Annotated in this window: 202 protein-coding genes, 2 pseudogenes and 1 riboswitch (1 of these 205 only partly in view); of the genes and pseudogenes, 92 read left to right on the forward strand and 112 right to left on the reverse strand. The window is 74.4% G+C overall.

Going from position 1 to position 227040, the window contains the following annotated elements:
• Positions 1-586: 586 nt before the first annotated feature.
• Positions 587-1852, reverse strand: a complete 1266-nt coding sequence (tyrS, locus tag QSK52_RS07880; RefSeq protein WP_285735131.1) for a tyrosine--tRNA ligase — start codon at positions 1850-1852, stop codon at positions 587-589.
• 221 nt (positions 1853-2073) lie between these two features.
• Between tyrS and QSK52_RS07885 the strand changes: the two genes are divergently transcribed.
• Positions 2074-2601 (forward strand): HNH endonuclease, encoded by a 528-nt coding sequence (locus QSK52_RS07885; protein WP_285735133.1) that lies wholly within the window; start codon positions 2074-2076, stop codon positions 2599-2601.
• Positions 2602-2682: 81 nt separating this feature from the next.
• Here QSK52_RS07885 and QSK52_RS07890 read toward each other — a convergent pair whose 3' ends face one another.
• From QSK52_RS07890 to QSK52_RS07915, 6 genes are all read right to left on the reverse strand, one after another.
• On the reverse strand, positions 2683-4629 hold the full coding sequence (locus QSK52_RS07890; protein ID WP_285735135.1) for a PQQ-binding-like beta-propeller repeat protein: 1947 nt from the start codon (positions 4627-4629) through the stop codon (positions 2683-2685).
• Positions 4630-4752: 123 nt separating this feature from the next.
• Positions 4753-5049, reverse strand: coding sequence for a 4a-hydroxytetrahydrobiopterin dehydratase (locus tag QSK52_RS07895; protein ID WP_285735137.1), 297 nt, complete (start codon positions 5047-5049; stop codon positions 4753-4755).
• A 66-nt stretch (positions 5050-5115) separates the two neighbouring features.
• Positions 5116-5895 (reverse strand): sulfite exporter TauE/SafE family protein, encoded by a 780-nt coding sequence (locus tag QSK52_RS07900; protein WP_285735139.1) that lies wholly within the window; start codon positions 5893-5895, stop codon positions 5116-5118.
• Between the two features lie 171 nt (positions 5896-6066).
• Positions 6067-7104, reverse strand: a complete 1038-nt coding sequence (locus tag QSK52_RS07905; protein WP_285735141.1) for an SPFH domain-containing protein — start codon at positions 7102-7104, stop codon at positions 6067-6069.
• 10 nt (positions 7105-7114) lie between these two features.
• On the reverse strand, positions 7115-7549 hold the full coding sequence (locus QSK52_RS07910; RefSeq protein ID WP_285735142.1) for an NfeD family protein: 435 nt from the start codon (positions 7547-7549) through the stop codon (positions 7115-7117).
• A gap of 103 nt (positions 7550-7652) precedes the next feature.
• Positions 7653-8444: an ABC transporter ATP-binding protein gene (locus QSK52_RS07915; RefSeq protein WP_285735144.1), complete on the reverse strand. Its 792-nt coding sequence runs from the start codon at positions 8442-8444 to the stop codon at positions 7653-7655.
• 132 nt (positions 8445-8576) lie between these two features.
• Here QSK52_RS07915 and QSK52_RS07920 point away from each other — a divergent pair, with 132 nt between their 5' ends.
• A complete protein-coding gene (locus QSK52_RS07920; RefSeq protein WP_285735146.1) occupies positions 8577-9380 on the forward strand; it encodes a hypothetical protein in 804 nt (267 codons plus the stop codon).
• Positions 9381-9384: 4 nt separating this feature from the next.
• Here QSK52_RS07920 and QSK52_RS07925 read toward each other — a convergent pair whose 3' ends face one another.
• From QSK52_RS07925 to QSK52_RS07935, 3 genes are all read right to left on the reverse strand, one after another.
• A complete protein-coding gene (locus QSK52_RS07925) occupies positions 9385-10032 on the reverse strand; it encodes a response regulator (protein WP_285735148.1) in 648 nt (215 codons plus the stop codon).
• Positions 10025-11164 carry a GAF domain-containing sensor histidine kinase gene (locus QSK52_RS07930; RefSeq protein WP_285735150.1) on the reverse strand — a complete coding sequence of 380 codons (1140 nt, stop codon included), beginning with the start codon at positions 11162-11164 and terminating at the stop codon, positions 10025-10027. Before QSK52_RS07930 ends, QSK52_RS07925 begins: the two co-directional genes overlap by 8 nt.
• Positions 11165-11287: 123 nt before the next feature.
• Positions 11288-13963 (reverse strand): FHA domain-containing protein, encoded by a 2676-nt coding sequence (locus tag QSK52_RS07935; protein ID WP_285735152.1) that lies wholly within the window; start codon positions 13961-13963, stop codon positions 11288-11290.
• 245 nt (positions 13964-14208) lie between these two features.
• Here QSK52_RS07935 and serB point away from each other — a divergent pair, with 245 nt between their 5' ends.
• Positions 14209-15471, forward strand: a complete 1263-nt coding sequence (gene serB / locus QSK52_RS07940) for a phosphoserine phosphatase SerB (protein ID WP_285735154.1) — start codon at positions 14209-14211, stop codon at positions 15469-15471.
• Positions 15472-15524: 53 nt separating this feature from the next.
• Here the strand turns inward: serB and QSK52_RS07945 are convergent, their stop codons facing one another.
• The 3 genes from QSK52_RS07945 to QSK52_RS07955 form a co-directional block, all read right to left on the reverse strand.
• Positions 15525-16052 (reverse strand): SixA phosphatase family protein, encoded by a 528-nt coding sequence (locus QSK52_RS07945; protein ID WP_285735156.1) that lies wholly within the window; start codon positions 16050-16052, stop codon positions 15525-15527.
• Positions 16053-16151: 99 nt separating this feature from the next.
• A complete protein-coding gene (locus tag QSK52_RS07950; protein ID WP_254897998.1) occupies positions 16152-16274 on the reverse strand; it encodes an SGM_5486 family transporter-associated protein in 123 nt (40 codons plus the stop codon).
• A gap of 10 nt (positions 16275-16284) precedes the next feature.
• Positions 16285-17562, reverse strand: a complete 1278-nt coding sequence (locus QSK52_RS07955) for an MFS transporter (RefSeq protein ID WP_285735162.1) — start codon at positions 17560-17562, stop codon at positions 16285-16287.
• Between the two features lie 80 nt (positions 17563-17642).
• Between QSK52_RS07955 and QSK52_RS07960 the strand changes: the two genes are divergently transcribed.
• A complete protein-coding gene (locus QSK52_RS07960; RefSeq protein WP_285735164.1) occupies positions 17643-18317 on the forward strand; it encodes a FadR/GntR family transcriptional regulator in 675 nt (224 codons plus the stop codon).
• A gap of 251 nt (positions 18318-18568) precedes the next feature.
• Here QSK52_RS07960 and fabI read toward each other — a convergent pair whose 3' ends face one another.
• Both fabI and fabG read right to left on the reverse strand, forming a co-directional pair.
• The gene (gene fabI, locus QSK52_RS07965; RefSeq protein ID WP_285735166.1) at positions 18569-19336 is read right to left on the reverse strand and encodes an enoyl-ACP reductase FabI; all 768 of its coding nucleotides are present in this window, start codon (positions 19334-19336) and stop codon (positions 18569-18571) included.
• A 2-nt stretch (positions 19337-19338) separates the two neighbouring features.
• Positions 19339-20058 carry a 3-oxoacyl-[acyl-carrier-protein] reductase gene (fabG, locus tag QSK52_RS07970; RefSeq protein ID WP_285735168.1) on the reverse strand — a complete coding sequence of 240 codons (720 nt, stop codon included), beginning with the start codon at positions 20056-20058 and terminating at the stop codon, positions 19339-19341.
• Positions 20059-20312: 254 nt separating this feature from the next.
• Here fabG and QSK52_RS07975 point away from each other — a divergent pair, with 254 nt between their 5' ends.
• From QSK52_RS07975 to QSK52_RS08045, 15 genes are all read left to right on the forward strand, one after another.
• Entirely contained in the window at positions 20313-21443 is a 1131-nt protein-coding gene (locus QSK52_RS07975) for an MBL fold metallo-hydrolase (RefSeq protein ID WP_285735170.1), read from the forward strand.
• Between the two features lie 136 nt (positions 21444-21579).
• Entirely contained in the window at positions 21580-23106 is a 1527-nt protein-coding gene (locus QSK52_RS07980; RefSeq protein WP_285735172.1) for a TldD/PmbA family protein, read from the forward strand.
• Positions 23106-24500 (forward strand): metallopeptidase TldD-related protein, encoded by a 1395-nt coding sequence (locus QSK52_RS07985; RefSeq protein WP_285735174.1) that lies wholly within the window; start codon positions 23106-23108, stop codon positions 24498-24500. The genes QSK52_RS07980 and QSK52_RS07985 overlap by 1 nt, the downstream gene beginning before the upstream one ends.
• A 27-nt stretch (positions 24501-24527) precedes the next feature.
• Positions 24528-25076: an RNA 2'-phosphotransferase gene (locus QSK52_RS07990; protein ID WP_285735176.1), complete on the forward strand. Its 549-nt coding sequence runs from the start codon at positions 24528-24530 to the stop codon at positions 25074-25076.
• A gap of 107 nt (positions 25077-25183) precedes the next feature.
• Positions 25184-25537: a DUF3099 domain-containing protein gene (locus QSK52_RS07995; RefSeq protein WP_285735178.1), complete on the forward strand. Its 354-nt coding sequence runs from the start codon at positions 25184-25186 to the stop codon at positions 25535-25537.
• A 225-nt stretch (positions 25538-25762) separates the two neighbouring features.
• Entirely contained in the window at positions 25763-26005 is a 243-nt protein-coding gene (locus QSK52_RS08000; protein ID WP_285735180.1) for a hypothetical protein, read from the forward strand.
• Positions 26006-26394: 389 nt separating this feature from the next.
• The gene (locus QSK52_RS08005) at positions 26395-26718 is read left to right on the forward strand and encodes a phosphopantetheine-binding protein (RefSeq protein WP_285735182.1); all 324 of its coding nucleotides are present in this window, start codon (positions 26395-26397) and stop codon (positions 26716-26718) included.
• Positions 26719-26725: 7 nt separating this feature from the next.
• A complete protein-coding gene (locus tag QSK52_RS08010; RefSeq protein ID WP_285735184.1) occupies positions 26726-28207 on the forward strand; it encodes a glycosyltransferase in 1482 nt (493 codons plus the stop codon).
• Positions 28204-29556, forward strand: coding sequence for a glycosyltransferase family 4 protein (locus tag QSK52_RS08015; RefSeq protein WP_285735186.1), 1353 nt, complete (start codon positions 28204-28206; stop codon positions 29554-29556). The genes QSK52_RS08010 and QSK52_RS08015 overlap by 4 nt, the downstream gene beginning before the upstream one ends.
• Before the next feature lie 5 nt (positions 29557-29561).
• Complete coding sequence (locus tag QSK52_RS08020) at positions 29562-31640, forward strand: dehydrogenase E1 component subunit alpha/beta (protein ID WP_285735188.1); 2079 nt, start codon at positions 29562-29564, stop codon at positions 31638-31640.
• Entirely contained in the window at positions 31637-32914 is a 1278-nt protein-coding gene (locus QSK52_RS08025; protein WP_285735190.1) for a 2-oxo acid dehydrogenase subunit E2, read from the forward strand. Before QSK52_RS08020 ends, QSK52_RS08025 begins: the two co-directional genes overlap by 4 nt.
• A complete protein-coding gene (locus QSK52_RS08030; RefSeq protein ID WP_285735192.1) occupies positions 32911-34932 on the forward strand; it encodes a condensation domain-containing protein in 2022 nt (673 codons plus the stop codon). The genes QSK52_RS08025 and QSK52_RS08030 overlap by 4 nt, the downstream gene beginning before the upstream one ends.
• Positions 34925-38245: an amino acid adenylation domain-containing protein gene (locus tag QSK52_RS08035; RefSeq protein WP_285735194.1), complete on the forward strand. Its 3321-nt coding sequence runs from the start codon at positions 34925-34927 to the stop codon at positions 38243-38245. Before QSK52_RS08030 ends, QSK52_RS08035 begins: the two co-directional genes overlap by 8 nt.
• Positions 38246-38327: 82 nt before the next feature.
• The gene (locus tag QSK52_RS08040) at positions 38328-43880 is read left to right on the forward strand and encodes a non-ribosomal peptide synthetase/MFS transporter (protein ID WP_285735197.1); all 5553 of its coding nucleotides are present in this window, start codon (positions 38328-38330) and stop codon (positions 43878-43880) included.
• Positions 43881-44016: 136 nt separating this feature from the next.
• On the forward strand, positions 44017-44256 hold the full coding sequence (locus tag QSK52_RS08045; protein WP_285735199.1) for an amphi-Trp domain-containing protein: 240 nt from the start codon (positions 44017-44019) through the stop codon (positions 44254-44256).
• A gap of 22 nt (positions 44257-44278) precedes the next feature.
• On the opposite strand, the gene moaA is transcribed toward QSK52_RS08045, so the two are convergent.
• From moaA to QSK52_RS08065, 4 genes are all read right to left on the reverse strand, one after another.
• Positions 44279-45268, reverse strand: a complete 990-nt coding sequence (gene moaA, locus QSK52_RS08050; protein WP_285735201.1) for a GTP 3',8-cyclase MoaA — start codon at positions 45266-45268, stop codon at positions 44279-44281.
• Positions 45269-45404: 136 nt separating this feature from the next.
• Positions 45405-47012 carry a solute symporter family protein gene (locus QSK52_RS08055; protein ID WP_285735203.1) on the reverse strand — a complete coding sequence of 536 codons (1608 nt, stop codon included), beginning with the start codon at positions 47010-47012 and terminating at the stop codon, positions 45405-45407.
• Positions 47009-47386 carry a DUF485 domain-containing protein gene (locus QSK52_RS08060; protein WP_285735205.1) on the reverse strand — a complete coding sequence of 126 codons (378 nt, stop codon included), beginning with the start codon at positions 47384-47386 and terminating at the stop codon, positions 47009-47011. The genes QSK52_RS08055 and QSK52_RS08060 overlap by 4 nt, the downstream gene beginning before the upstream one ends.
• Positions 47387-47598: 212 nt before the next feature.
• Entirely contained in the window at positions 47599-48642 is a 1044-nt protein-coding gene (locus QSK52_RS08065; RefSeq protein WP_285735208.1) for a zinc-dependent alcohol dehydrogenase family protein, read from the reverse strand.
• Between the two features lie 153 nt (positions 48643-48795).
• On the opposite strand from QSK52_RS08065, the gene QSK52_RS08070 reads away from it, so the two are divergent.
• The gene (locus tag QSK52_RS08070) at positions 48796-49782 is read left to right on the forward strand and encodes a DEDDh family exonuclease (RefSeq protein ID WP_285735210.1); all 987 of its coding nucleotides are present in this window, start codon (positions 48796-48798) and stop codon (positions 49780-49782) included.
• Between the two features lie 31 nt (positions 49783-49813).
• On the forward strand, positions 49814-50608 hold the full coding sequence (locus QSK52_RS08075; protein WP_285735212.1) for an SURF1 family cytochrome oxidase biogenesis protein: 795 nt from the start codon (positions 49814-49816) through the stop codon (positions 50606-50608).
• Here QSK52_RS08075 and QSK52_RS08080 read toward each other — a convergent pair.
• Positions 50598-52892 (reverse strand): SpoIIE family protein phosphatase, encoded by a 2295-nt coding sequence (locus QSK52_RS08080; RefSeq protein ID WP_285735215.1) that lies wholly within the window; start codon positions 52890-52892, stop codon positions 50598-50600. The two genes, QSK52_RS08075 and QSK52_RS08080, sit on opposite strands and share 11 nt — an antisense overlap.
• 181 nt (positions 52893-53073) lie before the next feature.
• Here QSK52_RS08080 and QSK52_RS08085 point away from each other — a divergent pair.
• The 3 genes and pseudogenes from QSK52_RS08085 to QSK52_RS08095 form a co-directional block, all read left to right on the forward strand.
• Positions 53074-53499 (forward strand): annotated as a pseudogene (locus QSK52_RS08085) (carbohydrate binding domain-containing protein); the annotation flags it as partial.
• Positions 53500-53547: 48 nt separating this feature from the next.
• The gene (locus QSK52_RS08090; protein ID WP_285735452.1) at positions 53548-54552 is read left to right on the forward strand and encodes a right-handed parallel beta-helix repeat-containing protein; all 1005 of its coding nucleotides are present in this window, start codon (positions 53548-53550) and stop codon (positions 54550-54552) included.
• A gap of 42 nt (positions 54553-54594) precedes the next feature.
• The gene (locus QSK52_RS08095; protein ID WP_285735217.1) at positions 54595-55350 is read left to right on the forward strand and encodes an SDR family oxidoreductase; all 756 of its coding nucleotides are present in this window, start codon (positions 54595-54597) and stop codon (positions 55348-55350) included.
• A gap of 60 nt (positions 55351-55410) precedes the next feature.
• On the opposite strand, the gene QSK52_RS08100 is transcribed toward QSK52_RS08095, so the two are convergent.
• From QSK52_RS08100 to QSK52_RS08140, 9 genes are all read right to left on the reverse strand, one after another.
• Positions 55411-56046 carry an alkaline shock response membrane anchor protein AmaP gene (locus QSK52_RS08100; RefSeq protein WP_285735220.1) on the reverse strand — a complete coding sequence of 212 codons (636 nt, stop codon included), beginning with the start codon at positions 56044-56046 and terminating at the stop codon, positions 55411-55413.
• Complete coding sequence (locus QSK52_RS08105) at positions 56043-56615, reverse strand: DUF6286 domain-containing protein (RefSeq protein WP_285735222.1); 573 nt, start codon at positions 56613-56615, stop codon at positions 56043-56045. The genes QSK52_RS08100 and QSK52_RS08105 overlap by 4 nt, the downstream gene beginning before the upstream one ends.
• 68 nt (positions 56616-56683) lie before the next feature.
• Complete coding sequence (locus QSK52_RS08110) at positions 56684-57016, reverse strand: hypothetical protein (protein ID WP_285735223.1); 333 nt, start codon at positions 57014-57016, stop codon at positions 56684-56686.
• Entirely contained in the window at positions 57016-57207 is a 192-nt protein-coding gene (locus tag QSK52_RS08115) for a hypothetical protein (RefSeq protein WP_285735225.1), read from the reverse strand. Before QSK52_RS08115 ends, QSK52_RS08110 begins: the two co-directional genes overlap by 1 nt.
• Positions 57208-57256: 49 nt before the next feature.
• Positions 57257-57739: an Asp23/Gls24 family envelope stress response protein gene (locus QSK52_RS08120; protein WP_285735227.1), complete on the reverse strand. Its 483-nt coding sequence runs from the start codon at positions 57737-57739 to the stop codon at positions 57257-57259.
• Between the two features lie 143 nt (positions 57740-57882).
• Complete coding sequence (locus QSK52_RS08125; protein ID WP_285735229.1) at positions 57883-58683, reverse strand: enoyl-CoA hydratase/isomerase family protein; 801 nt, start codon at positions 58681-58683, stop codon at positions 57883-57885.
• 251 nt (positions 58684-58934) lie between these two features.
• The gene (locus QSK52_RS08130) at positions 58935-59168 is read right to left on the reverse strand and encodes a helix-turn-helix domain-containing protein (protein WP_043912348.1); all 234 of its coding nucleotides are present in this window, start codon (positions 59166-59168) and stop codon (positions 58935-58937) included.
• Positions 59169-59532: 364 nt separating this feature from the next.
• Complete coding sequence (locus QSK52_RS08135; RefSeq protein ID WP_285735235.1) at positions 59533-61131, reverse strand: ABC-F family ATP-binding cassette domain-containing protein; 1599 nt, start codon at positions 61129-61131, stop codon at positions 59533-59535.
• A 153-nt stretch (positions 61132-61284) separates the two neighbouring features.
• A complete protein-coding gene (locus QSK52_RS08140; protein ID WP_285735236.1) occupies positions 61285-62199 on the reverse strand; it encodes a hypothetical protein in 915 nt (304 codons plus the stop codon).
• Between the two features lie 198 nt (positions 62200-62397).
• Here QSK52_RS08140 and ypfJ point away from each other — a divergent pair, with 198 nt between their 5' ends.
• Together ypfJ and QSK52_RS08150 are read left to right on the forward strand one after the other, a co-directional pair.
• The gene (gene ypfJ / locus QSK52_RS08145; protein ID WP_285735237.1) at positions 62398-63285 is read left to right on the forward strand and encodes a KPN_02809 family neutral zinc metallopeptidase; all 888 of its coding nucleotides are present in this window, start codon (positions 62398-62400) and stop codon (positions 63283-63285) included.
• A 105-nt stretch (positions 63286-63390) separates the two neighbouring features.
• Positions 63391-64473 (forward strand): glycoside hydrolase family 26 protein, encoded by a 1083-nt coding sequence (locus tag QSK52_RS08150; protein WP_285735238.1) that lies wholly within the window; start codon positions 63391-63393, stop codon positions 64471-64473.
• On the opposite strand, the gene QSK52_RS08155 is transcribed toward QSK52_RS08150, so the two are convergent.
• The 9 genes and pseudogenes from QSK52_RS08155 to QSK52_RS08195 all read right to left on the reverse strand — a co-directional run bounded on the left by QSK52_RS08155 (position 64450) and on the right by QSK52_RS08195 (position 75239).
• Entirely contained in the window at positions 64450-65631 is a 1182-nt protein-coding gene (locus QSK52_RS08155; protein ID WP_285735239.1) for a GNAT family N-acetyltransferase, read from the reverse strand. The two genes, QSK52_RS08150 and QSK52_RS08155, sit on opposite strands and share 24 nt — an antisense overlap.
• Entirely contained in the window at positions 65628-66302 is a 675-nt protein-coding gene (locus QSK52_RS08160) for a Wzz/FepE/Etk N-terminal domain-containing protein (RefSeq protein WP_285735240.1), read from the reverse strand. The genes QSK52_RS08155 and QSK52_RS08160 overlap by 4 nt, the downstream gene beginning before the upstream one ends.
• Positions 66303-66686: 384 nt before the next feature.
• Positions 66687-67787, reverse strand: a pseudogene (locus QSK52_RS08165) (glycosyltransferase); the annotation flags it as partial.
• A complete protein-coding gene (locus QSK52_RS08170; RefSeq protein ID WP_285735241.1) occupies positions 67784-68584 on the reverse strand; it encodes a polysaccharide deacetylase family protein in 801 nt (266 codons plus the stop codon). The gene QSK52_RS08170 and the pseudogene QSK52_RS08165, both read right to left, overlap by 4 nt.
• Entirely contained in the window at positions 68574-70316 is a 1743-nt protein-coding gene (locus tag QSK52_RS08175; protein WP_285735242.1) for a lipid II flippase MurJ, read from the reverse strand. The genes QSK52_RS08170 and QSK52_RS08175 overlap by 11 nt, the downstream gene beginning before the upstream one ends.
• Positions 70313-71635, reverse strand: coding sequence for an O-antigen ligase family protein (locus tag QSK52_RS08180; RefSeq protein ID WP_285735243.1), 1323 nt, complete (start codon positions 71633-71635; stop codon positions 70313-70315). Before QSK52_RS08180 ends, QSK52_RS08175 begins: the two co-directional genes overlap by 4 nt.
• A 4-nt stretch (positions 71636-71639) precedes the next feature.
• A complete protein-coding gene (locus tag QSK52_RS08185; RefSeq protein WP_285735244.1) occupies positions 71640-73211 on the reverse strand; it encodes a sugar transferase in 1572 nt (523 codons plus the stop codon).
• A gap of 294 nt (positions 73212-73505) precedes the next feature.
• Positions 73506-74669 carry a glycosyltransferase gene (locus QSK52_RS08190; protein WP_285735245.1) on the reverse strand — a complete coding sequence of 388 codons (1164 nt, stop codon included), beginning with the start codon at positions 74667-74669 and terminating at the stop codon, positions 73506-73508.
• 129 nt (positions 74670-74798) lie between these two features.
• Positions 74799-75239, reverse strand: a complete 441-nt coding sequence (locus QSK52_RS08195) for an SRPBCC family protein (protein ID WP_285735246.1) — start codon at positions 75237-75239, stop codon at positions 74799-74801.
• A 103-nt stretch (positions 75240-75342) separates the two neighbouring features.
• On the opposite strand from QSK52_RS08195, the gene QSK52_RS08200 reads away from it, so the two are divergent.
• Complete coding sequence (locus QSK52_RS08200) at positions 75343-76242, forward strand: HipA family kinase (RefSeq protein ID WP_285735247.1); 900 nt, start codon at positions 75343-75345, stop codon at positions 76240-76242.
• A 15-nt stretch (positions 76243-76257) separates the two neighbouring features.
• Here QSK52_RS08200 and QSK52_RS08205 read toward each other — a convergent pair whose 3' ends face one another.
• A complete protein-coding gene (locus QSK52_RS08205; RefSeq protein ID WP_285735248.1) occupies positions 76258-77742 on the reverse strand; it encodes a S8 family peptidase in 1485 nt (494 codons plus the stop codon).
• Between the two features lie 182 nt (positions 77743-77924).
• On the reverse strand, positions 77925-80852 hold the full coding sequence (locus tag QSK52_RS08210; RefSeq protein ID WP_285735249.1) for a glycoside hydrolase family 48 protein: 2928 nt from the start codon (positions 80850-80852) through the stop codon (positions 77925-77927).
• A gap of 349 nt (positions 80853-81201) precedes the next feature.
• Between QSK52_RS08210 and QSK52_RS08215 the strand changes: the two genes are divergently transcribed.
• A complete protein-coding gene (locus tag QSK52_RS08215; RefSeq protein ID WP_285735250.1) occupies positions 81202-82758 on the forward strand; it encodes a cellulase family glycosylhydrolase in 1557 nt (518 codons plus the stop codon).
• Positions 82759-82789: 31 nt separating this feature from the next.
• Here QSK52_RS08215 and QSK52_RS08220 read toward each other — a convergent pair whose 3' ends face one another.
• Entirely contained in the window at positions 82790-83164 is a 375-nt protein-coding gene (locus QSK52_RS08220) for a DUF2568 domain-containing protein (RefSeq protein WP_285735251.1), read from the reverse strand.
• 341 nt (positions 83165-83505) lie between these two features.
• Between QSK52_RS08220 and QSK52_RS08225 the strand changes: the two genes are divergently transcribed.
• On the forward strand, positions 83506-84117 hold the full coding sequence (locus QSK52_RS08225; RefSeq protein ID WP_285735252.1) for a hypothetical protein: 612 nt from the start codon (positions 83506-83508) through the stop codon (positions 84115-84117).
• Between the two features lie 67 nt (positions 84118-84184).
• Here QSK52_RS08225 and QSK52_RS08230 read toward each other — a convergent pair whose 3' ends face one another.
• Positions 84185-85177, reverse strand: a complete 993-nt coding sequence (locus QSK52_RS08230; RefSeq protein WP_285735253.1) for an aldo/keto reductase — start codon at positions 85175-85177, stop codon at positions 84185-84187.
• Between the two features lie 118 nt (positions 85178-85295).
• On the opposite strand from QSK52_RS08230, the gene QSK52_RS08235 reads away from it, so the two are divergent.
• The gene (locus tag QSK52_RS08235) at positions 85296-85934 is read left to right on the forward strand and encodes a TetR/AcrR family transcriptional regulator (protein ID WP_285735254.1); all 639 of its coding nucleotides are present in this window, start codon (positions 85296-85298) and stop codon (positions 85932-85934) included.
• A 172-nt stretch (positions 85935-86106) separates the two neighbouring features.
• On the opposite strand, the gene QSK52_RS08240 is transcribed toward QSK52_RS08235, so the two are convergent.
• Entirely contained in the window at positions 86107-86865 is a 759-nt protein-coding gene (locus tag QSK52_RS08240; protein ID WP_285735255.1) for a DeoR/GlpR family DNA-binding transcription regulator, read from the reverse strand.
• A 49-nt stretch (positions 86866-86914) separates the two neighbouring features.
• Between QSK52_RS08240 and QSK52_RS08245 the strand changes: the two genes are divergently transcribed.
• Both QSK52_RS08245 and QSK52_RS08250 read left to right on the forward strand, forming a co-directional pair.
• The gene (locus QSK52_RS08245) at positions 86915-87325 is read left to right on the forward strand and encodes a DUF4406 domain-containing protein (RefSeq protein WP_285735256.1); all 411 of its coding nucleotides are present in this window, start codon (positions 86915-86917) and stop codon (positions 87323-87325) included.
• Positions 87322-88020 carry an NUDIX domain-containing protein gene (locus QSK52_RS08250; RefSeq protein ID WP_285735257.1) on the forward strand — a complete coding sequence of 233 codons (699 nt, stop codon included), beginning with the start codon at positions 87322-87324 and terminating at the stop codon, positions 88018-88020. Before QSK52_RS08245 ends, QSK52_RS08250 begins: the two co-directional genes overlap by 4 nt.
• A gap of 102 nt (positions 88021-88122) precedes the next feature.
• Here QSK52_RS08250 and QSK52_RS08255 read toward each other — a convergent pair whose 3' ends face one another.
• Together QSK52_RS08255 and QSK52_RS08260 are read right to left on the reverse strand one after the other, a co-directional pair.
• The gene (locus QSK52_RS08255; protein WP_285735258.1) at positions 88123-88683 is read right to left on the reverse strand and encodes a GNAT family N-acetyltransferase; all 561 of its coding nucleotides are present in this window, start codon (positions 88681-88683) and stop codon (positions 88123-88125) included.
• A 108-nt stretch (positions 88684-88791) separates the two neighbouring features.
• Positions 88792-89376, reverse strand: coding sequence for a DUF3592 domain-containing protein (locus QSK52_RS08260; RefSeq protein WP_285735259.1), 585 nt, complete (start codon positions 89374-89376; stop codon positions 88792-88794).
• A gap of 133 nt (positions 89377-89509) precedes the next feature.
• Here QSK52_RS08260 and QSK52_RS08265 point away from each other — a divergent pair, with 133 nt between their 5' ends.
• Both QSK52_RS08265 and QSK52_RS08270 read left to right on the forward strand, forming a co-directional pair.
• A complete protein-coding gene (locus tag QSK52_RS08265) occupies positions 89510-90046 on the forward strand; it encodes a SigE family RNA polymerase sigma factor (RefSeq protein WP_285735260.1) in 537 nt (178 codons plus the stop codon).
• A gap of 59 nt (positions 90047-90105) precedes the next feature.
• Positions 90106-91443, forward strand: coding sequence for a hypothetical protein (locus QSK52_RS08270; protein ID WP_285735261.1), 1338 nt, complete (start codon positions 90106-90108; stop codon positions 91441-91443).
• A 10-nt stretch (positions 91444-91453) separates the two neighbouring features.
• On the opposite strand, the gene QSK52_RS08275 is transcribed toward QSK52_RS08270, so the two are convergent.
• A complete protein-coding gene (locus QSK52_RS08275) occupies positions 91454-92782 on the reverse strand; it encodes a glutamine synthetase family protein (protein ID WP_285735262.1) in 1329 nt (442 codons plus the stop codon).
• A 219-nt stretch (positions 92783-93001) separates the two neighbouring features.
• On the opposite strand from QSK52_RS08275, the gene QSK52_RS08280 reads away from it, so the two are divergent.
• Both QSK52_RS08280 and QSK52_RS08285 read left to right on the forward strand, forming a co-directional pair.
• Entirely contained in the window at positions 93002-93640 is a 639-nt protein-coding gene (locus QSK52_RS08280) for a TetR/AcrR family transcriptional regulator (RefSeq protein ID WP_285735263.1), read from the forward strand.
• A gap of 119 nt (positions 93641-93759) precedes the next feature.
• On the forward strand, positions 93760-95247 hold the full coding sequence (locus QSK52_RS08285; protein ID WP_285735264.1) for an MFS transporter: 1488 nt from the start codon (positions 93760-93762) through the stop codon (positions 95245-95247).
• Between the two features lie 65 nt (positions 95248-95312).
• On the opposite strand, the gene QSK52_RS08290 is transcribed toward QSK52_RS08285, so the two are convergent.
• Positions 95313-95894: a Uma2 family endonuclease gene (locus QSK52_RS08290; RefSeq protein ID WP_285735265.1), complete on the reverse strand. Its 582-nt coding sequence runs from the start codon at positions 95892-95894 to the stop codon at positions 95313-95315.
• Between the two features lie 408 nt (positions 95895-96302).
• On the opposite strand from QSK52_RS08290, the gene QSK52_RS08295 reads away from it, so the two are divergent.
• The 9 genes from QSK52_RS08295 to QSK52_RS08335 all read left to right on the forward strand — a co-directional run bounded on the left by QSK52_RS08295 (position 96303) and on the right by QSK52_RS08335 (position 107721).
• Complete coding sequence (locus tag QSK52_RS08295; RefSeq protein ID WP_285735266.1) at positions 96303-98078, forward strand: 3-hydroxyacyl-CoA dehydrogenase family protein; 1776 nt, start codon at positions 96303-96305, stop codon at positions 98076-98078.
• Between the two features lie 194 nt (positions 98079-98272).
• Positions 98273-99175 carry a TetR family transcriptional regulator gene (locus QSK52_RS08300; RefSeq protein WP_285735267.1) on the forward strand — a complete coding sequence of 301 codons (903 nt, stop codon included), beginning with the start codon at positions 98273-98275 and terminating at the stop codon, positions 99173-99175.
• Positions 99176-99553: 378 nt separating this feature from the next.
• Positions 99554-100891, forward strand: a complete 1338-nt coding sequence (gene ccrA / locus QSK52_RS08305; protein WP_285735268.1) for a crotonyl-CoA carboxylase/reductase — start codon at positions 99554-99556, stop codon at positions 100889-100891.
• Positions 100891-102915, forward strand: a complete 2025-nt coding sequence (locus QSK52_RS08310; RefSeq protein WP_285735269.1) for a protein meaA — start codon at positions 100891-100893, stop codon at positions 102913-102915. The genes ccrA and QSK52_RS08310 overlap by 1 nt, the downstream gene beginning before the upstream one ends.
• 20 nt (positions 102916-102935) lie before the next feature.
• Complete coding sequence (locus tag QSK52_RS08315) at positions 102936-103898, forward strand: HpcH/HpaI aldolase/citrate lyase family protein (protein ID WP_285735270.1); 963 nt, start codon at positions 102936-102938, stop codon at positions 103896-103898.
• Positions 103899-103902: 4 nt separating this feature from the next.
• The gene (locus QSK52_RS08320; protein WP_285735271.1) at positions 103903-104400 is read left to right on the forward strand and encodes a MaoC family dehydratase; all 498 of its coding nucleotides are present in this window, start codon (positions 103903-103905) and stop codon (positions 104398-104400) included.
• Between the two features lie 143 nt (positions 104401-104543).
• On the forward strand, positions 104544-105746 hold the full coding sequence (locus QSK52_RS08325; protein WP_285735272.1) for an acyl-CoA dehydrogenase family protein: 1203 nt from the start codon (positions 104544-104546) through the stop codon (positions 105744-105746).
• 429 nt (positions 105747-106175) lie between these two features.
• The gene (locus QSK52_RS08330) at positions 106176-106853 is read left to right on the forward strand and encodes a phosphatidylserine decarboxylase (protein WP_030459326.1); all 678 of its coding nucleotides are present in this window, start codon (positions 106176-106178) and stop codon (positions 106851-106853) included.
• A 13-nt stretch (positions 106854-106866) separates the two neighbouring features.
• Positions 106867-107721 (forward strand): CDP-alcohol phosphatidyltransferase family protein, encoded by an 855-nt coding sequence (locus QSK52_RS08335; protein WP_285735273.1) that lies wholly within the window; start codon positions 106867-106869, stop codon positions 107719-107721.
• Positions 107722-107797: 76 nt separating this feature from the next.
• Here the strand turns inward: QSK52_RS08335 and QSK52_RS08340 are convergent, their stop codons facing one another.
• The 4 genes from QSK52_RS08340 to QSK52_RS08355 all read right to left on the reverse strand — a co-directional run bounded on the left by QSK52_RS08340 (position 107798) and on the right by QSK52_RS08355 (position 112126).
• Positions 107798-109234, reverse strand: a complete 1437-nt coding sequence (locus QSK52_RS08340) for a hypothetical protein (RefSeq protein WP_285735274.1) — start codon at positions 109232-109234, stop codon at positions 107798-107800.
• Positions 109235-109512: 278 nt separating this feature from the next.
• Positions 109513-110634: an alpha/beta hydrolase family protein gene (locus QSK52_RS08345; protein WP_285735275.1), complete on the reverse strand. Its 1122-nt coding sequence runs from the start codon at positions 110632-110634 to the stop codon at positions 109513-109515.
• A 145-nt stretch (positions 110635-110779) separates the two neighbouring features.
• Entirely contained in the window at positions 110780-111298 is a 519-nt protein-coding gene (locus tag QSK52_RS08350) for a hypothetical protein (RefSeq protein ID WP_285735276.1), read from the reverse strand.
• A gap of 132 nt (positions 111299-111430) precedes the next feature.
• Entirely contained in the window at positions 111431-112126 is a 696-nt protein-coding gene (locus QSK52_RS08355; protein ID WP_285735277.1) for a transcriptional regulator, read from the reverse strand.
• Between the two features lie 88 nt (positions 112127-112214).
• On the opposite strand from QSK52_RS08355, the gene QSK52_RS08360 reads away from it, so the two are divergent.
• The 6 genes from QSK52_RS08360 (at position 112215) to QSK52_RS08385 (ending at position 119819) form a co-directional block, all read left to right on the forward strand.
• The gene (locus QSK52_RS08360; RefSeq protein WP_352230275.1) at positions 112215-112952 is read left to right on the forward strand and encodes a hypothetical protein; all 738 of its coding nucleotides are present in this window, start codon (positions 112215-112217) and stop codon (positions 112950-112952) included.
• 49 nt (positions 112953-113001) lie between these two features.
• Positions 113002-113131, forward strand: a riboswitch (cobalamin riboswitch).
• Positions 113132-113162: 31 nt separating this feature from the next.
• On the forward strand, positions 113163-114104 hold the full coding sequence (locus tag QSK52_RS08365) for a cobalamin biosynthesis protein (protein ID WP_285735279.1): 942 nt from the start codon (positions 113163-113165) through the stop codon (positions 114102-114104).
• 121 nt (positions 114105-114225) lie between these two features.
• Complete coding sequence (locus QSK52_RS08370; protein WP_285735280.1) at positions 114226-115776, forward strand: cobyric acid synthase; 1551 nt, start codon at positions 114226-114228, stop codon at positions 115774-115776.
• 35 nt (positions 115777-115811) lie between these two features.
• A complete protein-coding gene (locus QSK52_RS08375) occupies positions 115812-117818 on the forward strand; it encodes a putative cobaltochelatase (protein WP_285735453.1) in 2007 nt (668 codons plus the stop codon).
• A 5-nt stretch (positions 117819-117823) separates the two neighbouring features.
• The gene (gene cobO / locus QSK52_RS08380) at positions 117824-118420 is read left to right on the forward strand and encodes a cob(I)yrinic acid a,c-diamide adenosyltransferase (RefSeq protein WP_285735281.1); all 597 of its coding nucleotides are present in this window, start codon (positions 117824-117826) and stop codon (positions 118418-118420) included.
• 13 nt (positions 118421-118433) lie between these two features.
• Entirely contained in the window at positions 118434-119819 is a 1386-nt protein-coding gene (locus tag QSK52_RS08385) for a cobyrinate a,c-diamide synthase (protein ID WP_435053201.1), read from the forward strand.
• Positions 119820-119893: 74 nt separating this feature from the next.
• Here the strand turns inward: QSK52_RS08385 and QSK52_RS08390 are convergent, their stop codons facing one another.
• Entirely contained in the window at positions 119894-121573 is a 1680-nt protein-coding gene (locus tag QSK52_RS08390) for a DUF4190 domain-containing protein (protein WP_285735283.1), read from the reverse strand.
• Between the two features lie 149 nt (positions 121574-121722).
• Here QSK52_RS08390 and QSK52_RS08395 point away from each other — a divergent pair, with 149 nt between their 5' ends.
• Complete coding sequence (locus QSK52_RS08395) at positions 121723-122370, forward strand: GntR family transcriptional regulator (RefSeq protein WP_285735284.1); 648 nt, start codon at positions 121723-121725, stop codon at positions 122368-122370.
• Positions 122371-122375: 5 nt separating this feature from the next.
• Positions 122376-122858 (forward strand): OsmC family protein, encoded by a 483-nt coding sequence (locus QSK52_RS08400; protein ID WP_285735285.1) that lies wholly within the window; start codon positions 122376-122378, stop codon positions 122856-122858.
• Positions 122859-122901: 43 nt separating this feature from the next.
• On the opposite strand, the gene QSK52_RS08405 is transcribed toward QSK52_RS08400, so the two are convergent.
• Both QSK52_RS08405 and QSK52_RS08410 read right to left on the reverse strand, forming a co-directional pair.
• Entirely contained in the window at positions 122902-124530 is a 1629-nt protein-coding gene (locus QSK52_RS08405) for an ABC transporter permease (protein WP_285735286.1), read from the reverse strand.
• Complete coding sequence (locus QSK52_RS08410; protein WP_285735287.1) at positions 124527-125450, reverse strand: ABC transporter ATP-binding protein; 924 nt, start codon at positions 125448-125450, stop codon at positions 124527-124529. The genes QSK52_RS08405 and QSK52_RS08410 overlap by 4 nt, the downstream gene beginning before the upstream one ends.
• A gap of 102 nt (positions 125451-125552) precedes the next feature.
• On the opposite strand from QSK52_RS08410, the gene QSK52_RS08415 reads away from it, so the two are divergent.
• Positions 125553-126071: a GbsR/MarR family transcriptional regulator gene (locus QSK52_RS08415; RefSeq protein WP_435053191.1), complete on the forward strand. Its 519-nt coding sequence runs from the start codon at positions 125553-125555 to the stop codon at positions 126069-126071.
• Between the two features lie 7 nt (positions 126072-126078).
• On the opposite strand, the gene QSK52_RS08420 is transcribed toward QSK52_RS08415, so the two are convergent.
• Genes QSK52_RS08420 through QSK52_RS08435 form a run of 4 tightly spaced genes read right to left on the reverse strand, consistent with a single transcriptional unit; the run spans position 126079 to position 129880 of the window.
• Positions 126079-126525, reverse strand: coding sequence for a GNAT family N-acetyltransferase (locus QSK52_RS08420; RefSeq protein ID WP_285735288.1), 447 nt, complete (start codon positions 126523-126525; stop codon positions 126079-126081).
• A gap of 42 nt (positions 126526-126567) precedes the next feature.
• Positions 126568-127656, reverse strand: coding sequence for a TolB family protein (locus QSK52_RS08425; protein ID WP_285735289.1), 1089 nt, complete (start codon positions 127654-127656; stop codon positions 126568-126570).
• A gap of 22 nt (positions 127657-127678) precedes the next feature.
• On the reverse strand, positions 127679-128980 hold the full coding sequence (locus tag QSK52_RS08430) for an MFS transporter (RefSeq protein WP_285735290.1): 1302 nt from the start codon (positions 128978-128980) through the stop codon (positions 127679-127681).
• A 6-nt stretch (positions 128981-128986) separates the two neighbouring features.
• Positions 128987-129880 (reverse strand): alkaline phosphatase family protein, encoded by an 894-nt coding sequence (locus tag QSK52_RS08435; protein ID WP_285735291.1) that lies wholly within the window; start codon positions 129878-129880, stop codon positions 128987-128989.
• A 202-nt stretch (positions 129881-130082) separates the two neighbouring features.
• Between QSK52_RS08435 and cobC the strand changes: the two genes are divergently transcribed.
• Positions 130083-131627 (forward strand): Rv2231c family pyridoxal phosphate-dependent protein CobC, encoded by a 1545-nt coding sequence (gene cobC / locus QSK52_RS08440; protein WP_435053193.1) that lies wholly within the window; start codon positions 130083-130085, stop codon positions 131625-131627.
• Between the two features lie 218 nt (positions 131628-131845).
• Here cobC and QSK52_RS08445 read toward each other — a convergent pair whose 3' ends face one another.
• From QSK52_RS08445 to QSK52_RS08460, 4 genes are all read right to left on the reverse strand, one after another.
• The gene (locus QSK52_RS08445) at positions 131846-132625 is read right to left on the reverse strand and encodes an MOSC domain-containing protein (protein ID WP_285735293.1); all 780 of its coding nucleotides are present in this window, start codon (positions 132623-132625) and stop codon (positions 131846-131848) included.
• Positions 132622-133158, reverse strand: coding sequence for a hypothetical protein (locus QSK52_RS08450; protein WP_285735294.1), 537 nt, complete (start codon positions 133156-133158; stop codon positions 132622-132624). Before QSK52_RS08450 ends, QSK52_RS08445 begins: the two co-directional genes overlap by 4 nt.
• Positions 133158-134318, reverse strand: coding sequence for a M48 family metallopeptidase (locus QSK52_RS08455; RefSeq protein ID WP_285735295.1), 1161 nt, complete (start codon positions 134316-134318; stop codon positions 133158-133160). Before QSK52_RS08455 ends, QSK52_RS08450 begins: the two co-directional genes overlap by 1 nt.
• Positions 134319-134399: 81 nt before the next feature.
• Complete coding sequence (locus QSK52_RS08460) at positions 134400-135359, reverse strand: MerR family transcriptional regulator (RefSeq protein WP_285735296.1); 960 nt, start codon at positions 135357-135359, stop codon at positions 134400-134402.
• A gap of 143 nt (positions 135360-135502) precedes the next feature.
• Between QSK52_RS08460 and QSK52_RS08465 the strand changes: the two genes are divergently transcribed.
• The 4 genes from QSK52_RS08465 (at position 135503) to QSK52_RS08480 (ending at position 138509) form a co-directional block, all read left to right on the forward strand.
• Complete coding sequence (locus tag QSK52_RS08465; RefSeq protein ID WP_285735297.1) at positions 135503-135664, forward strand: hypothetical protein; 162 nt, start codon at positions 135503-135505, stop codon at positions 135662-135664.
• A gap of 96 nt (positions 135665-135760) precedes the next feature.
• Complete coding sequence (locus tag QSK52_RS08470; protein ID WP_285735298.1) at positions 135761-136981, forward strand: YcaO-like family protein; 1221 nt, start codon at positions 135761-135763, stop codon at positions 136979-136981.
• Positions 136978-137640: a TfuA-like protein gene (locus tag QSK52_RS08475; protein WP_285735299.1), complete on the forward strand. Its 663-nt coding sequence runs from the start codon at positions 136978-136980 to the stop codon at positions 137638-137640. Before QSK52_RS08470 ends, QSK52_RS08475 begins: the two co-directional genes overlap by 4 nt.
• Before the next feature lie 107 nt (positions 137641-137747).
• Positions 137748-138509 (forward strand): GNAT family N-acetyltransferase, encoded by a 762-nt coding sequence (locus QSK52_RS08480; RefSeq protein WP_285735300.1) that lies wholly within the window; start codon positions 137748-137750, stop codon positions 138507-138509.
• Between the two features lie 196 nt (positions 138510-138705).
• Here the strand turns inward: QSK52_RS08480 and glnII are convergent, their stop codons facing one another.
• The 6 genes from glnII to QSK52_RS08510 all read right to left on the reverse strand — a co-directional run bounded on the left by glnII (position 138706) and on the right by QSK52_RS08510 (position 143716).
• Positions 138706-139728 (reverse strand): glutamine synthetase, encoded by a 1023-nt coding sequence (glnII, locus tag QSK52_RS08485; protein WP_285735455.1) that lies wholly within the window; start codon positions 139726-139728, stop codon positions 138706-138708.
• A gap of 230 nt (positions 139729-139958) precedes the next feature.
• A complete protein-coding gene (locus QSK52_RS08490; RefSeq protein WP_285735301.1) occupies positions 139959-140906 on the reverse strand; it encodes an SCO1860 family LAETG-anchored protein in 948 nt (315 codons plus the stop codon).
• 247 nt (positions 140907-141153) lie between these two features.
• Entirely contained in the window at positions 141154-141399 is a 246-nt protein-coding gene (locus QSK52_RS08495; protein ID WP_285735302.1) for a DUF6210 family protein, read from the reverse strand.
• A gap of 169 nt (positions 141400-141568) precedes the next feature.
• Positions 141569-142246, reverse strand: a complete 678-nt coding sequence (locus QSK52_RS08500; RefSeq protein ID WP_285735303.1) for a uracil-DNA glycosylase — start codon at positions 142244-142246, stop codon at positions 141569-141571.
• Positions 142247-142292: 46 nt separating this feature from the next.
• Positions 142293-142634, reverse strand: a complete 342-nt coding sequence (locus QSK52_RS08505) for a hypothetical protein (RefSeq protein WP_285735304.1) — start codon at positions 142632-142634, stop codon at positions 142293-142295.
• Positions 142631-143716, reverse strand: coding sequence for an amidohydrolase family protein (locus tag QSK52_RS08510; RefSeq protein ID WP_285735305.1), 1086 nt, complete (start codon positions 143714-143716; stop codon positions 142631-142633). The genes QSK52_RS08505 and QSK52_RS08510 overlap by 4 nt, the downstream gene beginning before the upstream one ends.
• Before the next feature lie 119 nt (positions 143717-143835).
• Here QSK52_RS08510 and QSK52_RS08515 point away from each other — a divergent pair, with 119 nt between their 5' ends.
• On the forward strand, positions 143836-144915 hold the full coding sequence (locus QSK52_RS08515) for a pyridoxal-phosphate-dependent aminotransferase family protein (RefSeq protein WP_285735306.1): 1080 nt from the start codon (positions 143836-143838) through the stop codon (positions 144913-144915).
• Between the two features lie 7 nt (positions 144916-144922).
• On the opposite strand, the gene QSK52_RS08520 is transcribed toward QSK52_RS08515, so the two are convergent.
• Complete coding sequence (locus QSK52_RS08520; protein ID WP_285735307.1) at positions 144923-145600, reverse strand: SMI1/KNR4 family protein; 678 nt, start codon at positions 145598-145600, stop codon at positions 144923-144925.
• Between the two features lie 140 nt (positions 145601-145740).
• Here QSK52_RS08520 and tmpA point away from each other — a divergent pair, with 140 nt between their 5' ends.
• Complete coding sequence (gene tmpA, locus QSK52_RS08525) at positions 145741-147336, forward strand: 2-trimethylaminoethylphosphonate dioxygenase (RefSeq protein ID WP_285735308.1); 1596 nt, start codon at positions 145741-145743, stop codon at positions 147334-147336.
• 31 nt (positions 147337-147367) lie between these two features.
• Here the strand turns inward: tmpA and QSK52_RS08530 are convergent, their stop codons facing one another.
• The 3 genes from QSK52_RS08530 to QSK52_RS08540 are packed head-to-tail and all read right to left on the reverse strand — an operon-like array spanning position 147368 to position 148834.
• Positions 147368-147565: a hypothetical protein gene (locus tag QSK52_RS08530; RefSeq protein WP_285735309.1), complete on the reverse strand. Its 198-nt coding sequence runs from the start codon at positions 147563-147565 to the stop codon at positions 147368-147370.
• Between the two features lie 54 nt (positions 147566-147619).
• Complete coding sequence (locus QSK52_RS08535; protein WP_285735310.1) at positions 147620-148024, reverse strand: RidA family protein; 405 nt, start codon at positions 148022-148024, stop codon at positions 147620-147622.
• A 42-nt stretch (positions 148025-148066) separates the two neighbouring features.
• Complete coding sequence (locus tag QSK52_RS08540; protein ID WP_285735311.1) at positions 148067-148834, reverse strand: GntR family transcriptional regulator; 768 nt, start codon at positions 148832-148834, stop codon at positions 148067-148069.
• 303 nt (positions 148835-149137) lie between these two features.
• Between QSK52_RS08540 and QSK52_RS08545 the strand changes: the two genes are divergently transcribed.
• From QSK52_RS08545 to QSK52_RS08570, 6 genes are all read left to right on the forward strand, one after another.
• Positions 149138-150313: an ABC transporter substrate-binding protein gene (locus QSK52_RS08545; protein WP_285735312.1), complete on the forward strand. Its 1176-nt coding sequence runs from the start codon at positions 149138-149140 to the stop codon at positions 150311-150313.
• An 8-nt stretch (positions 150314-150321) separates the two neighbouring features.
• Positions 150322-151281, forward strand: a complete 960-nt coding sequence (locus QSK52_RS08550) for an ABC transporter permease (protein WP_285735313.1) — start codon at positions 150322-150324, stop codon at positions 151279-151281.
• Positions 151269-152093, forward strand: coding sequence for an ABC transporter permease (locus tag QSK52_RS08555; RefSeq protein WP_285735314.1), 825 nt, complete (start codon positions 151269-151271; stop codon positions 152091-152093). Before QSK52_RS08550 ends, QSK52_RS08555 begins: the two co-directional genes overlap by 13 nt.
• 23 nt (positions 152094-152116) lie before the next feature.
• Positions 152117-153211, forward strand: a complete 1095-nt coding sequence (locus tag QSK52_RS08560) for an ABC transporter ATP-binding protein (RefSeq protein WP_285735315.1) — start codon at positions 152117-152119, stop codon at positions 153209-153211.
• Between the two features lie 173 nt (positions 153212-153384).
• Entirely contained in the window at positions 153385-154053 is a 669-nt protein-coding gene (locus QSK52_RS08565; RefSeq protein ID WP_285735316.1) for an HAD family hydrolase, read from the forward strand.
• Positions 154053-154373 carry a DMT family transporter gene (locus QSK52_RS08570; protein WP_285735317.1) on the forward strand — a complete coding sequence of 107 codons (321 nt, stop codon included), beginning with the start codon at positions 154053-154055 and terminating at the stop codon, positions 154371-154373. The genes QSK52_RS08565 and QSK52_RS08570 overlap by 1 nt, the downstream gene beginning before the upstream one ends.
• A 37-nt stretch (positions 154374-154410) precedes the next feature.
• Here the strand turns inward: QSK52_RS08570 and QSK52_RS08575 are convergent, their stop codons facing one another.
• Positions 154411-154848 carry a MarR family winged helix-turn-helix transcriptional regulator gene (locus QSK52_RS08575; RefSeq protein ID WP_285735318.1) on the reverse strand — a complete coding sequence of 146 codons (438 nt, stop codon included), beginning with the start codon at positions 154846-154848 and terminating at the stop codon, positions 154411-154413.
• A gap of 109 nt (positions 154849-154957) precedes the next feature.
• Between QSK52_RS08575 and QSK52_RS08580 the strand changes: the two genes are divergently transcribed.
• A complete protein-coding gene (locus QSK52_RS08580; RefSeq protein ID WP_285735319.1) occupies positions 154958-155887 on the forward strand; it encodes an alpha/beta hydrolase in 930 nt (309 codons plus the stop codon).
• 114 nt (positions 155888-156001) lie between these two features.
• The gene (locus QSK52_RS08585; RefSeq protein ID WP_285735320.1) at positions 156002-156553 is read left to right on the forward strand and encodes a DUF6584 family protein; all 552 of its coding nucleotides are present in this window, start codon (positions 156002-156004) and stop codon (positions 156551-156553) included.
• 70 nt (positions 156554-156623) lie between these two features.
• On the opposite strand, the gene QSK52_RS08590 is transcribed toward QSK52_RS08585, so the two are convergent.
• The 5 genes from QSK52_RS08590 to QSK52_RS08610 all read right to left on the reverse strand — a co-directional run bounded on the left by QSK52_RS08590 (position 156624) and on the right by QSK52_RS08610 (position 161213).
• The gene (locus tag QSK52_RS08590; RefSeq protein WP_285735321.1) at positions 156624-157874 is read right to left on the reverse strand and encodes a glycoside hydrolase family 3 N-terminal domain-containing protein; all 1251 of its coding nucleotides are present in this window, start codon (positions 157872-157874) and stop codon (positions 156624-156626) included.
• 82 nt (positions 157875-157956) lie between these two features.
• On the reverse strand, positions 157957-158658 hold the full coding sequence (locus tag QSK52_RS08595; protein ID WP_285735322.1) for a phosphonatase-like hydrolase: 702 nt from the start codon (positions 158656-158658) through the stop codon (positions 157957-157959).
• Positions 158659-158704: 46 nt separating this feature from the next.
• Positions 158705-159826, reverse strand: a complete 1122-nt coding sequence (locus QSK52_RS08600; protein WP_285735323.1) for a TIGR03364 family FAD-dependent oxidoreductase — start codon at positions 159824-159826, stop codon at positions 158705-158707.
• A gap of 114 nt (positions 159827-159940) precedes the next feature.
• Entirely contained in the window at positions 159941-160453 is a 513-nt protein-coding gene (locus tag QSK52_RS08605; RefSeq protein ID WP_285735324.1) for a pyridoxamine 5'-phosphate oxidase family protein, read from the reverse strand.
• 121 nt (positions 160454-160574) lie between these two features.
• A complete protein-coding gene (locus QSK52_RS08610; RefSeq protein ID WP_285735325.1) occupies positions 160575-161213 on the reverse strand; it encodes a phosphatase PAP2 family protein in 639 nt (212 codons plus the stop codon).
• A 186-nt stretch (positions 161214-161399) separates the two neighbouring features.
• On the opposite strand from QSK52_RS08610, the gene QSK52_RS08615 reads away from it, so the two are divergent.
• The 3 genes from QSK52_RS08615 to QSK52_RS08625 all read left to right on the forward strand — a co-directional run bounded on the left by QSK52_RS08615 (position 161400) and on the right by QSK52_RS08625 (position 164353).
• A complete protein-coding gene (locus tag QSK52_RS08615; RefSeq protein ID WP_285735326.1) occupies positions 161400-161804 on the forward strand; it encodes a BlaI/MecI/CopY family transcriptional regulator in 405 nt (134 codons plus the stop codon).
• Entirely contained in the window at positions 161801-162781 is a 981-nt protein-coding gene (locus tag QSK52_RS08620) for a M56 family metallopeptidase (protein ID WP_285735327.1), read from the forward strand. The genes QSK52_RS08615 and QSK52_RS08620 overlap by 4 nt, the downstream gene beginning before the upstream one ends.
• A gap of 201 nt (positions 162782-162982) precedes the next feature.
• Entirely contained in the window at positions 162983-164353 is a 1371-nt protein-coding gene (locus QSK52_RS08625; protein ID WP_285735328.1) for a GAF domain-containing protein, read from the forward strand.
• Here the strand turns inward: QSK52_RS08625 and QSK52_RS08630 are convergent.
• Entirely contained in the window at positions 164272-164772 is a 501-nt protein-coding gene (locus tag QSK52_RS08630) for an SsgA family sporulation/cell division regulator (protein WP_285735329.1), read from the reverse strand. The genes QSK52_RS08625 and QSK52_RS08630 overlap by 82 nt on opposite strands.
• 305 nt (positions 164773-165077) lie before the next feature.
• Here QSK52_RS08630 and QSK52_RS08635 point away from each other — a divergent pair, with 305 nt between their 5' ends.
• Positions 165078-166034, forward strand: a complete 957-nt coding sequence (locus QSK52_RS08635; RefSeq protein WP_285735330.1) for a hypothetical protein — start codon at positions 165078-165080, stop codon at positions 166032-166034.
• A gap of 298 nt (positions 166035-166332) precedes the next feature.
• On the opposite strand, the gene pepN is transcribed toward QSK52_RS08635, so the two are convergent.
• On the reverse strand, positions 166333-168825 hold the full coding sequence (gene pepN, locus QSK52_RS08640; RefSeq protein WP_285735331.1) for an aminopeptidase N: 2493 nt from the start codon (positions 168823-168825) through the stop codon (positions 166333-166335).
• A 135-nt stretch (positions 168826-168960) separates the two neighbouring features.
• Between pepN and QSK52_RS08645 the strand changes: the two genes are divergently transcribed.
• Positions 168961-170184 carry a TerD family protein gene (locus QSK52_RS08645; RefSeq protein ID WP_285735456.1) on the forward strand — a complete coding sequence of 408 codons (1224 nt, stop codon included), beginning with the start codon at positions 168961-168963 and terminating at the stop codon, positions 170182-170184.
• A 1-nt stretch (position 170185) separates the two neighbouring features.
• A complete protein-coding gene (locus QSK52_RS08650; protein WP_285735332.1) occupies positions 170186-171097 on the forward strand; it encodes a hypothetical protein in 912 nt (303 codons plus the stop codon).
• A gap of 65 nt (positions 171098-171162) precedes the next feature.
• Here the strand turns inward: QSK52_RS08650 and QSK52_RS08655 are convergent, their stop codons facing one another.
• Both QSK52_RS08655 and pruA read right to left on the reverse strand, forming a co-directional pair.
• The gene (locus tag QSK52_RS08655) at positions 171163-172092 is read right to left on the reverse strand and encodes a proline dehydrogenase family protein (RefSeq protein WP_285735333.1); all 930 of its coding nucleotides are present in this window, start codon (positions 172090-172092) and stop codon (positions 171163-171165) included.
• Positions 172093-172180: 88 nt separating this feature from the next.
• The gene (pruA, locus tag QSK52_RS08660; RefSeq protein ID WP_285735334.1) at positions 172181-173809 is read right to left on the reverse strand and encodes an L-glutamate gamma-semialdehyde dehydrogenase; all 1629 of its coding nucleotides are present in this window, start codon (positions 173807-173809) and stop codon (positions 172181-172183) included.
• A gap of 274 nt (positions 173810-174083) precedes the next feature.
• Between pruA and QSK52_RS08665 the strand changes: the two genes are divergently transcribed.
• Complete coding sequence (locus QSK52_RS08665) at positions 174084-175694, forward strand: PucR family transcriptional regulator (protein ID WP_285735335.1); 1611 nt, start codon at positions 174084-174086, stop codon at positions 175692-175694.
• A gap of 100 nt (positions 175695-175794) precedes the next feature.
• Here QSK52_RS08665 and QSK52_RS08670 read toward each other — a convergent pair whose 3' ends face one another.
• The 3 genes from QSK52_RS08670 to QSK52_RS08680 all read right to left on the reverse strand — a co-directional run bounded on the left by QSK52_RS08670 (position 175795) and on the right by QSK52_RS08680 (position 180272).
• The gene (locus QSK52_RS08670; RefSeq protein ID WP_285735336.1) at positions 175795-177264 is read right to left on the reverse strand and encodes an alkaline phosphatase PhoX; all 1470 of its coding nucleotides are present in this window, start codon (positions 177262-177264) and stop codon (positions 175795-175797) included.
• 177 nt (positions 177265-177441) lie between these two features.
• A complete protein-coding gene (locus QSK52_RS08675; protein ID WP_285735337.1) occupies positions 177442-178554 on the reverse strand; it encodes a hypothetical protein in 1113 nt (370 codons plus the stop codon).
• Positions 178555-178682: 128 nt separating this feature from the next.
• Positions 178683-180272, reverse strand: coding sequence for a hypothetical protein (locus tag QSK52_RS08680; protein ID WP_285735338.1), 1590 nt, complete (start codon positions 180270-180272; stop codon positions 178683-178685).
• Between the two features lie 375 nt (positions 180273-180647).
• Between QSK52_RS08680 and QSK52_RS08685 the strand changes: the two genes are divergently transcribed.
• Positions 180648-181970 carry an MFS transporter gene (locus QSK52_RS08685; RefSeq protein ID WP_285735339.1) on the forward strand — a complete coding sequence of 441 codons (1323 nt, stop codon included), beginning with the start codon at positions 180648-180650 and terminating at the stop codon, positions 181968-181970.
• Between the two features lie 105 nt (positions 181971-182075).
• Here QSK52_RS08685 and QSK52_RS08690 read toward each other — a convergent pair whose 3' ends face one another.
• The 8 genes from QSK52_RS08690 to QSK52_RS08725 form a co-directional block, all read right to left on the reverse strand.
• Complete coding sequence (locus QSK52_RS08690; RefSeq protein WP_051817190.1) at positions 182076-182363, reverse strand: metal-sulfur cluster assembly factor; 288 nt, start codon at positions 182361-182363, stop codon at positions 182076-182078.
• Between the two features lie 152 nt (positions 182364-182515).
• Positions 182516-182968 carry a Fe-S cluster assembly sulfur transfer protein SufU gene (gene sufU, locus QSK52_RS08695; RefSeq protein WP_285735340.1) on the reverse strand — a complete coding sequence of 151 codons (453 nt, stop codon included), beginning with the start codon at positions 182966-182968 and terminating at the stop codon, positions 182516-182518.
• 10 nt (positions 182969-182978) lie between these two features.
• A complete protein-coding gene (locus tag QSK52_RS08700) occupies positions 182979-184241 on the reverse strand; it encodes a cysteine desulfurase (RefSeq protein ID WP_285735341.1) in 1263 nt (420 codons plus the stop codon).
• Entirely contained in the window at positions 184238-185002 is a 765-nt protein-coding gene (sufC, locus tag QSK52_RS08705) for a Fe-S cluster assembly ATPase SufC (protein ID WP_285735342.1), read from the reverse strand. Before sufC ends, QSK52_RS08700 begins: the two co-directional genes overlap by 4 nt.
• Positions 185003-185009: 7 nt before the next feature.
• The gene (locus tag QSK52_RS08710) at positions 185010-185327 is read right to left on the reverse strand and encodes a non-heme iron oxygenase ferredoxin subunit (RefSeq protein WP_285735343.1); all 318 of its coding nucleotides are present in this window, start codon (positions 185325-185327) and stop codon (positions 185010-185012) included.
• Positions 185324-186556, reverse strand: coding sequence for a Fe-S cluster assembly protein SufD (gene sufD / locus QSK52_RS08715; RefSeq protein ID WP_285735344.1), 1233 nt, complete (start codon positions 186554-186556; stop codon positions 185324-185326). The genes QSK52_RS08710 and sufD overlap by 4 nt, the downstream gene beginning before the upstream one ends.
• A gap of 58 nt (positions 186557-186614) precedes the next feature.
• Entirely contained in the window at positions 186615-188027 is a 1413-nt protein-coding gene (gene sufB, locus QSK52_RS08720; protein ID WP_285735345.1) for a Fe-S cluster assembly protein SufB, read from the reverse strand.
• On the reverse strand, positions 188024-188881 hold the full coding sequence (locus QSK52_RS08725; protein ID WP_435053196.1) for a helix-turn-helix transcriptional regulator: 858 nt from the start codon (positions 188879-188881) through the stop codon (positions 188024-188026). The genes sufB and QSK52_RS08725 overlap by 4 nt, the downstream gene beginning before the upstream one ends.
• A 124-nt stretch (positions 188882-189005) precedes the next feature.
• On the opposite strand from QSK52_RS08725, the gene QSK52_RS08730 reads away from it, so the two are divergent.
• Entirely contained in the window at positions 189006-189923 is a 918-nt protein-coding gene (locus QSK52_RS08730; protein WP_285735346.1) for an ABC transporter ATP-binding protein, read from the forward strand.
• Positions 189920-190690, forward strand: coding sequence for an ABC transporter permease (locus tag QSK52_RS08735; RefSeq protein WP_285735347.1), 771 nt, complete (start codon positions 189920-189922; stop codon positions 190688-190690). The genes QSK52_RS08730 and QSK52_RS08735 overlap by 4 nt, the downstream gene beginning before the upstream one ends.
• Positions 190691-190752: 62 nt before the next feature.
• On the opposite strand, the gene QSK52_RS08740 is transcribed toward QSK52_RS08735, so the two are convergent.
• The gene (locus tag QSK52_RS08740; RefSeq protein ID WP_285735348.1) at positions 190753-192051 is read right to left on the reverse strand and encodes a choice-of-anchor A family protein; all 1299 of its coding nucleotides are present in this window, start codon (positions 192049-192051) and stop codon (positions 190753-190755) included.
• A 243-nt stretch (positions 192052-192294) separates the two neighbouring features.
• On the opposite strand from QSK52_RS08740, the gene QSK52_RS08745 reads away from it, so the two are divergent.
• A complete protein-coding gene (locus tag QSK52_RS08745) occupies positions 192295-193245 on the forward strand; it encodes a COX15/CtaA family protein (RefSeq protein ID WP_285735349.1) in 951 nt (316 codons plus the stop codon).
• Between the two features lie 93 nt (positions 193246-193338).
• Here QSK52_RS08745 and QSK52_RS08750 read toward each other — a convergent pair whose 3' ends face one another.
• Together QSK52_RS08750 and QSK52_RS08755 are read right to left on the reverse strand one after the other, a co-directional pair.
• Positions 193339-193671 carry a hypothetical protein gene (locus tag QSK52_RS08750; RefSeq protein ID WP_285735350.1) on the reverse strand — a complete coding sequence of 111 codons (333 nt, stop codon included), beginning with the start codon at positions 193669-193671 and terminating at the stop codon, positions 193339-193341.
• A 9-nt stretch (positions 193672-193680) separates the two neighbouring features.
• A complete protein-coding gene (locus QSK52_RS08755) occupies positions 193681-194925 on the reverse strand; it encodes an FAD-dependent monooxygenase (protein WP_285735351.1) in 1245 nt (414 codons plus the stop codon).
• Positions 194926-195008: 83 nt separating this feature from the next.
• Between QSK52_RS08755 and QSK52_RS08760 the strand changes: the two genes are divergently transcribed.
• A complete protein-coding gene (locus QSK52_RS08760) occupies positions 195009-195653 on the forward strand; it encodes a DUF2461 domain-containing protein (RefSeq protein WP_285735352.1) in 645 nt (214 codons plus the stop codon).
• A gap of 28 nt (positions 195654-195681) precedes the next feature.
• Here QSK52_RS08760 and QSK52_RS08765 read toward each other — a convergent pair whose 3' ends face one another.
• A complete protein-coding gene (locus QSK52_RS08765) occupies positions 195682-196626 on the reverse strand; it encodes a heme o synthase (RefSeq protein ID WP_285735353.1) in 945 nt (314 codons plus the stop codon).
• A gap of 402 nt (positions 196627-197028) precedes the next feature.
• Between QSK52_RS08765 and tkt the strand changes: the two genes are divergently transcribed.
• The 5 genes from tkt (at position 197029) to pgl (ending at position 203849) form a co-directional block, all read left to right on the forward strand.
• Entirely contained in the window at positions 197029-199125 is a 2097-nt protein-coding gene (gene tkt / locus QSK52_RS08770; protein ID WP_285735354.1) for a transketolase, read from the forward strand.
• A 96-nt stretch (positions 199126-199221) separates the two neighbouring features.
• A complete protein-coding gene (gene tal / locus QSK52_RS08775) occupies positions 199222-200361 on the forward strand; it encodes a transaldolase (protein ID WP_285735355.1) in 1140 nt (379 codons plus the stop codon).
• A gap of 70 nt (positions 200362-200431) precedes the next feature.
• On the forward strand, positions 200432-201991 hold the full coding sequence (gene zwf / locus QSK52_RS08780) for a glucose-6-phosphate dehydrogenase (RefSeq protein WP_285735458.1): 1560 nt from the start codon (positions 200432-200434) through the stop codon (positions 201989-201991).
• Positions 201988-203115, forward strand: a complete 1128-nt coding sequence (gene opcA / locus QSK52_RS08785; RefSeq protein WP_285735356.1) for a glucose-6-phosphate dehydrogenase assembly protein OpcA — start codon at positions 201988-201990, stop codon at positions 203113-203115. The genes zwf and opcA overlap by 4 nt, the downstream gene beginning before the upstream one ends.
• On the forward strand, positions 203112-203849 hold the full coding sequence (pgl, locus tag QSK52_RS08790; RefSeq protein WP_285735357.1) for a 6-phosphogluconolactonase: 738 nt from the start codon (positions 203112-203114) through the stop codon (positions 203847-203849). The genes opcA and pgl overlap by 4 nt, the downstream gene beginning before the upstream one ends.
• A gap of 72 nt (positions 203850-203921) precedes the next feature.
• Here the strand turns inward: pgl and QSK52_RS08795 are convergent, their stop codons facing one another.
• The 11 genes from QSK52_RS08795 to uvrA form a co-directional block, all read right to left on the reverse strand.
• A complete protein-coding gene (locus QSK52_RS08795; RefSeq protein WP_014138616.1) occupies positions 203922-204209 on the reverse strand; it encodes an RNA polymerase-binding protein RbpA in 288 nt (95 codons plus the stop codon).
• Between the two features lie 162 nt (positions 204210-204371).
• Positions 204372-204605: a preprotein translocase subunit SecG gene (gene secG / locus QSK52_RS08800; protein WP_285735358.1), complete on the reverse strand. Its 234-nt coding sequence runs from the start codon at positions 204603-204605 to the stop codon at positions 204372-204374.
• An 88-nt stretch (positions 204606-204693) separates the two neighbouring features.
• The gene (gene tpiA, locus QSK52_RS08805; protein WP_285735359.1) at positions 204694-205479 is read right to left on the reverse strand and encodes a triose-phosphate isomerase; all 786 of its coding nucleotides are present in this window, start codon (positions 205477-205479) and stop codon (positions 204694-204696) included.
• A 7-nt stretch (positions 205480-205486) separates the two neighbouring features.
• Positions 205487-206692 carry a phosphoglycerate kinase gene (locus tag QSK52_RS08810; protein ID WP_285735360.1) on the reverse strand — a complete coding sequence of 402 codons (1206 nt, stop codon included), beginning with the start codon at positions 206690-206692 and terminating at the stop codon, positions 205487-205489.
• A gap of 160 nt (positions 206693-206852) precedes the next feature.
• Positions 206853-207860, reverse strand: a complete 1008-nt coding sequence (gene gap / locus QSK52_RS08815; protein ID WP_285735361.1) for a type I glyceraldehyde-3-phosphate dehydrogenase — start codon at positions 207858-207860, stop codon at positions 206853-206855.
• 229 nt (positions 207861-208089) lie between these two features.
• Positions 208090-209070, reverse strand: a complete 981-nt coding sequence (gene whiA / locus QSK52_RS08820) for a DNA-binding protein WhiA (RefSeq protein ID WP_014138611.1) — start codon at positions 209068-209070, stop codon at positions 208090-208092.
• Positions 209061-210125: a gluconeogenesis factor YvcK family protein gene (locus QSK52_RS08825; RefSeq protein WP_435053197.1), complete on the reverse strand. Its 1065-nt coding sequence runs from the start codon at positions 210123-210125 to the stop codon at positions 209061-209063. Before QSK52_RS08825 ends, whiA begins: the two co-directional genes overlap by 10 nt.
• A gap of 62 nt (positions 210126-210187) precedes the next feature.
• Positions 210188-211066, reverse strand: a complete 879-nt coding sequence (gene rapZ / locus QSK52_RS08830) for an RNase adapter RapZ (protein WP_285735460.1) — start codon at positions 211064-211066, stop codon at positions 210188-210190.
• A 2-nt stretch (positions 211067-211068) separates the two neighbouring features.
• A complete protein-coding gene (gene uvrC, locus QSK52_RS08835) occupies positions 211069-213060 on the reverse strand; it encodes an excinuclease ABC subunit UvrC (RefSeq protein WP_285735362.1) in 1992 nt (663 codons plus the stop codon).
• A gap of 148 nt (positions 213061-213208) precedes the next feature.
• Entirely contained in the window at positions 213209-213643 is a 435-nt protein-coding gene (locus QSK52_RS08840; protein ID WP_285735363.1) for a Rieske (2Fe-2S) protein, read from the reverse strand.
• Positions 213644-213743: 100 nt separating this feature from the next.
• A complete protein-coding gene (uvrA, locus tag QSK52_RS08845) occupies positions 213744-216620 on the reverse strand; it encodes an excinuclease ABC subunit UvrA (RefSeq protein WP_285735364.1) in 2877 nt (958 codons plus the stop codon).
• 277 nt (positions 216621-216897) lie between these two features.
• Between uvrA and QSK52_RS08850 the strand changes: the two genes are divergently transcribed.
• Positions 216898-217674, forward strand: coding sequence for a maleylpyruvate isomerase family mycothiol-dependent enzyme (locus QSK52_RS08850; RefSeq protein WP_285735365.1), 777 nt, complete (start codon positions 216898-216900; stop codon positions 217672-217674).
• 48 nt (positions 217675-217722) lie between these two features.
• Positions 217723-218376: an MBL fold metallo-hydrolase gene (locus tag QSK52_RS08855; RefSeq protein WP_285735366.1), complete on the forward strand. Its 654-nt coding sequence runs from the start codon at positions 217723-217725 to the stop codon at positions 218374-218376.
• Between the two features lie 44 nt (positions 218377-218420).
• On the opposite strand, the gene QSK52_RS08860 is transcribed toward QSK52_RS08855, so the two are convergent.
• The 4 genes from QSK52_RS08860 to zapE all read right to left on the reverse strand — a co-directional run bounded on the left by QSK52_RS08860 (position 218421) and on the right by zapE (position 223515).
• The gene (locus QSK52_RS08860) at positions 218421-219404 is read right to left on the reverse strand and encodes a TerC family protein (RefSeq protein ID WP_285735367.1); all 984 of its coding nucleotides are present in this window, start codon (positions 219402-219404) and stop codon (positions 218421-218423) included.
• 227 nt (positions 219405-219631) lie between these two features.
• Positions 219632-220216 carry a TerD family protein gene (locus tag QSK52_RS08865; RefSeq protein WP_285735368.1) on the reverse strand — a complete coding sequence of 195 codons (585 nt, stop codon included), beginning with the start codon at positions 220214-220216 and terminating at the stop codon, positions 219632-219634.
• 213 nt (positions 220217-220429) lie between these two features.
• Positions 220430-222520, reverse strand: coding sequence for an excinuclease ABC subunit UvrB (gene uvrB / locus QSK52_RS08870; protein WP_285735369.1), 2091 nt, complete (start codon positions 222518-222520; stop codon positions 220430-220432).
• Positions 222521-222558: 38 nt separating this feature from the next.
• On the reverse strand, positions 222559-223515 hold the full coding sequence (zapE, locus tag QSK52_RS08875) for a cell division protein ZapE (protein WP_435053202.1): 957 nt from the start codon (positions 223513-223515) through the stop codon (positions 222559-222561).
• A gap of 249 nt (positions 223516-223764) precedes the next feature.
• Here zapE and QSK52_RS08880 point away from each other — a divergent pair, with 249 nt between their 5' ends.
• The 4 genes from QSK52_RS08880 to msrB all read left to right on the forward strand — a co-directional run.
• Positions 223765-224541, forward strand: a complete 777-nt coding sequence (locus tag QSK52_RS08880) for a pyrimidine reductase family protein (protein ID WP_285735371.1) — start codon at positions 223765-223767, stop codon at positions 224539-224541.
• A 133-nt stretch (positions 224542-224674) separates the two neighbouring features.
• Complete coding sequence (locus QSK52_RS08885; protein ID WP_285735372.1) at positions 224675-225139, forward strand: indole-3-glycerol phosphate synthase; 465 nt, start codon at positions 224675-224677, stop codon at positions 225137-225139.
• A 92-nt stretch (positions 225140-225231) separates the two neighbouring features.
• A complete protein-coding gene (gene murC, locus QSK52_RS08890; RefSeq protein WP_285735373.1) occupies positions 225232-226638 on the forward strand; it encodes a UDP-N-acetylmuramate--L-alanine ligase in 1407 nt (468 codons plus the stop codon).
• A gap of 36 nt (positions 226639-226674) precedes the next feature.
• Positions 226675-227040: the 5' portion of a peptide-methionine (R)-S-oxide reductase MsrB gene (gene msrB / locus QSK52_RS08895; protein WP_285735374.1), read on the forward strand. It continues 39 nt past the right edge of the window; only the first 366 of its 405 coding nucleotides appear in the window; the start codon lies at positions 226675-226677; the stop codon falls past the right edge of the window.

Consider the following 227040-nt stretch of genomic DNA (forward strand, 5'->3'; position numbering starts at 1 on the left):
CCAGGATCAAACTCTCCGTGAATGCTTGATTCAACAAAGAGCGGCACAGCAGCCACCGGAATAAGGCGGCCCCGTGCACTGCGTCCTCGCTAGTGTTACTTCAAAAGGAATCTCCAACCCCGACAAGATCGCCGAGGCCGGGGATGTCAACATATCTGGCGTTGACTTTTGGCACGCTGTTGAGTTCTCAAGGAACGGACGCTTCCTTCGACCGGCCTTCCGACCGCATCTCCGGGCGCTTCGTTCTTCCGTGTTCCCAGCTTATCAGATGTTTTCCGCTCCGTTTTCCGGAGTTTCATTCGATCCGATTCGCTTTCGCCTTTCGGCGCTCCCGAACTCTACCAGAGTTATCCGGTCCGCTTTTCCATCCGGAATTCGAATGGACGCGCGACGAGACGCTCATCAGGGTTTGGGGGGGTTCCGCCTCCCGGTCCCAGCCGGTTCAGGCGACTCGACCTACGTTAGGACACCGGGACGGGCGAGTCAAACATGGCGGGGCCGGATCTGGCTGGATCCGGCCCCTGTTCACCAGGTCCGCAGGTCAACTGCGGTCTGTTTCAAGCCGCTCGACGGGCAGCGCGGGACGTCACGCCCCGGTGAGTTCGACCGCGGCGAGGTTGCGCTTGCCGCGGCGCAGGACGAGCCAGCGGCCGTGCAGGAGGTCGTCGGGGGTGGCGACGGCTTCCTCTTCGGTGACCTTGGCGTTGTTGAGGTAGGCGCCGCCCTCCTTGATGGTGCGGCGGGCGGCGGAGCGGCTGGGGGCCAGGCCGGATTCGACCAACAGGTCCACGAGCTGGCCGAGTTCGGTGACCGTGGCCTTCGGGACCTCGGCGAGGGCCGCGGCGAGGGTGGCGGGTTCGAGGTCGGCGAGGTCGCCCTGGCCGAAGAGTGCCTTGGAGGCGGCGACGGCGCGCTCGTACTGCTCGGCGCCGTGGACGAGGGTGGTGAGTTCCTCGGCGAGGGCGCGCTGGGCGAGGCGGGCGGCGGGACGTTCGGCGGTGTCGCGTTCGAGCTGTTCGATCTCCTCGCGGCTGCGGAAGGAGAAGATGCGCAGGAACTTGGCGACGTCGCGGTCGTCGGCGTTCAGCCAGAACTGGTAGAAGGCGTAGGGGGTGGTGAGTTCGGGGTCGAGCCAGACGGTGCCGGACTCGGTCTTGCCGAACTTGGTGCCGTCGGCCTTGGTGATCAGCGGGGTGGCGATGGCGTGCACGGAGCGGCCCTCGGCCTTGCGGATCAGGTCGGTGCCCGCGGTGAGGTTGCCCCACTGGTCGCTGCCGCCGGTCTGCAGGGTGCAGCCGTAGCGGCGGTTCAGCTCCAGGAAGTCCATGCCCTGGAGGATCTGGTAGCTGAACTCGGTGTAGCTGATGCCCGCGTCGGAGTTGAGGCGGCGGGCCACCGCTTCCTTGGCGATCATGTTGTTGACGCGGAAGTACTTGCCGACGTCGCGCAGCAGGGTGATGGCCGACATGCCGGACGTCCAGTCCAGGTTGTTGACCATGCGGGCGGCGTACTCGCCCTCGAAGTCGAGGAAGCGGGCGACCTGGCCGCGCAGGCGCTCGACCCAGCCGGCCACCGTCTCGGGGTCGTTGAGGACGCGCTCGGCGGTGGGCTTGGGGTCGCCGATCAGGCCGGTCGCGCCGCCGACCAGGCCGAGCGGGAGGTTCCCGGCCTGCTGGATGCGGCGCATGGTGAGGATCTGCACCAGGTTGCCGAGGTGCAGGCTGGGTGCGGTCGGGTCGAAGCCGCAATAGAACGTGACCGGGCCGTCCGCGAACGCCTTGCGCAGTGCGTCCTCGTCAGTGGACAGGGCGATCAGCCCGCGCCACTGCAGCTCGTCGACGATGTCGGTCACGGTCCCGCGTCTCCTTCGGTCGGGGGTCCGGCGCGGTGGGCCCGGGGGACGGGCGGTGCGCCTGGACGGTTCCAGCGGGGTAGAGCCTACGCGCTCGGGGTGCGGGGGTTCCGGCGCAGGTCGGTGGGCGGGGGCGGAAATTCCGTTGTTCGGGGGGATGCGGACGTTCACAGTGGGTGCCACCGCCGTGCGGCGGGGGCGTGCACTGGAGGTGGCCCGTTATGCGCAACACCCTTGTCCTGAACGCGAGCTACGAACCGTTGAGCACGGTGCCGCTGCGCCGTGCCGTGGTGCTTGTCCTGCAGGACAAGGCGGTGGTGGAGCAGGCGCACCCGCTGCGGGTGGTGCGCGGGTCGGGGGTGCAGCTCCCGGTGCCGCGGGTGATCAGGCTGACCAGGTACGTGCGGGTGCCGTTCCGACAACGGGCTCCGTGGTCGCGGCGGGGGGTGCTGGCGCGGGACCAGTTCCTGTGCGCGTACTGCGGGCGGCGGGGGACCACGGTGGACCACCTGGCGCCGAAGTCGCGCGGTGGGGCGGACAGTTGGCTGAACACCGTGGCGGCCTGCGCGGAGTGCAACCAGCACAAGGCGGACCGGACGCCGGAGCAGGCCGGGATGCGGCTGCTGCGGCGGCCGTTCGAGCCGACGCCGGAGGCGACGTTGATGCTCGCGCTCGGGCTGCGGGCGGGTGAGCTGGGCGAGCTGGCGGCCTGGCTGCCGGAGTCCCGGAACGCCGCGGCGAGCGCGTGAGAGGCCGACGGGCCCGACCTGATCAGGGGACAGGTCGGGCCCGTCGTCGTGCACACGGGACCCCGGCGGCGGGGCGGCGGGTCAGCCCTTGCTGGTGAAGGCGGTGGCGATGCCGTAGTTGGAGGCGTGCTCGGGGACGGCCAGCAGGTGCCCGGCCGAGGCGTGCACCCGGCCGGCCGAGAGCAGCGAGCCGGTGCCCTGCGGGAAGGCGCCGCCCTGGGTCTCCTGGCCGCCGGAGAGCGCGAAGCGGCTGAGGTGGGCGGGCTGGCCGGCCCGCTCGTCCACGGCGACCACCAGGCCGTCGGCGTCCACCCCGACCGGGCGGGCCTTGCCCTTCTCCGCGATGGGGGTGCGCCACTGCTGCTTGCCGGTGGCGAGGTCGTACGCGGCGATCGAGGTGGGGTTGCCGCCGCTCTCGGGGGCGACGGCGGCGAACATGGTGGTGCCCCGGAAGTACGTGCCGGGGACGGTGGCGAAGCTGCCGCTGTCGACGTCCAGTCGGCCGCCGCCCTCGACCGCGAGCGGGATCTCCGCCGCCGGGTCGCCCTCCGCGCCCCAGGCGAACACCCGGGAGTCGGCGGGGTTCTGGGTGGTGGTGAGGACCACGGCGGGCTCCGCGGAGAGCACGGTGACCATGGTGGGCTGGTTGTTCAGGCCCCGCCAGTACTTGACCTTGCCGTCGGAGGCGTTGAGCGCGACGGCCTGGTCGGCGGGCGTGGAGTCGGCGCAGTGGCTGTGCAGCAGCACCACGGAGGTGCCCGCGTTGCCGGACAGGCGGCAGTACTTGCCCTGCCCGGAGTACTGCCACGCTTCGGCGCCGTCGGCCGCGCCCCAGGCGTACGCCTTGTCCTCGCCGACCGCGAGCACCTTGTCGTCGGTGACGGCGACGTGGGTGGCGTAGCTGTCCTTGGTGTCGGAGAGCGCCTTCGTCCAGACGGCCTGGCCGGACTTGGTGTCCACGGCGGCGACGGTGCTGCACGGGCTCTTCGGGTCGGCGGCGGGGCGGTAGACGACCGCGCCGAGGCCGGCGGCGTTGACGGCCGGGGAGAGGCCGCAGGGGACGGCGCCGTCGGCGGGGGCCTTCAGCGTCCAGGTGGGCTTGCCGTCGGCGAGGGCGTAGGCGTGCACGCCGGTGCCGTCGGCGCGGACCACGGCGTCGGCCAGCAGCCAGCTGCCGACCAGGGTGTCGTCGGCACCCTGGGCCCCCGTGGTGCCCGGGTCCGCGGCGGCGGCCCAGGCCTTGGTGTGGGCGACGGAGATGTTCTGCGAGCCACCGGTGGCGGCCTTCCCGGCGGGGGCGTCCCCGTCCTCGTCGGAGACCGCGAGCACGCCCGCGGTGATCAGCACGGCGAGCGCGGCGGCGCCCGCACCGACCCGGATCGCCAGAGCGCGGCGGGTGGGCGCGCCCTCGCCGGACAGCACCGCGGCGCGGGCCTTGGCGGCGAGCCCGCGCGGCGCGGGCCGCTCCCGGCCGGGGGCGGCGCCACCGGCGGTGGCGGAGGCGGCGGGGACGCCCGGGCCGCCGGGGGCGAACGGGTCCTCGGCGCTGGTCTGCGGGTAGTCGGTGGCGGTGACCGGGCCGGAGCCGGTGCCGGGCGCGGGGGCGTCCTCGGCGGGCGGCTGCCCGTACGGCTGCTGGGGCGGCCGGGGCTGCTGCGGCAGGTCGAACGGGCTCGGGGCGGGCTCGGCGGGCGGGTGGGGCTGCTGCGCGAACTGCTGCGGGTAGCCGGTCTGCTGCGGGTAGCCGTAGGACTGCGCCTGCTGCGGGTCCTGCTGCGGGGCGGCGTACACCGACTGGTCGGCGTACGCCTGCTGGTCGCCGTACGCCTGCTGCTGGGGGAAGGGCTGCTGGCCGTACTGCCCGTACGCCTGCTGCTCCGGGTAGCCGTAGGGCTGGGCCTGCTGCTCGGGGTAGCCGTAGGGCTGCTGCTGGTCCCCGTACGCCTGCTGCTCCGGGTAGCCCTGCGGCTGGGGGTACCAGGGCTGCTGCTGGGGGTACCCGGGGGTCGTGGGAGGTTCCTGAGCCATGCGTTCCGTCCGTCCCGACTGCGGTCTGGCAAGGGGCCAGCATCTCACGGCGCGGAGGGCGCTCCTGCCGGGTGCCCGGGGGGAGTTCGGGGCGGGACGGGGGGCGGGCGGGGGTCGGCCGGGTCAGGCGGCGGCGTCGAGGGCGCGGTCGATCAGGTGGGCCAGCGTGATGTCGAGGCTGGTCAGGCCGTGGGCGCTGTGGGTGGTGAGGAGGAAGGTGAGGGTGCGCCAGCGGATGTCGATGTCGGGGTGGTGGTCGAGCGCCTCGGCCTGTTCGGCGACGGCGTCGACGACCTTGATCGCGGTGGGGAAGCTCGCGGTCTCGGCGGTGCGGGTGATCGCCTCGCCGGTGCGGGTCCACTGCGGGAGGTCGGCGAGGGCGTTGGCGATCTGCTCCTCGTTGAGGCGGGTGCGGCTCATGGTGGCTCCGTCCGGGTTCCGGGTTCGGGTCTCACGGCCGAGCCTACGTCGCCGGGGTGCCCGGGCTCAGAGGAACAGCAGCTTGGTGACGGCGACCAGACCGACCGCGACGATCAGGGCGCGCAGCGCGACCGGCGGGAGGCGGCGGCCGAGCCTGGCGCCGAGCGCGCCGCCGAGGGTGGCGCCGACGGCGACCAGCAGGGCGGCGGTCCAGTCGATGGTGGAGGCGAACAGGAAGAAGACCGCGGCGACCCCGTTGACGATCATGGCCAGGACGTTCTTGATCCCGTTGATCGTCTGCAGGTCGTCGGGGAGCAGCATGCCCATCAGGGCGATCAGCAGGACGCCCTGGGCGGCGCCGAAGTAGCCGCCGTAGACGCCGGTGAGTCCGATGCAGGCGAGCAGCAGCCAGCCGCCGTCGGTGGCGAGGGCGGCGGTTCCGGCGGCGGTGGCGGCGGCGCGGCGGGCGGCCATCGCGCGGGCGACCCGGGGCTGCAGGACGACCAGGACGAGGGCGGTGAGGATCAGGACGGGGACGACGGCCTCGAAGGCGCTGCCGGGGAGGGTGATCAGCAGGGCGGCGCCGGTGAGTCCGCCGAGCAGCGAGGCGGTGCCGTAGCGGACCAGGCGGTGGCGCTGTCCGGCGAGTTCGGCGCGGTAGCCGATGGCTCCGGCCAGCGAGCCGGGGACGAGGCCGAGGGCGTTGGAGACGTTGGCGGTGACGGGCGGCAGGCCGACGGCGAGCAGCACCGGGAAGGTGATCAGGGTGCCGGAGCCGACGATGGTGTTGATGCCCCCGGCCGCGACGCCGGCCAGCAGGACGGCGGTCATCTCCCAGACTGTCATCGGCTTCCCCCTCGTTGGCTGCTGTCATGCGCCGGACGATCATGCCGGAGGGGAGGGCGGCTTGGCGAGGGGCGGTCCGGCATCCGGAACGGGCCGGGACGGGGCGGCGGGGACGCGCGCGGGCCCCGGCCGACGCGGGGTCGGCCGGGGCCCGGACGGGGGCGGGAGCGGCTACTCGTCGATCTTGGGGTACTGACGGGTGGGCTCGACCCGGGGGCGGGCGGTCTTGTTCTCGGTGTCGACCGGGCGCGGGCCGGTGGCCGGGTCGACCGGGACGCGGGCCGCGGGCGGGGTGACGGCGGAGGCCGCGGGGGCCGCGCCGCTGCCGTTGCCGCCGCCGGTGACGCCCTGGAAGGCGCCGCCGAGGCCCTTGAGCGCGTCGCCGACCTCGCTGGGGATGATCCACAGCTTGTTGGCGTCGCCCTTGGCGAGCTCGGGCAGGGTCTGCAGGTACTGGTAGGCAAGCAGCTTCTGGTCGGCGTCGCCCTCGTGGATGGCCTCGAAGACGGTGCGGATCGCGGCGGCCTCGCCGTCGGCCTTGAGGACGGCGGCCTGCGCCTCGCCCTCGGCCTGCAGGACGGCGGCCTGCTTCTCGCCCTCGGCGCGCAGGATCTGGGCCTGCCGGGCGCCCTCGGCGGTGAGGATCGCGGCGCGCTTGTCGCGGTCGGCGCGCATCTGCTTCTCCATCGAGTCCTGGATGGAGGTCGGCGGCTCGATCGCCTTCAGCTCGACCCGGTTGACCCGGATGCCCCAGCGGCCGGTGGCCTCGTCCAGGACGCCGCGCAGGCCCGCGTTGATGACCTCGCGGGAGGTCAGGGTGGACTCGAGGTCCATCGAGCCGATGATGTTGCGCAGGGTGGTGACGGTGAGCTGCTCGATGGCCTGGATGTAGCTGGCCACCTCGTAGGTCGCGGCGCGCGGGTCGGTCACCTGGTAGTAGATGACGGTGTCGATGTTGACGACCAGGTTGTCCGAGGTGATGACGGGCTGCGGCGGGAACGGAACGACCTGCTCGCGCAGGTCGATCCGGTTGCGGATGGTGTCGATGAACGGCACCACGATGTTCAGGCCGGCGCTCAGGGTGCGGGTGTAGCGGCCGAAGCGCTCCACGATCGCCGCGCTGGCCTGCGGGATCACCTGGATCGTCTTGATCAGTGCGATGAAGGCCACCACGACCAGGACGATCAAGACGATGAGGACGGGTTCCAACGCTTCTCCCCTAGACGACCAGGGCGGTCGCGCCCTGGATTTCGACGACGTCGACCTGCTGCCCCGGCTCGAACACCGAGCCCGGGTGGAGCGCGCGGGCCGACCAGATCTCGCCGTTCAGCTTGATCCGTCCGCCCTCTCCCCCGTCGACTGTTTCCTGTACCACTGCGGTGGCGCCGGTCAGCGCCTCCACGCCCGTGCGGTAGCCCGGGCCCTTCCTGAGCTGGCGGTACGCGATCGGGCGGACGAACACCAGCAGCGCGGCCGACACCCCGACGAACACCAGGAACTGCGGGACCACTCCGCCGCCCAGACCGGCCGTCAGCGAGGCCGCCCCGGCGCCGATCGCGAACATGGCGAACTCGGGCATCGCGGTGACCACCAGCGGTATGCCCAGGGCCACGGCGAGCAGCAGCCACCAGATCCAGCTGTCCACGGGCTCCATCCTAGGGAAGTCGGTTCTCTCCCCGCGTAGCTTCCCGCAGGTGGGACGGCGGAAACCGGCCGTGTGTGCGACCGGTTCCCGTCGTTCCCCGCAGCGGTGCGATTCAGCCGAGCGGGAGGCCCTGCGCGGTCCAGCGGTCGCCGCGCTGCTCCAGGGTCAGCGGCAGGCCGAAGCAGTGCGAGAGGTTGCGGGCGGTGAGGGTGGTCCCGATCGGACCGGCCGCCATCACCTTGCCCTGACGGATCATCAGCACGTGGGTCATGCCGGGGACGATCTCCTCCACGTGGTGGGTGACCATCACCATGGACGGCGCGTACTCGTCCCCGGCGAGCGCGGCGAGGCGGCGGATCAGGTCCTCGCGGCCGCCGAGGTCGAGGCCCGCGGCGGGCTCGTCGAGCAGCAGCAGCTCGGGGTCGGTCATCAGGGCGCGGGCGATCAGGGTGCGCTTGCGCTCGCCCTCGGAGAGGGTGCCGAACTTGCGGGTGGTGAAGCCCGCCATGCCGAGGCGGTCGAGCAGGGCGAGGGCGCGGGCCTCGTCCGGCTCCTCGTAGGTCTCCTTGCCGTGCACGGTCTGCCCGTACGCGGCGGTGAGGACGGTCTCCAGCACGGTCTGGCCGGTCGGCAGCTTCTCGTACATGGCGGCGCTGGCCAGGCCGATCCGGGCGCGCTGCTCGAAGACGTCGACCTGGTCGAGCTTCTCGCCGAGCACCACGGCGTCGCCGGAGCTCGGGAACAGGTAGGCGCCGGCGATCTGGAGCAGCGTGGTCTTGCCCGCGCCGTTCGGGCCCAGCACCACCCAGCGCTCGCCCTCCCTGACCGACCAGGACACGTGATCGACGAGTGCGCGCCCCTCCCGGACCACGGAAACGTCCACCAGCTCCAGCACGTCGCTCATGCCTACGCCTTCCCCAAATGCAAGAATCCGGCCGTCCGTGGACCTGGGCGTTCGGTCCTCGGGGTGCGGTCCACCATGTGTCAGGGCAAACCTACGCCACCCGCCCGGCGCGCTTGTCCGTAGGCTGGTCCGATGCTCGTCACTCCCGCCGACAATCCGTACCAAGAGCCCCGTTCGGGGCGGCTCACCGCCTGGGGCAACGCGCTGCTGGGCGGCGCCGCCTCCCCCGACGACGCGGCCGCCGCCGTCCAGGGCGAGGACGACGCCCACCGGGTGACCGGCCTGCCCGGCGAGGCGCCCGACTCGCTGCACGGGCTGACCTGGGCGCTGGGGCGGCTGCGCTCGCTCGGCGCGAAGGGCCTGCGGCTGGCCCTCCCGGTCGCCGGGCACCCGCTCGGGCTGACCGGGCCGCCCGCCTTCAACGCGCTGGCGCTGGGCACGGGCGAGGCCGTCCTGGCGGTCGGCGTCCCGTACGGGCTGGTGCCGGAGGTCGAGGTGTACGGGCCGGCCGGCGACCAGGGCGTGCGGGTGCTGTGGCAGTGCCTGCCGGTCAACGACGCGCCGCCCGCCGACGTGCCCTCGCTGGACGAGGCCGAGCGCGAACTCGCCGACGGGCTGCGGCAGGCCACCGCGGCGCTGGTCCGCCTGGACGTGGCGGGGGCCGGGCCCCGGACGCTGCGCGCCCTGGAGTCCTTCCGCCGGCAGGGCCACCGCGAGCTGCTCGCGCCGGGCTACCCGCCGCGCGCGGTGCGGGTGCTGGAGTCGGCCCGGCAGGTCTCGGCGCTGCTGCACATCGCCGCGGGCGGGCACGGGACGGCGGTCTCCGCCTCCGAGATGGCCGCCCGGCGGGAGACCCTGGCCCCGCTGGACCGCACCGCCCGGCGGGCGCAGGTGGCGGCGTACAACGCGGCGGTGGACGAGCGGCGGCGGGACTGACCGGTCACTGATGCTGGTTGCGGACGGCCCACAGGGCGGCCTGGGTGCGGTCGGCGACGTCGAGCTTCATCAGGATGTTCGAAACGTGAGTTTTGACCGTTTTCTCTGAAAGGTGCAGCGCGCGGGCGATCTCCCGGTTGGAGCGGCCGTCGGCGATGTGCGAGAGCACCTCGCGCTCGCGGTCGGTGAGGGTGCCGCCGCGGCCCTGCGGCGGGGCCGGGACGTCCTCGGCGAGCAGGGCGGCGGCCAGTTCGGGCTGCAGCAGGACGTGCCCGGCGTGCACCGAGCGGATCGCCCCGGCCAGCGCCTCCGGGTCGACGTCCTTGTAGACGTAGCCCGCGGCGCCCGCCCGCAGCGCGGGGACCATGGTGCGGTGCTCGGTGAAGCTGGTGACGATCAGCACCCGGGCCGCGCTGCCGCGTTCGCGCAGCAGGCGCAGCGCCTCGATGCCGTCGACCTTGGGCATCTTGAGGTCCATCAGGACCACGTCGGGGGCGAGCCGTTCGGTCTGCTCGACGGCCTGTTCGCCGTCGGCGGCCTCGCCGACCACCTCGATGTCGTCCTGCACCTCCAGGAAGGTGCGCAGGCCGCGCCGGACCACCTGGTGGTCGTCCACCAGCAGCACGCGGATCGGCGGCGTCGTGTCAGGCACCGGGGACCTCCAGTTCGACCAGGGTGCCCCGGCCCGGGGCGGACTCCAGGGACAGCCGGCCGCCGACCGCGGCGGCCCGGTCGCGCATCGACACCAGGCCGAGGTGCCGACCGGCGCGGCGCACCGACTCCGGGTCGAAGCCGCGGCCGTCGTCGCGGACGGTCAGCCGGACGCCGCGGCCCGCGGTGCCGGTCAGGGTGACCGTGACGGTGTCGGCGCGGGCGTGCCGCAGCGCGTTGTGCAGCGCCTCCTGGGCGACCCGCAGCACGGCCGCCTCCTGGGCGGCGGGCAGGGCGCGGACGCCGGTCGCGCTGAAGGCGACCTTGGCGCTGTGCGCCCGGTCCAGCACCTGGGCCTGCGAGGCCAGGGTGGCCACCAGGCCGTCCTCCTCCAGCGCGGCGGGCCGCAACTCGACGACCACGGCCCGCAGTTCGTCCGCGGCCTCGGCCGCCAGCCGGGCCACCTCGGCCAGGTTCTCGCGGGCCCGGACCGGGTCCCGGTCGACCTGCTTGGCGGCGGCGCGGGCGGTCAGCCGCAGCGAGAACAGCTTCTGCGAGACGGCGTCGTGCAGGTCGTGGGCGATCCGGGCGCGCTCGCCGGACAGGGTCAGTTCGCGGCTGCGCTCGTAGAGCCGGGCGTTGCCGAGGGCGAGCGCGGCGTGCGCGACCAGGATGCGCAGCAGTTCCTCGTCCTGGTCGGTGAAGCCGCCGGGCTTGTTGGCCAGGAACAGGGCTCCGGCGATCTCGTCCTCGTCCATGATCGGCATGCCGAGGAAGTCGGTCATGTCCGGGTGGGCGTCCGGCCAGCCGCCGAACGCGGGAGCGGTGCGGACGTCCTTCAGCCGGGTCGGTTCGCGGTCGTGCAGCATCGAGGCCAGCACCCCGTGCTGGCGCGGCAGCGGGCCGATCGCCCGCCACTGCTCGTCGCTCACCCCGTCCACCACGAACTGGGCGAACCCGCCGTGGTCGTCCGGCAGCCCGAGCGCGGCGTACTCGGCGCCCAGCAGGGTGCGGGCGGAGGCGGTGATCCGCCGCAGCACCTCCCGGACCTCCAGCGGCCGGGACATCGCCAGCACCGCCGCGCTGACCGCCTCGATCGCCTGCAACGACGGGTCGCACCGGGGACTGTCCATGCGCCCACGCTACCGCCGTGATCACGGCCGCCACCTCGGGCGCAGGGCCTAGGTCGGAGGGCCCCGGCCACCCGGGGCCGGAAAGGGCGAAGGGCCCCCGGAGGGGCCCTTCGAGCGGCGGGGTCAGCCGTTCTGCATGACCTCGGGTTCGTGGCGCTTCTGGAAGCGCTGGATCGCGAAGGCCAGGCCGACCGAGATGACGATCATGACGGTCCAGTTGAGGAACATGATGCCCGCGGAGTGGTCCCAGAGGGAGTCGAGCGGGGCGGTCTCCGGGGGCTTGGCCACCACCACCGGGGAGATGTGGGCCAGGTCGAGCGTGTTGCCGCTGGCGGCGACGCCCCAGCGGGCGGGCATCAGCCAGCCGAGCTGCTCCAGGCCGGGCTTGTCGAAGAGCTGGAAGATCGCACCGGTGAAGACCATCTGGACGATGGCGAACATGACCAGCAGCGGCATGGTCTTCTCGGCGGTCTTGACCAGCGAGGAGATCGCCAGGCCGACCATCATGGAGGCGAAGCTGAGCAGGATCACGCCGACGGACATCTCGACCGCGGGCAGGTGCTTGAGGATCAGGCCCTCGGCGGGGAGCTTGCGCACCTTGAACGCGATCGCCGAGATGATGCCGCCCTGCAGGAAGCTGATCGCGCCGAGCACGATGAACTTCGAGGCCAGGTACGCGGAGCGGGACAGGCCGGTGGCGCGTTCCCGTTCGTAGATGGCGCGTTCCTTGATCAGCTCGCGGACCGAGTTCGCCGAGCCGGACAGGCAGGCGGAGAACGCGACGACCATCAGGATCAGCCGGGCGACGTCGTTGCGGCCGTTGGCGCACGCCGCCAGGCCGCACTTGTCGGGGATCACCGCGGAGACCCCGCCGAGGACCAGGGGCAGGATCAGCGACAGCGCGATGAAGCCCTTGTCGGAGGCGATCACCGCCAGGTAGCGGCGGATCAGCGTCCACAGCTGGGAGCCCCAGCTCTGCGGCTTGGGCGGGCGCAGCTGGTTGAGCGCGTTGGGCTGCTGCACCTGGGAGACCGCGGCGTCCACGTTGGCCGAGTACTGCTGGTGGTGGACGGAGTTGCGGTAGCGGCCGGCCCAGTCGTGGTCCGGGTAGTTCTCGAACGCCTGGAAGACGTCCGCCCAGGTCTCGTAGCCGAAGAAGTGCAGGGCCTCGGCGGGCGGGCCGAAGTAGGCCACCGAGCCGCCGGGCGCCATCACCAGGAGCCGGTCGCAGAGCGCGAGTTCGGCCACCGAGTGGGTGACGACCAGGACGGTGCGGCCGTCGTCGGCCAGGCCGCGCAGGGTCTGCATGACCTCGCGGTCCATGCCCGGGTCGAGGCCGGAGGTGGGCTCGTCCAGGAAGATCAGCGAGGGCTTGGTGAGCAGCTCCAGGGCGACCGAGACGCGCTTCTGCTGGCCGCCGGAGAGCGCGGTGATCCGGTTGTCGGCGCGCTTGTCCAGGCGCAGCTCGTACAGCACCTCGTCGATCCGGCGCTCGCGCTCGGCGGCCTCGGTGTCGCCGGGGAAGCGCAGCCGCGCCGCGTACTTGAGGGCGGTGCGGACGGTGAGTTCCTTGTGCAGGATCTCGGACTGCGGGACGAGGCCGATCCGGGAGCGCAGCTCGGCGAACTGGCGGTACAGGTTGCGGCCGTCGTACAGCACGTCGCCGCGGTCGGCGGGGCGGTAGCCGGTGAGGGCGCGCAGCAGGGTGGACTTGCCGGAGCCGGACGGGCCGATCACCGCGACCAGGGACTTCTCCGGGACGGAGAAGCTGACGTCGTTGAGCAGGACCTTCTTGCCGCCCTTGAAGTCGACCTCGACGCTCAGGTGGTGGGCGGAGAAGGAGACCGCGCCGTTGTCGACGAACTCCTGGAGCTGGTCGCCGACCAGCACGAAGGAGGAGTGGCCGACGGTGAGCCGGTCCTGCGGGCCCATCAGCTGGCGGCGGGTGGGCTGGCCGTTGAGGAAGATCCCGTTGTGGCTGCCGAGGTCGACGATCTCCCAGCGGCCGTCCGGGAGCTGGCGCAGCTCGGCGTGGTGGCGGGAGACCTGCAGGTCGGAGACGACGATGTCGTTGTCGAGCGCGCGGCCGATCCGGATGGTGCGGCCGCCGGCCAGGCTGCGGATCATCGTCGGGTTGCCGAGCCCGCCGACCGGGGCGGCCTGCTGCTGCGGGTGCGGCGCGGGCGGCTGGGCCGGCGGGAACTGCTGCTGCGGCACCGGCGGCTGGAACTGCTGCTGCACCGGGGGCTGCGGGAACTGCGGCTGCGGCGCGGGCGGCTGGGCCGGCGGGAACTGCTGCTGCTGCGGGAAGCCGGGGCGCGGGGTGGGTGCGTCCCAGCCCTGCGGGATCGGCTGCTCGACCGGCGGCGGGCGGTGCCCCTGCGGCGCGGCGGCCGGGCCGGGGCCGAAGGGCTGCTGCTGGAACGGGGCCTGGCCCTGCTGCGGGCCGGGGGCCCGGCTGGTGGCGGCCTCGTGGATGCCGCCGCCCTGCGGGGCGGGGGCCGCGGCGGGCGCGGTGAAGGCGAGCCGGGGCCCGTTCTGGCCGTTGCCGAGGTGCACCACGGTGCCGGGGTGGACGGCGCTCTGGGCGACCCGGGCCCCGGCGACGAAGGTGCCGTTGGTGGAGCCGTGGTCGGCGAGCTGCCAGGTGGCGCCGTCGAAGCTCAGGCTGGCGTGCCGCCAGGAGACCCGGGCGTCGTCGAACGGGAAGTCCGAGGCCGGGTCGCGGCCGATGGTGTAGGCGCGGCCGGGTTCGAGTACCCGCTGCCGGCCGTCGATTTCAAGTACGAGTTGCGGCAACTCTCCGCCCGCCCCGCTCTCCGGTCCCCCAGGATGTTGCATCTGACAGGGGGGATCATTCCAGCCCGGCCGGTGTACTCGGAAGTCGGGCCGCCGTTCTGTGACCGCCCGGCAACCGGCCCGGGGCCGGGCCGGGGCCTTCGGCGGGGTGCCGGGCGGGGTGTCCGACCGGTGTCCCGCCGGCGTCCCACCTCGCGGACGCCTGCGTGGGGAGCGGGGGCGGGCCCGGTAGCGTGGGGGGCACCATGAACGCAACTGATCCGGCCGCTCAGGCCCTTTCCGCCGCGCCGCCCGTGAGCACCGACGCCGAGCGCACGCTGCTGGTCAAGGTGTTCGGCAAGGACCGTCCCGGGATCACCGCGGGCCTGTTCGACCGGCTCGCCGGTTTCGGCGTCGAGGTGATCGACATCGAACAGGTGGTCACCCGTGGCCGGATAACGCTGTGCGCGCTGGTCACTCCCCCGGCGGCGCCGGACGCGGAGGGCGGGCTGCGGGTGACGGTGCACCGCTGGGCCGAGGAGCACAAGCTCCAGGCCGAGATCATCTCCGGCACCGGCGACAACCGGGCCCGCGGCGAGGGCCGTTCGCACGTGACGGTGCTCGGCCACCCGCTGACGGCGGCCGCGGTGGCGGCGCTGTCGACCCGGGTGTCGGAGGCCGGGGGCAACATCGACCGGGTGTTCCGCCTCGCCAAGTACCCGGTGACGGCGGTGGAGTTGACCATCTCGGGCGTGCCCACCGAGGAGCTGCGCGCGGTGCTGGCGGCGGAGGCCGCGGCCCAGCGGGTGGACATCGCGGTGGTCCGGGCCGGCCTGCACCGCCGGGCCAAGCGCCTGATCGTGATGGACGTGGACTCCACCCTGATCCAGGACGAGGTGATCGAGCTGTTCGCGGCCCACGCGGGCTGCGAGGAGCAGGTCGCCGCGGTGACCGAGCAGGCGATGCGCGGCGAGCTGGACTTCGCCGAGTCGCTGCGCGCCCGGGTCGCGCTGCTGGCCGGGCTGGACGCCGCGGTGACCGAGAAGGTCCGCGCGGAGGTCCGGCTGACCCCGGGCGCCCGGACGCTGATCCGCACCCTGAAGCGGCTCGGCTACCAGGTGGCGATCGTCTCCGGCGGGTTCACCCAGGTCACCGACCACCTGGTGGAGCGCCTGGGCCTGGACTTCGCGGCCGCCAACACCCTGGAGGTCGCGGACGGGAAGTTCACCGGCCGGGTCACCGGCGAGATCGTCGACCGGGCGGGCAAGGCCCGCTGGCTGGCCCGCTTCGCCGAGCGCGCCGGGGTGCCGCTGGAGCAGACGGTGGCGATCGGCGACGGTGCCAACGACCTGGACATGTTGAACGCGGCCGGTCTGGGCGTCGCGTTCAACGCCAAGCCGGTGGTCCGCGAGCAGGCCGACACCGCCGTGAACGTGCCGTTCCTGGACACCGTGCTGTACCTGCTCGGGGTGACCCGCGAGGAGGTCGAGGCCGCCGACGAGCTGGACGGCGCGCCCACCGGCGACTGACCCGCGGGGACCGACGGGAGGGGCGGGGCCCGCGGGGCCCGCCCCTCCGGCGTTCAGTCCTGCGGCATGAAGTACGAGTCGAGCCGGGCCACGCCGGGCTCGACCAGCTTCCACGGGCCCGCGAGGCTGAGCACGGCCACCGCGGCGGGCGGGAAGCCGTTCAGGCGCAGTCGGTTGAGCGCCTCGGCGTCGCCCTCGTCCCCGGCCAGCACCTGGGTGAGGCCGAGCACGCCCGGGTTGTGGCCGACCAGCAGCAGGTCGGCGTGGTCCTCGGGGGTCTCCTGGATGACCTCGATCAGCCGGCCCGGCTGGGCCTCGTACACCCGGTCCTCGTAGACGGTCTTCCGGGCCCGCTTGGGCAGCTCGTGGGCGACCAGCTTCCAGGTCTCCCTGGTCCGCAGCGCGGTGGAGCACAGCACGTGGTCGGGGTTGATCCCGGAGTCCGCCAGCCAGCGGCCCGCGTCGGTGGCCTGGCCGCGGCCGCGGTCGGCGAGCGGGCGGTCGTGGTCGCTGACCTGGTTGGGCCAGTCGGCCCGGGCGTGGCGGAGGACGATGATCCTACGAGGGGTGTCGGCGCTCATACCCCTAGAGCTTCGCAGAAAACCGCCGCCCGGTCGCGTGGTCCGGGAAGCTGCCACCCCTGCGGGTGGCACCTTCCGGGAAGCGGCCCGGCGGGCGGTTCAGCCCATCGCGTTGGCGAAGCTGGCGACGATCGCGATGACCACCACGATGGCGGCGATCAGGCCGAGCATCTGCAGCAGCTTCTTCTGCCCGCCCTGCGGGTTCGGGTCGAGTACCGGCATGCCGTCGAGCCTAACCGACGGCCTCGTCCTCGATGTGCCGGGCCCTGGCGGCGCGCAGGCCGACCAGCATCTGCGGCACCAGCAGCAGCGCCAGCAGGCCCAGCGGCAGGTACCACTGGCCGGTGCGCTGGTAGAGCGCGCCCATCAGGATCGGGCCCGGGATGGAGATCAGGTAGCCCAGGCTCTGGGCGAACGCGGACAGCTGGGCCACCCCGCCGGGGGTGCGGGCGCGCAGGCCGAGCATGGTCAGCGCCAGCGGGAACGCGCACATCGACAGGCCGACCAGGACCGCCCACAGCCAGGAGACCGTCCCGGCCGCGAACATCAGCCCGAGGAAGCCCGCGATCCCGCACAGGCCGAGCACCACCACGTACAGCCGCTGGTCGCCGCGGCGGGCCGCCAGGTTCGGCAGCAGGAAGGAGACCGGCACGCTGACCGCCATCACCACGGCCAGCAGCACGCCGGACGCGGACTCCGACACCCCGGCGTCGTGGTAGATCTTCGGCAGCCAGCCCATCGCGCCGTACGCGCTGGTCGACTGCAGGCCGAAGAACGCGGCCAGCGCCCACGCGGTGCGGCTGCGCAGGATCGGCAGCTTCGCCTGGACGGGCGCCGGGGCCGCCGCGGCCGTGCCGGGCCTCTCCCGGCGCAGGAACAGCACCACCAGCCAGAGCACCAGCGCGGCCACCGCGAGCAGGCCCCAGACGCCCAGGCCGAGCCGCCAGCTGCCGCCCATCGCGTCGGTCAGCGGGACGGTGGTGGCGGCGGCCAGCGAGGTGCCCACCGACAGCGCCATCGAGTACAGGCCGATCATCGGCGCGACCCGGTCCGGGAAGTACCGCTTGATCACCACCGGCAGCAGCACGTTCGCCAGCGCCACCCCGGCCAGCGCCACCGCGGTGAGCAGCAGGAACACCGCGGCGGAGCCGGTGAAGGAGCGGGCCAGCACGCCCGCCGCGATCGCGGCCATGGCGGCCGTCACCACGGCGACCGGGCCCAGCCGCCGGGCCAGGCCCGGCGCGCAGACGCCCAGCACCGCGAAGCACAGCGGCGGCACCGCGGCCAGCAGCCCGGCCGTGGTGGCGCTCATCCCCAGGCCCTCGCGGACCGGGTCGAGCAGCGCGCCGAGGCTGGTCACCACGGGGCGCAGGTTGACCGCGGCGGCGGCCACCGCGACGGCCAGCAGGACGGCGGCGGCGTTGCGGGCGGGGGCGGTGGTCGGGGCGGACGGAGTGGCTGGCGGGCGGCTCTCGGTCTCGGTGGTGGAGGGGTCTGCTGCGGTAGACATGGCGCAATCATAGAATCATGGGATGACTTACCGCACGCCGGTATCCTGATGAGGTAGACCACAGAAGGAGCACACCCGCCTTGGCGCTGTCGACCACTCGCCGCACCCCGCTCTCCGACCAGGTGATCGCCCAGCTGCGGGCCCAGATCACCTCCGGCGAGTGGCCGGTGGGATCGCGCATCCCCACCGAAGCGGAGCTCGTCGACCAGCTCGGCGTCGCCCGCAACACCGTCCGCGAGGCGGTCCGCGCCCTCGCCCACAACGGGCTGCTCGACATCCGCCAGGGCTCCGGCACCTACGTGCTGGCCACCAGCGAGCTCGCGGGCGTCATGCACCGCCGCTTCGCGGACGCCGACCAGGACCAGGTCGCCGAACTGCGCTCCGCCCTGGAGACCTCCGCCGCGGGCTTCGCGGCCCTCCGGCGCACCCCGCGCGACCTCGAACTGCTCGACGCGGCGCTCGCCCGCCGGGACGCCGCCTGGCGCTCCGGCGTCCCCGAGGACTTCATCCAGGCCGACGCCGCGTTCCACCAGGCGGTGGTCGCCGCCGCCCACAACGACGTCCTCGCCGCCGTCTACGCCGACCTCGGCGAGGTCCTGCGCGCCCACCTGCGCCACGACGTCGGCCCCGACCTGCTGCCCCACCGCTGGGTCCCGCACGCCGCGATCCTCGACGCGATCCGGGCCGGCGACCCGGAGGGGGCCGCCGAGGAGGCGGGCCGCGCCATCGGCTTCTGCAAGACGGAGACCCGCTGAGCCCGCGGGATGCGAAACCAGGGGCCCGGGGAACGGCGGGTCCGTGCTGCTGACGGCCGGAGCCCGTCGAAGGTCCGTGCTGCTGCGTGCCGCAACAGAACCGGAAGCCGATGCGCGCTCCGGCAGTGAACCGTCAGCAGACCCGGGCTCGCCGTTCCCCGAGCCCCTGGCGGGGCTCTTCGGCGTTCTGCCCCGAATGCGAAAGGCGCGGCCGTCCCCCGGAGGGGACGGCCGCGCCCGGAGCGGGGCGCTTACGCGCCGATCGCGTGCAGGCCGCCGTCGACGTGGACGATCTCGCCGGTGGTCTTCGGGAACCAGTCGCTCAGCAGCGCGACGACGCCGCGGCCGGCCGGCTCCGGGTCGGAGAGGTCCCACTTGAGCGGGGAGCGGGAGTCCCAGGTCGCGGCGAGGTCCGGGAAGCCGGGGATGGACTTCGCGGCCATCGACCCGATCGGGCCGGCCGAGACCAGGTTGCAGCGGATGTCGCGCGAGCCGAGGTAGCGGGCGAGGTACCGGTTGGTGGACTCCAGGGCGGCCTTCGCCGGGCCCATCCAGTCGTACTGCGGCCAGGCGAACTGCGCGTCGAAGGTCAGGCCGACCACCGAGCCGCCGTCCTGCATGAGCGGGAGCAGCGCCGTGGTGAGCGACTTGAAGGAGTACGCGGAGACGTGCACCGCGGTGGCGACGGACTCCCACGGGGTGTCGAGGAAGTTGCCGCCGAGGGCGTCCTGCGGCGCGAAGCCGATGGAGTGGACGATGCCGTCGAGGGTCGGCAGGTGCTCGCGGACCTGGTCGGCGATGCCGGCCAGCTGCTCCGCGTTGGAGACGTCGAGCTCCAGAACCTTGACGGGCTTCGGGAGCTTCTTGGCGATGCGCTCGGTGAGGCTGGGCCGGGGGAAGGCGGTGAGGATGATCTCGGCGCCCTGCTCCTGCGCGAGCTTCGCGGTGTGGAAGGCGATGGAGGACTCCATCAGCACGCCGGTGATCAGGATGCGCTTGCCTTCGAGAATTCCAGTCATGGTCAGTGACCCATGCCCAATCCGCCGTCGACGGGAATGACGGCTCCGGTGATGTACGCGGCCTCGTCGGAGGCCAGGAACCGCACGGCCGAGGCGATCTCGGCGGGGGCGGCGTAGCGGCCCAGCGGGACGCCGGAGACGATCTCCTTGCGGCGCTCCTCGCTGAGCACGGCGGTCATGTCGGTGTCGACGAAGCCCGGCGCGACCACGTTGACGGTGATGCTGCGCGAGCCGAGCTCGCGGGCGAGGGAGCGGGCGAAGCCGACCAGGCCGGCCTTGGAGGCGGCGTAGTTGACCTGCCCGGCGGAGCCGCTGAGGCCGACGACGGAGGAGATCAGCACGACGCGGCCCTTGCGGGCGCGCAGCATCTTCGCGGCGGCGCGCTTGACGACCCGGAAGGTGCCGGTGAGGTTGGTGTCGAGGACGGAGGTGAACTCCTCCTCGGACATGCGCAGCAGCAGGGTGTCCTTGGTGATGCCCGCGTTGGCGACCAGGACCTCGACCGGGCCGTGGGCGGCCTCGATCTCGGTGAAGGCGGCGTCGACCTGCGCGGCGTCGGTGATGTCCGCCCGGACGGCGAGGACGTCGTACTTGGCGAGCTCCGCCGGGACCTCGCCGTTGCGGCTGGTGATGGCGACCTTGTCGCCCGCCTCGGCGAAGCTCCGGGCGATCGCCAGGCCGATGCCCCGGTTGCCTCCGGTGACCAGTACCGAGCGGCTCAAAGGTCCACCTCATTCTCTCGACGTGCGTCCGATGTGCGTGCGCGGCTGCACGGGCAGCCACCAGCGACGCTATCGGTAGGGTGCGAGCTCGGGCGAAGCGGCCTCCCACAGGGGCGTCCGGCGAGAACTGTCGTATCCCCACAACGGGGGGTGCGCGGGGGTGGGGAACGCCGGGCCGGTGGCGGGCGTTGCCCCGAGGGCGTTCCGGAGAGGCCGGGGCGCCGAGGCGATGCGAGCCGATCGGAGCGGACGCGATGAGTGGTGCACACCCTGGCCGGACGGGCCGCCGCAGGCTGGCGGCACTGGCGGCGCTGGCGCTGGCGGGTGCGGCGGCCTGGGCGCTGCGCGAGGTGCCGGCCCAGTTCGGGCGGCGGCCGGACGGATCGGACCCGCGGTTGCGGTCGTCCCCGCAGTACCGCGACGGGGTGTTCCACAACGCGCCGTCCGAGGTCGCGCACGACGCCCCGGGGCGGCCGGACGCGGGGACGCTGCGCCGGATGCTGTTCGAGAAGGAGAGCCGGGTGCCGACCGCGCCGGTGCCGCTGGCGGTGCCGGAGGTGTCGGGCGGGGCGTCCCGGGGCGTCGCGGTGACGTGGTTCGGGCACGCCTCGGCGCTGCTGGAGCTGGACGGCTGCCGGGTGCTGGTGGACCCGATCTGGTCGGAGCGCTGCTCGCCCTCGCAACTGACCGGCCCCAAGCGGCTGCACCCGGTGCCGGTGGAGCTGGCCGAGCTGCCGCAGGTGGACGCGGTGCTGATCTCGCACGACCACTACGACCACCTGGACATGGCGACGGTGCGCCGCCTGGTGGAGCTGCAGTCGGCGCCGTTCGCGGTGCCGCTGGGCATCGGCGGCCACCTGCGCCGCTGGGGCGTGCCGGAGCACCGGATCATCGAGCTGGACTGGGACGAGACCTGCACGCTCGGCGAGTTGACGCTGACGCTGACCGCCGCGCACCACTTCTCCGGCCGCAGCCTGGCCCGCAACACCACGCTGTGGGGCTCCTGGGTGGTGGCGGGCCCGGAGCGGAAGGTGTTCTTCACCGGCGACTCCGGCTACTTCGAGGGCTTCGCCCGGATCGGCGAGCAGCACGGCCCGTTCGACGCGGCGCTGATGGCGATCGGCGCGTACGACGCGGCCTGGGCGGACATCCACCTGAACCCGGAGGAGGCGGTGCGGGCGCACCTGGAGCTGCGCGGCGGCCTGCTGCTGCCGATCCACTGGTGCACCTTCAACCTGGCGCCGCACCCGTGGGCGGAGCCGGTGGAGCGGCTCCTCGCGGAGGCGAAGGCGCAGGGCGTGCCGCTGGCGGTGCCGCGCCCGGGGCAGCGGGTGGAGGTCGCCAACCCGCCGGAGCTGGACGGCTGGTGGGAGGCGCTGACGTGACCCGCCCCTGACGGGCCGTCAGCGCGGCGCGGTGGATATTGGCTGGCCGTACGCCCTGCGGACGGGGATGATGCGATCGGGTGCGCCCTCGGCCGGGGGCGGCCCGTCGCGTCCGACCCTCGACCCAGGGAGCCCGATGCCCCCCTCCGCGCTGGATCCTCAGTTCCTCTCCTACCCGTTGCGCCCGCTGGCGGACGCGGCCCTGTCCCGGGCCCGGCAGCTGGGGGTGTCGCACGCCGACTTCCGCCTGGAGCGGGTCCGTTCGGCGTCCTGGCGGCTGCGGGACGCCCGGCCGGCCGGCTCCTCGGACACGGTGCAGCTGGGCTTCGCCGTCCGCGTCCTGCTGGACGGGGCGTGGGGCTTCGCGGCGGGGGTCGACCTGACGCCGGAGGCGGCCGCGGCGGTGGCCGAGCAGGCGGTGGCGGTGGCCCGGCTGTCGGGCGGGATCAGCCGGGCGGCGGGCTCGGGCGAGCGGGTGGAGCTGGCCCCGGAGCCGGTGTACCCGGACGCCGAGTGGGTCTCCGCGTACGAGGTGAACCCGTTCGACGTGCCGGACGCGGAGAAGACCGGCCTGCTGGCCGAGTGGTCCGCCCGGCTGCTGGCCGCCGACGGGGTGTCGCACGTGTCGGCCGCGGTGCTGACGGTGCAGGAGAACAAGTTCTACGCGGACACCGCGGGCACGGTGACGACCCAGCAGCGGGTGCGCCTGCACCCCTGGCTGGAGGCCACCAGCGTGGACGAGCGCACCGGCGCGTTCGACTCGATGCGCACCGTCGCGCCGCCCGCGGGCCGCGGCTGGGAGTACCTGCGCGGGGTCGGCTGGGACTGGGACGCCGAACTGGCCGAGCTGCCCGAGCTGCTGGCGCAGAAGATGCGGGCGCCGAGCGTCGCCGCGGGCCGCTACGACCTGGTGATCGACCCGTCCAACCTGTGGCTGACCATCCACGAGTCGATCGGCCACGCCACCGAGCTGGACCGCGCGCTGGGCTACGAGGCCGCCTACGCGGGTACCTCCTTCGCCACCTTCGACCGGCTGGGCAGCCTGGAGTACGGCTCCGAGCTGATGCACGTCACCGGCGACCGGACGGCCGAGCACGGCCTGGCCACCATCGGCTACGACGACGAGGGCGTCGCCACCCAGTCCTGGGACCTGATCCGCGACGGCGTCCTGGTCGGGTACCAACTCGACCGGCCGATGGCCCGGTTGAAGGGCTTCGGCCGCTCCAACGGCTGCGCCTACGCCGACTCCCCGGCGCACGTGCCGGTGCAGCGGATGGCCAACGTCTCGCTGCAGCCGGCCGCCGACGGGCCGGACACCTCCGGGCTGGTCTCCCAGGTGGAGAACGGCCTGTACATCGTCGGCGACCGCTCCTGGTCGATCGACATGCAGCGGTACAACTTCCAGTTCACCGGCCAGCGCGCCTACGCCATCCGCAACGGCGAACTCGCGGGCCAGGTCAAGGACTTCGCCTACCAGGCCACCACCACCGACTTCTGGGGCTCGATGAGCGCCGTCGGCGGCCCGCAGACGTACGTGCTCGGCGGGGCCTTCAACTGCGGCAAGGCCCAGCCGGGCCAGGTCGCCGCGGTCAGCCACGGCTGCCCGTCCGCGCTGTTCCGCCAGGTCAACGTGCTCAACACCCAGCAGGAGGCGGGTCACTGATGTCCCTCACGCACCCCCACGAGCTGGTGGAACGCGCCCTCGAACTCTCCCGCGCCGACGGCTGCGTGGTGATCGCCGACGAGGAGTCCACCGCCAACCTGCGCTGGGCCGGCAACGGCCTCACCACCAACGGCGTCACCCGCGGCCGCCGCCTCACCGTGGTCGCCACCGTGGGCGGCGCCACCGGCACCGCCTCCGGCGTGGTCGCCCAGGAGGCCGTCACGCTGGACGGGGTCGAGCAGCTGGTGCGCGCCGCCGAGGCCGCAGCCCGGGCCGCCGAGCCCGCCGAGGACGCCCAGCCGCTGATCGCGGGCCGGGCGGCCGACCCGCGCTTCACCGAGGCCCCCGAGACCACCGACATCGGCGTCTTCGCCTCCTTCGCCCCCGCCCTCGGCGAAGCCTTCGCCCGGGCCCGGGCGAACGGCGAACTGCTGTACGGCTTCGCCCGGCACGAGCGCACCACCTCCTACCTGGGCAGTTCCACCGGCCTGCGGCTGCGCCACGACCAGCCCACCGGCACCGTCGAGCTGAACGCCAAGACCGCCGACCTGTCCGGCTCCGCCTGGGCCGGCGCCGCCACCCGGGACTTCGCCGACGTCGACGTCACCGCCCTGCACACCGACCTGACCCGCCGCCTCGGCTGGGGCCGCAAGAAGGTCGACCTGCCCGCCGGGCGCTACGAGACGCTGCTGCCGCCCTCGGCCGTCGCCGACCTGATGGTCTACCTGTCCTGGTCGGCCGGCGCGCGGGACGCGGTGGAGGGGCGTTCGGTGTTCTCCAGGCCGGGCGGGGGCAGCCGGGTCGGGGAGCGGCTCAGCCCGCTGCCGCTGACCCTGCGCTCCGACCCGGCCGAACCCGGCCTGCAGGCCGCCCCGTTCGTGCTCGCGCACTCCTCCGGCGAGAACGACTCGGTGTTCGACAACGGCTCCCCGCTGACCGCCACCGACTGGCTGCGCGAGGGCCGCCTGGCCAACCTGCTCACCACCCGGCACTCCGCGGGCCTGGCCGGCCTCCCGCACACCCCGCCGATCGACAACCTGGTGCTGGAGACCTCCGCCCCCGGCGCGCCCACGCTGGAGGAGATGGTCGCCCGCACCGAGCGCGGCCTGCTGCTGACCTGCCTGTGGTACATCCGCGAGGTCGACCCGGCCAGCCTGCTGCTCACCGGCCTCACCCGGGACGGCGTCTACCTGGTCGAGGACGGCGAGGTGGTCGGCGCCGTCAACAACTTCCGCTTCAACGAGTCCCCGGTCGACCTGCTCGGCCGGATCACCGAAGTGGGCCGCACCGAACGCTGCCTGCCCCGCGAGTGGGGCGACTGGTTCACCCGGGCCGCGATGCCGCCGGTCCGGGTGCCCGACTTCAACATGAGCTCGGTCAGCCAGGCCTCCTGAGCCGACCCGGACCCGAGGGGGACCCCGATGGACGAGAAACGCACCGTGAAGACGTCGAAGATGCTCTCCCGCATCCTGCGGCACGACCCGGGCGCCGTCGGGGTCACCCTGGACCCGGCGGGCTGGGTCGGCGTCGACGCCCTGCTCGCCGCCCTGGCCCGGCACGGCCGCCCGCTGAGCCGCGCCGAGCTGGACCACGTCGTCGCCACCAACAACAAGCGCCGCTTCGCCTACTCCGAGGACGGCCGCTCGATCCGCGCCAGCCAGGGCCACACGGTCGAGGTCGACCTCGGCCTGCCCGCCACCACCCCGCCCGACGTGCTCTTCCACGGCACCGCCGAGCGGACGCTCCCGTTCATCCTGGCCGAGGGCCTGCGCCCGATGAACCGGCGGGACGTCCACCTCTCCGCCGACACCGAGACGGCCGTCAGGGTCGGCTCCCGGCACGGCCGACCCGTCGTCCTGGAGGTCGACGCGGCGGCGATGGCCCTGGCCGGGCACGAGTTCCGGGTGTCCGCGAACGGTGTCTGGCTCACCGACGCCGTCCCAGTCCGGTACCTGCGCCGCACCCCCTGAACGCCCACCGCGCGTCGAGCGGACCCGGGTGGGTCCGATCGGCGTCAGCGGGGTTACCGTGGTCGACCGTAGGGGCCGCACCGACCCGAGGATTGGATGGGGACGACATGCCCAAGAACACGGACGACGGCCAGGTCTTCCGGATCACCGGGGCCCGCAGCAGCCTGACCGAGGACGTCCGGGGACGGCAGCGCCGCTACGTCGTCTCCATGCTGATCCGCACCGCCTGCGTGCTGCTCGCCGTGATCCTCTGGGACGTCCAGCGCTGGCTCGCCTTCGTCGCGCTGGCCGGCGGCATCCTGCTGCCCTACTTCGCCGTCCTGATCGCCAACGCGGGCCGCGAGCGCGCACCCGGCCTGCCCTCGACCTTCGCCTTCCCCCCCGACACCCCGCTGATGCTCGGCCCCGGCGGCACGGGCGGCGGCGGGGCGGCCACCGGCGAGAACCGGCCACAGAGCTGAGAATCCCTCAACCCGCTCGTCCGGTATGTCCGTTCATGTGGTGGTATGACCGTCCGAAAGCTCAGACGATCCTCAAATTAATCACCCGACAGGCCCACCCACGGCCCCCCGGCCGTGCCATACTTCCATAGCGCTCCGCATCCCCCGTCGGAGCGACAGACCGACGCCGGGCAGCTCCCCCCGTGGCTGCCCGGCGTCGTCATGCCCGGACGTAGGATCGACCCCATGGACACCGCGCACCCCCTCTTCGGCACCCCCACCGGCCCCGACGGCCCCGACGGCCCCCCGAAGTGCTCCACCAAGGGCTGCCGCGACCTCGCCACCTGGTCCCTGCTGTGGAACAACCCCAAGCTCCACACCCCCGACCGCCGCAAGACCTGGCTCGCCTGCGACACCCACCGCGACTCGCTCAGCCAGTTCCTCGCCGTCCGCGGCTTCCTCAAGGAGACCGAACCCTTCTCGGGCTGACGCCGGACACCGCCCCGGGCGCGTTCGGGTCGTTGCGGCACTCGGCCCTGCCCGCGTGCGGCGATCCCCTCCCGGCCGGGCGCCCAGGGCCGCGCTCGCACTGCCCGGTCGAGCGGACGGGCCGGGCCGAACGTCGTGGCATTTGCGACATGGGCATGGCGAACACCCCAGGTCACGGGGTGGTTTCTCGCGGCGCGATCCATTGACAGGGGCTCAAAGCCGCTGCTGGAATGGCGGCGCCCAATGTGGGAGCGCTCCCACCTTGCTGGCTCCCCACCCCTTTCCGGCCCGGCCCCACCCCGCCGGCTGCCCTCGTTCGGGAGATCCGCCATGCACGTCTTGCCTGCCCGCAGTGCCGTCGACGAGCCCGTGCGGGCGGGGGTGGCCCGGTGAGTGGGATCGGCGAGGTCGTGGCGCGGCTGTGGACGGAGACCGTGGGCGTGGCGCCCGCCGGACCGGAGGCGGAGTTCTTCGCATCGGGCGGGACGTCGCTCGCGCTGGTGCAGTTCCTGGCCGGGGTGCAGGACGCCTACGGGGTGGAACTGCCGCTGGACCGCCTGTTCACCGAGGGGTTCACCCTCGCCGGCGCCGTCTCCGCCGTCGAACAGACCCTGCTCGAATCCGCCGATCTCGCCGAACTCACGTCGCTGGAAGCCGAGTTGGACGGTCTGAGCGACGAGGAGATCCGCGCGCTGCTGGCCGAGGGGTCGTAGCGCTCCGATGGCCCTGTTCCTGGTGGTGACTCATGGCAGCGACGGCGACGTGCTGCCGTTCGTCGGTCTCGGTGCGGCGCTGGTCCGGGCCGGTCACCGGGCGGTGCTGCTGACCCACGCGCCGTACCGCTCGGCGGCGGAGGGCGCCGGTCTGGACTTCGCTGCGATCGACGGCGAGACCGAGTTCGAGAGCGTGCTCGCGGACACGCCGGGCCTGCTGGGGAGCGCCCCGCACCAGGCGGGCTGGGCCGGGTTCTACCGCCGCAACGCCCTGTTCGAGCAGATCGCGGCCGAGTGCCGCACCCTCGCCGACCTGCACGTCCCGGGCGGGACGGTGCTGGTCGGACGGCACACCTCGGCCGTCTCGGTGCGGTTCGCCGCCGAGCTGCTGGACGCGCCCGTCGCCTGGGTGGCCCTCGCACCGACGCAACTGCTCGCGGTGCCGGTCGCCGCGTACCTGTACGGCGCCGAGCTGGCCGCCGGGCTGCAGGAGGTCCGCGACGGCCTCGGCCTGCCCGAAGTGCCCGACTGGCGGGCCTGGTTCACCGGTGCGGACGCCGAACTCGGCCTGTGGCCCGGCTGGTTCGACGCCGCGGGCCCGCGCGCCCCGGCCCGGGTCTCGCTGACCGGCTTCCCGCTCGCCGACACCTCCGCCCGCGCGCTGGGGGCCCGACCCCCCTCCTCCGACGACCCGTTCGACGGTCTCCTCCCGATCGGGACGCGTCCCGTGCTGGCCACCGGCGGGACGGGGCGGATGCTGGCCGCCGACTACTACCCGGCGCTGCTGGCGGCCGCCGGGCGGACGGGCCTGCCGACCCTGGTGGTGGTCCGGCACCGCGACCTGCTGCCGGACGCGCTGCCGGAGAACGTCCGCTGGTCGCCGGGGCTGGACTTCGCCCGGGCGGTGCCGCACGCGGCGGCGCTGGTGCACCACGGGGGCATCGGCACGCTGGCCCGGGCGCTCGCGGCCGGCACCCCGCAGGTGCTGATGGCGGACGGGGTGGACCGCCCGGACAACGCGGCCCGGCTGTCCCGCCTCGGCCTGGCCCGCACCGTACCGGCCGACCGCTGGCGCACGCCGGAGCTCGCCGCGGCGATCGGTGCGGCGGCGGCCGACCACGACCTGCCGCTGCGCGCGGCCGCCGTCACCGGCCCGCAGCGTCCGACGGAGGCCCTGGACGCGGCGGCGGCCCGGCTGGCGGGGCTGCTCACCGACCCGCCGCGTCCCCGGGCGCTGCGCGGTTCCTCCGCCGCCGACCGGGCGCTGCACGGCCTCTCGCCCGCCGACCGGGCCCGGCTGCGCGAACGGCTGCGCGAACGCCTGCACGAGCGGCGCGCCGCCGCGGCGCCCGCCACCGCGCCACCCACTGCCGCGACACCCACCGCCGCGACACCCACCGCCGCGGCGCCCGCCACCGTGACACCCACCGCCGTGACACCCACCTCCGTGACACCCACCGCCGCGCCCGCACCGGAGGAGGCGCGATGAGGATCCTGCTCGCCCAGAACCTGATCCACCTGCCGTCGCACGGCGGCGCGAACCGTTCCAACCGGCTGCTGCTGGAGCGGCTGGCCGCGCGCGGACACACCTGCGAGGTGGTCGGCCCGCTGACCGGCGCGCTGGCCACCGTCGAGCCCGGGCGGGCCGTCCGGGCGCTGGTCGAGCGCGGTGCGGCGGTCCGCTCCGACGACGGGGGCACCGTCGTTTACACCCACCACGGCGTCACGGTGCACGCGGTGCGCTCGCCGTCCCTGCTGCCGCGCACCGTCCGCGCGGTGGCCGAGCGGCTGCGTCCGGACCGGACCCTCGTCCCGGGCGACGACCCGGGTCACCTGATGCTCGGAGCGGCGCTCGGCGCGACGCCGGACCGGGTGGTGTACCTGGTCCACACGATCCAGCAACTCCCTTTCGGACCGGGGGCGTTCCACCCGAGCGAGGCCGGGACGCGGTTGGTGCGGCGGGCGGCCCGGCTGGTCGCGGTCAGCGACGCGGCCGCCGCGTACCTGCACGAGCACGCGGGACTGACGGCGGAGGTGGTGCGTCCGCAGGTGTACGGGACGGGCCCGTTCCCGCTCCACGGGCGGCCCGGGCAGGGAGCGGTGACGATGGTCAACCCCTGTGGGTACAAAGGCATTTCGGTGCTGCTCGGGCTGGCCGACGCCCGGCCCGAGGTGCCGTTCCTGGCCGTCCCCACCTGGGGCGCGGACGCCGCCGACCGGGCCGAGCTGGCGCGGCGGCCGAACGTCACGGTGATCCCTCCGGTGGACGACATCGACGAAGTCCTGTCCCGGACAAGGGTGTTGCTGATGCCCTCGCTGTGGGACGAGACCTTCGGCTACACCTGCGTGGAGGCGATGCTGCGGGGCGTGCCGGTGCTGGCTTCGGCGGTCGGGGGGCTGCTGGAGGCCAAGTTGGGCGTGCCGGGCTCGCTGCCCGTCCGGCCGGTCACCGCGTACCGCCGCGAGCCGGGCGCGGCCCGTCCCGAACCGGTCGTTCCCGCACAGGAGTTGGGGCCCTGGCTGGCGGCGCTCGACGCGCTGCTGGACGACCCGGCGCACTACGCGCGGCAGTCCGCCGCGTCGCGCTCGGCCGCGCTGGCGTTCGTCGACGGCCTCGACCCGGACGCCTTCGAACGCTGCCTGGCCGAGCCGCTGCCGCCCGGAGCACCGCTCGGAGCACCGTCCGGAGCACCGCTCGGAGCGCAGCCCACCGGAACCGCGGCCCCGCTCGACCGCGCCGCCGCGCTGCGCCTGCTGGCCGCCCGCCGCCGGAGCGCCGCCCCGAACGCCCCCACGAACACCGCCACCACGACCGCCGCCACCACGACCGAGGAGTGACCGCCGTGCTGAACCCCCCGCCCGGCCCGGAGCCGGACGACGCGGACCTGGCCGCGCTGCTGCTGATCCGGCACGTCGAGCTGGCGCTGCTGCGGCTGTTCGGCGAGGGCCTGGTAAGCGGCACCACGCACACCTGCCTGGGCCAGGAGTACGTGCCGGTGGCGCTGGCGCCGCTGCTGGGCGCGGCGGACATGGTGTTCAGCAACCACCGCGGCCACGGCCACTACCTGGCGCTGACCGGCGACGCGGAGGGCCTGCTCGCCGAGGTGCTGGGGCGGCAGGGCGCGGTGTGCGGCGGCGCGGGCGGCAGCCAGCACCTGTACACCGACGGGTTCCTCTCCACCGGCGTGCAGGGCGAGAGCCTGCCGGTCGCGGTCGGCGCGGCGCTGCGCCGGGCCCGGGACGGGGCGGGGGCGCTGGCGCTGGCGTTCGTCGGGGACGGCACCTGGGGTGAGGGCGCGGTATACGAGGCGCTGAACCTGGCGGCGCTGTGGCGGGCCCCGCTGGTCGTGGTGGTGGAGCACAACGGCATCGCCCAGTCCACGCCGACCGAGCGGCAGTTGGCGGGCAGCATCGGGGCCCGGGCGGCGGCGTTCGGCATCGCCCACCACCGTTCGTCGACGAGCGAAGTGTCGTCGCTGCGCGCCGAGCTGGCGCCGCTGCTGGAGCAGGTGCGGTCCGGCGCGGGCCCGTTGGTGGTGGAGCTGGACGTCCCGCGGCTGGGCCCGCACAGCAAGGGCGACGACACCCGGGGGGCGGAGGAGCTGGCCGTCCTCGGTGCGCGCGACTGGTACCGGGTCCGGGCGGGCGCGTCCGAGGAGCGGTTCGCGGCCTGGGACGCCAAGCAGTCGGCGCTGGTGGAGGCCCTGGTGGCGGAGGTGGTGTCCCGCCCGCCGTCGGACGGCCGGGCCCGCACCGCGTCCACGCCCCCCGCCGTACCGGAGAACGCCGTACCGGAGAAGCCGGTGCCGCAGAACGCCGTACCTGCGAACCCCGTGCCGCAGGACGCCGTACCGGAGCGGGTCGCCGAGAACCTGAACCGGGCGCTGCACGAGCTGATGGCCGCCGACCCGTCCGTGCACCTGCTCGGCGAGGACGTCTCGGACCCGTACGGCGGGGCGTTCAAGGTGACCCGGGGCCTGTCCACCCGGTTCGGCGAGCGGGTGCGGTCGACGCCGCTGAGCGAGGGCGCGATCACCGGGGTGGGCGCGGGCCTGGCGCTGGCCGGGGAGCGTGCGGTGGTCGAGATGATGTTCGGCGACTTCGTCACGCTGGCCTTCGACCAGTTGGTGAACTTCGCCGCCAAGTCGGTCTCCATGTACGGCCGCCGGGTGCCGGTGCCGCTGCTGGTGCGCTGCCCGGTCGGCGGGCGGCGCGGGTACGGGGCGACGCACAGCCAGAGCCCGCAGAAGCACCTGACGGGCGTCCCCGACCTGGACCTGTACGAGCTGAGCCCGTTCCACGACGCGGTGCCGCTGGTGCGGCACGCGCTGTCCACCGGCAACCCGTCGGTGCTGTTCGAGGACAAGGTGCTGTACACCGAGCGGCGGTTCACCGGCGACACGGTCGACGAGGTGCTGCACTGGCGGCTGGACGGCGGCTCGGCACTGGGATCGGCCCTGGGCACCGCCGTGGTCGGCCCGGCGGGCGTGGAGCGGCCGGACGCGGTGGTGATCGCCCCGGGCGGCCTGGCCCGGCGGGCGGTGGGCGCGCTGCGCACGCTGCTGCTGGAGGACGAGCTGTGCGTGCGCCTGCTGGTCCCGGCCCGGCTGTACCCGCTGGACGCCGACCGGTTGGCCGAGCTGTGCGGGCGGGCCCCGGCGGTGGTCGTGGTGGAGGACGGCACCCCCGGCGCGGGCTGGGGGACCGAGGTGGCGCAGGCGCTGCACACCCGGCTCTGGTCGGTGCTGCGGGCGCCGGTGCGGGTGCTGACGGCGGCGGACCGGCCGGTGCCCGCGGCGCCGCACCTGGAGGACGAGGTGTTCGTCCGGGACGAGGACATCCGGCGGGCGGTCCGCGCGCTGGCGGAGCAGGTGGCGACGGAACGCGGGTCGACGGAGTGCGGAGAGGAGCGGTGGCGGTGACGGTGACCGAGTACCGGATGCCGAAGGTCAACACCAACGACGCGGCGTACACCCTGCTGGGGTGGCTGGTCGAGGACGGCGGGAAGGTCGCCGAGGGCGAACCGCTGCTGGAGGTGGAGACCTCGAAGGCGGTCGAGGAACTGGCCGCACCGGCCGACGGGCTGCTGGAGCTGCTCGTCCCGGCGGGTCGCGAGTGCGCACCGGGCGAGCTGCTGGCCCGGCTGCACCCCGACGCGTCCTCCCTGGAGGAGGCCCGGCGGCCTCCGGCGGCGTCCGCCGACTCCCCGGCGCCGAGGGCCGGGGGACCGGTCCTGACCGCCCCGGCCAGGGCCCGGCTGGCCGAGCTCGGCATCCCCGAGGCGGCGGCGCTCGCGCTGGACGTACCGGTGGTGCGCCGCGCGGAGGTCGACCGACTGGCGGCGCGACTCGCGGCGACGGAGCAGGCGACGACCCCGGCCGCGGCCGCGGAGCCGCTGGCGGAACGGTCCGCCCCCACCCCGCGGAACCCGGGAGCACCGCAGGCTCCCGAAGTACCGCAGACCCCGCAGTCGCTGCAGGCCCCGGCGGACCCGCCGGGGACGGTGCTCGCCCCGCTGTCCCGCAACCAGCGCGCCGTCGCGGCAACCGTCACCGCCTCGCACCGCGAGGTGCCGACGGCGTTCACCGCCGTGGACGTGGACGTGACCGACGCGCTCGCCGCCGGACGCCAACTCGCGGCGTCGGTCGGCAGTTTGGTGGGCCTGGCCGAGCTGACGGCGGCCGCGCTGGCCACCCGGCGGGCCACCGATCCGGCCTGCTTCGCGGCGCTGACGGCCGACGGGACGGGCACCCGGCTGGTGCCCGGGGCGCACATCGGGGTGACCTTCGAACTGGGCGCGGGCCTGTTCGTCCCGGTGCTGCACGACGCCGACCGTTCGTCGCTGGGCGAACTGTCCCGGGCCATGATGGGCCACCGGATGGCCGCACTGCGCGGCGCCTTCCGCGACCGCGACCTGCAGGGCGCGAACATCACGCTGACCCTGCACACCGATCCGGGCGTCGCCCTGGCCCTGCCGGTGGTCTTCCCCGGCCAGGCCTGCGCGCTGTCCCTGGCGGCCCCGCGCACCGCCGTCCTGCCCGACCCGGACGGCACCGGCTTCCGGACCCGCAGCCTGGTGCACCTGGGCGCGGCGTTCGACCACCGGCTGCTGAACGGCCGCCAGGTGGTCTCCCTGCTGACGGGCATGAAGGCCCTGCTGGAGGCCCCGCACCAACTCGCCGGGGACGCCCGGTGAACCCGCCCGACCGCATCCTCGCGGCACCCCCGACGCCCGCCCCCGCCACGGCCCCGCCGGAAACCCCCGCCCCGACCCTCGCCAGCGCCACCACCCCACCGGAATCCCCCGCCACCGCCGCCACCCCGCCGGGGCCCGCCACCGCCGACCGGCGCGCCCTCGCCGCGCGCCTGCTCGCGGCCCGTCGGCAGGCCACGGCCGTCCGTGGCGTGCCCCGGCTGCCGCGGGACGGCCGTCCGGTGGTGTGCTCGGCGGAGCAGCGTCGGCTGTGGCTGGCGGAGCGGATCGGCGGCCCGGTCGCGTCGCCGCCGGTGACGGCGGGCCTGGCGCTGGAGGGCCCGCTGGACCTGGACCGGCTGACGGCCGCGCTCGCCGCGGTGGTCGACCGGCACCCGGTCCTGCGGACGCGCTACGCGGAGGTCGACGGCGAGCCCGTCCAGTTCCGCCCCGAGGAGCCCCTGACCGCCGCCCGGGCCTCCTCGCTGATCGACTTCCTGGACCTCTCCTTCGCCCCGGAACCGGAACGCGAGGCGCTGGCCGCCGCCCTGGCCGTGGAGGCGGGCGGGTACCGCTTCGACCTGGCGACGGGGCCGATGCTGCGGTTGACGGTGCTGCGGCTGGCCGCCGACCGGCACCGGCTGCTGCTGGTGTGCCACCACATCGCGGCGGACGCCCGCTCCGCGGACCTGCTGACCGCCGAGCTGGCCACGGCGTACCGCACCGACGACACCCCGCCCGCGGACGGCACTCCGTCCCCCACCGGCACCGCCCCGCCGCGCGCCGGCACCACCCCGCCGCCCGCCGACGACCGCCCGCAGTACGCGGACTACGCGGCCTGGTCCCGGTCCCGCCTGGACCGCGTCCTGCCGGAGCGCCTGGCCTACTGGCGGCACCTGCTGGACGGCGCTCCCCCGGTGCTGGAGCTCGGCCTGGAGACGCCGGAGTCCCCCGGCGGCAGTGACCGCCGTACCGCGACGGTCTCCGCCCGGGTGCCCGGTGCGGTGGTGGAGCGGCTGCGGGCGGTCGGTGACGGGGCGCGGCTGACGGGGCACACGGTGCTGCTGGCCGGGTTCCTGGTGCTGCTGGCGCGGTGTGCGGGGCGCCGGGAGGTGACGGTAGGCGTGGTGTCGGGCGGCCGCCCGCACCCCGAACTGGACGCCGTGGTGGGCTGTTTCACGGATCTGCTGCCGCTGCGGGTGTCGCTGGCGGACGATCCGGCGTTCCGCGCGTTCGCGCCGCGGGTCCGGGAGGCGCTGGCGGCGGGGTTGGCGCAGGCGGCCCCGTTCGACCGGATCGTGTCGGCGGTGGCCCCGCGCCGCGCGCCGGGGGTGCACCCGCTGTTCCAGGTGCTGTTCGTGGAGCGCACGGAGGTCGCGGCGGACGGTCCGGGTGCGGGCTGGGGTCCGGAGCTGGACGCGGCACCGTGGGGGCAGGAGGTCGACGGCAGTGCGTACGACCTGGTGCTGGCGGCGGGGGTCGGGCCGGAGGGCGCGGAGCTGGTGCTGACGTACCCGTGCGAGCGGTTCGCGCGTACGGCGGTGGCGGGGTTCGCGGACGCGCTGGTCGAGTTGCTGGCGCTGCTGGCCGAGCGTCCGGAGGCCGCGCTGAGCGGTGTCCGGACGGCCGGGCCGTGGCGTCCGCCCGTCCCGCCGCCGACCCGTCCGGCCCGTCCGGCCCGCCCGACCGCTCCGACCGCTCCGACCGCCCCGACCGCTCCGGGCGCTCCGACCGCGGCGGAGCGTCCGGGAGCGGAGTGTCCGGAAGCGGAGCGCGAACCCGCCGGCCCGGTCGCGGAGTTGCGTGCGCTGTGGGGGGAGGTCCTGGGCCGGGAGGGGGTCGGCGACCACGACGACCTGTTCGCGCACGGCGGGGACTCGCTCGCCGTGGTGCGGATCGCCGCCCGGATCGTCGAGCGGTTCGGCGTGGACGTCCCGGCCTCGGCGTTCTTCGAGTCCCCCACCCCGGCCGGCTTCGGCGCCGTGCTGGCCCGTCTCACCGAGGAGCAGCAGCATGCCTGACCGCGAGTACCCGCTGACGCCGGGGCAGCAACGGATGTGGTTCCTGCAGCAGGTGGACCCGTCGGACGTCTCGGAGAACCTGGTCACCCTGCGCCGCCTGACCGGCCCGCTCGACCCGGACGCGTTCCGCCGGGCGGTGGCCGCCGTGGTGGCCCGGCACGAGCCGCTGCGGACGTCGTTCGCGGAGGTCGACGGCGTGCCGGTGCAGCGGGTCGCCGACCGGGTCGAGGTGCCCGTCGCGCTGCACGACCTGCGGGACGAGCCCGATCCGGAGGCCGCCGCGCTGCGCCTGGCCGAGGCGTGCGGCGGGCGGCCGTACCCGACGGCGGCGGGACCGCTGCTGCGGGTCGAGCTGTACCGGACGGGCGAGCGGACGCACGTGCTGCTGCTGGCGGCGCACCACCTGGTGTCGGACGGCTGGTCGATCCGGCTGCTGCTGGACGAGCTGCTGGCCGCGCACCGGGCGGTGGCGGACGGGCGGGAGCCGCAACTGCCGCCGCTGTCGGGCGGGTTCGGCGACCACGTGATGTGGCAGCGGGCCCGCGCGGAGGGTCCGGCGGCGGACCGGGCGATCGCGTACTGGGCGGCCGAGCTCGCCGCCCCGCCCGGCCGGGGCCTGCCGCCGGGCACCCCGCCGCCGCACCCCGCTGGCCCCGCCGACCCCGCGGACGGGCGGGCGCACTGGGTGCGGGCCGAGGTCGACGCCGCTTCGGCGGCCGCGGTCGAGGGCTTCGCCCGGGAGCACGGCTGCACCCCGTTCATGGCCTGGCTGGCGCTCTACCAGCTGCTGGTGGGCCGGCACACCGGGCAGGACGACCTGGTGGTGGGCGCGCCGACGGCCGGGCGCGAGCGCAGCGCGGACGAGCACCTGGTGGGCTGCTTCACGACCGTCCTCCCGCTGCGCGCCGACCTCGGCGGCGGGGCCGGGTTCGCGGCCCTGCTGGCGCGCACCCGCTCCACCGTCACGGGGGCGCTCTCGCACCCGCAGGTGCCGTACGAGCGGCTGCTGGGCGAGCTGGGCACGGCGCGCGGGGAGGGCCAGCGGCAGCTGTTCCGGCACTGGTTCAACCTGCACACCGAGTCCGCCGCCGCGCCGGCCGCCGACGCGGGCCCGCTCGTGGTGGAGTCGCTGCCCGGCCTGCCCGCGCCGACGCCCTTCGACACCTCGCTGGACGCCTGGCCGGCCGCCGACGGCGGTCTGCACCTGCTGCTGGCGTACGACCCGGCGGTGCTGGACGCCGCCGCGGCCCAGGCCCTGCTGGACCGCCTGCCGATCCTGGCCGGTCACGCCCTCGCCGAGCCCGAGCGGCCGCTCACCACCCTCTCCCTGCTCTCCCCGGACGAGGACGGCGCGCTGCTGCGCGGCCCGGACGGCGTGCCGGACGACCCGGAGACGGTGCTGGACCTGCTGCTGCGGCAGGCCGCCGCGACCCCGGACGCGGTCGCCCTCCGGGACGGCGAACGGTCCTTCACCTACCGGGAGTTGATCGCCGCAGCCCGGCGGGCGGAGGCCGCCGTCCGCGCAGTGGGAGCGCTCCCGCGCACGCCGGTCGGGCTGTACGGCGCCCGCTCCGCCGAACTGCTGGCGGGCATGCTGGGCATCCTGCTGGCCGGCTGCGCCTACCTCCCGCTCGACCCGGCCCTGCCCGCGCCGCGCCTGCACGCCGTGCTGCACGGGGCGGGCGCCACCGCCGTCCTGGCCACCCCGGACGCCCCCGCCGTCGACTCCGACCTGCCCACCGCCCGCCCCGCCCCGCTCGACGCTCCCCAACCGCCTTCCGCACCAGGAGAGTTCGCACCCCGCACGCCGAACACCCCTGCCACCCACCCCGCCTCGCTCGACGTCCCCCGACCCGCCGCCCCGCACGGCGGGTTCGCGCCTCCGCACCTCCCCTCCCCCGCCGACCCCGCCTACGTGCTCCACACCTCCGGCTCGACCGGCGAGCCGAAGGCGGTCTCCGTCCCGCACCGGGCGCTGCTCGCCCGGGTGCGCTGGATGGGCGCGGCGTACGGGCTGGGCCCGGGCGAGCGGGTGCTGCAGTTCGCGTCGCCGGGGTTCGACACGCACGTGGAGGAGGTCTTCCCCGCGCTGGCGCACGGCGCGGAGGTGGTCCTGCTGCCGGTGCCGTCCGCCGAGCTCCCGGACTGGCTGGGCGGCGCGCAGGGCCGCACCCTGACGGTGCTCGACCTGCCGACGGCGTACTGGCAGGAGCTGGTCGCGGCCGGTCCGGCCGTCCCGTGGCCCCCGGCGCTGCGCACGGTGGTGCTGGGCGGCGACCAGGTGTCCTCGGCCGCGGTCGCCGCCTGGCGCGAGCGCTTCGGCGACCGCGTCGAGCTGTGGAACACCTACGGTCCGACCGAGGCCGCGGTGATCGCCACCGCCTGCCGGCTGGGCCCGGCCGACGCGACCGCCCGCCCGGGCATCGGCCGCCCGATCGCCGCGACCGTCGCCCACCTGCTGGACGACGGCGGCCGGCCGGTGCCGCCGGGGGTGCCCGGCGAACTGTGGCTGGGCGGGGACGGCCTGGCCGACGGCTACCTGGGGCGGCCCGACCTGACGGCGGAGCGGTTCGCCGCGGACCCGTTCACCGGCGGCCGGATGTACCGGACCGGCGACCTGGCCCGGCTGCGGCCGGACGGTTCGCTGGAGTTCCTGGGCCGCCGGGACCGCCAGCTCAAGGTGCGCGGCCACCGGGTCGAGCCCGCCGAGGTGGAGGCCGCGCTGCTGGGGCAGCCGGGCGTCGCCCAGGCCGTGGTGGACCTGCACGACGAGGCCGGACGACAGCTGCTGGCCGCCTGGCTGGTTCCCGCCGATCCCGAACGCCCGCCGCACGGCGAGGAGGTGCGCCGACGTCTACGCGCCGTGCTGCCCGCCCACCTCGTCCCGGACGTCTGCCTGCCGCTGGAGCGCCTGCCGCTGACCGTCCGCGGCAAGCTCGACCGGGCCGCCCTGCCCTCCCCCGCCACCGCACCGGCCGCCACCGGCGGCGCCGTCGCCGAACGCGTCCCGCCCCGCACGGACGCCGAGCACCTGGTCGCCGAGACCTGGTCCGAGGTGCTGGGCCTGGAGGCGGACCGGATCGGCGCGCACGACGACTTCTTCGCGCTCGGCGGCCATTCGCTGCTCGCCGTCCGGGTGCTGGCCCGGCTCCGCGCCGCGCTCGAACTCGACCTTCCGGTGCGGGTGCTGTTCGAGGCGCCGACGGTCGCGGGCACGGCCGCCGCCGTCGAGGAGCTGCTGCTCGCGGAGATCGACGCGCTCAGCGCGGACGAGGTCCGGGCCCTGATCGACGAGGACGCCCCGACCGCATGACCCACGCCACCGCCCCCACCGGCATCCCCACCCCCGCCGTCCGCGAAGTACGCGCACCGCTCCAGGAAGGCGCCCCGGCCGCATGACCACCTCCCCCACCACCACTCCCGCCACCCCCGACACCCCCGCGCCCGCCACCACTCCCGCCGCCGCGACCGCCCCCGCCGCCGCCCGCGCCGAACTGCTGGCCCGCCGCCTGCGCCGCGCCCGCGCCGCCGCCCCGGCGGCGACCGTGCCGCGCCGCCCGGAGGGCACCGCGCCGCCGCTGTCCTTCGCCCAGGAACGCCTGTGGTTCATGGACCAGTTCGTCCCGGACAGCACCGCCTACACCGTGCCGCTGGTGGTCCGGCTGCGCGGCCCGCTCGACCCGGAGCGCCTGTCGGTGTCGCTGGAGCGGCTGGTGGCCCGGCACGAGAGCCTGCGGATGCGCTTCCCGGCGGCGGCCGACGGCACGCCGACCGTGGTGGTCGACCCGCCCGGCGGCGTCCGGCTGGAGGTCCGCACCGTCGACCCGGCGGCGGCCCCGGCCGACCGGGAGGCGCAGCTCGACGCCTGGGTGCGGGAGGAGACCGGCCGCCCGTTCGACCTGGCGGCGGGCCCGGTGGTGCGGGCGGCCCTGCTGCGGGCCGCGGAGCAGGACCACGTGCTGGTGGTGGTGCAGCACCACATCGTCTCGGACGGCTGGTCCAGCGAGCTGTTCCTGCGCGAGCTGCTGTCCGGCTGCCGGCCGGACGGCGACCGGCCGCTGCCCGAACTGCCGGTGCAGTACGGGGACTTCGCGGCCTGGCAGCGCGAGCGCTACCGGGGCGAGGTGCGCCGGGCCGACCTGGAGCACTGGCGCGGGCGGCTGTCCGGCGTCCCGCCGCTGGACCTGCCCGCCGACCGGCCGCGCCCGGCGGTGCCAACGCTGCGCGGCGCGGGCCACGGCATCGCGCTGGACGCGGAGACCAGCCGGGCGGTGCTGGCGCTGGGCGCGGCGCACGGCGCGACGCCGTACATGACGCTGCTGGCCGCCTACCAGGCGTTGCTGGGCCGCTGGTGCGGGCAGGACGACTTCGCGGTCGGCTCCACCGTCGCGGGCCGGACGCTGCCCGAACTGGAGCCGCTGGTGGGCCTGTTCGCGAACGTTCTGGCGCTGCGCGCGGACCTGTCGGGCGACCCGGGGTTCACCACCCTGCTGGCGGACGTTCGGGAGCGGTTCGTCGCCGACCTGGCCCACCAGGAGATGCCGTTCGAGCAGCTGGTGGAGGAGCTGGCGCTGCCGCGCGACCCGAGCCGGACGCCGGTGTTCCAGACCTCGTTCACGCTGCTCAACTACGAGCGCGCCGAGGCGGGTTCGGCGGGCAGCGGCCCGGAGGTGGGCCACCACCCGTTCACCACCGGCTCGACCCGCTTCGACCTGGAGCTGTACCTGCGGCACACCGACGAGGGCCTGCACGGCTACTTCACCTACAGCTCCGACCTGTTCGAGCCCGGCACGATCGCCCGGCTGGCCGAGCTGTTCGGGCGCCTGCTGCGCCAGGTCGTCCGTCATCCCGAACTCCCGCTCTCCCAGATCGACCTGACCGACCCGGCGGAGCTGCGCACCACCCTGGAGGAGTGGAACGACACCGCCGTCCCGCTCGAACCCGGCACCCTGCACGGCCGGTTCGAGGCCCGGGCCGCCGCCACCCCGGACGCCGTCTGCCTGGTCGTCGACGCCACCGGCGAGCGGCTCAGCTACCGCCAACTGGACGAGCGGGCTTCGGCGTTGGCCGCGCACCTGGCCGCCGCCGGGGTGGGTCCGGGCAGCGTGGTCGCGGTCTGCGCCGAACGGTCGGCCGAGCTGGTGGCGGCCCTGCTGGGCGTGCTGAAGGCGGGCGGCGCGTACCTGCCGCTCGACCCGGACTCCCCGGCCGAGCGGCTGTCCGGCATGCTCGCCGACGCCGCACCCCGGGCGCTGCTGGCCCAGGACGCCCTGCGCGACCGACTGCCGTCCGAACTCCCGCGCGTCACAAGGCTGTTCTCCCTGGACGACGCCGCGCTGCGACGCCCTCCCGCCGAGCGCCGCCCGCTGTGCCCGGCCGGTCCGGACGACCCGGCGTACGTGATCTTCACCTCGGGTTCGACCGGCCGCCCCAAGGGCGTGCTCTGCTCGCACCGGGGCATCGACAACCGGCTGGACTGGATGCAGCGCGCCTACCCGCTCGGCCCGGCCGACGCGGTGCTGCAGAAGACCCCGGCGGCGTTCGACGTCTCGGTGTGGGAGCTGTTCTGGCCGCTGCGCGAGGGCGCCCGCCTGGTGACGACCCGCCCGGGCGGCCACCGCGACGGCGCCTACCTGCGCGACGCGATCCGCGAACACGCCGTCACCACCGCGCACTTCGTGCCGTCGATGCTCGCCGTCCTCCTCGCCGAGGAGGGCGTGGAGCACTGCACGAGCCTGCGCACCCTGGTCTGCAGCGGCGAGGAGCTGCCCGCCGACCTGGCCCGGCAGACCCTGGAGCGGCTGCCCGCCGTCGGCCTGCACAACCTGTACGGCCCGACCGAGGCGTCCGTCGACTGCACCGCCTGGACGTGCACCCGCGAGAACCTGGCGGGAGTCCGCCGCACCCCGATCGGTCGGCCGATCCAGAACATGCGGGTGTACGTGCTGGACCGGCACGGCCGCCCGGTGCCCGCCGGGCTGCCCGGCGAGCTGCACATCGCCGGGCCCGGCGTCGCCCTCGGCTACCTGAACCGGCCCGAGCTGACCGCCGAGCGCTTCCGCGACGACCCGTGGGGCCCGCCCGGCTCCCGGATGTACGCCAGCGGCGACCTGGCCCGGCACCGGCCCGACGGCACCGTCGAGTACCTGGGCCGCACCGACCAGCAGGTCAAGCTGCACGGCCTGCGGATCGAGCCCGGCGAGGTCGAGGCCGCGCTGCGCGCCCTGCCGGGCGTGCGGGAGGCGGCCGTCGCGGTCCGCGAGGACCGGCCGGGGGTGCGCCGCCTGGTCGCCTGGACCGTCCCGGACGGCAGCGGCGCCGACACCGCGCCCGCCGTCCTGCGGGCGGGCCTGCGCCGCACCCTGCCGGACTCGATGCTGCCCTCCGCGTACGTCGTCCTGGACGCCCTCCCGGTCGGCCCCACCGGCAAGCTCGACCGCCGGGCGCTGCCCTCCCCCGCCCCGGCCGCCCCGGGCGCCGACCGGGCCGAACCGGCCACCGACGCCGAGCGGGTGGTCGCCGGGGTCTGGTCCGAGGTGCTGGGCGTCCCGCTGCCCGGCCGGGACGACGACTTCTTCGACCTGGGCGGCCACTCGCTGCTCGGCATCAAGGTGGTCGCCAAGCTGCGCACCGCGCTCCCGGACGCCGCCGGGCTGTCGCTGATGGACCTGTTCAAGCACCCCACCGTCCGGGCGCTGGCCGCGCTGGCCGCCACCCCCGCGGCCGACCGCGGCCCGGCCCGCGTCCTGCACGAGCTGACGCCCCGCCAGGCGGCCGAGCCGGTGCTGACCCTGCTGTGCGTCCCGTACGGCGGCGGCAGCGCGGCCGTCTACCAGCCGCTCGCCGACGCCCTGCCGCCCGGCCACGCCCTGTTCGCGCTGGCGGGCACCGGCGAGGAGATGGGCCGGGCCGAGGGCCGGGCGGCCTTCCCCGAGCTGGTCGCCGCGGCCGTCGCCGAGGTCCGCGAGCACGTCCGCGGCCCGGTCGCGGTGTACGGGCACTGCGGGGTCGGCGGGGCGCTGGCCGTCGCCCTGGCGCTGGCCCTGGAGGCCGACGGCCGGGCCGTCGAGGCGGTGTACACCGGCGCGATCTTCCCGTTCGCCCGCCCGCGCGGCCCCGTGGTGCGGCTGCTGACCCGGATGGAGCGCCTGGCCAGCGACCGCCGCTACCGCGACTGGCTGACCTCGCTGGGCCTGAGCCTGGACGACGTCGACCCGGCCACCGCCCGCCGCCTGGTGCGGGACATGCGCGCCGACGGCGAGCAGGCCGAGGAGTACTTCACCGGCCTGCTGGAGCGCGGCGTGACCCCGCTGTCGGCGCCGGTGGTCTCGGTGGTCGGCGAGCGCGACGACATCACCGACTACCACGGGGAGCGCTTCCGCGAGTGGCACTTCCTCTCCGGCACCACCGCCCTGGTGGTGCTCGCCGAGGCCGGCCACTACTTCCTGAAGTACCGGGCCGCGGAGGTCGCCGCGATCCTCACCACCGTCCACCGCGACCTCCCGCCCGCGACCCCGCCCGCCCCCGACCGCGACGACGCCACCTGGCACCTGGCCGACGTCTCCCGCGCCGCCGCCGCACCGCCCGCCGCCACCACCGCCGCGAGGGCGAGGGCGAAGGCGCCCGCGCCGGGCATGCCGCGCTTCCTGGCGGTCGCCGCGGGCCAGCTGGTGTCGATGGCGGGCACCGCGACCACCGAGTTCGCGCTGCCGCTGTGGCTCTACCTGAGCAGCGACTCGCTGCTCCAGCTCGCCCTGCTCTCCTCGCTCGCCCTCGTCCCCGGCCTGCTGGCCGCCCCGCTCGCGGGCACCGTCGCCGACCGCTACAGCCGCCGGGCCGTGATGCTGGCCGCCGACACGGCCGCGGGCGCCACCCAGGCCGCGATGCTGACCCTGCTGCTCGCCGGGGCGCTGCACCGCCCGGCGGTGTACGCCCTGATGACGGTGCTGTCCGTCGCCCTGACCTTCCAGCGGATCGCCTACGCCTCGGCCGTCCCGCAGCTCGTCCCCAAGCGCTTCCTCGGCCACGCCAACGGCCTGGTGCAGGCGGGCACCGGCGTGGTGCAGTTCGCGGTCCCGCTGCTGGCGACGACGGCGCTGGCCACGGTCGGTCTGCGCGGCATCCTGATCGCCGACGTGGGCAGCTACGCGGTGGCGATCGCCGTCACCGCCGCGCTGCGCTTCCCCCGCACGCTGGGCTGGCGGCGCCGGGAGAGCGTCGGCGCGGAACTGCGGGCCGGGTTCCGCCTCGCCCTCGGGACGCCGGGGCTGCGCGCGATGCTGTTCTTCTTCGCGGGGACGAACCTGCTGGTCGGCCCGCTGTTCATCTTCTTCCAGCCGCTGGTGCTGGGCTTCGGCTCGCTCTCCGACGTCGCCCGGGTCTCGCTGGCGGGCGGCCTCGGCATCGTCCTGGGCGGCACCCTGATGGCGGTGTGGGGCGGTCCGTCCCGGCACCGGATGCGCGGCGTCCTGGGCGCGTTCCTGCTGATGGCCGCGGGCTGCCTGGTCACCGGCCTGCGCCCGTCGACGGCCCTGGTCGGCGCGGGCGTGTTCGGCATGTTCCTCGGCCTGACGGTGATGAACACCGTGTACGCGACGATCGTCCAGGTGAAGGTCCCGGCCCGCTTCCACGGGCGGGCCTTCGCCGTGAACGCGCTGTTCGCCTGGTGCACGATGCCGATCGGCTTCGTCCTGCTCGGCCCCGGCACGGCGGCCCTGCTGCAACCCGCCCTGGAGCCCGGCGGCGCGCTCGCCCCGACCGTCGGCCGGCTGATCGGCACCGGTCCCGGCCGCGGCCTCGGCCTGACCTACGTCCTGTTCGCCCTCGTCCTGCTCGCCACCGGCCTGCTGCTGCGCCGCCTGCCGGTCTTCGCCCGCTTCGACGAGCGGGTCCCCGACGCCCGCCCGGACGACCTGGTCGGCCTGGAGGCGCTCCACAACCGCGCCTAGCGGTCCCGCCCGGTCGACGGCCGCGCGGGCCGTCGACCGGTGCGCGCGGGCCGTCGACCGGCGCTCGCCGTGCCGACCGGGCGGGAAGGCCGGAGGATGGCAGGGTCCGGTGTCCCGACGGGCCAGGAGGGTTCCCGTGAAAGAACTCGAGTTCACGCAGAAGCGGACGCTGTCGCGGACCGAGGCCGCCGACCAGCTGGAGGCGCTGGCGGCCGCGCTCAGGCGCGGCGGTCAGGCCGAGCTGGAGCTCGGCCCCGGTCGGCTGACCGTGCGCATCCCCGACGAGCTGCGCACCGAGATCGAGGTCGAGCTGGACGGCGACGAGATCGAGCTGGAGATCGAGATGTCCTGGCGCACCGGGCAGCCGGAGGACTGAGCTCGGGCGGGAGCGGCCCCGCTCAGCCGCCGATCGCCGACATCGGCCGCTCCGGCTGGTGGAACTCCGGCTGGTCGATGCCCGCGCCCGCCTTCTTGCCCCACATCGCGGCCCGCCACAGCTCGGCCAGTTCGGCGTCGCTCGCGCCGCTGCGCAGCGCGCCCCGCAGGTCGGTCTCGCCGGTCGCGAACAGGCAGTTGCGGACCTGCCCGTCGGCGGTGAGCCGGGTGCGGTCGCAGGCGCGGCAGAACGGCCGGGTCACGGAGGCGATGACGCCGACCGTCGCGGGGCCGCCGTCGACGAGCCAGCGCTCGGCGGGGGCGGCGCCGCGGACGGAGGACGGCTCGGGGGTCAACTCGTAGCGGGTGCTGAGGAGTTCGAGGATCTCCTCGGCGGTGACCATCTGCGTCCGGTCCCAGCCGTGCTGGGCGTCCAGCGGCATCTGCTCGATGAAGCGCAGCTGGTAGCGGTGCTCGATCGCCCAGGCCAGCAGGTCGGCGGCCTCGTGGTCGTTGACGCCGCGCATCAGGACGGCGTTGAGCTTGACCGGCCGCAGCCCGGCGGCCTCGGCGGCGGCGAGGCCGTCCAGCACGTCCTGGTGGCGGCGGCGCCGGGTGAGCCGGGCGAAGGTGTCGGGGTCGAGGGTGTCGAGCGAGACGTTGACCCGGTCGACCCCGGCGTCGCGCAGCGCGGGGGCGATCCGGGCCAGTCCGATGCCGTTGGTGGTGAGCGAGATCTCCGGCCGGGGGGCGAGCGCGGCGCAGGCCGCGACGATCGCCACCAGCCCGGGCCGCAGCAGCGGTTCGCCGCCGGTGAAGCGGACCTCGCGCACGCCCAGCGTGCCGACGGCGAGGCCGACCAGGCGGACGACCTCCTCGTCGGTCAGCAGCTCCGGCTTGCCGAGCCAGCTCAGGCCCTCTTCGGGCATGCAGTAGGTGCAGCGCAGGTTGCACCGGTCGGTGAGCGAGACCCGCAGGTCGACCGCCTGCCGGCCGTAGGTGTCGAGGAGCATCCCGGCGCCCGCCTTCCTGGAAAAAGCCCGCTGGCCCGGCCACCGTGCGGCGGCCGGGCCAGCTTAACGCCGCGCCCGGACACCTCCCGGGAGCGGACCGTTCCGCGGGCGCCCGCGCGGGCGCCGCGCGGCCGCCTCAGTGGGCGCCGAGGCCGGTGAGCGAACGGACCTCCAGTTCGGCGTACTTCGCCGGGTCGGCCTTCTCCTTGGAGAGGTAGGTGCCGATCACGCCGGCCAGGAAGCCGACCGGGATGGAGATCAGCCCGGGGTTCTCCAGCGGGAACCAGTCGAAGGAGCCGCTGGGGATCAGCGCCTTGGCGTTGCCGGAGACCACCGGGGAGATGACCACCAGGCCGACGGAGGTGATCAGGCCCGCGTAGGTGGAGGCGACCGCGCCGGTGGTGTTGAACCGCTTCCAGAACAGCGAGTAGAGCAGGGTGGGCAGGTTGGCGGAGGCGGCGACCGCGAAGGCCAGGGCGACCAGGGCGGCGGCGTTCAGCTTGTCGGCGAAGATCGACAGCAGGATGGCGATCGCGCCGATCGCGACGGCGGCGAACTTGGCGCTGGCGACCTCCTCCTTCTCGGTGGCCCTGCCGCGCCGGATGACGTTGGCGTAGAGGTCGTGGGCGAAGGAGGACGAGGAGGCCAGGGTGAGTCCGGCGACCACGGCCAGGATGGTGGCGAAGGCGACCGCGGAGATCACCGCGAGCAGCACCGCGCCGCCGGTGGTCCCGGCGCCGCCGCCGAGGTGCTCGGCGAGCAGCGGGGCGGCGGTGTTGCCGGACTTGTCGGCGGCGAGCGTCTTGCGGCCGACCAGGGCGGCGGCGCCGAAGCCGAGGGCGAGGGTCATCAGGTAGAAGACGCCGATGATGCCGATCGACCAGAGCACCGACTTCCGGGCGGTGCGCGCGGTGGGGACGGTGTAGAAGCGCACCAGGATGTGCGGCAGGGCGGCGGTGCCGAGGACCAGCGCGATGCCGAGGCTGAGGAAGTTGAGCTTGGTGGTGCCGTTGGTGCCGTACTTGAGGCCGGGCTGCAGGAACTTGTCGCCGCTGCCGCTGGCCTTGGCGGCGGAGCCGAGCAGTTCGGACAGGTTGAAGTGGAACTTGGCGAGCACCAGGACGGTCATCAGCCCGGCGCCGAGGATCAGCAGCACGGCCTTGATGATCTGCACCCAGGTGGTGCCCTTCATGCCGCCGATGACGACGTACAGCACCATCAGCGCGCCGACCGCGACGATCACCCAGCGCTTGGCGGCGTCGCCCTGGGCGCCGAGCAGCAGGGCGACCAGGGAGCCCGCGCCGACCATCTGGGCCAGCAGGTAGAAGATCGACACCACGATGGTGGAGATGCCCGCGGCGGTGCGGACGGGGCGCTGGCGCATCCGGAAGGCCAGCACGTCGGCCATGGTGTAGCGGCCGGAGTTGCGCAGCGGTTCGGCGACCAGCAGCAGGGCGACCAGCCAGGCGACCAGGAAGCCGATGGAGTAGAGGAAGCCGTCGTAGCCGGAGAGCGCGATGGCGCCGGTGATGCCGAGGAAGGACGCGGCGGACATGTAGTCGCCGGAGATCGCCAGGCCGTTCTGGAAGCCGGTGAAGCCGCGGCCGCCCGCGTAGAAGTCGGAGGCGTCCCGGGTGCTGCGGCCGGCCCAGAGGGTGATGCCGAGGGTGGCGAGGACGAACACCCCGAACAGCGACATGATCAGGGTGCGGTGGTCGCCCGCGGAGGTGGCCAGCTGGATCATTCGGCGGCCTCCTCGGCCACGGCGGTGTGGTCGACGGGCTGGGCGGGCAGCGTGGCGTCGGCGCGGCCGCGGATGACGGCGGCGCGCGGGTCCAGTTGCCGGTCGGCGAACCTGGCGTACCAGGCGGCGATGGCGAAGGTGCTGACGAACTGCAGGATGCCGAGCACCAGCGCGAGGTTGATGTTGCCGACGACCTTGGTGCTCATGAAGCCGGGCGCGTAGCAGCTGAGCAGGACGTACAGCAGGTACCAGAGGACGAATCCGGCCGTGACCGGGAATGCGAAGTTCCGGAAGGAGCTCCTGAGTTGCCGGAACTCCGGTGACTCCTCGATACGTTGGAACGATTCGGGGGCTGTCTCGGGCGGGGGTGCCACGCGGGGACTCCTGACGTCTTCGGTGCGACGGACGATCAGATGGACGTGAGTGACGTCACATTGAGTGCGCTGCATGCTAGATCCAGGAACGGACCCCGAGAAGCTTCCCCACGCGATGTGGCCGAAAACTGACCGGAACACGCCACCGGGGCGGCCGCTTCGCGGCCACCCCGGTGTGATTTTCATTCAATTACCGCTGTCCGGTGGGCGGTTCAGAACGCGATCCGCACCTTCAGCGCCGTGCGCTCGTCCATCGCCCGGTAGCCCTCGGGCACCCCGTCCAGGCCCACCGTGCGGTCGAACACCGCGCCCGGGTCGATCGCGCCGGAGAGCACGTCCGGCAGCAGCTCGGGGATGTACGCCCGGGCCGGGGCGACGCCGCCGCGCAGCTGCACGTTCCGGTTGAACATCTGGCCGATGTCCACGCCCGCGCTGCCGCCGTGCGGCACGCCGACGTAGCCGACCGCGCCGCCGTCCCGGGCGATCGAGATCGCGGTGCGCATCGACTCCTCGGTGCCGACCGCCTCCAGCACGGCGTGCGCGCCCTGCCCGCCGGTCAGCTCGCGCACCGCCTCGACCGCCGCCTCGCCGCGCTCGGCCACCACGTCGGTGGCGCCGAAGGAGCGGGCGATCGCGGTGCGGCCCTCGTGGCGGCCCAGCGCGATGATCCGGCCCGCGCCGAGCCGGTGCGCGGCCAGCACGCCGCACAGCCCGACCGCGCCGTCGCCGACCACCGCGACCGTCGCGCCGGGCCGCACGCCCGCCGAGACCGCCGCGTGGTGCCCGGTGGCCATCACGTCGGACAGCGCCAGCAGCCCGGGCAGCAGCTTCTCGTCCCCGGCCGCCTCCTTGGGCAGCTGCACCAGCGTCCCGTCCGCGAACGGCACCCGGACGGCCTCGCCCTGGCCGCCGTCCGAGCCCGGGGTGCCCCAGAACCCGCCGTGCGGGCAGGAGGTCTGCAGGCCCTCGCGGCAGTACTCGCACACGCCGTCCGACCAGACGAACGGGGCCACCACCAGGTCGCCGACCGCGAAGCCGCGCACCTCGGCGCCGACCTCCTCGACGAAGCCCAGGAACTCGTGCCCGATCCGCTGCCCGGCCTGGCGCTTGGCCACGCCCCGGTACGCCCACAGGTCGCTGCCGCAGATGCAGGCGTTCAGCACCCGCACGACCGCGTCGGTGGGCCGCTCGATCCGCGGGTCCGGCACCTCCTCGATCCGGATGTCCTGGGGGCCGTGGATCACGGTGGCGCGCATGAGGGAAGTCCTTCGGTGTACGGGTCCCGCGGGTGTCTGCACCCGGGCTTCCCACTGTAAGCCGCCGTTCACGCCCGCTATTCCTGGCGGAGCGGGGCGGGGCGGGGCGGAGCAGTCCGGGGCCGCCCGCCGTTCCCCGTACAGTGGTGCGTTATGTACGCGCCATTCCCGAACCCGCCGTTCCCGGCACCGCGCACCGGCCCCGGCGGGGGCGACGGGCGCGGCTTCGCGGTGGTCGACGTGGAGACCACCGGTCTCGGCCGCTCCGACCGGGTGATCTCGGCGGGCGTCTACCAGCTCGACCCCGACGGCGAGATCACCGACCACTGGTACACCCTGGTCAACCCCGAACGGGACCCGGGACCGGTCTGGATCCACGGCCTGACCAGCGAGACCCTGGCGGGCGCGCCGACCTTCCCGGAGATCGCCGCCGAGTTCGCCGAGCGGCTGCGCGACCGGGTGCTGGTCGCCCACAACGCGCTGTTCGACTGGAACATGATCTCCCGCGAGTTCTCCCGGGCGGGCCTGCGCGCCCCGGTCGAGCAGCGGCTGTGCACCATGGTGCTGGCCCGCGACCTGCGGCTGCCGCTGCCCAACGGCAAGCTCTCCTCGCTGGCCGCGCACTTCGGCGTCCACCAGCGGCAGGCCCACCACGCGCTGGACGACGCCCGGGTGCTGGCCGAGGTGTTCCGCCCCTCGCTGGAGCTGGCCCGCAGCGGCGGCGTCCCGCTGCCGCTGACCGCCTGCGTGGCCGTCACCGACCTCGGCGAGGAGGCCGCCGCGCCCGCGGGCCCGGCCCGCGGCTCCTGGAGCTCCTCCTACCGCCCCAGCCGCAAGCGCCCGGCCTGCCCGTACCCGAACCCGGGCCGCTGGACGGACGGCTCGCCGCTGGTGCAGGGCATGCGGGTGGCGATCACCGGCGACACCGCCACCGACCGCGAGCTGCTGGAGGACCGGGCCACCGAGGCCGGGCTGCACATCGCCTCCTCGGTGAGCCGGCTCACCAGCCTGCTGGTCACCAACGAGCCGGGCTCCTGGAGCGGCAAGGCCCGCAAGGCCCGCGAGTACGGCACCCCGGTGGTCGGCGAGGACGCGTTCCTGCAGCTGCTGCGCGAGGTCGCGCCGCACCCCGGTGCCTGACGCGGCGGTAAGGAGGGTTAGCGTGCCGGGTGTGTACCGATTCCTGCTGTCCGTGCGCTGGGCGGTCATCGTCCTGGTGGCCGCGGTGCTGGTCCCCACCATGATCAAGCTGGGCTTCTGGCAGTACCACCGGCACGAGGCCCGGGTCGCCCGCAACGACCTGGTGGCGCGGAACCTGGGCAGCACCCCGGTCGCCTTCGACTCGCTCTCCTCCCCCGGCTGGTCCGTCCCGACCGGCGAGGTGTGGCGCACCGTGACCGCCACCGGACGCTACGACACCGCGCACGAGGTGGTGATCCGCGGCCGCACCGAGCCCGGCGGCTCCACCATCGGCTACTTCGTGGTCACCCCGCTGGTGCTCGCCGACGGCCGGGGCTCGGTGCTGGTCAACCGCGGTTGGGTGGAGTCCGCCGCGGACGCCGCCAGCATCCCGGACGTCCCCGCCCCGCCGTCCGGCGAGGTCACCGTGACCGGGCGGCTGCGCGCCGACGAGACGTACGCCTCGCTGGGCGTGAAGAACCGCGGCGGGCTGCCGGAGCGGATGTTCAAGGTGATCAACACCTCCGAGCAGGCCGCGTACGCGGGCACCACCGTGCTCGGCGGCTACCTGGAGCTGGCCTCCTCGCAGCCCGCCGCGGGCCCCTCCCCCGAGCTGCTCGCCGAGCCCGGACACTCCGACATCGGCCCGCACATGGCGTACGCCGTCCAGTGGTGGCTGTTCACCGGGCTGATCCCGGTCGGCCTGGTGGTGCTGGCCCGCCGCGAGGCCAGGCAGAACGCGGCGGCCCCGGCGGGGTCCGCTCAGCTGGTGGGCGCTACCAGCTGAGCGGCGGGGGTTCGAGCGGCTGCTCGGCCCAGATGGTCTTGCCGCCCCGGGTGTAGCGGCTGCCCCACCGCTCGGTCAGCTGGGCGACCAGGTACAGGCCGCGGCCGCCCTCGTCGGTGAGCCGGGCCCGGCGCATCCGCGGCTGGGTGGCGCTCGGGTCGGAGACCTCGCAGGTCAGCACCGAGGAGCGGATCAGCCGCACCACCACCGGTCCGCCCGCGTACCGGATCGCGTTGGTGACCAGCTCGCTGAGCACCAGCTCGGTGGTGAACACCAGCGCCTCCAGCCCCCACTCCTCGAGCGTCCGGGTGGCGGCCTCGCGGACCCCGGCGACGGCGGACGGGTCGGCGTCGATGGTCCACACCGCGGTGTCGGCGGCCGGGACGGGGGACAGCCGGGCCAGCAGCAGCGTGACGTCGTCGCTGAGCCCGGCGGTGGACATCTCCGCGACGATCGCCCGCCCGGCCGCGGCCAGGTCGCCGCCGAGGTCGGCCTCGCCGAGCCGGGCGGCCAGCTGGGCCATGCCCTCGTCCAGGTCGCCGCCGCTGCCGCCGCCCTCGATCAGCCCGTCGGTGTACAGCGCCAGCACGCTGCCCGCGCGCAGCACGCACTCGGCCGCCTCGAACGGCAGGCCGCCGACGCCGAGCGGCGGGCCCGGGTTGACCGCCAGGTACTCGACCCGGCCGTCGGGGTGGACCAGGGCGGGCGGCGGGTGCCCGGCGCTGGCGGCCTGGCAGATCCCGGAGACCGGGTCGTAGACGGCGTACACGCAGGTCGCCCCGGAGGGGTCGGCGACGCCGCGTTCGCGCTCCTCCTCGCTGCCCTCGACGACCAGCTGGGAGACCAGGTCGTCCAGGTGCACCAGCAGTTCGTCGGGCTCCAGGTCGAGGTCGGCCAGGGTCCGCACGGCGGTGCGCAGCCGGCCCATGGTGGCGCTGGCCTGCAGTCCGTGCCCGACCACGTCCCCGGCGACCAGGGCGACCCGGGCGCCGGAGAGCGGGATGACGTCGAACCAGTCGCCGCCGACCCCGGTCGCGGTGTCGGTGGGCCGGTAGACGCTGGCGGTGGTGGCGGCGGGCACCACGGTCTCGGCGGGCGGCAGCAGCGAGCGCTGCAGGCCGACGGCGGCCCGGTGCTCGCGGGTGTAGCGCCGGGCGTTGTCCAGGGCGAGCGCGGCCCGGGCGGCGATCTCCCGCAGCAGTTCGAGGTCCTCGGCCTCGTACGGGCCCTCCTGGGCGCGGCGGCGCACGGTGACCCGGCCGAGCGGGCCGCCGCGGGCGTGCAGCGGGGCGCTCATCGACAGCGGCCCGGCGACGGCGGGGCCGTCGAGGCGTTCGTCGCCGAGCGGGCCGAGCGGGCGGGCGTCGGGGCCGGGCGGGCCCGCGGTGGCGGTGCGGCGGACGGCCAGTCGCCCGTCGGCGCCGGGCACCGGGTCGTCGCCGGTGAAGACCGCCTCGGCGATGTCCACCTCGGCGCGGCCGCCGAGGCCGGGCACCAGGACCCCGGCCAGGTCCTCGGCGGTGCCGACCACCGAGAGCGAGCCGCCGACGGCGGCGGTGGCCCGGTGCAGCACGTCGGCGCGCCGCCGGTAGCGGTGCAGCTCGGTGACGTCGCCGAACAGCGCGGTCACCCCGATCAGCGTCCCGTCGGGGGCCTGCAGCCGGAACGCCTGCACCTCCATGACCACGGCCGGGCCGGGGTCGTCCAGGGTGCGGATCGGCAGTTCGGCCCGCACCACCGGCTCCCCGCTGGCCAGCACGCCGCGCAGCACCGCCTCGGCGGCCGCGGCGTCCTCCGGCTGCAGGAAGTCGCCGAGCCGGTGCCCGGCCAGGTGCGCGGGCAGGCCGGTGTACGGGAGCAGGTGGGTGTTGGTGCGCAGCAGCCGCAGGTCGGTGTCGAAGAAGGCCAGGCCGAGCCGGTCCTGCAGGAACAGCTCCCGGGTGAACGCCTCGTCCTGGCGCCGCCGGGCGACGGTGTCGGCGGGGGTGGCCAGCACCAGGGCGCGGACCTCGCCGTGCTCGCCGGCCAGCGGCAGCACCTGGTAGGCGACCTCCAGCGCGGTGCCGTCGCCGGTGCGCAGCCGGACCTCGCCGGTCCGCCTGCCGAGGGCCCGGGCGTCGCCCGTGCCGTCGGCCAGCAGGTCGGCGGCGGGACGGCCGGTGACCTGGGCGGCGGACAGGCCGAGCAACTGCTCGGCGGCGGAGGTCCAGCCCACGACGCGTCCGTCGCCGTCGACCAGGGCCGCCGCGACGCCGTCGATGTTCGGCAACCGCCGACTGTCCATGCGCTGCACCTCGGGTGGGTGGTCCGGTTCCCCCATCTTCGGACGGTTCCCGGCGTCGCGCCATTGACACCCGGTCGGAAGTCCTGCCCGCGCACACCCATTGACTCCCCCCATTGGTCTAGTCCACATTGGCCGTGCACCCGCCCCGAACCGCTCTTCCCCCCACACCGGAGCGACCGTCATGACACACCGCCCCCACCGCGGCGCCGCCGCGGCCGGCGCCCTCGCCCTGGGCTCGGCCGTCCTCGCGCTGCTGCCCGCCCAGGCCGGCGCGGCCACCGAACTCCTCGTCAACGGCGGCTTCGAGTCCGCCTCGCTCTCCCCCTGGACGTGCACCGGCACCGCCGCCACCACCACCTCCGCCCCGCACTCCGGCACCGCCGCGCTGACCGCCTCCCCCGGCTCCGCGGACCTCGCCCCGTGCACCCAGGGCGTCACCGTCCAGCCGAACACCGGCTACACCCTGACCGCCTGGGTGAAGGGCCCGTACGTCACCCTCGCGGCCTCCGGCACCGGCGTGTCCACCTCCACCTGGGCGAACGCCCCCGGCTGGACGCAGCTCACCCGCACCTTCACCACCGGCCCGAACACCACCCGGGTCACCGTCGCGCTGAGCGGCTGGTACGGCAGCCCCTACCAGGCCGACGACGTCTCGCTGACCGCCACCGGCGCCGCCCCGACCTCGCCCCCGCCCGCCTCGGCCTCCCCCACGCCCTCCGCGCCGGTCAGCACCCCCGGCCAGAACGACGCCACCCTCTCCCCGCCCCCGGCGGACACCGTCCGGGTCTCCACCGCCAAGGAGCTCCAGGCCGCCCTGAGCGCCGCCGTCCCCGGCCGCACCATCCAGCTCGCCGACGGCACCTACACCGGCAACTTCAAGATCACCACGGCGGGCACCGCCGCCGCCCGGATCACCCTGACCGGCTCCCCGAACGCCGTCCTCACCACCTCCACCGGCGGCGGCTACGGCCTCTCGCTGGCCGGCGCCCCGTACTGGACCGTCCGGGGCGTCACCGTCACCAACGCCCAGAAGGGCATCGTGGTCGACGCCTCGGACCACGTGGTGCTCGACGGGGTGACGGTCCACCACACCACCATGGAGGGCGTGCACTTCCGCAACTCCTCCAGCTACGGCGTGCTGCGCAACTCCACGGTGCACGACACCGGCACCGCCCACGACGGCAAGGGCGAGGGCGTGTACGTCGGCACCGCCAACACGCTCACCGACCACAGCGACCACGTGCAGATCCTGAACAACACCATCGGCCCGAACATCGGCGGCGAGAACGTCGACCTCAAGGAGGGCACCACGGGCGGCCTGGTCTCCGGCAACCGCTTCGACGGCAACGGCCTGACGAACGTCAACTACGACGACTCCTGGGTCGACGTGAAGGGCAACGGCTACGTCATCGAGAACAACACCGGCGTGCACACCCTGAACGACGGCTACCAGACCCACACCCAGCAGCCCGGCTGGGGCTGCGGCACCGTCTTCCGCGGCAACACCTCCGACCTGACCGGCGCCACCGGCACCGCCCCCGCCAAGTACGCGATCGACGTCACCAACTACGACGCCACCGCCTGCCCCGTCACCGTCACCGCCGACAACACCGCCACCGGCCCCGCCGCCCTCACCAACCCCGGCGTCCCGGTGGGCTGACCCTCCGTCCGGGATCCGCGCCGACCGGCGAGAATGGTCGGCATGGATCTCGGACTCAAGGACAAGGTGTACGTGGTCACCGGCGCGACCCGGGGACTCGGCCACGCCACCGCGCAGCAACTGGTCGCCGAAGGCGCCAAGGTGGTCGTCACCGGCCGCACCGAGGCAGCGGCCACCGCCGCCGCGGACGCCCTGGGCGGGGACGCCCACGGCGTCGGCGCGGACAACGCCGACCCGGCCACCCCGCAGCGCCTGGTCGACGCCGCCCGCAGCCGCTTCGGCGGCTTCGACGGCATCCTGATCAGCGTCGGCGGGCCCAGCGCGGGCCCGGTCGCCACCGCCACCGACGAGGCCTGGCGCACCGCGTTCGACTCCGTCTTCCTCGGCGCCCTCCGCCTGGCCCGCACCGCCGCCGAGCACCTCCCCGCCGGGGGCGTCATCGCCTTCGTGCTCTCCACCTCGGTCCGCCAGCCCATCCCCGGCCTCGGCATCTCCAACGGCCTGCGCCCGGGCCTCGCCATGGCCGCCAAGACCCTCGCCGACGAACTCGGCCCCCGCGGCATCCGCGTCCTCGGCCTGCTCCCCGGCCGCATCGACACCGACCGCGTCCGCGAACTCGACGCCCTCGCCCCCGACCCGGCCACCGCCCGCGAGACGGCGGCCGCCGCCATCCCGCTGCGCCGCTACGGCACCCCCGAGGAGTTCGGCCGCACCGCCGCCTTCCTGCTCTCCCCCGCCGCCTCCTACCTCACCGGCCTGATGCTCCCCGTCGACGGCGGCGCCACCCGCGGCCTGTAGGCCCTGCGGGCGCAGCCGGGGGCGCGGGGAACTGCACGGCCGGTCGCGCCGTTCCCCGCGCTACCGGACCCGCGGGGCCTTCTTGCGGGACCGCTCCTTGCGGACCTTCGCACCGCGCAGGCGCAGCTGGGCGGGCAGCACGGCCAGGCCCAGGGAGCGGCGGGCGTGCTCGACCGGGCCGGCGCGGTAGGCGGTGACCAGGGCACCGGTGTCGGCGCCGGGGGCGAGCCGCACGGCGGTGCGCACCTCGGGGCGGCGGGCCGCGCCGGTGACCTTGACGGTGACCCGCTCGACGTCCGGGAGGGCGACCGTCTCGGCCTCGATCGCCTCCTCGACGGCCCGGCTGCGCACGTGCAGGGCGAAGTGCGGTTGGCCGGGCGCCGCGGGCGAGGGCAGGTCGACCCCGGCGGGGCCGCCGCGGCGCAGTTGGGAGAACAGCCACCACAGGCAGCCGACGACCACCAGCGCGGGGACGGCGATCGCCACCGGCCACCACCAGTCGCGGTCGCTCCAGCGGGTGCGGCTGGCCGCGCTGAGCACGGGCTGGTCGGGCGAGGTGAGCGGCCACCAGTCGGGCGGGGTGACGCCGAGGTGCCGGTAGGCGTCGAGCCCGCCGAGCAGCACCAGCGCCCCGCCGGCCAGCAGACCGAGTCCGACCAGGCCCAGGACGGTGCGGTTGACGGCGCGTCGACTCATCGGGGCGGCTCCAGCTCGGCGAGTTCCCGGCGGTGGTGGCGTTCGTGCACCGCCCTGGTGCGGACGTCCAGGCGGTGCGGGGCGGCCAGCGGGACGCGGGCCAGCTCGGCCCGCAGCTCGCGCTCCGCGCCGGCCGGGTCGGTGGTGCCGGTCAGGGTGACCCGGGTGCGCCGACGGCCGACCTTCACCTGCCAGGAGTGCACGTCGGGGCGCTGCTGGGCGCGCCGGGCGATCAGCGCGGCGACGGCCCTGCGGTGGATCGCCGCCCCGCGCGGCTCCAGCGCGAGCCAGCCGCGCAGGCCGCGGGCGAACGCCAGCCACAGCAGGAGCAGGCCGAGCACGACCGCGCCGCCCGCGATGCCGAGCACCCACGGGTCGTCCAGGTGCCGGGTGGCGAGCTGCTGCGACAGCTCCCGCCGCCACGGCCTGGCCTGCCCGCCCGCCCGCACCGCCACCACGTCGTACAGCAGCGTTCCGGCCGCCACCAGCAGCACCGCCACCACCAGCGCGGTCGGCACCGCCCGCTCGGAGCGCAGCCACCGCCCGGCCCGTCGCCGCCTGCCGTCCACCTCGCTCGGCCCGCTCCCGTGCGCCGGCCCCGGTACGGGCTCCGCCGCGGGCCCGGGCTGCGACCCGGTCATCCGGCGGCCGCCGGGTGCAGGCGGTCCACGACCACGTCCGCCCCGGTCACCGGCGTGCCGGTGAGTTCGGTGACGGTGCGGCAGGCCGCGTCGCGCGCCGTGCGGGCGAGGGTGCCGACGTCGGACGGGAACGGCAGTTCCAGGTGCAGCGTCAGCCGGACCCGGCCGTGCGAGAGCAGCGCCGAGACCTTCGGGTACGGGCCCGACCCCGGCCGGCCCTGCCAGGCCGGGGCGAGCGCGTCGGCGGCGGCGCGTGCCGCGATCCGCCGGTACACCCGGTCCGCGACCCGCTCGCCGCCGCGCTGCGCGACCACCCCCGGCCCGGCCATCAGCGCCGCCGGTCCCGGCCGCGCAGCAGGTCGCCGAGGTCACCGAGTTCGATGTCCCCCTCGATCAGCCGCCCGACCACGAAGCCGACCGCCCCGAGCGCCGCCACCAGCAGGAACGCACCGAACCCGCCGAAGTAGCCGGCGAAGCCCAGGGCCATGCCCGTGAGCAAGCCCATCAACGCCAGGTTCATCCACTGCTCCTTCGCGATCCTGCTGCTCGGCACTCCGGACGGTCACGACTCACTGCACGCGGGGGCGCTTGCCGGAGGACTGGGAGTCCTCCTCCTCGTCCTCGTCGGGGTCGTCGGGCAGGTGGACGTCGTTCACGGAGATGTTCACCTCGACCACCTCCAGGCCGGTCATCCGCTCGACCGCCTCGATGATGTTCGCCCGCACCTCGGAGGCCAGCCGGGGGATCACCACCCCGTACTCGACCACCAGCGCGATGTCGATGGCGGCCTGCTTCTCGCCGACCTCCGCCTTGATCCCGCGTCCGACACCGGACTTCGAACTCGAACCCGGCACCCGGTCCCGCATCGCCCCGAAGGTCCGGGAGAAGCCCGAACCCAGGGCGTGGATGCCCGAGACCTCCCGGGCGGCCATGCCGGCGATCTTCTCCACCACGCCGACGGCGAGGGAGGTGCTGCCGCGCTCACCGGGCGGCCGCTTCTCCGGCGCGTCCTTCTGCAGGTCGGCGGGGGTGGGGGTGTGGGGCTGCGTCATCTCGGGTCTCCTGACGTTCGACACCAGCTATATCGCAAATCACCCCAACCCTGACATTGCGCCACGCGAGCCGCACCACAAGTGCGTACAGACAGGTGGGGGCGCACCCCGATCGGGTGCGCCCCCTGGCCCGGCTCCCGCCGTCAGCGGCCCGCGAGGTCGCGGAGGCGGCGCGCCTGCGCCTCGCGCTCCGCGGCGCGCTGCTGGTCGTAGGTGCGGTCGATGGCGCCGCGGAGCAGGGCCTTGGTCTCGATGACGGCGCCGCGGGGGGCGGCGAGGAGGGCGGCGGCCAGGTCGGCGGCGGCGGCGGGCAGGTCGGTCGCGGGGACGGCGAGGTTGGCCAGGCCGGTGGCGACGGCCTCCTCGGCGCCGACCCGGCGGCCGGTGGCGCAGATCTCCAGGGCGCGGGCGTAGCCGACGAGTTCGGTGAGGGGCTTGGTGCCGGCGAGGTCGGGGACCAGGCCGAGGGAGGTCTCCTTCATGGCGAACTGGACGTCCTCGGCGACGATCCGCAGGTCGCAGGCGAGGGCGAGCTGGAAGCCCGCGCCGACCGCGTGGCCCTGGACGGCGGCGATGCTGACCAGGTCGTTGCGGCGCCACCAGGTGAAGGCCTCCTGGTAGAAGGCGATGGTGGCGTCGAGCTCGGCGTCGGCGGAGGCGGCGAGCTGCAGGAAGCCGGTCTCGCCGGGGATGCCCTCGGGGGTGAACATGGCGCGGTCGAGGCCGGCCGAGAAGGAGCTGCCCTCGCCGCGGAGCAGGACGACCCGGACGCTGCCGGGCAGGGCGCGGCCGACCGCGGCGAGGGCGCGCCACATCGCGGGGGTCTGGGCGTTGCGGCGGGCCGGGTCACAGAGGGTGACGGTGGCGAGTTCGCCGTCGAGGTCGAGGCGGACGCCCGCCTTCTCCCACTCGGTGCGGTCGGCGTCGGGGATCTCGGTGGTCATGGCGGGCTACCTTCCAGCGGCGGGGCGGGGCGCCCGCCGACCCCGACGGGCTACTGGAGGGTAACAAAGGCTCCGGCGCGCGTACAGGCACCTTCGCCGACCGTCGCGGAGGCGCCCGGAAACGACGGTCGGCGGCTCGGGAGTGACCCGGCCGCCGATCCGTTGCGGAGCGTCGTGCATGGCGAGCAGCGTGCTGGTGGGCGTGGGCGGCCGGGGCTGCTCGGGTGCCGCCCGCCCGGAGTGACGGACCGTCAGGAACCGGCAGCGGCAGCGGTCTTGCCCTTGCCGCGGGTGGCGCCGCCACGGCCCCGGAGGTTGACCCCGGACTCGCTGAGCATCCGGTGGACGAAGCCGTAGGACCGGCCCGTCTCCTCCGCGAGGGCCCGAATGCTCGCCCCGGAGTCGTACTTCTTCTTGAGATCGGCCGCGAGCTTCTCACGCGCGGCACCTGTCACCCGGCTGCCCTTTTTCAGAGTCTCGGCCACCCGTGCCTCCTCGTAGAGGTGATCGGTCAGATTCCCATGATCACCCATTGCCCCGTTCCTGGCCACCCATTCGACAAGGTCCGTCGCGGGAAAGCGGACACGAGTGGTGGTGCGCGCTCCGCACCAGGGCGCTCACGGAGGGTGTGCACGCCCCTTCCGGAATCGCTCCGGTGAGCGAATCCGCTGATCAGCCCGGACCGTCAGCGGGCAAACCGCGCACCCCGGTGCGGGCCGCCGGAGCCCCGCCCCCGGGGAGGCCGGGGTCGACGGGGGACGAGTCCCCCTCGTACCGACGACGGACCCCGCGTCTACGCGCGAGGTCCGTACGGTGGCCCCGAGCGGGCCGCGGGGTGGCCGGGCGGGGTCAGGCCAGCGACACCAGGTCGTGGTAGGCGGGGCTCCACAGGTCCTCGACGCCGTCGGGCAGCAGGATGATCCGCTCCGGCTGGAGCGCCTCGACCGCGCCCTCGTCGTGGGTGACCAGGACGACCGCGCCGCTGAACGAGTGCAGCGCGCCGAGGATCTCCTCGCGGCTGGCCGGGTCCAGGTTGTTGGTCGGCTCGTCGAGCAGCAGCACGTTGGCGCTGGAGACCACCAGGGTGGCCAGCGCGAGCCGGGTCTTCTCGCCGCCGGAGAGCACCCCGGCCGGCTTGTCCACGTCGTCGCCGGAGAACAGGAAGGAGCCGAGGATCTTGCGGATCTGCACCAGGTCGGTGTCCGGCGCGGCGGAGCGCATGTTCTCCAGCACGCTGCGCTCGGGGTCGAGCGTCTCGTGCTCCTGCGCGTAGTAGCCGATCTTCAGGCCGTGGCCCGGGATCACCTCGCCGGTGTCCGGCTTCTCCACGCCCGCCAGCATCCGCAGCAGGGTGGTCTTGCCCGCACCGTTCAGGCCCAGCACCACGACCCGGGAGCCGCGGTCGATCGCCAGGTCGACGTCGGTGAAGATCTCCAGCGAGCCGTACGACTTGGACAGGCCGGACGCCGTCAGCGGGGTCTTGCCGCACGGGGCCGGGTCCGGGAAGCGCAGCTTGGCGACCCGGTCGGACTGGCGGACCTGCTCCAGGCCGGAGAGCAGCTTCTCGGCGCGACGGGCCATGTTCTGCGCGGCGACCGTCTTGGTGGCCTTGGCCCGCATCTTGTCGGCCTGCGCGTTGAGCGTGGCGGCCTTCTTCTCGGCGTTGGCGCGCTCGCGCTTGCGGCGCTTCTCGTCGTCCTCGCGCTGCTGCTGGTACTGCTTCCAGCCCATGTTGTAGATGTCGATGGCGGAGCGGTTGGCGTCCAGGTAGAAGACCTTGTTGACGACCGTCTCGACCAGGTCGACGTCGTGCGAGATGACGATGAAGCCGCCCTTGTAGGTCTTCAGGAAGTCCCGCAGCCAGGCGATGGAGTCCGCGTCGAGGTGGTTGGTGGGCTCGTCGAGCAGCAGGATGTCGGCGTCCGAGAACAGGATCCGGGCCAGCTCGACGCGGCGGCGCTGACCGCCGGAGAGGGTGTGCAGCGGCTGGCCGAGGATGCGGTCGGGCAGACCCAGCGCGGCGGCGATGGTGGCGGCCTCGGCCTCGGCGGCGTACCCGCCCTTGGTGAGGAACTCGGTCTCCAGCCGGGCGTACTTCTTCATCGCGTTGTCGCGGGTGGCGCCCTTGCCGTTGGCCATCCGCTCCTCGTTCTCGCGCATCTTCCTCAGCACGGTGTCGAGGCCGCGGGCGGAGAGGATGCGGTCCCGGGCCAGGACGTCGAGGTCGCCGGTGCGCGGGTCCTGCGGGAGGTAGCCGACCTCGCCGGAGGAGGTGACCGTGCCGCCCGCCGGGAGGCCCTCGCCGGCCAGCACCTTCGTCAGCGTGGTCTTGCCCGCGCCGTTGCGGCCGACCAGGCCGATCCGGTCGCCCGGGGCGATCCGGAAGCTGGCGGACTCGATCAGGATGCGGGCACCGGCACGAAGCTCCAGGGCGTTCGCGGAAATCATGGCTGGGGTCTCTCCTCGACGTGGGTATGGCACTCAGCCATTGGGACCAAGTCTACGGGAGGGCGGGAAAGCCTTTTTTCGGCACCGGCCGCGACGGCGGGCACCACCGGGCCCGGGCCCGGGCGGCAGCGGGTGCCGACCGGGCCGGGGCGGTCACTTCGCGCAGCCCGTCCGGGCCGCCGCGAACGGGGCGCCGTCGGTGCCGCAGGCGGCCTCGCGACCGCCCAGCGTGGTGTCGTACACCCACGTGCCGATCACCGGGCCGTCCTCGACCGAGACGCGGTGGCCGTCCAGCGGGCGCATCACCACGTCGGGGCCGGTGTTGAGGAAGTTGCCGTGGTCGGTGAGCGAGAACACCATCACGCCACCCGGCAGTTGACGGGCCCCCGCGCCGGTGGTGGGCGGGCACAGCCGCGGGACGAGCACCGCGTCGTCGGTCTCCGCCGTGCGCACCGGGGAGAAGGTGCAGCCCGCCGGGGGGCGGGAGTTGAAGCGCAGGTCGCCGTCGCGCTCGCGGAAGCCCATCAGCAGGCTCGGGGTGACCACCGTCACGAAGGCGTCGTTGACCTTGTCCGCGGACGGGTGCAGGGCCTCGGCGGCGCGCTGGGCCATCAGCTGCTTGCGCTGCTCCTCGGTGCGGCCCTCCGCGCCCGGCTCGCCCTCGGCGCGCAGCCAGTCGGCCAGGCCGGGGACGCTGCGGTGCCAGCGCACCGAGTGGTCGCCGGTGTCCACCGCGGTGACCATGCCGTCGTCCCAGACCACCGCCGCGTCCTCGCCGACCAGGGTGAGGTGCAGCGCGGTCGCGCCCTCGCGCCGGTAGGACCACAGCCGCTCGCCGGTGGACCTGGAGAAGGCCTCCACGCCGGGGCCCACCTTGAAGTCGGTCTGCTCCGCGGGGGTCGACTGCGCGCTGACCGGGCTGGCGTCCGACGCACCGGCGACCACCCGGTCGCCGAACGGCTCGGGACGGTTGGCGTGGGCCGCGGCACCGGCCGCGAGCACCAGCAGGACGGCGGCGGCGGGCAGGACCGAACGGGGCGACAGGCTTCTCAGCGGGTTGAAGGACACGGCCGGAGTTTATCCGGCGGGCACTGACGGGACCGCCGGGTTTACCGCCCGCCCGACCCCGGCGTGTCCCGGCTCCCGGCCCCGGTCCACCGCCGACGCGACCCGGCGCGACCTGCGCCGTCACGCGGCCCGCACATGCTCCGGGCCGGTTAGGGTACGCGTTCGGTGGCCCACGGACTGTTACAGAGGTGAGACGGAATGCAGTTCGACGACGACGCGGAACTCGATGCCTCGCAGGTCCAGGACCGGCGCGGCATCCCCGGCGGCGGCCTGACCGTCGGCGGTGGCGTGATCGGCCTGCTCGGCCTGCTGGCGGCCCTGCTGTTCGGGGTGGACCCGGGGCTGTTCGGCGCCGCCGACCAACCCGCCGCACCCCCGGTGGGGCAGGCCACCAGTTCCGCCCAGCTGAACGCCGCCTGCCGGACCGGCGCGGACGCCAACCGGCGGCAGGACTGCCGGGTGCTGGCCGTGGTCAACAGCGTCCAGGCGTACTGGCAGGGCGAGTTCACCGCCCGCGGCCGCAGCTACGCCCCGGCGGCCGGCGTGCTGTTCACCGACCGGGTCGCCACCGCCTGCGGCACCGCGACCTCGGCGGTCGGCCCCTTCTACTGCCCCGGCGACCGCAAGGCCTACTTCGATCTCGGCTTCTTCGACGACATGGGCCGCCAACTGGGCGCCCAGGGAGGCCCGTTCGCCGAGGCGTACGTGGTCGCGCACGAGTACGGGCACCACGTGCAGAACCTGCTGGGCACCACCGCCAGGGTCGGCGGCGACCGGCAGGGCGCGGACAGCGCCTCGGTGAAGCTGGAGCTGCAGGCCGACTGCTACGCGGGGGTGTGGGCGCACCACGCCACCACCACCCCGCAGCCGTCCACCGGGCGGCCGCTGATCACCCGGCTGACCGACCAGGACATCGCGCTGGCCCTGGACGCCGCCGGATCGGTGGGCGACGACCGGATCCAGCAGCGGGCCACCGGGCGCACCAACCCGGAGAGCTGGACCCACGGCTCCTCGGCGCAGCGGCAGCAGTGGTTCACCACCGGCTACCGCACCGGCGACATGACGAAGTGCGACACCTTCGGCTGACCGGCCCCCGGAGTGACCCGTTGGGGTGACACGGGGCATTTATGACGGTCTGTCAGGCTAGGCTCCTGGGGCCGGAAACCGTCCCTGGACCCGTACGGAGATCCCATGCGTCTCGGCCGCCTGACCCTGGCCGCCGCCGCGCTGCTGCTGGTGACCACCGCCAGCGTGCCGTCCGGCACCCCGCTCAGCCAGACCGAGCGGCACGCCGCGCTCTCCTCGGACGCGGTCCAGCCGCGCGGGGCCGCGCCCCGGCCGGTGGTGCAGCGGGCGGTGCACGAAGTGCCGTTCGGGGCGTTCGTCGGCTCCTGGGACACGTACATCCCGAACATCGCCCGGATGGCGTCCTGGCTGAACAACGCCAACATGCAGGTCGGCCACACCTACCTGGCGGGCAACGGCTGGCAGGACATCGAGGGCGAGCCGATGGTGCTGGGCCTGTGGTCGCAGTGGCGGCAGTCCGACCCGGGGCGGCGGCTGGTGCTGGGCGTGCCGATGCTCGTGCCCAACGAGGGCAACGTGCCGGACGCCGAGGTGGCCCGGCTGCTGGCCCGCGGCAACCAGGGCGAGTTCGACCAGCACTTCCTGCGCCTGGCCCGGAAGCTGGTCGCCTTCGGCGGCGGCGACACCGTCATCACCCTCGGCTGGGAGATGAACGGCGTCACCTACACCTCGCGCTGCAAGCCCGACCCGACGGCCTGGAAGGCGTACTGGCGGCGGATCGTCGGCGTGATGCGCTCGGTGCCGGGCCAGCACTTCTCCTTCGACTTCGCCCCCACCCGCGGGCTGGACGCCGTCCCCTGGACGCGCTGCTACCCCGGCGACGACGTGGTCGACATCATCGGCATGGACAGCTACGACCAGCCCGCGGGCGGCACCTTCGACGAGTACGTCTCCGAGCCGTACGGGCTGCAGGACCAGGTCGAGTTCGCCGCCAAGCGCGGCAAGCCGGTGTCCTACCCGGAGTGGGGGCTGTTCCGCAACGGCGACAACCCGGAGTTCGTGCGGCGGATGGTGGAGTGGATGCGCACCCACGACACCGCCTACCAGACCGTCACCGACTACTGCCCGCACGGCTTCTGGCAGTGCAAGGAGAACCCGAGGTCGGCCGCGGTGTACAAGCAGCTGATGTCGGGCTCCTCCGGGGCCGTCGGGCCGGTGAGGACCTCACCGCAGTCGCCGCTGCGCTAGCGCCTCCTTCAGCTTCGGCGCCCGGGTGCGCAGCACGTGCACCGCGGCGGTCCGGGCCCCGATCCGCAGCGCGCGGGCCGCGGCCCACGGGGCGAGGCGGCCGGGGCCCAGCACCAGGCGCTGGTTGGACAGCTGGTCCGGCCGCCAGCGCTGCTTGTACGGCTCCTGGCCGCGCAGCAGGCTGAGCAGCGGGATGCCCGCGGCGCGGACCTCGTCCAGGGCGGCGCCGAACAGCAGGCCCGCGATGTCCAGCTGCTCGCGCAGCTTCGGGTGCGCCCCGTACATGTACAGGCCGCCGAACGGGGCGCAGAGGATCACCAGGTTCACCGCCACCACCTCGCCGTCCAGCTCGAACCGGTGTATCGCCGCCCGGCCGGACGCCACCAGGCCGGTGGTCGACTCGGTCAGGTGCTCGGCGAAGCGCGCGGTGCGGTGCTCCGGGGTGACCCCGCGGTCCTGCCACTGCAGCATGTGCAGCCGCAGCAACTCGCCGACCGTGTACGGGACCTCCTCGGCGGTCGCGGAGTGCACCACCACCCCTGACCGGGCGATCTTGCGGAGCTTGACCCGGCTGCGCTGGGCGGTCTTGCCGGGCAGCCGCTTGAGCAGCTCGTCCATCGGGACGGCGGGCAGGTACTGGCACAGCGAGTCGGCGAACCGGTGCCGACGGCCCCGCCAGTGCGCGTACACCCGCTGCACGGCCGCGGACGGGTGCACCTCGCGCAGTTCCAGGCTGTGCCAGGGGCGGCGCAGCGGGAGGGCGGCGGCCAGTTCGGCGGCGGCCCGGTCCGCGCAGTCGTCGTCGAGCAGCACGTCGGTGAAGTCGACCAGGCCCGCGCCCAGGTTGGTCAGCCCGCCGAACGGGCCGCGGCGGCGCAGCGCGGCCGCCCCGACCAGCCGCCCGTCCCGGCGGACCAGCACCAGCACCAGCGCGCCCGGGCGGCCGTACCGGCGCCACCAGGAGCGCAGCCAGGGCGCGGCCTGGAAGGAGGTCGCGGTCGAGCAGCGGCGGTGCAGGTCGTCCCAGTCGTCGGCGAGCCGGTCCAGGGCGTCGTCGGTGCGCAGCACCTCGGCGCTCCACCGCTCGCTGTCGGCGACGGACCGGGCCGGCTGGGCGGGCACCCGGGGGCCGGGGCCGAGCCGCTGACGGAGCTTCACCGGGCGGCCGCCGGCTCGGGAGCGGCCTTCGCGGCGGCCTTCGCGGGTTCGGCCTGCGCGGGTTCGGCCGCGGTGGGTTCCGGCTGGGCGGGCAGGGCCGGTCCGGCGGCGGGCGCGGGCCTGCGGCGGGTGAGCATCACCAGCGCGCCGAGCAGCACGCCCGCGGCCGTGCCCACCGCGGTGTCCAGGGCGGCGGACGGGGAGGCCGGGGCGTCGGGCTCGGCGGCGGGGGCCAGCGGCACCAGCCGGACGCCGGTCTCCTTGCTGCTGGTGTTGCCGAACGCGATCAGCGACCTGGCGACCGCGTCGGCGTTCTTCACGGCCTCCTCGCCGCGGCGGCCGGTGCCGGTGATCTCGATCACCGGGGCGTCCGGGGAGGTGGTGCCGCGCACCATGCCCGCCAGCGTGGCCACCGAGTGGCCGCTCTCGGCCGCCGCCCCGAGCAGCACCTGCGGCTGACCGGTCAACCGGCCGTACGCCTGGGCGAAGTTGACCGCGGTCGAGCTCTCGCCGGGGTTGTTGGGGACGACCACCACGTAGGAACTGGCGGCGTAGCTGGGCGGCGAGACGACGGCGTAGCCGGCCCCGGCCAGCGCCCCCAGCGGGACGGCGACGGCCAGCGGCCACCAGCGGCGGGCCAGCGCGCGGGCGCTGCGGCGTGGTTCGGGCATCGGTGACTCCAGGAGGGTCGAAGGGGTGAACTGAGCGGTGCGCGGCCGCGCGGGACGCCGGGCCGCCGGGGGCGGCTAGGGCCGCCCGTCCCGCCCCTGCGGCGGGGCCGGAACGGGCGGGCCGGGGTCCGCGGCGGCGGCCGGGCCGCGTCCCGGGCGGAGGAAGCCGCGGGCGAACGGCGCGGAGCGGTCCGGGCCCCCGGCCGGGGCGGCCGTCGGCGCGGCCCCGGACCGGTCGGGGTCCTGGGCGGGCAGCACCCGGCCGCCGGGGGCGGGCGCCCGACGGGAGTCCCCGTCCGGAGCGGCCGCGGGCCCGCCCCCCGGGCGGCGGAGGGCGCGGGTGAACGGCGCGGAGCGGTCCGGGCCCCGGCCCGGCCCCCCGTCCGGGGCGGTCAGGTGGCGGTAGAGGGCGGCCAGGTCGGTGGCGATCCGGGCGATGTCGTAGTGGGCGACGGCGGGGGGAACGGGGTGGGGGCCGGGGCGGGTGGTGGCGAGGAGGGCGAGTTCGCGGGCGTAGGACTCGGGGTCGGAGGGGAGCAGCCGGGCGTGCGGGGCGGCGTCGGCGGGGAGTTCGGCCAGGGCCGGGCAGGCGGAGTGCAGGAGGGGGAGCCCGGCGGCGAGGCCCTCCAGGGCGGCCAGGCCGAAGGTCTCCTCGCGGGAGGGGGAGACCAGCACGTCGACGGCGGTGAGCAGTTCGGGGACGTCGTCGCGTTCGCCGGTGAGCACCAGGCGGTCGCGGACGCCGAGCCGGGCGGCCAGGTCGAGCAGGGCGTCCCGTTCGGGGCCCTCACCGATCAGCAGCAGGCGGGCGTCGGTGAGCCGGGCGAGCGCCTCCAGCGGGACGTGGAAGCGCTTGCCGGGCACCAGCCGGCCGACCGCGCCGACCACGAACACACCGATGGGCAGGCCGAGTTGGGCGCGCAGGCGGCCGCGGTGGGCGGCCCGGGCGGCGGGGGTGAAGCGGTAGCGGGCGGCGTCCACGCCGTTGGGCAGCAGGCGGATGCGCTCGGCGGGCACGCCCCACTCGTCCAGGACCGCGGCGACCTGGCCGGAGACGGCGAGGGTGGTGGTGCCGAGCCGCTCGGCGCCCAGGTAGAGGGCGCGGACGCCGCGCGAGGTGGGGCGGCCCTCGATGACGCCGGACTGCAGCGAGTGCTCGGTGGCGACCACCGTGCGCACGCCCGCCAGCCGGGCGGCGAGGCGCCCGTACAGCATGGCCCGGTAGAGGTGGGTGTGCACCAGGTCGTAGCGGCCGGAGCGGATCAGCCTGGTCAGCCGGGGCAGCACGGCGAGGTCGCGATTGCCGCGCATGTCGAGGTGGTGGACGGTGAAGCCGTCGGCGCGCAGTTCGCGGGCGACCGTGCCGGGGTTGGTCAGGGCGGCCACCTCGTGCTGCTGGTCCTTGGGCAGGTGCCGCAGCAGCAGGGCGAGTTGGCGTTCGGCGCCGCCCGCGTGCAGGCCGGTGACCACGTGCAGGACTCTCATCGGGGCTCCCCCGCGGCCGCCGCCGGACGGGACTTCGGCGGGGCCCAGCGCAGCCCGGTCACCGCGTCCCGCCAGCGGTGCCGACCGTGCTTGGCGCGCAGCCGCCAGGCGCCGTCGCGGTCGCCGACGTAGCAGCGGGGCAGCGCGTGGCGGCCGGTCAGCCAGGAGTGGTCGATGGCGCAGGCGTAGTCGTACCCGGCGTCCCGGACGGCCCGGGTGGCGGGCAGGTCGACCGCGCCGTACGGGTAGCAGAAGCCGGTGACGGGGCGGCCGAGCAGGTCCTCCAGGGCGCGGCGGCTGTCGGCGGTCTGGCGCTCCAGGGCGGCCGGGGAGAGGCCGGGCAGCGCCTGGTGGCCGAGGCCGTGCGAGCCGATCTCCCAGCCCGCGCCCGCGAGTTCGACGACCTGCTCGACGGTGAGCAGCTTCTTGCGCGGACCCTCGGCGTCCCAGCCGTTCTCGGTGCCGAGCAGGTCGGGGACGACGTACGCGGTGGCGGTGAAGCCGTACTCGCGCAGCACCGGGACGGCGTGCCGGGCGAAGTCGGCGTATCCGTCGTCGAAGGTCAGGCCGACCAGCCGGGCCTCCCGGCCGCGGGCCTGCGCGGCCAGCAGTTCGCGGACGCTGACGCCGCGGCGGCCGGTGCGGTGCAGCCAGTCCATCTGCTCGGCGAAGCGTTCGGGGGTGACGGTGAGCAGGTAGGGGTCCTCCTCCTCCTCGGCCACCGAGTGGTACATCAGGATCCAGGGCGCGAGCCGGGGGGCGAGGGCCTGGGCCGGTAGGCGGGGGTCAGCGGCCATGGGGCCTCCCTTCGGCGGCGGGGGACAGGGCGGGCTGCGGCCGACGGGCCCGGGCCAGCAGGCCGAGCACCGGGCCGCGCACCTCGGCGGCGCCGAACAGCGCGCCGAGGGCGGCGAAGACCAGCAGGACGGTGGTGCCGCCGAGCAGCGCGGCGGGCAGCGGGCCGGTGACCGCCCGGGTGGCCAGCCAGCCGAGCGCGGCGGCGGCCAGGGCGGCGGCCAGCAGCCGGGCCTGGCCGCCGAGCACCCGGGGCAGCCGCAGGGCGACGCCGCGCAGCATCAGGCCGCGCATCAGCAGGGCGGCGGTGGCGGTGATGCCCGCGGCGTTGCCCGCGGCCAGGCCGAGCGCCCCGAAGCGCGGGGTGGCGGCGACGCCGACGCCGACGGTGACGGTCAGGCCGAGCAGCATCGCGCCGACCGGGTACCAGTCCGGCCAGGTGGTCCGGTCGCCCTCGGCGCGCGGGGTGTCGGCGCGGCGCACCACCGGGCGGACGCAGAAGTACGGCCGGACCATCACGCCGATCATCGCCTGGGCGGGCAGCCCGAAGGAGTAGACCCGGATCACGGCGGCGGTCGCGGAGGTGTCGGCCGGGCCGAACGCGCCGCGCTGGAACAGCAGGGCGACCAGCGCGGGGGCGCAGGCCATCAGGAAGGCGGTGCCGAGCAGGACGAGGGCCGCGGCCTGGCCGAGGTCCTTCTCGACCCGGTCGCGGGCCGCCGTGAAGTCCCCGGCGGCCATCGCCCGGGCCACCACCGGGAAGGTGACGGTGACGATCAGGATCGCCGAGGTCATCGCCAACTGGCTGACCTTGGCGGCGTAGTTGAGGTGCGAGATGGTGCCGGGCGGCAGGCCGGAGCCGAGGTAGCGCTCGATGAACACCTGGGCCTGCCGGGTCAGCGTGAACGCGGCGACCGGCAGCAGCGCCAGCGGGATCAGCACCAGCCGGCGGGCCGCGCCCCGGCGCAGCCCGCGCCGCCGCCCGCCCGCGCGCAGCCGCCGGGCGAACGGCAGCAGCAGCACGCCCGCCATCAGCGCGCTGCCGACCGCGACGCCGATCGCCGCGGAGCGGACCCCGAGCAGCCGGTGGCCGCTGAGCAGCAGGGCCAGGATGCCCAGGTTGTACATCACGTAGATGACGGCGGGTGCGGTGAAGGAGTGCAGGGCGCGCAGCGCGGAGGCCAGGTACCCGGCGACGCCGAACGGCAGGATGGTGAGCGCGGTGATCCGGGTGCAGGTGACGGCGAGCTGCGGGTCGGCCAGGCCGGGGGCGAGCAGCTCGACCAGCCGGGGGGCGCCGAGCGCGACGGCGCCGGAGAGGGTGCACAGCGCGAGCAGCAGCCAGGGCAGCGTGGAGCGGGTCAACTGCCGCACCGGGTCCGGCCCTTGGGGGCGCTCCTCGCGCAGCACCAGGGCCAGGCTGAAGGCCGGGACCATCAGGAAGGCCATCGCGTCCTCGATCAGCAGCGGCGCGGCGGTCTCCGGTACCGTCCAGGCGACCAGGAAGGCGTCGGTGCCCTGGTTGGCGCCGAAGTACCGGGCCAGCAGCAGGTCGCGGAGCAGGCCGAGGCCGGAGCCGGCCGCGCTGAGCAGTGCGGTGACGCCGAGGGCCTTGGCCAGGAAGCCGCGCCTGGCCGGTTCGGCGGCGGCGCGCGGGGCGGGGACGGCGCCGGGGGCGGCCGCGGCCGGGGCGGTGGCCGGGGCGGGTCGGGCCACCGGCTGGTCTGTCGTCATGCACCGTCTGCTTCGCGGGAGTCGGGGCCGGGGAAGGCGGTGCGGGCGGCCAGGCCCAGCACCACCGAGGTCAGTACGGTGGTGGTGCCGCCGATGTCGGCGTAGAGGAAGTCCCAGAGCACCCAGCAGAGCAGGGCGAGCGCGGCCAGGCCGGGGCCGGTGGCGCGGCGCAGGCAGCCGGTCAGCAGGGCGAGGAACAGCGCCAGGTAGGCGATGACGCCGAGCAGGCCCTGCTCGCTGAGCACCAGGAAGTACATGTTGTGCGGGGAGAGCAGCGGTTCGCGCTGGAAGCCGATGGTGGCGTCGGCGGCGTCGCTGCCGGAGGAGAGCCGCAGCGGGGCGTGGCTGTCGCGCAGCTGCTGGAAGGCCTTGGGGCCGGCGCCGGTCATCGGGTGGTCCTGCCAGATCCGGCCCGCGGTGGCCCACAGGTCGTAGCGGTCGGAGACCGACTGGTCGGGGGCGGCGGAGACCGAGCCGATCGAGCCGAGCCGCTCGGTGACGCCGGACGCGCCGAGGCCGAACCCGCCGACCAGCACCACCGCGGCGGCGGCGCCGACCAGCACGCCCCTGACCGCGAGCCGGGCGTCGGCGCGCAGCAGCAGCACGCTCGCGGCGACGGCGGTGGCGATCCAGCTGCCCCGGCTGAACGACACGGCCAGCGGGAAGGCCAGGAACGCGGCGGCGGCCCACATCGTGCGGCGCAGCCAGCGGCTGCCGCCGGGGCCGCGCTCGGCGAGGGCCAGCCCGAGGGCGGCCAGCAGCCCGTACGAGACGACGGTGGACATCGCCATGATGTCGAGCGCGCCGAAGGTGCCGACGGCCCGGATCGGCTGGCCGGTGTAGGAGGCGCCGGTGCGGGTGAGGTACTGGTTCGCGCCGACGGCGCCCTCGATCAGGGCGGCCAGCACGAAGGAGCCGAGGACCAGGCGGCGGTCGCGGGTGTCGCGGACGGCGAGCAGCACCGCGGCGGGCACGAGCACGAAGATCTGCACCAGCCGGACGAAGCCGGTGACGCTGCTCGCCGGGTCGATGGAGTGCACGGTGGCGAGGGCGGCGGCCAGCACCACGCCGCCCAGCAGCGCGCAGGCGGCCGGGTCGAGCCGGGGCAGGCGGCCGCGCAGCAGGTCGAGGGCGACCAGCCCGACCAGGGCCAGCGAGGCGAGGTCGGCCGGGGTGACGTGCACGGACGCGGCGACGTCCTTCTCCCCCGTCGGCACGCACACCAGCAGCACCGTGGCCGCCGCGAGCCAGCTCGGCCGGGCGGGCACTATCCTGGTCAACCGCCTTGCTGGGTAGGGAAGTTGGATGGCGACGGCCATGGGTTCAGCTCCCGTCCGGGCGGACCACCAGGGCAGCGGTGCGGAGCAGGATCTTGGCGTCCTCCCACAGGCTCCAGCCCTCGATGTAGCGGTTGTCGAAGCGCGCCCGGTCCTCGATCGAGGTGTCCCCGCGCAGGCCGTTGACCTGGGCCAGCCCGGTCAGGCCGACCGGGACGCGGTGCCGGTCGGCGTACTCGGGGTACGCCTGCCCGAACCGCATGACGAAGTACGGGCGTTCGGGGCGCGGGCCGACCAGGCTCATGTCGCCGCGCAGCACGTTCCACAGCTGCGGCAGCTCGTCCAGCGAGGTCCTGCGCAGGAACCTGCCGACGGCGCCCATCCGGTGGTCCTGGGCGATGTTCCAGCGGGTGGCCGACTCGTGCTCGTCGGAGGGGCGCAGGGTGCGGAACTTGAGGACGGTGAAGACCCGGCCGTCCAGGCCGGTGCGCTGCTGGCGGAAGAGCACGCCGGGGCCGGTCTCCCAGCGCACCGCGAGGGCGCAGGCGGCCAGCAGCGGGGAGACCAGCAGCAGGCCGAGGGCGGCCGAGAGGACGTCGAAGCCGCGCTTGACGACCCAGCCGCCGCGCCGCATCGCGGGGGCGCCCAGGCGCAGGCAGGGGAAGCCCCACAGGTGGTCGCCCGCGCCCTGGACGGAGTCGAACTCGCGCAGGCCGGGCACCAGCCAGACCTGGCAGCCGAGCCGGGCGGCGTGCCGCAGCGCGGACAGCGTCTCGGCCTCGTCGGCGGCGCCCGCGGTGGCCAGCACGTGGTGGATCCGGTAGCGGCGCAGCACCCGGCCGAGCACCTCGCGGCCGCCGAGCACCGGCAGCGGGGAGCCGGGCGGGAGCAGCACCGGGTCCGGGTCGAGGTAGCCGACCGGGCGCAGGCCGTACTCGGGGCGGGCGGTGAGCACCGCGGCGATCTGCTGGCCGAGTTCGCCCGCGCCGAGGATCAGCACCGGGCTGGGGCGGCGGCGGCGGGAGCGGCGGGTGAGGTGGTGGACGAAGGCCCGGCCGAGGGCGGCCAGCGGGAGCACCAGCAGCAGCAGGGCGAGCAGCCGCAGCGGGCTGACCGGGCCGAGGTCGGCCCAGCGCCCGGCCAGGCAGGCGTCGGCGGTGATCGCGAAGGCGGTGGCGACGGCGGCGCGGGCGGCCAGGGCGGGCAGTTCGTCGAGCGCGGACAGGCTGAGCCGGGTGCGGTAGAGGCCGCCGGCCAGGTTGAGCGGGAGCAGCGCGGGCAGCAGCAGGACGGCGGTGGCGATCGGGCGGGCGCCGGCGGGGGTGGTGGCGGCCGCGGCGAGACCGACCGCCAGGCTGTCGGCGGCGGCCAGGGACAGCGGGAGGGCGACCCGGGAGTGCAGGCGACCGCGGTGCCGTCCGACGCCCGCCGAGGCCCGGGGGGCGGCGGGCCGGGACTTCGGGCGGCCCTTCGAGCGCGCCCCCGGCCGGTCGAGCACGCCGGTGCCGGGGCGGCCGTCCGGGCGGGTGCCGGGGTGGCCGTCCGGGCGGGCGCCGCGCCGGCCGGGGCCGGTCAGCGTCCTGCCCGGTCGCGGCACGCTCTCGTGGTCAATGGTCATCAGCGCACGAACTCCCCTGCTGTGTACCCGCCGCGGCCGGCCGCCGGACCGGACGCGCACCGGCTCGGCGCCCCGGCCCGGTGGACGCGGTCCAGGTAAGCACCTGCTGCCGTGAAAGGCCGTCGACCATTTCGCTGCCGAAAATGGAGACGAAGCAGGCAAAATCAGACATTAGCGAACGCCGTCCGGCGCGCAGGAGGCTGACATGCCATTTCATTCCACCCGCCCAATAATCAGACATTCAGGAAAGAAGGCCGCACCTGCACGGGCGGGCGTTCACAGTCTGACAAACGATCAGAACCGCTGCGGGACACGGCCCGTACGGCCCACCGGCACCGTGCCGCTCCGAACAATCGTCCGGTAGACCGCCGCCACCTGCTGAATCACTCCGCGGATATCGTGATGATCTGCCATGTGTGACCGGGCCAGAACACCGCGCCGTTCGCATTCGATCCGGTCCCCCAGGAATTCGACCAGCCGTTCGGCCATCGCGCCGGGATTCTCCGGCGGCACCACCGAACGCCCCCGCTCCCCCGGCGGCAGGCACTCCCGGGCGCCCGGGACGTCGGTCAGCAGCACCGGCCGCCCGCAGGCCATCGCCTCCAGCGGCGCCAGCGCCATCCCCTCCCAGCGCGAGGGCAGCACCGCCAGGTCCGCCGCCGCCAGCCACAGCCGCGGGTCCGCCACGTCGCCCACCATCCGCACCCGGGACGGGTCCGGCAGCGAGCGGACCCGCTCGGCCAGCACCTCCGCGTCCGGACCGCCGCCGACCAGCACCAGCCGGGCCGCCGGACGGGCCAGCTGCACCCGCGTCCAGGCGTCCAGCAGCACGTCCTGGCCCTTCTGGCGGCACAGCCGCCCCACGCACACCGCCAGCGGATCGGACTGGTCCAGGCCCAGCGCCATCCGAGCCGCCCGCCGGGAGGCCGGGTCGGCGGGCGCGAAGTGCTCCAGGTCGACGCCGTTGGGCACCACCCGCCAGTCCGCGACCAGCCCCGCCGCCTCGCCGTCCGCCCGCTCCCGCTCGCTGACGCACAGCACGGTGCGGGCCCAGCGGGTGGCGTGCCGCTCCCAGCGCAGGCTGGCCTCGGCCAGCGCGCCGTCCACCGCCGCGAACGACCAGGCGTGCGGCTGGAACACGGTGGGCGGGGTGCCGCGGGCCGCCAGCCGGCCCGCCAGCCCGGCCTTCGCGCTGTGCAGGTGCAGCACGTCCGGCTCGGTGCGGCGGATGATCCGGCGCAACCGCCAGGCCTCCCGGGCGACGCCCGCGCCGGGCGAGCGTTCGGCGGGCCAGTCCAGCACCCGGGCACCGGCCGCGGCGGCCTCGCGGGCCAGCCGCCCGCCGGAGGGACACGCCACCAGGACCCGGCACCCCGCCGCGCGCTGCCCGCGCACCAGGTCCACCACCACCCGGGCCACCCCGCCGTCGACCGGCTGGGACACATGAAGGATCGTCATCTGCACGGCCCGGAGCCTAGGTTGACGGTACCGCCCGCCCGGACCCGCTTCACCCGTCCGGGGAAACCAGACACCCGTACGGCTGACGCGCCGTACGGGTGTCCTAGTGCCGCGAGGGCTCGGCCGGGCTCAGCCCAGTTCGGCCGCCAGGTTGGCGAGCACCTGGTCGTGGATCCGGTTCAGGCCCTTCGGCGCGAAGGTCCGCTCGAAGAAGCCTCCGATGCCGCTCGCGCCCGTCCAGCTCGCCTCCACGGTGACCCTGCTGCCGCTCTCGCCGACCGCCGAGACCGTCCAGGTGATCACCATCGAGGAGTTGGCGTCGGTCTCCACCAGCTTCTCCGGGCTGGGCGCCGAGACCGTGAACAGGCAGTCCCGCACCCGCTTCTCGGTCGCCTGCAGCTTCCAGTGCACCTGCGTCCCGGCGCCCCGGCCGCCCGCCCGCACCTCGTACTCGCTGTACTGCGCGGGCAGCAGCTTCGGGCGGGTCACCGCGTAGTCGGCCAGCACCTCGTACACCCGGGCCGGGTCGGCCCCGTACGTCCGCTCGGTGGTGGCGTGCACCTTGCCCATCGCTTCACATCTCCTCGGTCGGCTGCTCGACGGTCGGCCCCACCCAATCATCGCCCCGAGCGCCCGCCAAACCCGGGGCGGCGGGTCGCGTTAGGGTGGGCGGATGCTCGATGAGGTGAAGGCGCTGCGCTATGTCGATCCGCTGCGGGCGGGCGGGTCGGTGCCCGGGGTGGTCGAGGCGGACGACCTGGGGACGTACGTGGTGAAGTTCACCGGGGCGGCGCAGGGGGTGAAGGCGCTGGTGGCCGAGGTGATCGTCGGGGAGCTGGCGCGGCGCCTGGGGTTGCGGGTGCCGCCGCTGGTCCTGGTGGACTTCGACCCCGCGGTGGCCGCGGACGAGCCGGACCAGGAGATCCAGGACCTGCTGCGGGCCAGTGCGGGGCGCAACCTCGGGATGGACCTGCTGCCGGGGGCGCGGGACTTCCGGCCGGGGATGGTCGAGGTCTCGCCGCGGGAGGCGGGCCGGGTGGTGTGGCTGGACGCGCTGACCGGGAACGTCGACCGCAGCGTGCACAACCCGAACCTGATGGTGTGGCACGGGCGGCTGTGGCTGATCGACAACGGTGCGGGCCTGGTGTTCCACCACCGCTGGGCGTCGGCGGCGGCCTCGGTGCACAAGCGCTACGACCTGAGCGGCCACGCGCTGGGCGGCTACGGGCCCGACCTGGCGGCCGCCGACGCGGACCTCGCCCCGCTGGTGACGCCGGAACTGCTGGGCGAGGTGGCCGCGCTGGTCCCGGACGCCTGGCTGGCCGACGAGCCGGGCTTCGACTCGCCGGCCGCGGTGCGGGAGGCGTACGTGCAGCACCTGGCCGCCCGGGTGGCGCACTCGGCGGCCTGGCTGCCGGAGGGCTTCGCGACGCCCGAGCAGATCCGGGCCGCCGAGGAGCGGGCCGCCGCGGCGCGGTTGGCGGCCCGTCCGGCCTGGTTGAAGCAGGTGCCGAACCGGGCCGGTCTGGCTCCGGTGGAGTCGGACTGGTCCCGGCACGTCGGCGGGGAGTGACGTGGCGGCGCCGCGTCAGCCGCGGGAGGGGTCGACCGCCTTGGCGGCGGAGACCACGCCCGCGCCGTAGAAGCCGTTGTTGCCCTCGGTGCCCTCGCAGGTGGCCTTGTAGAGGCCGGTGCCGCCCGGGTTGTAGTCCCCGGCCGGGCAGGCGTGCGGGTCGGCCTGCCCGATCAGCAGGGCGCGCAGCTGGTCGGGGCCGGCCCACGGGTGGGTGGAGGCGAGCAGCGCGGCGACGCCGGCCGCGTGCGGGGAGGCCATCGAAGTGCCCTGCATGTAGGCGTACTTGCCGCCGGGCACGGTCGACAGGACGCGCCCGTTGTGGTCGGGGGTGTCGGGGAGCTGGTAGCGGGCGTCGCCGCCGGGCGCGGCCACCGCGACCTTGTTCAGCCCGTAGCTGGAGTAGTACGACTTGTCGCCCTTGACGCCGACGGCGGAGACCGCGACCACGCCGGGCAGTTCGGCGGGCAGGTCGAGGCAGCTGTCGTCGATCGGCCGGGTGACCGGGTCGGTGTCGTCGGGGCTGGAGACGTCGACGGTCTTGTGCGCCAGGTCGATGTTCTCGTTGCCCGCGGCGGCGACGTTCAGCACCCCGTTGCGGCGGGAGTAGTCGACGGCCCGGCGGACGGCCTCGCTGACGGCGGCCTGGTCCGGGTCGCCCGCGCAGTTGAACATCCACGGGTCGACGTAGTAGCTGTTGTTGGTGACCTGGAAGTGGTGCTCGGCGGCCCAGACGAAGCCGCAGATCGCGTACTCGGGGTAGATGAACCCGCCGTCGTCGACCACCTTGACGGCGGCCAGCCGGACGCCGGGGGCGATGCCCTCGATGCCCTTGCCGTTCTTGGCGGCGGCGATGGTGCCCGCCACGTGGGTGCCGTGGCTGCTGGTGGTGGGCTGCCAGGACTGCCGGCTCTGGTCGGGGCGGCCGCTGAGGCAGGACGCGGAGAGCGCGGGGTCGACGTTGGCGGCGAGGTCCTCGTGGGTGGCGTCGATGCCGGAGTCGAGCACGCCGACCACCACCGCGCGGCTGCCGAGCTCCCTCTGGTGCGCCCGGTCGACGCCGATCTGCCGCATGTCCCACTGGTTGGCCCAGAGCGGTTCGCTGCCGTCGGCGGGCGCGGCGGCGGGCAGCTCGGCCTCCTCGACGACGTCCTCCGCTCCCCCGGCCTGGATGCCCGCGGTGCGGCTGGCGCCGACCGAGTCGATCGTCCTCGAGGCGCGCAGCCTGGCGGCGAAGCCGGGGTCGGCGGAGCGGGCGATCACCACGCCTATCTGCTCGTACGAGGCGACCACGGTGCCGCCGGCCGCCCGGACCTCGCGTTCGGCCTTCTGGGTCTGGCCGTGGTTGGCCCTGGTGTTGACCACGTAGCTGAGCAGGGGTCCGTCGGCGGTCGCGGCGGTCGCCGCGGCGGCGGGCAGGGCCAGTGTCCCGGCGGTGGCGAGCACCAGACAGGCCGCGGTGGCGGTGAGTGCGGAGCGGCGGATCCGGGGAACTCTCATAGGGGTTGACCCTCCCGAGTGGCGGCGGCGCGATCGTGGGTGATCGATGGCGTCCGAATGGCCGGGAGACTATTCACCCCATATGACAAAAATCAAGAGGTAGTAAAGGAATCTCCGCATAACGGGCGAGTGCCCGGTCCGCTGTCGGTCGGACCGGGCACTCGCGTTCGGGTGACGGCGGGTCAGCCGCCGAACAGGTCGCCGTAGGTCGCCATCGCCGTGGCGATGTCGGCCTGCGCCCAGAACCGGTGGTACGTGAAGACCGGCGCGGGGCCGCCGTTCAGGTACGACTGGACCTTGGCGAACGACGGGTCGTTCTTGTACCAGGACCGGATCGACAGGAAGGTCGAGGTGCTGTTGATCGGGTCGCCGTTGGGCATGGTGCCGGTCCAGCCGCTCGGCACCGAGACCGAGTCGTTGAAGCGGCTGTAGTCGGCACGGGTCTCCGGCACCGAGATGCCCAGCGCGTCCTGGTTGTTGGCCCACATGCCGTCGAGCAGCTTCTGCGCCGCGGTCTTGGCCGCCGCGTTGCCGGACTTGGCCGCGTAGTACGACAGCAGCTTGGCGTAGGAGCCGGCCACGCCGACGTCGTTGGTGTAGTCGACGACGCTCACGTGCAGGCCGGTGTTGGCGCCCGGGGAGGCCGCGTTCCAGGTGTCCGGCTTGCCGCTCCAGGCCAGCGTGGACGGGATCTTGTAGGTGCCGTCCGCGTTGAAGGTGGTCTTGGACAGCGCCCAGGTCACCCACTTGTCCAGGATGGCCTTGGCCTTCGGGTCGTTGCTGGAGTAGTAGTACTCCGCCATCCGCTCCAGGCCCCAGGCCTGGAAGCCGAACCACTGGTTGGAGGCCGGGTCGTGGTAGACCGGCGCCTCGTCGTAGAACATCCCGTAGAAGGTCGGGGTGCCGGCCGGCGGTGTGCCGTAGTTGCCCTCCCAGCTGTTGGTCGCACCGCCCGCGATCGCGCCCTCGTTGGACTGCAGCCACTGGGTGAACTCGACCTGGCGGGCCATCGAGGTGGTCCAGTCCGCCTTGCCGGTGGCCGACTTGGGCGCCATCGCCGGGTTGTTGACCAGCGCGTACGCGGCCATCGGGTTCTGGTAGCCGCCGTGCGCCGCGCTGTCGCCGATCCGCCAGGACCAGCCGGCCGAGGTGTCGGTGGCGCCGCCCCAGGCGTAGTACCAGGACAGCAGGTAGTGCTCGGAGGTCTTGCCGCTGCCGGGCGCGCAGGTGCTGGCGCCGACGCAGTTGCCGATCTGCTTGAAGTACTTGTCGAAGAACGAGTACCGCAGGTAGTCGCCCATCTTGCCGGCCTTGGCCACCGTGGTGGCGACCTGCGCGCCGTTGCCCTGCGCCTTGGCCCAGGTGTCGGCCCAGTAGGCGGCCTGGATGGCCCGCGCGTCGGCGTCCGGCGCGTCGGTGTACTTCCACTGCTTGGCGTAGGAGTTGTCCTTGACGAACAGGTCCAGGTACCCGTTCTTGCCGCCGTACGTGAACTTGTCGCAGGTGGGCTGCGGGATGGTCTCGAACACCGACTCCTGCGCGCCGCGCTGGTAGGTGTTGATGAACGACGGGCCGGTGTCGGACGGGCCCGCCTCGCACTTGCCGGGCGCGTTGCCGTAGCCGTAGACGTTGTCGACGTCCTGCAGCCAGTGCATGCCGTAGATGTCGTCGGTGCCGTACGCGCTCTTCAGCTCACCGGCGATCGGGTCGTTGCCCGCGGTGACCGAGGTGTCCAGCGCCGCCGGGTAGTCGCTCGGCAGCGGGCGCTCGGGCGCGTAGGTGGCCGGCTTGGAGGCGTTGTAGAACGAGTTGGTCGGCTGGTCGACGTGCCCCGGGATCATGTACGTCTCCATGAGCGTCCATGCCGCGTTGAACTTCGACCAGTCCTGGGTGACCCGCCCGTACTGGGCCTCCAGCCAGAGCAGGTACGAGTACGCCTCCGAGGTGGTCTCGTGCCCCTGGTCGGGGGCCTCGACCAGCAGGGTCTCCACCGAGTGGTAGGGGATGCCCTCCGGCGAGAAGTAGCCGTTCGCCGGGTCCTTGATCTTGTTGTACAGCTGCAGGAACCGGTCGTTGTACACGCCCGAGGCGGCGGCCAGTTCGGTCACCGTGACCGCCGAGGAGGTGTACCCGGTGGCGGAGGAGGTGAAGGTGGCCGAGCCGGTGGAGGAGGCGTCGGCGGTGAGCGTGACGTTCTGGGCCGTCGACCAGTTGCTCGGGGTGAAGGTCAGCGTCGCGCCGGAGCTGATCGACAGCCCGGTGTTGCCCGAGGTCCGGGTGGTGGTGACGGTGACGTTCGCGCTCGGCTGGCTGGTCAGCTTCACGGCGAAGCTGCCGGTCTTGCCCTGGTTCACCGACAGGGTCAGCGGGGTCGCGCTGATCGCCGGACCGGCCGCGACCGTGATGCCCGCCGGGGTCGACTCGCTGCTGGCACCCAGGCTGTCGTACGCCTTGGCGTAGATCGAGTGGTTGCCGCTCGCCGCGCCCGTCCAGTTGAAGGTGTACGGGGCGGTGGTGGCGGTGCCGATCAGCGTGGTGTTGTCGTAGAACTCGACCTTGCTGATGCTCGCGCCGTCCGCCGCCGTGGCCGTGGCCGAGAGCGGGATGGCCGCCCCCGCCTGGTAGTTGGCGCCCGGGGCGGGGCTGGTCAGCGCGGTGGTCGGGGCGGCGTGCGCGCCGGTGCAGCTGGTGCCGTTGACCGCGAAGGAGGTCGGCGCGGTGTTGGTGCCGCTGTACGAGAAGTTGGCGCCCGCGGTGGCGGAGCCGCCCGCCGCGATGGTGGCGGCCCAGGCCGGGGCGGTGACGGTGACGTTCTTGCCGGACTGGCTCCAGGTGCCGTTCCAGCCGCTGCCCGAGAGCGTCTGGTTGCCGGTGTAGGAGTAGGTGAGCGTCCAGCCGTTGAGCGCGGCGGTGCCCTTGTTGTTGATCGCCACGTTGGCGGTGAAACCGCTGCCCCAGTCGTTCGTCGTGTAGTCGACGGAGCACTGGACCACGGCGGCGGAGGCCGGGACGGCGACCGCGGTCGACAGACCGGCGGCGAGCAGCGTGAGGGCGGCGGTGAGCGCCGAGACCCGGGGACGGGTCGCCCGGTTGCGGGGCGGGGAGGACATGACGGCTCCTCGGATGGGGTGGGTGGGGGAGTCCGGGGACGGTGGTGCGTCGGGCGGATCCGGCAGGGCGTCCGGCGAGGTCGTCCGGTCCGGCGCGGCAGGTCGGAGCCTGCCGCGGGGCCGTCCCGGTGGGGTCTGCTGGGTCCTGCTGGGGTCCTGTCGGCGTGGATCCGCCGGGGGTCGTTCTGTGGGAGCGCTCCCAAATATCGGGAGGGTCGTGCGCACTGTCAAGGGAGTGCGCAGCAGGAGTGTGCAGCCGGAGCCTGTTGGCAACTGCCTTGCCCCTGGCTAGGGTTCGGGGCGGGCCTGTGGGAGCGCGCCCACTTCCCCCCACTCCGAGGAGTCGAACATGACCCTCCGCACCACCGCCCTGGTGCTGGCCTCCGCGCTGGCCGCGACCGCTGCGACCACCCTCGCCCTCACCGGCGCCGGCCCCGCGGCCGCCGCCGGCCTCCGCTGCTCCGTCGACTACACGACGAACGACTGGGGCAGCGGCTTCACCGCGAACGTGAAACTTACCAACCCCGGCAGCACCCCGATCGACAACTGGAGCCTCGGCTACTCCTACACCGGCAACCAGACGCTCTCGGGCAGCGGCTGGAACGGCACCTGGAGCCAGTCCGGCAGGAACGTCACCGTCACCGCCCCGGCCTGGGCGGGCAGCCTCGCGGCGGGCGGCTCGGTCAGCGCGGGCGCCAACTTCTCGTACAGCGGCACCAACGCGGCCCCCGTCTCGTTCACCGTCAACGGCGTGGCCTGCAACGGCGCGGCGGGCCCGTCGCCGTCGGCGTCCGCATCCGCGTCGGCCTCGGCTTCGCCGTCCGCTTCGGCCTCTGCCTCCGCGTCCGCGTCGCCGTCGCCCTCGGCCTCCTCCTCCGGGAGCACCGGCAGCGGCAAGGCCCCGGCGCTGCACGTCTCCGGCAACAAGCTGGTGGACGCGGGTGGTTCGCAGGTGGTCCTGCGCGGGGTGAACCGCTCCGGCATGGAGTTCATGTGCGTCCAGGGCTACGGGTTCTCGGACGGGCCGGTGGACGCCGCCTCGATCGCCGCGATCAAGAGCTGGAAGGCGAACGCCGTCCGCGTCCCGGTCAACGAGGACTGCTGGAACGGCTACGCGAACGTCAAGCCGGAGTACGCGGGCGAGAACTACCGCACCGCGGTGAAGAACTTCGTCCTCGCGCTGCGGGACGCCGGGCTCACCCCGATCATCGACCTGCACTGGACCCAGGGCCTCTACACCGGCAACTCCTCGGGCTGCTCCGACACCAACTCGACCTGCCAGAAGCCGATGCCGGGCGCCGGTGCGGCCACCTTCTGGTCCTCCGTCGCCGACACCTTCAAGAACGAGCCGTCGGTGGTCTTCGACCTGCTCAACGAGCCCTACGCGGACCGCGCCGTCCCCGGCATCGACCAGGCGTGGAACTGCTGGCGGGACGGCGGCAGCGCCTGCCCCGGCATCAACTACCCCGTCAGCGGCATGCAGACGCTGGTCAACGCGGTCCGCACCGCCGGTGCGAACAACGTCATCCTGCTCGGTGGCCTGGCCTACTCCAACGACCTCGGCCAGTGGCTGGCCCACAAGCCCACCGACCCGGCGGGCAACCTGGCCGCGTCCTGGCACGTGTACAACTTCAACACCTGTGCCAGCCAGTCCTGTTGGAACTCGACCGTGGCGCCGCTGGCCGCCCAGGTCCCGGTGGTGGTCGGCGAGATCGGCGAGAACGACTGCGCCCACTCCTTCATCGACCAGGTGATGTCCTGGGCCGACGCCGCCAAGGTCTCCTATCTCGGCTGGACGTGGAACACCTGGGACTGCGGCCAGGGTCCGTCGCTGATCTCCGACTTCAACGGCACCCCGACCGCGTTCGGCCTCGGCCTCAAGAACCACCTGGCCGCGGTGAACTGACACTCCGTCAGGTACCGCGCGGCCGCGCCGCTCACACCGACCGCCACCGGCGGGCGGATGCGTGCAGCGCGGCCGCCGCGCCCGCGCCGAACCAGCAGACCTCGAACGCCACCCGGGCCGCGCCGTGCAGCGGCAGGTCGGCCGTCGGGGCCGCGAACCAACCCCACAGCAGGGCGAAACCGGCCACCGCGGCACACGCGAACAGCAGCCGGACCGGCTTCCGCGGCGGGCGGACCGGCCCCTGCGGCGGACGGACCGCCTCCTGCGGCGGGTGGGCGCGGAGCCTGCGCAGCGGCAGGCTCCAGGCCCACCAGCCGACCGCCACGTACACCGCCAGCTCCGCCGCGAACGCCGCCACGTCGAGCGGCGTCAGACCGCCCGTGCCGCCACCGCTGCCGTTCGCCATTTCCAACCCCCCGTGAATCATTCTAGATGTGAACGATAGTGGGAAGGTAGCACTACCGGGAGGAGCGGCGTCAAGGGGGCGGCCGGACCAGCTCGGTGCGGGTCGGCGACGGACGGGACGGCGACGGACGGGTCGGCGACGGGCGGGTGGGCGGCCTCGCGGCCGTGGGGCGCGGGTTCCGGCCCGAGTGCCGGGAGCCGTTCCGCGGAAGGGTGTTGGCGATCCGTCGACCGGCTCCGCGGGACAGCGGGCCGTCCGTCCGCCGGACCGGCTCCGGGGCCGCCGCCGCCGTGATCGAACCCGCGATCGGGGCACCGGCGGCCGCGGCTAGTCTTCCGATCATGGCTATGACACCTGACGAGTTCTACGACCACGCACGCGCGGCCGCCGACGGCGAACTCCGGCTCCCGCTGGCCCGGATGACGGGCTGGGAGATCAGCCCGTTCGAGCCGGAGGGGCTGCGCGTCTCGCCGCTGCGCCCGCCGGTGCTGCCCGAGCCGCCGCGGCACGGCGAGGACCCGGCGGACTGCGGGATGTGCCGGGACCGCGACGAGGGGCTGTGGTTCACCGACCACTGGCGGTTGGGTCAGGTCACGGGCGTCGGCGTGCCGCTGGCGCTGATGCTGTACCCGCGCGACCACTACGACCTGGCGGAACTTCCCGACGAGCTGGCCGCCGAGATGGGCGTGCTCACCACCCACGTAGTCCGCCAGGTGCAGGCGCTGCCGCACGTCTCCCGGGCCCACGTCTACCGCCTGGGCGACGGCGCCGCGCACCTGCATCTCTGGTTCTACGCCCGCCCGGCGGGCCAGGGCCAACTGCTCGGCTCCTGGCTGCCGGTCTGGGACGACCTGCTGCCGGAGTACCCGGCCGAGGTGGCCCGGGCGGACGCGGAGGCCGTCGCCGACGCCCTGGTCGCCTCGTACGGCGGCCGTCGCACGGCGGCCGCCTGAACTGCCGCCCGGTGGGCGGGGGTCGGTGCGTCGCCCGCCGCTCACCGGGCGTGGGCCCCGCCGGGGCTCACCAGGCGTACGCCTCGGGGGCGGGCTTGGCGCCGTTGGGACCGGGCGCGGGGAAGATCGCGTCCAGCTCGGCGAGGGTGTCGGGGTCGAGCGTGATCCGCAGGGCGTGCACGGCGCCGTCGAGCTGCTCGACCGTCCGCGGCCCGACGATCGGGCCGGTCACCCCGTCCTGGGCGAGCAGCCAGGCCAGCCCGACGTGGGCCGGGTCCTCGCCGAGCCCGGCGCACAGCCCCTCGTACGCCTCGACGGCCTCCCGCCGGTCCGCGAGGGCGGCGGCCCAGACGCCCGAGCCGCTGCGGACCGCGAGCCCCTCGCGCTGCTTGCGCAGCACGCCGCTGAGCACGCCGCCGTGCAGCGGCGAGTACGGGATCACGCCCAGCCCGTAGTGCCGGGCGGCGGGCAGCACCTCCAGTTCGGCCCAGCGGGACATCAGGTTGTAGATCGACTGCTCGGCGACCAGGCCGAGGAAGTGCCGCGACCGGGCCGCCTCCTGGGCCTGGGCGAGGTGCCAGCCCGCGAAGTTGGAGGAGCCGAAGTAGAGCACCTTGCCCTGCTGGCGCAGGACGCCGAACGCCTCCCAGATCTCCTCCCACGGGGTGTGCCGGTCGATGTGGTGCATCTGGAACAGGTCGATCCGGTCGGTCCGCAACCGCTTCAGCGAGGCGTCGACCGCGCGCCGGATGTGCAGCGCGGAGAGCCCGCCCTCGTTGGGCCGCTCCCCCGTCGGAAGGTACGCCTTGGTGGCGAGGACCGTCCGGTCGCGGCGGTCGCCGCCCTGGGCGAACCAGCGGCCGATGATCTGCTCGGTGAGGCCCTCGCCCTGCTGCGGGCCGTACGCGTCGGCCGTGTCGAAGAAGTTGACGCCGTGCTCGTGCGCCCGGTCCATGATCGCGCGGCTGTCCTCCTCGGAGGTCCGCGTGCCGAAGTTCATGGTGCCGAGGACGAGCCGGGACACCGAGAGGCCGCTGCGGCCGAGACGGGTGTACTCCATGTGCTTCCACCTTCCTGGGCGGCGAAAGTTGCGTCGAGCGGGATGCGAGGAAGCTACAACTTGCTACATGCGTGATGCAAGTAGATGCCGAAGGATGACAGCTGCGTATGCTTTTCCCATGGAGGCACAGACAGAAGGGCAGGGGCGGACGCCGGACGGGCCGCGGGGGAGGTCGGCGCCCACCGGCGGTCGGCCGCTGCGCGCGGACGCCGAGCGGACGGTGGCGGCGATCCTGGAGGCGGCCGAACGCACGCTCGGCCAGGACCCGGCGGCCACCATGGAGCAGATCGCCGAGGCCGCGGGCGTGGCCCGCACCACCGTGCACCGGCGCTTCGCCACCCGCGAGGCGCTCGTCGACGCGCTCGCCCTGTGGGCCGCCCGCCGGTTCGCCACGGCGGTGGAGGCCGCCCACCCCGACACCGCCCCGCCACTGGTCGCGCTCTACCAGACCACCGCCAACGTGCTGGCCATCAAGGCCAGTTGGGGGTTCGCGATGAGCCAGGGCAGCTCGGCCAACCTCGAGGTCGCCCACATCCACGCCGAGGTGCGGGACACCTGCGAGCGACTGTTCCGCCGCGCCCGGGAGGCGGGCGTCCTGCGCCCGGACGTCGACATCGCCTGGACGCGCCGCGTCTACTACGCCCTGATCCACGAGGCCGCGCAGCAGCAGGACGCGAAGGGCCCCGACGCCCTCGCCACCCTCGTGGTGGACACCCTGCTGCGGGGGGCCGGGAGCCCGCACCCCGACCGCCTGTGATCCGACCGCCCGCGGTCCGGCCGCCGTCGGCGTGACTCCGGCCGCCCCGGCGGGAGTTGCGCCAGAGGCGGGGCAGCCGGGGCAGCCGGGGCAGCCGGGGCCAGTCTGCGATCAGGCCCGGTCTGCGGTCAGGTCGGGCCCGGTCTGCGGTCAGGTCGGGCCCGGTCTGCGGTCAGTGGGCCGGGCGGATCTCCACGCCGGAGGCGGCGAGGCGGTCGAGGGTGGGGTGGTCGGGGGCCGCGTCGGTGATCAGGCCCGCGATGCGGTCCCAGGGCAGGACCCGGAACGGGGAGGCGGCGCCGATCTTCTCGGCCGAGGCGAGGATCCAGGTCTCGGCGGCGCGGGCGGCCAGGGCGCGCTTCATCGCGGCCTCGTCGGCGTCGCCGGTGGTGAGCCCCGCATCGGGGTGGACCCCGGTGACGCCGAGCAGGCAGAGGTCGGCGGAGACGTTCTGGGCGGCCTCGACGGCGGCGGCGCCGCAGGCGACCGCGGAGTGCTTGAACACCCGGCCGCCGAGCAGGAACAGTTCGGCCCGGGGGTGTTCGAGCAGGGCGGCGACGACCGTCGGGCTGTGCGTGATCACGGTGCAGTCGAGGTCAGGCGGGAGCAGCCCGGCGACGGCGAGCGCGGTGGTGCCGCCGTCCAGGATCAGCGTACTGCCGGGGCGGACCAGGTCGACGGCCGCGGCGGCGACCCTGCGTTTGCCGTCGGGCTTCACCGACTGCCGTTCGGCGTAGCCCGCCATCGCGGGGGAGGCGGGCAGCGCCCCGCCGTAGACCCGCTGGCAGAGTCCTTCGGCGGCGAGGTCGCGCAGGTCGCGGCGGACGCTGTCCTCGGAGATGCCGAGTTCGGCGGCGACGTCCTTGGCCACCACCTTGCCCTCCCGGGCGAGCAGTCCGAGCAGGTGGTCGCGCCGTTCGGCAGCCAGCATCCTCGTTCTCTCCTGTTCTTTCACGTTTCTGCATGTATGGTAGCGCCCCATGACCGCAACCGCAGCAGCCCACCCCGTCCCCGACTCCCCCCTGCTCGTCCTGATCGCCGGGCCGTACCGCTCCGGCACCGGCGGCGACCCGGCGGCGATGGCCGCCAACCTGGCCCGGCTGGAGGCCGCCGCCTGGCCGGTCTTCGCCGCCGGGCACCTGCCCGTGATCGGCGAGTGGATCGCCCTGCCGGTGCTCCGCTCGGCCGGGGCGGGCCCGACCGACCCGCTGGCCGAGCAGGTGCTGTACCCGACCGCGGCCCGGCTGCTGGCCCGCTGCGACGCGGTGCTGCGCCTGCCCGGCGAGTCCACCGGCGCGGACCTGGACGTCGCCACCGCCCGCCGCCGCGGCCTGCCGGTCTACCACGACGTCTCCGAACTCCCGCGCCGCGCCCGCCGGGAGGACGCGTGAACGCCCGCCCGGAGACCGGTCCCCGCCCGGGGGTCGACCTCCCCGACCACCGCGGCCGCACCGGCCTGGACCGCGCCGGACGCGACCTGCACCGCAACCCCGACGTGCGGGTGCGCGAGGTCGAACTCACCTCGCAGGGCTGGCACGTGCTGCGCCGCACCACCTTCGACTACCGCCGCCGCGACGGCCGGTGGACCACCCAGCAGCGCGAGACCTACGACCGGGGCAACGGCGCGGCGGTCCTGCCGTACGACACCGCGCGCGGCACCGTCCTGCTGACCCGCCAGTTCCGGTACCCCGCCTACGTCAACGGGCACCCCGACGGGATGCTGATCGAGGCGGCGGCCGGGCTGCTGGACGCCGACGACCCGGTCTCCGCGGTGCGCCGCGAGAGCCTGGAGGAACTGGGCGTGGAGCTCGGCCCGTTGACGCACGTGCTGGACGCGTACATGAGCCCGGGCTCGGTCACCGAACGGCTGCACTGCTACGCCGCGCCCTACCGCCCCGCCGACCGGACCGGACGCGGCGGCGGTCTGGAGGAGGACGGCGAGGACATCGAGGTGCTCGAACTGCCCTTCGCCCGGGCGCTGGCGATGACCCGGGACGGCCGGATCACCGACGGCAAGACCGTGCTGCTGCTGCAGTGGGCCGCGCTGGACGGGCCGTTCGCCGCCCGGGCCGCGCGAACCGCCTAGACGGCACGGTCTGCTCGGTCTGCACGATCTGCCCGGTCCGCCCGGTCCGCACGGTCCACTCAGGAACGTGCAAGAACGTGCAACCGGGCGGGGCGGGTCGGCTCAGAGCTGGGTGGGGCCGCCGTGCCGGGCGAAGAACTCCTCGGCGAACAGCGCGAACAGCACCACGTCGCGGTGGCGGCCCGCGACGAAGAAGTGCCGCCGCAGGCGGCCCTCCTCGGTGAAGCCGAGCTGTCGCTGCAGGGCCAGCGAGGGCTCGTTGTGGGCGAACACCCGGGCGGTGGCCTTGTGGTAGCGGCGCTCCTCGAACTGGTGCCGCAGCAGCAGCGACACCGCCTCGGCCGCGTAGCCGCGGCGGCGGTGCTCGGCGCCGACGGTGATGCCGTACTCGAACAGGCCGCTACGGCCGTCCGCCCGGTGCACGCCGGTCGCGCCGACGGCGGCGCCGTCGGCCAGCGCCTCGATGACCAACTGGTAGGTGTCGGCCGTCGGGTCCGCGGCGGCCTTCTCCCGGGCGAGGGCCGCCCACCCCTCGGCGGAGCGCGGCGGGTCGAGCGCGTCACCGAGCCGTTCCTCCTGCACGGAGAGCCGGGCGAGCAGCGGCCCGTCCTCCGGCTCGACCGCGCGCAGGCGCACCCGTTCACCCGTCCAGTAGCTCGTCATGCGATCTTCGTACCACAACCACCCCGGTCGCGAAGGGGATTGCGCGCCCCCGCACCGAATCACCGAACCACCGGACCGCCAGTCCGCCGGGCCCGGCGGACTCCCGCTTCAGGAGCCCTTGACGAGGAGGAACAGCGCCGCGCCGAGCAGGACCGCGCCCAGGACGGCGGACAGCGCCCCGCGCCACGGGACCTTCGGCTCGTGCACCCGGGTGTTCTCCGGCGCGGTGTCCAGCGGCGCCCCGGCCCCGTCCGGGCAGCGTCCCGGCACCTCGACCCGCCAGGGGCGTTCCGGGTCGTAGGAGACGTCCAGCGTCCGTCCGGCGGCGAACTCCTGCAGGTGCATCACGTTGACCCGGGCCCGGCCGTCCACCCGGTACGCGGGGCGCCCCTCGGGCGCGACCGTCAGGTCGAGTTGGACGGTGTGGTCGGGCCCCTCCCCCGTCGCCCGGGACTTCTCGATCCGGGCGAACGCCGGTGCGAGCGGGCCCTTCAGGTGCATCCCGGCGAGGCGGCGGCGGCCGGCGTACGTCAGGGCGACGGCGAGCAGGGCGGTCCAGGGGGTGAGGTTCACCGCGACCACGAACTGCGCGATCGCCCCGGGATCGTCCTCCCCCAACCGGGCCGCCCCCTGCACCACCGCCCCCAACTCGCCGCCCACGACGGCGAACAGCAGCAATCCGACCCAGAACATCCCCCGCTCCTTCTCCTCGGCGCCCACACTCTAGGGAACCGGGGCGACCCGCCCCCGACGGCCCTGTGACATCCCGGGCGCCGAACCGCGTCTGAAGGGTGACAGGGTACGCATCCTCGGGGGAACGGTGATCGTGGCATCAGCAGCAGCGCGCGGAGCGGACGCGGAGTACGCGGAGTTCGCCGCCAACCGGTCCGGCCATCTCTACCGCTCCGCCTGCCTGTTGACCGGCGGGGACACCCACCTCGCGGAGGACCTGGTCCAGGAGACGCTGAGCCGGATGTACGCGGTGTGGCGGCGGCCCGGCCGGTTCTTCTCCGGGCGGGCGATCGAGAACCCGGCCGGGTACGCGCAGGGGGTGCTGTACCGGCAGTTCATCAGCCACCACCGGCGGCGCAGCGCGGGCGAGCGGCCGATCGCGGAGGTCCCGGACCGGCCGGGGCCGGAGGAGGACGGCACGCTGCGGGTGACCCTGCTGGAGGCGCTGGCCGCGCTCCCGCCGCGGGACCGGGCGGTGCTGGTGCTGCGCTACTGGGAGGACGTCAGCGTCGAGGAGACCGCGACGATCCTGCGCTGCGGTTCGGGCGCGGTGCGCACCCGGACCTCGCGGGCGCTGGTCCGGCTCCGGGCGCTGCTCGGCGACGGCCTCACCGACCTCGCCCGGCCCTGACCCGACGGACCCGCACGCTCCTCCTCCCCCACTCCACCCAGCAGAGACGGTGATGACGCATGTCCGCACGGTTCGACCACGACGACGCGCACGGCCGCGCACCCGGCGACGCCCGGGGCCGCGGCCCCGGACAGGACGCCGAACGGGAAACCGGACAGGACGCCGGACGGGACGCCGGACGGGACGCCGGGCGCGGAAGCGAGGAGGGCCTGGTGCGGGCCTTCCGCGCGACCGGCGAGCAGTTCCTCGCCGACACCCCCCGGCTGGTCGAGGCCGGGGCCGCCCGGGGTCGTCGGCGTCGGCGCGGGCAGCTCTCCCTGGTGTCGGGGGCGGCCGCGCTGGTGCTGGCGGTGGGCGCGCTCACCGCGGTCGCGCAGTCGGACGGGCGCCCCGCGCCGGCCGTCGGCCCGGCCGCGTCCGGTACCGCCCCGGTGCCGCCCTCGGCCGGGGCGTCCGGGGCGTCCGGGGGGTCGGCGGCGGACGCGGCGCTGCCGGAGGAGCTGCACACGGTGTCGGTGGTGGGCCGGCTGCTGCCGCCGGGGGTGCGGATCCTCTCCTCGTCCGGTTCGACGCACGGGCCGGGCACCGTCCCGGCCGGCGAGGCCACGGCGTACCTGCTGGTGGACAACGGGCACGGCCGGAGCGGGCTGACGGTGTCGGTCACCGACACCAGGTGGGCGGAGCGCGCGGGCGGTTGCCCCACCGGGCAGGTCGCGGGCCGGGAGTGCCACCAGGTGCCCGACGCCGACGGCGGCACGATGTTCGTCAACACCTGGCTCCCGCCCTCGTCCGGCGCCTCGGGCGGGCCGGCCTTCCGCGACGTGCGGCGGGAGGACCCGGGCGGGCTCCGGGTCGTCGTCCACTCCTCCGTCGAGGCCGCGCCCGACGGCGGTCCGGCGCCCGGTCCGGAGTCGCTGCTGACCCCGGAGCAGCTGACCGCCGTCGCCGCGTCCCCGGCCTGGCGCTCCGTGCGGGAGGCGCTGGTCCAGGTGCCGGCGGACACCCGCGCGCCGGACGTCAGGCTGACCGACCTGGTGCCGGCCGGCCTGAAGGTCGGGAGCTACTCGGGCACCTGGTCCGAGCAGCTGGTGGTGCTCGTCGACGGCACCCGGGAGGTGAACCTGGTGGTGCAGGTCGCGAAGGCCGACCAGGTGACGCGCAGCTGGTTCGCGCAGGCGCCGGTGCGCCCCGACGGCAGCCGGGTCCGCGCGGCGGCCGACCGTCCCGTCCCGGACGCGCAGGGTGCGACCGAGACGGTGGTGGCGGTGCTGCGGCCGGACGGCCTGCTGCTGCGCGCCACCGCGTTCTGCCCGGCGGGCCACGACGTCCTGCTGACCCGGGAGCAGGTGGAGGCGGTGGCGCTGTCGCCGACCTGGTCGGCGCTGGACGCGCGCTGACGGCCCGGGGTCAGTAGCGGTAGCGGACGGCCTCGACGAGTTGCTCGTCGCTCAGCCCGGCGAAGCGGGCGATCTCGGCCTCCCGGACGTCGATGACGGCCCGCCAGAGCGGTTCGCCCAGGGCGGCGCGCAGCACCTCGGACTTGCGCAGGGCGTCGACGGCCTGGTCGAGGGTGGCGGGGAGGCGTTCGGCGGCGCCGCCGGGGACGTCGGGGTCGCCGGGGTCGCCGGTGGTCTCGGGGGGCAGGTGGAGGGCGTGGCCGAGGCCGGCCAGGCCGGCGGCGAGGACGCCGCCGACGGCGAGGTAGGGGTTGGCGGCGGCGTCGAAGCACTTGACCTCGGCGTTGGCCTGCTCGGGCGCGGAGCCGGTGATCAGGCGGAGCGCGGCCTCCCGGTTCTCCAGGCCCCAGCAGCGGTACGGCCCGGACCAGCGGCCGGGGGCCAGCCGCAGGTAGCTGGCGACGGACGGGGCGCCGAGGGCGAGCAGGGCGGGCAGTTCGGCGAGCACCCCGGCCAGGAAGGCCTCGGCCTCCCGGGTGAGGCCGTGCGGTCCGGTGCCGCCGTGGCCGAGGTTGCGGCCGTCGCGCCAGAGGCTGAGGTGCAGGTGGCCGCCGTTGCCGACGCCGCCGGGGGCGGTGACGGGGGCGAAGCTGGCGCGCAGTCCGTGGCGCAGCGAGACGGCCTGGACGGTGTGCCGCACCAGCAGGGCGGTGTCGGCGGCCTCGACCGGGCCGGTGGGGGCGAGGGAGAGTTCGTACTGGCCCTCGGTGTACTCGGGGTGGAGCTGGAGGACGGTGAGTTCCTGTTCGCGCAGGGCGCGCAGCAGGTCGCGCAGGTAGTCGCTGTTGCCGATCAGGCGGCGCATGCCGTAGGCGGGGCCCCCTTCGCCGCCGTCGACGATCCACTCCACCTCGATGCCGGCCCGGACGGTCAGGCCGCGGTCGGCGAGCGCGTCGGCGGTGCGGCGGGCGAAGCCGCGCTGGCAGCCGGGGTGGGGGTCGCCGTGCTGGGTCCAGCGGTCGCCGGGGGCCCAGGCCCAGCCGGGTTGGGCGGCGAGGCGGTGCAGGCCGGTGAGGTCGGGGACGAGACGCAGGTCGCCGGTGGGGCCGCCGGAGGGGGCGAGCGAGTCGTCGACCAGGAAGGCGTCGAAGCAGGGGGCGGCGCCGACGCCCCAGCGGGCGGCGGGTTCGAGGGCGCGGACGGGGACGGTCTTGACCCGGGTGACGCCGGCGTTGTCGACCCAGCTGACGATCACTCCGTCGACGCCCTCGGCCTCGATCCGGGTGGCGGCCACCCGGGCCTCGGCGGCGCGGTCGGCGCGTGGCTTGGCGGTGCTCATGGGCCCATCCTGACCAGGGGTTCCGGGGCGTCCGGGGGAACGCGCCGGGAGGTCACCCGCCGGTGGCGGCGCGGATGTGACGCAGGTCACATGGAATGACGAAATTTCCGGGGAGCAGTTCCCCGTTTAGACATCTGTCCGCAACAAAACGGGGAGACGATCCCCGGTAGGACGCGGTAGAAACGACCGAGACCCCCCGCTGCTCGAAGGGAGCGCACCATGACCGTCACCACCGCCGCTCCCGTCCGGCGCGCGGACGCGGCCCGCAACCGGGCCCGGATCGTCGCCGCGGCCCGGGAGGCCTTCGTCGAGCACGGGGCGATGGCCTCGCTGGACGAGATCGCCCGCCGGGCCGGGGTCGGCAACGCCACGCTGTACCGGAACTTCGCCGACCGCCGGACCCTGATCCAGCAGGTCTCCATCGCCGTGATGGAGCGGATCGTGGCGCACGCGCACGCGGCCGCCGCGGAGGAGCCCGACTCCTTCGCCGCGTTCAGCCGCTTCGTGCACGCCTCGGCCGAGGAGCGGATCGGCGCGCTCTGCCCGCTGCTCTCCGACACGATCGACCACGAGGACCCCGAACTCGCCGAGGCCCGCGCCGAGATGAAGCAGGTCACCGAAAGCCTGATCGCCCGCGCCCAGGCCGACGGCCTGCTCCGCACCGACGTCGGAGCCGGCGACATCGTGGTCGCCATGGCCCAACTCACCCGACCGCTCCCCGGCTTCGGCTGCCTCGACCTGGACCCGCACGTCCGGCGTCACCTGCAGTTGCTGCTGGACGGCCTGCGGGCTCCCGCGCCGTCCACGCTGCCCGGCCGTGCCGCGACCCTGGAGGACCTCACGCCCCGCTCCGCCTGACACCGCAAGGCACCCGGGGCGGCACGCGCCCCCACCAGACCTCACCGCGGGACGCCCCGCCACGGGCCGCGGTCCCGCACGCATTCCGTACGCTCTCGCACACACAAGTGGGTACCTCCATGTCTGACACCCTCCAGCCGGACCCGCGCCGGTGGAAGGCACTCGTCTTCATCGCCCTCGCCCAACTCATGGTCGTCCTCGACGCGACCGTGGTGAACATCGCGCTCCCCGACGCCAAGAAGAGCCTCGGCTTCGCCGACAGCACCACCCAGTGGGTGATCACCGCCTACGCCCTGGCCTTCGGCGGCCTGCTGCTGTTCGGCGGCCGCGTCGCGGACCTGTGGGGGCGCCGCCGGACCTTCATGGTCGGCCTGGTCGGCTTCGCCGCGGCCTCCGCGCTGGGCGGCGCCGCCGCCAACACCGCGATGCTGCTCGGCGCCCGCGCCCTGCAGGGCGTCTTCGGCGCACTGCTGGCGCCCGCCGCGCTGTCGCTGCTCGCCGTGATGTTCACCGACGGCAAGGAGCGCGCCAAGGCGTTCGGCATCTACGGCGCCGTGGCCGGCGGTGGCGGTGCGATCGGTCTGATCCTGGGCGGCGCCCTCACCGAGTACCTGAACTGGCGCTGGACCTTCTACGTCAACATCCCGTTCGCCGCGGTCGCCATCGCCGGTGCGGTCCTGGTCATCCGCGAGCCCGCGGTCGGCCTCAACCGCAACCGCCTGGACATCCCGGGCGTGCTGCTGGTCACCCTCGGCCTGGTCTCCCTGGTGTACGGCTTCACCCGGGCCGAGCAGAAGGGCTGGGGCGACACCAGCACCATCGGCCTGTTCGTCGCCGCCGCCGTGCTGCTGGTCGCGTTCGTGGTCGTCGAGAGCCGGGTCAAGGCCCCGCTGCTGCCGCTGCGCGTGGTCGCCGACCGCAACCGCGGCGGTGTCTACCTCTCGCTCGGCATGGCCGTGATCGGCATGTTCGGCCTGTTCCTGTTCCTCACCCTCTACATGCAGGACGTGCTGGGCTACAAGCCGCTGGTCAACGGCTTCGCCTTCCTCCCGATGGTGGCCGGCATGGTCACCGGCTCGACCCAGATCGGCGCCCGCCTGATGACCCGGGTCCCGGCCCGGTTCCTGATGGCGCCCGGCTTCGTGGTCGCCTCGCTCGGCCTGCTGATCCTGACCCAGATCGAGGTCAACACCTCGTACTGGCAGATCCTGCCGGGCCTGGTCCTGATGGGTCTCGGCATGGGCACCGCGTTCATGCCCGCGATGAGCCTGGCCACCTACGGCGTCCAGCCGCGGGACGCCGGCGTCGCCTCGGCGATGGTCAACACCTCGCAGCAGGTCGGCGGCGCGATCGGCACCGCGCTGCTGAGCACCGTCGCGCACAGCGCGGGCACCTCGTGGGCCAAGGCTCACGCGGCCACCGCCACCGACCCGGCGCTGTTCGGCCTCCAGGCCCAGGTGCACTCCTACTCCGTCGCGATCTGGGCGGCCTTCGGCATCCTGCTGCTGGCGGGCGTCACCGCGGGCGTCCTGGTCAACGCCGGCAAGCCGGAGCACCACGCGGAGGGCGTCGAGGCCGAGGACGCCGTCCCGGTCATGGCGCACTGACGCCCCACCGGCGCACCGCGCGCGAACGGCCCGCCCGGAACGCTCCGGGCGGGCCGTTCGGCGTTTCAGCGGCTGAACTCCTTGAGCTCCTCGGTGTCGAGGATGACGTTCACCGGCTCCGGTAGTTCCACGACGTGCCCGTAGGCCAGGGTCACGACGCTCCGGTACCGCCCGTCCTCGGGCTCGCTGTGCACCGAGAGCGCACCCGCGTCCCGGTCCACCAGCAGGAACACCGGGATGCCGGTCTCCGCGTACGCCTTCGGCTTCTCGACCCGGTCACGCCGGTTGGCGTCGGCGTCGTACGAGGTCACCTCGACCACCATCAGCACTCCGGCCGGGTCGGCCCACTCGCCTTGGCCCGCGAAGTTCCGGCGCGGTGCGAGCGAGCCGTCGGGCTTGGCCAGCCCGTTGCGGTAGTTCGCCACCTGCAGGCCCTGCTCCGGGTAGAGCCGCAGGTCCGGGCGCTGTGCCATGCAGCGTTCCAGCAGCCACATGATGATTTCGCCGTGGTCGCCGTCGGGCACCGGCTTGACTCCGACCCTGCCGTTGATGAACTCGAGCACCACGTCCTCCCGTTCGGCCGCCATGGCGATCTCCCTGAACTGCTCGAGTTCCATCTGCGGGCGCTCAGTCGTCATGACAGCCATGGTGTCCTCCTTCGGCAGTTGCGGCGACAGTACGGGTCCGTCGACGGCCCGGCGTGCCGCGTTCCCCCTTCCTACCCGTCGGTAGCTGGGCTACAGTGTCGGCACGCGCCAGCGCCGGGCCTCGGGAGCCGCACCGGCAGGCTGCGTTCTCTTCTCCTGTGTGCGCGTCGGCGTCGCTTCATGATCTGGTCGGAGCGCCTGAGCACCACGGCAGTGCCCCCTGGACGGAACCGGAGCGGACCGGTCCGTACCGCGGGGCGCCGCTGTCCTTCCTTCGGTTCTTCCGTTCCCGTTTCTCCCGTGCCGTCGGCACACCCTCCCCCGTCACACCCTCCGTCCGGGTTCGCGCTGTCGCGGCCGGGCGCCGACGGGGGCCGCGGCACGGGCCCATGACAAGGAGTCTGGACTATGGAGCGTCCCTTCCCCACTGTTGCCGTGGTCGGCCTGGGCACCATGGGTGCCGGGGTGGCCGTGGCCCTCGCGCGCAGCGGGCGTCGGGTGATCGGCGTGGAGGCCGGTCCGACGCAGGCGCTGCGGGCGCTGGACCGGATCGAGGCGTCGACCGCGCGGGCGGTGGAGCGCGGGCGGCTGGAGGCCGACGAGCGGGCGGCGCTGCTGGCGCTGATCGAGGTCGGCGACGACCTGTCCGCGGCCGCGGCGGCCGACCTGGTGGTCGAGGAGGTCCCGGAGGACCTGGAGCTGAAGCGCTCGCTCTTCGCCGAGCTGGACCGGATCTGCCCGCCGGGGACGGTGCTGGCGACCGGGACGACGGCCCTGAGCGTGACCCGGATCGCGGCGGCCACCTCCCGTCCCGAGCGGGTGCTGGGCGTGCACTTCTTCAACCCGGTGCACACGATGCGCCTGGTGGAGGTGGTCCGCACGGTGCTGACGGACCCGCAGGCGGCCGAGCAGGTCGCCGAGTTGGCGCGCGACCTGGGCAAGGAGCCGGTGGCGGCGGGCGACCGGGCGGGGTTCATCGCCAACGGCCTGCTGTTCGCGTACCTCAACCAGGCGGCGGCGATGTTCGAGTCCCGGTACGCGACCCGGGAGGACATCGACGCGGCGATGCGGCTGGGCTGCGGCCTGCCGATGGGCCCGCTGGCGCTGCTGGACCTGATCGGGATCGACACCGCCCGCACGGTGCTGGAGGCGATGTACGCGCAGTCCAAGGACCGGCTGCACGCCCCGGCGCCGATCCTGGGGCAGCTGGTCGCGGCGGGCCTGCTGGGCCGCAAGTCGGGCCGCGGCTTCTACACGTACGAGGCGCCGGGCTCCTCGAGGGCGGTGCCGGAGGCGCAGGCGGACGCGCGGCCGCGGGCGGCCGGGCGCGAGGTGCGCAGCATCGGCGTGTGCGGCAGCGGGACGATGGCGACCGGCATCGTGGAGGTGTTCGCGAAGGCGGGCTTCCCGGTGCTGCTGGCGGCCCGCAGCCAGGAGAAGGCGGAGCGGGCGAAGGCGCAGCTGGCCCGGTCGCTGGAGCGCTCGGTGGCCAGGGGCCGCCTGTCGGAGCAGGACCGGGACGCGGCGCTGGCCCTGGTGACGCCGACCGGCTCGTACCGGGACCTGGCGGAGGTCGACCTGGTGGTGGAGGCGGTGGCGGAGGACCTGGCGGTCAAGCGCGAGCTGTTCGCCGCCCTGGACGAGCTGGTCAAGCCGGGTGCGGTGCTGGCCACCACCACCTCCTCGCTGCCGGTGATCTCCTGCGCGACGGCGACCTCCCGGCCGCGGGACGTGGTGGGGATGCACTTCTTCAACCCGGCGCCCGCGATGAAGCTGGTGGAGGTGGTCTCCACGGTGCTGACCGCCGAGGACGTCACGGCCACCGTGCTGGAGCTGTGCGCGAAGGTGCGCAAGCACCCGGTGGAGTGCGGCGACCGGGCCGGTTTCATCGTGAACGCGCTGCTGTTCCCGTACCTGAACGACGCGGTGCGGATGCTGCAGGAGCACTACGCGACGGTGGACGACATCGACACCGCGATGAAGCTGGGCTGCGGCTACCCGATGGGGCCGTTCGAGCTGCTGGACGTGGTGGGGCTGGACGTGTCGCTGACCATCGAGCAGGTGCTGCACCAGGAGTTCCGGGAGCCGGGGCTGGCGGCGGCGCCGCTGCTGGAGCACCTGGTCGCGGCGGGGTGCCTGGGGCGCAAGACGGGGCGTGGTTTCCGCGACCACGCACGGCGATGACCGGCCGTCCGGCGCCCGTTCCGGGGGCCCGCCCGTCGTCCGCGGGCGGGGTCAACCCGCTTGTGGCACAGCCCCCTTGGGGCGTGGGCGCGGTCTCCTCGCGGTGGCCGCGGCCCGCCGTGGCGCCGCCGGTGGCGCCGGTGCGGCGGGGCAGGCCGGTCGGTGGCGCACCGGGGGCGTGTAGCGTTCCGGGCATGGATCGCCAGACCTCGCCTCCCCCGCAGCAGCCGCCGGCCGCCGGGCCCGACCAGTCGCGTGCGGGTACGGAGTCCGGGCCGGGCAGTCGCCGGGCCGCCGCCCAGCGCCTGCAGATGCGCCAGGACCTGACCGCCGCGGCGATGGAGCTGTTCGCCACCCAGGGGTACGAGGAGACGACGGTCGATCAGATCGCGGCCGCGGCCGGGGTGGCTCGGCGGACCTTCTTCCGGTACTTCCGGTCGAAGGAGGAGGCGATCTTCCCGGACCACGACGACACCCTGGTGCGGGTGGCGGACCTGCTGGCCAGCGCCGACGCCGAGGAGCACCCGCTGGACGTGGTGTGCCGCGGCATCAAGGAGGTGCTGCGGATGTACGCCTCCACGCCGGAGATGTCGGTGGCCCGCTACCAGCTGATCCGGCAGGTCCCGGCGCTGCGCGAGCGGGAGATCGCGGTGGTCTCCCGCTACGAGCGGCTGTTCACCCGCTACCTGCTGGGCCGGTTCGACGCGGCCGAGCAGACGCCGCCGGGCTGGCAGCGCGGCGGGGACGACGACTCGATGCTGGCGGAGGTGTCGGCGGCGGCGGTGGTCGCGGCGCACAACCACGTGCTGCGGCGCTGGCTGCGGGCGGGCGGGCACGGCGACGTGGAGGCGCAGCTCGACCACTCCTTCGGGGTGATCCGGGGGACGTTCTGGCCGACCCCGCCGAGCGGGGCGCGCCGCCGCGGCGCCAGCCTGGCACCCGGTGCCAGTGGGGAGGGTGGGGAGGCCGAGGCGGTGAGCGCACTGAGTGCCAGTCCGGGCGGTGAGGTCCTGATCACAGTCGCTCGGACGGACGCACCGCTGGAGACGGTGGTGGATTCCATCCGAGCCGCCCTGGCCGGGAGAACTCCCGCGTAACACAGGCGGTTTCCGCAGATCACCGGCGATTTCGAAGGCCCGTTCCCGCTGTCGGGAACGGGCCTTCGGCCTGCCCGGGGCCGGTCGGCACGGCGTGTCCTTGCTCACGCCAGAACTTGGCACCGCGTGTCTTTACGAGTGGCACAGGGTGCCACTACCTTGTTCCCACCGGCTGCGGCGCCGCGGCTCCCCACCTCGGCGCGCCGTCTTCCGGCGTCCCCTACCCGGGGGGCGAGAACCAGCAGCACCCACGCGACACCCACCCACCGTCGCACCAGCCACGCACCACCCTCAGACCCTCAACGCGAAGCCGGTGTCCGCTCCCGGCTCCCCCAGACGCCCTGTGTCCCTCGCACAGGTACGCCTTCGGAGGCAGCCATGCAGGAAATTCTCGACGCGATCCTCAGCGGCGACGCCACGTCCGCCGACTACGCCGCCCTGGCGCTGCCCGAGTCCTACCGGGCCGTGACGCTCCACAAGGACGAGGAGCAGATGTTCGCCGGCCTGGCCAGCCGGGACAAGGACCCGCGCAAGTCGCTCCACCTGGACGACGTGCCGCTGCCCGAACTCGGCCCGGGCGAGGCCCTGGTGGCCGTGATGGCCAGCTCGGTCAACTACAACACCGTGTGGAGCTCGATCTTCGAGCCGGTCTCCACCTTCGGCTTCCTGGAGCGCTACGGCCGCCTCTCGCCGCTGACCGCGCGCCACGACCTGCCGTACCACGTGCTCGGCTCCGACCTGGCGGGCGTGGTGCTGCGCACCGGCGCCGGGGTCAACGCCTGGAAGCCCGGCGACGAGGTCGTCGCGCACTGCCTGTCGGTCGAACTGGAGTCCCCGGACGGCCACAACGACACGATGATGGACCCGGAGCAGCGGATCTGGGGCTTCGAGACCAACTTCGGCGGCCTGGCCCAGATCGCCCTGGTGAAGACCAACCAGCTGCTGCCCAAGCCCAAGCACCTGACCTGGGAGGAGGCCGCCTCCCCGGGCCTGGTCAACTCCACCGCCTACCGGCAGCTGGTCTCGCGCAACGGCGCGGGCATGAAGCAGGGCGACAACGTGCTGATCTGGGGCGCCAGCGGCGGCCTCGGCTCGTACGCCACCCAGTACGCGCTGGCCGGCGGCGCCACCCCGATCTGCGTGGTCTCCAGCCCGCAGAAGGCGGAGATCTGCCGGGCGATGGGCGCCGAGGCGATCATCGACCGCTCCGCCGAGGGCTACCGGTTCTGGAAGGACGAGCAGAACCAGGACCCGCGCGAGTGGAAGCGCCTGGGCTCGAAGATCCGCGAGTTCACCGGCGGCGAGGACGTGGACATCGTCTTCGAGCACCCGGGCCGGGAGACCTTCGGCGCCTCGGTGTACGTCACCCGCAAGGGCGGCACCATCGTGACCTGCGCCTCCACCTCCGGCTACATGCACCAGTACGACAACCGCTACCTGTGGATGTCGCTCAAGCGGATCGTCGGCTCGCACTTCGCCAACTACCGCGAGGCCTTCGAGGCCAACCGCCTGGTCGCCAAGGGCAGGATCCACCCGACCCTGTCCAAGGTCTACTCCCTGGAGGAGACCGGCCAGGCCGCCCTGGACGTGCACCACAACAAGCACCAGGGCAAGGTCGGCGTCCTGTGCCTGGCCCCGCAGGAGGGCCTGGGCGTGCGCGACCACGAGCTGCGGGCGCAGCACCTCACCAAGATCAACGCCTTCCGGGACGTCTGATGGCCGCTCAGGAACGTGACCGGCCCTGGCTGATGCGCACCTACGCCGGGCACTCCACCGCGAGCGACTCCAACGCGCTGTACCGGCGCAACCTCGCCAAGGGGCAGACCGGCCTGTCGGTGGCCTTCGACCTGCCGACCCAGACCGGCTACGACTCCGACCACGCCCTCGCCCGCGGCGAGGTCGGCCGGGTCGGCGTGCCGGTCGGGCACCTGGGCGACATGCGGACCCTGTTCGACGGGATCCCGCTGGAGCGCACCAACACCTCGATGACCATCAACGCCACCGCCATGTGGCTGCTGGCGCTGTACCAGGTGGTCGCCGAGGAGCAGGGCGCGGACGTCGCCGAGCTGACCGGCACCACCCAGAACGACATCGTCAAGGAGTACCTGTCGCGCGGGACGCACGTCTTCCCGCCCGGTCCGTCGGTGCGGCTGATCACCGACATGATCGCCTACACGGTGGCGCACCTGCCGAAGTGGAACCCGATCAACATCTGCAGCTACCACCTGCAGGAGGCCGGGGCGACGCCCGTCCAGGAGATCGCCTACGCGATGTGCACCGCGATCGCCGTGCTGGACGCCGTCCGCGACTCCGGGCAGGTCCCGGCCGAGCGGATGGGCGAGGTGGTCGGCCGGATCTCCTTCTTCGTGAACGCGGGCGTCCGCTTCGTCGAGGAGATGTGCAAGATGCGGGCCTTCAACCAGCTGTGGGAGAAGGTCACCCGGGAGCGCTACGGCGTCCGGGACGCCAAGCAGCGCCGCTTCCGCTACGGCGTGCAGGTCAACTCGCTGGGCCTGACCGAGGCGCAGCCGGAGAACAACGTCCAGCGGATCGTGCTGGAGATGCTGGCCGTCACGCTCTCCAAGGACGCCCGCGCCCGCGCCGTCCAACTCCCGGCCTGGAACGAGGCGTTGGGCCTGCCGCGGCCGTGGGACCAGCAGTGGTCGCTGCGCATCCAGCAGGTGCTGGCGTACGAGTCGGACCTGCTGGAGTACGGCGACCTGTTCAACGGCTCGCACGTGGTCGAGGCGAAGACCGCCGAGCTGCTGGCGGGCGCCGAGGCGGAGATCGCCAAGGTGCTGGGGATGGGCGGGGTGATCCCGGCCGTCGAGTCCGGCTACCTGAAGTCCAACCTGGTGGCCTCGCACGCCGAGCGGCGGGCGCGGATCGAGGCGGGCGAGGACAAGGTCGTCGGGGTCAACTGCTTCGACAGCACCGAGGAGAGCCCGCTCACCGCGGACCTGGACACCGCCATCATGGTGGTGGACCCGGCGTCCGAGCGCTCCGTGCTGGCCAACCTGGCGGCCTGGCGGGCCGGGCGCGACGAGGCCGCCGTCCAGCGGGCGCTGGCCCGGCTGAAGGAGGTGGCGGCCACCGAGGAGAACCTGATGGAGGCCACCCTGGCCTGCGCCCGGGCCGGTGCCACCACCGGCGAGTGGTCGTTCGCGCTGCGCGAGGTGTTCGGCGAGTACCGGGCGCCCACCGGCGTCGGCGGCGCCCCGGTCGCGGTCGCGGCCGAGCCGGGCGGCGAACTCGCCGCGGTGCGGGAGGCGGTGGCCGCCACCGCCGCCGAGCTCGGCACCGGCAAGCTGCGCCTGCTGGTCGGCAAGCCCGGCCTGGACGGGCACTCCAACGGCGCCGAGCAGATCGCCGTCCGGGCCCGCGACGCCGGGTTCGAGGTGGTCTACCAGGGCATCCGCCTGACGCCCGAGCAGATCGTCTCGGCGGCCGTCGCCGAGGACGTGCACTGCGTGGGCCTGTCCATCCTCTCCGGGGCGCACCCGGAGCTTGTGCCCGACGTCATACAGCGGTTGGGCCGGGCCGGGGTGGAGGATGTGCCGGTGATCGTGGGCGGAATCATCCCGGCAGCCGACGCGGAGGCCCTGCGGGCCGCCGGCGTGGCCGCCGTGTTCACGCCCAAGGACTTCGGCATCACCACCATCATCGGCCGGATCGTCGACGAGATCCGGCTGGCCAACAGGCTCCAGCCGTGGGCCGCGACCACCGCCGCGACCGGCTGAACCCGGAAGGAACACCCTCAATGACGACCGTGAACCGCCTCCGTCCGCGCCGTTCCTGCCTGGCCGTGCCCGGCAGCAACCCGCGCTTCCTGGAGAAGGCCCAGGGCCTGCCCGCCGACCAGGTCTTCCTCGACCTGGAGGACGCCTGCGCCCCGCTGGTCAAGGAGAGCGCCCGGCACCACATCGTGGACGCCCTCAACAACGGCGACTGGGGCGGCAAGACCCGGGTCGTCCGGGTCAACGACTGGACCACGCACTGGACCTACCGCGACGTGATCACCGTGGTCGAGGGCGCCGGGCAGAACCTGGACTGCATCATGCTGCCCAAGGTCCAGGACGCCGAGCAGGTGGTCGCGCTCGACCTGCTGCTCACCCAGATCGAGAAGACCGTCGGCCTGGAGGTCGGCAAGATCGGCATCGAGGCGCAGATCGAGAACGCCAAGGGCCTGGTCAACGTCGACGCGATCGCCGCCGCCTCGCCCCGGCTGGAGACGATCATCTTCGGCCCGGCCGACTTCATGGCCTCCATCAACATGAAGTCCCTGGTGGTCGGCGAGCAGCCGCCCGGCTACGGCGCCGACGCCTACCACTACATCCTGATGCGCATCCTGATGGCCGCCCGCGCCAACGACCTGCAGGCCATCGACGGCCCCTACCTGCAGATCCGCAACCAGGAGGGCTACCGCGAGGTGGCCCGCCGCTCGGCCGCGCTCGGCTTCGACGGCAAGTGGGTGCTGCACCCGGACCAGGTCGCCGCCGCGAACGAGATCTACTCGCCCTCGCAGGAGGACTACGACCACGCCGAGCTGATCCTCGACGCGTACGACTGGTGCACCTCGGAGGCGGGCGGCGCCAAGGGCTCGGCGATGCTCGGCGACGAGATGATCGACGAGGCCAGCCGCAAGATGGCCCTGGTCATCGCGGGCAAGGGCCGGGCCGCCGGCCTGGAGCGCACCACCAAGTTCGAGATCCCGGAGGCGTGACGCGATGCAGTTCGGACGCACCTACGAGGAGTTCGAGGTCGGCGCGGTCTACAAGCACTGGCCCGGCAAGACCGTCACCGAGTACGACGACCACCTGTTCTGCCTGCTCACCATGAACCACCACCCGCTGCACATGGACGCCAACTACGCGACCACCACCGTGCAGGGGAAGAACGTCGTGGTCGGCAACTACGTCTACTCGCTGCTGCTGGGCATGTCCGTCCCGGACGTGTCCGGCAAGGCGATCGCCAACCTGGAGATCGAGTCGCTGCGGCACGTCGCACCGACCTTCCACGGCGACACGCTGTACGGCGAGACCACGGTTCTCGACAAGCGCATGACATCGAAGCCGGATCGCGGCATCGTGTACGTCGAGACCAAGGGCTACAAGCAGGACGGCACCGTCGTCTGCACCTTCCGCCGCAAGGTGATGGTGCCGACCGAGACGTACGTGAAGGAGCGCGGCGGCGAGCAGCCCGGCCGCCCCGAGCCGCTCGCCTGACCGCCCCTCAGAGCCCCGGACGGGCCGGGCGGCCGTCATCCGCCCCGGCTCCTACCCGGTTCCCGGGGGCTCCGCGGCAGCCACGCGCCGCGGAGCCCCCCAACCCCCACCCTCACCTTCACGAGCATTCACGGAGCCGCACGATGGGACGCCTCGCACAGACCGACGGCCTCACCGAGATCCAGCGGGACATCCTCGCCACCGTGCGGGAGTTCGTCGACAAGGAGATCATCCCGGTCGCCACCGAACTGGAGCACCGGGACGAGTACCCGACCGCCATCGTCGAGGGCATGAAGCAGCTCGGCCTGTTCGGGCTGACCATCCCCGAGGAGTACGGCGGCCTCGGCGAGTCGCTGCTCACCTACGCCCTGGTGGTGGAGGAGATCGCCCGCGGCTGGATGTCGGTCTCCGGCATCGTCAACACCCACTTCATCGTGGCGCACATGATCACCGCGCACGGCACCCAGGAGCAGAAGGACCACTTCCTGCCGAAGATGGCGGCCGGCGAGCTGCGCGGCGCCTTCTCGATGTCCGAGCCCGGCCTGGGCTCCGACGTCTCGGCGATCTCCACCAAGGGCGTCAGGGACGGCGAGTTCTACGTCCTGAACGGCCAGAAGATGTGGCTGACCAACGGCGGCACCTCCAGCGTCGTCGCGGTGCTGTGCCGGACCGACGAGGGCGGCAGCACCCCGTACAAGAACATGACCACCTTCCTGATCGAGAAGACCCCGGGCTTCGGGCCGAACGAGACGGTGCCCGGCCTGACCGTCCCCGGCAAGATCGAGAAGATGGGGTACAAGGGCGTCGACACCACCGAGCTGGTGCTGCAGGACGTCCGGATCCCGGCCGACCGGATCCTCGGCGGCGTCCCGGGCCGGGGCTTCTACCAGATGATGGACGGCGTCGAGGTCGGCCGGGTCAACGTGGCCGCGCGCGGCTGCGGGGTGGCCCGGCGGGCGTTCGAGCTGGGCATCGCGTACGCCCAGCAGCGGGTCACCTTCGGGAAGAAGATCTCCGAGCACCAGGCGATCCAGTTCAAGCTGGCCGAGATGGCCACCAAGGTCGAGGCCGCGCACCAGATGATGGTGATGGCCGCCCGCAAGAAGGACAGCGGGCAGCGCAACGACCTGGAGGCCGGGATGGCCAAGTACCTGGCCTCCGAGTACTGCAAGGAGGTCGTCGAGGACTCCTTCCGGATCCACGGCGGCTACGGCTTCTCCAAGGAGTACGAGATCGAGCGGCTGTACCGGGAGGCCCCGATGCTGCTGATCGGTGAAGGTACCGCGGAGATCCAGAAGATGATCGTGGGACGCCGGCTCCTGGAGGAGTACCGGCTCGCCGACTGAACTGCCCGTCCCGGCGCGGACGGTGGGCGTGCGGCCCGCCGTCCGCGCCGCGCCGCACCCGCCCCGGCCCGGTCAGCCGATCCACGGCGGGAACGGCGCCCGAGGCGGTCGACCGGCGCGTTCGTGCAGGTACGCGCCGGTCGACCGCCCCCGCGCACCGCGTGTCACTCCGCCGTCACTGAGACGTGAATCACCCGTGACCCGGCACCTCTTGGGGAACCGCGCCCTCTCCGGTTACGGTCGTATGCATAGCAGGTGCTCGACTCCGCAGGCAGGCGTAGTCCGGCTAGCAGGCGGCTTGCCCAGATACGGGCAGGTCCCGATAGCATCCACCCGGACAGCAGCCGTCCACACAACTCGATCCCCGCGGTGGCCCCCGTCCAGGGGCCATTCAGTGTCCCCGCGCGGGGCCGCGACTAAAGGTCCTCGATGCCCATCAGCCCGTCCCCTCACACCTCCGCCCAGGGTCCCGGACCCGAGGGTCGCCGTCCCCGCGTGACCATCGCGCGCGGTGCCACCCCCTGGTTCGTCCCCACGCTGGCCACCGCCGCCGTGACGACCGCCCTCACCCGGCGTTCCGGCAAGTGGGCCCTGGCGGCCGTGCCCGCCTGCGCCCTGAGCGCTGGCATGCTGTGGTTCTTCCGCGACCCCGAGCGCGAGATCGGCGCCGGCCGTGTCATCTCCCCGGCGGACGGCGTGGTCCAGTCCATCGACGAGTGGCCGGACGGCCGCACCCGGGTCGCGATCTTCATGAGCCCGCTCAACGTCCACGTCAACCGCGCGCCGCTGCCCGGCACCGTGACGTCCGTCGAGCACGTCGCCGGTGGGTTCGTCCCGGCGTTCAACAAGGACAGCGACCGCAACGAGCGCGTCGTGTGGCACTTCGACACCGAGCTCGGCGACATCGAGATGGTGCAGATCGCGGGCGCCGTGGCCCGCCGCATCGTCCCCTACGTGGACGCCGGCACCAAGGTCGAGCAGGGCGAGCGGGTCGGCCTGATCCGCTTCGGCTCCCGCGTCGACACCTACCTGCCGGCGGGCGTCGAGGTCGGCGTCACGGTCGGCCAGAAGACCACCGCCGGGGTGACTCGCCTTGACCGTGACTGATCCGGAAACCCTCATGGACCTCGACGACGGCGAGGAGTCGACCGACTTCCGCCGCCGCCGCTGGGCCCGGGACCGCGAACTGCGGGCCCCCCGCTCCCCCCAGCACCTGTCCACCGCCGACTTCCTGACCCTCGGCAACGCCGTCTGCGGCTTCCTGGCGATCTACTCGATCACCACCGGGATCCTCATCCCGCACCTCAGCGACGAGTCCGGCGCGCCGGTCAAGCACAGCGCCGCCACCGCGGTGACGCTGCTGCTGATCGGCTCCATGTGCGACCTCTTCGACGGCCTGGTGGCGCGCAAGCTGCGCTCCTCCGCGCTCGGCGCCGAGCTCGACAACCTGGCCGACCTGATCAGCTTCGGCATCGCGCCGGCCTACTTCGTCGCCGTGTGGGGCCTGGTCTCCCCCGGCACCAACCAGCAGCTCTCGGCGTTCATCGCGCTGACCGTGCTGCTCGCCGTGGTGCTGCGCCTCGCCCGCTTCTCGGCGGTCAAGATGCGGCCCGGGATCTTCCAGGGCATGCCCTGCCCGATGGGCGCGATGACCGTGCTGGCCATCGTGCTGCTCGACCCGCCGTTCGTCCCCGGCCTGCTGATGATCTTCGGCGTGGCCTACCTGATGGTCAGCCGGATCGAGTACCCGAAGCCGCAGGGCCTGCTCGCCACCGCGACGCTCGCCTGGATCGTGGTCTCCATCGGCTGCCTCGCCTCCTGGGCGGCGGGCCTGCCCGGCGGCGACACCCTGATGCACATCGGTGCGGTCGCCCAGATCGCGCTGGCCGCGATGGCGCCGCTGCTGGTCATCCGCCGCAAGGTCGGCGAGAAGGTCGGCGTGGTGCGGGCCCGTCGGGCCGAGAACCGGGGCTGAGACCCCGCGGTACGCGAAGAAGCCGCCCTCCCGGAGATCGCTCCGGGAGGGCGGCTTCTTCGTGCGCCGGTGCGGCTCAGGCGCCGCCGGTGTGGACGGAGAAGGCGCTGCGGCGGGCGGCGCGGGCGACGGCCGGGTCGGGGTGGACGGAGGCGACGGCGGTCAGGACGCTCGCGGCGCGCGGGTGGCCGGACTGGCGGGCGCGGTGGAACAGGCGGACCGGTTCGCCCGCGGAGGCGCCCTCGACGTGGCCGACCAGCAGGGCCGTCTCGCCGTGGTCGAGGACCGCGGCGGCGGTGTCGACCCACAGCCAGGCGGCGTCCTCCGCGCCGAGCACGTCGGCCGGGGAGACCCCCTCCTCGTCCAGCTGTTCGGCCAGCCAGAGCAGCGCGTAGGGGCGCAGGACGGGCTCGTCGACGGCGGCGCGCACGCCCTGTTCGGCGGTGGAGCCGGCCACCACGCGCAGCGCCTCGAAGGCGAGGCCGCGGACGAGGGCGTCCTCGCCGCGGGCGGCTTCGAGGAGCTCGACGACGGCGCGGTCGGCGGGGCGGGCGGCGACCCAGGCGCGGTACTCGGCGCGGGCCGGGCCGGGGCTGTAGTCGGCGCAGGCGCTGAGCAGCTCGACGGCGCTCTGCTCGATGTGGCCGGCGGCGGTCTGCGCGACGGTGCAGATCTCCTCCAGCTTGGCCCGGACGGCCCAGTGGCCGAGCGGGGAGAGCTCGGCGGCCTCGTCGCGGCGGGAGAGCGCGCCGACGGCGGCCAGGCCGTCGAGCATCCAGTCCAGGACGGCGGCGACGTCGGCGGGCGCGTGCGGGGTGTCGATCTGCGGTTCGCGGCAGGTGCCGCGGACGGCGGAGACGGCGAACGCGGCGTGCGGGACGGGCGACAGCGGGAAGGTGCCGGAGCCGGGGCCGAGGCGGCGCTCGTCGAGGCCGCGGCGGAGCAGTTCGAGCAGCTCGCTGTCGGCGACCGGGCCGTCCACCAGGTGCAGGAAGGACAGCAGCTGGGGGGCCTGGTCGACGGCCTGGCCGGCCAGCTGGGCGAAGACGCCGCGCAGGGCGGCGGGCGGGACGGGGGCCAGCAGCGTCCAGGCGTCGAACAGCGCGGACCAGCCGCGGATCACCGCCTCGTCGTCGTGCTCCCAGGCGTGCAGCCGCCAGCCGGGGCCCGCACCGCCGTCGCGGAGCTCGACCAGGCCGACCAGCAGGGCCTGGCCCCAGGCGTTGGCGGCGGCGCCGACGGTCATCGCGAGGGCGCGCCCGGCGGCGCGGGCGTCCTCGGGGAGGAGTTCGCCGCGCTTGTCGACCTCGGGGAGCTCACCGGCCCAGCGGGCCACCCGGACGGCGTCGGCGAGCATCCGGCGGGCCAGCGGGGCGAGCTCGGAGGGTGCCGGGAAGCCCTCCGGGACGGGCACCCGGCCGCGCCCCGGCTTCGCGGGGACCCGGCGGCGGGTGGCGGCAGGGGGGGTGCCCTCCGCACGACCGACGGCCGCCGTTCCGGGCAGACGGGTCACCGTCGCACCGGTGCGGTGGGGCGGGTGCGGGGCATCACGGTCGCGCGGGTTCCGAGACGTCACGCCGTGCAGTCTTCCCCTTGTACGGGCCTTCTGTCACATCGGCTGGCGGGCTGTCTCGGCCCGTCGTGCGAACGCCTCGAACGACGGGGGGACGAGTCACCGCGAAACGGGACGAAGCACTCCGCTTTTCGACGTGGACATGGCGGGCTCGGTGACCGTTCCGAGACGGAGACGCGGCACGCGGCGCCCCGGTTCCCGTCCCGCCCGTCCGGGGGTCAGAGCAGCGGGGTCAGGAAGCGGCGCAGCGCCTCGGTGTAGCCCTGCGGATCGGCGTTCCACAGCGCGGCGTGCTCGGCGTGCGGCACCGGGTGCAGGCTGACCAGGTCGTCGCGGCCGTCGGCGAGGCGCTGCGCGGCGCTCCACGGGGCGACCCGGTCGTCCGGGCTCTGCAGCAGCAGCGCGGGCGCGGGCAGGTCGGCGCCGGAGGCGATCCGGGCGAAGTCGGCCAGGTCGACGCCGGTGCGGCCCTGCGCGGAGAGCGCCCCCAGCTCGCCCAGGGCCGGGGACGACCAGGCCCGGGCGGTCTCCCGGCGGACGGTCTCGGACCAGTCCAGCACCGGGGAGTCCAGCACCACCCCGGCGATCCGGTCGCGCCAGGTGGAGCGGGCCGCGGTGTGCAGCACGATCGTCGCACCGACCGACCAGCCGTACAGCACGACCTGCCCGGCGCCCTGGGACAGCGCGTACCGCACCGCCACCTCGACGTCCTGCCACTCGGTCTCGCCGAAGTGGCCCAGGCCGTCGGGCGGGGCGGGCGCGTCCCGGTCGCCGCGGTAGCTGAGGGTCAGGGTGGGCAGCCGCAGCGCGTGCAGCAGCGGCAGCACCGCCAGGGCCTGCTCGCGGCCGGTGCCGGGGCCGTGCACCAGCAGCACCCAGGTGCCGCGGATGCCGGCGGTGCGCCAGGCCGGGAGGCTGCCGAGCTCGCCGGCCACGGCGACCTCCGCGTAGTCCAGGCCGAGGGCGGTGCGCGGGTCGCCGAGCAGCACCCGCGGGGTGACCCTGACCTCGGTGCCGACCGCGAGCGTCCCGCCGTCGGCCCGCTCCAGCCGCCGGGTGACCCGGTCCGCGCCCTGCTCCAGCACCTCGCCGACCACCGCGTGGCCGTCCTCGCCCCACTCCAGCGCGTACGTCCCGCGGCGGCGGGTGTCGGGCGTCGAGGTCAGCACCACCCGGCCCGGCCCGAGGGCGTGCACCTTCACCGGGGCCGGCGCGGAGCGCACCTGCACGGTGCCGGGTCGCACCACCCGGTCGGACACCTTCCGGCCCAGCAGCAGGAAGGCCGCCGTTCCGGTTCCTGCTGCGGCGGCCGCGACGGCGGCTGCGGTTCCCCAACGCATGGCGCTCTCCCGGGTGCTGGCGGTCCTGTGCTCCCAGTGCACCTGCCCGCGCGGCGGACGGCCATTCGGGGCGCCACCCCGGGTGACGGCCGACGGCGCCCGACCGGTGGCACGACCGGCCCCTCCGGGCCCGGGCCCGGGCCGGTCAGCCCTCCCGGCAGGCCGTGGCCTCGAACTCCTCGATCGGGACGGTGCGCGGGGAGGAGTCGCCCCCGGGGCCGATGCGGTCGTAGCGGACGTTCCCGGGGGTGAGCCCGTCCCGGTCCGCCGTGGTGAAGGAGACGGCGGTCGACGCCCAGGAGTTGTCCGTGGTCGCGCCGTAGAACGTGTAGGTGGTCCCGGCCACCAGCGGGGCGACGGGCCCGTCGGCGTCCCAGCCCTCGGCGGGCGCGTCCAGCGTCCAGGTGGTCAGCCCGGGGCCGTGGGCCGAGCGGGCGGTCCACCTGCCGGCCCTGCCTTCGTGATCGGAGCCGTCCCCGGCGTGGAGGACCGCCGCGTCGATCCGGTGGCCGCAGACCAGGACGACGCCCAGCAGGTGGCCGTCCTCGGTCACGGCGATCCCGGCGACGGCGTCGACCGGGACGGTGCACCCCGAGGTCGCGGCCAGGACGGCCAGAGCCGCAGCGGCGAGCGCGGTGCGCCGGAGTGTCCTGCCCGCTCCCATGCCGTTCCCCCTCGCTCCCCGCGGGGCCGGACCGTCCGGAGGGCGGGGCGCGGTCACAGCCTAGGAGGCGTGGGTGACGGGCCGGGGGTGCGGACGGTACCGGTGCGGTCTCGGAGCGTCGGCGCTCCACGGTCAGTGGGGCGGGACGTTCCCGGTGGGGCCGGGTTCGGCCTCGGCGAGCAACTGCCAGAAGCGGGGGGTGGGTTCGGGGCGGGGCGGGGGCGGGGTGGTGCCCCAGGAGGTGGGGGTGTGGTGCTCGGACTGGAGGGTGGCCAGGACGTGCTCGAGGAGGGCCGGGTCGGCGGGGACGAGGCGGGCGACGGGGGCGAGCTGGGCCTGCCAGCGGCCCTGGACGACCTGGCGGAGGCGGGCGTCGAGGTCGGCGGTGCGGCCGGTGAGGCGGAGCAGGGTGGGCAGGTCGAGGGCGAGGACGCGGGCGAGCAGGCGGGTCTGTTCCTCGCTGCCGGTCCAGCGGCCGGTGGCCTCGGCCCGCCGGTAGGTGTCGGGGGCCAGGCCGAGCAGGCGGGCGGCCTGGTCGGGGGTGAGTTCGCGGGCGATCCGGTGGTCGCGGAGGGTGGCGGGGGCGGTGCCCATCAGCCGGGCGGGCGGGCACCAGAGGGTGCGGGCGAGGGCGATCAGCTGCTCCTCGGTGGGCGTGACCTGCCCCTGTTCCCAGCCGAGGACGTGCCCGGGCAGCAGCCGTACGCCGTGCGCGGCGAGGCCGTCCGCGACCTGGTCGACCGTCAGGCCGAGGGCGGTGCGGTGGGCGCGGGCCGCGGCCGGGGAGAACGGCACCGGTGCGGGGGCCGGTGGCTGTCTGCGTCGCATGCCCCCCGACGGTAGGGGCGGGGGCGGGGCGGGCCACAGCCGCGGATGGCACGAAGCGGGGCCGGGCGCGGGGCGGTGCGGCTGGGCGATGCGACGAACCGGGGCGGGGCGGTTGCGGGGCGGGGCGGTTGCGGGGCGGGGGCTGCTCGGCGGGTGCGGGTACGGCCGCGGAGAAGTCCGGGGGGAACGCGCTGGCCGGCAGTCCGGCGGTCACCGTCGAGGAGACGGAGGCCGGGAGGACCAGCGGGTTGATCGCGGCGATGACCCGGCCGAGCATCCCGGCGGGCGTCTCCGCGAGGACGGGCGCGGACCGTGGAACACCGGGCAGGGGCACGGCGATGCGGTGCACGTCGGCGACCCGGGCCGTCCGGGCCTGGAGGAGTTGGAGGTCGACGAGACCACCACCAGGTACTCCGCCTGGTTCGCGGACGCGAGAACCGGCCAGATCCTGTGGCACCGGCCCGACTGCGGCTGCGACGACGGGCGCGGCGTCCTCGACGACGTGTACGCGGGCAGTCCGGGCGCCGGGTCCTGGTCGTCCGGGGTCAGCGGCCTCCACGGCGCCGAGGGGCAGAGCCCCGGCCGCAAGCCGGGTTCGGCCGACTTCACGCTCCGGTGGGACGGCGACCCGGTGCGCGAACTGCTCGACGGCGCCCACGTCGACGAGTACGGCACCGGCGCCGACAACCGGGCGCTGCGGATCTGCTCCACGCCGGTGCCGACCGCGCCGCGGCCCGTCGTGCCCGCCCCCCGAGTGCCGTGCACCTGCCCTGAGCTGCGTCCTTGGCCCCGCCGGACGGTCCGGCGGGGCCGTGGCCGGGTGTGACCAAACCCTCCACCGCCTCGGTTGACCGCACCGAAGCGGGCGTGGTGGGATCTTCGGGCCAAACGGAGGCAAGCAGAGGAAGCCGGTGCGAGTCCGGCGCGGTCCCGCCACTGTGACCGGACACCCCGCGCGGGGGTGACCGGGAGTCAGGAGACTCTGGCCCCCGTTCCGTCGATCCAGGGCGCGGACCCTGAGTGAGGACACGACGCCATGCGGGCTGCCCCGTACCTGGTGGGCGCGGCCGCGGGGTACCTCGCGGACGCCCGGTTCGGAGACCCCCGGCGCGGACACCCCGTCGCCCTGTTCGGCACCGCCGCGGCCCGCCTGGAGCGCCGCCTGTGGCGCGACCACCGCGGCGCCGGGGCGCTGCACACCGCGCTCGCGGTCGGCGCGGTCGCGGGTGCGGCCCAGGTGGCCGCCCGGACGGTGCGACGCTCGCCGCTCGCCGCCGGGGCGCTCGCCGCGGCGGCCACCTTCACCGTGCTGGGCGGGACGTCGCTGACCCGGGAGGCCCGGACGATCGGGCGCTCGCTGGCGGACGGCGACCTGACGGCCGCCCGGGAGCGGCTGCCGCACCTGTGCGGGCGCGACCCCTCCGGCCTGGACGAGCAGCAGGTGGCGCGGGCGGTGGTCGAGTCCGTCGCCGAGAACACCGCCGACGCGGTGGTCAACGCCCTGGTGTGGGGCGGCCTCGCGGGCGTCCCCGGGCTGCTGGCGTTCCGGGCCGTCAACACGCTGGACGCGATGGTCGGGCACCGGTCGGCCCGCTACCGCCGCTTCGGCTGGGCCGCGGCCCGCCTGGACGACCTCGCGGGCTGGCCGGGCGCCCGGCTGACCGCGCTGCTGACCGTCGCCGCGTCCGGCGCCCCGGCCCGGACGTGGCGCACCTGGCGGCGGGACGGCTCCGCGCACCCGAGCCCCAACGCGGGCCAGGCCGAGGCCGCGTTCGCGGGCGCGCTGGGCGTGCAGCTGGGCGGGACGCTGCGCTACGGCGAGCGGGTCGAGCACCGGCCCGTGCTGGGCGCGGGCCTGCCGCCGGTCGGCGCCGCCGACATCGAGCGCGCCTGCCGCCTCTCCCGCCGGGTCGGCGTGCTCGCCCTGGCGGCCACGCTGGGCGTGCGGGCGGTGCTGGGCGTGCGGCGGCGCGGGTGACCCCGCCGCGGAGCGGGATCACGGTTCGACTGACTTCCACCGCACGGGACTTCGGCAGGTCGCCGTCCCCCGCGCACGGTTCCGCGCGCCCCTGGCGGGGCGCTTCGAAAGGAGTTCGCCGGTGAACGGCGCGCTGTTGGTGGCCGGGACGACCTCGGACGCCGGGAAGAGCGTGGTGACGGCGGGGATCTGCCGCTGGCTGGCCCGGCAGGGGGTGCGGGTGGCGCCGTTCAAGGCGCAGAACATGTCGCTGAACTCCTTCGTGACGGCCGACGGCGCGGAGATCGGCCGGGCGCAGGCGATGCAGGCGCAGGCGGCGGGGGTGGCGCCGGAGGCGGCGATGAACCCGGTGCTGCTGAAGCCGGGCGCGGACGGGCGCAGCCAGGTGGTGCTGCTGGGTCGGCCGGTCGCCGAGGTCGGTGCGCTGGACTACCGGGAGCGCAAACCGGTGCTGCTGGAGCGGGCGTTGGAGTGCCTGGCGGACCTGCGGGCGCGCTTCGACGTGGTGGTGTGCGAGGGCGCGGGCTCCCCGGCGGAGATCAACCTGCGGGACGGGGACATCGCCAACATGGGCCTGGCGACGGCGGCCCGGCTGCCGGTCGTGGTGGTCGGGGACATCGACCGGGGCGGGGTGTTCGCCTCGATGTTCGGGACGCTGGCGCTGCTGTCGCCGCAGGACCAGTCGCTGGTCGCGGGCTGGGTCGTCAACAAGTTCCGCGGGGACGCCCGACTGCTGGAGCCGGGGCTGGAGATGCTGCGGCGGCTGACCGGCCGTCCGGTGCTGGGCACGCTGCCGATGCTGCCGGGCCTGTGGCTGGACGCCGAGGACTCGCTGGGCCTGGCCGCGGTGGCCACCCGTCCGGCGGCGGGCGGGCCGGTGGGGACGGAGGTGCTGCGGGTCGCGGTGGTGCGGCTGCCGCGGCTGTCGAACTTCACGGACGTGGACGCGCTGGCGCAGGAGCCGGGCGTGCTGGTGCGCTGGGTGACCCGGCCGGAGGAGCTCGCGGACGCCGACCTGGTGGTGCTGCCCGGCACCCGGGCGACCGTCGCGGACCTGACCTGGCTGCGGGCGCAGGGCCTGGCCGGGCCGCTGGCGGCGCGGGCCGCGGCGGGGCTGCCGGTGCTGGGGGTGTGCGGCGGCTACCAGATGCTGGGGCGGGAGATCGTCGACGGCGTGGAGTCGAAGTCGTCCGGCGCGGTGGACGGCCTGGGGCTGCTGCCGACCCGGGTGGTGTTCGGGGCGGAGAAGGTGCTGGCCCGGCCGTCGGGGGCGGCGCTGGGCGAGCCGGTGGAGGGCTACGAGATCCACCACGGCGTGGTGGCGGTGGAGGGCGGCGAGCCGTTCGTCACCGACGCCGCCGGGCGGCCGCTGGACGGCTGCCGGGCGGGCGCGGTGTGGGGCACCACCTGGCACGGGCTGCTGGAGAACGACGCCTTCCGCCGGGCCTTCCTGGCCGAGGTGGCCCGCGCCGCCGGGCGCGCGTTCGTCCCGGCGCCGGACACCTCCTTCGCCGCCGCCCGCGAGCAGCAGCTCGACGCGCTGGGCGACCTGGTCGCCGAGCACGCCGACACGGACGCGCTGTGGAAGCTGATCGAGAACGGGGCACCGGCGGGCCTGCCGTTCGTGCCGCCCGGGGCCCCGGCCCCGCTGGAGATGGGGAGTGCGAAGTGACCGAGGCCCGTTATCCGTTCACGGCGATCGTGGGCATGGACGACCTGCGGCTGGGGCTGCTGCTGAACGCGGTCTCGCCCGCCGTGGGCGGGGTGCTGGTGCGGGGCGAGAAGGGCACCGCGAAGTCGACGATGGTGCGGGCGCTGGCCGGGCTGCTGCCGTCGATCGCCACGGTCGCGGGCTGCCGGTTCGCCTGCGACCCGGCCGCGCCGGACCCGCAGTGCCCGGACGGGCCGCACGCGGGGGCGGTGACGGCCGAACGGCCCGCGCACCTGGTCGAGTTGCCGGTGGGCGTGGCCGAGGACCGGGTGGTCGGCTCGCTGGACCTGGAGCGGGCGCTCGCCGAGGGCGTGCAGGCGTACGAGCCGGGCCTGCTGGCGAAGGCGCACCGCGGCGTGCTGTACATCGACGAGGTGAACCTGCTCCAGGACCACCTGGTGGACCTGCTGCTGGACGCGGCGGCGATGGGCCGCTCGTACGTGGAGCGCGAGGGCGTGTCGGTGCGGCACGCGGCCCGGTTCCTGCTGGTCGGGACGATGAACCCGGAGGAGGGCGAGCTGCGGCCGCAGCTGCTGGACCGCTTCGGCCTGACCGTGGAGATCGCGGCGACCCGGGACGCGGACGAGCGCGCCGAGGTGGTGCGGCGGCGGCTCGCGTACGACGCCGACCCGGCCGGCTTCGCGGCCCGCTGGGCGGAGCGGGAGCGGGAGCTCGCCGAACGGATCACCGCCGCACGGGAGTTGCTGCCCGACGTGGAGCTCTCCGACCCGGCGCTGCGTCAGATCACCGCGGTGTGCGCCGCGTTCGAGGTGGACGGCCTGCGGGCGGACATCGTGATGGCCCGCACCGCGGTGGCGCTGGCCGCCTGGGCGGGGCGCACGACGGTGCTGGAGGAGGACGTCCGCAAGGCCGCGCAGCTGGCGCTGCCGCACCGGCGGCGGCGCAACCCGTTCGACGCGCCGGGGCTGGACGAGGAGCAGTTGGAGGAGACGCTGGCCGAGCACCGGGCGCCGGAAGGGCCGGAAGGCCCGGAGGACGACGGCCCCGGCGGTGGTGGCGACGGCGGCGGTGGCGGTGCGCCCGACCCCGGCGACCCCGGCGACCTGGGTGACCTGGGTGACGCCGACCCGCCTGCCGGCGAGGCGGGTTCGGACGGACCGCCCGCCCCGCCGCAGCAACGCCCGGGCGGCTCGCGGGAGTCGGCGCCGGTCGCGGCCGACCAGCCGTACCGCACCCGGCTGTTCAAGGTGGACGGCACCGGCCGCGGCGCCCAGGGCCGCCGCTCCCCCGCCGAGACGGAGGCCGGGCACACGGTCCGGGCCCGCCGCCCGCGGGGCAGGCTGGCGCGGCTGCACCTGAGCGCGACGCTGCGCGCGGCGGCCCCGCACCAGCTCGCGCGCGGGCGCAGCGGGCGGGCGCTGGTGCTGCGCCGGGACGACCTGCGCGAGCAGGTGCGTCGGGGCCGGGAGTCGAACCTGGTGCTGTTCGTGGTGGACGCCTCCGGGTCGATGGCGGCCCGGCAGCGGATGACGGCGGTCAAGGGCGCGGTGCTGTCCCTGCTGATGGACGCCTACCAGCGGCGCGACAAGATCGGCCTGGTGACCTTCCGGGGCGCGGGCGCGGAGCTGGCGCTGCCGCCGACCTCCTCGGTGGAGGTCGGCGCGGCCCGGCTGGAGCAGCTGCCGACCGGCGGCCGGACGCCGCTGGAGGCGGGCCTGCTGCGGGCGCACGAGGTGCTGCGGGTGGAGCGGCTGCGCGACCCGGACCGGCGCCCGCTGCTGGTGGTGGTGACCGACGGCCGGGCCACCGGCGGCAGGGACGCGCTGCCGCGGGCCCGTCGGGCGGCCGGTCTGCTGGCGGCGCAGGGCGTGGCCGCGGTGGTGCTGGACTGCGAGTCGGGCCCCGTCCGGCTGGGCCTGGCACGGGAGTTGGCGGCGCACCTGAACGGTGAGGCGGTCAGCCTGGACGAGCTGCGGGCCGAAGGGGTGGCCTCGCTGGTGCGGGAAGCACGGACGACGACGACGACGCGAAAGGCGGCGTGAGCAGCATGCCCAAGGGAGTGGCGGAGAACGTCCCGGACGACGGCCTGACGACCCGGCAGCGCCGGACGCTGCCGATCACGGCGGTGCACACCGGGCCGGGCAAGGGGAAGTCCACGGCGGCGTTCGGGATGGCGCTGCGGGCCTGGAACCAGGGCTGGCCGGTCGGGGTGTTCCAGTTCGTCAAGTCGGCGAAGTGGAAGGTCGGCGAGGAGAACGCGCTGCGGGTGCTCGGCGAGTCCGGGCAGGGCGGCACGGTGGCCTGGCACAAGATGGGCTCGGGCTGGTCGTGGGTGCAGCGCGACATCGAGTCCTCGGAGGAGGCGGCCCGGGAGGGCTGGGAGCAGGTCAAGCGGGACCTGGCGGCCGAGACGTACCGGTTCTACGTGCTGGACGAGTTCACCTACCCGCTGCACTGGGGCTGGATCGACGTGGCGGAGGTGGTCGAGGTGCTGCGCGGCCGCCCGGGCAGCCAGCACGTGGTGGTGACGGGCCGGTACGCGCCCGAGCCGCTGCTCGAACTCGCCGACCTGGTCACCGAGATGACGAAGGTGAAGCATCCGATGGACGCGGGCCGCAAGGGCCAGCGCGGTATCGAGTGGTAGCGAGTTGAGCGACGTGATTCCCCGCCTGGTGGTGGCCGCGCCGTCCTCGGGGGCGGGCAAGACCACGGTGGCCACCGGCCTGATCGCGGCGCTGGCCGCGCGCGGGCTGAAGGTCTCCCCGCACAAGGTCGGCCCCGACTACATCGACCCCGGCTACCACGCGCTGGCCGCCGGGCGCCCGGGCCGCAACCTGGACGCCTGGATGAGCGGCCCCGAGCGGATCGCCCCGCTGTTCGCGCACGGCGCGGCCGGGGCGGACGTCGCGGTGGTCGAGGGGGTGATGGGCCTGTACGACGGGGCCGCCGGGCGGGGCGAGCTGGCGTCCACGGCGCAGGTCGCGAAGCTGCTGCGGGCGCCGGTGGTGCTGGTGGTGGACGCCTCCTCGCAGTCCCGGTCGGTGGCGGCGCTGGTGCACGGCTTCGCCTCCTGGGACCCGCAGGTGCGGCTGGCCGGGGTGGTCCTGAACAAGGTCGCCTCGGACCGGCACGAGACGCTGCTGCGGGAGGCCCTGGAGGAGGGCGCGGGCGTGCCGGTGCTGGGCGCGGTGCGCCGGGCCGGGGCGGTCGACACGCCCTCCCGGCACCTGGGCCTCGTCCCGGCCGTGGAGCGCTCCGCGGAGGCGCTGCGGGCGGTGCGCGAGATGGGCGAACTGGTGGGCCGGTCGGTCGACCTGGACGCGGTGCTGGCCCTGGCCCGGACCGCCCCGCCGCTGACCGACGCCCCCTGGAGCGCGGCGGCGGAGGTCGGGGCGCTCGACGGCCCGCGGCCGCGGATCGCCCTGGCGGGCGGCGCGGCGTTCTCCTTCTCGTACGCGGAGAACGCCGAACTGCTGGCCGCCGCCGGGGCCGAGGTGGTGCCCTTCGACCCGCTGCACGACGAGCGGCTGCCGGAGCGGACGGCCGCGCTGGTGATCGGCGGCGGCTTCCCCGAGGTGTACGTCTCCGAGCTGAGCGCCAACGCGGCGCTGCGCGCGGCGGTCGCCGACCTGGCCGCGGCCGGGGCTCCGGTGGTCGGCGAGTGCGCCGGACTGCTGTACCTGGGGCGGGAGTTGGACGGCCTGCCGATGTGCGGGGTGCTGGACACCGCGGCCCGGATGACGCCCCGGCTGACCCTCGGCTACCGGGAGGCGGTGGCGCTGGCCGACTCCCCGCTCGCCGCGGCGGGCTCCCGGGTCCGCGGGCACGAGTTCCACCGCACCGCCACCGACCCGGCGGCCGGACCGTCCCCCGCCTGGGGCTGGCGCACCCCCGCCGGTCCGCACACCGAGGGCCACCTGCACGGCTCGGTGCACGCCTCGTACCTGCACCTGCACTGGAGCGGCGCGCCCGCCCTGCCGTCCCGCCTGGTGCGGCACGCCGCCGCCTGGAGCCGGGAGCGGGAGCGCGAGCAGGGCCGGTAGCCGGTGGACGCCGACGGGGCCGGTGACGGTGGGTCACCCGGCCCCGTCCGGGCGATGCGGGGGGCGGACGCGGGTCAGACCAGCTGGTCCGAGGGGTGCTTGACCGGCTCCTCGTCCTGGGTGGCCAGCTTCAGGGCACGGCGCAGGTCGAGGACGTAGGCGTCGCCGAGGTGCTCGTGGGCGGCGCTGATCTCGTCCTCGACGGTGCCGCTGTCCGCGGCGGCCGCGGCGGCCCGGAAGTGCCGGGCGGCGACCCGGGTCTCCTGCACCAGCCGGGTGACGGTCGACTTGTCGACGCCGGTCCAGTGCGCGGCCTCCAGCATCGCGGCCTGCCGGTCGGCCCCGGCGGCCAGCTTCCCGGCCCAGGTGCGGAAGGCCTCCGGGTCGTCCGCGACGTCGAGGTCCTCGTCCGGCTCGTCGATCCAGAGCCGGTCGAACTGGTCGGTGGCCTCCAGGAACTGCACCTGGTCGGAGGTCAGGTTGCTGCGGTCCTTGCGCAGCGAGCCGGTGCTCGGCTTGTCCGACTTCAGGAAGCAGACGATCCGGCGGCCGCCGACCGCGTTCCAGGAGTCCGCGTCCGGGAAGGCGAACGGGTACTCCGTCGCCTCCGGGATCGACCAGGTGTCCATCACGTACTCGTCCAGGTGGTGCGAGCAGAGGTCGTCGGCCTCGTCCTTCAGCGCCCTCTCGCCCGGGTAGCCGCCCTTGGCGGTGGACACGCCCGCCCAGAACACCTCGGCGTTGTGCGGCGCCGAGCAGTCCGGCTTCTTGGTCGCGGTCCTGACCGCCAGGTTGGCGCAGTCGCCGATGTTCAGGTTCAGCGGCGAGAGCGGCGACAGCCCGGTGCCGCCGGTGTCGTGCGTGGCGCGGCCGCGCGGGCGGGCGTCGTCCTCGTACCCGGCGCTGAAGGCGCCGGTCGTGACGGCCAGGACCAGCAGCACCAGCCAGACCGTGCCGATCACGACGGCCGAGACCGCCATGCCCCTGCCGCGCTCACCGGTCCGCTTGATCTGGACCAGCGCGGCGATGCCCAGGCCGATCCCGAGGATGCCCAGGTAGCACAGGAAGCTCACCACCAGCGCGGCGATCGCCAGCCCGTTGGTGGCCGGCGACCGGGGCGGCTGCGGGTAGCCCGGGTACACCGGGTAGCCGGGCATCCCGACCTGGACCGGGAACTGTCCGGACACCTGGCCCGGGACCTGACCGGGCGGGAGGGCACCGCTGCCCCACGGCTGCCGGACGCCGGTGGGGGCCCACGGGTTCGCGGGCGCGGCCGGGGCGCCCGGAGCGGCGGGGGCCGCACCGGGGGCGGGCGCGGCCCAGGGGTTCACCGGGGCGGCCGGGGCGCTCGCCGCGGGGACGGCGGCGGGGGCGGGAGCGGCCGGGGGCGCCTCGGACGGTGCCGAACCGGCGGGCGCCGCCCACGGGTTGGCGGGCGCGGGGGCGGCGACGGCGGGCTCGACCGTCGTCGGGGCCGGGGCGGTGGGCGGCGGCACCGCTGCGGCAGCGCCCTCGGCCGCGTCCTCGCCGCCGGGTATGTCGCGCTTGGCGAACGAGACCGCGGGGGCCGGCGCCGCGTCCGCCACCGGCTCCGGCTCGACGTCCGCCACCGGCTCCGTCGCCGCCCCCGACTCCGGCTCCGGCTCCGCGGGCGGGGCGGTCTTCTCCAGGGAGAGGACGGGCGGGGCGGTCGGGGTGTCGTCCCGAGCGGCGTCCGGTTCGTCCTTCCCGGTGCGCTCCTGGTCGAACGACATTGGGCGTTCCCCCCTGCGATGGGTACGGGTCGAGGCTGCGCGAATATAGCGGACCGCACCGTCCGGGTCCCAACGAGTTCCCGCCCCGCACATGTGCATCATGCACATGCTCATTGCATGCAATGCATGCAGAGTTGTAGCCTGGCGCCGTGCAGACCGAGACCACCCGCCGCCGCCTGCGGGAACTGATCCTGGACGGCCACTACCCGCCGGGTTCCCGGCTGGGCGAGGTGGAGGTCGCCGGGACGCTGGGGGTGAGCCGCACGCCGGTGCGGGAGGCGTTCCGGGCCCTGACCGCGGACGGGCTGCTGGCGGGCTCCGGGCGGGGCCTGCGGGTGGTCCGGCTGGACGCGGAGGAGCTGGCGCAGGTCTACCGGGTGCGGGCCGCGCTGGAGGCGCTGACCGCCGAACTGGCGGCGGAGCGACAGCGGGCCGGGCGGCTCGCCCCGGCCGAGCTGGCGGACCTGACGGAACTCGCCGACCGCACCCACCGGGCCACCGCGGACGGGGAGTTGGCCGCGGGCGTCCGGCTGAACCGGGCGTTCCACCGGCGGATCGCCGAGCTGGCCGCCAACCCGGTCGCGCTGCACGCCCTGGACCGGCTGTGGGACCAGATCCAGGTCTCCACCCTGCGCTCCCTGCGCGCCCCCGCCCGCACCGGCCTGGTGGACGCCCAGCACCGCGCCCTGCTCGACGCGATCACCGCCGGGGACCCGGAGGCCGCCGCGGCAGCCGCCCGCCGGCACGTCCTGGACACCTGCGCGGCCGACCGACCGGCCGCGGACGACAAGGAGTGACCCGCATGGCCTTCTCCCGCTCCCACCACTACGCGGTCCGGATCGAGTGGACCGGCAACCTCGGCACCGGCACCGACCACTACCGCTCCTACACCCGCGACCACACGGTCTCGGCGGAGGGCGTGCCGAGCATCCTGGGCAGCTCCGACCCGACCTTCCGCGGCGACCGCTCCCGGTGGAACCCGGAGCAGCTGCTGCTGGCCGCGCTCACCCAGTGCCACATGCTCTCCTACCTGCACCACTGCGCGGTGAACGGCGTGGTCGTGCTGTCCTACGCGGACGAGGCCGAGGGCACCATGGAGACCGAGGGCAACGGCGGCCGGTTCACCTCGGCGGTGCTGCGCCCGCGGGTGGAGATCGCCGAGGAGTCGATGCGGGAGCGGGCCGCGGCCCTGCACGGCCCGGCGTCCCGGGACTGCTTCATCGCCTCCTCGGTGAACTTCCCGGTGCACCACGAGCCGGTGGTGACGGTCCGCACCGCGGACTGACGCACCGCCCCCGGCCCGTCCGCACCGCGGCCCGGGCCGCGGCTCAGCCCAGGTCGCGGCGGCGCAGCGCGGTCAGGGCGGCGGCCGTGGTGAGGGCGGTCAGGGCGGTGATCCACAGCAGCGGGGCGGCGTCGAGGTGGCCTCCGGGCAGGTGCGGGAGGTGGCTGAACGGGGAGAGGTCGAGGACGCCCTGCGGGAGTTGCAGGATCGGACCGAGCCAGGCGACCAGCACGAACACGCCGAACCCGGTCCAGCCCGCGGCCGCCCAGTGCGGCAGCAGGGCGTACCCGGCGAGGGCGGCGGCCGCGGTGAGCCAGACCGCGGGCAGTTGGACGAGGGCGGCGCCGAGCATCCGGCCGACCGCGCCGCCGGTGCCGTGGCCCAGGGCCAGTCCCTCGGCCAGGCCCGCGGTGAGACCTGCGGCGGCCAGCAGCAGGGCGGTGCCCAGCAGCGGGAAGAGCAGGTGCCCGGCGGCCCAGCGCAGCCGGGAGACGGCGCCCGCGAGGACCGGTTCGGCCCGGCCGGAGACCTCCTCGGCGCGCATCCGCAGCACCGCCTGGACGGCGTACACGGCACTGACCATGCCGAACACGGTGGCGATGCTGGACAGGTAGGCGTTCAGCACGCCCTGCTGGCCGCCCATCCGGGCCAGCACCTCGGCCATCTGCTGGTTGTCGCCGATCAGGTCGACCACGCCCTTGGCGACGCCGCCGAAGACCGCACCGGCGGCCGCGAGGGCCAGCGTCCAGCCGAGCAGCGGGCCGCGCTGCAGGCGGCGGGCCAGGGCGGCGGCGCTCGCCAGGGCGGGCGCCGCCGCGGCCGGGCCGGGGCGCTGCGGGAGCAGTCCGGCACCGAGGTCGCGGCGGGCGACCAGGGTGCGGGCCAGGGCGGTGAGCAGGGCGGCTCCGGCCAGCGGCAGCAGCAGGACCCACCAGCGGTTCCCGGCGAACGCGCGGACCTGCTCGGCCCAGCCGATCGGGGAGAGCCAGCTGATCCAGGAGGTGCCGCTGCCCGCGTCGCCGATCGCCCGCACCACGAAGGCGGCGCCGATGGCCGCCCCGGCCAGGCCGTTGGCGGCCCGAGCGGTCTCGGCGAGCTGGGCGGTGACGGCGGCGAGCGCGGCGAAGAACAGGCCCGTGGTGCCGAGCGCGAGCCCGAACGCGAGCGCTCCGGCGGCGCTCTGACCGGCCGCCAGCAGGGCGGCGGCGACCAGGGCGGCCAGCGCGGCGTTCGCGGTGAGCGCGGCGCAGAGGGCGGCGGCGAGCGGGGCCCGGCGGCCGACGGCGCCCGCGCCGACCAGCTCCAGGCGGCCGTCCTCCTCCTCGGCGCGGGTGTGCCGGACGACCAGCAGGGTCGACATCAGGGCGGCCAGCACCGCCCCGAAGACGCCCATCCGCCAGGCGGTCAGCCCGCCGGTGGTGGAGCCGTCGAAGACCGGGCCGTACAGGGCGCGCAGCGAGCCGTTGCCGTCGATCCCGGCCGCGAAGGTCCGCCGGGAGTCCTCGTCGGCGTACAGCTTGCGGAAGGAGAAGACGGTGGAGGCGACCATGGCGGTGCCGAGGTACACCCACACCGGCAGGGCGATCCGGTCGCGGCGCAGGGCGAGGCGGTAGAGGACGCCGGTGCCGGTGAGGCCGTGGCCGCCGGGGGCGTCCAGGGCGTGGCCGCTCATCGGACGACCGCCGCGGCGGGCTCGCCCGGTCCGCCGGGTCCGCCGGGGTCGCCCTCGTAGTGGCGGAGGAAGAGCTCCTCCAGGGTGGGCGGGCGGCTGGTGAGGGTGCGCAGGCCGACGGCGTTGAGCGCGGTGAGCAGGTCGCCGAGCCGGTCGGTGTCGACCTGGCAGCGCAGCCGGTGGCCGTCGACGGCCAGGTCGTGGACGTAGTCGGGGCGGGGCGGGGGCCCGGCGAGTTCGGCGTCGATCGAGGTGCGGGTGAGGTGCCGCAGGTCGGCGAGGGTGCCGGTCTCCACGGTGCGCCCGGCCCGGATGATCGAGACCCGGTCGCAGAGGGCCTCCACCTCGGACAGGATGTGGCTGGAGAGCAGCACGGTGGCGCCGCGGTCGCGGGCCTCGGCGACGCAGTCGCGGAAGACCTCCTCCATCAGCGGGTCCAGTCCGGAGGTCGGCTCGTCCAGGATCAGCAGGTCGACGTCGGAGGCGAACGCGGCGACCAGGGCGACCTTCTGCCGGTTGCCCTTGGAGTAGGCGCGGCCCTTCTTGGTCGGGTCGAGCTCGAAGCGTTCCAGCAGCGCCGCCCGGCGGGCCGGGTCCAGCCCGCCGCGCAGCCGCCCGAGCAGGTCGATCGCCTCCCCGCCGGAGAGGTTGCGCCACAGCGTCACGTCGCCGGGGACGTAGGCGAGTCGGCGGTGCAGCGGCACCGCGTCCCGCCAGGGGTCGCCGCCGAGCAGGACGGCGGTGCCGGAGTCGGCGCGCAGCAGGCCGAGCAGGACGCGGATGGTGGTGGACTTGCCGGAGCCGTTGGGCCCCAGGAACCCGTGGACCTCGCCCTGCTCGACCGTGAGGTCCAAGCCGTCCAGGGCGCGGGTGCGGCCGAAGGTCTTGACCAGGCCGGACACCGAGATGGCGGTTGTCATGCCGTCGAAGCTACTCTTGTTTCACAGATTCGTGAAGTTACCGAAAGTCCCGGATCTCCACGGGTGTCGGGGGCACCGGGACGGCGGCGGAAGGCGGACGGCGTGGGCGAGGCGCACGGGGTGGACGGGGCGGGTGGGGTGGACGGGGCGGGCGGGGACGGGCGGCGGGATCCGGCGGTGGTGGCCGAGTTCGTGGAGCGGTTCGCCGCCGTGCTGGTGGACTCCGGGTTCCCGCGGATGCCCGCCCGGGTGTTCACCGCCCTGCTGACCTCCGACTCCGGCCGGCTGACCTCCGCCGAACTGGGCGAACTGCTGCAGGTCTCCCCCGCCGCGGTCTCCGGCGCGGTCCGCTACCTGGTGCCCGTCGGCCTGGTCGGCCGGGAGCGCGAACCCGGCTCGCGCCGCGACCGCTACCGCGTCCACGACCACGTCTGGTACGAGCTCACCGCCAGTCGCGACCGCACCCTGGCCCGCTGGGAGTCCGGCCTGACCGAGGGCATCGAGGCGCTCGGTCCGGACACCCCGGCCGGGCGGCGGCTCACCGAGTCGCTGGAGTTCTTCGCCTTCCTGCGGGCGGAACTGCCCCTGCTGATGGAACGCTGGCGCGCCGGCCGCAGCTGACGTACCGTCAACTGCCTTCTCGTGCGGGCGTGTAGCGGTAGACGGCCGACTCCCGGCGGACGAACCCGGCCCGCTCGTAGAGCCGGTTCGCGGCCTCCCGGGACGGGCGCGAGGTGAGGTCGACGGTGCGCGCACCCGCCTCGGTGGCCAACTCCAGCGCCCGGTCGATCAGTTGCGCGCCGACGCCGTGGCCCCGGGCCGCCGCGTCCACCACCACGTCCTCGATGTGCGCGCGGCTGCCGGTCGGCAGCGGGACCACCACCAGGGCAAGGGCGCCGACGATCGCGCCGTCCAGCCGGGCCACGAGCAGCGTCGTCGCGTCGGACGCCAGCACCCGGGCCAGCCCTGCCCCGTCCAACGGCTGTGCGGAGGAGGAGAGTTGGGGCAGCAGTCGGGCGAAAGCGGCCACCAGTCCGGGGGTCGGTTCGGACACGGTCTCGATCAGTACGGTCATGCCCGGGGAATCTACCCTCCCCCGTGACCCGCGACCGGGACGTCAGCCCAGGTAGGCGGGGGCGACCGCGGAGCGGAGCAGGACGGCGGGGGTGCCGGTGCCGTCGGCGGGGACGGTCCACAGGTCGGAGCCGTAGTCGCCGGGCATCGAGTAGAGCAGGGTGCGGTCGTCGGCCCACAGCGCCTGGTCGTCGATGTTGCGCTGCTCGGCGGTCGCGGTCTCGGTCATGGTGGCGAGGTCGAGCACGTACAGCCGCCAGGGCGCGGCCGGGTCGGCGCCGTCCACCCGCTTCTTGTAGGCGATGCGGGTGCCGTCCGGGGAGAGCGAGGGGCACTCGACGTTCTGGTGCAGGGTGGTGAGGGTGCGGGCGGCGAGGTCGCCCCTGACCAGGTGGGTCCGGCCGCCGGTGGCGACCGTCGCGTAGAAGGCGTTGTCGTCGGCGAAGGTGACGCCCCAGACGTTGACGTCGGCGGCCTGCACCGGGTGCCCGTCCTCGACCAGTCGGAAGTTCTCCAGGTTGTCGTAGAACTGCCAGCTGCGGGTGTCGACGATCGCGGTGCGGGTGGAGAAGTCGGTGCCCGCGTACGAGTCGCCGCTGACGAACACCGTCCAGCCGACCAGGTGTCCGGACGGTGAGACCCGGGCCCGGGTCGGGATGCCGGGGGCGGGGAAGCGCCTGACCTCGTGCAGCGAGGCGTCCAGCACCGAGGCGTGGTACGTGTCGTCCAGGGCGCCGTGCTCGGCCTGCAGGCAGATGCCGGTGCCCGCGGCGGCGTGGAAGCGCAGGCACGTGACGCCGGACGCGGTGCGCGGGCCGTCCGGGGCGTCGGCGGGCACCGCGGCGATCTCGTCGCGGTGCGGGCCCCAGGCCAGGTTGCGCACCAGCAGGCGGCGGCCGCCCGCCGCGTCCAGCGAGAGCGTGCCCTCGTGCACCGGCGGCCCGCCCGCCTGCTCCTGGTCGCGCCGGTCGGCGCGGTCCGCGGCGTACCGGACGGCGCCGATGCCGACCCCGGCCAGCAGCAGCACCGCGACCAGCAGCACGAGGAGTTTGCGGCGCAGCGGGGAGGAGCCGTCCGGCCCGGGCCCGGGCGTCTGGGCGGGGACGGGGTCGGCGGTGGCGGGAGCGGTCATCGGGGGCCCTCCGGGCGGGTGTTCAGCGGGTGGCGGCGGGGGTCGCGGGGCGCAGCAGGAGGGTCGCGGCGAGGGCGGCCGCGGCGAGGGCCGCCGCGGTGACGGCGAGCGCGGGGCGGGGGCCCCAGAGCGACCAGGCGGCGCCGAAGGCCAGCGAGCAGGCGAAGCGGGCCAGCGCCTGGCCGGTGCCGACCAGGGCCTGCCCGGCGCCCTGCTGCCCGTCGGGGACGGTCGCGGCGGTGGCGGCGGCCAGCACGCCGTCGGTGGCGGCGTAGAAGGTGCCGTGCAGCAGCAGGACGGTCGCCGCGGCGGGCACCCCGTGCAGCGGGGACAGCACGACCGCGTAGCCGCCGAGCAGGACGGCGTGACCGAGTAGGAACAGGGTGCGGCGGCCGATCCGGTCGGCGACCAGGCCGAGCGGGACGGCCAGCAGCAGGAAGACCGCGGCGGTGCCCAGCGGCAGCAGCGGGAACAGGTGCGCGGGCAGGTCGAGTTCGCGCTGCAGCAGCAGGTACAGGAAGGAGTCGCTGACGGTGGTCAGGCCGAGCAGCACGGCCGCCAGGGTGAGCCGGCGCAGCGCGGGGCGGCGCAGCAGCGCCAGCGCGTCGCGCAGCGTGGGCCCGGGCGCGGCCGGGTCGGCGGCCGGGAGGCCGGCCCGGGTGATCCGGCCGGGGACGAACAGCACCAGCAGCAGCACGCCGAGCACCGCGACGCAGCCGGAGACCGTGAACACCGCGCCGTAGCCGGAGCGTTCGGCCCGGTCGTCGGCGACCCGCAGCACCGCGAAGGCCAGCAGCGGGCCGATCAGCGCGCCGGTGGTGTCCATCGCGCGGTGCACGCCGAACGCCCGGCCGCGGTGCTCGGGCGCGGTGGCCAGCGAGATCATCGCGTCCCGCGGGGCGGTGCGCAGGCCCTTGCCGGTGCGGTCGACCGCCAGGACGCCGCTGATCAGCGGCAGGGTGTGGACCAGCAGCAGCAGCGGCTTGCACAGCGCCGACAGGCCGTAGCCGAGCCCGGCGACCAGCTTGTGGCCGCGGCCGCCGCGGTCGGCGAGGTGGCCGCCGAGCAGCCGCACCAGCGCGCCGACGCCGTTGTTGATGCCGTCGAGCAGGCCGAAGCCGAGCGGGGACAGGCCCAGCGCGCTGACCACGTACAGCGGCAGCACCGCGCTGACCATCTCGGAGGAGACGTCGGTGACCAGGCTGACCGCACCGAGCGCGAGCACGGTGCCGGGGACGGCGGCGGCCCGCCGCCCCGGACGGGGGTCCGGGGCGGCGTCCGCGGCGCGGTCACTCTTCGTGGAGCGGGCGTCCGCGAGGTACATCGGCTGTCAGTTCCAGATGCCGGTGATGTCGGTGGCCGAGGCGGCGTTGCCCGCGTGGGTGGTCAGGCCCGCCAGGTCCTCCAGGGTGCGCAGCACGTTGTAGTGGTTGTAGGTGGTGGCGGTGCTGGAGCCCGGGGTGACGTGCTGCCCGTAGATCACGGTCGGGATCCGGTTGCCGGAGAGGCTGTTGTCCTCGTCGAAGGTGACGATCAGGATGCTGTTGTGGGTCTGCGCCCAGGTCGCGTAGGCGCTCAGGTTGTTCTTGATCCAGGTGTCGCCGGTGGTCACCGAGCAGTCGTGCATGTCGTTGCACAGGTTCGGCACCACGAAGGAGACCTTCGGCAGCTGGGTGTAGTCGGTCGGGAACTGCGCCATGGTGTACGCGGTGTTGGTCGGCACGTTGGAGAAGCCGAACCAGGGGTTGTGCTTCTGCGCGTACTTGCCGCTGGAGTTGGAGCAGACCGTGGAGCCCTGGCTGGGCAGGCCCTCGTTGTACGAGCCCCAGGTCTTGCCCGCGGCGATCAGCTCGGAGCCCAGGTTCGGGGCCGTCATCGAGCCGACGCTCACGCAACTGTCGTCCGTGCGGCCCTGGTTGGAGCCGGAGAACAGCATGTAGTAGTTCGGCTCCGACGGGTGGGTCAGGCCGTACGACTGGGTCAGGTTGGCGCCGCCCGCCTTGAGCGTGTTGTTCAGGTACGGGGCGCTGGAGCTGCCGATGACCTGGCTGTACGCGTGGTTCTCCATCACCACGACGACCACGTGGTCGGGGGTCGGCAGACCGGCGGCCTGCGCGGTCGAACCGGTGGCGGCCCACAGGCCGAGGGAGGCGGCGGTGAGGGCGACGGTGCTGCCGATCGCGGTCAGCCGGCGCTTGGCGCGGCTGCTGAGCTGAACGGACATGACGGAAGGTCCTCCGGAGCGGGGGAAGTACCGGACAGGGGTGGAGCGCCGGAAACGCTAGGGCGGGGTCCGTGGCCGCCGAATGCCGCCGGACATGAAGAAAAGGCGAACGGTTGGCTGTGCAACTTCGGCCCGTCGGCGCTTTTCGGCCAGCCGGGCGACGCTTCTCACACCTGTCCCGATTGACCCTGCTCGGACCGACATGGTGGGATTCTCGCGGCCCGGCGGCACGGGCCCGCACGGGCACAGCGGACAGGGAGGGCCGGGCGTGGCGGACGGCGCACCCCGCACCCCGGCATGCGCCCCCCGCCTGGTGCTCGGCCTCGGACTGCGCCGCGGCACCCCCGCCGCCGAGCTGCTCCGCGCCGCCGACGCGGCCCTCGCCGCCCACGGCCTCGACCGCACCGCCGTCGCCCTGGTCGCCACCCTCGACGGCAAGCTGTTCGAACCCGGACTGCAGGCCGCCGCACGGGAGTTGGGCGTCCCGCTGACCGGTCACCCGGCCGCCGTGCTGGCCGCCGCGCAGGTGCCCGGCGGCTCCGCCCGGGTCGCCGCCGCCGTCGGCACCCCCAGCGTCGCCGAGGCCGCCGCCCTCGTCTCGGCCGGACCCGGCGCACGCCTGCTCGCGCCGCGCACCGCCACCGCCGCGGCCACCGCGGCGCTCGCCGCCCCGCCCGCGGCGCCCACCGCACCGCCCCCAGGAGGACAACAGGTGAACCGGCAGCCCGATCTGCGCCATCACGGCGACGCCGAAGTGCGCTCCGCCGGGCTGGTCGACCTCGCCGTCAACGTCCGCACCGGCACTCCGCCGCCCTGGCTGCACGCCCACCTCGCCGCCACCCTCGCCGACCTCGCCGCCTACCCCGACGGCACCGCCGCCCGCGCCGCCGTCGCCGCCCGGCACGGCCGCCCCGTCGAGGAGGTCCTGCTCACCGCGGGCGCCGCCGAGGCGTTCGTCCTGCTCGCCCGCGTCCTGCGGCCGCGCCGCGCGACCGTCGTCCACCCGCAGTTCACCGAGCCCGAAGCGGCCCTGCGCGACGCCGGACACCCCGTCCACCGCGTCCTCCTCACGCCGGAGCACGGCTTCCGCCTGCGGCCCGGGGCCGTGCCCGAGGACGCCGACCTGGTGGTGGTCGGCAACCCCACCAACCCCACCTCCATCCTCCACCCCGCCGCCGCCCTCGCCGAGCTGGCCCGACCCGGGCGCACCCTGGTCGTCGACGAGGCCTTCATCGACACCGACCCCGGCGAGCGCCAGAGCCTGGCGGCCGTCCGCGACCTGCCCGGCGAGGTCGTCGTCCTGCGCAGCCTCACCAAGACCTGGGGCCTGGCCGGGCTGCGGATCGGCTACCTGCTGGCCCCCGCCCCGCTCGTCGCCGCCCTCGCCGCCGCCCAGCCGCTGTGGCCCGTCTCCACCCCCGCCCTCGCCGCCGCCGAGATCTGCTCCGCCCCCGCCGCCCTCGCCGAGGCCGACCGCGCCGCCCGCACCACCGCCGCCCACCGCGACCACCTGCTGGCCGGCCTCGCCACCGTCCCCGGCCTGCGCGTCCACGGCGCCCCGGCGTCCTCCTTCGTCCTCGTCCACCTCCCCGGCGCCACCGCCGTCCGCACCCGCCTCCGCGAAGTCGGCTACGCCGTCCGCCGCGGCGACACCTTCCCCGGCCTCGGCCCCGACTGGCTCCGCATCGCCGTCCGCGACCCGGCCACCACCGACGCCTTCCTCGCCGCGCTGCACCAGGCCCTCTGAACCAGGGCGCGCATTCAAGGGCCCGGGAAGGACGACGGGATGCACCATCAGGGGCTCGGGGAACGGCGAGTCCGAGCTGCTGGCGGCCGGAGCCCACCGGAGTGTCCGTGCTGCTTCGGGCCGCGGTAACAGAACCCGAAGCCCATGGCACGCACCGGCAATGAACCCGCAGCAGCCCCGAGCCCGCCGTTCCCCGGGCCCCCTGATGGTGTTCCGTCTCAGCGGAGCGTGACCGCGTCCCCGACCCCCACCACCCCCGGGGCGAGGACCTGCGCGTAGACGCCCAGGCACGGGAGCGGCTGCATCGCGGGGAGCGGGCGGACCCGGTTCTCCCGGGCCGGGCGGCGCAGGGCCTCCGGGTCGGCGGGCAGGGTGCCGTGCGGGAGGGTGGGGACCGCGCAGCGGGGGGTGGCGGCGATGACGCGCAGGCGCAGGTCGGGCCCGACGGCGAGTTCGCGGCCGATCCAGGCGTTCTCCGCGTACGGCTCGCCGTCGTGGTCGATCACCAGGTTGGGCCGGTAGCGGGCGGCGGGTGCACCGGCCAGGCTCGCGGTGGTGACCAGGTGCAGCGGGGCGAAGTCGAAGAAGCTGCCGGGCTCCGCCGCCGAGCCGAACTCCTGCTCCGGGGAGTCGACTTCGGCCTCGACCCCGGCCGCCAGCACCTGCTCCGGCACGGACCGCCGCAGTTTCGCCCCCGCCGGCCGCTCCCCGATCAGCCGCACCGGCCGCCCGAGCAGCGCGGAGACCCCGCCGTCGTCGAGCACGCCCCCGTCCGGGCCGGTGATCCGGGCCCCGCCGTCCTCCAGGCCCTCCGCCCGCAGCGTGAGCAGGCGGCGCCAGGTGCGGGGCTCCTTGGCGCTGGCGATCCGGCCGTCGGTGAGGTCGAGCAGGGCGTGCCGGCGGTCGCCGGCGAGGCCGTGCGCGTCGATCCGGGCCCGGTCGACCTGCTCGCCGAGCAGCGACTTGACGGGGTGGCGGTGCAGTGCGGCGACGATCAACTCGCGTTCTCCTCGGCCCAGTCGGTGAGCACGGTGAAATCGGCGGCCCGCAGCCCGTACCGGTGGTCGACCGGCAGGGTGAGGGCGGGGGCGGGGTGGTGGGCGGCGATCCAGGCGGTGTCCCGGGGGGACATCTCGTCGTCGACCCAGGCGAAGGGGCGTCCGGCGGCCCAGGCGACCAGGTGGCGGGTCTTCCAGTGCAGGCCGTCGGGGTCGCCGTGGTGCATGGACGGCCAGTCCACGTACGGGAGTTCGGGCAGGCCGAGGAGCGGGGCGAGGTGCTGGTTGGCCTCGTCCTTCCAGGTGGTGGCCCAGACGAGCGCGTAGGGCAGGGCGCGCAGGGCGGGGCCGTGGTCGGGGTGGAGCCAGACCCGGAGCGGCTTGGGGGTGCGGATGCCCGCCGCGCGCTGGCGTTCCTGCCAACTCCGCACCGGGAGGCGGTGGGTGAGGTAGCCCTCGGGGCGGCGGTAGGGGGAGCCGACGTACGGGGCGAGCGGGCCGTCGACGTCGAGCATCAGCAGCGGGAGGGGCATCAGGCGGCGTCCTTCCGGGCGAGCCAGGTGCGGGCGGCGGCGATCCGGCGGCCGGTGCTGGGGTGGGTGGCGAGGAGCAGTTCGACGGCGCGCGGCGGGTAGGGGTCGGCGACGTTGGTGACCGCGAGGCGGCGCTGCATGGCGATGAACTGCTGCGCGTCGCCGGTGAGTTCGAGGGCGTGCCGGTCGGCGCGGGCTTCGATGCGGCGGCTGGCGGCGCACTGCACGGGGGTGCTGAGCGCCCCGAGCAGGGCGGCGAGGGCGGCCAGCAGCGGCAGGGAGCGCGGGTCCTGGACGTCGGCGGCCCCGGCCGCGTCGAGCAGCGGCCGCCAGGCGAGGAGGGCGGCCAGGACGGGGACCACGAGGGCCGCGCCGAGGGCGCCGAGGGCGGTGCCGGTGGCGACGTCCCGGTGCTTGACGTGGCCGAGTTCGTGGGCGGCGACGAGTTCGATCTCGCGCGACTCGGCGGAGGAGAGCAGGGTGTCGTGGACGACGATCCGCCGGGTCGGGCCGAACCCGGAGACGTAGGCGTTCAGCGCGGTGGTGCGGCGGGAGGCGTCGGCGACCAGCACGTCGCGCACCGCGATGCCGTCGCGGCGGGCCAACTCCAGTAGTGCGGTGCGCAGTTCGCCCTCGGGCAGCGGGGTGAAACGGTTGAACAGCGGTTCGACGACCAGCGGGTGCAGGAAGGACAGCGCGACGGTCAGCAGGGCGGCGGCGGCCGCGGCGGGCAGCCACCAGTGCTCGGGCGAGCGGCCGATCAGCGCGTACAGGCCGAGGGCGAGCGGCAGGAACAGGACGAGCGCGACGGCGGTGCCGCGCAGCACGTCCACCGCCCAACCGGCCCAGCCCTGGGTGACCAGGCCGTACCGGGCGGAGACGGCCCGCACCCGGGCCGAGAACGGCAGCGTCACGGCCCGGCCGAGCAGCACCAGCGCCGCGCTGCCCGCCAGCACCTCGGCCGCCCAGCTGCCGCCGAACCAGCCGCCGACGGCGCCGACCAGGCCCGCCCCGGCCGCGGTGAGACCGAGGGCGGCGCTCAGCGCGAGCGAGGCCAGCCGCCCGCCCAGCGCCCACGGCAGCCGGGCCCGACGCAGCGCGCGGCCGCGGGCCAGCTCCTGCGGGGTGAAGTCGGCGTCGGTGGACGCGGTGTCAGCCATGGGCCCAGCGTAGAGCGCCCCGCGCCCGGTCATCCGCGTCCCGCCCCGCACCCGGCCGCTCGACCGCCCGCCCGCACCCGCTTACCCCGCCGCCCGCCCCGCGCCCGGCGATTCGGCCGCCCGCAGCGCGGCGGTGAGCCAGCCGAACACGGGCGCCAGTTCGGGCGGTTCGGGCCAGCCGTTGATCCGGGCGAGCAGCTGCCAGTAGCGCTCGACCCGGGGGTCGGCGGCCACCTCCAGGCGGTGCAGCAGCCAGCCGCGCAGGGCGTCGTCGTCCGGGCGGTCGAACACCTCGGCGTAGCGGGCGGTGAGGGCGGCCACCGCGGTGGCGGCGGCGGGACTGTCGGGAGCGGTGCCCGCGGCGAGCGCTCCGGTGACCACCGCCCGTACCTGCTCGGTGAGTTCGTGGTGCAGGCCGGTGGTGTCGCCCTCGGCGCGCTGCTCGGCCTGGTAGGCGGCCATCCGGCGGACGGCGGCCCGGAAGTCCTGGTCGCGGGTGAGTTCGGCGAGTTCGACCCAGGCGGTGACCTGTTCGGTGCTCGGGTCCTCGGGCAGGTCGGGCGCGGCCGTGCGCAGCAGGGCGACGAGTTCGGGGTCGGCGTCGGCGGTGCCGAAGGTGTCGTCGAGGAACTCCTCGATCAGGCGCCGCCGTTCCTCGGCGGACAGTCGGAGCAGTCGGTGCATCAGTGCGGTCTCCTCGGGGTCGGTGCCGCGGGCGGCCACGGTGCGCAGCACGGCGCGCCGGCGGCGCAGCGTGCGGATCTGCAGGTCCAGCGCGTCGGCGTGCGCCCGGGCCACCTCGGCGAGGCTCTCCTCGCGCTCCAGGACCCGCCGCACCGCGTCCAGCCCCAGGCCCAGCTCGCGTAGCGTGCGCACGAGTTCGAGCCTGGCCAGGGCCTCGGCGCCGTAGCGCCGGTAGCCCGCCGCGGTGCGGTCGGTGGACGGCACCAGGCCGGTGTCCGAGTAGTACCTGATGGTCTTCACCGTCAGCCCGGTGCGCCGCGCCAGCGCGCCGATCGTCAGCAGCCCGTCGTCGTCCATGCCCACCACCCTGCCGTCTCCCCCGGCGAGAGACTCAAGCGGCGGCGGGGTCGCCCTTTGCCGGACGGGCGGGCCCGGGTCCGTATACGGTGTGTCCGCACGCCGGAGATCCACTCCGGCGCCGACGGGAGGGGGTCGAACTGATGGGCCAGGAAAAGCAGTTCGCCGGTTTCGTGCTGGACGGGGCCACGGTCGAGCGGTTCTCCGCGCTGGTCGACGAGGAGGCCGCGCACGGCGCGTACCACGCCGGTCTGGCCAGTGCGGGCGCTTCGGACGACGCGGTGGTTCCGGCCGCCGCGCACTGACCGACCGCACGGTTCCACCGGGGTGGGCCGGTCCCGCGGGGCGCGGGACCGGCCCGTCCGTCACACCGATCGGGGGGGTAGGACCGGGTGCACCGGATGACGTCCAGCCTGCGCACGGTGCCCGCGGCGCGGACGCTGGAGCGGGCCAGGGCCGCGGCGCGGGAGCTGGGGATCGTCCGGGTCACGGACACCACCTGGCTGGACCGGATCGGCGTGCCGGTGTTCGCCGCCGTCCGCCCGGAGTCGCAGTCGCTGTGCGTGAACGCGGGCAAGGGGACGCACCCGGACGAGGCCCGGGTCGGGGCGTACATGGAGGCGATCGAGTTCGCGCTCGCCGAGTACCGCCACCGCGAGGTCGAGGTGGTGGTGTCGACGCCGCGCGCGGTGGCCGCCCAGCCCGGCGCGGAGTTCGGCTTCCTCGACCTGTGCCCGCTGCTCGGCGCCCCGGTCGACCCGGACGGCCCGCTGGCCTGTGTCCCCGCCGAGGACGTCACCACCGGCCGGAGCGTGCTCGTCCCGGCCGAGCTGGTGTTCCACCCGTTCGCGGAGAACCCCGGGCAGCGGCTGTTCGGGACGGGCACCAACGGCCTGTGCTCCGGCAACTCGGTGGACGAGGCGACCGTGCACGGCCTGTGCGAGGTGATCGAGCGCGACGTCCGCTCCTTCGACCTGCTGCGCGACCGCTCGCGCCCCGTCCCGCCGGACGGCCTCGGCGGCGACCCGCGGGCGCTGTGGGAGAAGGTCGAGGCGGCCGGGCTGACGGCCGTGCTGCGCTGCACCCCCAACGAGTTCGGGCTGCCGTACTTCGACGGGTACGTGCTGGAGCCCGACGCGGACGCCCCGGTGGCACTGGCGCACGGCTCCGGCCTGCACCTGCTGCGCGACATCGCGGCGGTGCGCGCCCTCGCCGAGGCCGCCCAGTCCCGGCTGACGTACATCCACGGCGGCCGGGACGACCTGGCCGACCGCTCGGCCCGCTTCGCCGCGCGGGGCGACGGCGACGCCGGGGGCGCCGAGCGGCGCGCCGTCCGGGCCGCCCGCACCCGGGTGCTGGACCCGGCCGACCCCGTCCCGTACGGGCGGGTGCCCGACCTCGCCGCGGCCGCCACCGGCCTGGACGCGGCGCTGGCGGCGCTCACCGGGGCGCTGGCCCGGCGCGGGCTGCGGCAGGTGCTGCGGGTGGTGCTGTCGCGGCGCTTCGCCCCGCTCGCGGTGGTCCGGGTGATCGTCCCCGGGCTGGAGCACTTCCAGCCCGACCTGCGCCGGGTCGGCCCCCGGCTGGCCGCGCTGACCGGCACCGGACGGGGGGCGCGGTGACCCCCGAACTCGTCCTGCACGTCGGCCCGACCGGCCACGGACTCGACCTGCCCGCCCTGTTCGGCCCCCGGGTCGAGCTGCGCCCGCCCGCCCGGCGCGGCGACGTCGCGGAACTGGTGCGCACCGCGCCGCCGGGCCGGCTCGCGATCGTCGACGGCACCTTCCACGGCCACCCCGCGGTCGGCCACGCCGAACTGCGCACCGCCCTGGCCGCGGGCTGGCGGGTGTGGGGCCTGGCCTCGATGGGGGCGATCCGGGCCGCCGAGCTGCGCCACCTCGGCATGCGCGGCCACGGCGAGGTGTACGAACGCTACGCCGGGCCCGGGGAGTTCGACGACGACGAGGTGACGCTGCTGCACGGCGCCGACGCCCCGTACCCGCCGCTGTCCGAGCCGATGGTCCACCTGCGCGGCTTCCTCGCCGACCTGTCGGCCCGCGGCCTGCTCGGCCCGGCCGCCGCCGACCGGGTCACCGCCGCGCTGAAGCGGCGGTGGTACGCGGAGCGGACGCTGCCCGAGCTGGCCCGGGCCCTGGTCGGCACCGGCGAGCTGTCCGCGGCCCGGGTGGAGCGGGAGCTCGCCGGTTTCGACCGCTTCCGCTGCAAGACCCGCGACCTGCTCGACTTCGCCGCCGCCCGCCCCTGGACGGACCGCGACTGACCGGCCCCACCGCCCCTGGACGGACCGCGGCTGACCCGCCCCCGTTCCTCCCGCCCGGTCCGGCAAACCGCTCGAAGCGGACGGCGGGGGCGGCCTACGATGGCCCGATGGTCGAGGAGAGCCTGCGGGTCGCCCTGGAGTTCCGTCGCGCCTTCGCCCGCCGACAGGCCGCCGAGGTGGTGGAACTGCCGGGCGGCTTCGGCGTGTTGAGCGAGGAGTACGCGTACTCGCACGAGCACAACCAGCTGGTCCTGGACGCCCCGCCGAGCGGGGTCGACGTCGCCGGGCTGGCCGAGGAGGTGCTCGGGCACCTGGGGCACCGGCGGATCTCGGTGTTCGACGACGCCTCCGCGCTGGCCCTCGCGCCGGGGCTGGTGGCCGCCGGGTACCGGCACGAGACCGAGGTGGTGATGGTCCACCGCGGCCCGGTCCCGCCCGGCGGCGGCGCCGGGCCGGTCACGCTGGCCGAGCTGGCCCCCGCCCTGGAGCGGCAGTGGCGCTGCTGGCTGCCGTGGGCCGCGGACGAGTCGATCGCCCAGCTGGTGGACCGCCGCACCGCCCGCGCCGCGGGCGCCGAGCGGGTGCTGACGCTGGCCGCCCGGGACGTCGACGGCGAGTTCGGCTCCTGGGCCGACCTGTACCAGGACGCCGCGGGCACCGCCCAGGTCGAGGACCTGGCCACCGCCGAGGACCGCCAGCGCCGCGGCCTGGCCGACGCCGTCCTCGCCACCGCCCTGCGGCTGGCCGCCGACCGCTCCCCCGACGGCCTGCGCTTCCTGGTCGCCGACGCCGAGGACTGGCCCCAGCAGTGGTACGCCCGGCGCGGCTTCACCGCCGTCGGACGCACGCACGGCTTCGTCCGGATGTGAGGCCCGCGTGCGCACCGCCGCACACCCGGCCCCGCCCGGCGGTGAGGCGCACGACACACCGCCGTCGCACACCGGCCCGCTGTGAGGCGTACGACACACGGCCGTCAAACGCCGGAAACCCCGTCCGGGAACGGCGACGCCCGCCGTCCCCCTCGCGGGGACCGGCGGGCGCTGCCGTGCCGTGCCTACGGGCGGATCAGACCTGGCCGGCCTTCTCCAGGGCCTCGCAGCAGGTGTTGATCAGGAGGCGGGTGACCACGTACGGGTCGACGTTCGCGTTCGGGCGGCGGTCCTCGATGTAGCCCTTCTGCTCCACCTCGACCTGCCACGGGATGCGGACCGAGGCGCCGCGGTTGGACACGCCGTAGGAGTAGACGTTCCACGGGGCGGTCTCGTGCTTGCCGGTCAGGCGGGACTGGATGTCGTCACCGTACTGGTTGACGTGCTCCAGGACCTTCTCCTGGGAGGCGCCGAGCGACTCGCAGGCGGTGATGATGGCGTCGTAGCCCTCGCGCATCGCCTTGGTGGAGAAGTTGGTGTGCGCGCCCGCGCCGTTCCAGTCGCCCCGGGCCGGCTTGGCGTCCAGGGTGGCGTCGATGCCGAACTCCTCGGCGGTGCGGTAGAGCAGGTAGCGGGCGATCCACAGGTCGTCCGAGACGGTCAGCGCGTCGACGGGGCCGATCTGGAACTCCCACTGGCCGGGCATGACCTCGGCGTTGATGCCGCAGATCGCCAGGCCGGCGTCGATGCAGCGGTCGAGGTGCAGCTCGACGATCTCGCGGCCGAAGACCTCCTCGGCGCCGACGCCGCAGTAGTAGCCGCCCTGCGGGGCCGGGTAGCCGCCCTCCGGGAAGCCGAGCGGGCGGGAGCCCTTGAAGAAGGTGTACTCCTGCTCGATGCCGAAGATCGACTCCTGCGCGGCGTAGCGCTCGGCGACCTCGCGCAGCGCGGCGCGGGTGTTGGTCTCGTGCGGGGTGCCGTCGATCTCCAGCACCTCGCACAGCACGAGGATGTTGTCACCGCCGCGGATCGGGTCCTTGACGACCTTCACCGGCTCCAGCACGCGGTCGGAGGCGTGGCCCTCGGCCTGGTTGGTCGACGAGCCGTCGAAGCCCCAGGTGGGGATCTTGTCCGCGTTCGGCAGCACCCGGGTCTTGGAACGGAGCTTCGCGGTCGGCTTGGTGCCGTCGATCCAGATGTACTCGGCCTTGATCGCCACTGCGGTGATCCTCACTGCTTGGGTGGTGGGTGCCCGCGTAGCGTTGCAAGCCGCCGTTTCCCGGTTGTTCCTCCTATGTAACGCCCATGTGAACCAACGGTCCGCAGCGGCCGGTTCACCCTCGGAGAAGGAACGTCTCGCGATGCGAACGCAGTTCCGGGACGGAAGGGGCGGAACGGACGCCGGGCCGGGCGCCCCGAGGCGCCCGGCCCGGCCGGTCGGCGCAGCCCTCAGCGGTGCCGGGCGTGCGCCGCCCGCCGCCGCCGCGTCATCCACACCGCCGCGCCACCGGCCACCAGCAGCGTCCCGCCGCCCGCCGCCAGCGCCGTCGTCCCGGACGAGCCGGTGTACGCCAGCTCCTCGCCGTCCGCCTTCGGCACCGCCCGGTTCTGCGCGGTCGCGGGGGCCGGGGACGCCGGGGAGGAGGCCGGGGGCGAGGAGACCGCGGCGGCCGGGACGACTGCGGCGACCGGCTTCTCGCAGGACACCGAGGCGACCCGCACCGTGCCGTCCACCTTCGCCACGTTCAGGTTCAGCGGGTTCAGCGTGATCCTGACCTCCAGCGCGGAGGCCGCCGCCGTGCTGCTGGTGACGGTCTTCTTCGCGAACTCGACGTCCACCGAGCCGATCGCCGGAACGTCCACGTGGGTCGGCGAGTTGAGGCCCACCGTGACCGACCTGCCCAGCACCGTCAGCTTCGCCGGGGCGGTGACGTCGGCCGTCGGCTGCCCGTCCACCGGGCAACTGGCCTGGGCGCTCATCGCCTCCAGCCCGAGCAGCGTGGTCAGCGGCAGGCCCGGCACGTGCACGTCGGCGTCCACCAGCTTCACGGACGCCGAGGCCAGCCGGTCGTCCACCTTGGTGACCGACCGGCCCACCTCCGCCTTGACCAGCGTCACCGGCCGCCCGCCGTCCACCCCGTCCACCTTGGCGGTCAGCACCGCCCCGTCCCGCTGCGCGGGCGACTCGACCCGGTTCAGCGACACGTCGACCGGCACGTTCACCGCGTTCAGCAGCGTCACGTCCAGGCTCAGCTCGGCCGTCACCGCGCTCGCCCTCCCCGGCTTCGCGGGCGTACCGGCGGCGGCATCGGCGGCCGAGGCCGAGGAGACCGGCAGCCCCACCGTGAGGGCGGACACCGCCAGGGCCGACGCGGCGACCGAACGCAGAACAGACATGACAGGAAACCCCCACACGTGGTGAAACGGCAGAGCGCACCCACGACCTCACCCGGCGCACCGCACGGGGAGGGGACTCGCGCTCTCGACTTCCGCCAGTCTCTTCGAACAGTGCGTCACTCCAGCAACACGGAGCGTCATTTCACTCCTTCGGGTGAGGTTGACGTTCTGGAGTGACCATTTCCGGAAGCAATCCGGCACCGGGGAAACCTTTCAGCAGGCCCCCCACGGACCCGACCCCCGGTTCCTAGTCGGAGTTCTCCTGGACGAGGACCCCGAGGCCGTCGGGCGTCAGCACCGGAACCCACGCCTCGTCGACCTCCGGCAGCCGGGACTCGTCAAGCACCAGCGGCGCGGGGAAGAGGTCGTCGCGGTTCGCGGAACCGTAGACGTGGAAGCCGACCGCGGCCCTCAGCCGGTCGAGCAGAACGGGCGGCCGGTCGAGGTGCGTGCTTCCCCAGCCCTTCGGCTCCTTGACGAAGACCTCCTTCAACTCGTGGCCCGGCCACGATGACGAACATCCAGCCCCGGTCGGACCCGGTGCCGTCAGGGTCCAGGAAGACGCACCTCCTGTCGCCGTTCTTGTCGCCGCCTGCGTCAGCCGTGCCCGGGAGCACCGCACGGACCGGCCGACCACCACACCACGGTCCGCAGGAGGGGGCCTAGGGCAGGCGCCAGTCGACGGGCTGGCCGCCCTGGCGCACCAGCAGGTCGTTGGCCCGGCTGAACGGGCGGGAGCCGAAGAAGCCGCTGCTCGCCGAGTAGGGGCTGGGGTGCGGGGACTCGATGCAGGGGACCTCGCCCAGCCACGGCTTGAGTTCGCGGGCGTCGCGGCCCCACAGGATCGCGACGAGCGGGCCGCCGCGGGCCGCGAGCGCCTTGATGGCCTGCTCGGTGACGGCCTCCCAGCCCTTGCCGCGGTGCCCGTTGGTCTTGCGGGCCTGGGTGGTGAGGGCCCGGTTGAGCAGCAGCACGCCCTGGTCCGCCCACGGGGTGAGGTCGCCGTTGGAGGGGGCCGGGAGGCCGAGGTCCTGGCAGTACTCCTGGTAGATGTTGACCAGGCTGGGCGGCACCGGTCGGACGTCGGGCGCGACGGAGAAGCTGAGGCCGACGGCGTGCCCGGGCGTGGGGTACGGGTCCTGGCCGACGATCAGCACCCGGACGTCGGCGAACGGCTGCTGGAACGCCCGCAGCACCTGCGGGCCGGGCGGCAGGTAGGACCGGCCGGCCGCGATCTCGGCGCGCAGGAAGTCGCCCATCGCGGCGACCTGTCCGGCGACCGGCGCGAGGGCCTGGGCCCAGCCGGGTTCAACAACTTCGTGCAAGGGTCGAGCAGCCATGACGGAAGCCTATCGGCCGCACTGACAACCGGAGTTCACGAGGGTCTCAGGGCCGCTCGGCACGGGGCCGCCCGGCACCGGACTGCTCGGCACGGGACCGGAAGGGCACCCCGAGCGCGGCGGCGACCCGGCCGGTGAGCGCCTCGGCGTCCGCGAGGGGGTCGGGCGGGGCGGGCCGCAACTGCCGGTGGCGCGCCTCCAGGAGCTGCCGCCCCTCCCCGACGCCGCTGCCCTCCGCCTCCCGCAGCAGCCCGACCGCGTGGACGTACCGCCCCCGGAGCAGTTCCCCGTCGACCCGCTCGCGCACCCCGACGGGCAGCGCCTCCCAGCGGGCGAGCGCCCGCGCGTCCGTCGGCCCCGCGGACGGCCCGCCGTCCACCGTCCTCACACCACCCGCCCGTTGAGCACCACGTGCGCCGGTGCGGCGAGCACCCGCAGGTCGGTGCGCGGGTCGGCCTCGTAGAGGACGAGGTCGGCGGGGGCGCCCTCGGTGAGGCCGGGGCGGCCGAGCCACTCGCGGGCGGACCAGGTCGTGGCGGCGAGGGCTTCGAGGGGGGTGAGTCCGGCCTTGGTGAGCTCCGCCGCCTCCTCGGCGACCAGGCCGTGGGCGAGCGAGCCGCCCGCGTCGGTGCCGACGTAGATGGGGATGCCCGCGTCGTGCGCGGCGCCGACGGTGTCGTAGCGGCGGGCGTGCAGCCGGCGCATGTGGGCGGACCAGGCGGGGAACTTGGCCTCGCCGCCGAGGGCGAGCCGGGGGAAGGTGGCGATGTTGACGAGGGTGGGGACGATCGCGACGCCGCGTTCGACGAAGGCGGGGATGAGGTCCTCGGTGAGGCCGGTGGCGTGCTCGACGCAGTCGATCCCGGCGGCGAGCAGGTCGGGCAGCGAGGCGGTGGCGAAGCAGTGCGCGGTGACCCGGGCGCCTTCGGCGTGGGCGGCGGCGACGGCTTCGGCGAGGGCGTCGCCGGGCCAGCAGGCGGTGAGGTCGCCCGCCTCGCGGTCGATCCAGTCGCCGACGAGCTTGACCCAGCCGTCGCCGCGCCGGGCCTCGGCGGCGACGTACGCGGCGAGGTCGCCGGGTTCGATCTCGTGGGCGTAGTTGCGGATGTAGCGGCGGGTGCGGGCGATGTGCCGACCGGCCCGGATGATCTTCGGGAGGTCGTCGCGCCCGTCGATCCAGCGGGTGTCGGCGGCGGACCCGGCGTCGCGGATCAGCAGGGTTCCGGCGTCCCGGTCGGTGCGCGCCTGCTTCTCGCTGGTGTCGCGGTCGACGGCGCCGTGCGCGTCCAGGCCGACGTGGCAGTGGGCGTCGACCAGGCCGGGCAGGGCCCAGCCGGTGAGGGTGGCGGACGGTTCGGCGGCGGGGCGCTCGAAGGTCACCCGCCCGTCCACGGCCCAGAGTTCGTCCCGGACGTCCTCGGGCCCGACCAGCACCCGGCCCTTGATGTGCAGCACCGCACGCTCTGTCATGCCTGGCACTGTACTCGGCGCCGTCCACGGGCCCGCGGGCTTCGTGCGGCAGACTGTTCGACGGCGACCCTCCGCCCGCCGGTCCGTCCCGGCGCCCGCCGTACCGAAAGGCTTCCCGGATGCTGCTCGACCTCCCCCCGATGACCGCCGACCGGTTCGCCGCGATCGAGGACGCGGTGGCGGCGCTGCTGCGCACCCGCAACGACGTGATCGTCACCCAGGGCGAGGCGCTGCTGCCGCTGGAGGCGGCGATCAAGGGCGCGGCGCACCCGGGTTCGACCGCGCTGAACGTGGTCACCGGCCCGTACGGGCAGACCTTCGGCGGCTGGCTGCGCGCCGCCGGGGCGAAGGTGGTCGACCTGACGGTGCCGTACGACACGGCGGTGGGCGCCGAGCAGGTCGCGGCGGCGCTGGACGAGCACCCGGAGATCGACTTCGTGTCGCTGGTGCACGCCGAGGCGGCCACCGGCAACACCAACCCGGTCGCGGCGATCGCCGAGGTGGTGCGGCGGCACGGGGCGCTGCTGATGCTGGACGCGGTGGCCTCGGTGGCCGCCGAGCCGCTGCTGACCGACGAGTGGGGCGTCGACCTGTGCGTGATCGGCGGGCAGAAGGCGATGGGCGGCCCGGCGGGCGTCTCGGCGGTGTCGGTGAGCGAGCGGGCCTGGCAGCGGATCGCCGCCAACCCGGCCGCGCCGCGCCGCTCCTACCTCTCGCTGCTGGACTGGAAGGAGCGCTGGACGGACGCCGGCCGCACCCAACTTCCGCACGCTCCGGCCCAGTTGGAGATGCTGGCGCTGGAGGAGTGCCTGGCCGCGATCGAGGCCGAGACCCTGGACGCGGTCATCGCCCGCCACCGCGCCGCGGCCGCCGCCACCCGTGCGGGCGCCCTCGCCCTGGGCACCGTCGCCCCGTACGTGCGGCGCGCCGAGCACGCCGCCCCGGTCGCCACCACGCTGCGCACCCCGCTGGGCACCAACGCGGCCGACCTGGCCGCCGAAGTGCACCGCCGCGCCCCGCAGTTGCCCGTCCAGGCGGGCGGCGCGCTGGCCGCCACCATGCTCCGGCTCAACCACTACGGCCCGGCCGCCAACCCGGAGACCGTCATCGCCACCCTGGAACTCCTCGCCCAGGCCACCGGCGCCCCGGCCGCGGCCGCGGTCGCCGCGGCCACCGAGGCGTGGGAGCAGGCGATCTGACGGTCCGTCAGTGGTTCAGCCAGGACACCGGCAGCCCCTCGCACAGTTCGTCGAGCGCTTCTTCACCGACCGCCCGCACCGCCGCCCAGGAGCCGTCCTGGACGAGCATCAGGGCGTCCGGCCGGGCGAAGAAGCGGCTGTCGACGCCGGGTTCGTGGAGGCGGGGCAGTTCGGTCCAGTCGGTGAGGTCGGCGGGGTCGACGTCTCCGGCGTCGGTGTACGCGTCCTGGTCGAGCAGCGGTTCGGTGAGGACGACGGCCAGGAGTTCGGTGGAGAGGCGGGCCGTCCACGGGGTGGTCTCCGGGTCCGCGGCGTCCGGCCGGACGACGGTCGGCGGGTCGTCCTGGCCGAGGGCGGCGAGCGGGACGCCCCAGTAGGCGCAGCCCTGGTTCTCGACCCGGTGGACCAGGCATCCCTGGTCGACGTAGAGCTCGGCGGGCGGCAGCAGGGTGTCGTGGTTGCCGGTGAGGTCGGGGCGGTTGCCGAGCAGCCGGTGGGCCTCGCGCAGGGCGGCGGGCAGGCGCAGGCCGAGGCGGGCCTCGGCGGCGTCGAGTTCGGCGTCGGTGCAGCCGTCGCCGGGGCGCAGCGGGGCGTTCCAGAAGGCGGCGAGGTCGGTGATCAACTGCCAGGCGGCGGCGCGGTCGGTGAGTGCGGCGGGCAGGTCGCGGGCGAGGTCGAGCGTCATGCGGGCAGGGTAGTTCCGGCCGCGGACAGGGTTCGGCCGCCGGTGGTCCGGCGTTCACCGGGCGGGCGGGTGGTGGACGTTCGGGGGGTCTTGGCTGGGCAGCCCCGAAAAGTTGGCTGTACAACTGGAGGCTGCCCCCGATGTCCGTGCCCCACCCGTACTGGCTGCGCGACAACTGCCCGTGCTCCGAGTGCCGCGACCCGCGCGGCGGGCAGAAGCTGTTCCAGATCGGCGACCTGCCGGAGGGCCTGTCCGCCGTCGAGGCGACCCGGGACGCCACCGGGCTGGCGGTGCGCTGGTCCGACGGCCACCGCTCGCACTACCCGACCGGGTGGGACGCCCCCGCCGGGCCGGACGAGCGCACCGAGCACGCCAAACGGCTGTGGGAGGCCGCCGACTTCGCCCGCGGCCTGCCCGAGGCCGACTGGTCGGCGTACCTGGCCGACCCGGAGGAGCGGATCGCGGTGCTGGCCGCCGTCCGCCGCTCGGGGTTCGCGCTGCTGCGCGGCGTCCCGGCCGAGGAGGGCCAGGTGCTGCGGGTGGCACGGAGCTTCGGATTCGTCCGGGAGACCAACTACGGCGAGCTGTTCGACGTCCGGGTGGAGCCCGACCCGGCGAACCTGGCGTTCACCGGCCGCGCCATCGCCCCGCACACCGACAACCCGTACCGCGACCCGGTGCCCACCCTGCAACTGCTGCACTGCCTGCGCAACGACGGCGCGGGCGGCGACTCCGGGCTGGTCGACGGGTTCCGGGCGGCCGCGCTGCTGCGCGAGCAGGACCCGGCCGCGTTCGACCTGCTGGCCCGCACGCCGGTGCCGTTCCGCTACCGCGACCGGGGCACCGAACTCTCCGCCGAGCGACCGCTGATCGGCCTCGACCCGCGCGGCGCGATCCGCGAGGTCCGCTTCAACAACCGCTCCGCCGGGTCGCCGCACGGCCTGGCCCCCGCCGAGCTGGACGCCTTCTACGCCGCCTACCGCCGCTTCGCCGCGATCACCCTGCGCCCGGAGCTGCGGCTGGACTTCCGGCTCGGCCCCGGCGACTGCCTGCTCCTCGACAACACCCGCCTGCTGCACGCCCGCACCGCCTTCGAACCCGGCGGCGCCACCCGGGAGGGCACCGGCCACCGCCACCTGCAGGGCTGCTACGCCGACCTGGACGCGCTCTCCTCCACCCTGGCGGTGCTGCGCCGCACCACCGCCGTGCTGGACGAGCTGGAGGCGCTGTTCGCGGGCGAGGGCTCCGCCGAGTACCTGGGCGAGGCCGTCACCCTGGCCGCGCACATGCTGCAGGCCGCCACCCTGGCCCGCGCGGCGGGCGCCCCGCCCGCCCTGGTGGCCGCCGCGCTGCTGCACGACGTCGGCCACTTCCGGGGCAGCGGAAGGGAGTTGATGGCCGGCACCGACAACCGCCACGGTGCCACCGCCGCCGCCCGGCTGGCCCCGCACTTCCCGCCCGCCGTCACCGAGCCGGTCCGCCTGCACGTCGACGCCAAGCGCTACCTGTGCACCGCCGAACCCGGCTACGCCGACCTGCTCTCCCCCGCCTCCGTCCACACCCTGGCCCTGCAGGGCGGCCCGATGTCCCCGGACGAGGCGGCCGCCTTCGCCGCCCACCCGTTCAGCGCCGACGCGGTGGCCGTCCGCCGCTGGGACGAGGCCGCCAAGGACCCGTCCGCCGCCACCCCCACCTTCGCCGAGTTCCGGCCGATGCTCCGGGAGTTGATGCGCTGAGCGGCGGCCGCCCGCCAGGGTTTGCCGGGGTTCACCACTCCTCGGCCGTGGGCCGGACCCGGGGCAGGGCCCACGGTTCCACCGCACCGCCGACCAGGTCGGCCAGGAACTGGACGGCCCCGCCGGTGCAGTGCCACCACGCGGAGCTCCGGGAGGCGACGGTGACCGTCCACTCCCGGGGCCCCGCCGGATCGGTGGTCCACAGCAGGAGGTCGCCCCGGTTCGACACGGCCCAGGGCAGCAGGCCGGGGTGGCCCCGGCGGAAGCCCGGCGGGGCGGGGCCTCAGGGCAGCGCCGCCGTCAGGTCGACCTCGACCAGCTGCCCGGAGTAGCCGAGCGCCGCGACCCCGAGCAGGGTGGAGGCGGTGCCGAAGGCGGGCCCGAGCGGGGAGGCGGTCAGGCGCCGCCAGGCTCCGCCGAGCACCTCGCTGCGGTCGCTGACCACGTAGACCACCGACCGCACCACCCGCTCCGGCCCGACGCCGATCGCGGCCAGCGCCGTCATCGCGTTGGCCACCACCTGGTCGATCTGGGCGTCCAGGTCTCCCGCGCCGACCAGCTTCTCGTCCGCGTCCAGCGGGCACTGCCCGGCCAGGTGGGCGGTGCGCCCGGCCTCCACCACCGTGATGTGCGCGTACCCGGCGGTGGGGTGGAGTTCCGGCTGGTCGATGCGCGTGATGTCGCTCATCCGGCGATTCTCGCCACCGGCGGGCGCCGGGTCATCCGGTTTTCAGTCCTCGTCCCTGGCGTGCCGCGAAAGGGCCGACGAGGCCAGCGAGTTGTGGATGGAGAAGGCGACGGTGCCGGGCAGGTAGCGGTCCTGGGACCACTCGACGGGGGTGCCGGTGGGGTCGGTGGTGCGGCGCTTCTCGCGCAGCAGGGGGCTGCCGCGGCGGCAGGAGAGCAGGCGGGCGTCGTCGGCGCTGGCGGTGACCACGTCGATGGTGTGGTCGGCGTCGGTGAACAGGATGCCGTGCTCGCGCAGGGGTTCGGTGTGCGAGACCACGTCGGGCGGCAGCTGGGCGACCAACTCGCCGACCCGGGGCGGGTAGACGGTGCGCTCGACCATCACGGGGGTGCCGGAGAGGGTGCGCAGCCGCAGCGTGACGTAGACCTCGGTGCCGGGTTCGAGGCGCAGCTGTTCGCGTTCGGCGGCGTCGGCGGGGCGGCGGACCAGCGATTCGAGCCGGCCGCCGGGCTCCTCGCCCATCGAGCGGGCCCAGTGGGTGAAGGAGAGCAGTTCGGAGAAGGACTGGACGCGGGCGCTGCCGAGCACGACCCGGCGGGTGCCGCGGCGGGAGGTGACCAGCCCGTCGGCGCGCAGCAGGGCGAGCGCCTGCCGGACGGTGCCGCGGGAGACGCCGTACTGCTCGGCGAGGGCGCCCTCCGCGGGCAGGCGTCCGGCCTCGCCGAACGAGCCGGAGGTGATCGCCTCGCGCAGGTCGGCGGCCACCTTGCGGTAGAGCGAGCCGGCGGCGCGGTCCTGGTCGAGTGCCACGTGCGTCGAGTTCCCTTGCCTGGTAAGGAGATTGGGCCGTGTCCTGCGCGTGACCGCGCGTACACCACTGACTGTAGCCGCTGCCCGGAGGGGGCCCGGTCCCGGGCGCGACCGTTCCCGCAGCCGACCCCCGTCCTGGGCCGTCCGTTCACCTTCCCGTCACCGGCCTCGGGCGTACTTGCTTCCGGCGACGGAAGTTGGCTGGCCAACTTGGCCGGACAACCGGCCTCGCCGCGGACCGAACACCCTCGCACGACCTTCCTCGTGACCTCTGCAGCTCCCCTTCCTCCAGGAGACCCTCCCGTGACCGTGCACCGCCACCGCGCCGCCGCCCTCGCGGCCGTGCTGACCGCTGCCGCGCTCTCCCTCTCCGCCTGCGGTTCCGCCGGCTCGACCGCCAAGTCCGGTGAGGCCGCCAAGGCCGGGGGCGGCACGGTGGACGCGCGGACCGCCACCTCGCTGGCCGACTTCGGCGGCCTGGACGGCCTGGTGGCCGCCGCGAAGAAGGAGGGCAAGCTGCACGTCATCACCCTCCCGCGCGACTGGGCCAACTACGGCAAGCTGATGGACGACTTCAAGGCGAAGTACGGCATCGAGATCGAGGACGAGAACCCGGACGGCTCCAGCCAGGACGAGATCAACGCGATCAAGTCCCGCAAGGGCCAGGACCGCGCCCCCGACACCGTCGACCTGGGCTCGGCGTTCGCGCTGTCCGCCGCCAAGGAGGGCCTGCTCGCCCCGTACAAGGTGGCCTCCTTCGACAAGGTCCCGGCCACCATGAAGGACCCGGCCGGCCTGCGGGTCAACGACTACGGCGGCTACGTGTCGATCGGCTGCGACGCCAAGAAGGTCGCGGTCTGCCCGAAGACCTTCGCCGACCTGCTCAAGCCCGAGTACAAGGGCCAGGTCGCGCTGAACGGCAACCCGACCAAGTCCGGTTCGGCGTTCGGCGGCGTGTACGCGGCCGCGCTGGCCAACGGCGGCTCGCTGGACAACATCCAGCCCGGCATCGACTTCTTCGCCAAGCTGAAGCAGTCCGGCAACTTCAACCCGGTCGAGTCGACCCCGGCCACCATCGAGAAGGGCGAGACCCCGATCTCGATCGACTGGTCGTACCTGAACGCGGGCTACACCGACGAGTTCAAGGGCAAGGGCATCGACTGGCAGGTGTCCGTCCCCTCCGACGGCTCCTACGCCCAGTACTACAACCAGGCGATCAACAAGGACGCCCCGCACCCGGCGGCCGCCCGCCTGTGGATGGAGTACCTGTACTCGGCCGAGGGCCAGAACGGCTTCCTGGGCGGCTACGCCACCCCGGCGCTGTTCGACGCGATGAAGGCGGACGGCACCCTGGACGCCACCGCCGCGGCCAAGCTGCCGACCGTCGAGAAGCCGTTCACCACCTTCCCGAGCTCGGAGCAGGTCGACGCGGCCAAGAAGGTGCTGACCGACAACTGGGCCAAGGCCATCGCGGGCTGATCACCGACATGACCACGGCCCCCACCCCGGTGCCGGCCCCGGCCGCCGCTGACCCCAGCGGCGGCCCGGGCGCCCCCGGCACCGCCACCGCACCCCCCACCGCCCGGCCCCGGGCGGGGCGCCGCCCGCGCGGCGGCGCCTGGCTGGCCACCGTGCCGCTGCTGGCCTTCTTCCTGGTCGGCTTCGGCCTGCCCGCCGTCGCCATCCTCACCGGCGCGTTCACCGTCTCCAGCGACGCGGAGACCGGCGCCGGCTCGTTCACCACCGCCAACCTCACCGACTCGGTGCAGGGCGCGTACTGGACGGCGCTGCTCTCCAGCCTGAAGCTGTCCGCGCTGACCGCGCTGATCGGCACCGTGCTCGGCGTCCCGGTAGCCCAGGCGGTGCTGACCTCCCGGTTCCGGCTGCTGCGCGAGGCGGTGCTGACCGCCTCCGGCGTGCTCGCCAACTTCGGCGGCCTGCCGCTGGCGTTCGCCTTCGTCGCGACCCTCGGCAACGCGGGCGAGCTGACCAAGCTCTTCCACCTGACCGACCACGGCTGGTCGCTGTACAGCTTCACCGGCCTGACCGTCACCTACCTGTACTTCCTGGTGCCGCTGATGGTGCTCACCATCACCCCCGCCCTGGAGGGCCTGCGCCTGCAGTGGCGCGAGGCCGCCCGCAACAACCGGGCCACCACCCTGCAGTACTGGCGGTACGTCGCGCTGCCGGTCCTGTTCCCCTCGCTGCTCGGCGGCTTCGTGCTGCTGTTCGGCTCGGCGTTCGCCGCGTACGCCACCGCCGCCGCGATGGTCGGCGCGACCGTGCCGCTGATCAGCCGCCAGATCGCCGACGCGCTGTCCGGCAACGTGCTGGTCGGCCAGGGCAACCTGGCGCTGGCGCTCAGCCTCGACATGATCGTCGTCGCCGCCCTGGTGATGGCCGTCTACCTGCCCCTCCAGCGCCGGAGTGCCCGATGGCTCAGCTGATCTCCCGCCTGCGGCTCTGGCGCGGCGCCGTCCTGCTGCTGGCCGGCCTGTACTTCCTGGTCCCGATGGCCGCCTCGGTCTGGTTCTCGGTCGACGACGTCGACGGCATCTCCTTCGACGCCTACACCGGGCTGCTCTCCGCCCCCGGCTTCACCGACAGCCTGGTGCTGACCCTGGAGCTGGCCGCCGTCACCGTCGTGGTGCTGCTGCTCCTGCTGGTGCCCGCGATGATCGCGGTCCGGCTCGGCGCGCCGAGGCTCCGCCCGGTGCTCGAAGTGGTCTGCACCCTGCCGCTGGTGGTGCCGCCGGTCGCGCTGACCGCCGGCCTGATCGGCGTGCTGCGCTGGGGCCCCGACCACCTGATGGACACGCCGTTCTTCCAGACCTTCGTGTTCGTCCAGCAGCCGGAGTTCCCGCTGGTCCTGGTCGTCGCGTACGTCCTGATGGCCCTGCCGCTGGCCCACCGCGCCCTGGACTCGGGGCTGCGCGCCGTGGACGTGCGCACCCTGGTCGAGGCCGCCCGCAACTGCGGCGCGAGCTGGCCGCGGGCCGTGCTCTCGGTGGTCGTGCCGAACCTGCGCGGCGCGCTGCTGAACGCCGCCTTCCTGACCCTGGCCCTGGTGCTGGGCGAGTTCACCACCGCCTCGATCCTCGGCTACCAGCCCTTCGCGGTCTGGATCTACTCGGTCGGCAACAGCCGGGGCCAGATGTCCGTCGCGGTGTCCGTGCTCAGCCTGCTGATCACCTGGGTGCTGCTGCTCCTGCTGGCCGCCGCCGGCCGCGAGCGCCGCCACAAGACCGCCACTGCCTGAACCGCCCACGGAGACCGCCACCCATGAGCACCGCCACCACCCCCCTCGCCACGGACGCCGCCCTGGGCGGCGCCACCGTCGAATTCCGTTCGCTGCGGCGGAAGTTCGGCGCCACCACCGCCCTGGACGGCCTCGACCTGACCGTCCGGCCCGGCGAACTGCTCGCCCTGCTCGGCCCGTCCGGCTGCGGCAAGACCACCGCGCTGCGGATCCTCGCCGGGTTCGAGACCCACGACTCCGGCGAGGTCCTGGTCGACGGCGAGGACATCACCCGTGTCCCCGCGCACCGCCGCGACGCCGGCATGGTCTTCCAGTCCTACAGCCTCTTCCCGCACCTGACCGCCGCCGACAACGTCGCCTTCGGCCTGCGGATGCGCGGGGTCGGCAAGGCCGAACGACTGCGCCGCGCGCAGGAGTTGCTGGAACTCGTCGGCCTGCCGCAGCGCGCCGCGCACTATCCGCACCAGATGTCCGGCGGCCAGCAGCAGCGCATCGCGCTGGCCCGCGCGCTCGCCCTGCAGCCGCGCGTCCTGCTCCTCGACGAGCCGCTCTCCGCCCTCGACGCGAAGGTCCGGCTCGTGCTGCGCGAGGAGATCCGCCGCCTGCAGCAGGAGCTCGGCATCACCACCCTGTTCGTCACCCACGACCAGGAGGAGGCCCTCTCGATGGCCGACCGGGTCGCCGTCCTGCGCGCCGGGCGCCTCGAACAGTGCGCCGCCCCTTCGGAGTTGTACTCCCGCCCGGCCACCGCGTTCGTCGCCGAGTTCGTCGGCACCATGAGCCGCCTGCCGTGCACCCGCACCGCCGACGGCCACGTCGAGGTCCTCGGCCGCCGCCACCCCGTGGACGGCACCCTCCCCGCCGACGGCCCGCTGCACGTCCTGGTCCGCCCCGAGCACGTCCGGCTCGCCCCCGCCGCGGAGGGCCCCGCCCTGGTCGTCGCCGCCGCCTTCCTCGGCGCCGTCACCCGCCTCACCGTCCGCCTCCCCGACGGCACCGAGGTCAAGTCCGACCTCCCCACCGAAGCCGCCACCACCCTCCCCCTCGGCTCCCCCGCCACCCTCACCCTCCCCGACCGCCCCGTCCTCGTCGACCGGGCCCCCACCCCCCACCCCTGACCCCGCCCAGCCCTCCTCCTCCCACCCCACCGGGGATTCCCTCACCCGCCCCGCCAGGGGCGCGGGGAACTGCGCGCAGCGGAAGGAGCCGACCCGGAACCCGCCCACCACCGACCAGTCGCACCCGCCGTCCACCCGCCCGGAACGCCCGAAGAACCCCGTAAGGTACCGCCATGCCTGCACCCCGCCCCGCCGCCGTCCTCTTCGACATGGACGGCACCCTGGTCGACACCGAGCACCTGTGGTGGCAGGCCGCGGCCGAACTCGCCGCCGAACTCGACCTGACCCTCACCGACGAGGACCTCCCGGACGTCCTGGGCCGGGCCGTCGAGCACACCGCCGCCCACCTGCACCGCAGCAGTCGCACCGCCCGCCCCGAGGCCGACCTGGTGGAGCGCCTGAACGAGTCCTTCGCCGCCAAGGTCGAGGCCCGGACCGTCCCGCGCCCCGGCGCCCTCGCCCTGCTCGCCGCGCTGCGCGCCGCGGACGTCCCGACCGCCCTGGTCTCGGCCTCCCCGCGCCGCGTGGTGGACCTCGTCCTGGACGCCCTGGCCCCGCACCGGTTCACCACCACCCTCGCCGCCGAGGACACCTCCCGCACCAAGCCCGCCCCGGACCCGTACCTGGCCGCCGCCGCCCGCCTGGGCCTGGCCCCGGCGGTGTGCGTGGCCGTCGAGGACACCCCGACCGGCGTGGCCTCGGCCCGGGCCGCGGGCTGCCCGGTGCTGGCGGTGCCCTCCGCCGTCCCGATCCCGGCCGCCGCGGGCACCACCGTGCTGGACAGCCTGGAGCGGGCGGACCTCCCCCTCCTCGCCGCCCTCAGCGTCCCCGCCGCGCCCTGATGCCGTACGTCCTGCTGGCCCTGGCGATCGCCAGCGAGGTCTGCGCGACCAGCCTGCTCAAGCTCACCGACGGCTTCTCCCGGCTGTGGCCGAGCCTGGCGGTCGCGGTCGGCTACGTGCTGTCCTTCGCCCTGCTGGGCCGGGCGCTGAAGCACATCCCGGTCTCGGTCGCATACGCGGTCTGGTCGGGCGCGGGGACGGCGGCCGTCGCGGCGATCGGCGCCTGCTTCTTCGGCGAGTCGCTGGGCCGCCCGCAGTGGTGCGGGATCGCGCTGGTGATCGTCGGCGTGGTGCTGCTCAACCTCCGCCCCGCGCCCTGACGCCGACCGCGCGCCCCGCCCCACCCGGCGCTCACGCTCAGCCCACCTGGTGCGCCTCCAGCTCGGCCCGGAGGGCGGCCAGGGTCGTCGCGAGGCGGGCCAGCTCCTCGGGGGGCACCGAGGCGGTCAGCGCGGCGGTCTCGGCCTCCACCACGGGGCGGGCCGCGGCCAGTTGGGCCTCGCCCTCGGGGGTGAGGCGGAGGACGGAGGAGCGGCGGTCCTCGGGGTTCGCCACCCGCTGGCACCAGCCCGCCTCCACCAGCCGGTCGACCGCCTTGCTGACGGCGCCCACGGTGATCGCGACTTCGGCGACGAGGTCGAGGACGCGGCACCCGGGCACCCGGTCGATGATCTCCAGGAACTCGAACTGCCCCAGTCCCAGGCCCTGTTGGGCGCGCAGCCGGGCGTTCACCGCGTTGTAGAGCCGGGTCTCGACGCGGATCAGGTCGACGAGGACCGGAGTGACGTGGCTCACATTTCCTCCAATGGATTCCCAGGAATCTTCTTCCCTGGAATATGGTTCAGGTCAGCAGATGGATTCCTAGGAATCAATCCTCGCACACCGAACCCCTTGGGAGGCCCCCGTGTCCCGTCAGCAGCGCGAAGCCCTGGACGCCCTGCTCCGCTCCGTCCCCCGCCCCGAGACCCCGCCCACCCCCGAGGAGCAGCGCACCGGCTTCGCCCTCGGCGTCGGCCGCCCCGCGGCGGAGGACGTGACCGTCCGCCGGACCGTCCTGGGCGGCCGTCCGGCCCTGGAGCTGGAGCCGGCCGACGCCGCCGACCACGGCCGACTGCTCTTCCTGCACGGCGGCGGCTACGTGGTCGGATCGCCGGACACCCACGCGGGACTGATCGGCGAACTGGTCCGCCGCACCGGGCTGCGCGCGGTCTCGCCGGACTACCGGCTGGCCCCCGAGCACCCCTTCCCCGCCGCCGTCGACGACGGGTTCGCGGCCTACCGCGAACTGCTGGAGTCGGGCACCGACCCGCGGAGCCTCGTGCTGGCCGGTGACTCCGCCGGTGGCGGGCTGGTCCTCGCCACCCTGCTCTCCGCCCGCAGCGCCGGACTGCCGCTGCCCGCCGCCGCGGTCCTCTTCTCCCCCTGGACCGACCTCACCCTCGGCGGGGCCAGCTACCGCTCCCGGAAGGAGGCCGACCCGATCTTCACCGAGGACGACATCCGCGCCTACGCCGACCACTACCTCGGTGCGGGCGACCGGACGAACCCGCTGGCCAGCCCGCTGTTCGCCGACCTCACCGGGCTGCCCCCGCTGCTCGTCCAGGTCGGGTCGAACGAACTGCTGCTCGACGACGCGGTCCGGCTGGCCGCCCGCGCGGCCGAGCAGGACGTCACGGTCACCCTCGAAGTGGAGTCCGGCCTCCCGCACGTCTTCCAGCAGCAGTTCGGCCGCCTCGACGAGGCCGACGCCGCCCTGGACCGCGCCGCCCGCTTCCTCACCGCCCGGCTGGACGCCGCCCGCCCGGACGCCGCCGACCTCGCCCCGGCCCACTGAACCGGCGCACCGCCCCACCCACCGCCCCACCGCCCACCGCTCCGCCCGGACCGGTCGCAGGCCCGCCGGAACCGGCTTGACCCGGTCCCCGGCGGGCGGCGACGATCCCTGGCCATGAGCGTCGAATCCACCCTGGCCAGGGCCGCGGCCGAGCTGCGGGCGGGCCGCCACCCGCAGGCCCGGCGGCGGCTGCACGGCCTGCTCTCCGGCCGCCCGACCGACCTGACGGTCCGCCGCCATCTCGCCGACGCGTACCGCCCGACCGGGCAGTGGGACGAGTCCGGCCGCTGGAACTACCTGGACGAGGCGCTGAGCCCCGACGAACTCGCCGCCTTCGAACGCCGCTTCCCCGACTCGGCCCGCCGCCTGCGCGTGCTGCGCTGGCCCGACCCGGCGCACCACCCGCCGTCCACCCCGCTCGCCCGCCGACGCCTGGCCGCCCTGTACCGGGAGGCCACCGGCACCGCCCCCGACTGGCCCGAGCACCCCGAGGACGCCGCGACCCCGGCCGCCACCCGCCCACGCGGCCCCCGGCCCGTCCGACCGGCCTGCGCCCCGGCCGTCCGCGCTCCCGAACTTCCGCCCCACCGGGCCGCGTTGCGGCTCACCCTGGCCCTCTTCGGGGCGCTGCTCCTGCTCACGGCGGCGCTGCGCGTCCTGGTGTGACACCGGGCCCGACCCGCCCGGAGCGACCGGCCGCCCCGAACCGCCCGGGGCAACCTGCCGTCCCCACCGGCTACTTGAGCGAGGCCCGCAGCGCGTCGACCCGGTTCGCGGAGGCGGTGAAGTCCGCCCGGTCGAGTGCGCCGGAGGCCAGCGCCGCGCCGAGCGCCGCCGCGGCGCTGTCGCCCTGGGCGACGTCGCGGCCGGAGCAGAGCAGCAGGTCGACGCCCGCGTGGGCGACGGCGAGGGCGCGCTGCGCGGTGCCGCCGACCGGGTCGAGCGCCTTGGCCTCCAGCGCGTCGGTGATGGTGACGCCCCGGTAGCCGAGGCGGGAGCGGAGTTCGTTGCGGACGATCGTGCCGGACATCCCGGCGGGGGTGCCGGGGTCGAGCGCGGGGTAGATCGCCCAGGAGAGCATCACCAGCTTGCTGCCCGCGGCGATCGCGCTCCGGTAGGGCAGTTCGTCGACGTTGCGCAGCTGGTCCAGGGAGGTGTTCAGGGTGACGGGCTGCTCGTCGGTGTTGGCGCCCGCGGGGGCGCTGCCGAGGCCGGGGAAGTGCTTGGCGGTGGCGGCGACCCCGGCGCCCTGCTGGGCCTTGAGGAACGCGGAGCCGAGCCTGCCGACGACGGCGGGGTCGGTGCTGTAGGAGCGCTGCGCGGAGTCGGCGAAGTCGCCGGGGGTGCGGTAGACGTCCAGCACGGGCGCGAGGTTGAGGTTCAGGCCGTACTGCCGGAGCGCGGCGGCGGCCTCGCCGCCGGTGCGGGTGGCGGCGGCCAGCGGGTCGGCGGAGCGGCCGACGTTCTTGGCGGACTGCTCCGGCCCGCCGGGCACCCGCCGGACGAGTCCGCCCTCCTGGTCGGTCATCAGCAGCAGCGGGCGCGGGCTGGGGCTCTGCTGCTCGGCCTCGCGCAGCCGGGTGACGGCGGTGCGCAGGGCGCTCGCGTCGGCGCCGACGTTCTCGGCGAAGAAGATCACCCCGGCGACCCGCCCCTGGCGCACCCGCTGGAGCAGCGCGTCGGGGACGGTGGTGCCGGGGTAGGAGTAGACGATCCGCTGCCCGACGAGCTGGGCGTCGCTCGGGGCGGGGCCGGTCGGCGCCGGCGTCGGGCTGGGGCTCGGGGTCGGCGTGGGGCTGGGGGTCGGCGACGGGGACGGGGACGGGGACGGGGAGGGCGAGGGGGACGGGCTGCCGGACCCGGCGCTGCCGCTGGTCGTCCCGGCGGTGCCGGAGGGGGCGCTGCCGCCGTTGCCGGAGGAACCGCAGCCGGTGAGCAGCGTCAGGCCGAGGGTGAGCACTCCGAGCGAACGCAGTGACCGCAACATGCCATCAGATAAGCACGCAGGAACGGCACGGACCAGCACCGAGCGGCCCCGGGGCGTCGCCGGGGCCGCCGGACGGCCTCCGTCAGCGGGCGGCCAGCAGGCCGGGCAGTTCGGCGACCGAGGCCAGCACGTGGGTGGCGCCGTCCGCCCGCAGCCGGGCCTCGTCGTGCGCACCGGTCAGCACCCCGGCCACCACCGAGGCCCCGGCCCGGACGCCGGTGAGCATGTCGTAGCCGGTGTCCCCGGCCACCGCGACCTGCCGCACCGAGTCGGTGCCGGTGCGCAGCAGCGCGGTGAGCGCCAGGTCGGGGTAGGGGCGGCCGCGGCCCGCGTCGGCGGGGCACAGCGTCAGGTCGGCGACCTCCCGCCAGCCGAGCGCGTCCAGGATCCGGTCCTGGGTGCTGCGCGCGAACCCGGTGGTCAGCACCACCTTCCGTCCCTGCCCGCGCAGTTCGGCGATCGCCTCGGCCGCCCCGGGCAGCGCCGCGCAGCGCCCCTGGTCGACCTGCTCCTCGTACGCCGCCTCGAAGGCCGCGTTGGCCCGCTGCGCACGCTCCTCGTCCCCGAACAGGTGCCGGAAGACCGAGATCTTCGACTCCCCCATGGTGGCCCGGACGTGCGCCAGCATCCCGGCGTGCTCGGGGCTCCCGGTCTCCACCCCCTGCGAACGGGCGGCCGCGGCGAAGGCCAGTTCCACCAGCCCGTCGTCGACGACGGTGGTGCCCGCCATGTCGAGCACCACCAGGGTCACGTCCGGGGTCACGTCGTGCGTGGTCATGTCCATCCTCATCGTTGTGGCGGGTTTCGTCGCGGGCCCGTCCGGGCCCGGTTCACAGCCCCGCGGCGTCCGCCGTGTCGGCGGCGATCGCGGGCGAGCAGGTCATCCCGCGCCCGCCCGGTCCGGTCACCAGCCAGGCGCCGTCGGCGAGTTGCTGCCGGTGCACGACCAGCGCCGGGTCGGTGCACTGGGCGTAGACGCCGGCCCAGCGGCGGCGGACCCGGGGCAGCGGGCGGCCGAGCAGGCCCGCGGCGACGTCGGCGAGGTGGTCGTACGGGTCCTCGACCACGTCGAAGCCGAAGGGCTGGTCGTACTCGTGGGTGTCGCCGACGGTGAGCGAGCCGTCCTGCCGCTGCACCAGGAGCAGTTGCATCCTGTGCTGCTCGGCGACCGGCGGCTGCGGCTGTCCGGCCCGCAGGGCGTCCAGCTCGGGGCCGGCGAAGGCGGGGTAGTAGCGGAAGGAGTCGCCGTCGGCGACGGAGGTGGTGAGCGGCTCGCCGAGCGGGTCGGTCTGCATCATCTGGAGGCGGACGCGCCGCACCGGCAGGTCGGGGGCGAGTTCGCGGACGAGTCCGCCGAGCCAGGCGCCGGTGCACAGCAGGACGAGGTCGCCCTCGTGCAGCTGGCCGTGGTCGTCGCGGACGGCCCGTCCGCCGACCAGGTCGCGGACCTCCCGCCCGGGCAGGAAGGCGTACCGGCCGGTGGCCTCCAGCGCGGCGCGCAGGGCGGGTTGGGCGGTGCGGGGTTCGACGGCGGCGTCCCGGGCGCAGTGCAGTCCGGCCAGGTAGGTGCCGCGCAGGGCGGGGTTGAGGGCGCGGACCTCGTCGGCGTCGAGCAGCCGGTAGCCGCGGGCGGCGGCGTCGGGGAGCTTCGACGCGGCTTCGGCGACGGCGAGTTCGGCGGCGGTGCGGGCCAGGGTGAGGGAGCCGTTGGGCCGGAACCCCAGGCCGGGGACGCGGGCGCCGATGCCCTCCCACAGCTCGCGGGCGCGCAGGGCGACGTCCAGCTCCGCCCCGGCGGCCCGTCCGCTGACCCAAACCAGGCCGAAGTTGCGGACGGAGGCGCCGCGGGCCTCGCTCTCGCGCTCCAGGTGGACGACCTCGTGGCCGCGTTCGACGGCCTGCCAGGCGTGCATGGTGCCCAGCACGCCCGCTCCTACGACGATGACTCTCATGCGGACAGGCTCGGGCGCCGAGGTGGCCGCCGGTCGTCGGGATCCCGTCGCGGAGGTGAACCGCCCGCGAGAGTTGTCCATACAACCTGGCCGCCCCGGCGCCGCCGGGCGGCCTCAGCGCAGGACGCGCGCGTGCAGGTACTCGCGCCGCCCGAACCGCGGCTCGTCCACCGCGGTCAGCTCCTCCACCTGGAAGCGGTACAGCGCGGCCGCGCCCCGCCCCGCCAGGAACCGGGCGGCCGCCTCGGGGTCGGCGGCGAACGCCGGGTAGCGGCCGCGGTAGGCCGCCAGCGCCGCCTCGGCCTGCCGCCCCCAGGCCTCGCCCGCGCTGCCGGTGAGCTGGATGCCGCGCAGCTGCTCGCCGTACGCGGGCGGCGGCAGGTGGACGGTGGCGGCGGCCCTGGCCTCCTCGGCCAGGTGCAGGCTGTGCCGGGCGGAGCGCTCGCTGACGAAGTACAGCACCAGGTCGCCGTCGAACGCGTAGAAGGCCAGGTTGGCGTGCGGCCCGCGCTCGGGCCCGGCGGTGGCCAGGCTGAGCACCGTGCTGTCCGCGAGCAGGCCCTCCACCCCCTTCCCGAGCTCGTCCGCGGGCCAGTTCCCCTGGATGACGTCGAGTCGGTACGGCATGGCGCGTCCCTCCGCGGAGCTGCAGGAAAAAGCGAGCCGGGCGGGGGAGTCCTCCCCCGCCCGGCTCACATGCTCCCGCTGCGCGGCGCGGCGGCACAAGAGGCCGGTGCGCCCCGCCCGGTCAGGCCGTTCCGGCCCCCAGGACGGGGCCGAGCGGCCCGCCGCGCAGCCGGTCGACCAGCGGGGCGGCCCGTCCGGCCAGCAGCGCGAGCGGGGCCGCGACCAGGACGCCGACCAGCGCGGCGACCAGCACGTCGTGCGGGTAGTGCGCGCCGACCCAGACCCGGGAGGCGCCCATCAGCACGGCGGCGAGCAGGCCGATCCAGCCGAGCCGGCGGTCGGCGTACCAGAGCGCGGTGGCGGCGGCGAAGGCGGCCACCGTGTGGTTGCTCGGGAACGACCAGTCGCCCGGCGGCGGGCAGGCCTCCAGCGGCACCGTGGCGGGGATCTGCTGGCACGGCCGGACTTCCTCGACCAGCGACTTCAGCACCGAGTTCACCAGGTAGGCGGCCACCACGACCAGCGGTGCGGCCAGCACCCGGGCCATCACCACCGGGTCGGCGGCCCGGGCCCGCCACCAGGCCCACACCATCAGCAGCGCGAACACCGCGAGGCCGAACGCGGACCACTCCTTGACGAGCTGGTCGAACCAGTGCGGAGCCGAGGCGGCCCACCCGGTGACCCGGGTGTAGAGGCCGCCGTCGATGCCGCTGCCGTCGTAGGCGAGCAGGCGGGCGGGGGGATGAACATTCGGGATCACAGGGACAACATGTACCAGAACGGACGAGCTGAACGGTTCGCTCGCGGCTCCGGGGAGCGGGGTCAGGGGCAAGGCTGGCGGACCTCCCGTTACGTTGGGGGGCGTCCGCACGGGGGGCGCACCCCAGCGTCTACAGTGCTGTAGACGTCGACAGGACTGTAGACGAATCCCGGAGGTCCGCGCGACATGACGGACGACACGACGGGCGGCGCGACGGACGCCGCGGCGGGCCCGCCCGCCCGCCGGCCCGCGGGCGAGCTGGAGGCCCAGGTCCTGGCCGTCCTCTGGGCCGCCGACCGCCCGCTCACCCCGCAGCAGGTGCAGCAGGCCCTCGCCGCCGACCTCGCCCGCACCACGGTCGCCACCATCCTCGCCAGGCTGCACGAGAAGGGCACCCTCGCCCGCACCAGGGCGGGCCGCGGCTTCGCCTACACCCCCACCGTCCAGGACGCCGACGGCCTCGCCGCCCGCCGGATGCGCACCGAGCTCGACCGCGGCCGCGACCGCTCCACCGTCCTGGCCCGCTTCGTCTCCGACCTCTCCGACGAGGACGAGCGCCTGCTGCGCGACCTGCTCGGGGAACAGCCGTGACGATCGCCGTCTGGGCCCCGCTGCTGCTGCCGCTGCTGGCCGCCCCGCTCGCCCGCCGGGTCGCCGAGCAGCTCGCCCCGCGCACCGCCGCCCTCACCCTGGCCGCCACCGCCGTCGCCCTCGGCACCGCCACCCTGGCCTCGCTCGCCCTGCTCGCCGTCACCGGCCTGCTGCACCTGCCCTACGGCGCCGCGCTGGCCCACCTCTCCCCCGCGCACTGGCACCCCGGCGAGCTCTCCGGCCTGGAGTGGGGGCCCACCGCCGCCCTCGCCGCGACCGCCCTGCTGGGCGTCGCCGCGCTGGCCGCCCGCACCGCCCGCCACCAGTACGCCGACCTGCGCCGCGCCCGGGCCGCCACCGGCGACGGCCCGGCCGGGCTGCGCGCCCTGGTCCGCCGCCCCGGCCCGGCCGTCCCCGCACTGACCGTCCTCACCGACGAGCGGGCCGACGCGTACGCCCTGCCCGGCCGCCCGCCCCGGATCGTCGCCACCACCGGCATGCTCGCCGCCCTCACCGGGCCCGAACGCGCCGCCCTGCTCGCCCACGAGCGCGCCCACCTGGCCGGACGCCACCACCTGCTGCTGGCCGCCGCCGAGTACGCCGCCGCCTGCCACCCCGCGCTGCGGCCGCTGCGCACCGCCCTCGGCTACCACCTGGAGCGCTGGGCCGACGAGTGCGCCGCCGCCGAGGTCGGCGACCGCGCCCTGACCGCCCGCGCGATCGGCCGCGCCGCGCTGGCCGCCGCCCGCACCCCGGCCGCCGCCCGCCCCCGCCTGGCCCCCGCCGCCACCACCGGTCCCGTGCCGCGCCGCGTCCGCGCCCTGCTCGCCGCCCCCGCCCCGCGCCGCCCGCGCCGCGCCCTGCGCGCCCTCGCCGCCCTCGCCCTGGCCGGCTGCCTCACCGCCACCACCTGCGCCGCCGCCGAAGCGGGCCACGACTTCCACCGCGCCGTCGAAACCGCCCAGGGCGACCGCTGAGACCGTCGAGGCGTCCAGGGGTCGGCCGCCCCGCGTCCCGTCCGCGCTCCCGGCGCGCACTCCGGCGCGGGGCGGGCGCGGCAACGGGAAACCGACCAGTCTGCATCATCTCCGGGGGCCCGGACGACTCTTTTCCCCACCCCGGCGTGTCCTCCCGGCGCCCCCGTAGGCTGGCAGCCGGATCGGGAGACGGGGGATGCGATGCGGCAGGTCGGAGGCGGTGGCACGCCGCCCGCCCGGGCCGGGGGCCGGGGGCCGGAGCGCGGCGTCCGCCCGGAGATCGGGGACTCCTGGGCCCGGCTGCGCCGCCTCGGGCTGGACCCGGAACGCGGCCAGGAGCCGCCGCGGCTGGGGCTCGGGGAGCTGGAGGAGGCCCGCCGGGCCACCGGCCTGGAGCAGGTGCTGCCGGTGCTGCGCTCCACCCTGTTCCCGCCGGGCGACGCCTCGCCGGTGGTGCTGACGGTCTCCGACCCGAAGGCCCGGGTGCTGTGGTGGGACGGCGAGCGGAAGCTGAAACGGGACGCCGACTCGATCGGCTTCGGGACGGGCGCGCTCTGGTCCGAGGACGAGGTCGGCACCAACGGCATCGGCCTGGCCACCCGCACCGCCCGCGCCAGCACGGTGCACTCCGTCGAGCACTACCTGCGCAGCCACCGCAACTGGAGCTGCGTGGCCGCCCCGGTCCGGGACCCGCGCACCGGACGGCTGGCCGGGGTGGTCAACCTGAGCAGCCCGGCCGCCGAGAGCCACCCGCTGCTGCGGCAGTTGACGCTGTCCGCCGCCCGGCTCGCCGAGACCGAACTGCGGGCCGGGCACCTGGAGGCGCTGCACCGGCTGCGGACGGTCGCGGTGCCGCTGCTGGCCCGCTTCGGCGGCCCGGCGCTGGTGGTGGACGGCGCGGGCTGGACGGCCGCCGCGACCGGCCTGCCGGGCCCGCCCCGGCTGGCGCCGCCGCCGGACAGTTGGGGCGCGGGCGGGGTGCACTGGGTGCCGACGCTCGGCGAGTGCGCGGTGGAGCCGCTGGCCGACGGCTGGCTGGTGCGCCCTGCCGCGCTGCGCCCGGCCGAGATCGCCGAGCGGGCCGAGTCCGCGGTGCTGGAACTGGACCTGCGCCGCCCGAACGGCCCCGAACTGCGGGTGCGCGGCAGCGCGGGCGCCTGGTCGCACTCACCGACCCCGCGGCACGCCGAACTGCTCCTGCTGCTGGCCCTGCACCGGGACGGCCTGAGCGCCGCGCAGCTCGCCGGGGCGCTGTTCGCCGACCCGGCCCGCACCGTCACCGTCCGCGCCGAACTCTCCCGGCTGCGCCGGTACCTGGGCGCCCTGCTGGAGGCCAGGCCGTACCGGCTGGCGGCTTGCGCGGAGGTCACGGTGCTCGGCCCGGACGACCCGTACGACCTGCTGCCCGGATCGGACGCGCCGACCGTGCGGCTGCTGCGGGCCGACCTGGTGCACGGCGTGCGGCGGCTGCCGGGCCCGGGCGGCGGCAGTCAGCCCTCGGCCAGCAGTTCGGCCAACTCCTCGTCGCTGGGCAGCAGTTCGGCGGCCGTGCCGTCCGGCACCAGGGCGTAGGTGCGTTCCAGCCAGGCTCGCACCTGCGGCCGGGACGCCTCCAGCAGGGCACTGCCGTGCGGGGACTCCAGCGCCAGGTGCAGGGTCGCGCCGTGGCAGGGGCAGTACGCGGGCCACAGCTTGATGTCGCCCTGGCCGCTGAGCGACTCCAGCCCGTCCCGCAGCAGGTCGCGGGAGAAAACCCAGTCCGCTTCGTCGAGGCGCCCCAGGTGGAAGGTCAGGCGCACCTCGTGCGGCGCGGTGGCCGCGTACCGGAACCGGGTGCGCACCTCACCGACCAGGTCCTGGTCCAGCGCGATCCGCAGCACCAGCACCTCCTCCACCACCGAGGGGGGCACGGTGGCGCCGCTCCGGCCGCCGCCCGTGGGGGTGGCGGCGATCGGCTGGTCGGAAGGGGCGGACAGCGGGTCGCACGGCATGACGATCTCTCCGGAGCGGCTGGGTACGGCACCAGCGTGCTCCGGCGCGCGGCCGCCCGCAACGGTTGCAGGGGGTTGCACGAGGGCCCGCGGACGGCCCCGCCGGGCCACCAGCGGCACCACCGGCGTGCCCCAACTCACCCTTCCGGCAAGGGACTCGATTTGACCGTCAGGTTTCGCCCGGGATCTGGCGGTCCGTCAGACCGCTGGTAGTCTCGTCCCTCCCGCCCCGTTCGTCCGGGCCCTTCCGGGCCGCGCACGGGGTGCGGCTACGCGTGCGGACCTGTACCAGGAAGGGGAGCCCGGTGGCGCTCCGCGAGCACTCCAGGCCCGTCACCGCGGGCCGGTCGGGACGGCACGGCCGCCCCAGGCCCTTCGTCGGGTGGCTGCGGCTGCCCACCGTCCGGTTCTCCGGCGCGGCGATGGCGATGTCCACGGTGGTCGGGATCAGCCTGGCCACCACCTGGCTGCTGAACGAGCAGCAGCAGGTCGGCCGGCGCGCCGACGTCACCGTCGGCGGACCGCCCGCGCCCAGCCCGGACGCCACCCCCGGCGAGACCCCCGCACCCGCGCCGGGCACCACCGTGCAGGCCGCCCCCGCGACGGCGGGCGGCACCGCGAGCAGCAGCGCCGCGACCGGCAGCGCCGCGACCGGGGGCACCACGACCGGGGGGAGCGGCGCCCCGTCCGAGCGCCCCGGCGGCGTCCACCCCGCCGAGGCCACCACGCCCGTCCCGCCGGTCCGCCCCGCCGCGGCCACCACCAGCAGCGCCCCGGCGGCCGCCGCGAGCCCGTCCCCGGCGCCCGCGGACACCCCGGCGGCCGCGCGCCCGTCGGCCCCCGCCCCGTCCGCGCCGTCGACCCCGTCCCCCAGCACCTCCGCGCCCCTGCCGCGCACCCTGCTCGGCACCGCCCGGACGGACCTGATCGGCCCCACCGGCACCCGGCACACCCTGCGGCTCGACCTCTCCGAGGCGATGACGGCCCTGCAGGTCGAACTCCGGCTGAACCGCCCCACCACCCTCCCCGGCACCGCCCCCGCCACCGACCTCCCGGACGCGGTCGTCACCATCGCCGCGGAACGCGACACCCTGGTCTACCGCTTCACCGCCGCCGCCGACCTGCCCCCCGGCCGCTACACCTTCACCGTCACCGGCGCCCTCCCCACCCCCACCGCGACCCCCACCGCCCCCGAAACCTGGACCGCCTCCGCCTTCGCCCTCCCCACCACCCGCGCCCTCGCCACCCGCGGCACCTTCTGACCCCCACCCCGACGGGCCCCTCCACGGCCCCAACAGGGGCCCGGGGAACGGCGGCTCCGAGCTGCTACCGGCCGGAGCCCACCGAAGGCCCGGGCTGCTTCCGGCCGACACGGCAACCCGAAACCACCCGCACCCGCCCCCCTGAAATCAGCCCCGCCGGGGCCCCCATCAGGGGCCCGGGGAACGGCGGCTCCGAGCTGCTACCGGCCGGAGCCCACCGAAGGTCCGAGCTGCTTCCGGCCGACACGGCAACCCGAAGCAACCCGAAGCAACCCGGAACCCCGTCCCCTCCCCGCCCCTAGAAAGCCCCTCGCACCGCCCGCGCCCGCCGCAGGTCGTCCGTCGAGTCCGCCAGGTTCCGCCGCAGCGAGGGCGTCAGCCCCGGATCGGCGAGCACCGCCTCCGCCGCCGCCACCACCTCGGGCGTGGCCTGCGCGTCGGGGAAGAGGGTCTGGCCGAGCAGCCGGGCGACGATGTCGCCGCGGTCCGCGACCCCGGCGATCCGCTCGAAGAAGCGCAGCGCGTACGCGTGCTGCAGGTCGGGGTCGCCGGAGGCCCAGAAGCCGCGGGCGGTGGCCTCCAGGACCCGGTTGGAGGTGGTGCCCGAGGAGTCGAACAGCAGCTCCCAGGCGCGGGCCTTGGCCGTCTCCCCGGGCCGGGCCGCCAGGGCCCTGGCGGCGCCGAACTCGGCTTCGCTGCCCGGTTCGCGCGCCACCTCGGCGGCGATCGCGTCCTCGTCGAGCTCGCCGAGCGCGGCCAGCCGGGCCAGCGCGGTCCAGCGCAGTTCCGGTCCGACGGTCAGCCCGTCCGGCAGTTCCTTCCCGGCCAACCAGCAGCGCAGCTCGGCGAGTTGCTCCTCGCCGCCACTGCTCTCGACCGCGGCGCGCAGTGCGGTGAGCCGCAGCCCGTGGCCGCCGTCCCCGGCGAGCAGGGCGCGGGCGGTGCGGCTGACGGCGGCCAGCGCCTCGGGGCGGCGCTCCGGGGGCAGGTAGTGGCCGACGACGTGGGTGCGGGCGAAGGCGAGGACGCGTTCGACGATGGCGTCGGAGGTCTCGGCGGGCAGGTGCCGCTCCACCAGGCCGAGGTAGGCGGCGGGGGAGAGTTCGGCGTCCCGGACGAGGTCGCGGGCGTGCTCCCACAGGACGGCGCGGGTGATCTCGTCCGCGACGGTGGAGAGCGACTCCTCGACGGCCCGCCAGGAGTCCGGGTCGAGCCGGATCTTGGCCCAGGTGAGGTCGCCGTCGTTGGGGACGACCAGGGTCGCACCGGCCTCGACCAGCGCGGGCACGGCGACCCGGCGGCCGGGTCCGATCTCGACCGGGACGCGGCCGACGGGGACGAGGCGGCCGTGCTCGCTGCGGTAGCCGCCGATCTCGACCAGGTGCGGCCGGCTGCCCTCGTTGACGACGGTGAGCGCGGTGAGGGTGCCGTCGGCGGCCCGCTCGGTCTCGGCGCGCAGCGTGTCGACGCCGCTGGTGCGCAGCCAGGCGTCCGCCCAGGCGGGCACGTCGCGGCCGCTGCTGGCGCTCAACGCGGCCAGGAAGTCCGGGAGTTCGGCGTTGCCGTAGAGGTGGTCGGCGAAGTACGCGTTGAGTCCGGTGAAGAAGGCCTCGTCGCCGAGCCAGGCGACGAGCTGGCGCAGCGCGCTGGCGCCCTTGGCGTACGAGATGCCGTCGAAGTTGACCATGGCCTCGGCGACCGAGCGGGTGCCGTTCCCGGCGACGGGGTGGGTGGAGGCGCGCTGGTCGGCGTCGTAGCCCCAGCCCTTGCGCTGGGCGGAGAAGCCGGTCCAGGCGCCGGTGAAGCGGGTGGCCTCGGCGGCGACCCGGTAGCCGAGCATCTCGGCGAAGGACTCGTTCAGCCACAGGTCGTCCCACCAGCGCATGGTGACCAGGTCGCCGAACCACATGTGGGCCATCTCGTGGCAGACCACCATGGCGCGGCGTTCGTGCTCGGACTCGGTGGCCGGGGAGCGGAACAGCATCTCGTCGCGGAAGACCACGCAGCCGGGGTTCTCCATCGCGCCCCAGTTGAACTCGGGGACGAACGCCTGGTGGTACTCGCCGAACGGGTAGCGCTCGTCGAAGAGTTGGTGCAGCCGGTCCAGCGAGGCGGCCGTCACCTCGAACAACTCCGGCGCCTCGCGGTCGAGTTCGGCGGCCAGCGAGCGGCGGGCGTGCAGGCCGAGCGGGATGCCGTCGTGCTCGCCGTGCACCGAGTGCAGCGGTCCGCCGACCACGGTGAACAGGTAGGTGGAGATCGGCTTGGTCGGCGCGAACTCCCAACTCCCGTTCTCCCCGCGGACCTTGGCGCCGTTGCCGACCAGCGTCCAGTCCGCCGGGGCGGTGGCGGTCAGCGTGAACGGGGCCTTCAGGTCGGGCTGGTCGAAGCAGGCGAACACCTTGGCCGCCAGGTCGGGCCCGCAGGTGGCGTACACGTACACCGCGCCGTCGGCCGGGTCGGTGTAGCGGTGCAGGCCCTCGCCGGTGCGCGAGTAGTGCATCTCGGCCTCGACCAGCAGCTCGTTCTCCGCGCGCAGGCCGGGCAGGGCGAGCCGGTTGCCGTCCAGGGCGGCGGGGTCCAGCGGCTGCCCGTTCAGGACGGCGCGCCGCAGCAGCGCCGGGTCGACGTCGACGAAGCTGTCGGCGCCGGGTTCGCCGCACCGGAACCGGATCGCGGTGGTGCTGACGAACCGGTCCGGGCCGTGGGTGAGGTCGAGGTCGACGGTGTAGCCGTCGACCTCCAGCAGTCGGGCACGGACAGTTGCTTCGGATCGTTGCAGTGCTGGCATGTCCGCATGCTCGCCGAGGCCCCCCGGGGCGGGCAAGCGCGCCCGGGCCGGATTCGCTCGCGGCGTACCCCGGCGGGCACAGCGCTCCGGCTAGGCTGGGAGCGGCGAAGCGAGGAGGAGCACGTGACGACTGTTCTGGTCCAGGGCGGGAACGCCCCCCTGGGGTCGACCCGGGTCGTGGTCGAGGTCACCGCGCCCAGGCAACTGGACGTGTCCGGGCTGCTGTTGACCGCAGCGGGCAAGGTCCGTTCGGACGCCGACTTCGTCTTCTTCAACGCCCCGCACGGCCCCGGCGTGACGCACCGCCCGGCCACCGGCGGCGGGCCCGACGCGATCGCCGTGGACACCGCGGCGGTGCCCGGCGACATCACCCGGATCGTGGTGACCGCCTCGCTCGACGACCGGCAGGCCACCTTCGCCGGGACGGAGCCCACCGCGACGATCCGGGACGCCGGCACCGGCCGCGAACTGTTCACCTTCACCCCGCCGCGGCTCTCCCGGGAGACCGCCCTGGTGGTCGTCGAGGTCTACCGGCGCGGCGCCGAGTGGAAGGTCCGCGCGGTCGGCCAGGGGTACGCCAACGGGCTGGCGGGCATCGCCACCGACTTCGGCGTCTCGGTCGAGGACGCACCCCCGGCCGCCGCCACCGCCGCCGCCGCTCCGCCCGTCCCGCCCGCGGCGCCGCCCACCGCCCCGCCGATGCCCGGCAGCGCGCCCCGCGGCGCCGCGCCCCAGGCTCCCGCCTCCCCGCCCCCGATGCCCTCCGGTTCGCCCGCCGTCGGCAAGATCACCCTGGACAAGGGCCGGGTCAACCTGGTCAAGGGCGGTTCGGTCTCGCTGGAAAAGGGCGGCAAGCCGCTGCTCTCCTCGGTCCGGATGGGCCTGGGCTGGGAGCCCGCCGGGCACGGCCGCAGCATCGACCTGGACGCCTCGGTGATCGCCTTCGACGCCCAGCGCAACAAGATCGACACCGCCTGGTTCATGAAGCTCGCCATCTTCAACGGCGCCATCGCGCACTCCGGCGACAACCTGACCGGCCGGGGCGGCGGCGACGACGAGGCCATCACCGTCCACCTCGGCGGGCTGCCCGCCGAGGTCTGCGGCCTGGTCTTCGTGGTCAACTCCTTCTCCGGGCAGAAGTTCACCGACATCAAGAACGCCTACTGCCGCCTGGTCGACACCGGCACCGAGCAGGAGCTGGTCCGCTTCGACCTGGCCCAGTCCGAGCCGCACACCGGCGTCGCCATGTGCAAGCTGGTGCGCCAGTTCTCCGGCGAGTGGGTGATGACCGCCCTCGGCGAGTACGTCGACGCCAAGACCGCCCGCAGCATGGTCAAGCCCGCCGCGGCGATGCTCTGACGTGCCGTCCGGCGACCGCACCCGCTTCCACGTCCGCCTCCGGCCGCCGACCGTCCCGGCCCCGCCGGAGGGGCTCGACCCGTGCGACGAGGGGCCGTACGACCACGCCGTCCTCACGATGATCGGCTGCTCCGACCTCGCCGCCACCGACGCGGCCGCCGAGGCGGGCGGCTTCGGCGCGGCCTGGCCCTTCGACGTCCCCTACGACCTCTCCGCGTTCCTGGAGGACCTCGACCGGCTGCTCACCGCCTTCCACGACCGCACCCCGTACGCCCTGGACCTCTACCCGCAGGGCGTGGAACGCACCCTGACCTTCACCTTCCCCGACCGCGACCTGGTCGCCGTCCACTGCGCCTCGCGCACCGACTGGGTGCCCTCCCCCGCCACCGAGCACCACCCGTACGGCCGGCTGCACTCCCAGCTGACCACCCTGGCCCGCACCTTCGCCACCGCCCTGGAGACCGCCGGCTCCCGCACCGCCGCCCACCCGCCCTTCCCCGCCTGGCGCGCCGGACGCTTCGCCCCCACCCCCGTCACCCTCGTCCACCCGGACCACCTCCCCCGCGTCCTCGCCGCCCGCGCCCCCTCCCGCCACCACCGCGTCGACACCGCCGGCGCGGCCTCCCTGGACGACCTCTACGACGCCGTCCGCCGCACCCTCCCCCTCGATCCGCCGCTGCACGGCCGCACCAGGAGCTGGGACGCCCTGGACGACTCCCTCTTCGGCGGCCTGCACGCGGACGACGACCGCACCCCCCTGATCACCTTCACCGACCTCTCCGCCCTTCCTCCCCTCGAACTCCGCTTCGTCCAGCACGAGTTCACCTCGCTGGCCACCACCCTCGCCACCCCCGCCCACACCCGCGACCGCCCCACCCACGTCCAGTTCCTGATCGGCCGCACCGACACCTGACCGCAACGCCCGAAAGGGCCCGCGGCACGAAGCCGCGGGCCCTTTCGGTGACGCCTGACGGCGACTCAGCCGCGGGTGGCCATCGCGCGCAGGAAGAAGGTCAGGTTCGCGGGGCGCTCCGCGAGGCGGCGCATGAAGTAGCCGTACCACTCCTGGCCGTAGGGGAGGTAGACGCGCATGGTGTTGCCGGCCTCGGCGAGGCGCAGCTGCTCCTCGGGGCGGATGCCGTAGAGCATCTGGTACTCGAACGAGGTGGTGTCGCGCTTGTTCCACTCGGCGAGCTGACCGGCGATCTTGATCATGTTGGGGTCGTGCGAGGCGACCATCGGGTAGCCCTCGCCCGCCATCAGGACCTTGAGCGCGCGGACGTACGCGAGGTCGACGTCGCGCTTGCCCTGGAAGGCGACCGACTCGGGCTCCTTGTAGGCGCCCTTGCAGATGCGCACCCGGGAGCCCGCGTGGGCGAGGTCGCGGCAGTCGGCCTCGGTGCGGCGCAGGTACGCCTGCAGGACGACGCCCAGCCAGGGGAAGTCGGCGCGCAGCTCGCGGGCGATGGCGAGGGTGGAGTCGGTGGTGGTGTGGTCCTCCATGTCGAGGGTCACGGTGGTGCCCGCGGCGGCGGCGGCCTCGCAGATGCGGCGGGCGTTCTCCAGCGCGATCTTCTCGCCGTCCACCGGGAGGAACTGGCCGACGGCGGAGAGCTTGACGGAGACCTCGGCGTTCGCGGCGAGGCCGGTCTCCTCGAGGGCGGTCAGCAGGTGCTCGTAGGCGAGGGCGGTGCCCGCGGCCTGGTCGGCGTCCTTGGTGTCCTCGCCGAGGTGGTCGAGGGTGACCTTGCGGCCGCTGGCCACCAGCTTCTCGGTGGCGGCCACGCCCTGGTCGAGCCGGTCGCCGGCGACGAAGCGCTCGACGATCGCGTGGGTGGGCGGGAACTTCTCGACCATGGTGCGCACCTGCGGGGAGCGCGAGGCGGCGAGGAGGGCGGAACGGAGCATCGTGGACTCCCGGCGAAGCGGATCAGCTGAAGGAGAAGGGGGGACGGCCGGCCGGGGGTGGCGGCCGGCCGTCGGGGAGCGGGCTCGGTCAGCCCATGTGCGGGTAGCGGTAGTCCGTCGGCGGGACGAACGTCTCCTTGATGGAGCGGGTGGACGTCCAGCGCATCAGGTTCTGCTTGGCCCCGGCCTTGTCGTTGGTGCCGGAGGCCCGGCCGCCACCGAAGGGCTGCTGGCCGACGACGGCGCCGGTCGGCTTGTCGTTGATGTAGAAGTTGCCCGCGGCGTTGCGCAGGACGTGCATGGCGTGCTGCACGGCCTCGCGGTCCTGGGCGATGATCGAGCCGGTCAGGCCGTACGCGGACACCGACTCCATCTGCGCGAGCATCTCGTCGTACTTCTCGTCCTCGTAGACGTGCACGGCGAGGATCGGGCCGAAGTACTCGTCCTTGAAGTACTCGGCGGCCGGGTCCTGGCAGACCAGCACGGTCGGGCGGACGAACCAGCCCACCGAGTCGTCGTACGTGCCGCCGGCCAGCACCTCGACCTGCGGGTCGGCCTTGGCGCGGTCGATCGCGGCCTTGTTCTTGGCGAAGGAGCGCTCGTCGATGACGGCGCCCATGAAGTTGGCCAGGTCGGTGACGTCGCCCATGGTGAGCCACTCGACCTCGTCGCGGAAGTCGTCCTTGATCTCGGCCCAGATCGAGGCCGGGACGTAGGCGCGGGACAGCGCCGAGCACTTCTGGCCCTGGAACTCGAAGGCGCCGCGGGTCATCGCGGTCTTCAGCACGGCCTTGTCGGCGGACGGGTGGGCGACCAGGAAGTCCTTGCCGCCGGTCTCGCCGACGATCCGCGGGTAGGTGCGGTACCCGGCGATGTTCTCGCCGACGGTGCGCCACAGGTGCTGGAAGGTCGCGGTGGAGCCGGTGAAGTGGATGCCGGCCAGCGCGGGGTGCTTCAGCGCGACCTCGGAGACGGCCAGGCCGTCGCCGGTGACCATGTTGATGACGCCCTTGGGCAGGCCCGCGGCCTCCAGCAGCTGCATCAGGTAGTGCGCGGCGAACTGCTGGGTGGGGGACGGCTTCCAGATCACCACGTTGCCCATCAGCGCGGGCGCGGTCGGCAGGTTGCCCGCGATCGCGGTGAAGTTGAACGGGGTGATCGCGTAGACGAAGCCCTCCAGCGGGCGGTGGTCGGTGCGGTTCCACACGCCGTCCGAGGAGATCGGCTGCTCGGCCAGGATCTGCCGGGCGAAGTGCACGTTGAAGCGCAGGAAGTCGACCAGCTCGCAGGGGGTGTCGATCTCCGCCTGCTGGGCGGTCTTCGACTGGCCCAGCATGGTGGCCGCGGCGAGGGTCTCCCGCCACGGCCCGGCCAGCAGGTCCGCGGCGCGCAGGAAGATCGCGGCGCGGGAGTCGAAGGAGAGCGCCTGCCAGGCCGGTGCGGCGGCCAGTGCGGTGTCGATGGCCTCGCGCGCGTCGTCCTGGGTGGCGTTGCGCAGCGTGCCGAGTCGGGCAGCGTGGTTGTGCGGCTGCACGACGTGGATCTCGGAGCCGCCGCCGAGGCGGCGCTCACCGTTGATCGTCATGGTGAGCGGGATCGGCCCCTGGCCGCCCAGCTCCTTCAGCTTGGCCTCCAGCCGGGCCCGTTCGGGGCTGCCGGGGGCGTAGCTGTGGACCGGCTCGTTCACCGGCGCGGGGACCTGGGTCACAGCATCCATGGCGCGCACGCTCTCCTTCTCGTCATGGGGAGCCGGTGGGGGTCGCACACCGGCCGTGAAGAAACGCTATTCCCCGCTCCTACCCGCTTCTGTTGGCCGGACCGCCAAATTCCCCCGCTCGCCGTTGTCCGCCCGGACGAACAGCGTCACGCCCCGGTCACGGCCGCCGCTTCCTGTCCGTCTCGCTAAACTCGGCCCCGGATCTTGTCCGCCCCGACGAACCCGCCCCGACGAACCGCCCGTCCCGCCCCCTCCCCCGCCGAAGGACCCGCCGATGACCGGCCTCCCGCTCCGCCAGCTGCTGATGTCGCTCGGCGAGCCCCTGGTGGAGCTGCAGGCCGCGCCCGCCGGGCTGGACGTCCCGGTGCGGCACGTGTCGATCCTCGACCCGGAGGACCCGCCCACCGCCGCCCCGGGCGAGCTGGTCCTCGCCATCGGCGCCCGCGGCCGGGCCGCGCTCCCCGCGCTGCGCGCCGCCGGACGGGCCCGGGCCGCCGCCGTCGCGGTCAAGCTGGACGGGCCCGGACAGGCCGACGCGCTGCGCGAGGCCGCCACCGAGGCCGGGGTGGCGCTGCTGTCGGTGCGCCGGGAGACCCGCTGGGAGCACCTCGACTCGCTCACCCGCACCCTGCTCTCCGGCGCGGACGACCCGGACGGCACCGGCGGCGCCGGGCCCGGGGGGCCCGCCACCGGCGACCTGTTCTCGCTCGCCCAGACGGTGGCGGTGCTGACCGGCGGCATCGTCTCGATCGAGGACACCTCCAGCCGGGTGCTGGCCTACTCCCGCACCTCGGAGACCGACGAGGTGGACGACCTGCGCCGGCTGTCCATCCTCGGCCGCCAGGGCCCGGAGCCGTACCTGGCCAAGCTCCGCGAGTGGGGCGTCTTCTCGCACCTGCGCGGCTCCGAGGGCGCGATCGAGATCGCCGCCCACCCGGAGCTGGGCATCCGCCGCCGCCTGGCCATCGCGATCCGCTCCGGCGCGCAGCCGCTGGGCACCATCTGGGTGCAGGAGGGTTCCCGTCCGCTGACCGACACCGCCGAGCAGGCCCTGGTCGGCGCGGCCCGGGTCGCGGCCGGTCAACTGGTGCGCCGCCGCCGCGAGTTGTCGGCCGACACCCGGCTCACCCAGACCCTGCTGACCGGCCTGCTGGAGGGCTCCACCGGCCCGCAGTCACTGGCCACCCACCTCGGCCTGGACCTGCGCCGCCCGGTCACCGTCCTCGCCTACGCCCCCGCCGCCACCGACGGCCGGGACGCCGAACTCTCCCGGGACGAGGTCACCGGCCTGATCTCGGTGCACACCGCCGCCCGGCACCGCGGCGCCCTGCTCGCCCCGGTCGACTCCCGGGTCTACGTCCTGCTGCCCGAACTCCCGCCCAACCTGCCGCCCGCCACCCTGCGCGACTGGACCCGGGAGACCGTCGACGCCGCCCGCGACCACCTCGCCATCCCGCTGCGGGCCGCGATCGGCCCCACCGTCCCCGGCCTCGCGCACGTCCCCGCCTCCCGCGCCCAGGCCGACCGGATCCTCGACGCGATGGGCCGCGGCGGCGTCGTCCCGGACGTGGCCGCCCTCCAGGACGTCCAGGCCGAGGTGCTGGTCTCCGAGGTCCTCGCCCTGCTCCAGGACCGCCCCGAGCTCCGCGACCCCCGGCTGACCGCCCTCACCGCCTACGACGCCCGCCACCACACCCGCCTCGCCGAGTCCGTCCTCGCCTACCTCGACGCCCTCGGCGAGGTCCGCGCCGCCGCCGACGCCCTGCACATCCACCCCAACACCCTCCGCTACCGCGTCCGGAGGGCGGAGCAGCTCACCGGCCTCGACCTCGCCCAACCCCAGCAGCGCCTCCTCGCCATGCTCCAACTCAGGCTCCCGGACTGATGCTCGGGAACTCCGGCGGGGGCGACCACCCACCGACGGCGAGGTCCGCCCGGGGAGAGCAGGACCCTCCCCGGACGGACCCCCGCCGCTCGACCGTGCGTCACATCCGGTGCCAGGGCCCCGTGATCGCCAGCATGATCCCCGGCTCCTGGATGTTCGCGAACAGCGTCCGCCCGTCGTGCGAGAAGGTCACGCCGGTGAACTCGCTGTACTCCGGCGCCTCCGCCGTCCCGAGGTTGAGCTCGTTGCGCGCCAGCGCGTACGTCCGCCCGTCCGTGGTGGTGCCGAACAGGTGCTGCAGGCCGTTGCCGTCCTCGGCGATGATCAGGCCGCCGTGGGGCGAGACGGTGATGTTGTCGGGGCCGTCGAAGTTGCCCTGGTCGGTCCAGACGTCGTTGTTGACGCCGAGGATGACCTTCAGCGTCAGGGTGCGCCGGGTCGGGTTGTAGAACCAGACCTGCCCGTCGTGCTGCAGCGGCGACTCCTCGCGGGCGAAGGAGGAGACGAAGTAGATGCCGTTGTCACCCCACCACATGCCCTCCAGCTTGCGGGCCCGGGTGATCTCGCCGTCCTTGAACTGCTTGCGGATCGAGGTGGTGCGGGCGTCGCGGTCCTGCACCTTGACCCAGTCGGCGCCGTACGTGGTGCCGGGCTTGGTGGCCCGGGACAGGTCGTCGACCAGCTTGCCCTGGGAGTCGAACGCCTTGAGCGCCTCCAGCACGCCCGCGTCGGCGGCCAGGGTGCGCAGCCGGCCCTTGCCGTGCCGGAAGCCGGCCGGCGGGGTCCAGCGGTAGAACAGGCCGTTGGGCTTGGACGCGTCCTCGGTCAGGTAGGCGTGGCCGCGCTTCTCGTCGATGACGACGGCCTCGTGGGCGAACCGGCCGAGGGCCTTGATCGGCTGCGGGTCCCGGTTGGCGTCCTGGTCGTGCGGGTCCACCTCGAAGACGTAGCCGTGGTCCTTGGTGAAGCCGTTGGTGCCCGCCTTGTCCTCGGTCTCCTCGCAGGTCAGCCAGGTGCCCCACGGGGTGGCGCCACCCGCGCAGTTGGTGGCGGTGCCGGCGATGCCGACCCACTCGCGGACCTGGCGCCCGCCGTGCCCGTGCCCGTGCCCCTTGCCGTGGCCGGAGACCTCGACGACGGTGCAGCCACCGGCCGCGGCCGGGTCGTAGACGTGGCCCTCCAGCAGCGGCACGGGGTGCGGCCACTTGGAGCGCGGCCCGGCCAGCTCGTGGTTGTTGACCAGCAGGGTCGCCCCGTGGCGGCCCTCGAACGCGGCGGTGCCGTCGTGGTTGCTGGGGGTGGACTCGCCGGTGACCAGGGTGGTCTGGCCGGTGCGGGTGATGACCTCGTACGAGAAGCCCTTCGGCAGCGCCAGGATGCCCTCGGGGTCGGACACCAGCTCGCCGTAGCCGACCGCGGCGTGCCCGCCCTTGGCGAGCGCGGCGTCACCGCCCGCGGGGGCGGCGATCGCGCCGGGGGCGGTGGCCAGCACCTCGGCGCTGCCGGCGATCAGGACGCCTGCCCCGAGGATGGTCGAACGGTTCACGAAGTCCCGGCGGGACAGCGACATGACGGTCACTCCTGGAGGAAGGGGTGTGCTTCGGTGACCGTCAGGTTCCGGGCCGCGCGTGAACCGCGCGTGAATCGGACGCGGCGTCAGCGTGCCGATTTACCGACCATAGGACAATCGATGACCCGCCCTTTACCGCCCGGCCCTCACTGCCCGTCCGGCCACCACCGCCCTCCGCTACCGCCTGGTCCGGTGCTGGGTGCGCTCGACCCGCCACTGCTCCCAGGCGGTCAGCCAGGCCTCCTCGGTGCCGGAGGGCAGGTCGGGCGTGCCGCCCGCCCACAGCCGCTCCCAGGCCCGCTGCGCGGGCAGGCTCGGCACCTCGCTGGCGAAGGCCGTGTACCGGACGACCTCCTCCACGGCGGCCGCGCCCTCGATCGTGCCGCTCACCCAGTCCGCGTGGTGGGCCAGCCGGCTCAGGTGGTTGACCATCGAGGTGACGGCCTCGTCGGCCTCCTCCCGGGTCTCCGAGGCCAGCCGCATCTGCTGCCGCACCGCGCTCTCCCAGCGGGCCTGCCGGTCCTCCCCGCGCAGGCGCCGGGGCAGCCGGGCCGAACGCCCGGCCCGCAGCTGGGCGAGCACCGCGGTGGAGCGCTCGACGGCCTGCAGGACGAGTTCGCGGTGCGCCTGCAGGCCCAGCTCGGCCGGTTCCGGCCCGGGCTCGGCGGGGCGGCGGTCGGCCCGCAGCGCGGCGACCTGCCGCAGCATCACCGTCCGGCCGACGATGTACCGCTCGAAGTCGGTGATCCGGCGCAGCTCCACCGAGCCGGGCGCCAGGCCGCGCCCGGTCACCGTCACCGTGGTGGCGCCGACCCGCAGCCGGCCCGCCCAGACGGTGCCGTGCCCGGCCGCGGCCCGCGAGTCCTCGTGGACCTGCACCGGGTGCGGCTCGCCGTCCACCGTGATCCACTCGCGCAGCGCCCGCACGCCCCCGGCGGTATCGCCCTCGTCCACGCCCAGGTGCTCGTAGACCCGGTCGCGCTCGTCCTCGACCACGTCCTCCAGGTCGGGCAGCAGGGTGGTCAGCTCGGCCCCGGCCCGGTGGGTGCACACCGTCACGTACGGGCCGTGCACGGAGCTCCAGTCGCCCGAGCGGACCTCCACCGACTCCAGTTCGCCGTTGGCGACCCCGTACTCGGCCAGCACGTCCCAGCCCGGCACCCCGCCGGCCCCGTGCACCCAGCCGAACACCGGGAACCCCGCGCCCGCCAGCACCCGGCGGCCGTACGCCTCCTGGTCCGCATACACCGCTTCGAGGTCCCAGTCCCCGCCCGTGCCCTGCCGCTTCATCCCTCGCCGCACCCCCGGCCGCTCGCCACTCCAACGCCGCCTTACCTTACGTCCCAACGGAGCTGTCGAGCCATCAGGTGGACGGGGAGGGCTTGCGAAGACCCTGCGGCAGGGCCCGCACGCCCCCGCTACGCGCCCTGGGCGCGCAGCGAGCGCGCCTTGACCGCCGCGCGCCGGGCCTCCTTGGCGACCCTGCGGTCCAGGTGCAGTTCGCCGACGGCCTCCAGCACCTCGACCGTCATCGGGTGCGGCACCCGCCAGACCTCGCCGAAGTAGCTGGCCGGGTTGTCGGTCACCGGCAGGTCCGCGACCAGGGCCTGCAGGCGGCCGCCCTCGCCCGCGCTGAGCAGCATGACCGCGGCCATCGAGTCGACGACCCGCCAGAGCGCGACGTCGCGCTCCGCCGCGGCCACGTCCGCCCCGCGGGCGCGCAGCCACTCGCGGGCCAGCCCGCCCAGCTCGGGGTCGTCCACCACCTCCAGCACCGCGGCGGCGGCCTCCTCGCCGATCTCGCCGAGGCCCAGCACGCAGTAGTAGCGGCGCACCGGCGACTGCGGGTCGCGGCCGCGGGCCCCGGCGAGCAGGTCGCGGGCGGCGTCCAGCGGGGCCCGGGCGGCGAGCCAGGCCTTCAGCTCGGCCTCGGCGAACAGCGGCCCGTCCTCGGCGAGGGCCCGCAGCAGCGCGGGGCCGTCCCGGTCGGCGAGGTCGCCGACCAGCGGGGCGTCGTAGCCCTCGGCGAGCAGCCACTCGCGGACGGCGTACTGGCCGAGCGGGGTGAGCCTGACGGTGCCGAAGCGGGCGGCGTCCTCCTCGGTGAGCGGCCGGTCGGTGTCCACCACCTCGGCGGCCTCGCCGTCCCCGCCCTCCTCGAACAGGTCGGGGTCGATCGGCCGGTGCTCGACCAGGCCGAGCTCGGCGAGGTCGCCGAGCATCGGGTCGAGGACGACCATCAGGTCGGTGATCTCGCCGAGCATCTCCTCGTCCGGCTCCTGCCCGTCCGGGACGACCAGCAGCGCGGCCAGCACGCCCAGCGGGACGGTCTCGGCGCCGGGCTCGGCGAACGCGGTGGTCTCGTACAGGGTGTGCAGCGCCTCGTCGAGGATCTCGGCGGCCTGGTCGCGGGCGTCCTCGACCTCGGCCAGGCCGTCGGTGTCGTCGAGCCCGCCGCCCTCGACCACCTCGGGGTCGACCGACTCGGCCTCGGCGGCCAGCTCGCGCACCAGCTCCGCGGCCTCGAACCACAGGCCCAGGACGGCGGCGGGCTCGCCCGCCTCGATCGCGTCCAGGTCGGGGCCGGGGATGGCGACGTGCGTGCCCTCCTCGGTGGTGCCGGTCTCCACCAGGTCCAGGTCGCAGGCCAGCGCCCAGGCCCGCATCGCCTCGACCACGTCCTCCTCGTCCGGGTCCTCGGCGCCGAGCATCCGGGCGGCCTGCACCCGGTCGGCCTCGCCGAGGTCGCCGTGCTCGTCGACCTCGCGGTGCGGGGCGATCCAGCGGGCCAGCGCGACGACCCGGGAGATCAGCGGGACGGCGAGGGCGGCGGCGGCCAGCTCGGCGTCCGGGGGCAGGACGACCGGCGGGACGAGGACGGCCGTGTCGTCCGGGTCCTCGTCGGCGCTCTGCGCGCCGTACAGGTCGGCGAGGTCGTAGTCGGCGGGCAGCAGACCCTCGGCCTCGGACGGCTGCTGGTCAGGGGTGTTTCGGCTACGTCCGGCCATCGCGCGCGTTCTCCCGGGTGCGTCGCAGGGCACCGCCGTCCGGTGGCGCGGCCCGCCCGGGGGCGGCGGACGCGGGGAACGGCGGAGCGGGCCGGTGCGTGTCGGCCCGTCAACCCAGCGTATCGGCCGCCACGGACGCCCGCCTGACCTGCGGGGGCGTCCGCCCGAACGAGTGGGGAGGTGCGTCCGAACGAGTGCCCGGGGCACGTATCCTTCGGTGGGCGACGCGCACCACCCCCGCGCACGCCCCCCGGAACCCGGAGCGACGGCGCTCCGCGCTCCGCGTACCACGTGCACACCCGCACCGTCCGGGCCGCGCCGCCACACCCTGGTCCGGCGACGCCCTGCGGCGCCTTGCCACAGGAGACCCCTGCCATGGCGGACCTCTCCCCCGCCGGCCCCGGCCTGAGCACCGCTCAGTACGCCGGACGCCGACTGTCGGAGGCCCTGCTCCCGCTGGAGCTCGCGCCCCGCAAGCAGCTCCAGCTCGCCGCGATCAGCCGCTGGAACGCGCTGCGCGGCATCCGCGTCGGCCTGGTCGCCGCCGCCCTGCTGCTGATGCTGATCGGCGCGAACCTCGCCACCCCGCTCTACCCGGTGCTCCAGCAGCGCCTGGGTCTGAACCCGCTCGACACCACCGTCCTGTTCACGGTCTACGTGTTCGCGCTCGTGCCGGTGCTCGCCGCGGTCGGCCACTGGTCCGACCACCTGGGGCGGCGCGCCCTGATCCTGCCCGCGGTCGCCCTGGCCGCCGCCGGGGACGCCGTCTTCGCCACCGCCGGGTCCTTCTGGCAGCTGGCCGCCGGACGGGCGGTCCAGGGCGTCGCGGTCGGCCTGTCCACCGGCGCGGCCGGCGCCGCCCTCGGCGACCTGCTGCCCGACCGGCCCGGCCTGGCCGCCAAGCTCACCCTGGCCTGCTCGGCGGGCGGCGTCGCCCTCGGCCCGCTGGTCGGCGCGGCGCTCACCGACGACGCGCACCCGCTGCTGGGCCCCTTCCTGCCGCACGCCGTCGCGCTGCTCGCGCTGTGCGTCCCGCTGGCCCTGGTGCACCCGCGGATGCCCGGCCCGCACCGGCCCCCGGCCTCCCCGCCGCGCATCACCACCCCCGCCCACCTGCGGCCCCGCCGCCTGCGGCTGCCCCGCACCGGACGCCGCGAGTTCCTGCTCGCGGCCACCGCGGGCTTCCTCTCCTACGCGGTCTTCGGCGTCTACCTGTCGCTGGCCCCCGCCTTCTCCGCCACCCTGCTGCACACCCGCTCCCCGCTCGCGGGCGCGGCCGTCGCGGCCCTGCTGCTCGGCTCCTCCGCCGCCGCCCAGCTGCTCGTCCCGCCCACCTCCGACCGGATCGTGGTCGCCGGCGGCCTCACCGGCCTCGCCGCGGGCCTGGCCCTGCTCACCGCGGCCGCGGCCACCGGCACCCCCGCCCTGCTCTTCGTCGGCAGCGTGCTGGCTGGCGCCTGCCAGGGCATCGCCTTCCGCTCCCTGTTCACCACCGCCGTCGCCGCCCTCGACCCCGCCCGCCGCGGCAGCGAGCTCTCCGCCCTCTGGGTGGTCGTCTACCTCGGCTCCTCGGCCCCGATCATCGCCGTCGGCGCCCTCGTCCGCAGCTACGGCCTGCTCCCCGCCGTCACCGCCTTCGCCCTCACCGCCGCCACCGCCACCCTCGCCCTGGCCGCCGCGGTCCTCCGCAGGAGCTGACGGCCCCGGCACCCGGGGGGCGCGCCCCGGTCCGGGCCGGGAACGCCGGAACGGCCAGGGGCGGGAACCCGGAGGTTCCCGCCCCTGGCCGTTCGCACCGACGGCTCAGACGTTGAAGCCGAGCGCACGCAGCTGGTCGCGGCCCTCGTCGGTGATCTTGTCGGGGCCCCACGGCGGCATCCAGACCCAGTTGATCCGCAGGTCCTTGACCAGGCCGTCGGTGGCGGTGCGGGCCTGGTCCTCGATGACGTCGGTGAGGGGGCAGGCCGCGGAGGTCAGCGTCATGTCGACGGTGGCGGTGTCGTCCGCGTCGATGTGCAGGCCGTAGATCAGGCCGAGGTTGACGACGTCGATGCCCAGCTCGGGGTCGACGACGTCCATCAGGGCCTCCATGAGGTCCTCGGTGGAGACCGTCCCGGCGCTGGTGAACGCGCCGGGGCTGTCGGGGGCCTCCGCGGCGGGAGCCCCGGCGGCGGGGGCCTCGGCGGCCTCGGCCGCCACGGCCGTCTCGTTCTCGCTCATGTGTACCAGTGTCCTAACGGGCGTCAGTCGGTGAGGGGGGGCTGGCCGCCGAGCGCCTTGGCGGTGGCGTCCTTCCAGGCCATCCAGCTGAGCAGGGCGCACTTGACCCGGGCCGGGTACTTGGAGACCCCGGCGAAGGCGACGGCGTCCTCCAGCAGGTCCTCGTCGCCCTCGGACTGGCCCTTGCTCTGCATCAGTTCGAGGAAGGCCTCCTGGATCTGCTGGGCCTCGCCGACCGGCTTCCCGACCACCAGGTCGTTGAGCACGGAGGCGGAGGCCTGGCTGATCGAGCAGCCCTGCGACTCGTAGGAGACGTCCGCGACGACGGCGCCGTCGAGCCGCACCCGCAGGGTGATCTCGTCCCCGCAGGTGGGGTTGACGTGGTGGACCTCGGCGTCCCCGTCCCGCAGCCCCTTGCCGTGGGGGTTGCGGTAGTGGTCCAGGATGATCTCCTGGTACATCGAGTCGAGCTTCATGGCAGCCACCTCAGCCGAAGAAGTTGCGGACGTGGTGGAGGCCGTCGATCAGCGCGTCCACCTCGCCGGGCGTGGAGTACAGGTAGAACGACGCCCTGGTGGTCGCCGGAATTCCGTACCGCAGGCAGACCGGCCGCGCGCAGTGGTGGCCGACCCGGACCGCGATGCCCTGCTCGTCGAGGACCTGGCCGACGTCGTGCGGGTGGATGTCGCCGAGCGTGAAGGAGATCGCCGCGCCGCGGTCGACGGCCGTGCGCGGGCCGATGATCCGCAGGTCGGGCACCTCGGCGAGGCGCTCGATGGCGTACGCGGTGATCGCGTGCTCGTGCGCGGCGACCTTGTCCATGCCGATCGCCGACAGGTAGTCGATGGCGGCGCCGAGGCCGACGGCCTGGGCGATCGGCGGGGTGCCGGCCTCGAACTTGTGCGGCGCGGGGGCGTAGGTGGACGAGCCCATCGTGACGGTCTCGATCATCTCGCCGCCGCCGAGGAACGGCGGAAGGTCCTCCAGCAGTTCCTGGCGGCCCCACAGCACGCCGATGCCGGTCGGGGCGAGCATCTTGTGGCCGGTGAAGGCGACGAAGTCGACCTCCAGCGCCTGCACGTCGAGCACGGCGTGCGGGGCGGCCTGCGAGGCGTCGACGGCGACCAGCGCGCCGACCGACTGGGCCTTGCGGACGATCGCCTCGATCGGGTTGACGGTGCCCAGCAGGTTCGACACCAGGGTCACCGAGACGATCTTCGTCTTCTCGGTGATCAGCTCGTCGATGTTCGACAGGTCGAGCCGGCCCTCGTCGGTGAGCGAGAACCACTTCAGCTTCGCGCCGGTGCGCTGCGCGAGCAGCTGCCACGGCACGATGTTGGAGTGGTGCTCCATCTCGGTGATGACGATCTCCGAGTCGGCGTCGACCCGGTACGGCTCGTCGGCCCAGCCCAGCATGTTGGCGACGAGGTTGAGCGACTCGGAGGCGTTCTTGGTGAAGATCACCTCGTTGCGGCTGGGCGCGTTGACGAAGGCCGCGACCTTGTCCCGGGCGCCCTCGTACAGCGCGGTGGCCTCCTCGGCGAGCACGTGCACGCCGCGGTGGACGTTGGCGTTGTGCTGCTCGTAGTAGGCGTTGAGCGCGTCCAGCACCTGGCGCGGCTTCTGCGAGGTCGCCGCGTTGTCCAGGTACACCAGGGGCTTGCCGTCGTGCAGCTGCCGCGACAGGACGGGGAAGTCCTTGCGGATGGCGTCGGTGTCCAGCAGTCCGGTCAGATGGGAATGGGTCACTCGGAAGCGCCGCCCTTCACGTAGCTCTCGTAGCCCTCTTCCTCCAGCTTGTCGGCGAGCTCGGCGCCGCCGGACTCGACGATCTTGCCGCCCGCGAAGACGTGCACGTGGTCGGGCTTGATGTAGCGCAGGATGCGGGTGTAGTGGGTGACCAGCAGGGTGCCGACCTCACCGGTGGAGCGGACCCGGTTGATGCCCTCGGAGACGATCCGCAGCGCGTCGACGTCCAGGCCGGAGTCGGTCTCGTCGAGGATCGCGACCTTCGGCTTGAGCAGCTCCAGCTGGAGGATCTCGTGGCGCTTCTTCTCGCCGCCGGAGAAGCCCTCGTTGACGTTGCGCTCGGCGAACGCCGGGTCCATCTGCAGGGCGGCCATCGCCTCCTTGACCTCCTTGACCCACAGCCGCAGCTTGGGGGCCTCGCCGCGGACGGCGGTGGCGGCGGTGCGCAGGAAGTTGGAGACCGAGACGCCGGGCACCTCGACCGGGTACTGCATGGCCAGGAACAGGCCGGCCCGGGCGCGCTCGTCGACGGACATCTCCAGCACGTCCTCGCCGTCCAGCAGCACCTGGCCGCCGGTGACGGTGTACTTGGGGTGACCGGCCAGCGAGTAGGCCAGGGTCGACTTGCCGGAGCCGTTCGGACCCATGATCGCGTGGGTCTCGCCCTGCTTGACCGTCAGGTCGACGCCGCGCAGGATCTCCCGCGGGCCGCCCTCAGCGTTGACGGAGACGTGCAGGTCGCGGATTTCAAGCGTTGCCATGGGGTACTCAGTTCTCCTGGTTGACGGAGACGAGCACATCGTCCCCTTCGATCTTTACGGGGTAGACGGCGACCGGCCGGGTCGCGGGCAGCCCGGACGGCTTGCCGGTGCGCAGGTCGAAGCTGGAGCCGTGCAGCCAACACTCGATCATGCAGTCCTCGACCTCGCCCTCGGACAGCGAGACGTTGGCGTGCGAGCAGGTGTCGTTGATCGCGAACACGCCCTCCTCGGTGCGGACGATCGCCACCGGGACGCCGTTCAGCTCCACCTTCTTGGGCACGTCCTCCTGCAGGACGCTCAGCGCGCAGGCGCGGACGTAGCTCATGCCACGGTCTCTTCCAGCTCGGCCTCGATCTTCTCCAGCAGCCGGTCCTGGATCTCGGCGACGCCGATCTGCTGGACCAGCTCGGCGAAGAAGCCGCGCACCACCAGGCGGCGGGCCTCGTCGGCCGGGATGCCGCGGGACTGCAGGTAGAACAGCTGCTCGTCGTCGAAGCGGCCGGTCGCCGAGGCGTGGCCGGCGCCGACGATCTCGCCGGTCTCGATCTCCAGGTTGGGGACGGAGTCGACCCGGGCGCCGTCGGTGAGCACCAGGTTGCGGTTGAGCTCGTAGGTGTCGGTGCCGAGCGCGGCCGCCCGGATCAGCACGTCGCCGATCCACACCGCGTGCGCGTCCTGGCCCTGCAGCGCGCCCTTGTAGGCGACGTTGGAGCGGCAGTGCGGGGTGTCGTGGTCGATCACCAGGCGGTGCTCCAGGTGCTGCCCGGCGTCCGCGAAGTACAGGCCGAACAGCTCGGCCTCGCCGCCGGGGGCGGCGTAGTTGACGCGCGGGTGCAGGCGCACCACGTCGCCGCCGAAGGTGACGACCACCGACTTGAACGAGGCGTCCCGGCCGACCAGCGCGTTCTGCTGGGCGACGTGCACGGCGTCCCGCTCCCAGTCCTGCACGGAGACGAAGGTCAGCTTGGCGCCGTCGCCGACCAGCAGGTCGACGTTGGCGGCCCGGGTGCCGGTGCCGGTGTGGCCCAGCACCACGACGGCCTCGGCGAACGGCTTGACCTCGACCACCAGGTGGGCGAAGGCGGTGCCGCCCTCGCCGTGGACGTCGATCCGGACCGGCTCGGTGAGCACCGTCTCCTCGGGGACGGTCACCACCAGGGCCTGCTCGAAGGCGCTGAACGCCTGCGCGGCGACCCGGTCCACCGGGGTGCCGGCCCTGCCGACCCGGGCGTCGTCCCGGCCGACCAGCTCGGAGGTGACGCCCTCCGGCAGGCCCAGCTCGATCTTGTCCTCGCCCTTGGCGGCGTCGGCCGCCGTGCCGTCGTGCAGCCCGCCGAGGCGGTGCAGGGGGGTGAACCGCCAGTCCTCCTCGCGGCCGGTGGGCACCGGGAAGTCGTTGACGTCGAAGGACGGCTTGACGGCGACCCGGGCGTCGATCGGCTGCCGGACGGTGTCGCGCCCGGTGCCGGGGCCGGCGAGCTGCTCTCCGGCGCCGGCGGTGCCGACCTCGATCGAACCGGCGGTGGTGGAGCCGGGGGTGTTCTGCTCAGCCATGGCTGTTCGTGTTGCTCTCTTTCGGGAATGGTCGACGGGTGGCGGGGCTGACGGCGCGTCAGCCGACCGCGCCCTCCATCTGCAGCTCGATCAGCCGGTTCAGCTCCAGCGCGTACTCCATCGGCAGCTCGCGGGCGATCGGCTCGACGAAGCCGCGCACGATCATCGCCATCGCCTCGGTCTCGCTCAGGCCGCGGCTCATCAGGTAGAACAGCTGGTCCTCGGAGACCTTGGAGACGGTCGCCTCGTGGCCCATCGACACGTCGTCCTCGCGGACGTCCACGTACGGGTAGGTGTCCGAGCGGGAGACGGTGTCCACCAGCAGCGCGTCGCACAGCACGTTCGACTTGGCGCCGTGCGAGCCCTCGCCGATCTCGATCAGGCCGCGGTAGGAGGTGCGGCCGCCGCCGCGCGCCACCGACTTGGAGACGATGTGCGAGGAGGTGTTCGGCGCCATGTGGACCATCTTCGCGCCGGCGTCCTGGTGCTGGCCCTCGCCCGCGAAGGCGATCGAGAGGGTCTCGCCCTTGGCGTGCTCGCCCATCAGGTAGACGGCCGGGTACTTCATGGTGACCTTGGAGCCGATGTTGCCGTCGATCCACTCCATGGTCGCGCCCTCGTACGCCACGGCGCGCTTGGTGACCAGGTTGTAGACGTTGTTCGACCAGTTCTGGATGGTCGTGTAGCGGCAGCGGCCGCCCTTCTTGACGATGATCTCGACCACCGCGGAGTGCAGCGAGTCCGAGGAGTAGATCGGCGCGGTGCAGCCCTCGACGTAGTGGACGTAGGCGTCCTCGTCGACGATGATCAGCGTCCGCTCGAACTGGCCCATGTTCTCGGTGTTGATCCGGAAGTAGGCCTGCAGCGGGATGTCCACGTGCACGCCCTTCGGCACGTAGATGAACGAGCCGCCGGACCACACCGCGGTGTTCAGCGCGGCGAACTTGTTGTCGCCGGCCGGGATGACGGTGCCGAAGTACTCCTTGAAGAGCTCCGGGTGCTCCTTGAGCGCGGTGTCGGTGTCCAGGAAGATGACGCCCTGCTCCTCCAGGTCCTCGCGGATCTGGTGGTAGACGACCTCGGACTCGTACTGGGCGGCGACGCCGGCCACCAGGCGCTGCTTCTCCGCCTCCGGGATGCCGAGCTTGTCGTAGGTGGCCTTGATGTCGGCGGGCAGGTCCTCCCAGGACTCGGCCTGCTTCTCGGTCGAGCGCACGAAGTACTTGATGTTGTCGAAGTCGATGCCCGACAGGTCGGAGCCCCAGGTCGGCATCGGCTTCTTGCCGAACAGCTTGAGGCCCTTGAGGCGGAGGTCGAGCATCCACTCGGACTCGTTCTTCTTCGCCGAGATGTCGCGGACGACCGCCTCGCTCAGACCGCGCTTGGCGGCGGCTCCGGCGGTGTCCGAGTCGGCCCAGCCGTACTCGTACTTGCCGAGGCCTTCGAGCTCGGGGTGTGCGATGTCAGTCATGCGAGGTTCCTCCGCGCGGACGAGCCGTTTTCGATGGGGGACGTACCGGCAGTCGGCGCGGCACCGGGCGTCCGGGCGGACGACGGTGCGGCACCGGGTGCCGGCACATACGTGGTGCAGACCCCGTCGCCGTGGGCGATGGTGGCCAGCCGTTGCACATGGGTGCCCAGGAGCTGGGAGAAGACCTCGGTCTCCGCCTCGCAGAGCTGCGGGAACTGCTCGGCGATGTGCGCGACCGGGCAGTGGTGCTGGCAGAGCTGGGCGCCGGCCGGTGCGGCGGGCGCAGCGGCGGCGGACGGGACGCGCCGCACCGTGGCAGCGTACCCGTCGGCACTGAGCGCCTCGGCCAGTGCCTCGGCGCGCCGCTCGGCGGCGGCCGCGGCCAGCGCGTCCTGGTAGCGCTCGCCCTGCTTGGCGAGCCGGGCCCGGGCGAAGGCGGCGACCGCCTCCTCGCCCGCGCTGCCGCCGCCGGCCGTCTCGGAGATCCAGCGCAGCGCGTCGGCGGCGAGCTGGTCGTAGGCCTGGTAGAAGGCGTCGCGCCCGCCGTCGGTGAGCGCGAACACCTTGGCCGGGCGGCCCCGGCCGCGGCTGCCGTGGACCCGCTGCTCGCGGGCGTGCACCAGCCCGGCGGCGGCCAGGCCGTCGAGGTGGCGGCGGACGGCCGCCGGGGTCAGGCCGAGGCGGCTGGCCAGGTCGGCGGCCGAGGAGGGGCCGTGGTCGAGGATCGAGCGGGCGACCCGGTCCCGGGTCGCCAGGTGGGCCTCGGCCAGGGCCTCCGGGGCCGCCGCGGGCACGGCGCAGCCGGGAGCGTCGGGCTCCCCGGACTGGGTCTCGTGCTCGCGGATGTTTTTCACAACACGATTGTTGCGTAATTCGTCGGCCGGAAACAAGCCGTGACCCACGCCTCACCGGTGTCGTCCGTCACGAAAGGCAAGCCTTACCCGGGGAGCGGTGTGAGCTGCTCCTAGACTCGCCGGTATGCATGCAGACCCCGCCGTCGAGGTGACCGCACTGGTCAAGCGGTACGGCGACAAGACCGCCGTGGACGGGCTGAGCCTGACCATCGCCCGGGGCACCGTGACCGCGGTGCTGGGCCCCAACGGCGCGGGCAAGACCACCACGATCGAGACCTGCGAGGGCTACCGCCGCCCCGACGCGGGCACCGTCCGGGTGCTCGGCCTGGACCCGGTCGCCCGAGCCGCGCAGCTGCGGCCGCGGATCGGCGTGATGCTCCAGTCCGGGGGCGTGTACGCCGGTGCGCACGCCCTCGAAATGCTCCGGCACACCGCCAGGCTGTACGCCCACCCGCTGCCGGTCGGCCCGCTCGCCGAGCGCCTCGGCCTGGACTCCTGCGGCCGCACCCCGTACCGCCGGCTCTCCGGCGGCCAGCAGCAGCGCCTCGCCCTGGCGATGGCCGTGGTCGGCCGCCCCGAGCTGGTCTTCCTGGACGAGCCCACCGCCGGCCTCGACCCGCAGGCCCGCCGCGCCACCTGGGAGCTGGTCACCGAGCTGCGCGCCGCGGGCGTCACCGTCGTCCTCACCACCCACCAGATGGACGAGGCCGAGCAGCTCGCCGACGAGGTCGCCGTCGTCGACCGCGGCCGGGTCATCGCCCAGGGCTCCCCCGACGCGCTGCGCGGCACCGAGGCCCGGCTGCGCTTCGACGGCCCGCCCGCCCTCGACCTGGCCCCGCTGCGCAAGGTCCTCCCCGACCGGGCCGTGGTCACCGAGACCGCCCCCGGCTCCTACCGCGTCGAGGCCGAACTCGACGCCGCCCTGCTGGCCGCCGTCACCGGCTGGTGCGCCGAGGCCGGGGTGATGCCCGACAGGCTCGCGGTGCAGCGCCGCAGCCTCGAAGACGTCTTCCTCGACCTGACCGGACGGGACCTGCGATGACCGCCACCGACCTCACCCCCCGCCCGGGCGCCGCCCCGGTCGGCCGGATGCTGCTCGCGCAGACCGCCCTGGAGACCAGGATGCTGCTGCGCAACGGCGAGCAGCTGCTGCTCACCGTGGTCATCCCGACCCTGCTGCTGGTGCTGTTCTCCGCGGTCGACGTGGTCGACGTGGAGGGCCCGGGCGAGCGGGTCGACTTCCTGGCGCCCGGCCTGCTGGCGCTGGCGGTGATGTCCACCGCGTTCACCGGGCAGGCCATCGCCACCGGCTTCGAGCGCCGCTACGGCGTGCTCAAGCGGCTGGGCGCGACGCCGCTGCCGCGCTGGGCGCTGCTGTCCGCGAAGACCGGCTGCGTGCTGGTCACCGAGCTGCTGCAGGTGCTGCTGCTGTCCGGCATCGCCCTGGCGCTGGGCTGGTCCCCGCACGGCAACCCGCTGGCGGTGCTGCTCCTGCTGGTGCTGGGCACCGCCGCGTTCTCCGGCCTGGGCCTGCTGATGGCGGGCACCCTGCGGGCCGAGGCCACGCTGGCCGGGGCCAACCTGGTGTTCGTCCTGCTGCTGCTGGCGGGCGGCGTGGTCGTCCCGCTGTCGAAGTTCCCCGGCGCGGTGCGCCCGGTGCTGGAGCTGCTGCCGATCTCGGCGCTCTCCGACGGCCTGCGCTCGGTCCTGCAGCTCGGCGGCGGCGTCCCCTGGGCCGACCTCGGCCTCCTGGCCGGCTGGTCGGTGCTGGGCCTGGCCGCCGCGTCCCGCCTCTTCCGCTGGGAGTAGCCCGGCACGGAGGACGGCCCCGGGAGCGGTGCTCCCGGGGCCGTCGCCGTTCCACCCGCCGGTCAGGAGGCGCCGTTGGCCTTCTTGCGGCGCGCCGCGTAGACGATGCCGCCGCCCGCGGCGAGCACCACGATGCCGCCGACGGTCAGCGTGGTGATGCCCTCGGCGCCGGTGAAGGCCAGGCCGCCACCGCCACCGCCACCGCCGCCGTTCGAGCCGCCGCCGGTGGAGCCGCTGCGGCTCGCCGACGGGGACGGGGCCGCGCTGCCCGGGCCGCTCGCGCTCGGCGACGGGCTCGCGGAGCCGCCGGGCGTCGCCGGGGCGCTGCCGGACGGGGCCGGGCTCCCGGGGGTGCCGGTGCCGGTGCTCGCCGACGGCGAGGGGCTGCTGGACGGCACGGTGGTGGTGCCGCCGGGCAGGCAGCCGGCGAACGGGTAGTGGTGGGTCTCCGCGCCGCCGCTGCCGGTCAGCGACTTGGCCCACACCGACCCGTTGACCGGGCCGCCGGTGCCGAGCTCGAACGCCGCGTTCGGGGCGAGGATGCTGCCCGGCCAGGCGTTGCCGCTGCGCTTGGTGACCGAGGTCGCGGTCGGGAAGTTCCACAGCAGCTTGGCGCGCTCGGCGCCGCCGTCCGCGGACTGCGACTTGTCGTCCTGGACGTAGGCCGACCTGGCGTGGTCCCAGATCCAGAACCCGGTGGTCGGGCCCTTGTTCTGGTCGTACGCGCCGCCCGTGACGTTGACGATCGTGGTGGAGCCCGCCGGGACCTTGAGGTAGACGTCCCCGGCCTTCTGCAGCACCTCGGCGGTGACGGTGAACACGTTGGTGGTCGCGTCGGTGCCGGTGAAGGTGATCGTCCGGTCCTGGGAGACCGGGGCGCCACCCGTGGTCTTCGCCAGTTCGGTGGAGACGTGCCGCAGGTTGGCGAACTCCTTGCCGAAGTCGATCGGCGAGGTGCCCTTGGAGACGCCCTCCAGCTGGCCGCCGCCGACGACCTTGCCGGCGTAGACGCCCTTGCCCTTCATGACCTGGACGTGGGCGCCGTTCTGGATCAGGTCGCCGCCCACCACCAGCGCGTAGCCGCCGGGCAGGGCGTCGACCTCGGCCTTGGTGAGCTCGTTGCCCACGGTGAAGCCGGACTTGCTGAAGTCGGCGTTGCCGCCGACCGCGACCGCCCCCTCGGCGTCCGGGCTGTGGGTGTCGTTGCCCTCGATGAACTCGCCGTACTTCCCGGCGACCCCGAGGTCGAAGCAGGTGCCGCCCGTCGCGGGGGCGGCGGTCGCGGCGGTCGGGACGACCAGGGCCGCGAGGGCGAGCGAGCCACCGAGCGCCACGGCGGCAGCGGATATGGACTTGCGCATGTGCAGGAGACTCCGCGTGTGGGTGCGGGCAGGAGTGTGAGATGAGCCCAATCCGGAAAAAGGTATGGACCAAGCCGCACTCTCGCGGCCGACGACTCGGCAGGTCAAGGCCGTTGACCGACACGCTCGAAATGATCCTTTTTGTCTCCCGCCCGTACCGGAACGTTTCAGCTCCGACCGCCCCCCGCCCGCACCGCCGCGCCCGGGGCCGGAGCACCGCGTAAGCCCGCCTACGATGGTCCGGTGACCAACCCGCTCTCCCTCCTCGCCGAACGCTGGCACCCGACCCCGCAGCACGTCCGCCGGGCGGCGCTGGCCGCACTGGTGATGAGCGTGGTGATCGTGGTGACCGGCGGCGCCGTCCGGCTGACCGACTCCGGCCTGGGCTGCACCACCTGGCCCGCCTGCACCGACGGCAGCGTGACGCCGACGCCGGAGATGGGCGTGCACGGCGTCATCGAGTTCACCAACCGGATGCTCACCTACGTGCTGTCCGCCGCGATCGGCTGGTTCATCCTGGCCGCCCGCTGCGCGAAGCCGTGGCGCCGCTCGCTGACCCGGCTCGGCTGGGCCCAGTTCTGGATGGTGGTCGCCAACGCGGCGCTCGGCGGCGTCACCGTGCTGACCCACCTCAACCCGTACGTGGTGGCGCTGCACATGGTCGCCGCCCTGGGCCTGGTCTGGGCGGCCGTGCTCGGCTGGGAGCGCGGCAAGGAGGGCGACGGCGCGCCGCACCTGCTGGTGGCGCCCGGGATCCAGCGCTTCGCGCAGGTGCTGGTGGCCTCGATCGGCGCGCTGGTGCTGGCCGGCACGCTGGTCACCGGCGCGGGCCACCACCCGGGTTCGGCCGGCACCTGGCGCATCCCGGTCGACTACGACCGCCTCGCCCAGGCCCACGCCGACCTGGTGTTCCTCTCGGTGGGCCTGACGCTGGCCGCGCTGCTGGTGTTCGCCGCGGTCAAGGCCCCGCCCGCCGCCCGGGCCCGGGTGCGGGAGCTGTTCGTCCTGCTGCTGCTGCAAGGGCTGCTCGGCTTCGTCCAGTACTTCACGGACGCCCCGGAGGCCATGGTCGGCCTGCACATGCTGGGCGCCGCGGTGATCTGGGGCGCCGCCCTGCGCGTCCCGCTGGCGCTGCGCACCCGGGCGGGCATCCCGGCCCAGTCCGCGGCCCCGTCCGCCGAACTGGTCGCCTGAGCCCCCGCACCGCCCCGCACCGGAGCAGCGCGAGGCCCCGGAACGCACGACGGCCCGCCGGTCACCCGGCGGGCCGTTCCCGTGCGCGGCGGGTCAGATCTGGATGCCCGCCATCCGCTTCCACTCGTACGGGCCGGTCCTCACCTTCAGGCCCAGCTCGCCCTCGAAGCTGTCGTGCAGGGTGATCCCGGCCAGCTCGGCGGCCCGGCGGCCGACCGGGTAGCTGGGCGCGACCTGGTCGCCCCAGGCGCCGTCCGCGCCGACCAGGACGATCCGGGTGGCGACGGCGCCGACGTACTCCACGACGCCGTCGGCGCTGCCGCCGTGCTGCGCGGCGAAGCTGCTCAGGTGCTTGGCAATGCGCTTGGCGCGGCGCTCGGCGCGGGCGTCCGGCGCGGTGGTGGTGGCGGTGTCCGCGTTGGTCATGTCCGCATGCTACCGAGGGGTAGCGCCGCTGGCGACGGTGGTGAGCTGTGCCGGAGCCCACACCTCCGCGGCCCGCAGCTCGCCCGCCCCGGCGTAGGCGCGGGCGAAGGCGGTGGCCTCCGGACCGGGGCGGGCGATCCGGTGGATCCGCTCCAGCCGCAGCCGCAGCGCGAACTCGCGCTGCTCGGGCGGCAGCCCGGCGGGCAGGTGGAGCAGGTCGAGCAGCCCGTCGGAGAACTCCTGGGTGCGCCAGGCGGCCGCCAGCCGGCGCTGCTGGTAGCCGTCCAGCGCGCTGCCGTCGCCGTCGCCGTCGAGGTCCTGCAGCAGCGCTCCGGCCAGGTCGACGACGTCGGCGACGGCCGAGTTGAGGCCCTTGGCGCCGGAGGGGGTGACGGTGTGCGCGGCGTCCCCGGCCAGCAGCAGCCGTCCGTGCCGCATCCGGCGGGCGACCCGGCCGCGCATCCGCAGCACCCCGGTCTCCAGCAGCTCGCCGGGCCGCGGGTCGGTGCCCGCCAGGTCGAGCCGCCGCCCCAGCTCGCCGCGGATCCGGGCCGCGTCCCAGTCCTCCAGCCGCTCCCCGGCGGGCACCTCCAGGTAGAACCGGCCGACCTCGGCGGTGCGCGGCATCATCCCGGCGAACCCGTCCGCGTGCACCGCGTACCGCACGGCCGCCACCGGCCGGTCGATCCGGGCCAGCACGGTCAGCCAGTCGTACGGGTAGCGGCGGGCCACCCCCTCGGCCCGGTCGGGGAAGGCGGCGGCGACCGGGCCGTGCGCACCCTCGCAGCCGACCGCCCACGCGGCGCGCAGCTCCCCGTCCGCGGTGCGCAGCACGGGCCGCCCCGCGCCGTCCGGCGCCACCGCCGCGACGGGCGAGGAGAAGGCGATCGTGCCGCCGTCCGCCTCGTAGGCGGCGACCAGGTCGCGGACCAGCAGCTGCTGCGGGTACACCCAGTGCTGCGCCCCGCCGGACAGCGCGCCGTAGTCGACGGTGACCCGCTCGCCGAGGCAGCTGATCTCGCACCGCCCGTGCCGCTGCCCCTCCGCGACCAGCCGGTCCGCCAGGCCCAGCCCGCGCAGGTGCTCCACCACCCGGTGCTCCAGCACCCCGGCCCGGGCGGTGCCCTCCAGCTCGGCCCGGGAGAGCCGCTCGTGGACGGCCGCGTCGACGCCCGCCCGGCGCAGCAGGTGCGCCAGCACCAGCCCGGCGGGCCCGGCGCCGACGATCGCGACGGTGGTGCTGCGGGCGGTCATCGGCGCTCTCCCGGTGCTCTCGGCGGACGTCCGCAACCTAGCACCTGACGCGGCGTCAGCCCGGTGGCGTGAATACTGTCCGGGTGAACGATTTCCGTGGCTGGCCGGCCGAGGCGCTGGAGTTCTACGAGCACCTGGAGGCCGACAACTCGAGGACCTTCTGGGCCGCGCACCGCGCGGTGTACGACGAGGTGGTGCGGGCGCCGATGGAGGCGCTGCTGGCGCGGCTGGAGCCGGAGTTCGGGCCGGGGAAGATCTTCCGCCCGAACCGGGACGTCCGCTTCTCCGCCGACAAGTCGCCGTACAAGACGCACATCGGCGGGTACCTGGAGTCCGGCGGCTACGTGCAACTGTCGGCGGACGGGCTGGCCTGCGGGCTGGGCTACTACCACCTGGCGAGCGACCAACTGGCGCGCTACCGCGCGGCGGTGGCCGAGGACGTGCCGGGCGCCGAGCTGGAGCGGGTGGTGGCGGCCGTCCGCGCGGCCGGTCCGCAGGTGGTGGGGCGGGACAGCCTGAAGACGGCGCCGCGCGGCGTCCCCAAGGACCACCCGCGGATCGAACTGCTGCGCCACAAGGGCCTGATCGCCTGGCAGGAGTGGGAGCCCGCGGCCTGGCTGGGCACCGCGAGGGCGTACGGCCGGATCACCGGCTTCCTGCACGCGGCGGCGCCGCTGCACGCGTGGCTGGAGAACCACGTCGGCCCCAGCGAGCTTCCGCCGCGCTGAGGCCGAGGGGTCGAGCAGGAGGAGGGGGTCAGCCCACGAAGGGGTCGATCGCGACGACCAGGAACAGCAGGGTCAGGTAGGTGATCGACCAGTGGAACAGTCGCATCTCCTTGAGCTTGGGGCCCACGATGCCGGCCCTGGCGCGCGACTGGAGGGCGTACGCCTCCTTCATCCACAGCGCGCCGAGGACCGCGGCGACGGACGGGTACAGCCAGCTGGTGTGCGCGGCGGGCCACAGCAGCAGCGAGGTCGCGACCATCACCCAGGAGTAGGCGACGACCTGCTTGGCGACGCCGATGTTGCCGCGGATCACCGGCAGCATCGGCACCCCGGCCTTGGCGTAGTCGTCGCGGACCTTCATCATCAGCACCCAGGTGTGCGGCGGCGTCCAGAAGAACACCACCAGGAACAGCACCAGGGCCGCCCAGGACAGCGAGTCGGTGACCGAGGACCAGCCGACCAGCACCGGCATGCACCCGGCGATGCCGCCCCACACCACGTTCTGCGAGGTGCGGCGCTTGAGGCCGAGGGTGTAGACGAAGACGTAGAACAGCAGGGCGCCCAGCGCGAGCGCCGAGGACAGCCAGTTGACCAGGACGCCGAGCCACAGGGTGGAGACCACGGCCAGCGTGACGCCGAAGACCAGCGCCTCGCGCGGGGAGACCATGCCGGTGACGATCGGACGCCGTTCGGTGCGGGACATCACCGCGTCGATGTCCCGGTCGATGTACATGTTCAGCGCGTTGGCGCCGCCCGCCGAGAGGTAGCCGCCGACCACGACCGCGAGCACCCGCCACAGGTTGGGGACGCCGCCCTGGGCCAGGAACATCACCGGCACCGTGGAGATCAGCAGGAGTTCGATGATCCGGGGCTTGGTGAGGGCCACGAAGGCCCCGACGCGGGCCCCGAACGGCCGGGGCGCGGTCCTCGTCCCTACCACCACCCCTGCGGGGCGGGATTCGACGGCGGTCACGGACACCTCAACAGTCGATGAACTTCCACAGGCGACCCGGAGAACCCGCAGGGTGCCCGCCGTCCGCTCTGCGCGTACCACGCAACCATAGACGTTCCATATCTCCCGATCCGCCCCGGGGTCCCCGGCGAGCCGCGCCCGCTCCCGTCCTGCCCATCGGAACGGGCAAACCCTCCCCGTACGGGTGAAGGTGGGACAGAGCGATTGACGCCGAGCCGGTGGAATGCGACGCCGCCGTCTCACGTTGCCCCGGCACAGAGGGTGAGGTGCGCCGCAAACGGTAGGCTCGCACGGAGAAGCGGGATCAACCCTCCGTGATCTGCACCAGCCACAGCGGCGTGGCCGACCGGTCCTCTTCACGGGGTCACACTTCACAGAATCCGGAAGGAGCCCTGAGTCAGGGTGAGCACCACGCCGAACGTCTTTGAGTGGAGCGAGTCGGACCAGCGGGCCGTCGACACGGCCCGGGTCCTGGCGATGGACGCCGTGCAGAAGGTGGGGAACGGGCACCCCGGCACGGCCATGTCGCTGGCTCCCGCCGCGTACCTCATCTTCCAGCGCTTCCTGCGCCACGACCCGACCGACCCGTCCTGGGTGGGCCGGGACCGCTTCGTGCTCTCCCCCGGGCACACCTCCCTCACGCTGTACACCCAGCTGTTCCTGTCCGGCTACGGGCTGTCGCTGGACGACCTGAAGGCCTTCCGGGTCGCGGGCAGCCGCACCCCCGGCCACCCCGAGCACGGCCACACCGCGGGCGTCGAGACCACCACCGGCCCGCTCGGCCAGGGCATCGGCAACGCGGTCGGCATGGCGATGGCCGCCCGCTACGAGCGCGGCCTGTTCGACCCGGACGCGGCGCCCGGCACCTCGCCGTTCGACCACACCATCTGGGCGATCGTCTCCGACGGCGACCTGGAGGAGGGCATCTCCGCGGAGGCGTCCTCGCTGGCCGGCCACCAGAAGCTGGGCAACCTGGTTGCGGTGTACGACGACAACCACATCTCGATCGAGGGCGACACCGCCACCGCGTTCTCCGAGGACGTGCTGGCCCGCTACGAGGCGTACGGCTGGCACGTCCAGCGGGTCGCCCCGAAGGCCGACGGCGACATCGACGTGGCCGCGCTGGCCGCCGCGCTGGAGGCCGCCCGGGCCGAGACCGGCAAGCCGTCGATCATCGCGATGCGCACCATCATCGCCTGGCCCGCGCCGAACGCCCAGGACACCGCCAAGGCGCACGGCTCGGCCCTCGGCGACGCCGAGATCGCCGCCACCAAGAAGGTGCTCGGCTTCGACCCGGCCAAGACCTTCGAGGTCTCCGACGAGGTCGTCGCGCACACCCGCAAGGTCGTCCAGCGCGGCCAGGCCGCCCGCGCCGCCTGGGACGCCGAGCTCGCCGAATGGCGCGCCGCCAACCCGCAGCGCGCCGCCGAGTTCGACCGGATCCAGATCGGCGAGCTGCCCGACGGCTGGGAGAAGGCCGTCCCGGTCTTCCCGGCCGGCAAGGACGTCGCCACCCGCAAGGCCTCCGGCGACACCCTCAAGGCGGTCGGCAAGCTGGTCCCCGAGCTCTGGGGCGGCTCCGCGGACCTCGCCGAGTCCAACCTGACCACCATCGACGAGGAGTCCTCCTTCCTCCCGGAGGGCAACCCGCTCAAGAGCGCCTCGCCGTACGGCCGCACCATCCACTACGGCATCCGCGAGCACGCCATGGGCTCGGTGATGAACGGCATCGCGCTGCACGGCCGCACCCGCGTCTACGGCGGCACCTTCCTGGTGTTCTCCGACTACATGCGCCCCGCGGTCCGGCTCGCCGCGCTGATGAAGCTGCCGGTGGTCTACGTCTGGACGCACGACTCGATCGGCCTCGGCGAGGACGGCCCGACCCACCAGCCGGTCGAGCACCTGGCCGCGCTGCGCGCGATCCCCGGCCTGGCCGTGGTCCGCCCGGCGGACGCCAACGAGACCGCCGTGGTGTGGCGCACCGTGCTGGAGCGGCAGACCAGCCACCCCGGCCCGGTCGGCCTGGCGCTGACCCGCCAGGGCGTGCCGACCTTCGACCGCGAGGTGTTCGGCTCCGCCGAGGGCGCGGCCAAGGGCGGCTACGTGCTGGCCGAGGCCGAGGGCGGCGAGCCCAAGGTCATCCTGATCGGCACCGGCTCCGAGGTGCAGCTGGCCGTGCAGGCCCGCGAGGTGCTGCAGTCCGAGGGCGTCCCGACCCGGGTGGTCTCGCTGCCGTCGGTGGAGTGGTTCAACGAGCAGGACCAGGCGTACCGCGACAGCGTGCTGCCGCCGAACGTCCGGGCCCGGGTCTCGGTCGAGGCGGGCATCGCCCAGGGCTGGCGCGAGCTGGTCGGCGACGCCGGTCGGATCATCAGCCTGGACCACTTCGGCGCCTCCGCCGACTACCAGGTGCTGTACCAGGAGTTCGGCATCACCGCCGACGCGGTCGCCAACGCCGCCCGCGCCTCGCTGCGCACGGTCGAGGCCGTCTCCCGCTGACGCGGTGACCCGCCCGGTCCGGGGTATCCGCACAGCCCCGGACCGGCTCCCCGAACTCCACCAGACGTACGAAAAGAAGAAGAGGGACTGAGCACCATGACCGACGCTTTGAACCGCCTCAGCGAAGAAGGCGTGGCGATCTGGCTCGACGACCTGAGCCGCGAGCGCCTGAACTCCGGCAACCTGGCCGAGCTGGTGCAGGAGAAGCACGTCGTCGGCGTCACCACCAACCCGACCATCTTCCAGAAGGCCATCGGCAGCGGCAGCACCGCCTACGACGGCCAGCTGACCGACCTCGCGGTCCGCAAGGTCACCACCGAGGAGGCGATCCGCATGATCACCACCTCGGACGTGCGCGACGCCGCCGACGTGCTGCGCCCCGTGTACGACGCCTCCAACGGCCGCGACGGCCGGGTCTCCATCGAGGTCGACCCGCGCCTGGCCCACCGCACCGACGCCACCGTGGCCGAGGCCAAGCAGCTGTGGTGGCTGGTCGACCGCCCCAACGTGCTGATCAAGATCCCCGCCACCATGGGCGGCCTGCCCGCGATCAGCCAGGTGCTGGCCAAGGGCATCAGCGTCAACGTCACGCTGATCTTCTCGCTGGAGCGCTACAAGGCCGTCATCGACGCCCACCTGACCGGCCTGGAGCAGGCCAAGGCCGCCGGCCTCGACCTCTCGCAGATCGAGTCGGTCGCCTCGTTCTTCGTCTCCCGCGTGGACACCGAGATCGACAAGCGCCTGGACGCGGTCGGCACCCCCGAGGCCAAGGAGCTGCGCTCCAAGGCCGCCGTCGCCAACGCCCGCCTCGCCTACCAGGCGTACGAGGAGGTCTACGGCTCGGTGGACGGCTCCAAGCCCGCCTCCGCGCGCTGGGCGGCCCTGGAGGCGGCCGGCGCCAAGCCGCAGCGCCCGCTGTGGGCGTCCACCGGCGTCAAGGACCCGAACCTGCCGGACACCCTCTACGTGACCGAGCTGGTCGCTCCGGGCACCGTCAACACCATGCCCGAGGCCACCCTGGACGCCACCGACGACCACGGCGAGGTCACCGGCGACACCATCACCCCGAACTACGCCGACGCCAAGGCCGTGCTCGACGCGGTCGCCGCCGCGGGCGTGGACTACGACGACGTGGTCCAGGTCCTGGAGGACGAGGGCGTGCAGAAGTTCGAGGCGTCCTGGACCGAGCTGCTCGACACCGTCACCGCGGCGCTCGACGCGCACGGCAAGAACTGACTCCTGCTCACGAACTGACGTCACGGAAGCGGAGCACACCACAGTGAGCAACACCCAGCCGTACCCGGATGTGGAGGGCACGGAACCGGCCGCGGGCGACACCCCGGACCGGCCCGTCAACCCGCTGCGCGACCCCGCCGACCGGCGGCTCCCGAGGATCGCCGGCCCGTCCGGACTGGTGATCTTCGGCGTCACCGGCGACCTGTCGCGCAAGAAGCTGATGCCGGCGGTCTACGACCTCGCCAACCGCGGCCTGCTGCCGCCGGGCTTCTCGCTCGTCGGGTTCGCCCGCCGCGAGTGGGAGGACGAGGACTTCGCCAACGAGGTGCACGACGCCGTCAAGGAGCACGCCCGCACGCCCTTCCGCGAGGAGGTCTGGCAGCAGCTGGCGAAGGGCATGCGCTTCGTCCAGGGCGACTTCGGCGACGACGAGGCCTTCGACACCCTGCGCCGCACCATCGAGGACCTCGACCGGGCGCAGGGCACCGGCGGCAACTTCGCGTTCTACCTGTCGGTGCCGCCGAAGTTCTTCCCGACCGTGGTCCAGCAGCTCAAGAAGCACGGTCTGACCGACCCGGCCCCGGGCTCCTGGCGCCGGGCCGTGATCGAGAAGCCGTTCGGCCACGACCTGGCCAGCGCCCAGGAGTTGAACCGGATCGTCCACGAGGTCTTCCCCCGGGACGAGGTCTTCCGGATCGACCACTACCTGGGCAAGGAGACCGTCCAGAACATCCTGGCGCTCCGCTTCGCCAACCAGATGTTCGAGCCGATCTGGAACCGGTCGTACGTCGACCACGTGCAGATCACCATGGCCGAGGACATCGGGATCGGCGGCCGGGCCGGCTACTACGACGGGATCGGCTCCGCCCGTGACGTCATCCAGAACCACCTGCTGCAGCTGATGGCGCTGACCGCCATCGAGGAGCCGGCGTCCTTCCACCCGAAGGCGCTGGTCGCCGAGAAGCTGAAGGTGCTCAGCGCCGTCAAGCTGCCCGCCGACCTGGGCGCGCACACCGTGCGCGGCCAGTACGCGGCGGGCTGGCAGGGCGGCGAGGAGGTCGTCGGGTACCTGGACGAGGACGGCATCAACCCCGAGTCCCGGACCGACACCTACGCCGCCATCAAGCTGGAGATCAACAACCGGCGCTGGGCGGGCGTCCCGTTCTACCTGCGCACCGGCAAGCGGCTGGGCCGCCGGGTCACCGAGATCGCGGTGGTCTTCCAGCGCGCCCCGTACCTGCCGTTCGACTCCTACGCCACCGAGGAGCTCGGCCAGAACGCCCTGGTGATCCGCGTCCAGCCGGACGAGGGCGTGACCGTGCGCTTCGGCTCGAAGGTCCCCGGCACCGCGCTGGAGGTCCGCGACGTCACGATGGACTTCGCCTACGGCGAGTCCTTCACCGAGTCCAGCCCCGAGGCGTACGAGCGCCTCATCCTGGACGTCCTGCTGGGCGACGCGAACCTCTTCCCGCGGCACCAGGAGGTCGAGCTGTCCTGGCAGATCCTCGACCCGATCGAGCAGTACTGGGACGCCAACGGCAAGCCCGCGCAGTACCCGGCCGGCACCTGGGGGCCGGTCGAGGCGGACGAGATGCTCGCACGAGACGGCAGGAGCTGGCGCCGGCCATGAAGATCGACCTGACGGACACCACGTCCAGCAAGATCAACGCTGCCCTGATGGACGCCCGCCGGTCCAGCGGCTCGACCGCCGCCGGCATGGTGCTGACCCTGGTCATCGTGACCGACGAGGGCAGCGCCTACGACGCCCTCAAGGCCGCCAACGACGCCTCCCGCGAACACCCCTCGCGGACGCTCGCCGTCATCAAGCGGGCCGGCCGCTCCCCCCGCGCCCGGGCCGAGACCCGGCTCGACGCGGAGATCCTGGTCGGCACCGACGCGGGCAGCGGTGAAACGGTCATCCTGCGCATGCACGGCGAACTCGCCGCGCACGCCCAGTCGGTGGTCCTGCCGCTGCTGCTGCCCGACGCCCCCGTGGTGGTCTGGTGGCCGGACAACGCCCCGCTCAACCCCGCGCAGGACCCCTTGGGCGCGCTCGCCCAGCGCCGCATCACCGACGCGGTGACCGCGGAGTCCCCGGTCGGCCAGCTCGCCCAGCGGGCGGCCGGCTACACCCCCGGCGACACCGACCTCGCCTGGACCAGGATCACCGGCTGGCGCTCCATGCTGGCCGCCGCCCTGGACCAGCGCGACGTCACCATCACCGGCGCCGTGGTCGAGGGCGAGTCGTACAACCCCAGCGTCGAACTGCTCGGCCTGTGGCTGCACAACCGCCTGCGCGTCCCGGTCGAGCGGGTCGTCACCGGCGGCCCGGGCATCACCGCCGTCCGGCTGCGCACCGCGGACGGCGACATCACCCTCGACCGTCCCGACGGCCTGCTCGGCACGCTCTGCATGCCGGGCGCGCCCGACCGGATGGTCGCGCTCAAGCGCCGCGACACCGCCGAACTGATCGCCGAGGAACTGCGCCGCCTGGACCCCGACGACATCTACGCCACCGCCGTCCGCACCCCGGTCGAGCGGCTGCGCGAGCGGATCGCCGGGGTCGAGCACGCGGGCCCCGGCGGCACCGTGGAGGCCGAGGCCCCCGCGGCGGAGGAGCCCAAGGTGGTGGAGGCCGCGGTCGCCAACCCGGCCCGGGTCACCGCCAAGCTGCCGGCCGAGGCCCCGACGGCCAAGCGGACCACGGCCAAGAAGGCCGCCAAGGCCGCCCCGCGCAAGCGGAGCGGCCAGTGAGCGGCGACCGGGTCCTGGTCCACCGGGACGCCGCGCTGCTGGCCCAGGCGGCCGCCGCCCGGCTGCTCACCGCCCTGGTCGACGCCCAGTCCGCCCGCGGCACCGCACACCTGGTGCTCACCGGCGGCCGCAACGGCAACGCCCTGCTGGCCGCGCTCGCCACCCACCCGGCGCGCGACGCGGTCGACTGGGCGCACGTCGACCTGTGGTGGGGCGACGAGCGCTACCTCCCGGCCGGCGACCCGGACCGCAACGCCGTCCAGGCCGCCGCGTTCCTGGACGCCGTCCGGCCGCTCGGCGCCCGGGTGCACGAGATGCCCGCGGACGACGGCGGGTCGGCCGAGGACGCCGCGGCCCGCTACGCCGCCGAGCTGGCGGCCGCGGCCGACGGCGGCGCGCAGCTGCCCGTCTTCGACGTCCTGCTGCTGGGCGTCGGCCCCGACGCGCACGTCGCCTCGCTCTTCCCCGGCCACCCCGGCACCGAGCGCACCGACGGCACCGTCATCGCCGTGCACGACTCGCCCAAGCCCCCGCCCACCCGCCTCTCGCTGACCCTCCCCGCCCTGCAACGGGCCCGCCAGGTCTGGCTGCTGGCCGCGGGCGAGGACAAGGCCGGGGCGGTGGCCCTGGCCCGCACCGCCCCCGGGGCCGCCGCGGCCCCGGCCGGCGCGGTGCACGGCACCGAGCAGACCCTGTGGTTCCTCGACGGGGCCGCCGCGGGCGAGCTCGCCTAGGGCCCGCACCCGTACGCGCGAAGGGCGCCACCGGTTGACCGGTGGCGCCCTTCGCGTCGTGCTCCGCTCTGCTCAGATCTCGCCGCGGAGCTTGGCCAGCGCCTCGGCGAGGATCGCCTCGCCGTCCGCGTCGGTGCGACGCTCGCGGACGTAGGCGAGGTGGGTCTTGTAGGGCTCGTTGCGGGCCGGGGCGGGCGGGTTGTGCTCGTCCTGGCCGGCCGGGAACCCGCAGCGCGGGCAGTCCCAGGTGTCGGGGATGGCCGCCTCGGCGGCGAAGCTGGGGCGCGTTTCGTGCTTGTTCGCGCACCAGAAGGAGATGCGGTTGCGCGGGGCGGACTCGCCGCGCTCCGCCTCGCCCATCGGGCCGGCGCCGACTCTGCTGCCCCGGATCGCGTTGCCACTTGCCACGGTCTGACTCCCTGCGTGCTGGTGCCGTCCGGCCGCGGCTGGGCGGACGGTGGCGAAGTCGTCCTAGTGTAAGCGGGAGTTAAGCCTTCGCCACCATCGCCCGCCGACTTCGTCTCAGTTGGTCTTGAGCAGCAGCCCGAGGACCACGATGCAGGCGAACCAGGCGATGCCGATGATCACGGTGATGCGGTCGAGGTTGCGCTCGGCCACCGCGGAACCGCCACCGGTCGAGGCCGCGCCGCCGCCGAACATGTCGGACAGGCCGCCGCCCTTGCCCTTGTGGAGGAGCACCAGCAGGATCATCAGCAAGCTCAGGATGATCAGAGCAATCTCGAACCCGAGAACCACGACGGGACCAACTCTCTCGAATCTTCGGCGAAGGGGCCGGGCCCGCTCCACGCGGTCCGGCCCCAAAGCCTACGTTGCTGCAGGGGCGTTAGCCTACTGCCTGCTCACGGTAGCGCACGATCTTGACGAACTCGTCGGCGTCCAGCGAGGCACCGCCGATCAGGCCGCCGTCGATGTCGGGCTTGGCCATCAGGCCGGCCGCGGACGAGGACTTCACCGAACCGCCGTACAGCACGCGGACCTTGTCGGCCAGCTCGGCCCCGTACAGCTCGGCCAGCCGGGCCCGGATCGCGCCGCAGACCTCCTGCGCGTCCTCGGGGGTGGCGACCTCGCCGGTGCCGATCGCCCAGACCGGCTCGTACGCGACGACGATGCTCTCGGCGTCGCTCGCCGGGACGCCGTCCAGGGCGCCGTCGAGCTGGGCGAGGGTGTACACGACGTGGGTGCCGGCCTTGCGGATCTCCAGCGGCTCGCCGATGCACAGGATCGGGGTGATCCCGTTGCGGTAGGCGGCCTTGACCTTGGCGTTGACGATCTCCTCGTTCTCGCCGTGGTACTGGCGGCGCTCGGAGTGGCCGATGACCGCGTAGGCGACCTTCAGCTTCGCCAGCATCGGGCCGGACACCTCGCCGGTGTAGGCCCCGCCGTCGTGCTGGGAGATGTCCTGCGAGCCGTACTTGAGCTTCAGCTTGTCGCCGTCGACCAGGGTCTGCACGGAGCGCAGGTCGGTGAACGGGACCAGGACGGCGACCTCGACGGCCTCGTAGTCCTTGTCGGCCAGCGAGAACGCCAGCTTCTGGGTGTGCTGGATGGCCTCGAGGTGGTCGAGGTTCATCTTCCAGTTGCCCGCCATCAGCGGGAGACGCTCAGTCATGTCCTTCTCAGTCCTCCAGGGCGGCGAGACCGGGGAGGGTCTTGCCCTCCAGGTACTCGAGGCTGGCGCCACCGCCGGTCGAGATGTGTCCGAACTTCGTCTCGTCGAAGCCCAGGGTGCGGACCGCCGCCGCCGAGTCGCCGCCGCCGACCACGGTGAACGCGTCGGAGTCGAGCAGCGCCTGGGCGACCGCCCGGGTGCCGTCGGCGAACGCCGGGTGCTCGAAGACGCCCATCGGGCCGTTCCAGAACACGGTCCGCGCGTCGGCGATCTTCTCCGCGAACAGCTGCGCGGTCCGCGGGCCGATGTCCAGGCCGATCGCGCCGTCCGGGATGGCCTCCACGTCGACGACCGCGAAGTCCTCGACCGGGGCGCCGGTCTTGACGTCCGGGAAGCTGCCGGAGACCGCGGTGTCGACCGGGACCACGAACTCGACGCCCTGCTCGGCGCCGCGCTTCAGGTAGTCCTGGACGACCGGGATCTGGTCCTCCTGGAGCAGCGAGGCGCCCACGCCGTGGCCCTGGGCCGCGATGAAGGTGTACATCATGCCGCCGCCGATCAGGATCCGGTCGGCCTTGCCGAGCAGGTTCTCGATCACGCCGACCTTGTCGGAGACCTTCGAGCCGCCGAGCACCACCACGTACGGGCGGGCCACGTCCTCGGTGAGGCGCTTGAGGACGCCCACCTCGGTGGCGATCAGGTCGCCGACCGCGTGCGGCAGCCGGGCCGGGAGGTCGTAGACGGAGGCGTGCTTGCGGTGCACCGCGCCGAAGCCGTCGCCCACGTAGAGGTCCGCGAGGGCGGCCAGCTGGTCGGCGAACGCGCCGCGCTCGGCGTCGTCCTTGGAGGTCTCGCCGGCGTTGAAGCGCAGGTTCTCCAGCAGCGTGACCTCGCCGTCGCCGAGGGCGGCGACGGTGGCCTTCGCGCTGTCCCCGACGGTGTCGGTGGCGAAGGCCACCGGGCGGCCGAGGATCTCGCCGAGGCGGACGGCCACCGGCGCGAGGGAGAACTTCGGGTCCGGCTCGCCCTTGGGACGGCCCAGGTGGGAGGCGACGACCACGCGGGCGCCGCGCTCGACGAGCTTGGCGATGGTCGGCGCGACGGCGCGGATCCGGCCGTCGTCGGTGATGGTGTCACCGGACAGCGGCACGTTGAGGTCGGCGCGGACGAACACCCGCTTGCCGGAGACCTCCAGGTCTTCGATCGTCTTCACGGTCATGCTCCTCAGGGGTGGAACGGTGCGCAGACGGCGACACGACGGCGGGCCACCGGTAAGGGGGTAGGACGGACGAGGGGGCGCAGCGGCAGGGCCCGGTCGGCGTAAGACAGCCGTCCGGGCCCTGCCCCTTACGTCACGTCAGCTACCGCTGGGGTCAGAGCTGGTCGCCGACGAGGGAGACCAGGTTGACGAGGCGGTTGGAGTAGCCGAACTCGTTGTCGTACCAGCCGAGCACCTTGACCTGGTTGCCCTGGACCATCGTCAGCTGCGAGTCGAAGATGCAGGAGTGCGGGTCGTTCACGATGTCCGAGGAGACGATCGGGTCCTCGGTGTACGCCAGGTAACCCTTGAGCGGGCCCTCCTGGGCGGCCTTCTGGAACGCGGCGTTGACCTCGTCCTTGGTGACCTCGCGCTCAAGGGTGACCACCAGGTCGGTGATGGAGCCGGTCGGGACGGGGACGCGCAGCGAGGTGCCGTCCAGCTTGCCCTTCAGCTCCGGCAGGACCAGGGAGGTGGCCTTGGCGGCGCCGGTCGAGGTCGGGATGATGTTCTGCGAGGCGGCGCGGGCGCGACGCAGGTCCTTGTGCGGGAAGTCCAGGGTGACCTGGTCGTTGGTGAAGGCGTGCACGGTGGTCATCAGGCCCTTGACGATGCCGAAGTTCTCGTGCAGGACCTTCGCCATCGGCGCCACGCAGTTGGTGGTGCAGGAGGCGTTCGAGATGATGTCGTGCGCCGCCGCGTCGTACTTGTCCTCGTTGACGCCCAGGACGATGGTGATGTCCTCGTCGGTGGCGGGCGCCGAGATGATGACCTTCTTCGCACCGGCGGTGATGTGCTTCTTCGCAGCATCGGCCTTGGTGAAGATGCCGGTGGACTCGACGACGATGTCGGCGCCCAGGGCGGCCCAGGGAAGGTTGGCGGGGTCGCGCTCGGCGGTGACCTTGAAGGTGTGACCGTCGACGGTGATGCTGTCCTCGGTGTGCGAGACCTCGCCGGGGAAGGTACCGAGAGTGGTGTCGTACTTGAGCAGGTGAGCCAGCGTCTTGGTGTCGGTCAGGTCGTTGACACCGACGATCTCGATGTCAGCGCCCTGGGACTTGACCGCACGGAAGAAGTTGCGGCCGATGCGGCCGAACCCGTTGATGCCTACCCGGATCGTCACGAACCGATCTCCTCTTAGGTACGCCGGGCCGGAGCCCGACGGGGGTGAAATTTGGGTTGTCCCCGACCACTGCTGACCCTACCTCGCCCAAGTGTCGCAAGGCACATCGCCTCACCGGTTGGGACGGGGCGGCCCGGGTGCGCCGGAGGGGCGCACGCAGCAGGTGCGGCAGCTGCCGCGACCTGCTCCGCACGCCCCTCCGGTGCGTCGTCGGCCGGTTGACCGGCCGTCAGTTCAGGGCCATCTCCTCGGTCAGGTTGGCCTCGGTGTTCGGCAGGCCGAGTTCGGCGGCCCGCTTGTCGGCCATCGCCAGCAGGCGGCGGATCCGCCCGGCCACCGCGTCCTTGGTCAGCGGCGGGTCGGCGAGCGCGCCGAGCTCCTCCAGCGAGGCCTGCTTGTGCTGCATGCGCAGCGCGCCGGCCGCGGCCAGGTGCTCGGGCACCTCCTCGCCGAGGATCTCCAGGGCGCGCTGCACCCGGGCGCCCGCGGCGACCGCGGCGCGGGCCGAGCGGCGCAGGTTGGCGTCGTCGAAGTTGGCCAGCCGGTTGGCGGTGGCCCGCACCTCGCGGCGCATCCGGCGCTCCTCCCAGGCCAGCACGGACTCGTGCGCGCCGAGGCGGGTGAGCAGCGCACCGATCGCGTCGCCGTCGCGGATCACCACCCGGTCGACGCCGCGGACCTCGCGGGCCTTGGCCGGGATGCCGAGCCGGCGGGCCGCGCCGACCAGGGCGAGCGCCGCCTCCGAGCCCGGGCAGGTGATCTCCAGGGAGGAGGAGCGCCCGGGTTCGGTCAGCGAGCCGTGCGCGAGGAAGGCGCCGCGCCAGGCCGCCTCCGCGTCGCAGGTCGCGCCGGACACCACCGCCGGGGGCAGGCCCCGGATCGGCCGTCCGCGTCCGTCCACCAGCCCGGTCTGCCGGGCCAGCAGCTCGCCGTCCTTCACCACCCGCACCACGTACCGGCTGCCGCGTCGCAGCCCGCCGGGGGCCATCACCACCAGATCCGAGGAGTGTCCGAAGATCTCCAGGAGGTCCTTGCGCAGCCGCCGTGCCGCAATGCCGGTGTCCAGCTCCGCCTCGATCACGATGCGGCCGCTCACAATGTGCAGTCCGCCCGCAAAACGCAGGATCGCCGAGACCTCCGCCTTGCGGCAGCAGGCACGGGTGACGGGAAGCCGGGAGATCTCGTCTTTCACCGCTGCCGTCATCGCCATGGGCCGATCCTTCCATGAGTCCGGAAAATCCGGTCGTACGCGGCGGCCAAGAGCTCCGCGTCGTGTCGCGGCGTCCCGTCCGCGCGGGCCACCGGGTCGAGCACCAGGGCGGCGCCCATCCGTTCGGCGGCCCGCTCCAGGCCGGCCAGGTCGGCGACCCCGAAGGCGCCGCCGCTGACCGCCCGCTCGTCCACCAGGATCGCATCCACGGCCAGCTCCGGGGCGTGGTCGGCGATCACCTCCAGGTGGCGCTGCGGGGTGAAGCCCTCGGTCTCGCCGGGCTGCGGGGCCAGGTTGAGGGTGAGCAGGCGGCGGGCCCGGGTCTCGGTGAGGGCCTTGGCGAGCTCCGGGACGAGCAGGTGCGGCAGCACGCTGGTGAACCAGGAGCCGGGGCCGAGCACCACCCAGTCCGCCTCCAGGACGGCCTGCACGGCCTCCGGGACGGCCGGGGGGCCGTCCGGCAGCAGCCGGATCGACTGCACGGTGCCGGGGGTGACCGCCACCGCGGCCTGGCCGCGCACCGCCGTCACCTCGGCGGGGCGCAGCGGGTCGTGGCCGCGCACCCGGGCCTCGATGTCCAGCGGGACGGCGGACATCGGCAGCACCCGGCCCTGCACGTTCAGCAGCCGGCCGACCCAGTCCAGCGCCTCCACCGGGTCGCCGAGCTTCTCCCACAGCGCCACGATCAGCAGGTTGCCGACCGCGTGGCCGCCGAGCTCGCCGGTGCCCGCGAAGCGCTGTTGGATCACCTCGGACCACGTCCGGCCCCACTCGTCGTCGCCGCAGAGCGCGGCCAGCGCCTTGCGCAGGTCGCCGGGCGGCAGCACGCCGAGTTCGGCGCGCAGCCGCCCGCTGGAACCGCCGTCGTCCGCGACGGTGACCACGGCGGTCAGTTCGGTGGTGAGCCGGCGCAGCGCGGACAGCGAGGCGGACAGGCCCTGCCCGCCGCCCAGCGCGGCCACCCTCAGCCGGTTGGGCTTCGGCGCGCCGGGGCGGGGGACCCGCTCGGCGGGTCTGGTCCGGAGTTGCTGCCGCGCTGGCACGTATCCCGTCACGCCGACACCGTGTTCCTGTCTCGTGCTCGACCGGGGCGGCGGCGCGGGGGGTTCCCGGCCGTCTACTCCCGGCCCATGTCCCGGTGGACCAGCACCGTCTCGACCCCGTCCGCGATCAGACGCTTGGTCAGCTGCTCGGACATCGCCACGCTGCGGTGCTTGCCTCCGGTGCAGCCTACGGCAAGCGTCATGTAGCGCTTCCCCTCCCTGCGGTAACCCTCGGTGATGATCCGCAGCAGCTCGGTGTAGCCGTCCACGAACTGCTGCGCCCCGGGCTGCTGGAACACGTACTCCGCCACCTCCGGGTCGGTTCCGGTACGGGCGCGCAGCTCGGGGACCCAGTGCGGGTTGGGCAGGAAGCGGCAGTCCACCACCAGGTCGGCGTCGACCGGCAGGCCGTACTTGAAGCCGAAGGACATCACGGTGGCGCGCAGCTCCGGCTCGTCCTGGCCGGCGAACTGGGCGTCCATCTTGGCGCGCAGCTGGTGCACGTTGAGGTTGGAGGTGTCGAGCACCAGGTCGGCCTCGCCGCGCAGCTCGCGCAGCAGTTCGCGCTCGCGGGCGATGCCGTCGACGATCCGGCCGTCGGCCTGCAGCGGGTGCGGGCGGCGGACCGACTCGAAGCGGCGCACCAGCGCGTCGTCCGAGGAGTCCAGGAAGACCACCCGCAGCCGGACGCCGCGCTTCTCCAGCTCCTCCAGCGAGGTCAGCAGGTCGTCGAAGAAGGTGCGGCCGCGGACGTCGACCACGGCGCCGATCCGCGGCACCGCGCCCTGCGAGCGGGCGCCCAGGTCGACCATGGTGGGGATCAGCGCGGGCGGCAGGTTGTCGACCACGAACCAGCCGAGGTCCTCCAGGCACTTGGCGGCGGTGGAGCGCCCCGCCCCGGACATACCGGAGATGATCACCAGCTCGGGGGTGGTCTCTCCCCCGTTGGACACTGTCACGTCTCTTCCCCGCTTCTCGGTACTGCTGTGGCCGTGCTGTCTTCGATGATCTCGCCCGTCGCGGTGTTGACCGCGAATGCGGCAGGTGTACGGGAGGCCAAGGCTGCCGCAACAGTCTCGGCGGTGCGGCGCCCGATCCCGGGGACCTCGCACAGTTCGTCGACGGTCGCCGCGCGCAGCTTCTTCAGCGAACCGAAGTGCTTGAGCAGGGCCCGGCGGCGAGTCTCGCCCAGCCCGGGGACGGAGTCCAGTTCCCCCGCCGTGAGCCGTTTGGCGCGCTTGGCCCGCTGGTAGGTGATGGCGAAGCGGTGCGCCTCGTCGCGCACCCGCTGCAGCAGGTAGAGGCCCTCGCTGGAGCGCGGCAGCACCACCGGGTCGTCCTGGCCGGGCAGCCACACCTCCTCCAGCCGCTTGGCCAGCCCGCACACCGCGACGTCGTCGATGCCCAGCTCGCCCAGCGCCCGCACGGCGGCGGCGACCTGCGGCTGCCCGCCGTCGACCACCAGCAGCTGCGGCGGGTAGGCGAAGCGCTTGGGGCGGCCGTTCTCGTCGGTCAGCGCCTCGTCCTCCTCCGGCACCGCCCACTCGCCGGTCTGCTCGCGCTCCTGGAGGTAGCGGCGGAAGCGGCGGGTGATCACCTCGTGCATCGAGCGGACGTCGTCCTGGCCCTCGAACGACCTGATCTGGAAGCGGCGGTACTCGCTCTTGCGGGCCAGGCCGTCCTCGAAGACCACCATGGAGGCCACCACGTCCTCGCCCTGGAGGTGCGAGATGTCGAAGCACTCGATGCGCAGCGGGACGGAGTCCAGCTCCAGGGCGTCGGCGATCTCCTGCAGGGCGCGGCTGCGGGTGGTCAGGTCGGAGGCGCGCTTGGTCTTGTGCAGCGCCAGTGCCTGCTGGGCGTTGCGCTGCACCGTCTCCATCAGGTCCTTCTTGTCGCCGCGCTGCGGGACGCGCAGGTCGACCTGGGCGCCGCGCAGGGCGGTCAGCCACTCGTGCACAGCCTCGTCGGGCAGCGCGGGGACGAGCACCTCGCGCGGGACCTGCTCGCTGCCCTCGCCGTACAGCTGCTGCAGGGCGTGCTCGACCAGGCCCGCGGTGTCCACGTCCTCGACCTTGTCGGTGACCCAGCCACGCTGGCCGCGGACCCGGCCGCCGCGGACGTGGAAGATCTGCACGGCGGCCTCGAGCTCGTCCTCGGCCAGGGCCAGCAGGTCGGCGTCGGTGCCGTCGCCGAGGACGACCGCGTTCTTCTCCATCGCGCGCTGCAGGGCGCCGAGGTCGTCGCGCAGCCGGGCGGCCTTCTCGTACTCCATCTCGGCGGCGGCCTGCTGCATCTCCTGCTCGACGCGGCGCAGGTGGCCGCCCGTCCGCCCGGCCATGAAGTCGCAGAACTCCTCGGCGAGTTCGCGGTGCTCGGCGGCCGTCACCCGGCCCACGCAGGGGGCCGCGCACTTGCCGATGTAGCCGAGCAGGCAGGGGCGGCCGACCTGCTGGGCGCGCTTGAACACGCCGTTGGAGCACGTCCGCACCGGGAAGACCCGCAGCAGCAGGTCGACCGTCTCGCGGATCGCCCAGGCGTGCCCGTACGGGCCGAAGTAGCGCACGCCCTTCTTGTGCGCCCCGCGCATCACCTGGACGCGGGGGAACTCCTCGTTGAGGGTGACCGCCAGCTCCGGGTAGCTCTTGTCGTCCCGGTACTTGACGTTGAACCGCGGGTCGAACTCCTTGATCCAGGAGTACTCCAGCTGCAGCGCCTCGACCTCGGTGGAGACCACCGTCCACTCCACCGAGGCCGCGGTGGTCACCATCGTCGCGGTGCGCGGGTGCAGGTTCGCCACGTCCTGGAAGTACGAGGAGAGCCGCTGGCGCAGGCTCTTCGCCTTGCCCACGTAGATGACCCGGCCGTGCGCGTCGCGGAACTTGTACACCCCGGGCGAGGTCGGGATCGCCCCCGGCGCCGGTCGGTAGGTGGACGGGTCTGCCATGCCCCTACCGTACCGACTGCCGGTGACAGCACGGCGCGGCGCCGTCGGCGGCGAACCGGCGGTGCCGTTCCGGGCGGCCGCCGGGGCGTGCGCGCAGCAGCCCTGCGCGCCGGCCCGGCCGCGGGGGACGGTGACGGCTCGCGGCCCGTCAGCCCTTGGTGACCTGCAGGTTCCCGTTCTGCACCGCGACCTGGTAGGCGGGCAGCGGCTTCGGCGCCGGACCGTCCTGGACGGCGCCGTCGGAGATCCCGAACCGGCTGCCGTGGCACAGGCACTGGATCTGCTCCTTGACCACCCCGTTGACCAGGCAGCCGGCGTGCGTGCACTTCGCGCTGAACGCCTTGTACTCCCCGACGGCGGGCTGCGTCACGACGACGGCCTGCTCGCGGTAGACCTTCCCGCCCCCGACCGGCACGTCCGCGGCCGGGCCGAGGTCGACCGGTCCGGAGGACTTCGGCTCCTCCGTGCCGCCGCTCCCGCCGGAGGACGACGACGAGGAGGAGCAACCGGCGACCGTGGCCCCCGCGAACGCGACGGCCGCGCAGCACAGGACGGTACGGCGGGAGGCGGTGGGCTCGGTCATCGGGGCTCCTCGGTGCGGGATTTGGCGCCAGAAACCTAGCACGCGCGGACGGGCCCGCCCGGGGGGCGCGTGCTCCCCGGGCGGACCCGTCCGCGTGCGGCTACTTCTTCCTGCGCTTCGCGGGCGCCGCGTCCGAGACGCCCGGCAGGATGTCGCGCAGGAACTTGCCGGTGTGGCTGGCGGTGCAGGCCGCGACCTCCTCCGGGGTGCCCTCGACGACCACGCTGCCGCCGCCGGAGCCGCCCTCGGGGCCCATGTCGACCAGCCAGTCGGCGGTCTTGATGACGTCCAGGTTGTGCTCGATGACGATGACGGTGTTGCCCTTGTCGACCAGGCCCTCCAGGACCTTGATCAGCTTGCTGATGTCCTCGAAGTGCAGGCCGGTGGTGGGCTCGTCCAGGACGTAGACCGTCCGCCCGGTGGAACGCTTCTGGAGCTCGGCGGAGAGCTTGACGCGCTGGGCCTCGCCGCCGGAGAGGGTGGTGGCGGGCTGGCCGAGCCGGACGTAGCCGAGGCCGACCTCCTTGAGCGTCCTGAGGTGGCGGGCGATCGCGGGGACGGCCTCGAAGAAGTCGAGCGCCTCCTCGATCGGCATGTTCAGCACCTCGGCGATGGACTTGCCCTTGTAGTGGACCTCCAGCGTCTCCCGGTTGTAGCGGTCGCCGTGGCAGACCTCGCAGGGGACGTAGACGTCCGGCAGGAAGTTCATCTCGATCTTGATGGTGCCGTCGCCGGAGCAGTTCTCGCAGCGGCCGCCCTTGACGTTGAACGAGAACCGGCCGGGCAGGTAGCCGCGGACCTTGGCCTCCTGGGTCTCCGCGAACAGCTTGCGCACGTGGTCGAAGACGCCGGTGTAGGTGGCCGGGTTGGAGCGCGGGGTGCGGCCGATCGGCGACTGGTCGACGTGCACCACCTTGTCGACCTGGTCGGTGCCGGTGATCCGGGTGTGCCGCCCGGGGACGCTGCGGGCGCCGTTCAGCTCGCGGGCCAGGTGCGCGTACAGGATGTCGTTGACCAGCGTGGACTTGCCGGAGCCGGAGACGCCCGTGACGGCGGTGAAGGTGCCGAGCGGGAAGGCGACCGTGACGTCCTTGAGGTTGTGCTCGCGGGCGCCGTGCACCACCAGCTGGCGCTTCTTGTCGCGCGGGCGGCGGGCGGCCGGGATCGGGATGGCGCGCCTGCCGGAGAGGTACTGGCCGGTCAGCGACTCCTCGTTGGCCAGCAGCTCGTCCAGCGAGCCGGAGTGCACCACCTTGCCGCCGTGCTCGCCCGCGCCAGGGCCGATGTCGACGATCCAGTCGGCGGTCTTGATGGTGTCCTCGTCGTGCTCGACGACGATCAGGGTGTTGCCGATGTCGCGCAGCCGGACAAGCGTCTCGATCAGGCGGTGGTTGTCGCGCTGGTGCAGGCCGATGGACGGCTCGTCCAGCACGTACAGCACGCCGACCAGGCCGGAGCCGATCTGGGTGGCGAGCCGGATGCGCTGGGCCTCGCCGCCGGAGAGCGTCCCCGCGGCGCGGTTGAGCGAGAGGTAGTCGAGGCCGACGTCGACCAGGAAGCGCAGCCGCTCCAGCACCTCCTTCAGCACCCGCTCGGCGATCTGCTTGTCCCGGCGGTCCAGCCGCAGCGCACCGAGGAAGTCCGCGCAGTCGCTGATCGACATCGCGGAGACCTCGGCGATCGAGCGGTCCATCACCGTCACGGCGAGGACCACCGGCTTGAGCCGGGTGCCCTTGCAGGTCGGGCAGGGCACCTCGCGCATGTAGCCCTCGAAGCGCTCGCGGCCCGCGTCGCTCTCCGACTCGGAGTGCCGGCGCGTCACGAACGGGACGGCGCCCTCGAAGGCCGTGGTGTACGAGCGCTCGCGGCCGTAGCGGTTGCGATAGCGGACCTCGACCTGGGTCTTGTGCCCGTACAGCAGCGCCTTCCTGGCCCGCACCGGCAGCCCGGCCCACGGGATGTCGGTGCGGAAGCCCAGCTCGGCGGCCAGCGCGTTGACCAGCCGCTGGAAGTACTCCTTGGTGGCGCCCTGCGACCAGGGGTGGATGGCGCCCTCGTCGAGCGACTTCTCCTCGTCGGGGACGAGCAGCTCCGGGTCGACCTCCATCCGGTTGCCCAGGCCCGAGCAGTCCGGGCAGGCGCCGAACGGGGAGTTGAAGGAGAAGGAGCGCGGCTCCAGCTCCTCGAAGGAGACGTCGTCGTACGGGCAGTAGAGGTGCTCCGAGAACATCTTCTCGCGCTCGGGGTCGTCCTCCGGCAGGTCGACGAAGTCGAGCACCACCATGCCGCCGGCCAGCTTGAGGGCGGTCTCCACCGAGTCGGTGAGCCGGCGCTTGGCGCTCGACTTCACGGTGAGGCGGTCGACGACCACCTCGATCGTGTGCTTCTCCTGCTTCTTGAGCGTCGGCGGCTCGGTCAGCTGGACGGTCTGCCCGTCCACCCGGGCCCGGGCGTAGCCCTTGGACTGCAGGTCGGCGAAGAGGTCGACGAACTCGCCCTTGCGCTCCCGGACGACCGGGCTGAGCACCTGGAAGCGGGTGCCCTCGGGCAGCTCCAGCACCTTGTCGACGACGGCCTGCGGCGACTGCCGGGCGATCGGACGGCCGCAGTGCGGGCAGTGCGGCTTGCCGATCCGGGCGAACAGCAGGCGCAGGTAGTCGTACACCTCGGTGATGGTGCCGACGGTGGAGCGGGGGTTGCGGCTGGTGGACTTCTGGTCGATCGAGACGGCCGGGGAGAGGCCCTCGATGAAGTCGACGTCCGGCTTGTCCATCTGGCCGAGGAACTGCCGGGCGTACGAGGACAGCGACTCGACGTAGCGCCGCTGGCCCTCGGCGAAGATCGTGTCGAAGGCGAGGGAGGACTTGCCGGACCCGGAGAGGCCCGTGAAGACGATGAGGGAGTCCCGGGGCAGGTCGAGCGAGACGTTCTTGAGGTTGTGCTCGCGTGCACCACGGACGACGAGGCGGTCTGCCACTGCTACTGGCGCCTTTCTCCGGGTCGAAGGGGAGGAGGGGTGTGCTTCTTCGTGCTTCTTCCAGGATGCGCCCGCCAGCGTACTAGCTCATTCGTTCGAATCTGAGCCTGTCCAGCGGGGACCACCCGGACGGGTGAACGGCACCCTCGCTCGACGGTAGCGTCAACGACTGACAACCGGCCCGGGCAACGCCCGGACCGCCCCCGCACCGCCGCGAACCGCACCACGGACCGCACCGCGCACCGCACCACTCGACCGTCGAAAGGCACCGTCCCCGATGAGCGACCCCACCACCGACCCCGCCGCTGCCGCCGCTGCCGCCGCCGCCGAGCAGCTGCGGGCCACCGCGGAGAGCACCGAGCTGCTGCTGCACACCCTCGCCGAGCTGGACCCGGCCGAGCTGTCCGGCCCGTCCGGCCTGCCCGGCTGGAGCCGCGGGCACGTGCTCGCGCACGTCGCCCGCAACGCGGACTCCCTGGTCAACCTGCTGACCGGGGCCCGCACCGGCCGGGCGATCCCGCAGTACCCCACCCCGGAGAGCCGGGAGGCCGGCATCGCGGCCGGGGCCGGGCGCCCGCTGGCCGAGCAGGTCGCCGACGTCCGGGAGAGCCAGCAGCGCTTCCTGGACGCCGCCGCGCTGCTCGCCCCCGAGCACTGGACCGTCGAGATCACCCACCGCACCGGCTACGTCTTCCCCGCCTGGCAGATCCCGGCGAGGCGGCTGGCCGAGCTGGAGTACCACCACGTCGACCTGAACGCCGGGTACACGCCCGCGCACTGGCCGGAGCCGTTCGCGATCGCCGAGTTCCGGCGGCTGGGCGAGCACTTCGGCGGCGCGAAGGGGCTGCCCGGCGTGCTGCTGGTCGCCGAGGACGCCGGGCTGGAGGCCCGGATCGGCGGCGAGGGGGCCGACCTGACCGCGGAGGGCCCGGTGCGGGCGCTCACCGGCTGGCTGTCCGGCCGTTCGAACGGGGACGGCCTGCAGGTCCGCCGCGGCGACGAGGGCCTCGTCGACCCCCGTTCCGCACTGCCCGAGCTCCCCCCGATGGGATGATGGTGGCCGGTTGACGCGAGAGCCCGACAGCGAGCGAGGAGCGGCCTGATGACGTACCACGGAGCGGTGAAGGTCGGCGGGGCCCCGGACGTCCGGGAGCTGGCCCACCTGATCGTCACCAAGGTGGCGGTCGGCCCGCACGACAACAACGCCTACCTGCTGCGCTGCCGGGCCACCGACGAGCAGCTGCTGATCGACGCGGCGGCCGACGCGCCGGTGCTGCTGGAGACCGTCGGCCCCCGGCTGGCCGCGGTGGTCACCACCCACCGGCACCGCGACCACTGGGGCGCGCTGGCCGAGGTGGTGGCCGCCACCGGCGCCCGCACCATGGCCGGGCGGATCGACGCGGAGGGCATCGACGTGCCCACCGACCTGGCCCTGGAGGACGGTTCGGTGCTGCGCTTCGGGCAGGTCGAACTGACGGTGCGCCACCTGGTGGGCCACACCCCCGGCGCGATCGTGCTGCTCTACGACGACCCGCAGGGCCACCCGCACCTGTTCACCGGCGACTGCCTGTTCCCGGGCGGGATCGGCAACACCTGGGGCGACCCGGCCGCGTTCGACTCGCTGTTCCGGGACGTCAACGAGAAGGTCTTCGACGTGCTCCCGGACGAGACCTGGGTCTACCCCGGCCACGGCAACGACACCACCCTGGGCGCCGAGCGCCCGCACCTGGCGGAGTGGCGCGAGCGCGGCTGGTGACGCGCGGGACGGGGGCCCGGCGGGGCCCCCGTCCGCGCCCCGGCTCAGGCGTCGACCTTCTCCGGCTCGGCGGCCGCCGCGGCCTCCTGCTTCTTCGCGGCGACCAGGCTGGTGACCGTGGTGACCGCCAGCACCACCACGATGAAGCCCAGCGAGAGGGGGATGCCGATCTCCGGCACGTGCACGCCGCTCTCGTGCAGCGCGTGCAGGACCAGCTTGACGCCGATGAAGCCGAGGATCACCGACAGCCCGTAGGACAGGTGGACCAGCTTCTTCAGCAGCCCGCCGATCAGGAAGTACAGCTGGCGCAGGCCCATCAGCGCGAAGGCGTTGGCGGTGAAGACGATGTACGGGTCCTGGGTGAGGCCGAAGATGGCCGGGATGGAGTCCAGGGCGAACAGCACGTCGGTGGTGCCGATCGCCAGCATCACGATCAGCATCGGCGTCATCAGCCGACGTCCGCCCTCCCGGACGAACAGCTTGGTGCCGTGGTACCGGTCGGTGGACGGGAAGCGCTTCTCGACCGACTTGAGCAGGCGGTTCTCCTCGAACTCCTCCTCTTCCTCCTCGGCCCCGGCCTCCTTGATCAGCTTCCAGGCCGTCCAGACCAGGAAGGCGCCGAAGCCGTAGAAGACCCAGGAGAACTGGGAGACCAGCGCCGCGCCGCCCGCGATGAAGACCGCCCGCAGCACCAGGGCGATGATCACGCCGAACATCAGCACCCGCTGCTGGTAGATCCGCGGCACCGCGAACTTGCCCATGATCAGGATGAACACGAACAGGTTGTCGACGCTGAGCGACTTCTCGGTGATGTAGCCCGCGAAGAACTCACCGGCGGGCTTCCCGCCGCCGTGCCACCAGAGGAAGCCGCCGAACAGCACGGCCAGGGCCACCCAGACCGCCGTCCAGATGCCGGCCTCCTTGACGGAGACCTCGTGCGGCTTGCGGCCGCCGATGAAGAAGTCGGCCACCACCAGGGCGACCAGCACCGCGATGGTGCCGCCCCACAGGCCTGCGGATACGTCCATGTCTGCTCCTCCGGCAGATAGGCGAACAATCGTCACTGCCGGAGGTCTCTTCCGCCGCGCGGCCCGCCCGCTGCGGGCGCCGCACGGCCAGCGCCCCGGGGCGCCGCGATGGGCGCCCGTGATGACGGGGTCGCTGAACGGGGAATACTCCCCTCCGCTCCCAGAAGGTTAACAGGGAGACCAAGGGAAGGTAAAGAAGGTAAAGAAGTCCCTGGACGGGACGGCCGTCAGAGGAAGGGCTCGATGAAGGGCAGCATGTCCCGGAAGGTGCGGCCGCTGGCGGGGGCGCCGATCGCGGTCATCTTCCAGCCGCCCTCGCCGTCCCGCTCGACCTTGGCCATGATCTGCCCGGTGTGCGGGCCGCCGCCGGTCAGCTCGTAGCGGGCCAGCTCCCGGCCGGTGGTCTCGTCGACCAGCCGGCAGTGCGCGTTCTGCACCTCCAGGAAGTTCTGGCCGGTGTACGAGCTGACGGTGAAGACGATCTGGGTGACCCGGCGCGGCACCTTGGTCAGGTCGACCATGATGCTCTCGTCGTCGGCGCCCGCGCCCGCGCCGCCGACCAGGTTGTCGCCGTTGTGCTGCACCGAGCCGTCGTTGCTGACCAGGTGCGAGAAGAACACCACGTCGCTCATCACCTTGCCGTCGTACAGCAGGGCGGACGCGTCGAGGTCGATCTCCTTGGGGCGGCGACTGAAGAAGCCGCGCTTGCCGGGGGCGGACTTCCAACCGAGGCCCATCCGCACCACGGTCAGCGTCTCGCCGGTGGACTTCAACAGGCTCACGCTCTGGCCCTTGGCCAGGTTCACGGACACGCTGCCGACCTCTGCTTCCTCCGGGCCCCGCCCGGCGTCCTCGTCGCACATCCGACCGTGCCCGGAACGTACGAGCTCCGGGCAGACCGCGCCCCACCCTACGCCGCCGCCCTTCCGCCGCGGCCCGGGAGGAGCGGACTGTGGCCAAACTACGACACAACGACCCCCGCCGGACGGTGAATTACCACCGCCCGGCGGGGGACGAACGCCGGATCAGGCCATTCCCGCCTCCCGCATCTGGCGCAGCTCGCGCTTGAGCTCCTTGACCTCGTCGCGCAGCCGGGCCGCCACCTCGAACTGCAGCTCGGCCGCGGCGGTGTGCATCCGGTCGGTCATCTCCTGGATCAGCTCGGCGAGTTCGGCCGCGGGCAGCCCCTTGGCGGGCTTGCGGTCGATGCCCAGCGCCGGGACGGGCGCCTTCCCCCTGCCCTGCTGCCGGTAGCCGGTGGCGAGCAGTTCCTCGGTGTCGACGTCCTCCCCCGCCATGGTGGAGAGCAGGTCGCCGATCTTCTTCCGCAGCGGCTGCGGGTCGATCCCGTGCTCCTCGTTGTACGCCTGCTGGACGGCGCGGCGGCGGTTGGTCTCGCTGATCGCCAGCTCCATCGCCGGGGTGATCTTGTCGGCGTACATGTGCACCTGGCCGGAGACGTTGCGCGCGGCGCGGCCGATGGTCTGGATCAGTGAGGTGCCGGAGCGCAGGAAGCCCTCCTTGTCCGCGTCCAGGATCGCGACCAGCGAGACCTCGGGCAGGTCGAGGCCCTCGCGCAGCAGGTTGATGCCGACCAGCACGTCGTACTCGCCCGCCCGCAGCTCGCGCAGCAGCTCGATCCGGCGCAGCGTGTCGACGTCGCTGTGCAGGTAGCGGACCCGGATGTCGAGGCCGAGGAAGTAGTCGGTGAGGTCCTCGGCCATCTTCTTGGTCAGCGTGGTGACCAGGACCCGCTCGTCCTTCTCCACCCGCTGCCGGATCTCGTGCACCAGGTCGTCGATCTGGCCCTCGGTCGGCTTGACGATCACCTCGGGGTCGATCAGGCCGGTCGGGCGGATGATCTGCTCGACCTGGCCGTCGCCGCGGGCCAGTTCGTACTTGCCCGGGGTGGCCGACAGGTAGACGGTCTGGCCGATCCGCTCCTGGAACTCCTCCCACTTCAGCGGCCGGTTGTCCATCGCCGAGGGCAGCCGGAAGCCGTGCTCGACCAGCGTGCGCTTGCGCGAGGCGTCGCCCTCGTACATCGCGCCGATCTGCGGGACGGTGACGTGCGACTCGTCGATGACCAGGAGGAAGTCCTCCGGGAAGTAGTCGAGCAGGGTGTTCGGCGGGGAGCCGGGCTCGCGGCCGTCGAAGTGCATCGAGTAGTTCTCCACGCCCGAGCAGGTGCCGATCTGGCGGAGCATCTCGATGTCGTACGTGGTGCGCATCCGCAGCCGCTGGGCCTCCAGCAGCTTGCCCTGCTTCTCCATCCGGGCCAGGCTCTGCTCCAGCTCGGCCTCGATGCCGTTGATCGCCCGCTCCATCCGCTCCGGGCCCGCCACGTAGTGCGAGGCCGGGAAGACGTAGACCGAGTCGTCCTGGCTGATCACCTCGCCGGTCAGCGGGTGCAGCGTGTAGAGCGCCTCGATCTCGTCGCCGAACATCTCGATCCGGACGGCGAGCTCCTCGTACACCGGGAAGATCTCGATCGTGTCGCCCCGGACGCGGAAGGTGCCGCGGGTGAAGGCCAGGTCGTTGCGGGTGTACTGGATGTCGACGAAGCGGCGCAGCAGGGCGTCCCGGTCGACCTCCTCGCCGACCTTCAGGCGGACCATCCGGTCGACGTACTCCTGCGGGGTGCCGAGGCCGTAGATGCAGGAGACCGAGGCGACGACCACGACGTCCCGCCGGGTGAGCAGGCTGTTGGTGGCGGAGTGGCGCAGCCGCTCGACCTCCTCGTTGATCGAGGAGTCCTTCTCGATGTAGGTGTCCGTCTGCGGGACGTAGGCCTCGGGCTGGTAGTAGTCGTAGTACGAGACGAAGTACTCGACCGCGTTGTTCGGCAGCAGCTCGCGGAACTCGTTGGCCAGCTGGGCGGCCAGCGTCTTGTTCGGCGCCATCACCAGGGTGGGGCGCTGCAGCTTCTCGATCATCCAGGCCGTGGTGGCCGACTTGCCGGTGCCGGTCGCGCCGAGCAGGACGACGTCCTTCTCACCTGCGCGGATCCGACGCTCCAGCTCGGCGATGGCCGCCGGCTGGTCGCCGTTGGGCTGGTAGGGGCTGACGACCTCGAAGGGCGCCACGGACCGCTCGATACTCGTGATGGGACGCACGCCCTCCACCGTACGACCGGCCACCGACAGAGCGGGTGCTACTTGGCGGAGTCCCGGGCCAGCGCGACCAGCCGGGAGACCGCCCGCAGGTACTTCTTGCGGTAGCCGCCGCGCAGCATCTCCTCGGTGAACACCTGGTCGAACGGCACGCCGGAGGCGGTGACCGGCAGCTCCCGGTCGTACATCCGGTCGGCCAGCACCACCAGCCGCAGCGCGGTCGCCTGGTCGTCCACCTGCCGCACGCCGCGCAGGAACACCGCGCCGACCTCGTCCAGCAGCGCGCCGTACCGGCTGGGATGCACCTCCTTCAGGTGCTCCAGCAGGGCGTCGAAGTCGTCCAGCGAGGCGCCCGGGGTGCGGGCCGCGCGGGCGGTCACCTCGGCGTCGTCGTACGGCGGCGGGGCGGCGGGCAGGCCGCGGTGGCGGTAGTCCTGGCCGTCGATCCGCACCGGGCGGAAGTGCGCGGACAGGCCCTGGATCTCCCGCATGAAGTCCGCGGCGGCGAACCGGCCCTCCCCCAGCTTCTCCGGCAGCGTGTTCGAGGTCGCGCACAGCTTGACCCCGTTCTCCACCAGCCTGGCCAGCAGGGTCGACACCAGCACGGTGTCGCCCGGGTCGTCCAGCTCGAACTCGTCGATGCACAGCAGCCGGTGCGAGCTGAGCGTCTTCACCGCGCCCTGGAAGGTCAGCGCCCCCACCAGGTTGGTCAGCTCGACGAAGGTCCCGAACGCCTTCGGGCCCGGCACGGCGTGCCAGAGCGAGGCCAGCAGGTGGGTCTTGCCCACGCCGTAGCCGCCGTCCAGGTAGATCCCGGCCGGTCCGGCGGGCGCGGGCGCCGAGCGCCGGAACCAGCCCCGCCTGGGCGGCTCGGCGGCGCCGTTCAGCCCGGCGGCGAAGGACTCCAGGATCTGGACGGCCTCGTACTGGCTCGGCTGGGAGGAGTCCGGCAGGTAGCTGCCGAAGCTCACCCCGGCGAAGCGCGGCGGCGGCACCATCTCCGCCACCAGCCGCTCGGCCGGCACCACCGGACGCCGGTCGGTCAGGGCTATCGCGGTGCGAATATCGGACTCCGAGGCAGCAGACACGAAACAACAGGGTACTCGCGCCGCCGGGACGCGGAACCAGGGGACGCGATGCCGCGGACGCGGAGCCGGGCGTGCGGAGCCAGGCGCGCGGAGCCAGGCGCGCGGAAGCCGCGGACACGGAGCCGCGCCCTCCCGCTCGCACCCTGCGAGACTCGGGGCATGGAGCAACTGATCGGTGACACCCCCGGCACCCCCGGCGGCCTGGAGTGGTTGGCGCGGGCCTACGCGTACCCGGCGGAGGGGGCGTGGCTGCGGGCGAACATGGTGGCCTCGCTGGACGGGGCGGCCCGGCTGGACGGCCTCTCGGAGGGGCTGTCCAGCGAGGCGGACAAGCGGATCTTCGGGGTGCTGCGGGCGCTGTGCGACGTGGTGCTGGTGGGGGCCGAGACGGTGCGGGCCGAGGGGTACCGGCCGGCGCGGGCGCGGGCGGAGTTCGCGGCGGCGCGGGCGGCCGCGGGCCAGTCGCCCGCGCCGGTGATCGCGGTGGTGTCGCGGAGCCTGGAACTGGACCTCTCGGCGCCGCTGTTCACCGAGCCGCTGGTGCCGACCGTGGTCCTGACCACGGTCGACGCGCCGCGCGAGAAGCTCGCCCGGGTCGCCGCCGCAGCCGATGTGATCACCGCAGGAACGGGCTCGGTGGACCTCCCCCTGGCGGTGGCCGCGCTCACGGAGCGTGGTTGGCGCCGCCAGCTCACGGAGGGCGGTCCCCGCCTGCTCGGTCAGCTCGCGGCGGACGGTCTGCTGGACGAGTTGTGCCTGTCGGTGGCGCCCCTGGTGACGGGCGGTGATTCACCGAGGATCGTGAACGCGCCGCGAATCCCGGACGTCCGACCGATGCGGCTGGTGTCATTGATCGAGGAGAAAGGTTTCCTCTTCACCCGCTATCTGCGGCCGACCGATCCGGACCGCTCCCCGAGCGTCCCCGCCCGCACCTGAGCCGCATCCTGACCGATGTGGATCATGTGATCCGTGTGGCGCGTGTGCAGCGTGAGGAATCCTTCCTCCGGGCACTATGAAGGAGGGGAGCAGGGAGCCGGACCCGGGGGCCCGCACCAGCGAAGGGACTCACGTGTTCAAGACCGTACTGATGATCGAGAAGGCACTCTCCGACGCCGACGTGGAGCTGGTCACCACGCTCCACGGCGAGGAGAAGGTCTCCTTCGTCGTCCTGATGCAACCCCGCGGCAAGCAGGACGAGTTGCTGCGCGCCCTGGACGACGTGGCCCTCGGCCATCTGGACCAGGCGGTGCACGAGCACGACGACGGCGCGGAGGCCGCGCCCACCCTCGCGGGCGAATCCCTGGAGCACAGCCTGCGCCACCTGCAGCGGGCCGGGGCCGAGGCGGTCGGCGAGGTGGTCGAGGCGCACCCGCTGGTGCGGCTGCGCGAGGTGGTGGAGGAGAACCGCGCCGACGAGGTGCTGGTGCTGACCTCCCCGCACTTCGTCGAGGAGTTCTTCCACCGGGACTGGGCCTCCCGCGCCCGGCACGAGGTCGGCGTCCCGGTGCTCAAGCTGTTCGCCAGCGAAGCCTGACCGGTCTCCCGGTTAGGGCAGAATCGTCCCGGTGTCCCCGATCGCGCGGGCACCGGGACCCGTCCATCACCCACGCCCGTACGGAGCCAGCCTTGAACGACGCCGCCCACGACCTGCACGCCCCGCACTTCATCGGCATCGGCGGCGCCGGCATGTCCGGTCTGGCGAAGATCCTCGCGGTGCGCGGCGCGACCGTCTCGGGTTCCGACGCGAAGGAGTCGGAGACCGTCCGGGCGCTGCGCGAGCTGGGGGCGACGGTGTTCGTCGGGCACGCCGCGGAGCACCTCCCGGCCGGGACGAGCAGCGTGGTGGTCTCCAGCGCGATCCGGGCCGACAACCCGGAGCTGGTGGCGGCCCGCGAGCGCGGGGTGCCGGTGGTGCACCGGTCGGACGCGCTGGCGGCGCTGATGGGCGGGCGCCGGGCGCTGGCGGTGGCGGGGACGCACGGCAAGACCACGACCACCTCGATGCTCGCGGTCAGCCTGGGCGAGCTGGGCCTGGAGCCCTCGTACGCGATCGGCGGCGACCTGGACGCGCCGGGGTCGAACGCGCACCACGGGGCGGGCGAGATCTTCGTCGCGGAGGCGGACGAGAGCGACCGCAGCTTCCACAAGTACGCGCCCGAGGTGGCCATCGTGCTGAACGTGGAGCTGGACCACCACGCGAACTACGCGTCGATCGAGGAGATCTACGAGTCCTTCGAGACCTTCGTCGGCCGCATCCAGCCCGGCGGCACCCTGGTGGTCTCGGCCGACCACGAGGGCGCCCGCGAGCTGACCCGCCGGGTGGCGGGCCGGGACGGGCTGAACGTGGTGACGGTCGGCGCCGCCGAGGACGCGGACGTGCGGGTGCTGGAGGTGGCGGCGCGCGGCATGACCAGCGAGGTGACGGTCGAGCTGGGCGGCGAGCGGCTGGTGTTCACCGTCTCCGTGCCGGGTCGGCACTACGCGCACAACGCGGTCGCGGCGCTGGCCGCGGGCGTCGCGCTGGGCGTCCCGGCGGAGGGGCTGGCGAAGGCGCTGGGCGCGTACACCGGGGTGCGGCGGCGGCTGCAGCTCAAGGGCGAGGCGCGAGGCGTGCAGGTGATCGACTCGTACGCGCACCACCCGACCGAGATGGCGGCCGACCTGGAGGCGATCCGGGAGGCGGCGGGCGCGGGCCGGGTGCTGGTGGTCTTCCAGCCGCACCTGTTCTCGCGCACCCAGCAGCTGGCCGAGGAGATGGGGCGGGCGCTGGCGCTGGCCGACGCCTCGGTGGTGCTGGACATCTACCCGGCGCGCGAGGACCCGATCCCGGGCGTCACCGCCGAGCTGATCATCGACGCGGCCCGCCGGGCCGGTGCGGACGTCCGGGCCGAGCACGACTTCGCGGCCGCCCCGGCGCTGCTGGCCTCGCTGGCCGCCCCCGGTGACCTGGTGCTGACCATGGGCGCGGGCGACGTGACCAACCTGGGCCCGGAAATTCTGGCCGCCCTGGCGGACGTTGCACCTGCTGTCTGACGTCCCCGTTCCGAGCTGGAGAGCTGGAGAGTCGCCGTGAGCTACGAGGTCCAGAAGTCCGACGCCGAGTGGCGCGCCGAGCTGACCCCGGAGGAGTACCACGTGCTCCGCGAGGCCGGCACCGAGCGCCCGTTCGTCGGCGAGTACACCGACACCAAGACGGTCGGCGTCTACAGCTGCCGGGCGTGCGGTGCCGAGCTGTTCAGCAGCGAGACGAAGTTCGACTCGCACTGCGGCTGGCCGTCCTACTACGCGCCGCTGGCCGGTGACTCGGTGGAGTACCTGGAGGACACCAGCCTCGGCATGCGCCGGGTCGAGGTGCGCTGCAAGAAGTGCGGCAGCCACCTCGGGCACGTCTTCGAGGGCGAGGGGTACGACACCCCGACCGACCAGCGGTACTGC

Source organism: Kitasatospora phosalacinea (assembly GCF_030268885.1).
GTDB lineage: Bacteria > Actinomycetota > Actinomycetes > Streptomycetales > Streptomycetaceae > Kitasatospora > Kitasatospora phosalacinea_C.

What these genes read in the sequence shown, in the direction of transcription:
- QSK52_RS08150 (WP_285735238.1), top strand. Translation starts at nt 63,391, where the DNA reads ATGCGTCTCGGCCGCCTGACCCTGGCCGCCGCCGCGCTGCTGCTGGTG.
- QSK52_RS08600 (WP_285735323.1), bottom strand. Translation starts at nt 159,826, where the DNA reads ATGAGAGTCATCGTCGTAGGAGCGGGCGTGCTGGGCACCATGCACGCC.
- QSK52_RS08850 (WP_285735365.1), top strand. Translation starts at nt 216,898, where the DNA reads ATGAGCGACCCCACCACCGACCCCGCCGCTGCCGCCGCTGCCGCCGCC.
- sufD (WP_285735344.1), bottom strand. Translation starts at nt 186,556, where the DNA reads ATGGCTGAGCAGAACACCCCCGGCTCCACCACCGCCGGTTCGATCGAG.
- QSK52_RS08360 (WP_352230275.1), top strand. Translation starts at nt 112,215, where the DNA reads ATGCGACGAACCGGGGCGGGGCGGTTGCGGGGCGGGGCGGTTGCGGGG.
- QSK52_RS07915 (WP_285735144.1), bottom strand. Translation starts at nt 8,444, where the DNA reads ATGAGCGACGTGCTGGAGCTGGTGGACGTTTCCGTGGTCCGGGAGGGG.
- QSK52_RS08010 (WP_285735184.1), top strand. Translation starts at nt 26,726, where the DNA reads ATGGCCCTGTTCCTGGTGGTGACTCATGGCAGCGACGGCGACGTGCTG.
- QSK52_RS08070 (WP_285735210.1), top strand. Translation starts at nt 48,796, where the DNA reads ATGTACGCGCCATTCCCGAACCCGCCGTTCCCGGCACCGCGCACCGGC.
- QSK52_RS08400 (WP_285735285.1), top strand. Translation starts at nt 122,376, where the DNA reads ATGGCCTTCTCCCGCTCCCACCACTACGCGGTCCGGATCGAGTGGACC.
- QSK52_RS08220 (WP_285735251.1), bottom strand. Translation starts at nt 83,164, where the DNA reads ATGGCGAACGGCAGCGGTGGCGGCACGGGCGGTCTGACGCCGCTCGAC.
- QSK52_RS08100 (WP_285735220.1), bottom strand. Translation starts at nt 56,046, where the DNA reads ATGAGTCGACGCGCCGTCAACCGCACCGTCCTGGGCCTGGTCGGACTC.
- QSK52_RS08330 (WP_030459326.1), top strand. Translation starts at nt 106,176, where the DNA reads ATGCCCATCAGCCCGTCCCCTCACACCTCCGCCCAGGGTCCCGGACCC.
- whiA (WP_014138611.1), bottom strand. Translation starts at nt 209,070, where the DNA reads ATGGCGATGACGGCAGCGGTGAAAGACGAGATCTCCCGGCTTCCCGTC.
- QSK52_RS07985 (WP_285735174.1), top strand. Translation starts at nt 23,106, where the DNA reads ATGTCCCTCACGCACCCCCACGAGCTGGTGGAACGCGCCCTCGAACTC.
- ccrA (WP_285735268.1), top strand. Translation starts at nt 99,554, where the DNA reads ATGCAGGAAATTCTCGACGCGATCCTCAGCGGCGACGCCACGTCCGCC.
- QSK52_RS08490 (WP_285735301.1), bottom strand. Translation starts at nt 140,906, where the DNA reads ATGTCTGTTCTGCGTTCGGTCGCCGCGTCGGCCCTGGCGGTGTCCGCC.
- QSK52_RS08840 (WP_285735363.1), bottom strand. Translation starts at nt 213,643, where the DNA reads ATGACCGAGCCCACCGCCTCCCGCCGTACCGTCCTGTGCTGCGCGGCC.
- QSK52_RS08420 (WP_285735288.1), bottom strand. Translation starts at nt 126,525, where the DNA reads ATGACCGTACTGATCGAGACCGTGTCCGAACCGACCCCCGGACTGGTG.
- QSK52_RS08185 (WP_285735244.1), bottom strand. Translation starts at nt 73,211, where the DNA reads ATGACCATTGACCACGAGAGCGTGCCGCGACCGGGCAGGACGCTGACC.
- QSK52_RS08195 (WP_285735246.1), bottom strand. Translation starts at nt 75,239, where the DNA reads ATGGGCAAGGTGCACGCCACCACCGAGCGGACGTACGGGGCCGACCCG.
- QSK52_RS08095 (WP_285735217.1), top strand. Translation starts at nt 54,595, where the DNA reads ATGGATCTCGGACTCAAGGACAAGGTGTACGTGGTCACCGGCGCGACC.
- QSK52_RS08000 (WP_285735180.1), top strand. Translation starts at nt 25,763, where the DNA reads ATGGACACCGCGCACCCCCTCTTCGGCACCCCCACCGGCCCCGACGGC.
- QSK52_RS08125 (WP_285735229.1), bottom strand. Translation starts at nt 58,683, where the DNA reads ATGACCACCGAGATCCCCGACGCCGACCGCACCGAGTGGGAGAAGGCG.
- QSK52_RS08405 (WP_285735286.1), bottom strand. Translation starts at nt 124,530, where the DNA reads ATGAGCGGCCACGCCCTGGACGCCCCCGGCGGCCACGGCCTCACCGGC.
- QSK52_RS08685 (WP_285735339.1), top strand. Translation starts at nt 180,648, where the DNA reads ATGGCGGACCTCTCCCCCGCCGGCCCCGGCCTGAGCACCGCTCAGTAC.
- QSK52_RS08630 (WP_285735329.1), bottom strand. Translation starts at nt 164,772, where the DNA reads ATGCCGTGCGACCCGCTGTCCGCCCCTTCCGACCAGCCGATCGCCGCC.
- QSK52_RS08480 (WP_285735300.1), top strand. Translation starts at nt 137,748, where the DNA reads ATGGTCGAGGAGAGCCTGCGGGTCGCCCTGGAGTTCCGTCGCGCCTTC.
- QSK52_RS08670 (WP_285735336.1), bottom strand. Translation starts at nt 177,264, where the DNA reads ATGTCGCTGTCCCGCCGGGACTTCGTGAACCGTTCGACCATCCTCGGG.
- QSK52_RS07920 (WP_285735146.1), top strand. Translation starts at nt 8,577, where the DNA reads ATGCTCGTCACTCCCGCCGACAATCCGTACCAAGAGCCCCGTTCGGGG.
- QSK52_RS07910 (WP_285735142.1), bottom strand. Translation starts at nt 7,549, where the DNA reads ATGGAGCCCGTGGACAGCTGGATCTGGTGGCTGCTGCTCGCCGTGGCC.
- QSK52_RS08625 (WP_285735328.1), top strand. Translation starts at nt 162,983, where the DNA reads ATGCGGCAGGTCGGAGGCGGTGGCACGCCGCCCGCCCGGGCCGGGGGC.
- QSK52_RS08260 (WP_285735259.1), bottom strand. Translation starts at nt 89,376, where the DNA reads ATGTTCTGGGTCGGATTGCTGCTGTTCGCCGTCGTGGGCGGCGAGTTG.
- QSK52_RS07930 (WP_285735150.1), bottom strand. Translation starts at nt 11,164, where the DNA reads ATGGACAGTCCCCGGTGCGACCCGTCGTTGCAGGCGATCGAGGCGGTC.
- QSK52_RS07990 (WP_285735176.1), top strand. Translation starts at nt 24,528, where the DNA reads ATGGACGAGAAACGCACCGTGAAGACGTCGAAGATGCTCTCCCGCATC.
- QSK52_RS08160 (WP_285735240.1), bottom strand. Translation starts at nt 66,302, where the DNA reads ATGCCCGAACCACGCCGCAGCGCCCGCGCGCTGGCCCGCCGCTGGTGG.
- QSK52_RS08450 (WP_285735294.1), bottom strand. Translation starts at nt 133,158, where the DNA reads ATGCCCCTCCCGCTGCTGATGCTCGACGTCGACGGCCCGCTCGCCCCG.
- QSK52_RS08280 (WP_285735263.1), top strand. Translation starts at nt 93,002, where the DNA reads ATGACCGTCACCACCGCCGCTCCCGTCCGGCGCGCGGACGCGGCCCGC.
- QSK52_RS08295 (WP_285735266.1), top strand. Translation starts at nt 96,303, where the DNA reads ATGGAGCGTCCCTTCCCCACTGTTGCCGTGGTCGGCCTGGGCACCATG.
- sufB (WP_285735345.1), bottom strand. Translation starts at nt 188,027, where the DNA reads ATGACTGACATCGCACACCCCGAGCTCGAAGGCCTCGGCAAGTACGAG.
- zapE (WP_435053202.1), bottom strand. Translation starts at nt 223,515, where the DNA reads ATGGTGCCGCCGCCGCGCTTCGCCGGGGTGAGCTTCGGCAGCTACCTG.
- QSK52_RS08210 (WP_285735249.1), bottom strand. Translation starts at nt 80,852, where the DNA reads ATGTCCTCCCCGCCCCGCAACCGGGCGACCCGTCCCCGGGTCTCGGCG.
- QSK52_RS08115 (WP_285735225.1), bottom strand. Translation starts at nt 57,207, where the DNA reads ATGAACCTGGCGTTGATGGGCTTGCTCACGGGCATGGCCCTGGGCTTC.
- QSK52_RS08615 (WP_285735326.1), top strand. Translation starts at nt 161,400, where the DNA reads ATGACGGACGACACGACGGGCGGCGCGACGGACGCCGCGGCGGGCCCG.
- QSK52_RS08750 (WP_285735350.1), bottom strand. Translation starts at nt 193,671, where the DNA reads ATGACCAACGCGGACACCGCCACCACCACCGCGCCGGACGCCCGCGCC.
- QSK52_RS08520 (WP_285735307.1), bottom strand. Translation starts at nt 145,600, where the DNA reads ATGACGCTCGACCTCGCCCGCGACCTGCCCGCCGCACTCACCGACCGC.
- serB (WP_285735154.1), top strand. Translation starts at nt 14,209, where the DNA reads ATGAACGCAACTGATCCGGCCGCTCAGGCCCTTTCCGCCGCGCCGCCC.
- cobO (WP_285735281.1), top strand. Translation starts at nt 117,824, where the DNA reads ATGCCCAAGGGAGTGGCGGAGAACGTCCCGGACGACGGCCTGACGACC.
- QSK52_RS07980 (WP_285735172.1), top strand. Translation starts at nt 21,580, where the DNA reads ATGCCCCCCTCCGCGCTGGATCCTCAGTTCCTCTCCTACCCGTTGCGC.
- QSK52_RS08500 (WP_285735303.1), bottom strand. Translation starts at nt 142,246, where the DNA reads ATGGCTGCTCGACCCTTGCACGAAGTTGTTGAACCCGGCTGGGCCCAG.
- ypfJ (WP_285735237.1), top strand. Translation starts at nt 62,398, where the DNA reads ATGCAGTTCGACGACGACGCGGAACTCGATGCCTCGCAGGTCCAGGAC.
- fabI (WP_285735166.1), bottom strand. Translation starts at nt 19,336, where the DNA reads ATGACTGGAATTCTCGAAGGCAAGCGCATCCTGATCACCGGCGTGCTG.
- QSK52_RS08570 (WP_285735317.1), top strand. Translation starts at nt 154,053, where the DNA reads ATGCCGTACGTCCTGCTGGCCCTGGCGATCGCCAGCGAGGTCTGCGCG.
- sufU (WP_285735340.1), bottom strand. Translation starts at nt 182,968, where the DNA reads ATGAAGCTCGACTCGATGTACCAGGAGATCATCCTGGACCACTACCGC.
- QSK52_RS08325 (WP_285735272.1), top strand. Translation starts at nt 104,544, where the DNA reads ATGGGACGCCTCGCACAGACCGACGGCCTCACCGAGATCCAGCGGGAC.
- QSK52_RS08535 (WP_285735310.1), bottom strand. Translation starts at nt 148,024, where the DNA reads ATGAGCGACATCACGCGCATCGACCAGCCGGAACTCCACCCCACCGCC.
- QSK52_RS08795 (WP_014138616.1), bottom strand. Translation starts at nt 204,209, where the DNA reads ATGGGCGAGGCGGAGCGCGGCGAGTCCGCCCCGCGCAACCGCATCTCC.
- QSK52_RS08755 (WP_285735351.1), bottom strand. Translation starts at nt 194,925, where the DNA reads ATGACCGCCCGCAGCACCACCGTCGCGATCGTCGGCGCCGGGCCCGCC.
- QSK52_RS08860 (WP_285735367.1), bottom strand. Translation starts at nt 219,404, where the DNA reads ATGGACGTATCCGCAGGCCTGTGGGGCGGCACCATCGCGGTGCTGGTC.
- QSK52_RS08880 (WP_285735371.1), top strand. Translation starts at nt 223,765, where the DNA reads ATGGAGCAACTGATCGGTGACACCCCCGGCACCCCCGGCGGCCTGGAG.
- QSK52_RS08470 (WP_285735298.1), top strand. Translation starts at nt 135,761, where the DNA reads ATGACGTCCAGCCTGCGCACGGTGCCCGCGGCGCGGACGCTGGAGCGG.
- QSK52_RS08065 (WP_285735208.1), bottom strand. Translation starts at nt 48,642, where the DNA reads ATGCGCGCCACCGTGATCCACGGCCCCCAGGACATCCGGATCGAGGAG.
- QSK52_RS07890 (WP_285735135.1), bottom strand. Translation starts at nt 4,629, where the DNA reads ATGGCTCAGGAACCTCCCACGACCCCCGGGTACCCCCAGCAGCAGCCC.
- QSK52_RS08740 (WP_285735348.1), bottom strand. Translation starts at nt 192,051, where the DNA reads ATGCGCAAGTCCATATCCGCTGCCGCCGTGGCGCTCGGTGGCTCGCTC.
- QSK52_RS08510 (WP_285735305.1), bottom strand. Translation starts at nt 143,716, where the DNA reads ATGACAGAGCGTGCGGTGCTGCACATCAAGGGCCGGGTGCTGGTCGGG.
- tal (WP_285735355.1), top strand. Translation starts at nt 199,222, where the DNA reads ATGACCGACGCTTTGAACCGCCTCAGCGAAGAAGGCGTGGCGATCTGG.
- QSK52_RS08605 (WP_285735324.1), bottom strand. Translation starts at nt 160,453, where the DNA reads ATGCCGTACCGACTCGACGTCATCCAGGGGAACTGGCCCGCGGACGAG.
- QSK52_RS08410 (WP_285735287.1), bottom strand. Translation starts at nt 125,450, where the DNA reads ATGACAACCGCCATCTCGGTGTCCGGCCTGGTCAAGACCTTCGGCCGC.
- QSK52_RS08435 (WP_285735291.1), bottom strand. Translation starts at nt 129,880, where the DNA reads ATGTCCGTTCAGCTCAGCAGCCGCGCCAAGCGCCGGCTGACCGCGATC.
- QSK52_RS08285 (WP_285735264.1), top strand. Translation starts at nt 93,760, where the DNA reads ATGTCTGACACCCTCCAGCCGGACCCGCGCCGGTGGAAGGCACTCGTC.
- QSK52_RS08655 (WP_285735333.1), bottom strand. Translation starts at nt 172,092, where the DNA reads ATGCTCCGTTCCGCCCTCCTCGCCGCCTCGCGCTCCCCGCAGGTGCGC.
- QSK52_RS08590 (WP_285735321.1), bottom strand. Translation starts at nt 157,874, where the DNA reads ATGTTGCGGTCACTGCGTTCGCTCGGAGTGCTCACCCTCGGCCTGACG.
- QSK52_RS08710 (WP_285735343.1), bottom strand. Translation starts at nt 185,327, where the DNA reads ATGAGCTACGTCCGCGCCTGCGCGCTGAGCGTCCTGCAGGAGGACGTG.
- QSK52_RS08235 (WP_285735254.1), top strand. Translation starts at nt 85,296, where the DNA reads ATGGAGGCACAGACAGAAGGGCAGGGGCGGACGCCGGACGGGCCGCGG.
- QSK52_RS08320 (WP_285735271.1), top strand. Translation starts at nt 103,903, where the DNA reads ATGCAGTTCGGACGCACCTACGAGGAGTTCGAGGTCGGCGCGGTCTAC.
- cobC (WP_435053193.1), top strand. Translation starts at nt 130,083, where the DNA reads ATGGTGGGATTCTCGCGGCCCGGCGGCACGGGCCCGCACGGGCACAGC.
- QSK52_RS08675 (WP_285735337.1), bottom strand. Translation starts at nt 178,554, where the DNA reads ATGAAGCGGCAGGGCACGGGCGGGGACTGGGACCTCGAAGCGGTGTAT.
- QSK52_RS08040 (WP_285735197.1), top strand. Translation starts at nt 38,328, where the DNA reads ATGACCACCTCCCCCACCACCACTCCCGCCACCCCCGACACCCCCGCG.
- QSK52_RS07900 (WP_285735139.1), bottom strand. Translation starts at nt 5,895, where the DNA reads ATGACAGTCTGGGAGATGACCGCCGTCCTGCTGGCCGGCGTCGCGGCC.
- QSK52_RS08455 (WP_285735295.1), bottom strand. Translation starts at nt 134,318, where the DNA reads ATGGCTGACACCGCGTCCACCGACGCCGACTTCACCCCGCAGGAGCTG.
- QSK52_RS08120 (WP_285735227.1), bottom strand. Translation starts at nt 57,739, where the DNA reads ATGACGCAGCCCCACACCCCCACCCCCGCCGACCTGCAGAAGGACGCG.
- QSK52_RS08035 (WP_285735194.1), top strand. Translation starts at nt 34,925, where the DNA reads ATGCCTGACCGCGAGTACCCGCTGACGCCGGGGCAGCAACGGATGTGG.
- QSK52_RS08290 (WP_285735265.1), bottom strand. Translation starts at nt 95,894, where the DNA reads ATGGCTGTCATGACGACTGAGCGCCCGCAGATGGAACTCGAGCAGTTC.
- QSK52_RS08180 (WP_285735243.1), bottom strand. Translation starts at nt 71,635, where the DNA reads ATGGCCGTCGCCATCCAACTTCCCTACCCAGCAAGGCGGTTGACCAGG.
- QSK52_RS08855 (WP_285735366.1), top strand. Translation starts at nt 217,723, where the DNA reads ATGACGTACCACGGAGCGGTGAAGGTCGGCGGGGCCCCGGACGTCCGG.
- QSK52_RS08730 (WP_285735346.1), top strand. Translation starts at nt 189,006, where the DNA reads ATGCATGCAGACCCCGCCGTCGAGGTGACCGCACTGGTCAAGCGGTAC.
- QSK52_RS08355 (WP_285735277.1), bottom strand. Translation starts at nt 112,126, where the DNA reads ATGCGACGCAGACAGCCACCGGCCCCCGCACCGGTGCCGTTCTCCCCG.
- QSK52_RS08680 (WP_285735338.1), bottom strand. Translation starts at nt 180,272, where the DNA reads ATGGCCGGACGTAGCCGAAACACCCCTGACCAGCAGCCGTCCGAGGCC.
- QSK52_RS08175 (WP_285735242.1), bottom strand. Translation starts at nt 70,316, where the DNA reads ATGACGACAGACCAGCCGGTGGCCCGACCCGCCCCGGCCACCGCCCCG.
- QSK52_RS08365 (WP_285735279.1), top strand. Translation starts at nt 113,163, where the DNA reads ATGCGGGCTGCCCCGTACCTGGTGGGCGCGGCCGCGGGGTACCTCGCG.
- QSK52_RS07895 (WP_285735137.1), bottom strand. Translation starts at nt 5,049, where the DNA reads ATGAGCCGCACCCGCCTCAACGAGGAGCAGATCGCCAACGCCCTCGCC.
- QSK52_RS08465 (WP_285735297.1), top strand. Translation starts at nt 135,503, where the DNA reads ATGGGCCAGGAAAAGCAGTTCGCCGGTTTCGTGCTGGACGGGGCCACG.
- QSK52_RS08345 (WP_285735275.1), bottom strand. Translation starts at nt 110,634, where the DNA reads ATGCGTTGGGGAACCGCAGCCGCCGTCGCGGCCGCCGCAGCAGGAACC.
- QSK52_RS08255 (WP_285735258.1), bottom strand. Translation starts at nt 88,683, where the DNA reads ATGACGAGCTACTGGACGGGTGAACGGGTGCGCCTGCGCGCGGTCGAG.
- QSK52_RS07885 (WP_285735133.1), top strand. Translation starts at nt 2,074, where the DNA reads ATGCGCAACACCCTTGTCCTGAACGCGAGCTACGAACCGTTGAGCACG.
- QSK52_RS08310 (WP_285735269.1), top strand. Translation starts at nt 100,891, where the DNA reads ATGGCCGCTCAGGAACGTGACCGGCCCTGGCTGATGCGCACCTACGCC.
- QSK52_RS08425 (WP_285735289.1), bottom strand. Translation starts at nt 127,656, where the DNA reads ATGACCGCTCCCGCCACCGCCGACCCCGTCCCCGCCCAGACGCCCGGG.
- QSK52_RS08735 (WP_285735347.1), top strand. Translation starts at nt 189,920, where the DNA reads ATGACCGCCACCGACCTCACCCCCCGCCCGGGCGCCGCCCCGGTCGGC.
- QSK52_RS08430 (WP_285735290.1), bottom strand. Translation starts at nt 128,980, where the DNA reads ATGTACCTCGCGGACGCCCGCTCCACGAAGAGTGACCGCGCCGCGGAC.
- QSK52_RS07945 (WP_285735156.1), bottom strand. Translation starts at nt 16,052, where the DNA reads ATGAGCGCCGACACCCCTCGTAGGATCATCGTCCTCCGCCACGCCCGG.
- QSK52_RS08270 (WP_285735261.1), top strand. Translation starts at nt 90,106, where the DNA reads ATGTCCGCACGGTTCGACCACGACGACGCGCACGGCCGCGCACCCGGC.
- QSK52_RS08215 (WP_285735250.1), top strand. Translation starts at nt 81,202, where the DNA reads ATGACCCTCCGCACCACCGCCCTGGTGCTGGCCTCCGCGCTGGCCGCG.
- QSK52_RS08565 (WP_285735316.1), top strand. Translation starts at nt 153,385, where the DNA reads ATGCCTGCACCCCGCCCCGCCGCCGTCCTCTTCGACATGGACGGCACC.
- QSK52_RS08110 (WP_285735223.1), bottom strand. Translation starts at nt 57,016, where the DNA reads ATGGCCGGGCCGGGGGTGGTCGCGCAGCGCGGCGGCGAGCGGGTCGCG.
- QSK52_RS08055 (WP_285735203.1), bottom strand. Translation starts at nt 47,012, where the DNA reads ATGATCCAGCTGGCCACCTCCGCGGGCGACCACCGCACCCTGATCATG.
- tpiA (WP_285735359.1), bottom strand. Translation starts at nt 205,479, where the DNA reads ATGACTGAGCGTCTCCCGCTGATGGCGGGCAACTGGAAGATGAACCTC.
- QSK52_RS08585 (WP_285735320.1), top strand. Translation starts at nt 156,002, where the DNA reads ATGAGCGTCGAATCCACCCTGGCCAGGGCCGCGGCCGAGCTGCGGGCG.
- QSK52_RS08205 (WP_285735248.1), bottom strand. Translation starts at nt 77,742, where the DNA reads ATGAGAGTTCCCCGGATCCGCCGCTCCGCACTCACCGCCACCGCGGCC.
- QSK52_RS08350 (WP_285735276.1), bottom strand. Translation starts at nt 111,298, where the DNA reads ATGGGAGCGGGCAGGACACTCCGGCGCACCGCGCTCGCCGCTGCGGCT.
- QSK52_RS08080 (WP_285735215.1), bottom strand. Translation starts at nt 52,892, where the DNA reads ATGGACAGTCGGCGGTTGCCGAACATCGACGGCGTCGCGGCGGCCCTG.
- pepN (WP_285735331.1), bottom strand. Translation starts at nt 168,825, where the DNA reads ATGCCAGCACTGCAACGATCCGAAGCAACTGTCCGTGCCCGACTGCTG.
- sufC (WP_285735342.1), bottom strand. Translation starts at nt 185,002, where the DNA reads ATGGCAACGCTTGAAATCCGCGACCTGCACGTCTCCGTCAACGCTGAG.
- QSK52_RS08595 (WP_285735322.1), bottom strand. Translation starts at nt 158,658, where the DNA reads ATGGACATGACCACGCACGACGTGACCCCGGACGTGACCCTGGTGGTG.
- QSK52_RS08190 (WP_285735245.1), bottom strand. Translation starts at nt 74,669, where the DNA reads ATGACGATCCTTCATGTGTCCCAGCCGGTCGACGGCGGGGTGGCCCGG.
- QSK52_RS08375 (WP_285735453.1), top strand. Translation starts at nt 115,812, where the DNA reads ATGGACGACCTGCGGCTGGGGCTGCTGCTGAACGCGGTCTCGCCCGCC.
- QSK52_RS08550 (WP_285735313.1), top strand. Translation starts at nt 150,322, where the DNA reads ATGACCACGGCCCCCACCCCGGTGCCGGCCCCGGCCGCCGCTGACCCC.
- QSK52_RS08135 (WP_285735235.1), bottom strand. Translation starts at nt 61,131, where the DNA reads ATGATTTCCGCGAACGCCCTGGAGCTTCGTGCCGGTGCCCGCATCCTG.
- QSK52_RS08200 (WP_285735247.1), top strand. Translation starts at nt 75,343, where the DNA reads ATGCTCGATGAGGTGAAGGCGCTGCGCTATGTCGATCCGCTGCGGGCG.
- QSK52_RS08335 (WP_285735273.1), top strand. Translation starts at nt 106,867, where the DNA reads ATGGACCTCGACGACGGCGAGGAGTCGACCGACTTCCGCCGCCGCCGC.
- QSK52_RS08230 (WP_285735253.1), bottom strand. Translation starts at nt 85,177, where the DNA reads ATGGAGTACACCCGTCTCGGCCGCAGCGGCCTCTCGGTGTCCCGGCTC.
- QSK52_RS08015 (WP_285735186.1), top strand. Translation starts at nt 28,204, where the DNA reads ATGAGGATCCTGCTCGCCCAGAACCTGATCCACCTGCCGTCGCACGGC.
- QSK52_RS08315 (WP_285735270.1), top strand. Translation starts at nt 102,936, where the DNA reads ATGACGACCGTGAACCGCCTCCGTCCGCGCCGTTCCTGCCTGGCCGTG.
- QSK52_RS08240 (WP_285735255.1), bottom strand. Translation starts at nt 86,865, where the DNA reads ATGCTGGCTGCCGAACGGCGCGACCACCTGCTCGGACTGCTCGCCCGG.
- QSK52_RS07995 (WP_285735178.1), top strand. Translation starts at nt 25,184, where the DNA reads ATGCCCAAGAACACGGACGACGGCCAGGTCTTCCGGATCACCGGGGCC.
- QSK52_RS08560 (WP_285735315.1), top strand. Translation starts at nt 152,117, where the DNA reads ATGAGCACCGCCACCACCCCCCTCGCCACGGACGCCGCCCTGGGCGGC.
- opcA (WP_285735356.1), top strand. Translation starts at nt 201,988, where the DNA reads ATGAAGATCGACCTGACGGACACCACGTCCAGCAAGATCAACGCTGCC.
- QSK52_RS08515 (WP_285735306.1), top strand. Translation starts at nt 143,836, where the DNA reads ATGCTGCTCGACCTCCCCCCGATGACCGCCGACCGGTTCGCCGCGATC.
- QSK52_RS08690 (WP_051817190.1), bottom strand. Translation starts at nt 182,363, where the DNA reads ATGGAGGCCCTGATGGACGTCGTCGACCCCGAGCTGGGCATCGACGTC.
- QSK52_RS07950 (WP_254897998.1), bottom strand. Translation starts at nt 16,274, where the DNA reads ATGCCGGTACTCGACCCGAACCCGCAGGGCGGGCAGAAGAAGCTGCTG.
- QSK52_RS08245 (WP_285735256.1), top strand. Translation starts at nt 86,915, where the DNA reads ATGACCGCAACCGCAGCAGCCCACCCCGTCCCCGACTCCCCCCTGCTC.
- QSK52_RS07955 (WP_285735162.1), bottom strand. Translation starts at nt 17,562, where the DNA reads ATGTCTACCGCAGCAGACCCCTCCACCACCGAGACCGAGAGCCGCCCG.
- QSK52_RS08300 (WP_285735267.1), top strand. Translation starts at nt 98,273, where the DNA reads ATGGATCGCCAGACCTCGCCTCCCCCGCAGCAGCCGCCGGCCGCCGGG.
- QSK52_RS08665 (WP_285735335.1), top strand. Translation starts at nt 174,084, where the DNA reads ATGACCGGCCTCCCGCTCCGCCAGCTGCTGATGTCGCTCGGCGAGCCC.
- QSK52_RS08275 (WP_285735262.1), bottom strand. Translation starts at nt 92,782, where the DNA reads ATGAGCACCGCCAAGCCACGCGCCGACCGCGCCGCCGAGGCCCGGGTG.
- QSK52_RS07975 (WP_285735170.1), top strand. Translation starts at nt 20,313, where the DNA reads ATGAGTGGTGCACACCCTGGCCGGACGGGCCGCCGCAGGCTGGCGGCA.
- QSK52_RS08225 (WP_285735252.1), top strand. Translation starts at nt 83,506, where the DNA reads ATGGCTATGACACCTGACGAGTTCTACGACCACGCACGCGCGGCCGCC.
- moaA (WP_285735201.1), bottom strand. Translation starts at nt 45,268, where the DNA reads ATGCTCCTCGACACCTACGGCCGGCAGGCGGTCGACCTGCGGGTCTCG.
- QSK52_RS08460 (WP_285735296.1), bottom strand. Translation starts at nt 135,359, where the DNA reads ATGGACGACGACGGGCTGCTGACGATCGGCGCGCTGGCGCGGCGCACC.
- uvrC (WP_285735362.1), bottom strand. Translation starts at nt 213,060, where the DNA reads ATGGCAGACCCGTCCACCTACCGACCGGCGCCGGGGGCGATCCCGACC.
- pruA (WP_285735334.1), bottom strand. Translation starts at nt 173,809, where the DNA reads ATGGATGCTGTGACCCAGGTCCCCGCGCCGGTGAACGAGCCGGTCCAC.
- tmpA (WP_285735308.1), top strand. Translation starts at nt 145,741, where the DNA reads ATGTCCGTGCCCCACCCGTACTGGCTGCGCGACAACTGCCCGTGCTCC.
- QSK52_RS08555 (WP_285735314.1), top strand. Translation starts at nt 151,269, where the DNA reads ATGGCTCAGCTGATCTCCCGCCTGCGGCTCTGGCGCGGCGCCGTCCTG.
- QSK52_RS08390 (WP_285735283.1), bottom strand. Translation starts at nt 121,573, where the DNA reads ATGTCGTTCGACCAGGAGCGCACCGGGAAGGACGAACCGGACGCCGCT.
- QSK52_RS08170 (WP_285735241.1), bottom strand. Translation starts at nt 68,584, where the DNA reads ATGGCCGCTGACCCCCGCCTACCGGCCCAGGCCCTCGCCCCCCGGCTC.